203 protein-coding genes, 3 tRNA genes, 6 pseudogenes and 1 riboswitch (2 of these 213 cut by a window edge) are annotated in these 226,987 nt (G+C 72.7%); of the genes and pseudogenes, 114 read left to right on the forward strand and 98 right to left on the reverse strand.

What is annotated here, in order from left to right:
* Nucleotides 1-13 carry the beginning of an AMP-dependent synthetase/ligase gene (locus ACF08B_RS00510; RefSeq protein ID WP_392316008.1) on the reverse strand. The gene continues 1,814 nt to the left of window position 1, outside the view, so 13 of the gene's 1,827 nt are visible here — the first part of the coding sequence; its start codon is at nt 11-13; the stop codon falls past the left edge of the window.
* 285 nt (nt 14-298) lie between these two features.
* Nucleotides 299-1,168, reverse strand: a complete 870-nt coding sequence (locus ACF08B_RS00515; protein WP_392315345.1) for a LysR substrate-binding domain-containing protein — start codon at nt 1,166-1,168, stop codon at nt 299-301.
* 198 nt (nt 1,169-1,366) lie between these two features.
* On the opposite strand from ACF08B_RS00515, the gene ACF08B_RS00520 reads away from it, so the two are divergent.
* Nucleotides 1,367-2,383, forward strand: coding sequence for a bile acid:sodium symporter family protein (locus tag ACF08B_RS00520; protein ID WP_392315346.1), 1,017 nt, complete (start codon nt 1,367-1,369; stop codon nt 2,381-2,383).
* Here the strand turns inward: ACF08B_RS00520 and ACF08B_RS00525 are convergent.
* Both ACF08B_RS00525 and ACF08B_RS00530 read right to left on the reverse strand, forming a co-directional pair.
* The gene (locus tag ACF08B_RS00525) at nt 2,333-4,204 is read right to left on the reverse strand and encodes an exo-alpha-sialidase (RefSeq protein ID WP_392315347.1); all 1,872 of its coding nucleotides are present in this window, start codon (nt 4,202-4,204) and stop codon (nt 2,333-2,335) included. The genes ACF08B_RS00520 and ACF08B_RS00525 overlap by 51 nt on opposite strands.
* 115 nt (nt 4,205-4,319) lie before the next feature.
* On the reverse strand, nt 4,320-5,237 hold the full coding sequence (locus ACF08B_RS00530) for a zinc-binding alcohol dehydrogenase family protein (protein WP_392315348.1): 918 nt from the start codon (nt 5,235-5,237) through the stop codon (nt 4,320-4,322).
* Between the two features lie 123 nt (nt 5,238-5,360).
* Here ACF08B_RS00530 and ACF08B_RS00535 point away from each other — a divergent pair, with 123 nt between their 5' ends.
* Nucleotides 5,361-5,798: a MarR family winged helix-turn-helix transcriptional regulator gene (locus ACF08B_RS00535; RefSeq protein ID WP_392315349.1), complete on the forward strand. Its 438-nt coding sequence runs from the start codon at nt 5,361-5,363 to the stop codon at nt 5,796-5,798.
* 414 nt (nt 5,799-6,212) lie between these two features.
* Here ACF08B_RS00535 and fdhD read toward each other — a convergent pair whose 3' ends face one another.
* Nucleotides 6,213-7,061: a formate dehydrogenase accessory sulfurtransferase FdhD gene (gene fdhD, locus ACF08B_RS00540; RefSeq protein ID WP_392315350.1), complete on the reverse strand. Its 849-nt coding sequence runs from the start codon at nt 7,059-7,061 to the stop codon at nt 6,213-6,215.
* A 356-nt stretch (nt 7,062-7,417) separates the two neighbouring features.
* Here fdhD and ACF08B_RS00545 point away from each other — a divergent pair, with 356 nt between their 5' ends.
* The 3 genes from ACF08B_RS00545 (at nt 7,418) to ACF08B_RS00555 (ending at nt 9,474) form a co-directional block, all read left to right on the forward strand.
* A complete protein-coding gene (locus tag ACF08B_RS00545) occupies nt 7,418-8,365 on the forward strand; it encodes a beta-ketoacyl-ACP synthase III (RefSeq protein ID WP_392315351.1) in 948 nt (315 codons plus the stop codon).
* A 160-nt stretch (nt 8,366-8,525) separates the two neighbouring features.
* The gene (locus tag ACF08B_RS00550; protein ID WP_392315352.1) at nt 8,526-9,203 is read left to right on the forward strand and encodes a GntR family transcriptional regulator; all 678 of its coding nucleotides are present in this window, start codon (nt 8,526-8,528) and stop codon (nt 9,201-9,203) included.
* A 183-nt stretch (nt 9,204-9,386) separates the two neighbouring features.
* Nucleotides 9,387-9,474 (forward strand) — tRNA-Leu (locus tag ACF08B_RS00555).
* A 61-nt stretch (nt 9,475-9,535) separates the two neighbouring features.
* Here ACF08B_RS00555 and ACF08B_RS00560 read toward each other — a convergent pair.
* A complete protein-coding gene (locus ACF08B_RS00560; protein ID WP_392315353.1) occupies nt 9,536-11,548 on the reverse strand; it encodes a serine/threonine-protein kinase in 2,013 nt (670 codons plus the stop codon).
* Between the two features lie 473 nt (nt 11,549-12,021).
* Between ACF08B_RS00560 and ACF08B_RS00565 the strand changes: the two genes are divergently transcribed.
* Together ACF08B_RS00565 and fusA are read left to right on the forward strand one after the other, a co-directional pair.
* Complete coding sequence (locus ACF08B_RS00565; RefSeq protein WP_392315354.1) at nt 12,022-13,062, forward strand: nucleotidyl transferase AbiEii/AbiGii toxin family protein; 1,041 nt, start codon at nt 12,022-12,024, stop codon at nt 13,060-13,062.
* Nucleotides 13,063-13,492: 430 nt separating this feature from the next.
* Nucleotides 13,493-15,550 carry an elongation factor G gene (gene fusA / locus ACF08B_RS00570; RefSeq protein WP_392315355.1) on the forward strand — a complete coding sequence of 686 codons (2,058 nt, stop codon included), beginning with the start codon at nt 13,493-13,495 and terminating at the stop codon, nt 15,548-15,550.
* Nucleotides 15,551-15,605: 55 nt separating this feature from the next.
* On the opposite strand, the gene ACF08B_RS00575 is transcribed toward fusA, so the two are convergent.
* Complete coding sequence (locus ACF08B_RS00575) at nt 15,606-15,884, reverse strand: ribosomal protein L7/L12 (protein ID WP_392315356.1); 279 nt, start codon at nt 15,882-15,884, stop codon at nt 15,606-15,608.
* A gap of 175 nt (nt 15,885-16,059) precedes the next feature.
* Nucleotides 16,060-17,349, reverse strand: a complete 1,290-nt coding sequence (locus ACF08B_RS00580; RefSeq protein ID WP_392315357.1) for an ROK family protein — start codon at nt 17,347-17,349, stop codon at nt 16,060-16,062.
* A gap of 197 nt (nt 17,350-17,546) precedes the next feature.
* On the opposite strand from ACF08B_RS00580, the gene ACF08B_RS00585 reads away from it, so the two are divergent.
* From ACF08B_RS00585 to ACF08B_RS00605, 5 genes and pseudogenes are all read left to right on the forward strand, one after another.
* Nucleotides 17,547-18,863, forward strand: a complete 1,317-nt coding sequence (locus ACF08B_RS00585; RefSeq protein ID WP_392315358.1) for an ABC transporter substrate-binding protein — start codon at nt 17,547-17,549, stop codon at nt 18,861-18,863.
* A gap of 8 nt (nt 18,864-18,871) precedes the next feature.
* The gene (locus ACF08B_RS00590; protein WP_392315359.1) at nt 18,872-19,858 is read left to right on the forward strand and encodes a carbohydrate ABC transporter permease; all 987 of its coding nucleotides are present in this window, start codon (nt 18,872-18,874) and stop codon (nt 19,856-19,858) included.
* Between the two features lie 13 nt (nt 19,859-19,871).
* Complete coding sequence (locus tag ACF08B_RS00595) at nt 19,872-20,711, forward strand: carbohydrate ABC transporter permease (RefSeq protein WP_392316009.1); 840 nt, start codon at nt 19,872-19,874, stop codon at nt 20,709-20,711.
* Between the two features lie 29 nt (nt 20,712-20,740).
* A complete protein-coding gene (locus ACF08B_RS00600; protein WP_392315360.1) occupies nt 20,741-22,105 on the forward strand; it encodes a GH1 family beta-glucosidase in 1,365 nt (454 codons plus the stop codon).
* Between the two features lie 146 nt (nt 22,106-22,251).
* A pseudogene (locus ACF08B_RS00605) lies at nt 22,252-22,572 on the forward strand (discoidin domain-containing protein); the annotation flags it as partial.
* Between the two features lie 178 nt (nt 22,573-22,750).
* On the opposite strand, the gene ACF08B_RS00610 reads toward ACF08B_RS00605, so the two are convergent.
* Nucleotides 22,751-23,872: a hypothetical protein gene (locus tag ACF08B_RS00610; protein ID WP_392315361.1), complete on the reverse strand. Its 1,122-nt coding sequence runs from the start codon at nt 23,870-23,872 to the stop codon at nt 22,751-22,753.
* 306 nt (nt 23,873-24,178) lie between these two features.
* Here ACF08B_RS00610 and ACF08B_RS00615 point away from each other — a divergent pair, with 306 nt between their 5' ends.
* On the forward strand, nt 24,179-24,838 hold the full coding sequence (locus ACF08B_RS00615; RefSeq protein WP_392315362.1) for a hypothetical protein: 660 nt from the start codon (nt 24,179-24,181) through the stop codon (nt 24,836-24,838).
* 39 nt (nt 24,839-24,877) lie between these two features.
* Nucleotides 24,878-25,591, forward strand: a complete 714-nt coding sequence (locus ACF08B_RS00620; RefSeq protein ID WP_392315363.1) for a YcnI family protein — start codon at nt 24,878-24,880, stop codon at nt 25,589-25,591.
* Nucleotides 25,592-25,786: 195 nt separating this feature from the next.
* Here ACF08B_RS00620 and ACF08B_RS00625 read toward each other — a convergent pair whose 3' ends face one another.
* Nucleotides 25,787-26,566 carry a CDP-alcohol phosphatidyltransferase family protein gene (locus tag ACF08B_RS00625; protein WP_392315364.1) on the reverse strand — a complete coding sequence of 260 codons (780 nt, stop codon included), beginning with the start codon at nt 26,564-26,566 and terminating at the stop codon, nt 25,787-25,789.
* Nucleotides 26,567-26,673: 107 nt separating this feature from the next.
* On the opposite strand from ACF08B_RS00625, the gene ACF08B_RS00630 reads away from it, so the two are divergent.
* From ACF08B_RS00630 to ACF08B_RS00650, 5 genes and pseudogenes are all read left to right on the forward strand, one after another.
* Complete coding sequence (locus tag ACF08B_RS00630; RefSeq protein WP_392315365.1) at nt 26,674-27,663, forward strand: dehydrogenase; 990 nt, start codon at nt 26,674-26,676, stop codon at nt 27,661-27,663.
* A 111-nt stretch (nt 27,664-27,774) separates the two neighbouring features.
* Nucleotides 27,775-28,173: a 6-pyruvoyl tetrahydropterin synthase family protein gene (locus tag ACF08B_RS00635; RefSeq protein WP_392315366.1), complete on the forward strand. Its 399-nt coding sequence runs from the start codon at nt 27,775-27,777 to the stop codon at nt 28,171-28,173.
* A 29-nt stretch (nt 28,174-28,202) separates the two neighbouring features.
* Nucleotides 28,203-29,402 carry a glycosyltransferase family 4 protein gene (locus tag ACF08B_RS00640; protein WP_392316010.1) on the forward strand — a complete coding sequence of 400 codons (1,200 nt, stop codon included), beginning with the start codon at nt 28,203-28,205 and terminating at the stop codon, nt 29,400-29,402.
* Nucleotides 29,399-30,565, forward strand: a complete 1,167-nt coding sequence (locus ACF08B_RS00645) for a class I SAM-dependent methyltransferase (RefSeq protein WP_392315367.1) — start codon at nt 29,399-29,401, stop codon at nt 30,563-30,565. The genes ACF08B_RS00640 and ACF08B_RS00645 overlap by 4 nt, the downstream gene beginning before the upstream one ends.
* Nucleotides 30,562-31,596 (forward strand): annotated as a pseudogene (locus ACF08B_RS00650) (YbhN family protein); the annotation flags it as partial. The gene ACF08B_RS00645 and the pseudogene ACF08B_RS00650, both read left to right, overlap by 4 nt.
* Before the next feature lie 143 nt (nt 31,597-31,739).
* Here ACF08B_RS00650 and ACF08B_RS00655 read toward each other — a convergent pair.
* Entirely contained in the window at nt 31,740-32,504 is a 765-nt protein-coding gene (locus tag ACF08B_RS00655) for a creatininase family protein (protein ID WP_093473221.1), read from the reverse strand.
* A gap of 39 nt (nt 32,505-32,543) precedes the next feature.
* Between ACF08B_RS00655 and ribA the strand changes: the two genes are divergently transcribed.
* Complete coding sequence (gene ribA, locus ACF08B_RS00660; RefSeq protein ID WP_392315368.1) at nt 32,544-33,203, forward strand: GTP cyclohydrolase II; 660 nt, start codon at nt 32,544-32,546, stop codon at nt 33,201-33,203.
* A 139-nt stretch (nt 33,204-33,342) separates the two neighbouring features.
* On the opposite strand, the gene ACF08B_RS00665 is transcribed toward ribA, so the two are convergent.
* From ACF08B_RS00665 to ACF08B_RS00685, 5 genes and pseudogenes are all read right to left on the reverse strand, one after another.
* On the reverse strand, nt 33,343-33,795 hold the full coding sequence (locus ACF08B_RS00665; RefSeq protein ID WP_392315369.1) for a hypothetical protein: 453 nt from the start codon (nt 33,793-33,795) through the stop codon (nt 33,343-33,345).
* Nucleotides 33,792-33,938 carry a hypothetical protein gene (locus ACF08B_RS00670; protein WP_392315370.1) on the reverse strand — a complete coding sequence of 49 codons (147 nt, stop codon included), beginning with the start codon at nt 33,936-33,938 and terminating at the stop codon, nt 33,792-33,794. The genes ACF08B_RS00665 and ACF08B_RS00670 overlap by 4 nt, the downstream gene beginning before the upstream one ends.
* A 17-nt stretch (nt 33,939-33,955) precedes the next feature.
* Nucleotides 33,956-35,171, reverse strand: a pseudogene (locus ACF08B_RS00675) (serine hydrolase domain-containing protein).
* A gap of 64 nt (nt 35,172-35,235) precedes the next feature.
* Nucleotides 35,236-36,585 (reverse strand): MFS transporter, encoded by a 1,350-nt coding sequence (locus ACF08B_RS00680; protein ID WP_392315371.1) that lies wholly within the window; start codon nt 36,583-36,585, stop codon nt 35,236-35,238.
* The gene (locus tag ACF08B_RS00685; protein WP_392315372.1) at nt 36,582-37,163 is read right to left on the reverse strand and encodes a TetR/AcrR family transcriptional regulator; all 582 of its coding nucleotides are present in this window, start codon (nt 37,161-37,163) and stop codon (nt 36,582-36,584) included. The genes ACF08B_RS00680 and ACF08B_RS00685 overlap by 4 nt, the downstream gene beginning before the upstream one ends.
* Before the next feature lie 110 nt (nt 37,164-37,273).
* On the opposite strand from ACF08B_RS00685, the gene ACF08B_RS00690 reads away from it, so the two are divergent.
* Nucleotides 37,274-37,711, forward strand: coding sequence for a PPOX class F420-dependent oxidoreductase (locus ACF08B_RS00690; protein WP_093473209.1), 438 nt, complete (start codon nt 37,274-37,276; stop codon nt 37,709-37,711).
* Nucleotides 37,712-37,733: 22 nt separating this feature from the next.
* Here the strand turns inward: ACF08B_RS00690 and ACF08B_RS00695 are convergent, their stop codons facing one another.
* On the reverse strand, nt 37,734-38,612 hold the full coding sequence (locus ACF08B_RS00695; protein ID WP_392315373.1) for an NAD(P)-dependent oxidoreductase: 879 nt from the start codon (nt 38,610-38,612) through the stop codon (nt 37,734-37,736).
* Between the two features lie 105 nt (nt 38,613-38,717).
* Between ACF08B_RS00695 and ACF08B_RS00700 the strand changes: the two genes are divergently transcribed.
* Entirely contained in the window at nt 38,718-39,314 is a 597-nt protein-coding gene (locus tag ACF08B_RS00700; protein ID WP_392315374.1) for a TetR/AcrR family transcriptional regulator, read from the forward strand.
* 37 nt (nt 39,315-39,351) lie between these two features.
* Here the strand turns inward: ACF08B_RS00700 and ACF08B_RS00705 are convergent, their stop codons facing one another.
* From ACF08B_RS00705 to tkt, 8 genes and pseudogenes are all read right to left on the reverse strand, one after another.
* Nucleotides 39,352-40,017 (reverse strand): TetR/AcrR family transcriptional regulator, encoded by a 666-nt coding sequence (locus ACF08B_RS00705; RefSeq protein WP_392315375.1) that lies wholly within the window; start codon nt 40,015-40,017, stop codon nt 39,352-39,354.
* A gap of 212 nt (nt 40,018-40,229) precedes the next feature.
* On the reverse strand, nt 40,230-40,823 hold the full coding sequence (locus ACF08B_RS00710) for a histidine phosphatase family protein (protein ID WP_392315376.1): 594 nt from the start codon (nt 40,821-40,823) through the stop codon (nt 40,230-40,232).
* Between the two features lie 6 nt (nt 40,824-40,829).
* Complete coding sequence (gnd, locus tag ACF08B_RS00715) at nt 40,830-41,708, reverse strand: phosphogluconate dehydrogenase (NAD(+)-dependent, decarboxylating) (RefSeq protein ID WP_093473199.1); 879 nt, start codon at nt 41,706-41,708, stop codon at nt 40,830-40,832.
* A 2-nt stretch (nt 41,709-41,710) separates the two neighbouring features.
* Nucleotides 41,711-43,372: a glucose-6-phosphate isomerase gene (pgi, locus tag ACF08B_RS00720; protein ID WP_392315377.1), complete on the reverse strand. Its 1,662-nt coding sequence runs from the start codon at nt 43,370-43,372 to the stop codon at nt 41,711-41,713.
* Between the two features lies 1 nt (nt 43,373).
* Entirely contained in the window at nt 43,374-44,300 is a 927-nt protein-coding gene (gene opcA / locus ACF08B_RS00725) for a glucose-6-phosphate dehydrogenase assembly protein OpcA (protein WP_073891634.1), read from the reverse strand.
* Nucleotides 44,297-45,886 (reverse strand): glucose-6-phosphate dehydrogenase, encoded by a 1,590-nt coding sequence (zwf, locus tag ACF08B_RS00730; protein WP_392315378.1) that lies wholly within the window; start codon nt 45,884-45,886, stop codon nt 44,297-44,299. Before zwf ends, opcA begins: the two co-directional genes overlap by 4 nt.
* Nucleotides 45,886-47,027: pseudogene (gene tal / locus ACF08B_RS00735) on the reverse strand (transaldolase). The gene zwf and the pseudogene tal overlap by 1 nt, the downstream one beginning before the upstream one ends.
* A gap of 19 nt (nt 47,028-47,046) precedes the next feature.
* Complete coding sequence (tkt, locus tag ACF08B_RS00740; protein ID WP_392315379.1) at nt 47,047-49,122, reverse strand: transketolase; 2,076 nt, start codon at nt 49,120-49,122, stop codon at nt 47,047-47,049.
* Between the two features lie 146 nt (nt 49,123-49,268).
* Here tkt and ACF08B_RS00745 point away from each other — a divergent pair, with 146 nt between their 5' ends.
* Nucleotides 49,269-50,213 (forward strand): helix-turn-helix domain-containing protein, encoded by a 945-nt coding sequence (locus tag ACF08B_RS00745; protein ID WP_392315380.1) that lies wholly within the window; start codon nt 49,269-49,271, stop codon nt 50,211-50,213.
* A gap of 117 nt (nt 50,214-50,330) precedes the next feature.
* Here ACF08B_RS00745 and ACF08B_RS00750 read toward each other — a convergent pair whose 3' ends face one another.
* On the reverse strand, nt 50,331-51,725 hold the full coding sequence (locus ACF08B_RS00750) for a glycoside hydrolase family 16 protein (RefSeq protein WP_392315381.1): 1,395 nt from the start codon (nt 51,723-51,725) through the stop codon (nt 50,331-50,333).
* Nucleotides 51,726-52,069: 344 nt separating this feature from the next.
* Between ACF08B_RS00750 and ACF08B_RS00755 the strand changes: the two genes are divergently transcribed.
* Nucleotides 52,070-52,408, forward strand: coding sequence for a nuclear transport factor 2 family protein (locus ACF08B_RS00755; protein ID WP_073891624.1), 339 nt, complete (start codon nt 52,070-52,072; stop codon nt 52,406-52,408).
* Between the two features lie 525 nt (nt 52,409-52,933).
* Here ACF08B_RS00755 and ACF08B_RS00760 read toward each other — a convergent pair.
* Nucleotides 52,934-53,515 (reverse strand): annotated as a pseudogene (locus tag ACF08B_RS00760) (DUF4981 domain-containing protein); the annotation flags it as partial.
* Between ACF08B_RS00760 and ACF08B_RS00765 the strand changes: the two are divergent.
* Entirely contained in the window at nt 53,458-54,795 is a 1,338-nt protein-coding gene (locus ACF08B_RS00765) for a 6-phospho-beta-glucosidase (RefSeq protein WP_392315382.1), read from the forward strand. The pseudogene ACF08B_RS00760 and the gene ACF08B_RS00765 overlap by 58 nt on opposite strands.
* 51 nt (nt 54,796-54,846) lie before the next feature.
* Here ACF08B_RS00765 and ACF08B_RS00770 read toward each other — a convergent pair whose 3' ends face one another.
* Together ACF08B_RS00770 and ACF08B_RS00775 are read right to left on the reverse strand one after the other, a co-directional pair.
* Nucleotides 54,847-56,532 carry a carbohydrate binding domain-containing protein gene (locus ACF08B_RS00770; RefSeq protein WP_392315383.1) on the reverse strand — a complete coding sequence of 562 codons (1,686 nt, stop codon included), beginning with the start codon at nt 56,530-56,532 and terminating at the stop codon, nt 54,847-54,849.
* A 139-nt stretch (nt 56,533-56,671) separates the two neighbouring features.
* Nucleotides 56,672-57,793, reverse strand: coding sequence for an ATP-grasp domain-containing protein (locus ACF08B_RS00775; protein WP_392315384.1), 1,122 nt, complete (start codon nt 57,791-57,793; stop codon nt 56,672-56,674).
* Between the two features lie 420 nt (nt 57,794-58,213).
* Between ACF08B_RS00775 and ACF08B_RS00780 the strand changes: the two genes are divergently transcribed.
* Nucleotides 58,214-59,116, forward strand: coding sequence for a metallophosphoesterase family protein (locus ACF08B_RS00780; RefSeq protein ID WP_392315385.1), 903 nt, complete (start codon nt 58,214-58,216; stop codon nt 59,114-59,116).
* Entirely contained in the window at nt 59,064-59,744 is a 681-nt protein-coding gene (locus tag ACF08B_RS00785; RefSeq protein ID WP_392315386.1) for a 4'-phosphopantetheinyl transferase, read from the forward strand. The genes ACF08B_RS00780 and ACF08B_RS00785 overlap by 53 nt, the downstream gene beginning before the upstream one ends.
* A gap of 77 nt (nt 59,745-59,821) precedes the next feature.
* On the opposite strand, the gene ACF08B_RS00790 is transcribed toward ACF08B_RS00785, so the two are convergent.
* Both ACF08B_RS00790 and ACF08B_RS00795 read right to left on the reverse strand, forming a co-directional pair.
* Nucleotides 59,822-60,049 (reverse strand): hypothetical protein, encoded by a 228-nt coding sequence (locus tag ACF08B_RS00790; RefSeq protein ID WP_093473174.1) that lies wholly within the window; start codon nt 60,047-60,049, stop codon nt 59,822-59,824.
* Nucleotides 60,050-60,233: 184 nt separating this feature from the next.
* Nucleotides 60,234-60,890: a helix-turn-helix domain-containing protein gene (locus tag ACF08B_RS00795; protein ID WP_392315387.1), complete on the reverse strand. Its 657-nt coding sequence runs from the start codon at nt 60,888-60,890 to the stop codon at nt 60,234-60,236.
* A gap of 240 nt (nt 60,891-61,130) precedes the next feature.
* Between ACF08B_RS00795 and ACF08B_RS00800 the strand changes: the two genes are divergently transcribed.
* The 7 genes from ACF08B_RS00800 to ACF08B_RS00830 all read left to right on the forward strand — a co-directional run bounded on the left by ACF08B_RS00800 (nt 61,131) and on the right by ACF08B_RS00830 (nt 70,093).
* Nucleotides 61,131-61,793, forward strand: coding sequence for a hypothetical protein (locus tag ACF08B_RS00800; protein WP_392315388.1), 663 nt, complete (start codon nt 61,131-61,133; stop codon nt 61,791-61,793).
* 114 nt (nt 61,794-61,907) lie between these two features.
* Nucleotides 61,908-62,906 carry a LacI family DNA-binding transcriptional regulator gene (locus ACF08B_RS00805; RefSeq protein WP_392315389.1) on the forward strand — a complete coding sequence of 333 codons (999 nt, stop codon included), beginning with the start codon at nt 61,908-61,910 and terminating at the stop codon, nt 62,904-62,906.
* A 130-nt stretch (nt 62,907-63,036) separates the two neighbouring features.
* Nucleotides 63,037-64,389 (forward strand): ABC transporter substrate-binding protein, encoded by a 1,353-nt coding sequence (locus ACF08B_RS00810; protein WP_392315390.1) that lies wholly within the window; start codon nt 63,037-63,039, stop codon nt 64,387-64,389.
* 5 nt (nt 64,390-64,394) lie between these two features.
* Nucleotides 64,395-65,348 (forward strand): carbohydrate ABC transporter permease, encoded by a 954-nt coding sequence (locus ACF08B_RS00815; RefSeq protein ID WP_392315391.1) that lies wholly within the window; start codon nt 64,395-64,397, stop codon nt 65,346-65,348.
* Entirely contained in the window at nt 65,345-66,223 is an 879-nt protein-coding gene (locus ACF08B_RS00820) for a carbohydrate ABC transporter permease (RefSeq protein ID WP_392315392.1), read from the forward strand. Before ACF08B_RS00815 ends, ACF08B_RS00820 begins: the two co-directional genes overlap by 4 nt.
* A 33-nt stretch (nt 66,224-66,256) precedes the next feature.
* A complete protein-coding gene (locus ACF08B_RS00825; protein ID WP_392315393.1) occupies nt 66,257-67,864 on the forward strand; it encodes a glycoside hydrolase family 13 protein in 1,608 nt (535 codons plus the stop codon).
* Nucleotides 67,865-67,915: 51 nt separating this feature from the next.
* Nucleotides 67,916-70,093 (forward strand): discoidin domain-containing protein, encoded by a 2,178-nt coding sequence (locus ACF08B_RS00830; RefSeq protein WP_392315394.1) that lies wholly within the window; start codon nt 67,916-67,918, stop codon nt 70,091-70,093.
* A 293-nt stretch (nt 70,094-70,386) separates the two neighbouring features.
* Here the strand turns inward: ACF08B_RS00830 and ACF08B_RS00835 are convergent, their stop codons facing one another.
* Nucleotides 70,387-70,782, reverse strand: coding sequence for a hypothetical protein (locus tag ACF08B_RS00835; RefSeq protein ID WP_392315395.1), 396 nt, complete (start codon nt 70,780-70,782; stop codon nt 70,387-70,389).
* A 572-nt stretch (nt 70,783-71,354) separates the two neighbouring features.
* On the opposite strand from ACF08B_RS00835, the gene ACF08B_RS00840 reads away from it, so the two are divergent.
* Entirely contained in the window at nt 71,355-72,011 is a 657-nt protein-coding gene (locus ACF08B_RS00840; protein ID WP_392315396.1) for an SMI1/KNR4 family protein, read from the forward strand.
* Between the two features lie 56 nt (nt 72,012-72,067).
* On the opposite strand, the gene ACF08B_RS00845 is transcribed toward ACF08B_RS00840, so the two are convergent.
* The 5 genes from ACF08B_RS00845 to ACF08B_RS00865 all read right to left on the reverse strand — a co-directional run bounded on the left by ACF08B_RS00845 (nt 72,068) and on the right by ACF08B_RS00865 (nt 78,858).
* Nucleotides 72,068-72,805 (reverse strand): hypothetical protein, encoded by a 738-nt coding sequence (locus tag ACF08B_RS00845; RefSeq protein ID WP_392315397.1) that lies wholly within the window; start codon nt 72,803-72,805, stop codon nt 72,068-72,070.
* 201 nt (nt 72,806-73,006) lie between these two features.
* On the reverse strand, nt 73,007-74,179 hold the full coding sequence (locus ACF08B_RS00850; RefSeq protein ID WP_392315398.1) for a C40 family peptidase: 1,173 nt from the start codon (nt 74,177-74,179) through the stop codon (nt 73,007-73,009).
* Nucleotides 74,176-74,856, reverse strand: a complete 681-nt coding sequence (locus tag ACF08B_RS00855) for an RNA polymerase sigma factor (protein WP_392315399.1) — start codon at nt 74,854-74,856, stop codon at nt 74,176-74,178. The genes ACF08B_RS00850 and ACF08B_RS00855 overlap by 4 nt, the downstream gene beginning before the upstream one ends.
* Before the next feature lie 120 nt (nt 74,857-74,976).
* Nucleotides 74,977-75,642, reverse strand: a complete 666-nt coding sequence (locus tag ACF08B_RS00860) for a M15 family metallopeptidase (RefSeq protein ID WP_392315400.1) — start codon at nt 75,640-75,642, stop codon at nt 74,977-74,979.
* A gap of 93 nt (nt 75,643-75,735) precedes the next feature.
* Entirely contained in the window at nt 75,736-78,858 is a 3,123-nt protein-coding gene (locus tag ACF08B_RS00865) for a BTAD domain-containing putative transcriptional regulator (RefSeq protein WP_392315401.1), read from the reverse strand.
* 573 nt (nt 78,859-79,431) lie between these two features.
* Between ACF08B_RS00865 and ACF08B_RS00870 the strand changes: the two genes are divergently transcribed.
* From ACF08B_RS00870 to ACF08B_RS00885, 4 genes are all read left to right on the forward strand, one after another.
* Nucleotides 79,432-80,376: a hypothetical protein gene (locus ACF08B_RS00870; RefSeq protein WP_392315402.1), complete on the forward strand. Its 945-nt coding sequence runs from the start codon at nt 79,432-79,434 to the stop codon at nt 80,374-80,376.
* Nucleotides 80,377-80,510: 134 nt separating this feature from the next.
* Nucleotides 80,511-80,972: a hypothetical protein gene (locus ACF08B_RS00875; protein WP_093698099.1), complete on the forward strand. Its 462-nt coding sequence runs from the start codon at nt 80,511-80,513 to the stop codon at nt 80,970-80,972.
* A 211-nt stretch (nt 80,973-81,183) separates the two neighbouring features.
* Nucleotides 81,184-83,232 carry a phosphocholine-specific phospholipase C gene (locus ACF08B_RS00880; RefSeq protein ID WP_392315403.1) on the forward strand — a complete coding sequence of 683 codons (2,049 nt, stop codon included), beginning with the start codon at nt 81,184-81,186 and terminating at the stop codon, nt 83,230-83,232.
* 66 nt (nt 83,233-83,298) lie between these two features.
* Entirely contained in the window at nt 83,299-84,141 is an 843-nt protein-coding gene (locus ACF08B_RS00885; protein ID WP_392315404.1) for a phospholipid scramblase-related protein, read from the forward strand.
* A gap of 92 nt (nt 84,142-84,233) precedes the next feature.
* On the opposite strand, the gene ACF08B_RS00890 is transcribed toward ACF08B_RS00885, so the two are convergent.
* Both ACF08B_RS00890 and ACF08B_RS00895 read right to left on the reverse strand, forming a co-directional pair.
* Nucleotides 84,234-85,238: a hypothetical protein gene (locus ACF08B_RS00890; protein ID WP_392315405.1), complete on the reverse strand. Its 1,005-nt coding sequence runs from the start codon at nt 85,236-85,238 to the stop codon at nt 84,234-84,236.
* Nucleotides 85,235-86,035 carry a phosphatase PAP2 family protein gene (locus ACF08B_RS00895; protein WP_392315406.1) on the reverse strand — a complete coding sequence of 267 codons (801 nt, stop codon included), beginning with the start codon at nt 86,033-86,035 and terminating at the stop codon, nt 85,235-85,237. The genes ACF08B_RS00890 and ACF08B_RS00895 overlap by 4 nt, the downstream gene beginning before the upstream one ends.
* Nucleotides 86,036-86,312: 277 nt before the next feature.
* On the opposite strand from ACF08B_RS00895, the gene ACF08B_RS00900 reads away from it, so the two are divergent.
* Nucleotides 86,313-86,927 carry a TetR/AcrR family transcriptional regulator C-terminal ligand-binding domain-containing protein gene (locus ACF08B_RS00900; protein WP_392315407.1) on the forward strand — a complete coding sequence of 205 codons (615 nt, stop codon included), beginning with the start codon at nt 86,313-86,315 and terminating at the stop codon, nt 86,925-86,927.
* A 196-nt stretch (nt 86,928-87,123) separates the two neighbouring features.
* Here ACF08B_RS00900 and ACF08B_RS00905 read toward each other — a convergent pair whose 3' ends face one another.
* From ACF08B_RS00905 to ACF08B_RS00915, 3 genes are all read right to left on the reverse strand, one after another.
* Nucleotides 87,124-88,179: a DUF2510 domain-containing protein gene (locus ACF08B_RS00905; RefSeq protein ID WP_392315408.1), complete on the reverse strand. Its 1,056-nt coding sequence runs from the start codon at nt 88,177-88,179 to the stop codon at nt 87,124-87,126.
* Nucleotides 88,180-88,663: 484 nt separating this feature from the next.
* Nucleotides 88,664-89,860, reverse strand: a complete 1,197-nt coding sequence (locus ACF08B_RS00910; RefSeq protein ID WP_392315409.1) for an anhydro-N-acetylmuramic acid kinase — start codon at nt 89,858-89,860, stop codon at nt 88,664-88,666.
* The gene (locus ACF08B_RS00915; protein WP_392315410.1) at nt 89,851-91,152 is read right to left on the reverse strand and encodes an MFS transporter; all 1,302 of its coding nucleotides are present in this window, start codon (nt 91,150-91,152) and stop codon (nt 89,851-89,853) included. The genes ACF08B_RS00910 and ACF08B_RS00915 overlap by 10 nt, the downstream gene beginning before the upstream one ends.
* Nucleotides 91,153-91,324: 172 nt before the next feature.
* Between ACF08B_RS00915 and ACF08B_RS00920 the strand changes: the two genes are divergently transcribed.
* Nucleotides 91,325-94,006, forward strand: coding sequence for an ATP-binding protein (locus ACF08B_RS00920; protein WP_392315411.1), 2,682 nt, complete (start codon nt 91,325-91,327; stop codon nt 94,004-94,006).
* 86 nt (nt 94,007-94,092) lie between these two features.
* Here the strand turns inward: ACF08B_RS00920 and pcaD are convergent, their stop codons facing one another.
* From pcaD to ACF08B_RS00955, 7 genes are read right to left on the reverse strand one after another with little or no spacing between them, the layout of a single operon-like run.
* Complete coding sequence (pcaD, locus tag ACF08B_RS00925; protein ID WP_392315412.1) at nt 94,093-95,235, reverse strand: 3-oxoadipate enol-lactonase; 1,143 nt, start codon at nt 95,233-95,235, stop codon at nt 94,093-94,095.
* Nucleotides 95,232-96,578 (reverse strand): 3-carboxy-cis,cis-muconate cycloisomerase, encoded by a 1,347-nt coding sequence (pcaB, locus tag ACF08B_RS00930; protein ID WP_392315413.1) that lies wholly within the window; start codon nt 96,576-96,578, stop codon nt 95,232-95,234. Before pcaB ends, pcaD begins: the two co-directional genes overlap by 4 nt.
* Nucleotides 96,575-97,177: a protocatechuate 3,4-dioxygenase subunit alpha gene (pcaG, locus tag ACF08B_RS00935; RefSeq protein ID WP_392315414.1), complete on the reverse strand. Its 603-nt coding sequence runs from the start codon at nt 97,175-97,177 to the stop codon at nt 96,575-96,577. The genes pcaB and pcaG overlap by 4 nt, the downstream gene beginning before the upstream one ends.
* Before the next feature lie 5 nt (nt 97,178-97,182).
* Entirely contained in the window at nt 97,183-97,956 is a 774-nt protein-coding gene (pcaH, locus tag ACF08B_RS00940; RefSeq protein WP_392315415.1) for a protocatechuate 3,4-dioxygenase subunit beta, read from the reverse strand.
* A 17-nt stretch (nt 97,957-97,973) separates the two neighbouring features.
* Complete coding sequence (locus ACF08B_RS00945; RefSeq protein WP_392315416.1) at nt 97,974-99,176, reverse strand: thiolase family protein; 1,203 nt, start codon at nt 99,174-99,176, stop codon at nt 97,974-97,976.
* A complete protein-coding gene (locus ACF08B_RS00950) occupies nt 99,173-99,817 on the reverse strand; it encodes a CoA transferase subunit B (protein ID WP_392315417.1) in 645 nt (214 codons plus the stop codon). The genes ACF08B_RS00945 and ACF08B_RS00950 overlap by 4 nt, the downstream gene beginning before the upstream one ends.
* Nucleotides 99,817-100,599, reverse strand: a complete 783-nt coding sequence (locus tag ACF08B_RS00955) for a CoA transferase subunit A (RefSeq protein WP_392315418.1) — start codon at nt 100,597-100,599, stop codon at nt 99,817-99,819. Before ACF08B_RS00955 ends, ACF08B_RS00950 begins: the two co-directional genes overlap by 1 nt.
* Before the next feature lie 182 nt (nt 100,600-100,781).
* Here ACF08B_RS00955 and ACF08B_RS00960 point away from each other — a divergent pair, with 182 nt between their 5' ends.
* Nucleotides 100,782-101,246 carry a MarR family winged helix-turn-helix transcriptional regulator gene (locus ACF08B_RS00960; protein WP_392315419.1) on the forward strand — a complete coding sequence of 155 codons (465 nt, stop codon included), beginning with the start codon at nt 100,782-100,784 and terminating at the stop codon, nt 101,244-101,246.
* A 44-nt stretch (nt 101,247-101,290) separates the two neighbouring features.
* Here the strand turns inward: ACF08B_RS00960 and ACF08B_RS00965 are convergent, their stop codons facing one another.
* Nucleotides 101,291-102,265 carry a DUF3048 domain-containing protein gene (locus ACF08B_RS00965; RefSeq protein WP_392315420.1) on the reverse strand — a complete coding sequence of 325 codons (975 nt, stop codon included), beginning with the start codon at nt 102,263-102,265 and terminating at the stop codon, nt 101,291-101,293.
* A gap of 188 nt (nt 102,266-102,453) precedes the next feature.
* Between ACF08B_RS00965 and ACF08B_RS00970 the strand changes: the two genes are divergently transcribed.
* A complete protein-coding gene (locus ACF08B_RS00970) occupies nt 102,454-103,644 on the forward strand; it encodes a zinc-dependent alcohol dehydrogenase (protein WP_392315421.1) in 1,191 nt (396 codons plus the stop codon).
* 22 nt (nt 103,645-103,666) lie between these two features.
* Here the strand turns inward: ACF08B_RS00970 and ACF08B_RS00975 are convergent, their stop codons facing one another.
* A complete protein-coding gene (locus ACF08B_RS00975; RefSeq protein ID WP_392315422.1) occupies nt 103,667-104,737 on the reverse strand; it encodes an ATP-dependent DNA ligase in 1,071 nt (356 codons plus the stop codon).
* Between the two features lie 73 nt (nt 104,738-104,810).
* On the opposite strand from ACF08B_RS00975, the gene ligD reads away from it, so the two are divergent.
* Together ligD and ACF08B_RS00985 are read left to right on the forward strand one after the other, a co-directional pair.
* Nucleotides 104,811-105,830: a non-homologous end-joining DNA ligase gene (ligD, locus tag ACF08B_RS00980; protein ID WP_392315423.1), complete on the forward strand. Its 1,020-nt coding sequence runs from the start codon at nt 104,811-104,813 to the stop codon at nt 105,828-105,830.
* An 84-nt stretch (nt 105,831-105,914) separates the two neighbouring features.
* Entirely contained in the window at nt 105,915-107,003 is a 1,089-nt protein-coding gene (locus tag ACF08B_RS00985; protein ID WP_392315424.1) for a LacI family DNA-binding transcriptional regulator, read from the forward strand.
* A gap of 123 nt (nt 107,004-107,126) precedes the next feature.
* Here the strand turns inward: ACF08B_RS00985 and ACF08B_RS00990 are convergent, their stop codons facing one another.
* On the reverse strand, nt 107,127-107,918 hold the full coding sequence (locus tag ACF08B_RS00990) for a VOC family protein (RefSeq protein ID WP_392315425.1): 792 nt from the start codon (nt 107,916-107,918) through the stop codon (nt 107,127-107,129).
* Between the two features lie 269 nt (nt 107,919-108,187).
* Here ACF08B_RS00990 and ACF08B_RS00995 point away from each other — a divergent pair, with 269 nt between their 5' ends.
* Entirely contained in the window at nt 108,188-108,433 is a 246-nt protein-coding gene (locus ACF08B_RS00995; protein ID WP_073892133.1) for a WhiB family transcriptional regulator, read from the forward strand.
* Between the two features lie 47 nt (nt 108,434-108,480).
* Here the strand turns inward: ACF08B_RS00995 and ACF08B_RS01000 are convergent, their stop codons facing one another.
* The 3 genes from ACF08B_RS01000 to ACF08B_RS01010 form a co-directional block, all read right to left on the reverse strand.
* Complete coding sequence (locus ACF08B_RS01000; protein ID WP_392315426.1) at nt 108,481-109,455, reverse strand: acyl-ACP desaturase; 975 nt, start codon at nt 109,453-109,455, stop codon at nt 108,481-108,483.
* Between the two features lie 229 nt (nt 109,456-109,684).
* A complete protein-coding gene (ddaH, locus tag ACF08B_RS01005; RefSeq protein ID WP_392315427.1) occupies nt 109,685-110,461 on the reverse strand; it encodes a dimethylargininase in 777 nt (258 codons plus the stop codon).
* Between the two features lie 142 nt (nt 110,462-110,603).
* Nucleotides 110,604-112,229 carry an ABC-F family ATP-binding cassette domain-containing protein gene (locus tag ACF08B_RS01010; protein ID WP_392315428.1) on the reverse strand — a complete coding sequence of 542 codons (1,626 nt, stop codon included), beginning with the start codon at nt 112,227-112,229 and terminating at the stop codon, nt 110,604-110,606.
* Nucleotides 112,230-112,572: 343 nt separating this feature from the next.
* On the opposite strand from ACF08B_RS01010, the gene ACF08B_RS01015 reads away from it, so the two are divergent.
* The gene (locus tag ACF08B_RS01015; protein WP_392315429.1) at nt 112,573-113,403 is read left to right on the forward strand and encodes an isocitrate lyase/phosphoenolpyruvate mutase family protein; all 831 of its coding nucleotides are present in this window, start codon (nt 112,573-112,575) and stop codon (nt 113,401-113,403) included.
* A gap of 3 nt (nt 113,404-113,406) precedes the next feature.
* Here ACF08B_RS01015 and ACF08B_RS01020 read toward each other — a convergent pair whose 3' ends face one another.
* Nucleotides 113,407-113,823 (reverse strand): SsgA family sporulation/cell division regulator, encoded by a 417-nt coding sequence (locus ACF08B_RS01020; RefSeq protein WP_392315430.1) that lies wholly within the window; start codon nt 113,821-113,823, stop codon nt 113,407-113,409.
* A gap of 236 nt (nt 113,824-114,059) precedes the next feature.
* Here ACF08B_RS01020 and ACF08B_RS01025 point away from each other — a divergent pair, with 236 nt between their 5' ends.
* Both ACF08B_RS01025 and ACF08B_RS01030 read left to right on the forward strand, forming a co-directional pair.
* Complete coding sequence (locus ACF08B_RS01025) at nt 114,060-115,178, forward strand: WD40/YVTN/BNR-like repeat-containing protein (protein WP_392315431.1); 1,119 nt, start codon at nt 114,060-114,062, stop codon at nt 115,176-115,178.
* A gap of 78 nt (nt 115,179-115,256) precedes the next feature.
* A complete protein-coding gene (locus ACF08B_RS01030) occupies nt 115,257-115,595 on the forward strand; it encodes a plasmid stabilization protein (RefSeq protein WP_392315432.1) in 339 nt (112 codons plus the stop codon).
* A gap of 9 nt (nt 115,596-115,604) precedes the next feature.
* Here the strand turns inward: ACF08B_RS01030 and ACF08B_RS01035 are convergent, their stop codons facing one another.
* The gene (locus ACF08B_RS01035; protein WP_392315433.1) at nt 115,605-115,901 is read right to left on the reverse strand and encodes a YciI family protein; all 297 of its coding nucleotides are present in this window, start codon (nt 115,899-115,901) and stop codon (nt 115,605-115,607) included.
* Between the two features lie 61 nt (nt 115,902-115,962).
* Between ACF08B_RS01035 and ACF08B_RS01040 the strand changes: the two genes are divergently transcribed.
* Nucleotides 115,963-116,706, forward strand: coding sequence for an endonuclease V (locus ACF08B_RS01040; RefSeq protein ID WP_392315434.1), 744 nt, complete (start codon nt 115,963-115,965; stop codon nt 116,704-116,706).
* Between the two features lie 174 nt (nt 116,707-116,880).
* Here the strand turns inward: ACF08B_RS01040 and ACF08B_RS01045 are convergent, their stop codons facing one another.
* The gene (locus ACF08B_RS01045; RefSeq protein WP_392315435.1) at nt 116,881-118,059 is read right to left on the reverse strand and encodes a saccharopine dehydrogenase family protein; all 1,179 of its coding nucleotides are present in this window, start codon (nt 118,057-118,059) and stop codon (nt 116,881-116,883) included.
* Between the two features lie 93 nt (nt 118,060-118,152).
* Nucleotides 118,153-118,755 carry a DJ-1/PfpI family protein gene (locus ACF08B_RS01050; RefSeq protein ID WP_392315436.1) on the reverse strand — a complete coding sequence of 201 codons (603 nt, stop codon included), beginning with the start codon at nt 118,753-118,755 and terminating at the stop codon, nt 118,153-118,155.
* 244 nt (nt 118,756-118,999) lie between these two features.
* Here ACF08B_RS01050 and ACF08B_RS01055 point away from each other — a divergent pair, with 244 nt between their 5' ends.
* The 4 genes from ACF08B_RS01055 to ACF08B_RS01070 all read left to right on the forward strand — a co-directional run bounded on the left by ACF08B_RS01055 (nt 119,000) and on the right by ACF08B_RS01070 (nt 125,360).
* Nucleotides 119,000-120,397 carry an FAD-binding oxidoreductase gene (locus ACF08B_RS01055; protein WP_392316011.1) on the forward strand — a complete coding sequence of 466 codons (1,398 nt, stop codon included), beginning with the start codon at nt 119,000-119,002 and terminating at the stop codon, nt 120,395-120,397.
* A 321-nt stretch (nt 120,398-120,718) separates the two neighbouring features.
* Nucleotides 120,719-121,879, forward strand: a complete 1,161-nt coding sequence (locus tag ACF08B_RS01060) for a CaiB/BaiF CoA transferase family protein (protein WP_392315437.1) — start codon at nt 120,719-120,721, stop codon at nt 121,877-121,879.
* A gap of 41 nt (nt 121,880-121,920) precedes the next feature.
* A complete protein-coding gene (locus ACF08B_RS01065; protein ID WP_093698117.1) occupies nt 121,921-123,135 on the forward strand; it encodes an acetyl-CoA C-acetyltransferase in 1,215 nt (404 codons plus the stop codon).
* A 41-nt stretch (nt 123,136-123,176) separates the two neighbouring features.
* On the forward strand, nt 123,177-125,360 hold the full coding sequence (locus ACF08B_RS01070) for a 3-hydroxyacyl-CoA dehydrogenase NAD-binding domain-containing protein (RefSeq protein ID WP_392315438.1): 2,184 nt from the start codon (nt 123,177-123,179) through the stop codon (nt 125,358-125,360).
* Here the strand turns inward: ACF08B_RS01070 and ACF08B_RS01075 are convergent.
* The gene (locus ACF08B_RS01075; protein WP_392315439.1) at nt 125,346-126,071 is read right to left on the reverse strand and encodes a MerR family transcriptional regulator; all 726 of its coding nucleotides are present in this window, start codon (nt 126,069-126,071) and stop codon (nt 125,346-125,348) included. The two genes, ACF08B_RS01070 and ACF08B_RS01075, sit on opposite strands and share 15 nt — an antisense overlap.
* A gap of 224 nt (nt 126,072-126,295) precedes the next feature.
* Here ACF08B_RS01075 and ACF08B_RS01080 point away from each other — a divergent pair, with 224 nt between their 5' ends.
* Nucleotides 126,296-127,771, forward strand: coding sequence for an amino acid permease (locus ACF08B_RS01080; protein WP_392315440.1), 1,476 nt, complete (start codon nt 126,296-126,298; stop codon nt 127,769-127,771).
* 132 nt (nt 127,772-127,903) lie between these two features.
* Nucleotides 127,904-128,812 carry a PfkB family carbohydrate kinase gene (locus ACF08B_RS01085; RefSeq protein ID WP_392315441.1) on the forward strand — a complete coding sequence of 303 codons (909 nt, stop codon included), beginning with the start codon at nt 127,904-127,906 and terminating at the stop codon, nt 128,810-128,812.
* 12 nt (nt 128,813-128,824) lie between these two features.
* Here ACF08B_RS01085 and ACF08B_RS01090 read toward each other — a convergent pair whose 3' ends face one another.
* Nucleotides 128,825-130,315: a M1 family metallopeptidase gene (locus ACF08B_RS01090; protein ID WP_392315442.1), complete on the reverse strand. Its 1,491-nt coding sequence runs from the start codon at nt 130,313-130,315 to the stop codon at nt 128,825-128,827.
* Between the two features lie 188 nt (nt 130,316-130,503).
* Here ACF08B_RS01090 and ACF08B_RS01095 point away from each other — a divergent pair, with 188 nt between their 5' ends.
* Entirely contained in the window at nt 130,504-132,453 is a 1,950-nt protein-coding gene (locus ACF08B_RS01095; protein ID WP_392315443.1) for a Xaa-Pro dipeptidyl-peptidase, read from the forward strand.
* A 33-nt stretch (nt 132,454-132,486) separates the two neighbouring features.
* Here ACF08B_RS01095 and ACF08B_RS01100 read toward each other — a convergent pair whose 3' ends face one another.
* The gene (locus ACF08B_RS01100) at nt 132,487-133,401 is read right to left on the reverse strand and encodes an FAD-dependent oxidoreductase (protein ID WP_392316012.1); all 915 of its coding nucleotides are present in this window, start codon (nt 133,399-133,401) and stop codon (nt 132,487-132,489) included.
* A gap of 101 nt (nt 133,402-133,502) precedes the next feature.
* Between ACF08B_RS01100 and ACF08B_RS01105 the strand changes: the two genes are divergently transcribed.
* Both ACF08B_RS01105 and ACF08B_RS01110 read left to right on the forward strand, forming a co-directional pair.
* Nucleotides 133,503-134,534, forward strand: coding sequence for an oxidoreductase (locus tag ACF08B_RS01105; RefSeq protein ID WP_392315444.1), 1,032 nt, complete (start codon nt 133,503-133,505; stop codon nt 134,532-134,534).
* A 35-nt stretch (nt 134,535-134,569) separates the two neighbouring features.
* Nucleotides 134,570-136,210, forward strand: a complete 1,641-nt coding sequence (locus ACF08B_RS01110; protein ID WP_392315445.1) for an ABC-F family ATP-binding cassette domain-containing protein — start codon at nt 134,570-134,572, stop codon at nt 136,208-136,210.
* Between the two features lie 53 nt (nt 136,211-136,263).
* Here ACF08B_RS01110 and ACF08B_RS01115 read toward each other — a convergent pair whose 3' ends face one another.
* Nucleotides 136,264-138,693, reverse strand: a complete 2,430-nt coding sequence (locus ACF08B_RS01115) for a Tex family protein (protein WP_392315446.1) — start codon at nt 138,691-138,693, stop codon at nt 136,264-136,266.
* A 148-nt stretch (nt 138,694-138,841) separates the two neighbouring features.
* Nucleotides 138,842-138,973: an LPFR motif small protein gene (locus ACF08B_RS01120; RefSeq protein ID WP_256339419.1), complete on the reverse strand. Its 132-nt coding sequence runs from the start codon at nt 138,971-138,973 to the stop codon at nt 138,842-138,844.
* A 148-nt stretch (nt 138,974-139,121) separates the two neighbouring features.
* Here ACF08B_RS01120 and ACF08B_RS01125 point away from each other — a divergent pair, with 148 nt between their 5' ends.
* Together ACF08B_RS01125 and ACF08B_RS01130 are read left to right on the forward strand one after the other, a co-directional pair.
* A complete protein-coding gene (locus ACF08B_RS01125) occupies nt 139,122-140,081 on the forward strand; it encodes a GlxA family transcriptional regulator (protein WP_392315447.1) in 960 nt (319 codons plus the stop codon).
* 66 nt (nt 140,082-140,147) lie between these two features.
* A complete protein-coding gene (locus ACF08B_RS01130) occupies nt 140,148-140,771 on the forward strand; it encodes a DJ-1/PfpI family protein (RefSeq protein ID WP_371127848.1) in 624 nt (207 codons plus the stop codon).
* On the opposite strand, the gene ACF08B_RS01135 is transcribed toward ACF08B_RS01130, so the two are convergent.
* On the reverse strand, nt 140,758-141,513 hold the full coding sequence (locus ACF08B_RS01135) for an enoyl-CoA hydratase/isomerase family protein (protein ID WP_392315448.1): 756 nt from the start codon (nt 141,511-141,513) through the stop codon (nt 140,758-140,760). The genes ACF08B_RS01130 and ACF08B_RS01135 overlap by 14 nt on opposite strands.
* Before the next feature lie 280 nt (nt 141,514-141,793).
* Between ACF08B_RS01135 and ACF08B_RS01140 the strand changes: the two genes are divergently transcribed.
* The gene (locus ACF08B_RS01140; RefSeq protein WP_392316013.1) at nt 141,794-142,291 is read left to right on the forward strand and encodes an ATP-binding protein; all 498 of its coding nucleotides are present in this window, start codon (nt 141,794-141,796) and stop codon (nt 142,289-142,291) included.
* Nucleotides 142,292-142,351: 60 nt separating this feature from the next.
* On the opposite strand, the gene idi is transcribed toward ACF08B_RS01140, so the two are convergent.
* The 3 genes from idi to galE form a co-directional block, all read right to left on the reverse strand.
* Entirely contained in the window at nt 142,352-142,945 is a 594-nt protein-coding gene (gene idi, locus ACF08B_RS01145) for an isopentenyl-diphosphate Delta-isomerase (protein WP_392315449.1), read from the reverse strand.
* A gap of 176 nt (nt 142,946-143,121) precedes the next feature.
* On the reverse strand, nt 143,122-144,063 hold the full coding sequence (locus tag ACF08B_RS01150; protein WP_093698125.1) for a cation diffusion facilitator family transporter: 942 nt from the start codon (nt 144,061-144,063) through the stop codon (nt 143,122-143,124).
* A 130-nt stretch (nt 144,064-144,193) separates the two neighbouring features.
* On the reverse strand, nt 144,194-145,165 hold the full coding sequence (gene galE, locus ACF08B_RS01155) for a UDP-glucose 4-epimerase GalE (RefSeq protein ID WP_392315450.1): 972 nt from the start codon (nt 145,163-145,165) through the stop codon (nt 144,194-144,196).
* A gap of 267 nt (nt 145,166-145,432) precedes the next feature.
* Between galE and ACF08B_RS01160 the strand changes: the two genes are divergently transcribed.
* The 20 genes from ACF08B_RS01160 (at nt 145,433) to ACF08B_RS01255 (ending at nt 166,495) form a co-directional block, all read left to right on the forward strand.
* Nucleotides 145,433-147,232, forward strand: coding sequence for a DUF5941 domain-containing protein (locus tag ACF08B_RS01160; protein WP_392315451.1), 1,800 nt, complete (start codon nt 145,433-145,435; stop codon nt 147,230-147,232).
* Entirely contained in the window at nt 147,229-147,981 is a 753-nt protein-coding gene (locus tag ACF08B_RS01165; protein ID WP_392315452.1) for a sugar phosphate nucleotidyltransferase, read from the forward strand. Before ACF08B_RS01160 ends, ACF08B_RS01165 begins: the two co-directional genes overlap by 4 nt.
* Entirely contained in the window at nt 147,969-149,030 is a 1,062-nt protein-coding gene (locus tag ACF08B_RS01170) for an iron-containing alcohol dehydrogenase family protein (RefSeq protein ID WP_093473071.1), read from the forward strand. Before ACF08B_RS01165 ends, ACF08B_RS01170 begins: the two co-directional genes overlap by 13 nt.
* Entirely contained in the window at nt 149,008-149,787 is a 780-nt protein-coding gene (locus ACF08B_RS01175) for a CDP-alcohol phosphatidyltransferase family protein (RefSeq protein ID WP_073891479.1), read from the forward strand. Before ACF08B_RS01170 ends, ACF08B_RS01175 begins: the two co-directional genes overlap by 23 nt.
* Nucleotides 149,784-150,668, forward strand: a complete 885-nt coding sequence (locus ACF08B_RS01180) for a glycosyltransferase family 2 protein (RefSeq protein WP_392315453.1) — start codon at nt 149,784-149,786, stop codon at nt 150,666-150,668. Before ACF08B_RS01175 ends, ACF08B_RS01180 begins: the two co-directional genes overlap by 4 nt.
* Nucleotides 150,669-150,779: 111 nt before the next feature.
* On the forward strand, nt 150,780-151,709 hold the full coding sequence (locus ACF08B_RS01185) for an ABC transporter permease (RefSeq protein WP_392315454.1): 930 nt from the start codon (nt 150,780-150,782) through the stop codon (nt 151,707-151,709).
* Nucleotides 151,702-152,481 carry an ABC transporter ATP-binding protein gene (locus tag ACF08B_RS01190; protein WP_392315455.1) on the forward strand — a complete coding sequence of 260 codons (780 nt, stop codon included), beginning with the start codon at nt 151,702-151,704 and terminating at the stop codon, nt 152,479-152,481. The genes ACF08B_RS01185 and ACF08B_RS01190 overlap by 8 nt, the downstream gene beginning before the upstream one ends.
* A gap of 330 nt (nt 152,482-152,811) precedes the next feature.
* Nucleotides 152,812-153,738 carry a squalene synthase HpnC gene (gene hpnC / locus ACF08B_RS01195; protein ID WP_392315456.1) on the forward strand — a complete coding sequence of 309 codons (927 nt, stop codon included), beginning with the start codon at nt 152,812-152,814 and terminating at the stop codon, nt 153,736-153,738.
* The gene (gene hpnD / locus ACF08B_RS01200) at nt 153,735-154,697 is read left to right on the forward strand and encodes a presqualene diphosphate synthase HpnD (protein ID WP_392315457.1); all 963 of its coding nucleotides are present in this window, start codon (nt 153,735-153,737) and stop codon (nt 154,695-154,697) included. Before hpnC ends, hpnD begins: the two co-directional genes overlap by 4 nt.
* A gap of 23 nt (nt 154,698-154,720) precedes the next feature.
* On the forward strand, nt 154,721-154,825 hold the full coding sequence (locus ACF08B_RS01205; protein WP_352228235.1) for a DUF6380 family protein: 105 nt from the start codon (nt 154,721-154,723) through the stop codon (nt 154,823-154,825).
* Nucleotides 154,822-156,249 carry a hydroxysqualene dehydroxylase HpnE gene (gene hpnE / locus ACF08B_RS01210; RefSeq protein WP_392315458.1) on the forward strand — a complete coding sequence of 476 codons (1,428 nt, stop codon included), beginning with the start codon at nt 154,822-154,824 and terminating at the stop codon, nt 156,247-156,249. Before ACF08B_RS01205 ends, hpnE begins: the two co-directional genes overlap by 4 nt.
* Nucleotides 156,249-157,385, forward strand: a complete 1,137-nt coding sequence (locus ACF08B_RS01215; RefSeq protein WP_073891465.1) for a polyprenyl synthetase family protein — start codon at nt 156,249-156,251, stop codon at nt 157,383-157,385. Before hpnE ends, ACF08B_RS01215 begins: the two co-directional genes overlap by 1 nt.
* 115 nt (nt 157,386-157,500) lie before the next feature.
* The gene (gene shc / locus ACF08B_RS01220) at nt 157,501-159,531 is read left to right on the forward strand and encodes a squalene--hopene cyclase (protein ID WP_392315459.1); all 2,031 of its coding nucleotides are present in this window, start codon (nt 157,501-157,503) and stop codon (nt 159,529-159,531) included.
* Nucleotide 159,532: 1 nt separating this feature from the next.
* Nucleotides 159,533-160,174 carry a 1-hydroxy-2-methyl-2-butenyl 4-diphosphate reductase gene (locus ACF08B_RS01225; protein ID WP_392315460.1) on the forward strand — a complete coding sequence of 214 codons (642 nt, stop codon included), beginning with the start codon at nt 159,533-159,535 and terminating at the stop codon, nt 160,172-160,174.
* A gap of 5 nt (nt 160,175-160,179) precedes the next feature.
* The gene (gene hpnH, locus ACF08B_RS01230; protein ID WP_392316014.1) at nt 160,180-161,202 is read left to right on the forward strand and encodes an adenosyl-hopene transferase HpnH; all 1,023 of its coding nucleotides are present in this window, start codon (nt 160,180-160,182) and stop codon (nt 161,200-161,202) included.
* A gap of 4 nt (nt 161,203-161,206) precedes the next feature.
* Complete coding sequence (ispG, locus tag ACF08B_RS01235; protein ID WP_392315461.1) at nt 161,207-162,340, forward strand: flavodoxin-dependent (E)-4-hydroxy-3-methylbut-2-enyl-diphosphate synthase; 1,134 nt, start codon at nt 161,207-161,209, stop codon at nt 162,338-162,340.
* 31 nt (nt 162,341-162,371) lie between these two features.
* On the forward strand, nt 162,372-164,270 hold the full coding sequence (gene dxs / locus ACF08B_RS01240; protein ID WP_392315462.1) for a 1-deoxy-D-xylulose-5-phosphate synthase: 1,899 nt from the start codon (nt 162,372-162,374) through the stop codon (nt 164,268-164,270).
* The gene (locus ACF08B_RS01245) at nt 164,267-165,652 is read left to right on the forward strand and encodes an aspartate aminotransferase family protein (protein ID WP_392315463.1); all 1,386 of its coding nucleotides are present in this window, start codon (nt 164,267-164,269) and stop codon (nt 165,650-165,652) included. Before dxs ends, ACF08B_RS01245 begins: the two co-directional genes overlap by 4 nt.
* Before the next feature lie 100 nt (nt 165,653-165,752).
* Complete coding sequence (locus ACF08B_RS01250; RefSeq protein ID WP_392315464.1) at nt 165,753-166,376, forward strand: helix-turn-helix domain-containing protein; 624 nt, start codon at nt 165,753-165,755, stop codon at nt 166,374-166,376.
* A complete protein-coding gene (locus ACF08B_RS01255; protein WP_073891447.1) occupies nt 166,373-166,495 on the forward strand; it encodes a DUF6126 family protein in 123 nt (40 codons plus the stop codon). The genes ACF08B_RS01250 and ACF08B_RS01255 overlap by 4 nt, the downstream gene beginning before the upstream one ends.
* Before the next feature lie 42 nt (nt 166,496-166,537).
* Here the strand turns inward: ACF08B_RS01255 and ACF08B_RS01260 are convergent, their stop codons facing one another.
* On the reverse strand, nt 166,538-167,335 hold the full coding sequence (locus ACF08B_RS01260) for a tyrosine-protein phosphatase (protein WP_392315465.1): 798 nt from the start codon (nt 167,333-167,335) through the stop codon (nt 166,538-166,540).
* 171 nt (nt 167,336-167,506) lie between these two features.
* Here ACF08B_RS01260 and ACF08B_RS01265 point away from each other — a divergent pair, with 171 nt between their 5' ends.
* The 3 genes from ACF08B_RS01265 (at nt 167,507) to ACF08B_RS01275 (ending at nt 171,997) form a co-directional block, all read left to right on the forward strand.
* Entirely contained in the window at nt 167,507-169,585 is a 2,079-nt protein-coding gene (locus ACF08B_RS01265; RefSeq protein WP_392316015.1) for an alpha-galactosidase, read from the forward strand.
* Between the two features lie 270 nt (nt 169,586-169,855).
* A riboswitch (cyclic di-AMP (ydaO/yuaA leader) is annotated at nt 169,856-170,052 on the forward strand.
* 4 nt (nt 170,053-170,056) lie between these two features.
* Nucleotides 170,057-171,001: a peptidoglycan DD-metalloendopeptidase family protein gene (locus ACF08B_RS01270; protein WP_392315466.1), complete on the forward strand. Its 945-nt coding sequence runs from the start codon at nt 170,057-170,059 to the stop codon at nt 170,999-171,001.
* Nucleotides 171,002-171,211: 210 nt separating this feature from the next.
* Nucleotides 171,212-171,997, forward strand: coding sequence for an SGNH/GDSL hydrolase family protein (locus ACF08B_RS01275; RefSeq protein WP_392316016.1), 786 nt, complete (start codon nt 171,212-171,214; stop codon nt 171,995-171,997).
* Nucleotides 171,998-172,109: 112 nt separating this feature from the next.
* On the opposite strand, the gene ACF08B_RS01280 is transcribed toward ACF08B_RS01275, so the two are convergent.
* The 3 genes from ACF08B_RS01280 to ACF08B_RS01290 all read right to left on the reverse strand — a co-directional run bounded on the left by ACF08B_RS01280 (nt 172,110) and on the right by ACF08B_RS01290 (nt 176,504).
* Nucleotides 172,110-172,724 (reverse strand): TetR/AcrR family transcriptional regulator, encoded by a 615-nt coding sequence (locus tag ACF08B_RS01280; protein WP_256339417.1) that lies wholly within the window; start codon nt 172,722-172,724, stop codon nt 172,110-172,112.
* A 117-nt stretch (nt 172,725-172,841) separates the two neighbouring features.
* The gene (helR, locus tag ACF08B_RS01285; protein WP_392315467.1) at nt 172,842-175,079 is read right to left on the reverse strand and encodes an RNA polymerase recycling motor ATPase HelR; all 2,238 of its coding nucleotides are present in this window, start codon (nt 175,077-175,079) and stop codon (nt 172,842-172,844) included.
* A 240-nt stretch (nt 175,080-175,319) separates the two neighbouring features.
* Nucleotides 175,320-176,504 carry a Glu/Leu/Phe/Val dehydrogenase dimerization domain-containing protein gene (locus ACF08B_RS01290; protein WP_392315468.1) on the reverse strand — a complete coding sequence of 395 codons (1,185 nt, stop codon included), beginning with the start codon at nt 176,502-176,504 and terminating at the stop codon, nt 175,320-175,322.
* 336 nt (nt 176,505-176,840) lie between these two features.
* Here ACF08B_RS01290 and ACF08B_RS01295 point away from each other — a divergent pair, with 336 nt between their 5' ends.
* The 13 genes from ACF08B_RS01295 to ACF08B_RS01355 all read left to right on the forward strand — a co-directional run bounded on the left by ACF08B_RS01295 (nt 176,841) and on the right by ACF08B_RS01355 (nt 189,589).
* The gene (locus tag ACF08B_RS01295; protein ID WP_392315469.1) at nt 176,841-178,007 is read left to right on the forward strand and encodes an MBL fold metallo-hydrolase; all 1,167 of its coding nucleotides are present in this window, start codon (nt 176,841-176,843) and stop codon (nt 178,005-178,007) included.
* Nucleotides 178,008-178,821: 814 nt separating this feature from the next.
* Nucleotides 178,822-181,131 (forward strand): sensor histidine kinase, encoded by a 2,310-nt coding sequence (locus ACF08B_RS01300; protein ID WP_392315470.1) that lies wholly within the window; start codon nt 178,822-178,824, stop codon nt 181,129-181,131.
* Nucleotides 181,132-181,199: 68 nt separating this feature from the next.
* Complete coding sequence (locus tag ACF08B_RS01305; protein ID WP_073891429.1) at nt 181,200-181,634, forward strand: roadblock/LC7 domain-containing protein; 435 nt, start codon at nt 181,200-181,202, stop codon at nt 181,632-181,634.
* A 2-nt stretch (nt 181,635-181,636) separates the two neighbouring features.
* Nucleotides 181,637-182,008: a DUF742 domain-containing protein gene (locus tag ACF08B_RS01310; RefSeq protein ID WP_093473033.1), complete on the forward strand. Its 372-nt coding sequence runs from the start codon at nt 181,637-181,639 to the stop codon at nt 182,006-182,008.
* The gene (locus ACF08B_RS01315) at nt 181,986-182,585 is read left to right on the forward strand and encodes an ATP/GTP-binding protein (protein ID WP_392315471.1); all 600 of its coding nucleotides are present in this window, start codon (nt 181,986-181,988) and stop codon (nt 182,583-182,585) included. Before ACF08B_RS01310 ends, ACF08B_RS01315 begins: the two co-directional genes overlap by 23 nt.
* Before the next feature lie 61 nt (nt 182,586-182,646).
* Nucleotides 182,647-183,222: a GAF domain-containing protein gene (locus ACF08B_RS01320; protein WP_392315472.1), complete on the forward strand. Its 576-nt coding sequence runs from the start codon at nt 182,647-182,649 to the stop codon at nt 183,220-183,222.
* Between the two features lie 206 nt (nt 183,223-183,428).
* Entirely contained in the window at nt 183,429-184,457 is a 1,029-nt protein-coding gene (gene tdh, locus ACF08B_RS01325) for an L-threonine 3-dehydrogenase (protein ID WP_392315473.1), read from the forward strand.
* 48 nt (nt 184,458-184,505) lie between these two features.
* A complete protein-coding gene (locus ACF08B_RS01330) occupies nt 184,506-185,699 on the forward strand; it encodes a glycine C-acetyltransferase (RefSeq protein WP_392315474.1) in 1,194 nt (397 codons plus the stop codon).
* 31 nt (nt 185,700-185,730) lie between these two features.
* On the forward strand, nt 185,731-186,633 hold the full coding sequence (locus ACF08B_RS01335) for a LysR substrate-binding domain-containing protein (protein WP_392315475.1): 903 nt from the start codon (nt 185,731-185,733) through the stop codon (nt 186,631-186,633).
* A 46-nt stretch (nt 186,634-186,679) separates the two neighbouring features.
* Entirely contained in the window at nt 186,680-187,255 is a 576-nt protein-coding gene (locus tag ACF08B_RS01340; RefSeq protein ID WP_392315476.1) for a helix-turn-helix domain-containing protein, read from the forward strand.
* Complete coding sequence (locus ACF08B_RS01345) at nt 187,252-187,806, forward strand: GNAT family N-acetyltransferase (RefSeq protein ID WP_392315477.1); 555 nt, start codon at nt 187,252-187,254, stop codon at nt 187,804-187,806. The genes ACF08B_RS01340 and ACF08B_RS01345 overlap by 4 nt, the downstream gene beginning before the upstream one ends.
* A 30-nt stretch (nt 187,807-187,836) precedes the next feature.
* A complete protein-coding gene (locus tag ACF08B_RS01350) occupies nt 187,837-188,196 on the forward strand; it encodes an MmcQ/YjbR family DNA-binding protein (protein ID WP_176985502.1) in 360 nt (119 codons plus the stop codon).
* A 94-nt stretch (nt 188,197-188,290) separates the two neighbouring features.
* Nucleotides 188,291-189,589, forward strand: coding sequence for an MFS transporter (locus ACF08B_RS01355; protein ID WP_392315478.1), 1,299 nt, complete (start codon nt 188,291-188,293; stop codon nt 189,587-189,589).
* On the opposite strand, the gene ACF08B_RS01360 is transcribed toward ACF08B_RS01355, so the two are convergent.
* A complete protein-coding gene (locus ACF08B_RS01360; RefSeq protein WP_392315479.1) occupies nt 189,586-190,488 on the reverse strand; it encodes a transketolase family protein in 903 nt (300 codons plus the stop codon). The genes ACF08B_RS01355 and ACF08B_RS01360 overlap by 4 nt on opposite strands.
* Before the next feature lie 33 nt (nt 190,489-190,521).
* Nucleotides 190,522-191,229 carry a transketolase gene (locus ACF08B_RS01365; RefSeq protein ID WP_392315480.1) on the reverse strand — a complete coding sequence of 236 codons (708 nt, stop codon included), beginning with the start codon at nt 191,227-191,229 and terminating at the stop codon, nt 190,522-190,524.
* A 125-nt stretch (nt 191,230-191,354) separates the two neighbouring features.
* Here ACF08B_RS01365 and ACF08B_RS01370 point away from each other — a divergent pair.
* A tRNA-Pro gene (locus tag ACF08B_RS01370) sits at nt 191,355-191,431 on the forward strand.
* Here the strand turns inward: ACF08B_RS01370 and ACF08B_RS01375 are convergent.
* The 6 genes from ACF08B_RS01375 to ACF08B_RS01400 form a co-directional block, all read right to left on the reverse strand.
* Nucleotides 191,410-192,516, reverse strand: coding sequence for an MASE1 domain-containing protein (locus ACF08B_RS01375; RefSeq protein ID WP_392315481.1), 1,107 nt, complete (start codon nt 192,514-192,516; stop codon nt 191,410-191,412). The two genes, ACF08B_RS01370 and ACF08B_RS01375, sit on opposite strands and share 22 nt — an antisense overlap.
* 99 nt (nt 192,517-192,615) lie before the next feature.
* On the reverse strand, nt 192,616-193,950 hold the full coding sequence (locus ACF08B_RS01380) for a PP2C family protein-serine/threonine phosphatase (protein ID WP_392315482.1): 1,335 nt from the start codon (nt 193,948-193,950) through the stop codon (nt 192,616-192,618).
* Between the two features lie 235 nt (nt 193,951-194,185).
* The gene (locus tag ACF08B_RS01385; RefSeq protein ID WP_176985909.1) at nt 194,186-194,713 is read right to left on the reverse strand and encodes an NUDIX hydrolase family protein; all 528 of its coding nucleotides are present in this window, start codon (nt 194,711-194,713) and stop codon (nt 194,186-194,188) included.
* Nucleotides 194,714-194,729: 16 nt separating this feature from the next.
* Nucleotides 194,730-195,908 carry an amidohydrolase family protein gene (locus ACF08B_RS01390; RefSeq protein WP_392315483.1) on the reverse strand — a complete coding sequence of 393 codons (1,179 nt, stop codon included), beginning with the start codon at nt 195,906-195,908 and terminating at the stop codon, nt 194,730-194,732.
* Nucleotides 195,908-197,311, reverse strand: coding sequence for a glutamine synthetase family protein (locus ACF08B_RS01395; protein WP_392315484.1), 1,404 nt, complete (start codon nt 197,309-197,311; stop codon nt 195,908-195,910). Before ACF08B_RS01395 ends, ACF08B_RS01390 begins: the two co-directional genes overlap by 1 nt.
* Nucleotides 197,312-197,351: 40 nt before the next feature.
* Nucleotides 197,352-198,164, reverse strand: coding sequence for an SAM-dependent methyltransferase (locus tag ACF08B_RS01400; RefSeq protein WP_392315485.1), 813 nt, complete (start codon nt 198,162-198,164; stop codon nt 197,352-197,354).
* A gap of 162 nt (nt 198,165-198,326) precedes the next feature.
* On the opposite strand from ACF08B_RS01400, the gene ACF08B_RS01405 reads away from it, so the two are divergent.
* Nucleotides 198,327-199,187, forward strand: a complete 861-nt coding sequence (locus ACF08B_RS01405) for a Cof-type HAD-IIB family hydrolase (RefSeq protein ID WP_392315486.1) — start codon at nt 198,327-198,329, stop codon at nt 199,185-199,187.
* 26 nt (nt 199,188-199,213) lie between these two features.
* Here ACF08B_RS01405 and ACF08B_RS01410 read toward each other — a convergent pair whose 3' ends face one another.
* From ACF08B_RS01410 to ACF08B_RS01435, 6 genes and pseudogenes are all read right to left on the reverse strand, one after another.
* Nucleotides 199,214-199,582, reverse strand: a complete 369-nt coding sequence (locus tag ACF08B_RS01410) for a DUF4333 domain-containing protein (RefSeq protein ID WP_392315487.1) — start codon at nt 199,580-199,582, stop codon at nt 199,214-199,216.
* Nucleotides 199,583-199,741: 159 nt separating this feature from the next.
* Complete coding sequence (locus ACF08B_RS01415) at nt 199,742-200,545, reverse strand: SAM-dependent methyltransferase (RefSeq protein ID WP_093698141.1); 804 nt, start codon at nt 200,543-200,545, stop codon at nt 199,742-199,744.
* Between the two features lie 65 nt (nt 200,546-200,610).
* On the reverse strand, nt 200,611-201,258 hold the full coding sequence (locus ACF08B_RS01420; protein WP_392315488.1) for an endonuclease: 648 nt from the start codon (nt 201,256-201,258) through the stop codon (nt 200,611-200,613).
* Nucleotides 201,259-201,278: 20 nt separating this feature from the next.
* Nucleotides 201,279-201,623, reverse strand: coding sequence for a DUF3140 domain-containing protein (locus tag ACF08B_RS01425; protein ID WP_093473004.1), 345 nt, complete (start codon nt 201,621-201,623; stop codon nt 201,279-201,281).
* Between the two features lie 33 nt (nt 201,624-201,656).
* Nucleotides 201,657-202,139 (reverse strand): Dps family protein, encoded by a 483-nt coding sequence (locus ACF08B_RS01430; protein ID WP_073891377.1) that lies wholly within the window; start codon nt 202,137-202,139, stop codon nt 201,657-201,659.
* 85 nt (nt 202,140-202,224) lie between these two features.
* Nucleotides 202,225-203,034: pseudogene (locus ACF08B_RS01435) on the reverse strand (alpha/beta hydrolase).
* Between the two features lie 147 nt (nt 203,035-203,181).
* On the opposite strand from ACF08B_RS01435, the gene ACF08B_RS01440 reads away from it, so the two are divergent.
* From ACF08B_RS01440 to ACF08B_RS01450, 3 genes are all read left to right on the forward strand, one after another.
* Nucleotides 203,182-204,369: a thiolase family protein gene (locus ACF08B_RS01440; RefSeq protein ID WP_392315489.1), complete on the forward strand. Its 1,188-nt coding sequence runs from the start codon at nt 203,182-203,184 to the stop codon at nt 204,367-204,369.
* A gap of 71 nt (nt 204,370-204,440) precedes the next feature.
* Entirely contained in the window at nt 204,441-205,955 is a 1,515-nt protein-coding gene (locus ACF08B_RS01445) for a long-chain fatty acid--CoA ligase (protein ID WP_392315490.1), read from the forward strand.
* A gap of 95 nt (nt 205,956-206,050) precedes the next feature.
* Entirely contained in the window at nt 206,051-206,827 is a 777-nt protein-coding gene (locus tag ACF08B_RS01450; protein WP_392315491.1) for a sulfite exporter TauE/SafE family protein, read from the forward strand.
* Between the two features lie 35 nt (nt 206,828-206,862).
* Here ACF08B_RS01450 and ACF08B_RS01455 read toward each other — a convergent pair whose 3' ends face one another.
* The gene (locus ACF08B_RS01455; RefSeq protein WP_392315492.1) at nt 206,863-207,642 is read right to left on the reverse strand and encodes a TIGR01458 family HAD-type hydrolase; all 780 of its coding nucleotides are present in this window, start codon (nt 207,640-207,642) and stop codon (nt 206,863-206,865) included.
* 61 nt (nt 207,643-207,703) lie between these two features.
* Between ACF08B_RS01455 and ACF08B_RS01460 the strand changes: the two genes are divergently transcribed.
* On the forward strand, nt 207,704-208,450 hold the full coding sequence (locus ACF08B_RS01460) for a cobalt-precorrin-6A reductase (protein ID WP_392315493.1): 747 nt from the start codon (nt 207,704-207,706) through the stop codon (nt 208,448-208,450).
* A 49-nt stretch (nt 208,451-208,499) separates the two neighbouring features.
* Here ACF08B_RS01460 and cobF read toward each other — a convergent pair whose 3' ends face one another.
* Nucleotides 208,500-209,273, reverse strand: a complete 774-nt coding sequence (cobF, locus tag ACF08B_RS01465) for a precorrin-6A synthase (deacetylating) (RefSeq protein WP_392315494.1) — start codon at nt 209,271-209,273, stop codon at nt 208,500-208,502.
* Between the two features lie 55 nt (nt 209,274-209,328).
* Entirely contained in the window at nt 209,329-209,847 is a 519-nt protein-coding gene (locus ACF08B_RS01470; RefSeq protein ID WP_392315495.1) for a DUF309 domain-containing protein, read from the reverse strand.
* A 116-nt stretch (nt 209,848-209,963) separates the two neighbouring features.
* On the opposite strand from ACF08B_RS01470, the gene ACF08B_RS01475 reads away from it, so the two are divergent.
* From ACF08B_RS01475 to ACF08B_RS01490, 4 genes are all read left to right on the forward strand, one after another.
* Nucleotides 209,964-210,040, forward strand: a tRNA-Pro gene (locus tag ACF08B_RS01475).
* A gap of 215 nt (nt 210,041-210,255) precedes the next feature.
* The gene (locus ACF08B_RS01480; RefSeq protein ID WP_392315496.1) at nt 210,256-210,531 is read left to right on the forward strand and encodes a hypothetical protein; all 276 of its coding nucleotides are present in this window, start codon (nt 210,256-210,258) and stop codon (nt 210,529-210,531) included.
* A gap of 9 nt (nt 210,532-210,540) precedes the next feature.
* Nucleotides 210,541-210,747, forward strand: coding sequence for a hypothetical protein (locus tag ACF08B_RS01485; protein ID WP_392315497.1), 207 nt, complete (start codon nt 210,541-210,543; stop codon nt 210,745-210,747).
* 240 nt (nt 210,748-210,987) lie between these two features.
* Entirely contained in the window at nt 210,988-212,460 is a 1,473-nt protein-coding gene (locus ACF08B_RS01490; protein WP_392315498.1) for a sialidase family protein, read from the forward strand.
* A gap of 39 nt (nt 212,461-212,499) precedes the next feature.
* Here the strand turns inward: ACF08B_RS01490 and ACF08B_RS01495 are convergent, their stop codons facing one another.
* The 5 genes from ACF08B_RS01495 to ACF08B_RS01515 form a co-directional block, all read right to left on the reverse strand.
* Nucleotides 212,500-213,879 (reverse strand): glycoside hydrolase family 5 protein, encoded by a 1,380-nt coding sequence (locus tag ACF08B_RS01495; RefSeq protein WP_392315499.1) that lies wholly within the window; start codon nt 213,877-213,879, stop codon nt 212,500-212,502.
* Nucleotides 213,880-213,987: 108 nt separating this feature from the next.
* Nucleotides 213,988-214,875 (reverse strand): carbohydrate ABC transporter permease, encoded by an 888-nt coding sequence (locus ACF08B_RS01500; protein ID WP_392315500.1) that lies wholly within the window; start codon nt 214,873-214,875, stop codon nt 213,988-213,990.
* Nucleotides 214,872-215,849, reverse strand: a complete 978-nt coding sequence (locus ACF08B_RS01505) for a carbohydrate ABC transporter permease (protein WP_392315501.1) — start codon at nt 215,847-215,849, stop codon at nt 214,872-214,874. Before ACF08B_RS01505 ends, ACF08B_RS01500 begins: the two co-directional genes overlap by 4 nt.
* Before the next feature lie 8 nt (nt 215,850-215,857).
* The gene (locus ACF08B_RS01510) at nt 215,858-217,171 is read right to left on the reverse strand and encodes an ABC transporter substrate-binding protein (protein ID WP_392315502.1); all 1,314 of its coding nucleotides are present in this window, start codon (nt 217,169-217,171) and stop codon (nt 215,858-215,860) included.
* A gap of 270 nt (nt 217,172-217,441) precedes the next feature.
* Nucleotides 217,442-218,233: a GntR family transcriptional regulator gene (locus ACF08B_RS01515; RefSeq protein WP_392315503.1), complete on the reverse strand. Its 792-nt coding sequence runs from the start codon at nt 218,231-218,233 to the stop codon at nt 217,442-217,444.
* 189 nt (nt 218,234-218,422) lie between these two features.
* Between ACF08B_RS01515 and ACF08B_RS01520 the strand changes: the two genes are divergently transcribed.
* The 4 genes from ACF08B_RS01520 to ACF08B_RS01535 all read left to right on the forward strand — a co-directional run bounded on the left by ACF08B_RS01520 (nt 218,423) and on the right by ACF08B_RS01535 (nt 221,773).
* Entirely contained in the window at nt 218,423-219,442 is a 1,020-nt protein-coding gene (locus tag ACF08B_RS01520) for a sugar ABC transporter substrate-binding protein (RefSeq protein ID WP_093472975.1), read from the forward strand.
* Nucleotides 219,442-220,518, forward strand: coding sequence for an ABC transporter permease (locus tag ACF08B_RS01525; RefSeq protein WP_093472974.1), 1,077 nt, complete (start codon nt 219,442-219,444; stop codon nt 220,516-220,518). Before ACF08B_RS01520 ends, ACF08B_RS01525 begins: the two co-directional genes overlap by 1 nt.
* A 3-nt stretch (nt 220,519-220,521) precedes the next feature.
* Nucleotides 220,522-221,433, forward strand: a complete 912-nt coding sequence (locus tag ACF08B_RS01530; protein ID WP_392315504.1) for an ATP-binding cassette domain-containing protein — start codon at nt 220,522-220,524, stop codon at nt 221,431-221,433.
* Between the two features lie 139 nt (nt 221,434-221,572).
* Nucleotides 221,573-221,773, forward strand: a complete 201-nt coding sequence (locus ACF08B_RS01535) for a hypothetical protein (RefSeq protein ID WP_093472971.1) — start codon at nt 221,573-221,575, stop codon at nt 221,771-221,773.
* Nucleotides 221,774-221,833: 60 nt separating this feature from the next.
* Here ACF08B_RS01535 and ACF08B_RS01540 read toward each other — a convergent pair whose 3' ends face one another.
* From ACF08B_RS01540 to ACF08B_RS01550, 3 genes are all read right to left on the reverse strand, one after another.
* Entirely contained in the window at nt 221,834-222,838 is a 1,005-nt protein-coding gene (locus ACF08B_RS01540) for a Gfo/Idh/MocA family oxidoreductase (protein WP_392315505.1), read from the reverse strand.
* 105 nt (nt 222,839-222,943) lie between these two features.
* On the reverse strand, nt 222,944-223,729 hold the full coding sequence (locus ACF08B_RS01545) for an SDR family oxidoreductase (RefSeq protein WP_392315506.1): 786 nt from the start codon (nt 223,727-223,729) through the stop codon (nt 222,944-222,946).
* Nucleotides 223,720-224,904 (reverse strand): phytanoyl-CoA dioxygenase family protein, encoded by a 1,185-nt coding sequence (locus ACF08B_RS01550; RefSeq protein ID WP_392315507.1) that lies wholly within the window; start codon nt 224,902-224,904, stop codon nt 223,720-223,722. Before ACF08B_RS01550 ends, ACF08B_RS01545 begins: the two co-directional genes overlap by 10 nt.
* A 110-nt stretch (nt 224,905-225,014) precedes the next feature.
* Between ACF08B_RS01550 and ACF08B_RS01555 the strand changes: the two genes are divergently transcribed.
* Together ACF08B_RS01555 and ACF08B_RS01560 are read left to right on the forward strand one after the other, a co-directional pair.
* Entirely contained in the window at nt 225,015-226,046 is a 1,032-nt protein-coding gene (locus ACF08B_RS01555) for a LacI family DNA-binding transcriptional regulator (RefSeq protein ID WP_392315508.1), read from the forward strand.
* Between the two features lie 10 nt (nt 226,047-226,056).
* Nucleotides 226,057-226,665, forward strand: coding sequence for a poly-gamma-glutamate hydrolase family protein (locus tag ACF08B_RS01560; RefSeq protein WP_392315509.1), 609 nt, complete (start codon nt 226,057-226,059; stop codon nt 226,663-226,665).
* On the opposite strand, the gene ACF08B_RS01565 is transcribed toward ACF08B_RS01560, so the two are convergent.
* On the reverse strand, nt 226,629-226,987 hold the 3' end of the coding sequence (locus tag ACF08B_RS01565; protein WP_392315510.1) for a Gfo/Idh/MocA family protein. The gene runs 802 nt beyond the window's last position; the window shows 359 of its 1,161 coding nt (coding positions 803-1,161); its start codon lies beyond the right edge, outside the window — the gene reads right to left on this strand; it ends in the stop codon at nt 226,629-226,631. The genes ACF08B_RS01560 and ACF08B_RS01565 overlap by 37 nt on opposite strands.

Below are 226,987 nucleotides of genomic sequence, written 5' to 3' on the forward strand. Positions count from 1 at the left end.
TGAACTCGCGCAAAACCTCGCTCCCCGATCCTCGCTGCATGGGCACGCCCGTGACGCTCGGCACAGCGCCGTGAAAGCTACCCCACGGTTCCGCCGGGCGGGAGGGGGTCGGAAACCTAGCAAACCTCACGTTTTCCCAGCACGGTGGCCGGAAAATGCCCCCACATGGGGAAGGGACGGACACAATACTGACGGGTCAGTAAGTTTCGGCACCGTAATCTCCACCGAATCTGTACGCGCCGATTACGGCGTAGCGGCCCAGGAGAGGCGGGGTGGTCGCCCCGGTCGTCGGCGCCGGTCAGTCGCTGTGCCGACGCAGGCGTGCGCCGCCGGACAGGATCGCGGCCGCCAGGGCGTGGGCGGCGCCCTCCGTCGTGTCGCGGCGTCTGCCGTGCACCAGGACGAAGTCGACCTTGCCCAGATCCGGCAGGCCGGCCCGGTCGGGCAGCCGGACCAGACCGGGCGGGATCAGCCGCCGGGAGTGGGCCATCACCCCGAGGCCGGCGCGGGCCGCCGCGATCAGCCCGTTGAGGCTGCCGCTCGTGCACGCGATGCGCCAGTCCCGGCCCTGCCGCTCCAGGACCTCCAGCGCACGGGCCCGGGTGAGGCCGGGCGGCGGATACACGATCAGCGGCACGGGCCGGTCCGGGTCCAGGCGCAGCCGCTCCGCGCCGATCCACACGAGGTCGTCGCGCCAGACCAGCTCGCCGCGGGCGTCCTCGGGGCGCCGCTTGGCCAGTACGAGGTCCAGCTTCCCGGCGGCCAGCCGCTCGTGCAGGATGCCCGAGAGCTCCACCGTCAGCTCCAGGTCGACCTCGGGGTGATCGTGACGGAAGCCCTCGAGGATCTCCGGCAGCCGGGTGAGCACGAAGTCCTCCGAGGCGCCGAACCGCAGCCGGCCCCGCACGCGCGTGCCGGTGAAGAAGACCGCCGCCTGCTCCTGCACCTCCAGCAGCCGGCGGGCGAAGCCCAGCATCGCCTCGCCGTCCTCGGTCAGCTCCACCGAGTGGGTGTCCCGGAAGAACAGCTGTCGGCCGGCCGCGTCCTCCAGCCGGCGCACATGCTGGCTGACCGTGGACTGGCGCAGCCCCAGACGCGCGGCGGCCTGGGTGAAGCTCAGCGTCTGGGACACCGCGAGGAACGTACGCAGATGCGTCGGCTCGTACACGCTTCCCGAGCCTACCCGCCCATCACGAAACACGATGACAGTCAGAGTGGTGTGCGGGTTTCCCGATCGGCGGCCCGCGGAGGACCATGAAGAAGGGCCCGTGCCCCGGGACCGCACGACACGCGCGGACCCTCACAGACCCGCACAGACCCGCACAGCAATCGGAGCACCGTGACACGCCTTCGTTGGCCGAGTTGGATGCCGATCGACCCGTACATCGTCCTGCTGCTCGGGACGGTGGGCCTCGCGGCGCTCCTCCCGGCCGCCGGTGTCGGTGCCGACGTGGCCTCGGGCGCCTCCACGGCCGCGATCGCCTTCCTCTTCTTCCTCTACGGCGCCCGTCTCTCCACCCGCGAGGCACTCGACGGGCTCAAGCACTGGCGTCTTCACGGCACCGTGCTGATCTGCACCTTCGTCGTCTTCCCGCTGCTCGGCCTGGCCGCGCGCGGACTCGTGCCGGCCCTGCTGACCCAGCCCCTCTACCAGGGCCTGCTGTTCCTCACCCTGGTGCCGTCCACGATCCAGTCGTCCATCGCGTTCACCTCGATCGCCCGCGGAAACGTGCCCGCGGCGATCTGCGCGGGCTCCTTCTCGTCCCTCGTCGGCATCCTCCTGACCCCGCTGCTCGCGGCGGCGCTGCTCGGCAACGGCGGCGGCGGTTTCTCCGCCGACTCGCTGGTGAAGATCGTGCTCCAGCTGCTGGCGCCGTTCCTCGCGGGGCAGCTGCTGCGGCCCTGGATCAGCGGATTCGTCACCCGGCACAAGAAGATCCTCGGGTTCGTCGACCGCGGCTCGATCCTGCTGGTCGTGTACACCGCCTTCAGCGAGGGCATGACCCGGGGCATCTGGCACCAGGTCAGCGCCGTACGGCTGGCCGCGCTGCTCGCCGTCGAGGCGGTGCTGCTGGCCGTCATGCTCCTGCTGACCTGGTACGGCGCCAGGGCGCTCGGGTTCGGCCGGGGGGACCGCATCGCCATCCAGTTCGCGGGGTCGAAGAAGTCCCTCGCCTCCGGCCTGCCGATGGCCGGCGTCCTGTTCGGCGCCCACGCCTCCCTGGCCGTGCTGCCGCTGATGCTCTTCCACCAGATGCAGCTGATGGTGTGCGCGGTGATCGCCAAACGCCGGGCCCGCGATCCGCAGGAGACCCCGGACCCGGCGGGGGAGTCAGCCGCGCACACGGTCCAGGGGCAGCCACAGCACCGTGCCCTTCGCTGACCGCCGCGGGGCCGCCAGCTCCTCGTCCGTGAGCGCCCGGTCCCACACGTGCACCTCGTCGATCGCCCCGGTGAAGAAGGCGCGGCCGTCCATGCGCTGAGCGACGTGCACGCCGAACGGCGAGTTGCGGCTGACGGAGCCCGGGACCTCGGCGACGGACGACCGCGTGCCGTCGACGGACAGCGACAGCCGGCCGTCGCCCCGGCGCAGCACCAGGTGGTGCCAGGCGCCGTCGTTGTACGCGGTGTCCGTGCGCACGGACACGGTCCGCGGCGCCGCCGCTCCGTCCCGCACCGTGATCAGGCCCTGGACCCGGTCGGACGCCGGTTCGCCGCGCACCCACACCTGCGGCTGGCTGGTGCCGATCCCGCCCATCCACAGCAGCGGCTGCTCCCCGCTCGTGGCCGTGTACCGGAACCAGAGGGACGCCGTGAAGTCCCCCGACCCGAGCGGCAGCCCGTCACGGTACGGCAGGCGTACGGCGTCGTCGGTGCCGTCGAACTCCAGCGCGCCCCCGGACACGCCGTCCGTCTCCGCGGCGCCGCCCAGCACGAGGGCCGGGCGTGCGTGCCGGGCGAGGTCGGCGGTGACCGGGTCGGGGCCCCTGCGCGGCGCGAGCCAGTCCTCGGTGAAGCGGGCGAAGCGGATCTCGTCGCGGGCGTCCACCGCACCGCCCTCGTACAGCAGGCCGACCGTGTCCCGGCCGGCGCGGACCAGGTCGGAGTAGCCGGACCAGTCCCTGGTGACGATCGTGCCGCGGTCCGCCCCCTCCCAGGTGCGGCCGCCGTCGTACGAGGACCGGATCATCATCGTGCGGCGCCGGTCCGGGTCGCCGGGGCAGGCCAGCAGCAGGCGGTCGCCGAGGCGCAGCAGCGAGCCCTGGACCTGCGGGGCGTACAGGTCGGGCAGGTCGCGGAAGGGCGCGGTGAAGCTGGTGCCGCCGTCCCGGCTGACGGCCTGGGTGCGGTGGCCCAGGTCGGTGCCGTCCTGTTCCCGGCCGCTGACCAGGACCGAGCCGTCGGCGCGTTCGGCGAGGGTGAGTTCGGACGGCTTCTGCCGGAAGGTGCCGTCGGCGGCGATGGGCCAGGTGTCGCTCGCGCCGATCCGCCAGTGGCCGCCGTGGTCGTCGCTGACGACGAGCGCGGCGTGGTTGGCGCTGACCCGGCTGCCGTCCCAGGTCTCGGTGTTGACCCCGAAGACCAGGCGTCCCGCGTACCGGCCGCGGGTGAGCTGGACGCCGTGCACGGGCCCGGTGGCGTACCAGGAGTTCCAGTCGGCGGGCAGGATCTCGGGGCTCAGGTCGCGCGGCGCGGACCAGCTCAGTCCGTCGTCGTCGCTGTACTGGAGATGCGGGGTGCGGTCGCAGGGGACCGAGCAGCTCGCGCCGTCCGTACGGCCCGTGTTGTAGGTCTCCGCCAGCCAGATCCGGCCGGTGTCGCGGTCCACGACCGGTGCCGGGTTGCCGTGGGTGTCCCCGGCGCCCTCGTTGACCACCCGCAGCGGGCCCCAGCTGCGGCCGCCGTCGGTGGAGCGTTTGACCACGATGTCTATGTCGGCCGCGTCGCCGCAGTTGAGGACGCGTCCCTCGGCGAAGGCCAGCAGCGTACCGTCGGTGGTCCGGACGACCGCCGGGATGCGGAAGCAGGCATAACCGGGGTCCTGGGAGGCCCTGAAGAGAACCTGTTGCTCGAACTCGGGCTCCTCCCGCGAGGGTTGGGCCGCCGCCGGAGGAGCCGGGGCGAGGGACACGAACAGGGCGGTCACCGCGAGGGCGGCGGTGGCGAGTACGGAGGCGGTACGGGCGCGAAGACCTGACGGCACGGTGCGACCTGCCCTTCGTCGGCCGGACGACTGGACATCCGGACATCCCACGTCCAACGTGCGCTCCATCGAAGGTAGTTGTGGCCCGCGCGCCCCACAAGAAGCGTGCGGGCGGTCACGGGCGCAGGACGACCTTGCCGAGGTTGCCCCGGGCCTCGACGACCGCGTGCGCCTTCGCCGCGTCCTCCAGAGCGAACTCCCCGTGCACCGAGGGCCGCAGCGCGCCGTCGGCGAACAGCCGCCACAGCTCCTGCCGCCACCGCTCGTACAGCTGCGGCCGGCCGCGGGCGATCAGGGCCATCTGGAAACCGATCACCGACTTGGCGCCCACCAGCAGGTCGTACGCCCGAATCGTGCCGCCTCCCGAGCTGTAGGCGACCAGCCGGCCGTGCGGGGCGAGCGCGGCGAGGGCGGGGGTGAGCAGGTCGCCGCCCACGGCGTCCAGCACGCAGTCGACCGGCTCGCCCCAGCGCGCGTCGCCGTACAGCGCGCAGTCGTCCGCACCGAGGGAGCGGACGAAGTCCGCCTTGCCCGGGCCGGACACGGCACCCACGACCCGGCCCGCGCCCCGTATCCGCGCGAGCTGTACCGCGAGGTGCCCGACACCGCTCGCCGCGGCCGTGACCAGCACCGACTCGCCGGGTGCGGGCCGGGCCGCGTCCAGGGCCCCGAGGGCGACCAGTCCGCCGCGGACCAGTGCGACCGCGTCCACGGCGGACGCCTCGTCCGGCACCGGGGAGGCCATGGGCTCTTGCAGCAGGGCGAAGTCGGCGTATCCGTGGCCGAAGCAGAGTCCGGTCACCCGGTCGCCCGCGCGGAAGCGGGTCACCCCTTCCCCCGCGACCACCACCTCGCCGGCGATCTCGCCGCCCAGCGGGACCGGCTCCGCGGCCTCGGTGACCTTGCGGACGACCGGCAGGGTGACGCCGGCCGCCTCGACGCGCACCAGCACCTCGCCGGGGCCGGGCTCGGGAACGGGCGCCTCCTCCAGGAACAGCGGGCCGCCGGTGGACTCGTACCGGACGCGACGCATCGCGGACCTCCTTGCCGGGCACCCGGCGATCCGTTCATGGGACACACCCATGAATTCGTTGGGAGCCCCAACGGTAGGAGAAGTTCGTTGGGAAGTCCAATGGTTCTCGGATAGGCTGCCGTCATGGCCGAAGCACCCCTGCCCGCGATCCGCTCCCTCCCCAGCTGGCTCCTCGGCCGGGCCGCCGCGCGGGGCCGCGCCCTGGTCGCCGACGCCCTCGCGGCCGAGGACATGAAGATGTGGCACCACGTCGTCCTCTCCGCGGTCCGCGACCTCGCCCCGGTGGCCCAGGCCGACCTCGGCCGCGGGGTCGGCCTGGACCCCAAGGACGTCGTCGGCATCCTGAACGACCTGCAGTCCGCCGGTCTCGTCGTACGCGCCCCCGACCCCGCCGACCGGCGCAAGAACGCCGTGTCCCTCACCGACGACGGCGCCCGCGTCCTGGACCGCTGCGAAACGGCGGCCCGTTCGGCCAACGACGAGCTGCTCGCCCCCCTGACCGCCGCCGAACGCGAGCAGTTCACAACCCTGTTGACCCGGATCTCCGGCACGGGCGGCTGACGTTCCGTCGTTACGGCGGCTGACGTGCCGTCATGATCGCGGCTGACGTTCCGTCAAGGCCGCTGCCGGCGCGCTCGATCCGCGGCGCACCGCCCTCGTCCTCGTCGACCCGATGGACCACGTCGTCGCGTTGCCCCTGGAGCCGCCACGAAGGCGCCGAGGCCCTCGCCGCCGCCGAGGGGCCGGCCGCCGCCTTCCGTGCCGTGGGCGCGCCGTTCGTGGGGCGGGCGCGGCTTTGCGTGCCGCGGGAGCGCACCGCCGGGGACCTCCGGGCAACGGGCCTCGGGCGTCGGTGAGCTCCAGACCGCTCGCCTGCCGCGGACCCAGCCACCTGCCCGCTGCCCGACCTGACTCTCGCCGGAGCGGACCCGAACCGGGTAGCCGCGCCGGCCGGGGGTCGTCCACCCCCGCCCGTCAGCCTCGGGTGGCTGCCTCCCGCAGGGCGATCCGGTCCTCACCCGCGTAGACGTTCATCGAGCTGCCGCGCAGGAAGCCCACCAGGGTGAGGCCGGTCTCCGCCGCCAGGTCCACCGCCAGTGAGGACGGCGCCGACACCGCGGCCAGTACCGGGACACCCGCCATCACCGCCTTCTGCGCCAGTTCGAACGAGGCCCGGCCGGAGACCAGCAGGAGCGTCCGGGACAGCGGGAGATCGCCGTTCTGCAGGGCCCGGCCGACCAGTTTGTCGACCGCGTTGTGCCGGCCGACGTCCTCCTTTATGTCGAGCAGTTCCCCGTCCTCGGTGAAGAGGGCCGCCGCGTGCAGACCGCCGGTGCGGTCGAACACCCGCTGGGCGGCCCGCAGCCGCTCGGGCAGGCCGGTCAGCAGCTCGGGGGTGACCCGGAGCGGAGGGGTGTCGGCGATGGGCCAGCGCGTGGTCGTGCGTACGGCGTCCAGGCTGGCCTTGCCGCACAGTCCGCAGGAGGACGACGTGTAGACGTTCCGCTCCAGGGTGAACTCGGGCAGGGCGACACCGGGCGCGGTCTTCACGTCGACGACGTTGTAGGTGTTGGAGCCGTCCGCGGTCGCCCCGGCGCAGTAGACGATGTTCTGCAGGTCCGACGCGCTCGCGAGCACCCCCTCGCTCACCAGGAAACCCGCGGCCAGCGCGAAGTCGTCGCCCGGGGTACGCATGGTGACGGCGAGCGGCCTGCCGTCGAGCCGGATCTCCAGGGGTTCCTCGGCGACGAGCGTGTCCGGCCGGGTGGAGACGGCCCCGTCGCGGATGCGGAGGACCTTGCGGCGTTCCGTGACTCGTCCCATGTCTCTGATCAGCCCCGGTTCTGTACGTTCTGGCAGCCGAATCGGCCCTTGTGGCGAGGTCGCCGGGGGCACCGCGTCGTCGTGCGGCGAGGTGACCCCGACGACCTCATTGTCCTGCACACGGAGCGCGACGGTGCGCCCGCTCCGCCGTGGGCGCACACCGCGCTCGTCCCCCTCCGCCGTGACGCGTCCCAGGTACCCGCCGCCCGTACGTCGAACTCCTCGGTCGTCCGAGGGCCTGCCGAAAGCGACAACTCCGGCGTCGGTTTCCTGTTGCTGTGCCTGCCCCCGTACCCGCGAGTCACTGATCAGACTGGTGGATCCCGCTACCCACGGCAACGAGGGGGACCCACGTCATGAACGGCACGCGCATCGCCGCCGTCGGCCACTACCAGCCCGCCAGGGTGCTCACCAACGACGACCTGGCCGGCATGGTCGACACCAGTGACGAATGGATCCGCAGCCGGGTGGGCATCCTCACCCGGCACATCGCGGGCCCGGACGAACCGGTGGACGAGCTGGCCGCGCACGCCGCCGCCAAGGCCCTGGCCGCAGCCGGTCTCACGCCGGACGACATCGACCTGGTCCTGGTCGCCACCTCCACCGCGATCGACCGCTCCCCGAACACCGCCGCCCGGGTGGCCGCCCGCCTCGGCATCCCGCGGCCCGCCGCGATGGACGTCAACGTCGTCTGCGCCGGCTTCACGCACGCTCTCGCCACCGCCGACCACACGGTCCGGGCGGGTGCGGCGACCCGGGCACTGGTCATCGGCGCGGACAAGATGTCCGAGGTCGCCGACTGGAGCGACCGCACCACCTGCGTCCTGGTCGGCGACGGGGCGGGGGCCGCCGTGGTCGAGGCGTGCGCACCGGGACAGGAGCCCGGGATCGGGCCGGTGCTGTGGGGCTCGGTGCCGGAGATGGGCAACGCGGTGCGCATCGAGGGCACACCGCCCCGGTTCGCCCAGGAGGGGCAGAGCGTCTACCGCTGGGCCACCACCCAGCTGCCGCCCATCGCCCGGCGCGCCTGCGAGAAGGCCGGCGTCGACCCCGCCGAACTCGCCGCGGTCGTCCTGCACCAGGCCAACCTGCGCATCATCGAGCCGCTCGCCGGGAAGATCGGCGCGGTCAACGCGGTCGTCGCGCGCGACGTCACCGACTCCGGCAACACCTCCGCGGCCAGCATCCCCCTCGCGCTGTCCAAGCTGATCGAGCAGGGCGCGGTCCGCAGCGGCGACGCGGCCCTGCTGTTCGGCTTCGGCGGCAACCTGTCGTACGCGGGGCAGGTCGTACGGTGCCCGTGACGCCCTCCGCGCGGGTGCGCGGGGCGGCGTGACGCGGCCGCCTCCCACCCTTCGGCTCGGGCCCGCCGTCGACGGCGGGCGGAGGACACCCCATAGTGGGCAGTCCACCGTGCACGCGGGCGGCCGGCGGTGTACGGCCGCCGGCCCAGGAGGGGGACCGATGTTGCCGACCGGGCTGCCGCAGGGAGCCGCGCCCAGACTGGAGCGGCCCGGCCCGCTGCGCGACCGTGTCCACGAGGCGCTGCTGGAGCTGATCACCACCCGCGCCCTCCGGCCCGGCCGGCACCTCGTGGAGGGCGAACTCGCCGCGCGCCTCGGTGTCTCCCGGCAGCCGGTGCGCGAGGCGCTCCAGCGTCTGGCCACCGAGGGCTGGGTCGATCTGCGCCCCGCGCAGGGCGCGTTCGTCCACGAACCCACGCAGGAGGAGGCCGACCAGCTCCTCACGGTGCGCACGCTCCTGGAGGCGGAGGCCGCCCGGCTTGCCGCGGCGCACGCCGACGGCCCCGGCGTCGATGTCCTCGAAGAGCTGTGCGACGAGGGTGAGAAGGCAGCGGCGGCCGAGGACGTCGACCGTGCGGTCGCCCTCGACGCGGCCTTCCACACGAAGGTGATGGAGCTGGCCGGGAACGCGGTCCTCGCGGAACTGGCCGCGCAGGTCGACCGCCGGGTCCGCTGGTACCACCCCCCGGTGGCCCGGTGGCGCGGCCGGCAGTCGTGGACCGAGCACCGCGAGCTGGTCACCGCGATCGCCGAGCGGGACGAGCAGCGCGCCCACCGTGTGATGCGCACGCACACCGGGCACGCCCGGCCGCCGGCGCAGGAGCGCGGCGCGACGTGAGCGACGCCCCGTCGGGCCCGCGGACCCACCGGGCGCCCAACGCGACTGTCCGGTCACCATCCGTACGGCACGGCGTCCGGCCACCGTCCGCCCCCGATATACGCAGGTGAAACGCACTCCGAAACCTTGGTATTGTTGTCTCGTCGCCGCGGGGAACACCCCCGGCCGGGCGGCAGACACCTGGTCCGGGTGGCGGAATGGCAGACGCGCTAGCTTGAGGTGCTAGTGCCCTTTATCGGGCGTGGGGGTTCAAGTCCCCCCTCGGACACCAGAACGAAGAGGGCCCCGACCTTACGGTCGGGGCCCTCTTCGTATGCCTCCGTGCGCCTGCCCTACGCCGGGCAGTCCGCCGACGTTTTCGCCGTGCCCCAGCGGACCATCCGGTAGCCGTTCCCGATGATCTCCGCGACCGCGTAGCGGGTGTACGGCCACGCGCTGCCCGCACTCTCGCGTTCGTTCACGAGGGCCCGGCACGCCTTGCCCGCGGCCATGTCCGCCCAGGACTCGGTCTGCGACTGGTTCCACTGCCCGTAGTCCGACCACACGTACATGGCCGAGTTGCCCGGGTCGTAGCCGACCTTGATCTCGTCGTTGCCGACCACGCGATCGGTGCCCAGGGTGTCCCGCATTCCGTTGGTGCCCGCGATGATCTTCGTGGCGGCGCCGTCCGCGACCCGGAACTCGGTCCTGTCGGTGCTGGGGACCATCGCCTGCGCCAGACCGTCCTTGTCCGGCTTCCAGCCCTGCGAGGCGCCGCCCGAGCCCTGACCGCTGCCGTCGTCGGCGGCCGACCGGCACTGCGCGTTGCTGACGAAGTCGTCCTGCCAGGTCACTTCCGGATCCCGGTCGCTCTCGTCGTTCACCATGACGAACTTGCTGTACGGCAGATCCGGGTGCAGACGCAGGACGGCATCCCGTGCCGAGAGGCACATGCTCTTGGCGATCTGGGTCTCGGCGTACATCTTCGCCGCCTCGTCCGAGGTCAGCCGGTAGGAGAGGTACACCTCCCGCCGCGTCTCGTGGAACCGCACGCTCTCCGGAGAGAAGTCGACGCCGTCGCTCATCTCCTGCGCGACCACCCCCTCGTCGTGCAGGATCGAGCGCGCCATGTCGTGTTCGCCCGCGCCCTGTGCCGCCCGCGCCTGGCTCCAGCTCGCCGCGGTCGCCGAACCGCCGCTCCCCGTCTGCTGTTTCGCCGACGCGTCGCTCTTCGCGGTACTCGCGGAGGGCCGTCCGGAACCGGCCGTGGAGGAGGAGGCCGAGTCCGTCGACGAGGCGTGCGTCTTCTTCCCGGTGTCCTTGGGCAACAGGGCCGCCACTCCGCCGGCCACGCCTCCCACGAGTCCCGCCGCGAGGACCACCGCGCCGATGATCTGCTTCTTCCTCGACCGGCCGCGCTCCGGCGGCACGTGCCAGACGGGGCCGTCCGCCGTCGGCATGTCCCAGACGGCCGCGACCATGTCCGCACCCGTCGCCGGCATCGCGCCGGTGCTCACCACCTGGGTGACCTGCGCGGCCAGCAGGGCCCCGCACTCCTGGGCCGCCTGGGCGGCCGTCGGGCGGTCCCCGGGCGCCTGGGCCAGTGCCCTCTCGACGATCGCGCGCAGCGGTGCGGGCATGCCGTCCAGGTCGGCCTCACCGGACATCACGCGGAAGGCCACCACATCGGGCGCGCCGGCCCCGAACGGCAGCCGTCCGGTGGCCGCGTACGCGACGAGAGCCCCCCAGGTGAACACGTCGCTCGCCGGACCCGCGGTGCCCTGCCGGTACTGCTCCGGGCTGATCCACCCGGGCGTGCCGGTCATCATGCCGGTGCGGGTGACGCTGGTGCCGTCGACGGCGTGCGCGATGCCGAAGTCCAGCACCCGGGGACCGGTGGACGTGAGGAGGACGTTCTGCGGCTTGACGTCGCGGTGCACCACACCGGCGGCGTGGATCGCGGCCAGGGCCTGGGCGGTGGCGGCCGCGAAGGCGTACAGGCTGCCTTCCGTGAGCGGTCCCTGGGCGCTCACGTGCTGGTTCAGCGTCGGCCCGGGAACGTAGGCGGTCGACAGCCACGGGGTCGGCGCGTCGGGATCGGCGGCCAGCAGGGGGACGAGGTGCGGCCCGGTGACGCGCGAGGACAGCTCCACCTCGCGCCGGAAACGCGCCCGGAACTCCGGGTCCTGGGCCTGCTCGGCGTGGACCACCTTCACCGCCACGCGCAGACCGTCCGGGGTCACTCCGGCGTGGACGGTGCCCATACCGCCCGCGCCGAGACGGCCGACGATGCGGTACGGGCCTATGCGGGACGGGTCACCGGGGCGCGCCGGCAGAACTCTTCCGGCCGGGCCGATTTCGCTCACGAAGTACTTCCTTGAACTGGGTGATGGCCTGAGTGGGGCGGCGGCGCCGCGCGCGGCCGGCGGACCGACGTACGGGGTCCGGGGCCGTCACGGGCAGCGCGGTGGAGCGCCTTCCCCCGGGCCGGCGTGCCGGCCGGGCAAGGCGTGCGGGAGTGCGACTTACGGTGTGCCGCCGCACAGGGCGCTCACCGGCCGGCGCACGGGTCGTCAGAGCCGCCGCGTACGTCCTGGCGAACGATCCCCGGCCTGTCCGTACGCGACCTTCACCTGCCGCATGAGCGGTCCCCCTCCCCACCGTCGCCCCTGTCCCGTCGAGCCTATGTCCCGTTGACGGCCGCGGGCAGGGCAAGTCCCCACATGTGGACGGAATTGTTGTGAACTCCGTACATCAACAGCATACGAGCGCGCCTCGGACGCCGGTCCGCGAACCGGTGATCCCGAGCTTGTCAGTGGCCCGCGCTACGGTCGGCCGCGTGATCCCAGAGCCAGGTGACGGCGGGCCCGACGACCCGTTCCCGACGGCGGCCGGGGGCTGTGAGCCGCTGTCGGCGGCCGCGGTCCGCCGGGCCGCGCTCGACCATGTGCTGGCCCTCGTCGCCGACGCCCCCTGGAGCGGAAGCCTGGTCCTGCGCGGAAGCATGGTCATGCCCGCCTGGGTGGGAGCCGCGGCCCGTGAACCCGCCGACCTCGACTGGGTGGTGCTGGAGGACGCCGCCGGAGCCGACCCGCTGGACCCGTATCCGTACCTCGACCTGCTGGAGACCGTGCAGCAGTGGCCCGAGGCGGCGGACGGGGCCGCGCGGTACGAGATGTGGACGTACGAGGAGTTCGGCACCGGCGGCCGCCGCCCGGCCCTGCCTCCCGAAGGACTGTCCTGGGTGCCCGACGAGGCCGCGGTGGAGACCGGCCCGCCGTACCTGGACCTGCTCGAGCGCCTCGCCCGGCGCCCGGGCGCGGCCCCCGGGGTCCGGCTCGACGCGGCCGGGGCCCGTGTGGACGGCACGTGGACCTATCGGCACTACGACACCCCCGGGATACGGCTGCTCGTCCCCTGGCACGCGGAGGGCCTGCCGTCCGGCGAGGTGCGCCTGGACTTCGCCCGCGACGAAACGCTCCCCGAGCCCCCGGTGTGGACCCTCGTGCCGACGGGCCGCGGCGGGCGTCCGGTGCCGGTACGGACCGCGAGCCGGGAGCTGTCCCTGGCCTGGAAGCTGCTGTGGCTGCACACCGACACCAGGGACGGCGGCCGGGCCCGGGGCAAGGACCTGTACGACGCGGTGCTCCTCGCCGAGGCGACGGGCGCATTGCCGTCACCACGTCTGCTGGGGAAGGTATTCGGCTTGTCGGCGGACCCGGTCACGGACGCCCTGCGTCCGGAAGCGGTGGCCGGATGGGACGTGGAGTGGGCTGCGTTCCAGGAGGGGCACCCTCGGGCGGAGGGGACCGCGGGGGAGTGGCTCCACCGACTCGTCCGGGCCCTGGAACCGGTCGTCGGACGGCGGGCCGTCAGGTAGCGGCGAACGCCCAACCGGCCATTTTCGGGCCTTACTTCACACATCGCGTCTGTCCTGCCGGGAGAAAATCACTACGCGCCGGGCCGATCCTCTTCCTACACTCGCCGAAGCATCGCGCGCCGCACCGGCACCGCCGGCGGCGCTGTCCGCGAAGTGTGAGGAAGAGGGGAGCCGGGCCGTGCGTGACCGTACCGCCGTCGTCGTCCCCCCTGCGCGGACCGAGGTGATTCTGGTGTCCTCGTCCGCCCGGTGCCCGCTGCGCGGCCGGCACCGGACGCCCGTGACGCCCCGCTGACACCCGGCAGACCGCTCCGACGAGCGGCCGACCCGCCACCTCCGTACGGCTGTTCTCGCCGTACGGTCCTGTCCGCCCGGCGCACGGGAGATCGCGCTGCCCTGTTCAGCAGAACCTCCCGAAAGGCCCTGGGCCGTGCGCACCAACCCCACCACCCTCGCCGCCGTCCGCAATCTCGGCATCCTCGCCCACGTCGACGCCGGCAAGACCACCGTCACCGAGCGGATCCTGTACGCGACGGGCACCACCCACAAGCGGGGAGAGGTGCACGACGGCACCACCGTCACCGACTTCGACCCGCAGGAACGCGACCGAGGCATCACGATCTTCGCCGCCGCGGTCAGCTGCGCCTGGGGCGGGCACCGGATCAACCTCATCGACACCCCCGGCCACGTCGACTTCGCCGACGAGGTCGAGCGCTCGTTGCGCGTCCTCGACGGGGCGATCGCCGTGTTCGACGCCGTGGCCGGCGTCGAGCCGCAGAGCGAGTCGGTGTGGCGCCAGGCCGACCGGCACGGCGTACCGAGGATCGCGTTCGTCAACAAGCTGGACCGCGCGGGCGCCGACCTCGACCGGGCCGTCGACTCCATCCGGGAACGGCTGCACCCGTCCCCGCTCGTCGTCCAGTTGCCGATCGGCGCCGAGGACGCGTTCGCGGGCGTGGTCGACCTGGTGCGGATGCGGTCCCTGACCTGGCCCGACGGCGCGGATACGGCCACCGAGGGGCCGGTGCCCGAAGCGTTGCGGGAGGAGGCCGCACGGCGCCGCCGCGTGCTGGAGGAGGCGGTCGCCGCACTGCATCCGGCCGCGCTGGAGGAGTTCTGCGACCGCGAGACGCTCTCCACCGGCACTCTCGACGCGGCCCTGCGGGACCTCACCCACAGCGGGGACGGCCTGGTCGTGCTGTGCGGCTCCGCCTACCGCGACCGCGGCATCGAACCGCTGCTGGACGCGGTGGTGGCCCACCTGCCGTCGCCGCTGGACGTGCCCGACGTACGCGGTGTCCACGAAGGCGCCGAGGAGCGGCGGGCCACCGATGCCGAAGCACCGTTCGCGGGGCTGGTGTTCAAGGTGAGCGCGCACACCACGGGACGGCTGGCCCACGTCCGCGTCTACTCGGGCACGATCGAGAAGGGGGACACCGTGCGGGACCCGGGCACCGGACGCACCGAGCGCGTGGCACGGATCCTGCGGGTCATGGCCGATCGGCACGTCCGGCTCGACCGGGCGGTGGCCGGTGACATCGTCGCACTCGCGGGCGTGAAGTCGGCCAGGGCCGGCTCCACGCTGTGCGACCCGGGCGCCCCGCTGCTCCTGGAACCGCCCGTGGCCGCCGAGCCCGTGGTGTCCGTGGCGGTCGAGGCGCGGCGCGCCACGGACACCGGACGGCTGGCGTCGGCGCTGGCGAGGCTCGCGGAGGAGGACCCCTCGCTGGTGGTGCGGACGGACACCGAGACCGGGCAGACCGTGCTGTCGGGGATGGGCGAACTCCACCTGGAGGTCGCGGTGGAGAAGATCCGCCGTGCCGGAGGGCCGGAGGTCGGCGTGGGCCGCCCCCGGGTGGCGTACCGCGAGACCGTCGTGGGCGGAGTCGGCGGGTTCGTGTTCCGGCACGTCAAACAGGACGGTGGGGCGGGGCAGTTCGCCCATGTCGTGCTCGACGTGGAGCCGCTGGGCCCCGAAGCGGGCGTCACCGGTTTCGTGTTCCGGTCCGCCGTGGTCGGCGGGCGGGTGCCGCAGGAGTACGTCCGCGCGGTGGAGGCCGGATGCCGGGACGCCCTGGCCGAGGGCCCGCTCGACGGGCATCCGGTGACGGGGCTGCGGGTCACGCTGACCGACGGTGCCACGCATGTGAAGGACTCCTCCGACACGGCGTTCCGCACCGCCGGCCGGCTGGGGCTGCGGGAGGCGCTGCGCGCCTGCGAGATGGTCCTGCTGGAGCCGGTCGCCGAGGTGACGGTCACGGTGCCGGCCGACGCGGTCGGCGCTGTGCTCGGTGATCTGGCCGCACGGCGCGGCCGGGTGAGCGGATCCGAGACCCGGGGCGGCTCGACGGCGGTGACCGCCACCGTGCCGCTGGTCGAACTGTTCGGCTACGCGACCCGGTTGCGCGGCCGCACGCAGGGGCGGGGCACCTTCACGACCCGTCCGGCCGGTCATGCCCCGGCACCGCGGCCGGAGCCGGTGCGGTAGCGGGGCGGGGTGGGGCGCCGGTGCGGTGAAGTCCGCACCGGCGCCCGTGCCGGTCCTAACCGAGCCTGTCGACCGCTTCCTTGGCCTCCTTGAGACCGGCGCCGGTGGTCTCCCGGTACACCTTGATGGCGTGGATCTTCTTGCCCTCGCGTACCAGTGCGGTCACCTCGTCCATCCGCGCGACGTCCTCCCGCAGGTCCAGATGCTCCATGATCAGGTCGAGCTTGCGCTCGACCCGCGCGAGACGTCCTTCGGCCCGTGCCAACCGGCTTGCCACACCGAGGGCGCAGCCGACCACGGCGAGGGCGAGTGCGAGGTACACCACTGTGTTCATGACCGAGCATGCTAGACGCGCGGCTCCGTCTCTCTGACGTGGACACGCCTGCCATGTCGGCACCGTGGACGTGGCGCTGAGCACATCGACGCAGTGCGGCTGTGCCGCGGCCGTCCGCGCCGGGAGTTCCGGTGACCGCTCTCGGGCCTCACCCGTGCGACCCGAGAGCCCCGGCTCAGGCCAGCCTCCCGTCCAGGGCCGCCTGCCAGGCCGGTGACGGCACCGTTCCGCCGGATGGCCGCGGGCGTCTGCCGCCGCGGGCGAAGAACGCGGCGAGGGGGAGGACCGCCGCGCCGACGGTGACCGCGTCCGGGCCGAGGCGGCCCAGGTCGATGCCCACCCGGCTCGCGGGAAAGCGCAGGGCGTGCGCCAGGGCGTGCCCCCGGACCTCGTCCAGGAAGCCGCCGCCCAGCTGGAGGCCCGCCCAGCCGCCGATCAGGACCCGTTCCGGCTGGAAGAGGTTGATCAGGTCGGACAGGCCGGCGCCGAGGTACGCGGCGGTCTCGGCGAGTACGGCCGCGGCCACCGGATCCGCCTCCCGGCCGTCGGCGGGGCGGGCCGCGGCCAGCAGTTCGGTCAGCGCCCGCTCCTCACCGGACCCGGCGGACGGCCGTCCGCCCGCCTCCCGCCAGCGCGCCACCAGCGCCTCCGCGCCCGCGTAGGCCTCCAGACAGCCGCGCGCCCCGCACCGGCACCGGCGCCCGCCGACCCGCACGGTCAGATGCCCCCACTCCACCGCCCGCCCCTGCTCGGCCTCCTCGGCGACGACACACGCGCCGACCCCCGAACCGAACAGCACCACCACGGCGTTGCGCGCCCCGCGCCCCGCGCCGAACCACATCTCCGCCTGCCCCAGCGCCTTGGCGCCGTTGTCGACGAAGTACGGGACCTGCACCGGGAGCCGGCCCGTCCGACGGAGCAGGAGTTCCAGCGGCACCGCGTCCCAGCCGATCGTCTGCCCGTGGACGACCGCTCCGTCCGCACCGCCGTCCTCGATGATGCCGGGCACGCCGATGCCGACACCCAGCAGCTCGCCGGCGGCGAGGCCGGAGACGCGCAGGACCTCGCCGATGCCGTCCGCGACATGGCCGACGACGGCGTCGACCTCGTACCCGCGCGGCCCCAACGGCCGTTCGGCCCAGGCGAGTTCCCTCATGCCGAGGTCGAACAGCTCGACCCGCACCCGGGTCTCGCCGACGTCCACCCCGATCAGGCGGCCGCTGTCCCGCCGTACCCGCAGCAGCCGGCGCGGCCTGCCGACGTCCGCGCCGATCAGTCCGGCCTCCTCCACCAGGCCGTCGGCGAGCAGTTCGGCGACCACGTTGCTGACAGAGCCCGAACTCAGACCCGTCGCCGGGCCCAGCGCGTGCCGGCTCATCGGCCCGTCGACATACAACCGTTGCAGAACGGTGCTCCGGCTCTCCCGCCGCAGGTCACGCACCGTGCGACCGCTCAGCCCTGCCACCTGGCCTCCCAAATGTCCGTGATTTTCCGGCCCGTTGTACCGTCCGGCGCTGCCGGATCCCTTGACGTGCGTTTCTCTTGAGGTTTAACTCACGTCCTAAATTAAGCCATGAGGGGACTTCGTGGGCCGAACGGGGTGTCGGCCCCCCGAAGACGCCCCTCGGGGTTCTCGACTCCCGGAAAGGGACACCAGGAGCCATGCGCAGCATCCGAGCCGCGGCCGTAGGCGCCGTGACCATGTCTCTCGCCCTCGCGGCCACGGCCTGCGGAGGCGGTTCGTCCAGCGGTGGCGGGTCCGACGACTCGCCGAAGACGCTGACGTACTGGGCCTCCAACCAGGGCGCCAGCATCGCCGTGGACAAGAAGGTCCTCCAGCCCGAACTCGACAAGTTCGAGAAGCAGACCGGCATCAAGGTGAAGCTGGAGGTCGTGCCCTGGTCCGACCTGCTGAACCGCATCCTCACGGCGACCACCTCCGGCCAGGGCCCGGACGTGCTGAACATCGGCAACACCTGGAGCGCCTCGCTCCAGGCGACCGGCGCACTGCTGCCCTGGGACGCGAAGAACTTCGGCAAGATCGGCGGCAGGGACCGTTTCGTCGACTCCGCGCTGGGCTCCACCGGCGCCGAGGGCAAGGACCCGGCCGCGGTCCCGCTCTACTCGATGGCGTACGCGCTCTACTACAACAAGAAGATCTTCGCCGACGCCGGCATCGCCAAGCCGCCCGCCACCTGGGACGAGCTGATCGCCGACGGCAAGAAGATCAAGGCCAAGGGCAAGTCGGTGCTCGGCGCCGAGGGCTCCAACCTGTCGGAGAACATCCACCACGTCTTCGTCTTCGCCAAGCAGCACGACGCCGAGTTCTTCACCGCCGACGGCACACCGGACTTCGCCAACCCCAAGGTGGTCGACGCGGTCAAGCAGTACGTCGACCTGATGGCCAAGGACAAGGTCATCCCCACCGGCGACGCCGAGTACGCCCAGAACCAGTCCGTCAGCGACTTCGCCAAGGGCAAGCAGGCCATGCTGCTCTGGCAGTCCGCGGCCGCCAACCTCAAGTCCCAGGGCATGAGCGAGGACGACTACGGCATCGCCCCCGTGCCCGTGCGGTCCGGGACGCCCGGCACCGGCGCCGGGACCAACTCGATGGTCGCGGGCATCAACATCGCCGTCTTCAAGAACAGCCACAACCTCGACGGCGCCACGAAGTTCGTGAAGTTCATGACCAGCGACGAGGAACAGAAGACCCTCAACACGGCCTACACATCCATCCCACCGGTCAAGGGCGCCCAGGGGGACGCGGCGTTCAACTCCCCGGCCACCGCGGTGCTCAAGCAGACCCTCGCCACCAGCGCCGCGGCACTCCCGCAGGTCGCGTCCGAGTCGCAGTTCGAGACGACGGTCGGTACGGCCGTCAAGGAGCTGTTCGCCGACGCCGCCGCCGGACGGGCGGTCACCACCGCCTCCGTCAAGGCGAAGCTGGAGAAGGCCCAGCAGCTGATGCCGAAGGCGTGAGCCGGACCATGACCACCACCGCTCTGCAGGAGCCGGTGCGGAAGACGTCCCCCGGTGCGGCGCGCGAACCCCGCCGCCGCACCGGGCGGATCCGCCGGATCTCCCTGCCGTACCTGCTGCTCCTGCCCGCCCTGCTGCTCGAACTCCTCGTCCACCTGGTGCCGATGGCCATCGGCATCGTGATGAGCTTCAAGGAACTCACCCAGCTCTACATCCGCGACTGGGGCACCGCGCCCTGGTCGGGCCTCGGCAACTACAAGGTGTCGGTGGACTTCGACGCCCCGGTCGGCGAGGCCCTGCTGCACTCCTTCTTCGTCACCGTCGGCTTCACCCTGCTGTCGGTCGGCCTGTGCTGGCTGATCGGCACCGCGGCGGCCGTCTACATGCAGGACACCTTCCGCGGCCGCGGTCTGCTGCGGGCGCTGTTCCTGGTGCCGTACGCCCTGCCGGTCTACGCGGCCGTCATCACCTGGGTGTTCATGTTCCAGCACGACAACGGTCTGGTGAACCACGTCCTGCACGACCAGCTGCACCTCACCGACCAGCCGTCCTTCTGGCTGATCGGCGACAACAGCTTCTACGCCCTGCTGACCGTGTCGGTGTGGAAGGGCTGGCCGTTCGCCTTCCTCATCGTGACGGCGGGACTGCAGAACATCCCCCGGGAGCTGTACGAGGCCGCGGCCCTGGACGGCGCCGGGATGTGGCAGCGGATCCGCCGCATCACCCTGCCGTCGCTGCGCCCGGTCAACCAGGTGCTGGTCCTCGTGCTGTTCCTGTGGACCTTCAACGACTTCAACACCCCGTACGTCCTGTTCGGCAAGGCCGCCCCGGAGGCCGCCGACCTCATCTCGGTCCACATCTACCAGGCCTCCTTCGTCACCTGGAACTTCGGCACCGGTTCCGCCATGTCGGTCCTGCTGCTGCTCTTCCTGCTGGTCGTGACCGGCGTGTACCTGCTGCTCACCTCACGCGGACGGAGGGCCGCCGATGTCTAGCACCAACTCCCCGATGGCACCGCCGCGTTCGTTCGTCTGGTCCCGCCGGGTCTTCCTCGTCCTGCTCTCCGGGTTCGTGCTGATCCCGGTGTACGTGATGGTCTCCAGCTCGCTGAAGCCGCTCGCGGACGTCACGGGGAAGTTCCTTTGGCTGCCCAGCGAGGTGACGATCCGGCCGTACATCGACATCTGGTCGACGGTCCCGCTCGCCAAGTACTTCGCGAACTCGCTGATCGTGGCCGGCGCGGCGACCGTCTGCTCCGTCGTCATCGCCGTGTTCGCGGCCTACGCCGTCAGCCGCTACGACTTCCGCGGCAAGCGCGTCTTCACGGTCACCGTGCTGTCGACGCAGATGTTCCCCGGCATCCTCTTCCTGCTCCCGCTGTTCCTCATCTACGTCAACATCGGCAACGCCACCGGCATCGCCCTGTTCGGCTCGCGCGGCGGGCTGATCCTGACGTACCTCACCTTCTCCCTGCCGTTCTCGATCTGGATGCTCATCGGGTACTTCGACTCGGTGCCGCGCGACCTGGACGAGGCGGCCCTGGTGGACGGCTGCGGCCCGCTCAAGGCGCTCCTCAGGATCGTCGTGCCGGCCGCGATCCCCGGCATCGTCGCGGTCGCCGTCTACGCCTTCATGACCGCGTGGGGAGAGGTGCTCTTCGCGTCCGTCATGACCAACGACACCACCCGCACCCTCGCCGTCGGCCTCCAGGGCTACTCCACCCTCAACGACGTCTACTGGAACCAGATCATGGCCGCCTCGCTCGTCGTGAGCGTGCCCGTGGTCGCGGGGTTCCTGCTCCTGCAGCGCTATCTCGTCGCCGGTCTGACGGCGGGCGCCGTCAAGTGAACACCACCCCTGATCCCGAAGGGACTTCCGTGTCCGAACCCATCGACCTCGCCGCCTTCCCGCACGACTTCCTGTGGGGCACGGCGACAGCGGCGTACCAGATCGAGGGAGCCGTCGCCGAGGACGGCCGTACGCCCTCGATCTGGGACACCTTCTCCCACACGCCCGGGAAGATCGCGAACGACGACAACGGCGACGTCGCCTGCGACCACTACCACCGCTGGCGCGAGGACATCGGCCTGATGCGGCGACTCGGCGTCAACGCCTACCGGTTGTCGGTGGCCTGGCCGCGTGTGGTCCCCGGCGGGACGGGTCCGGTGAACCGCGCGGGGCTCGCCTTCTACGACGAACTGGTGGACGCCCTGCTGGAGGCGGACATCACCCCGTCCGTCACCCTCTATCACTGGGACCTGCCGCAGGTGCTCCAGGACCGCGGCGGCTGGCCCGAACGGGACACGGCCCTCGCCTTCGCCGAGTACGCCTCGGCCGTCGCCGGCCGTCTCGGCGACCGCGTCAAGCACTGGGCGACCCTCAACGAGCCCTCCTGCTCGTCCTGGATCGGCCACCTGGAGGGCACGATGGCCCCCGGCTGGACCGATCTGACCGCCGCCGTACGCACCTCGTACCACCTGCTCCTCGGCCACGGCCTCGCGACCCGGGCCATCCGCGCCGCCGTCCCCGGCGCGCAGGTCGGCATCGTCAACAACCTCTCCACCGTGCACGCGACCACCGACCGCCCGGAGGACCTGGCGGCCGCCCGCCGGCACGACGGCCACGTCAACCGCTGGTGGCTGGACCCGGTGCACGGCCGCGGCTTCCCCGCCGACATGCGCGAGGTGTACGGCGTCGAACTCCCCGAGCGGGCCGGCGACCTGGAGACGATCGCGGCACCACTGGACTGGCTGGGCCTGAACTACTACTTCCCGGCGTACGTCGCCGACGACCCCGACGGGCCGGCGCCGTACGTCCGTTCCGTCCGTCGTGAAGGCGTCGCACGCACCGGCATGGACTGGGAGATCGACGCGTCCGGCATCGAGACACTGCTGCTCCGGCTCACCGAGGAGTACGGCGCCCGGAAGATCTACGTCACCGAGAACGGCTCCGCCTACCCGGACGTGGTCCGTCCCGACGGCAGCGTCGACGACCCGGAACGCCAGGACTACCTGGAGCGCCACCTCGCCGCCTGCGCCTCGGCCGTCCGCCGGGGTGCCCCGCTCGCCGGCTACTTCGCCTGGTCGCTGCTGGACAACTTCGAGTGGGCCTACGGCTACGACAAGCGCTTCGGCCTGGTCCACGTCGACTACCGCACCCAGGTCCGCACGATCAAGGGGAGCGGCCACCGGTACGCGGACATCGTCCGTGTGCACCGGGGGCAGGCACGCCGGGCCGCCTGAGTCCGGCCCGGACGACCGGTGGGCCCGGGTGCGTGAGCCCGCGCCCACCGGTTCCGGACGCGCTCGCGCCCGGACGACGCGGCCTGGACTGTCATGCACGCGCCAATGCGCGACAAAGGCATCCCCACCCCACTGAGGAGAGCCGCATGCCATCCCGTATCCCGCGCACCCTGCTCGCCGCCGCCCTGTCCACCGCGGCCCTGCTGGCCGCACCGGCCCACGCCACCCCGGCAGCCGCCTGGGACACCGACCGCGCGGCCGCCGCGTACGCCGTGAACCCGTGCGCCGTCACCGCGTCCGGCAGCGAGAACGCCGGCACCGCCCCCGGCCTCGCCTTCGACGGCAACGGCTCCACCCGCTTCTCCAGCGACTTCGCCGACCACGCCTGGATCCGCGTCGACCTCGGCTCGGTGATCCGTGTCGACCGGGTCGCCCTGAACTGGGAGGCCGCCTACGGCAAGCGCTACGGAAAGCCGACGCTGCCGGGAGGAAGGGCTGTGCCGCTCAGCGTTCCGGCTGGGCCGGGCTTACCACCAGGGGCGCCGCCTGTACGGCGGGGTGCTGTACAGGCGGCGGCGGACCGCTGCGGGGGAGTGGTGTCAACTCACCGGAGGCTGCCCGTTCAAGAGGCAGCGCGTGTCGGCGTCAGACGTGGAGGCAGCGCTCACGCAGCTCGGAGATGACGGCCTTCTCGCGTGCGTCGAGGTCACCGTCCACCGTGGCAACCCGGTCGGCGGCGTCGAGGATGTCGCTCAGATCCCCGGACTCGGCTTCTACGCGCTCCCACACCTCGGCGGGGTCGATGTCGACGAGCTGAGCGAGCTGGTCGTCGACGACCTGATGCCGCTCCTGGACCAGCCGCACCAGGTGCCGCATCAGCAGCGCCTCATCATCGGCGATCTTGTTGTTCGCCCTGATGACGAGCCAGGCGACCCACAGCATCAATTGCGGGTGCCGACTCCGCTTGGTCATACCCTCGGCGACTTCGATCACCCGCGCCTCGTTCCGGAAGACGGCCTGCGCGTGCCGCCCGGCGAGGAGCGTGGTGTAGCGGTTCAGCAGTACCGCGAGGGGAACGCCGACCAGGGGGATACCGATTTTGATGACGTTGCGCTGCAGGAGGTGTTTCCCGACGACGGGGAGCGCCCTTCCGGCGGTGAGTACCGATCCCGAGTAGAAGCGCTTGACCAACGGTCGCACCAGAGCCGGAACCGCTTTGACCACCGTCTTGTTGGCCGCCTCGCCACTCTTGATCGTGAAGGCCACGCGGATGAGCTTCCACAGGTCCTCGGGATCGTTTACGTCGAGCGGTACCCGGTAGAGCACGGAGATGTCGTAGGCCAGGCGGAGCTGAAGCTGGGAGAGGAACGCGACGTCGACCATCATGGACGCCGCGGCCGCGGGGACGGTGGCCGGTGAGGCACCCCCGAGGCTCCCGATGGTGGCGGCCACGGTCGCCGTGTAGGCCCCGGCGGAGAGTCCTCCTTCGAGCGCGGCGTACCGGGCCGCCATTTTGATGCGCTGATCGACGATGGCGTCCGCGGGAACACCGGTGTACCGGTCCTGGAAATACTGCCAGTCGACCTTCTTGGTGTACGAGTTCATGGCATGAGCGGCGAGCTTGGTGAACCAGTTGCCCGACTTGATGTCGTCCGCGCTCAGACCCTTGACGAAGTCCTTGATCTCGTCCTGCTCCTGCTCGACGACCTTCCGGTCGGCCGAGTCGTCCGCCTCGATGTCGGCAGCGTCCATAGGAGCTTTGGTCATGACGAGTTTCCCCCCAGGCGGTTCAGCAAATGGCCAGGTTGCGAGGTGTGAACAACCCCGCTGCGCCCTCAGCGCGGTGGCCCGGCGAGCAGCACATAGTTGATGGTTACATCGTTAAGCGGCAACTTTACGCGTCATCATGTGATTGACACCGGCGCTTTCGACAACCGCCGGGGGGCTTCTGACTCCGAGAAGGCCTTGACGGAACTGCGCGCCGACGCCGGGGTGACCAGTACCTGCCTCAGTCGTCAGTGAACACCCCGACCACCCACCCCGTATCCCCCCACCGTGGGAAGATCCCTCACCATGAGCGCGTCCCCGGTGGTGCGAGGCCTGCGGGCCGCGGTGTTCGCCGCGGTGTGCGTGCTGCTCGCCGCCGCCGGGCACGGGCTGGCCATGTGGGACATGCCGCCGTTGTGGGCCGACGCGGGCGGGTTCCTCGCCGTCTTCGCGCTCGGCTGCGCGCTCGGCGGGCGCGAGCGGTCGCTGGCCGGCATCGGTGCCGCCATGCTCGGCACACAGGCAGGGCTGCACCTGGCGTTCCGCGCGGCCCACCGAGGGAGCACGCCCGACAGCTCCACGCGTACGGCGTCCACGCCGGGACACACCATGACGGCGATGCAGGCGCACATGGCGCACCTGGCGCACCTGACGCACGCGCACCCCGTCCACCTCCACACCGCGGCCCACCCCACCGCCACCGGTCACGCCACCGTCGCTCACCTCGTCGCCGCCCTCGCCGCCGCCTGGTGGCTGCGGCGGGGCGAGGCCGCGCTGTGGTCGTTGCTCCGTCGGGCCGGCACGCTCGTACCCGGGCTCGTCGCCTGGTGGCGGGACGCGCCCCTGCCCGCGTCCGCCGCTTCCGCCCCGCGCGTCCCGGCCGACCCGGCACCACCCCGCCGAACCCCGCTGCGCCACGCGGTGCACCGGCGCGGACCCCCGGCCCCGATCCCGTACCCGGCCTGACCCCTCACCCACCCAGTTCGTACGGAGATCGACTCACCCATGTCCACGTCCCGCATCACCCTGCGCCGCGCCGGAACCGTCACCGCCGTGGCGGCCGCCTGCGTCCTCCTCGCCGCCGGTGCCGCCTCCGCGCACGTCACCGTGCACCCGGAGAGCTACGCCAAGGGCGCCACCGACGGCGTGCTCACCTTCCGCGTCCCGAACGAGGAGGACAGCGCCGCCACCACCAAGGTCCAGGTGTTCCTGCCCACCGACCACCCCGTGCTCGGTGTCCTCGTCCACCCGCAGGACGGCTGGACCGCCAAGGTCACCACCACGAAGCTGAAGAAGCCGGTCAAGACCGACGACGGCACCATCACCGAGGCGGCCTCCTCCATCACCTTCACCGGCGGGAAGATCGGCGCGGGTCAGTACGAGGACTTCGACGTCGCCTTCGGCCAGCTTCCCGACGACACCGGGAAGTTGACGTTCAAGACGCTGCAGACGTACTCCGACGGCAAGGTCGCCCGCTGGATCGAGGAGTCGACGGGAGGAGAGGAGCCGGAGAACCCGGCTCCCGTGCTCGAGCTCACCGCGGCCGGTGCGGACACGGCGTCGACGGCGTCGAAGAGCACCACGCCCCGGGCCGCCGATCCGGCGGACTCCACCGACTCGACCGCCCGCGGCCTCGGCATCGCCGGGCTGGTCGTCGGCGTACTCGGCCTCGCCGCCGCCGGGTTCGCGATCGTCCGGGGTCGGTCGGCACGGTCGTGAACACGGCGTAGGCACCTCGTAGGCACCTCGTAGCCACCTCGTCGGCACACGGAGAAGGGCCCGGACCGTCCACCGGTCCGGGCCCTTCGCCGTGCTGACGTGCGGATGAAAGGCGGTCGCTGTCGGCCGAGGGCGGTCAGGAGGGGCGGCTGCGATCCTGTCGCTCTCGGTGCGCCCCCGCCGGCCCGCCACGCGTCACCGCCCGGCCAGCTCCAGCACCATGGGCTCCGGCGCGGCCGGAGTCGGGACCGGGTCCTGGACCCGGGTGCGGGAGTTGCGCCGCAGCCACAGCACGTCCCGGCCGAACGACCACAGCAGCGAACCCAGGGCCGACAGCACGATCGTGAGGTTCGCCGCGGACGGCAGCAGCTCGGAGCCGGCCAGCAGCAGCGCGATGCCCTGCACCGCGGCGACGGTCTTGCGGGCGAACGACGGCGGCAGCGCGGCGTTCAGCCAGGGGGCGACGCGGGCCGCGGCGACGAAGGCGTACCGCATGCCGCCGATCAGCAGCACCCACGGGCCGAGCTGCATGGACACGTACACGCTCAGCACCAGGATCAGGAACGCGTCGACCTCCATGTCGAAGCGGGCGCCCAGCGCCGAGGAGGTGCCCGTACGGCGGGCCACCTTGCCGTCCACACCGTCCAGAAGGAGGGCGACGGCGGTGAGACCGACCAGCAGCGTCACCGGCGGCGCGCTCTCGAAGGAGTCCGCGACCAGCGCGGTCACCCCGCCGACCAGGGTCGCCCGGCCGAGCGTCACCCGGTTCGCGGGCCCGAAGGAACTGAGCCGGGAGCGGTGCAGGGCGCGGGAGAGAACCGCCCAGGTGGCGAACGCGAAGACCAGCCCCGTCAGCCAGCCGGCCGGCCCGAGGCCGATCACCGAACCGAGCAGGGCCAGCAGCAGGATCTGGATACCCGCTCCCACAGCGGTCTCCTGCTGGAGCCTCGCGTCGTACGTGTTGTTCAGGGCCACCGCACACCCTCCGGCCGAGTGACAGAGTCGATCAACGCCGCGTACTCTGCGCGGCCTGTGCACTTCTCGGTACGTGAACAACTTGCCGATCGTTCAGGAGGATGCCGATGAACCGTTCCGCCCGCGCGTTCTGGCTCGGCTCGCCCGGCCACGGCGAGCTGCGTGACGTCACCCTCGCGGAGCCCGCCGAGGACGAGGTGCTGGTGCGTGCCCTGTACTCCGGGATCAGCCGCGGCACCGAGACGCTGGTCTTCCGCGGGGGCGTTCCCGAGAGCCAACACGCCGCGATGCGGGCGCCGTTCCAGGAGGGCGACTTCCCGGGCCCGGTGAAGTACGGCTACCTGAACGTCGGCGTCGTCGAGGAGGGCCCGGCTGAGCTGATCGGCCGTACGGTCTTCTGCCTGTATCCGCACCAGAGCCGTTACGTCGTTCCGGTGAGCGCCGTGACCGTCGTACCCGAGCGGGTGCCCGCCGCACGAGCCGTGCTCGCCGGGACCCTGGAGACCGCGGTGAACGCCCTGTGGGACGCGGCGCCGCTGATCGGCGACCGGATCACGGTGGTCGGCGGCGGCATGATCGGCTGCTCGGTGGCCGCGCTGCTCGCCCGCTTCCCCGGCGTACGGCTCCAGCTGGTCGACGCCGATCCGGCCCGCGCGAAGACCGCGGAGGCGCTCGGCGTCGACTTCGCGGCACCGGCCGACGCCCTCGGCGACCGCGACCTCGTCGTGCACGCCAGCGCCACCGAGCAGGGCCTCGCCCGCGCCCTCCAACTCCTGTCCCCGGAAGGCACGGTGGTGGAACTGAGCTGGTACGGCGACCGGCGGGTCGCCCTGCCGCTCGGCGAGGCCTTCCACTCCCGCCGGCTCACCCTGCGCAGCAGCCAGGTCGGCACCGTCTCCCCGGCGGCGCGCGCCGGCCGCACCTACGCCGACCGGATGGCCCTCGCCCTCGACCTGCTCGCCGACCCGGCGCTGGACGCGCTCGTCACCGGCGAGAGCGCCTTCGACGATCTCCCGGACGTCATGCCCAAACTCGCCTCCGGGGAGATCCCCGCCCTGTGCCACCGGGTGCGGTACGCCTGGACGGGTCTGACCTGAGAAAAGAGTGAGAGGGGGCTGAACACGGGGAAGCGAAGAGCCGTACTACACGGCATCCCCCGGCGGCCAAGGGCCGGGGGACCAGACGCGCCGCACCTGGAGGGTCGTCCGTTGTTCAGCATCACCGTCCGCGATCACATCATGATCGCCCACAGCTTCCGCGGCGAGGTGTTCGGACCCGCGCAGCGACTGCACGGCGCCACGTTCCTCGTGGACGCGACGTTCCGCCGCGAGCAGCTGGACGAGGACAACATCGTGGTCGACATCGGTCTGGCCACGCAGGAACTGGGCGCCGTGGTCGCCGAGCTGAACTACCGCAACCTCGACGACGAACCCGAGTTCGCGGGGGTCAACACCTCGACCGAGTTCCTCGCCAAGCTCATCGCCGACCGGCTCGCCGAGCGCGTCCACAAGGGTGCCCTCGGCGAGGGGGCCAGGGGCCTCGCCGGCCTCACGGTCACCCTGCACGAGTCGCACATCGCCTGGGCGAGTTACGAGCGTGGCCTGTGACCGATCTGACCGTGGGTCCGGAGCCCGCCGTGCCGAGCCTGGGCACCGGGAGCCGCGACACCGTGGAGAGGGCACGCCTCACCTACGTGCCCGCGCAGCCCATCGCCGCCGACAACGCCGGAATCATCCCCATGTCCCTGCGCACCGTGCACTTCGTCATGCCGGGCGGCGTCGACGACCCGGCCGCGCCCAGCGGCGGCAACGCCTACGACCGCCGGGTCTGCCTGGACCTGCCGGGCTTCGGCTGGCAGGTCGCCCGGCACGCCGTGCCCGGCGACTGGCCGAGCCCCGGCCGGGACGCCCGGGAGGGCCTCGCCCGCGCACTCCGTGAGCTGCCGGACGACTCCGTCGTCCTGCTCGACGGAATCGTGGCCTGCGGCGTACCGGAGATCGTCGTCCCCGAGGCGCAGCGCCTGCGGCTCGCGGTCCTCGTCCATCTGCCGCTCGGCGACGAGACCGGCCTGGACCCGGACGTGGCCGCCGACCTCGACGCCCGCGAGCGCGCGGTGCTGCGGGCGGTGCCCGCGGTGATCGCCACCAGCGACTGGGCGGTCCGCCGTCTCGTCTCCCACCACGGGCTCGCCCCGGACCGGGTGCACGTCGCCGCGCCGGGTGCCGACATCGCACCCCTCGCGCCGGGCACCGACGGCGTCTCCCGGCTGCTGTGCGTGGCCGCCGTGACCCCGCGCAAGGGGCAGCACCGGCTCGTGGAGGCACTGGCGGCGGTACGGGACCTGCCGTGGACCTGCGAATGCGTCGGCGGCCTCGGCCACGACCCCGAGTACGTCGCCGAGCTGCGCGCCCTCATCGAGCGGTACGGCCTCACCGACCGCCTCCACCTGTCCGGGCCGCGCTCCGGCGCCGATCTCGACGCCGCCTACGCGGCCGCCGACCTGATGGTCCTCACCTCCTACGCCGAGACCTACGGCATGGCGGTCACCGAGGCCCTCGCCCGCGGCGTCCCCGTCCTCGCCACCGACGTGGGCGGGCTGCCCGAGGCGGTCGGCCGCGCCCCCGACGGCGGGGTGCCCGGCATCCTCGTCCCGCCGGAGGAGCCGGCCGCGCTCGCGGCGGAACTGCGCGGCTGGTTCGGCGAGCCCGACGTACGCCGCCGCCTGAAGGCCGCCGCCCGGGGCCGGCGCGCCGCGCTCGACGGCTGGGCCGCCACGGCCCGCAGCCTCGCCGGAGTCCTCGGACGGCTCCCCGAACCCCCGCGGAGGGCGGCATGAGCACCCAGAGGACCGCACCGAGCGGGCCGACCACGGCACGGCAGGCGCCGGGCGGGCCGGTGCCGGCCCAGCCCGGCGCCGGCGAGGCCGAGTACAGGACCGGAACGGGCAGGGAGCGGGAGGCCGTCGTGCGGAACGCCGGTGTCGTGGGACACGAGGAGGCGCGGATCGTGGACGCCCGGGGCGAAGCGGCGCGCGGCGCCGAGGACCGTGACGCCTCCGGCGGCGCGACGGACGAGGGCGCCCCCGCCCCGGTCATCGCCGGTGCCGGTCCCGTCGGCCGCCCCGGTGAACGAGCCACCGTACGGCTGCGGGACGGGGGCTCGGAGGAGCCGCCGCGCTACGCGCCCGAGTGGCTCCAGCTGCGGGAGGGCGCCGACGCCGCGGCCCGTGCACAGGAGCTGCTGGACCCGCTGCGGACCCTGCTGGCCGGTCTGCCGGGCCGGGAGGGCGGACTGGTCGTGCACGACCTGGGCTGCGGCACCGGGTCGATGGGCCGCTGGCTGGCGCCCCGGCTCGACGGCGCCCAGCACTGGATCCTCCACGACCGCGACCCCTACCTGCTGCACTTCGCGGCCGTCGCCTCCCCGCGCTCCGCCGCCGACGGCAGCCGCGTCACGGTCGAGACACGCCGTGGTGACGTGGCCCGGCTGACCCCGGACGCGCTCGACGGGGCCGCGCTGGTGACCGCGTCCGCGCTGCTCGACGTCCTCACCCAGGACGAGATCGGCGCCCTGGCGGAGGCCTGTGCCGGGGCCGGCTGCCCCGCGCTGCTCACGCTGTCCGTCGCCGGACGGGTCGAACTCAGCCCCGCCGACCCCCTGGACGCCGAGGTCGCCGACGCGTTCAATGCCCACCAGCGGCGCGACGGGCTGCTCGGCCCGGACGCGATCGATGCGGCCTGCGAGGCGTTCGGCGAGCGCGGGGTGACCGTACGGGTGTCACCGAGCCCCTGGCGGCTCGGCCCGGACGAGGCCGCGCTGACCGAGCAGTGGCTGCGCGGCTGGGTGGGCGCGGCCGTCGAGCAGCGCCCGGACCTGCGCGAGCGCGCCGAGCGCTACCTGCGCGACCGGCTCGCCGCCTGCGCGGCCGGTGAACTGCGCGTGGTCATCCAGCACAACGACCTGCTGGCGCTGCCCGGTCCTCTCGGGGACGTGTCATGAGTACCCGGGCGGCGACGGCGGGCACGGCGACGGAGGCGCGGACGGCCGCCGCGCCGGGCCTGCGCAAGAGGACGTCCGGTACGGGCCGTACGCGTGCCGCGGTCACGGTCCGTCCCCCCAAGACGCCCCGCGCCGGCACCCGCCCCGCCGCCGACTCGGTCACCGTGGCCCCCGAAGCCCCCGGGGCGGAGCAGGGCCCGGCGAACCGCCGCTCCGGTGCGCGTGCCCTGCGCACCCACCTCGGCACCGCCGCCGGTGCGGTCATCCTCGGCGCGCTGCTGTGGCGGCTCGGTACCGGCCCGCTGCTCGACGGGCTGCGGCGGATCGACACCTGGACGGTGCTCGCCGCCCTCGGCATCGGCCTGGTCACCACCGTGTTCAGCGCGTGGCGCTGGCAGTTGGTGGCCCGCGGGTTGCGCCTCCGGCTGCCGCTGGGGCCGGCCGTCTGCGACTACTACCGGGCACTGTTCCTGAACGCGGCCCTGCCCGGCGGGATCCTGGGCGATGTGCACCGGGCCGTGCGGCACGGCCAGAGCGCCGGCGACGTCCGGCGCGGGGTGAAGGCGGTCGTGCTGGAGCGGGTCGCCGGGCAGGTCGCGCTCGCCGTCTTCGGAGCGGCCGTGCTGGTGACCCTGCCGTCACCGGTCCGTGCCGACGTCCGCGGCTTCGCCCCGCTCGTGGCCCTCGCGGCCGCCGGGGCGTTCGCCGTCGTCCTCGCCGTCCGCCTGAACCGCGCTCCCGCGCGGCGCGGCGGCGCCCTGCACGCCGTGCTGCGCGAGACCCGGCAGGTCCTGCTCTCCCGGCAGGGCGGCCCGGGCATCGCGCTGTCCTCGGCCGTCGTCCTCGCCGGCCACCTCGCGATGTTCGTCGTCGCGGCCCGCGTCGCCGGCTCCGGAGCGTCGGTCGCCGTGCTGGTGCCGCTCGCGGTGCTCGCCCTCGTCGCCATGGGCCTGCCGCTGAACGTCGGCGGCTTCGGCCCCCGCGAGGGCGTCACCGCCTGGGCGTTCGGCGCCGCCGGGCTCGGCGCGAGCAGCGGGGTCGCGGTCGCCGTGGTGTACGGCGTGCTCAGCTTCGTCGCGAGCCTGCCCGGTGCCGTCGTCCTGGTCGCCCGCTGGTACGCGGGCCTGCGGGCCGGAGCCGCGTCGGCGGACCCCGGCCACGCACCCGCGGCGGACTACCCGCGCGGGCCGGCCGAGGTGAGCAGCGCGAAATACGGCTCGAAGGATTCGACGAGGCTCGTCAGCAGTTCCTTCCCCTTTTCCGCCGAACCCAGGGAAGGGCGGCCGATGACGCCCGATTCGGTATAGGCGGACATTCCCACGGTGAGCAGATGACGACGGTCGTCGGCGATGAAATCGGCGGACTCGTAACCAGGGCGGACGAATTCGGGGTGAGCGTGCAGAAGAATCGAGGTCTCGATTTCACCCGCGTGCATGTCGGTGAGCAGCGAGGTCTGCACCCCGGCCCGCTCCCGGGCCGCCTCCCAGTCCTCGGCGGCCGGGAACAGGGCCGCCCGCTCCCCACGCGCGGAGGCCTCCTGGACGACGTTGCCCAGCACGTAGTTGCCGCCGTGCCCGTTGACCACGACCAGCGCCTGCACGCCCGAGCGGCGCAGCGACTCGGCGATGTCCCGCACCACCGCGTGCAGGGTCGCGGCGGAGATGCTGACGGTCCCCGGCCAGTCCGCGTGCTCGTGCGAGCACGCGATGGTCAGCGGAGGAAGGAGGTGCACCGGGTACGCGGCGGCGATCTCCCGCGCCACGGTGCAGGCGATCAGCGTGTCGGTCGCCAGCGGAAGGAACGGACCGTGCTGCTCGAAACTCCCCACGGGAAGGACGGCCACCTGTGCTGAAACGCCCGCCCCCCGCGTCCGGACATCTTCCGTGGTGTCCGCCGGCATCACCCCGTGTGCCACCGTACGCGCGCCCGAACCAGTCATCTTTCTCACGGCCTTTCATCTCTGCTTAGGAATCAGATCATGACAGAAAACATCGGTGTCCTCGGCAAGAAGTCCCCGCGGCGATCCGGCGCGGAACGCGTCGTGAATGCGCCGCTGCCCACCGTGTACGGGAAATTCCAGGCGATCGGCTACCTGGACCACGACCGCGGTGACGAGCAAGTCGCCCTGGTCTACGGCGACATCGGCGCCGAGGGCGTGCTGACGCGGCTGCACTCGGAGTGCCTGACCGGCGACGCGTTCGGCTCCCAGCACTGCGAGTGCGGTGACCAGCTGGCCGCGGCGATGCGTGCGGTCGTCGCCGAAGGCAGCGGCATCGTCGTCTACTTGAGGGGCCACGAGGGCCGTGGCATCGGCCTGCTGGCCAAGCTGCGCGCGATGGCGCTCCAGGCGGAGGGCCTGGACACGGTCGAGGCCAACCTGGCGCTGGGTCTGCCCGTCGACGCCCGGGACTACGGTGTCGCCGCGGAGATCCTGCACGACCTCGGGGTCCGCTCGGTACGCCTGATGTCCAACAACCCGCGCAAGCGGGAGGCGCTCGTCCGGCACGGCATCCAGGTCGCCGAGCAGGTACCGCTGCTCATCGAGCCGTGCGAGAGCAACATCACCTATCTGCGGACCAAGCGCGAGCGGATGGACCACCACCTGCCGCACCTGGACGCCGTCGCCCACGGTTCCTGATCCGGGGGCCGCGGCCGCCTCGTCACTCCGCCGGGTGCGGTGCCCGGCGGCGCCCCTCCAGGCCGCCCCCGCGTCCGGTGAGACCGTGGACGTCCACCGGCGCGGGGCTCGGCCTCCAGGGGGCGGCCGCGTGAACCTCTCAGCAGATCACCACGGAGACACCGCACAGCCCCAGTCCGCGCCGTGCCGCCAGCCGCCACAGGCGCAACGGGCCGTCGAGGACCGACTCCTCCCCGTCGGAGTACTCCAGCCAGTCCCGCCGCTCGGCGACGGCCCGCTCCACAGGGCCGAACGTCAACGCCCGTACGACATCGGGCAGGGTGTCCCGCACCTCGGCGGAGGTGAGCAGGAAGTTGCCGCACCAGCCGGGGACCAGCGCGGCCCGGTCGGGCCCGACCGCGTGGAAGAAGGACCGCACGGCCCAGTCCTTGCTCCGCACGCCGAGGAAGACGCGGTCGCCGATGTCCTCCTGGCCCCACACGTCGTCCAGCAGGGAGAACGGATCGTCCTCGGACAGCCCGTCGTACATCCGCTGGACGTGCCCACCGCCCCGGACCAGGTCCAGGGACTCCTCGGACGGTTCGGCCGTCATGCCCCGGCCGTCCAGCGGGCCCACCGGTCACGGGCGAGCGGCTCGTTCCGCTCCGCCTCGATCAGCGGCAGACAGCGCGGAGCCAACTCGGCGATGAACGAGTCGTCGTGGGCGCTGATGCTCCAGGCCGTGGTGATTCCCATGGGTGGGACCAGGGCCGTCAGTCCACGATGGACTCGTGCACCAGGCGGCGCAGTTCCGGGAAGACCTTCAGGGACTTCGGGCGTACCTGGCTCATGAACTGCACCGTGAGGTCGTGGCGGGGGGCGATCCAGAACGCGGTGGTGGCCGCACCGGTCCAGCCGTACGTGCCGGGGCTCGACGGGGCGAGGGTGCGGGACGGGTCGACGACCACGGAGACGTTGAAGCCGAAGCCGAGGCCGTCCATGCCGGGCTCCCGGTGGACGGGCGCGCCGAACTCCCGCAGGATCGCGTCGCCGGGCAGTTGGTTGCGGGTCATCGCCTGGACGGTCTTCGCGGACAGCAGCCGGACACCGTCCAGCTCACCGCCCCGGCGCAGCATCTCCATGAACCGGTGGAAGTCGAGCGCCGAGGAGACCAGGCCGCCGCTGCCGGACAGGAACCGCGGCCGGCCGTGCACCGGCAGTCCCGCAACCGGCGTGATCCCGCCGTCCTCCGTCTCGCCGTACAACTCGGCCAGCCGGCCCGCCTGTTCGGGCGCGACCTCGAAGCCGGTGTCGGACATGCCGAGCGGGCCGAGGATCCGCTCGGCGAAGAGCGCGTCCAGCGGCTGCCCGGAGACCACCTCGACGACCCGGCCGAGCACATTGGAGGCGACCGAGTAGTTCCACTGCGTGCCCGGATCGAACTGCAGCGGCATCCGCGCGTACACCTCGACCGTCTCGGCCAGACCGGCGCCCGGCGGCACCGAGTACTCCAGGCCGGCCTCGCGGTACAGGGCGTCGACCGGATGCCTGTGGTAGAAGCCGAACGGCGGTGTGGGTGAGCAGGTGCCGCAGCAGGATGGGACCGGCGGCCGGGCGGGTGCGTACGCCGGCGCCCGAACCGCCCTCGTACACACGCGGTTCGGCGAACGCCGGCAGATGGCGCTCCAGCGGATCGTCCAGGGACAGCCCGCCCTCCTCCGCCAGCATCAGCACCGCGACGGCCGTCACCGGCTTGGTCATGGAGTAGATCCGCCACAGGGTGTCCGCCTCGACCGGCAGCCCGGCCGCGACGTCGCGCAGCCCGTACGTCGTCAGGTGGGCGACCCGGCCGCCGCGGGCCACGGCCAGCAGGTGGCCGGGCAGCCGCCCCTCGTCGATGTGCCGGGCGAAGCACCGGTCCAGGCGGGCCAGCGCCTCGGCGTCCAGCCCGGCCTCACCGGGCTCGGCTTCCTGCCGCAGTCGTCCCATCGCTCTCCTCCGCTCGTGTCCCTCGCGGTGTGTACCGCCTACCCCACCGGCACCCACCCGTCCCTCATGATCGCGCAATACTGCCGCCGGGGACCCGCTCGTCGCCGGTCTCCGTGCGCGACGTGACGCCGGCGGCGGCGGGCAGCGCGCCGCTCAGGGGTACGGCGAGCGCGGCCACGGCCGCCAGGGTGAGCAGGGCCGGTCCGGTGCCCGCGCCGAGCAGCGCCGCCGCCGCGGCCACGCCCATGGCGGGGCCGACGTTCAGCGCGGTCTGCTGGAGCCCGCCCGCCACTCCGGCCACCGCCACGTCCGCTCGGTGCACGATCACATGGGTGGCCGTCACCATCACCGTGCCGAACCCCGCGCCCAGCGCCGCGAACCCGCAGGCCAGGAGGGGCACGGCGGTGGTACGGGACAGTACGAGGACACCGAGCGCGAGCAGCGCCGTGGCCCCCGCCGTCGCCCGGCGCGCCCCCAGCCGGCGCAGCAGTACGGGGCACACGGCGGCGGACAGGATCATCAGCACCGCCAGCGGCAGGCTGATCAGCGCACTGCGGAACGCGTCCATGCCGAGCCGGCGCTGAAGGACGTACGTGGCGACGAACAGGGTGCCGAACAGTGACGCGGACACGGTGACCAGGATGCCGAGGGCCGCCCCGATCGCCCGTGAGCCGATCACCTCGGGCGGCAGCAGCGGACTCGTCGTGCGCCGCTCGTGCGCGACGAGGGCGGCGGCCGTGAGCAGGGCGACGACCACCCCCACCGGGGAGGCGGGCCGCCCGGTGAGGGTGTGCACCAGGCAGGCCAGGGTCACCGCGAGCAGCGCGGCACCCGGCAGGTCCAGCGGAGTCCGGAGGTTCGCCGGGCGGTGCTCCGGCCGGAGCAGGGCCGGCAGTCCGAAGGCCAGCGCGGGCAGCACGTTGACGAGGAACACCGCCCGCCAGCCCAGCCCGGACACCAGCGCCCCGCCCGCCAACGGGCCCGCCGCCGCTGCCAGTCCGATCGCGGCGGTCCGCACGGCGAGGGGCTTCGCCAGCCGGTCCGGCGGGTACGCGGCCCGCAGCATGCCGAGCGTCGCGGGCTGGAGCAGCGCCCCGAACACGCCCTGCACAGCCCGGAGTCCGATCACCCAGCCCACCGTGGGCGCGAGTCCGATGCCGGCCGAGACCGCGCCGAAGCCCAGCATGCCGAGCCCGAACATCCGCCGGTGCCCGTACCGGTCGCCGAGCCGCCCCGTGAACACCAGCAGGCTCGCCACCGCGACCAGATACGCGGTACTCGTCCACTGCACGTCGGCGAAGCCCGCCCGTAACTCCCGTTGCAGGCTGGGCTGTGCGACGGTGAGGGCCGTGCCGTCCAGGGCGACGATCACCGCGCCCGCCACGCTGCTCACCAGCGTCCACCGCCGGTTCACCGGTCGCTGCCGGGGCCGAGGTGCGCGCGCAGGACGGCGTCGAGGAGGGCTGTGAGATCGTCTTCGCCGACGGCCAGTTGGAGGCTGCGCCAGCGCCACAGCTGGGCGAGGCCGTGCAGGTTCGCCCACAGCGCGCCCGCCACCTGCCGGGCCTGCGCCTCGGGGGCAGCCCGGCCGACGAGCTCCGTGAGCAGCGCGAACAGGGGAAGGCTGGTCTCCCGCAGCCCGAGGTGACCGCTCTCCAGCAGATCGTGACGGAACATCAGCTCGTACATGCCGGGGCTGTTCAGCGCGAACTCCACGTAGGTCCGCGCCAGTTCCGCCACCCGGGCGCGGGGATCGGCCGGCTCCCGTGCGAGCGTCGCCTCGGTCCGGGCCGCCAGCTCGGCGAAGCCCCGGCGGGCGATGGCCGACAGCAGTTCCCGGTGGGTGGGGAAGTAGCGGCGCGGTGCCCCGTGCGAGACGCCCGCGCGCCGGGCGATCTCCCGCAGGGTCAGCGCCTGCGGCCCCTCGGCGGCCAGCAGCTCCACGCCGGCGTCGACGAGCCGCTCGCGCAGGGTGGTGTCGGATTCGGTCATAGACACTGTCTACCAGGGATGCGTAGACAGTGTCTACTGGCGTGATCGGGCGGTGCCCGCCGACCCGGCGCCGGGGAATGCCCGCACGGCCCGCGACAGTTGACACGGATATGAACCAGGACTCCGCGCAGGACGCGCTGCTCGAACTGCTCTCCGAAGGCCACGGCGGGGTGCTGGTCACCCTCAAGCGCGACGGTCGCCCGCAGCTGTCCAACGTCAGCCACGCCTATGACCCGGACGAGCGGACCATCCGGATCTCGGTCACCGACGACCGCGCCAAGACCCGCAATCTGCGCCGTGACCCCCGCGCCTCGTACCACGTGACCAGCGGCGACCGCTGGGCGTACACCGTCGCCGAGGGCACGGCGGAGCTGACGCCGGTCGCCCGCGACCCGCACGACGAGACCGTCGAGGAACTCATCCGGCTCTACCGCGAGGTGCTCGGCGAACACCCGGACTGGGACGAGTACCGTGCCGCGATGGTCCGCGACCGCCGTCTCGTGGTGCGGCTGCGCGTCGAGCGGGCGTACGGCGCGCCGAAGCGCTGAGGCGCGGCCGGCCGGGAAGCGGTCACGGCGTCCCGGCGGTCCGTGCCTCGATCGCCCGCAGTACGGCGACCATGTCCTCGCCGCCGTGCCCCTGCGCCACCGTCTCCTCGAACAGGGTGTGGCAGACGTCGAGGAGCGGTGAGGCGAGGCCGGTCCCGCGGGCCGCCTCGGCGATGAGCCGGTTGTTCTTGAGCACGTCCAGCGCGGCCGCCTGCACCGCGAAGTCCCGCTCGTGCAGCTTGGGCGCCTTCATCCGGGAGACCCCGCTGGCCATGGGGCCCGCGTCGAGGACGTCCAGGAACAGCCGGCGGTCCAGGCCCTGGCGTTCGGCGAAGTGGAACGCCTCCGTCAGTCCGGTCACCAGCGTGATCAGGAAGAGGTTCACGGAGAGCTTCATCAGCAGGGCGCCGGGTGCGGGACCGCACACGAACGTCTCCCGGCACAGGGGTGCGAGCAGCGGCCGTACGGCGGCCACGGCGTCCTCCTCCCCGGCGAGCATCGCCACCAGCTGCCCCTGCTCGGCCGGGACCCGTGATCCGGAGACGGGTGCCTCGACGTACCGGCCGCCGGCGGCGCGCACGTCGGCCTCCAGGGCGCGGGAGTACTCGGGGGAGGTGGTGCCCATGTGGACGACGGTCCGCTCCGCGACCCGTGCGGCCAGTCCGGGGGTGCCGCGGCCGAGGACCGTGTCCACGGCGGCCTCGTCGGCCAGCATCAGCAGCACCACGTCCGCCCGCTCGAACACCTCGTCGACGCCGCCGGCGACCCGGGCACCGGCCGCGCGCAGGGGTTCGGTGCGTTCGGGGGTCCGGTTCCACACCACCAGGGGGACGCCGGCCGAGGCCAGACGCAGCGCCATGGGCCGGCCCATGACTCCGAGACCGAGGAAACCGACGTTCATGGATGGCCGCCCTCCGCCGACGCGGGCCTGACTATGACAGTCGTCATAGTAGCGGGCGTTATGACACCCGTCATAGGGTGGGGGGAGGCGAGCGGAGGTCGGACGATGGGCGATGCGCGGCGGGGACCGCGGGAGCGGATGGTCTTCAGCGCGGCCCAGCTCATCCGGCGCGACGGGGTCACCGCGACCGGCATGCGCGACGTCGCCGAACACGCCGGGGCGCCGCGCGGCTCCCTCCAGCACTACTTCCCGGGCGGCAAGGAACAACTGGTCAACGAGGCCGTCGACTGGGCCGGGCGGTACGCCGGCGGACGGATCGCGCGCTTCCTGGCGGGGCTCGACGAACCGACGCCGGGCGCGCTGTTCGCGGCGATGGTCGCGCAGTGGACCGAGGAGTACCGGACGGACGGTTTCGCCAAGGGCTGCCCGGTGGCCGCCGCCACCGTCGACTGCGCCGCGGCCGGCACCTCGACCCGCGAGGCGGCGGCCGCCGCGTTCGCCACCTGGCGGGGCCCGCTCGCCGAGGCCCTCACCGGCATGGGCGTCCCGGCCGGCCGCGCCGGGAGCCTGGCCACGCTGATGATCAGCACCCTGGAGGGCGCCATCGTCCTCGCCCGCGCCGAACAGGACGCCGCACCCCTGACCACGGTCGCACGCGAACTCGGCCCTCTCCTCGACGAGGCGGCGACGGGCGCGGGGTGAGGGCGGACCGGGTGTGCCCGGCGCGGCCGGCCGCCGCTCAGCCGACGGCGCGGTCCGCCGTCAGGTACGCGATCACCATGTCCCCGAGCATGGTCCGGTAGTGCTCGCGCCGCGCCGGAGCCACCAGGTTCCGGCCGAACAGCACCCCGAAGGTGTGCCGGTTGGCGACCCGGAAGAAACAGAACGAGCTGATCACCGCGTGCAGGTCGACCGCGTCCACGTCGGCCCTGAACAGCCCCGACTCCTGCCCCGCGGCCAGGATCCGGCGGATCACCTCCAGCGCCGGGGAGCCGATCCTGTCCAGCTTCCCGGAGGCCGCGATGTGCTCGGCGCCGTGGATGTTCTCGATGCTGACCAGACGGATGAGGTCCGGGTGCCGCTCGTGGTGGTCGAAGGTGACCTCGGCCAGCCGCCGGATCGCCGCGACCGGGTCCAGGTGCTCCACGTCCAGCTGCCGCTCGGCCTCCCGGATCGCGCCGTAGGCCCGCTCCAGCACGGCCGTGAACAGCTGCTCCTTGCCGCCGAAGTAGTAGTAGATCATCCGCTTCGTGGTGCGGGTGCGGGCCGCGATCTCGTCGACGCGGGCGCCGTCGTAGCCGGCCCGGGCGAACTCCTGCGTGGCCACGTCGAGGATCTCGGCCCGGGTGCGGGCGGCGTCGTGCACGCGTCCCGCGGATCGCGGCGGTTCTTCGACGCTCGTCATCGGATTCCTTCGGGGGCCAGGGGACGCCTGGGCGGCACGCGCGTTCGCGTGCCGGTGATTCTAGAAGCCGGACCGCCCGTACCGGCCGGGGTCTTCGTCACACCCGCACGGGTGACGAAGGCCCGCCGGAGTCGTCGTTCGGCCGGTGTCGGATCGTTGATCTCCATCGGCCGTGACTCCGGCGGGCCCCGGTGACTGTGGCAAGCGTCCGTTTACGGACGCACGTTCCACTCCGCGATCACCGGGCGGCCGTGCTCCGTGGAGAGGCGGCTGACCGTGGCCGTGGCCAGCTGGAACAGGCGGCCCTCCGCCGGGGACAGGCCGAGGCGGCGCGCGGTGAGCACCCGCAGGAAGTGGGCGTGGGCGACGAGTACCACGTCGCCGGTGTCCTCGGCGAGGGCGGCGCCGACGCGGGCCAGGACCCGGTCGGCGCGGGCGCCGATCTCCGCGGGTGACTCGCCCGGGTGTCCCTGCGGGCCGGGCGGCACGCCGTCGGTCCACAGGTCCCAGCCCGGCCGGGTGCGGTGGATCTCGGCGGTGGTGATGCCCTCGTAACCGCCGTAGTCCCACTCGTGCAGGTCGGGATCGGACACGACCCCGGGCAGACCCGCCAGTTCGGCGGTGCGTATCGCGCGGCCCAGCGGGCTGGACAGCGCGAGGGCGTAGGTCCGGCCGGTGAGGAGCGGGGCGAGGGACTTGGCCTGTTCCTCGCCGTGCTCGGTCAGGGGCAGGTCGGTCCAGCTGGTGTGCCGGCCCGACACGCTCCACTCCGTCTCACCGTGGCGGACCAGCAGGAGGTCCCCCACGGCGGGTCAGCCCTTCTTCTCGACGGCGTGGCCGCCGAACTGGTTGCGCAGCGCCGCGATCATCTTCATCTGCGGCGAGTCGTCCTGCCGGGAGGCGAACCGGGCGAACAGGGAGGCCGTGATCGCGGGCAGCGGCACCGCGTTGTCGATGGCCGCCTCGACGGTCCAGCGGCCCTCGCCGGAGTCCTCCGCGTAGCCGCGCAGGTTCTCCAGGTGCTGGTCCTCGTCCAGGGCGTTGACCGCGAGGTCGAGCAGCCAGGAGCGGATGACCGTGCCCTCCTGCCAGGAGCGGAAGACCTCGCGGACGTTGTCCACCGACTTGACCTTCTCCAGCAGCTCCCAGCCCTCGGCGTAGGCCTGCATCATGGCGTACTCGATGCCGTTGTGGACCATCTTCGAGAAGTGCCCGGCGCCGACCCGGCCGGCGTGGACGTATCCGTACGGGCCCTCCGGCTTGAGCGCGTCGAAGACCGGCTTCAGCGGTTCGACGTGCTCCTTGTCGCCGCCGACCATGAGCGCGTAGCCGTTCTGCAGACCCCACACGCCGCCGGAGACACCCGCGTCGACGAAGCCGATGCCCTTGATGCCGAGTTCGGCGGCGTGCTTCTCGTCGTCGGTCCAGCGGGAGTTGCCGCCGTCGATGACGGTGTCGCCCTCGGACAGCAGGTCCTTGAGCTCGTCGATGACGCCCTGGGTGGCGGTGCCGGCCGGGACCATCACCCACACGCGGCGGGGCGCGTCCAGCTTCTCGACCAGCTCGGCGAGGCTCTTGACGTCGGAGACTTCGGGATTGCGGTCGTAGCCGATGACGGTGTGGCCGGCGCGGCGGATCCGCTCGCGCATGTTGCCGCCCATCTTGCCGAGACCGATGAGACCGAGCTGCATGATCAGTTCTCCTGAGCGTTCTTGAGAGTGCGGTAGGCGGCGACGAGTGCTTGGGTGGAGGGGTCGAGGCCGGGGACGTCGGCGCCTTCGGTGAGGGCGGGTTCGACGCGTTTGGCGAGGACCTTGCCGAGTTCGACGCCCCACTGGTCGAAGGAGTCGATGTTCCAGACCGCGCCCTGGACGAACACCTTGTGCTCGTACAGCGCGACCAGCTGGCCGAGGACGGACGGGGTGAGTTCCCGGGCCAGGATCGTGGTGGTGGGATGGTTGCCGCCGAACGTGCGGTGCGGAACCTGCTCCTCGGCGACACCCTCCGCGCGGACCTCCTCGGCGGTCTTGCCGAACGCCAGGGCCTGCGTCTGCGCGAAGAAGTTCGCCATCAGCAGATCATGCTGGTCCTTCAGCTCACCGCGCAGTTCACCGACCGGACGGGCGAACCCGATGAAGTCCGCCGGGATCAGCTTGGTGCCCTGATGGATCAACTGGTAGTAGGCGTGCTGCCCGTTGGTGCCCGGCGTGCCCCACACCACCGGACCCGTCTGCCAGCGCACCGGCTCACCGTCACGCTGCACCGACTTGCCATTGGACTCCATGTCCAGCTGCTGCAGATACGCGGTGAACTTCGACAGGTAGTGCGAGTACGGCAGCACCGCATGCGACTGCGCGTCATGGAAGTTGCCGTACCAGATCCCCAGCAGACCCATCAGCAGCGGCGCGTTCGCCTCCGCCGGCGCGGTACGGAAATGCTCGTCGACCAGACGGAACCCGTCGAGCATCTCGCGGAACCGCTCCGGGCCGATCGCGATCATCAACGACAGCCCGATCGCCGAGTCGTAGGAGTACCGGCCCCCCACCCAGTCCCAGAACTCGAACATGTTCGCCACGTCGATACCGAACTGCGACACCTTCTCGGCGTTCGTCGACAACGCCACGAAATGCCGCGCCACCGCCTCCTGATCACCCAGCGCGTCCAGCACCCACTTCCGCGCCGACGTCGCGTTGGTGATCGTCTCGATCGTGGTGAACGTCTTCGACGCGATGACGAACAGCGTCTCGGCCGGATCCAGATCCCGCGTGGCCTCGTGCAGATCCGCACCGTCCACGTTGGAGACGAAACGCACCGTCAGATCACGGTCGGTGAACGCGCGCAACGCCTCATAGGCCATCGCCGGGCCCAGATCCGACCCACCGATCCCGACGTTGACCACGTTCCGGATCCGCTTGCCGGTATGACCCCTCCACTCACCCGAACGCACCCGCTCCGCGAAAGCGGCCATCTTCTCCAGCACGGCGTGCACAGCGGGCACGACGTTCTCACCGTCGACCTCGACCACCGCGTCCCGCCGCGCACGCAACGCCGTGTGCAGCACCGCCCGGTCCTCGGTCACATTGATCCGCTCACCACGGAACATCGCGTCCCGCAACGCGAACACACCCGTGGCCTCGGCGAGTTCACGGAGCAGGGTCAGGGTCTCGTCGGTGATCAGGTGCTTGCTGTAGTCGATGTGGAGGTCGCCGACCTCGACGACGTAGCGCTCGGCGCGGCCGGGGTCGGTCGCGAACAGCTCGCGCAGGTGCGGCTGCTGTTTGGCGCGATGGTCGGCCAGGGCCGTCCACTCGGGCCGGCGGGTGAGCTCGGTGGTGTCTGACGGGGCGTCGGACATGTCAGGCGTTCTCCTTGGCTGCCTCGCCCGTCAGGGCGATGGCGTACATCTCGTCGGCGTCGAGGCGGCGCAGCTCCTCGGCGATGAGTTCGGAGGTGGGGCGGACCTTCAGGGCGAGGGTGCGCGGCGGCTGGCCCGGCAGGGTCAGGGTCGCGAGGGGGCCCTCGGGGCGGTCGATGACGATCTCGCCGGTTCCGGTACCCAGCTTCACGGCGGTGACGACGGGTCCGGCGGTGACCACGCGGTCCACGGAGACGTGCAGCCGGGCCTCCAGCCAGCGGGCCAGCAGCTCGGCGCTGGGGTTGTCGGCCTCGGCCTCGACGGCCGCCGACGTCACCTTCACGCGTGCCTGGTCCAGCGCGGCGGCCAGCATGGACCGCCACAGCGTGAGCCGGGTCCAGGCGAGGTCGGTGTCGCCGGGGGCGTAGGTGCGGGCGCGGTTGTTCAGGACCTCCATGGGCCGCTCGACCGCGTACAGGTCGGTGATCCGCCGCTGGGCCAGCGCGCCCAGGGGATCCTTGGCCGGTGCCTCGGGCGCGTCCACCGGCCACCACACGACCACCGGGGCGTCCGGCAGCAGCAGCGGCAGGACGACCGAGTCGGCGTGGTCGGACACCTCGCCGTAGGTGCGCAGGACGACCGTCTCGCCGGTGCCCGCCTCGGAGCCGACCCGGACCTCCGCGTCGAGCCGGGAGGCGGTGCGGTCGCGCAGGGTGCGGGCGTGCCGCTTGATGACGACCAGGGTGCGCGAGGGGTGCTCGTGCGAGGCCTCCTCGGCCGCCTTGATCGAGTCGTAGGCGTTCTCCTCGTCCGTGACGATGACCATCGTCAGGACCATGCCCACGGCCGGTGTGCCGATGGCGCGGCGGCCCTGCACCAGCGCCTTGTTGATCTTGCTTGCCGTGGTGTCGGTCAGGTCGATCTTCATGGCCTGCGCCAGCTCCGTCCGTCTCGTGCGAGCATCTCGTCCGCTTCCCTCGGGCCCCAGCTGCCCGACGCGTACTGCGCCGGCCTGCCGTGCGCCGCCCAGTACTCCTCGATCGGGTCGAGGATCTTCCAGGACTCTTCCACTTCCTGGTGACGGGGGAACAAATTGGCGTCGCCGAGCAGCACGTCCAGGATGAGGCGCTCGTACGCCTCGGGGCTGGACTCGGTGAAGGACTCGCCGTACGCGAAGTCCATCGAGACGTCCCGGATCTCCATGGACGTGCCCGGCACCTTCGACCCGAACCGCACGGTCATGCCCTCGTCGGGCTGGACGCGGATGACGATCGCGTTCTGGCCCAGCTCCTCGGTGGCCGTGGAGTCGAACGGCGAGTGCGGGGCCCGCTTGAAGACCACCGCGATCTCGGTGACCCGGCGGCCGAGCCGCTTGCCGGCGCGCAGGTAGAACGGGATGCCCGCCCAGCGGCGGTTGTCGATGCCCAGCTTGATCGCGGCGAAGGTGTCGGTCTTCGACTGGGGGTCGATGCCGTCCTCCTCCAGGTAGCCGACGACCTTCTCGCCGCCCTGCCAGCCGCCCGCGTACTGCCCGAGCACGGTGCTGCGGCCCAGCTCCTGCGGCAGCCGCACCGACTTCAGCACCTTCAGCTTCTCGGTGAGCAGCGCCTCCGCGTCGAACGCGATCGGCTCCTCCATGGCGGTGAGCGCCATGAGCTGGAGCAGGTGGTTCTGGATGACGTCACGGGCGGCGCCGATGCCGTCGTAGTAGCCGGCCCGGCCGCCGATGCCGATGTCCTCCGCCATCGTGATCTGCACGTGGTCGACGTAACTGCGGTTCCAGATCGGCTCGTACATCTGGTTGGCGAAGCGCAGCGCCAGGATGTTCTGGACGGTCTCCTTGCCGAGGTAGTGGTCGATGCGGAACACCTGGTCCGGCTCGAACACCTCGTGCACGACCTTGTTCAGCTCCTTGGCCGACTTCAGGTCGTGGCCGAACGGCTTCTCGATGACCGCGCGCCGCCACGAGCCCTCCGGGGGGCTCGCCAGGCCGTGCTTCTTCAGCTGCTGCACGACCTTCGGGAAGAACTTCGGCGGCACCGAGAGGTAGTACGCGAAGTTGCCGCCGGTGCCGCGGGAGGCGTCCAGCTCGTCGACGGCGTCCTTCAGCTGCTTGAACGCGGTGTCGTCGTCGAAGTCGCCGGGGATGAACCGCATGCCCTCGGCGAGCTGCTGCCACACCTCCTCCCGGAACGGGGTGCGCGAGTGCTCGCGCACCGCGTCGTGCACGACCTGCGCGAAGTCCTGGTCCTCCCAGTCCCGGCGGGCGAACCCGACGAGGGAGAAGCCCGGCGGCAGCAGGCCGCGGTTGGCCAGGTCGTAGACGGCCGGCATCAGCTTCTTGCGGGACAGGTCACCGGTCACGCCGAAGATGACCAGACCGGACGGGCCCGCGATGCGGGGGAGCCGGCGGTCTCGGGTGTCCCGGAGCGGGTTCACCCAGTCGGCGGCCGGGGCCACCGGCACGCGCACGTCCTGCCGCGCGGCCGGGGCCTCCGGAGCCTGGTTCGTCATTACGCGTCAACTCCCTTGCTGTCCAGGGACTCGGTGACGGCCTGCAGCAGGTCCTGCCAGGCCGCCTCGAACTTGGCGACGCCCTCGTCCTCCAGCTTCTGGACGACCTCGTCGTAGGAGATGCCGAGCCGCTCCACGGCGGCCAGGTCGGCGTGGGCCTGCGCGTAGCCGCCGGTCACGGTGTCGCCGGTGATCTCGCCGTGGTCGGCCGCGGCGATCAGGGTGGCCTCCGGCATGGTGTTGACGGTGCCCGGCGCGACCAGTTCGTCCACGTACAGGGTGTCCTTGTACGCGGGGTCCTTCACCCCGGTGGACGCCCACAGCGGCCGCTGCCGGTTCGCCTTGTCCCCGGCGAGGGCCGTCCAGCGCGCGGAGGCGAAGACCTCCTCGTAGGCCTGGTAGGCGAGGCGGGCGTTGGCGAGGGCCGCGCGGCCCTTGAGCGCCCGGGCCTCGTCGGTGCCGAGGGCGGTCAGCCGCCCGTCGATCTCGGCGTCCACACGGGAGACGAAGAAGGACGCCACGGAGTGGATCGCCGACAGGTCGGCCCCCCGCTCGCGGGCCTTCTCCAGACCGGCCAGGTAGGCGGCCATGACCTCGCGGTAGCGCTCCAGCGAGAAGATCAGCGTCACGTTGACGCTGATGCCCAGGCCGATGACCTCGGTGATCGCCGGGAGACCCGCCAGGGTGGCGGGGATCTTGATCATCACGTTGGGCCGGTCCACCAGCCAGGCGAGCTGCTTGGCCTCGGCGACGGTGGCCCCGGTGTCGTGGGCGAGCCGCGGGTCGACCTCGATGGAGACCGGCCGTCCCGCCCGCCGGTGGCGTCGTACACGGGGCGCAGCACGTCGGCGGCGGCGCGGACGTCGGCGGTCGTCATCATCCGTACGGCCTCGTCGACCGTGACCCCGCGTACGGCGAGATCGGTCAGCTGCTCCTCGTAGCCCTCGCCGGAGCCTATGGCGGCCTGGAAGATCGACGGGTTGGTGGTCACACCGACGACGTTGCGGTTCTCGATCAGATCGGCCAGGTTGCCCGAGGTGATCCGGGTGCGCGACAGGTCGTCCAGCCAGATGGAGACACCCTCGTCGGACAGGCGCTTCAGGGCTCCGGCGGTGGCGATTGCTTCGGTCACGGTACTCATCTTTCTTGTCGCGTATCGATCAGGCGCGCGCGGCAGCGAGCGACTCGCGGGCTGCGGCGGCGACGTTCTCGGGGGTGAAGCCGAATTCGGCGAACAGGGTCGAGGCGTCCGCGGAGGCACCGAAGTGCTCCAGGGAGACGATGCGTCCGGCGTCGCCGGTGAACCGGTGCCAGGTCAGGCCGATGCCGGCCTCCACGGCGACCCGGGCCCGCACGGCCGGCGGCAGCACCCGCTCGCGGTACTCGCGCGGCTGCTCCTCGAACCACTCCACGGACGGCATCGACACCACCCGGGTGCCGATCCCCTCGGCCTCCAGCCTCTCGCGCGCGGCCACGGCGAGGTGCACCTCGGAGCCCGTCGCGATGATGATCACCTCCGGGACCTCCGTCGAGGACTCGCGCAGGACGTAGCCGCCCTTGGCCGCGTCCTCGTCGGGCGCGTACACCGGCACGCCCTGGCGGGTGAGCGCGAGCCCGTGCGGGGCGGGGTTCGTGGCGTGCCTCTTCAGGATCTCGGCCCAGGCGATCGCGGTCTCGTTGGCGTCCGCCGGGCGGACGACGTTCAGCCCCGGAATGGCGCGCAGGGAGGCCAGGTGCTCCACGGGCTGGTGGGTGGGGCCGTCCTCGCCGAGACCGACGGAGTCGTGCGTCCACACGTACGTCACCGGCAGCTGCATCAGCGCCGACATACGGACGGCGTTGCGCATGTAGTCGGAGAACACCAGGAAGGTGCCGCCGTAGATCCGGGTGTTGCCGTGCAGCGCGATGCCGTTCATCTCCGCGGCCATGGAGAACTCGCGGATCCCGAAGTGCACGGTTCGGCCGTACGGGTCGGCCTCGGGCAGCGGGTTGCCCTTCGGCAGGAAGGAGGACGTCTTGTCGATGGTGGTGTTGTTGGAGCCGGCGAGGTCGGCGGAGCCGCCCCACAGCTCGGGCAGGATCGGGCCGAGAGCCTGGAGCACCTTGCCGGAGGCGGCACGGGTGGCGACCGACTTGCCCTCCTCGAAGACGGGCAGGGCGTCCTCCCAGCCCTCGGGCAGCTCGCCCTTGCCGATCCGGTCGAAGAGGACGGCCCGCTCCGGGTCGGTCGTGCGCCACTCGGCGATCCGCTTGTCCCAGGCGGCGTGTGCCTCGGCGCCCCGGTCCAGGGCCCGGCGGGTGTGCCGCAGGACCTCGTCGGCCACCTCGAAGGTCCGCTCGGGGTCGAAGCCGAGGACGCGCTTGGTCGCGGCGATCTCGTCCTCGCCGAGCGCCGAGCCGTGGGAGGCCTCGGTGTTCCGCGCGTTCGGGGCCGGCCAGGCGATGACCGTGCGCATCGCGATGATGGAGGGGCGCCCGGTCTCGGCCCTCGCGGCCTCCAGGGCGGCGTGGAGGGCGGGCACGTCGACGTCGCCGTCGGCGGTCGGCTCGATCCGCCGGGTGTGCCAGCCGTAGGCCTCGTACCGCTTCAGCACGTCCTCGGAGAACGCGGTCGCGGTGTCGCCCTCGATCGAGATGTGGTTGTCGTCGTAGAGGAGGACCAGGTTGCCGAGCCGCTGGTGGCCGGCGAGCGAGGAGGCCTCGGCGGAGACGCCCTCCTCCAGGTCGCCGTCGGAGACGATCGCCCAGACGGTGTGGTCGAACGGGGAGGTGCCCTCGGGGGCCTCCGGGTCGAACAGGCCGCGCTCGTAGCGGGCGGCCATCGCCATGCCGACGGCGTTCGCGACACCCTGGCCGAGCGGTCCCGTGGTCGTCTCCACACCGGCGGTGTGGCCGTACTCGGGGTGGCCCGGAGTCTTCGAACCGTGGGTGCGGAACGCCTTCAGGTCGTCCAGCTCCAGCTCGTACCCCGCCAGGAACAGCTGGGTGTACAGGGTCAGCGAGGTGTGGCCCGGAGACAGGACGAAGCGGTCACGGCCGGCCCACTCCGGGTCGGCGGGGTCGTGACGCATCACCTTTTGAAAGATCGTGTACGCGGCAGGAGCCAGGCTCATCGCGGTGCCCGGGTGTCCGTTGCCTACCTTCTGCACCGCATCGGCCGCCAGGAGGCGTGCGGTATTCACAGAGCGCCGGTCGAGGTCGGTCCACTCGAAGCTGTCGGAGGTCTGCATGCTCATCTTCAAGAAGTCCTCGCATAGTGCGGTGTGGCTGGCCGGACGCGTTCAAACTTAAAAGTCTGACTTTTTCGAAGGAAGGGCAGGGTGTGTCAGCCTGTGGTGAATCTGGGACAGTGATCGCGCGACAGGGACGGCACGAAAAGGACATGGCTGACAGAACCCGCGAAGCGGCGGACGGCGGCGCCACGGAAGGCGACGACGGCGCCCACGACGACCGCGGCGCGGACGGCGACGGGATCAGGACCTTCCCCTTCCCCGCCGAACTGGCCGTCGGCGGCGTCGGCATACAGATCGGCAGCATGGGAACCGACCGCACCTGGCACGCCGACGCCCCCCTTCATCGCGTCCACCGCATCGACTTCCACGTGGTCATGCTCTTCACCGACGGCCCGGTCCGGCACATGGTCGACTTCACCGAGTACGAGGCCATGGCCGGCGACCTGCTGTGGATCCGCCCCGGACAGGTCCACCGGTTCTCCCGCGAGTCCGTGTACCGCGGAACCGTGCTGACCATGCAGCCCGGCTTCCTCCCGCGTGCCACCGTCGAGGCCACCGGCCTGTACCGCTACGACCTCCCGCCGCTGCTGCGTCCCGGCCCCGCGCAGCTCACCGCGCTCCAGGCGGCCCTCGACCAGCTGCGCCGCGAGTACGAGGACACCGCGACGCTCCCGCTCAGCCTGCACACGGCCGTCCTCAGGCACTCCCTGACGGCGTTCCTGCTGCGCCTCGCCCATCTCGCGGCCAGCTCCTCGCGGGCCTCGCGGCAGCAGACGGACAGCACCTTCACCCGCTTCCGGGACGCCGTCGAACAGGGCTTCCCCGCCAACCACAGCGTCAGCGCCTACGCCGACGCGCTCGGTTACTCCCGCCGCACCCTCGTCCGGGCCGTCCGCGCGGCCACCGGCGGGACACCGAAGGGCTTCATCGACAAGCGTGTCGTCCTGGAGGCCCAACGCCTCCTCGCCCACACGGACCTGCCGATCGGCCGCGTCGGCGCCGCCGTGGGCTTCCCCGACGCGGCGAACTTCTCCAAGTTCTTCCACCTGCACACCGGCCGCACCCCGGCCGCGTTCCGGGCGGAGCTGCGCTAGGACCTCCTCCGGGGCAGCGCCGGGTCGTGCCCCGGGCACGGTTGTACGGCGACGCCGGGGCCGCCTCGGTCGGGACCGGCCCCCGCGCCGCCGCGGGCCTTGCTTCGGTGCCCCGGGTCAGTGCCCGAAGTCGAACCAGTTCACGTTCACGTAGTCGGCCGGCTGGCCGCTGCTGAAGGTGAGGTACACGTCGTGCGTGCCGGTCACCGCGCCGATGTTGGCCGGGATCGTACGCCAGGACTGCCACCCGCCCGTGTCGCCCACCGCGAAACTGCCGACGGGCGCGTTGCTCCGGCTGTCCAGGCGCACCTCGACCAGCCCGCTGACCCCGTTCCCGGCACCGCTGGCGACCCGGGCGTAGAACTGCCTGGCCGCGCTGGAGCCGAAGTCGACGCCTTTGTACTGCGCCCAGTCGCCGTTGGCTATGTAGCCGATGTCCTGGCCGCCGCCCGTGTCCGTGGTGGTCTCGGTGCCGATGCCGGACTGGCCGTCGTAGGACTCGGCCTGGATGGCGCTGTAGGCGTCCCGGTTGCCGGACGGCGGGGGAGTGGTGCCGCCGCCCGAGGACCGGAGGACCTGCACGTAGTCGACGACCATCGGGTGACCGGGCTCGGTGCCGCCGTCGGGGCCGCCGCCGAACGCGCCCGGGAAGCCGCCGCCCATCGCCACGTTGAGGATGAGGAAGTAGCCGTGGTTCGTGGCGTTGGCCCAGGTGGTCGCGTCGACCTGGTTCGCCCGCACCGTGTGGAAGTTGACGCCGTCGAGGTAGAAGCGGATCTCCTCGGGGCTGGTCGAGCGGTCCCACTCCATCGCGTAGGTGTGGAAGCCGGCCTGACAGGTGGAACCGGTGCAGGAGGTCGAGCCGCCGATGCCGGTGGTCTCGTTGCAGGGGCCGCCGGGGTTCGTGCCGCAGTGCACGGTGGACCAGTCGGTGTTCAGGCCCTGGACGTTCTCCATGATGTCCAGCTCACCGACGCCGGGCCAGTTCCAGTAGTTGCCGCGGAACGGTGACCCGAGCATCCAGAACGCCGGCCAGTAGCCCTTCGCCGCGGCCCCGGTGACATGGGGCATCTGGATCCGGGCCTGGACGCGCAGCTTGCCGCCCGAGGGGGGCTGGAAGTCACTGCGGGTGCTCTCGATCCGGCCGGAGGTCCAGTTGCCGGACGCGTCCCGGCGTGGGGTGATGAGCAGATTGCCGCTGCCGTCCAGCGCGACGTTGCTGGTGCTCGTGGTCATCGTCTCGACTTCGCCGGTGCCCCAGTTGGCCGCGCCGCCCGGGTAGGAAGTCCCGGTGTCGTACTGCCAGTTCGCGGTGTTGACACCGGAGCCTGCCGCGCCGTCGAAGTCGTCCGCGAAGACCTGTGTCCAGCCCGACGGGGGCGTGGGCGCGGAGGCGTCGGCGGGCGCGGTGGCCGCCATGGCGACGGCGGCCGCGAGGCCGAGCGTCGCCGCCGCGGCGACGAACGCCCGCCGCAGCGGACGGGGTCTGGGCAGGCCGGGGGATGCGCTCATGAGGGAGCCTCTCGGTGGGAGGGTGCGCGGACTGTGAGAGCGCTCCCACGCCGATCTGAGAGCGCTCTCAAGGTGCGGCCAATGTGCTCCCCGGTCCGCCGGTCGTCAAGACTTGAAGCAAGGAAAGTCCTTGCCGTGTACGGGAGTTCACCGCCCGAAGCCACCCGAAGCCGCTCAGAGCGCGCGTCGTCGGGGCCGCGGGCGGGCATGCGGGCCGTCGGCTCGCTCTGCGACGGCCGGTCGTCGATTTCCGTTGAGGACGCGCGGCGCCGCCCTCCGCCCGGGGCCGCCCGCCCGGGCCTATCGTGGCGGGGTACGGTCCCGCTCCCGACCGAGGACAGCGCATGAACGGTTCCCCGGCCAGCGTCGTCGAGGCGGCCTTCCGCCACTACCGGTCACAGGACCGCGAGGCGGCCCTTCCGCTCTACGCCGACGACTTCACCTTCACCAGCCCGCAGGACGACCACATCGACAGGACGGCGTTCTTCGAGCGCTGCTTCCCCACCGCCGACCACTTCACCGACTACCGGATCCTCCACATCGTCGCCGTGGACGAGGAACTGGTCCTCGCCCACTACGAGTACGCCCCGGTCACCGGCGGCCGCTACCGCAACATCGAGGCGATCACCGTGCGGGACGGCCGGATCCGGGAGGTGCGGGTCTTCTTCGGCGGCACGGTCTGAGCGGGGCGCGGGCGCTGTGCCTTGCGCATGTACGGCTGCCGGCGGCTTCCCGCCGAGGGCCGGCCGCCTCTGTTCGGCCACCGGCGGGGCCTGGCCGTTGCCCCTCGCAGTGCCGTCGGCGGCGATGTCCTGGCCGGGGTCGCCTGCCGTTGTCCGGCTGTCGGCGGGGACCGGTGGACGCTCGGCCGTTCCTCGGTCGTGGGCGGGGTGCTGCCGGTGGTCGTCCGCCGTGGCTGCGCCGGTGGGGGAGCCCGGCAGAGATCTGTCAGCGGTCCGGTCGCGGGTGAGGTGCGGGGGTTCTGCCGCCGGCGGGTCGGTGGTGAGGTGCTGCGGGGGTTCGCCTGCCGGGCGGTCGGTGGCCGGGGGCGGGGGTTCTTCCGCGGTCGGGTCGGTGGTGAGGTGCTGCGGTGGTTCGTTCGCTGCGCGGTGGGTGGTGAGACGCGAGGGCTCTGCCGCCGTCGGGTCTCCGGTGAGGCGGCGGGGAGCGGCTGTCGGCCGGAGCACGACCCGTGGGGCGCACAGCACCGTGCCGCGCGGTGTCCCCGGTCGGTCCTCGGCCGTCAGCACGCGCAGTGTCAGCCGGATCGCGCCGCCGTCCTTCGGGAGCTTCAGCGGCAGCGGTACGGCCGCGGTCTCGCCCGAACGGAGATCGGGCAGTGCGGCCGGGGCGGTCAGGGTCCGTCCGTCGGCCAGGGTGAGCTCCCAGGTGGCCGTCAGCCCGGCGAGCCCCCGGACGCGCTGCTGGTTGGTGACCACGATGCCCTCGTGCCGGTGGCACCGGATGCGGACCGCTGCGGCCTCGCCCCGTACCGGCTCGGCGTGGTCACGGCACTCCGCACGGGTGTCCCGCGGTCCGGCGCCCACGGGTTTGGCCGCTCGTCCGTCGCTCACGCACCGCACGATCCCCCGGGCCCGCGACCCTCGGATGAAGCCGCCCTGAAGACGCGGCGTGGAGTCGATGGCCGCCCGGTGGGGGTGCGACGCTCCGGTGCTGACAAGGTGGTCCGCGAGGAAGACGGCGAGGCGTGGGCGTGCGGAAGGGTGCGGGTGTGAGGCTGACGATTCTGGGCGGCGGCGGGTTCCGGGTGCCGCTCGTGTACGGGGCACTGCTGACCGATCACGCCGAGGGGCGGGTCACCGAGGTCGTCCTGCACGACCTGGACGACCGGCGGCTGCGCGCGGTGACCCGGGTCCTGGCCGAACAGGCCGCCGGTGTGCCCGACCCGCCCCGGGTGACCGCCACCACCGACCTCGACGAGGCCCTGCGCGGCGCCGACTTCGTCTTCTCGGCGATCCGTGTCGGGGGCCTGGCGGGCCGTGCGGAGGACGAGCGGGTGGCCCTCGCCGAGGGCGTGCTCGGTCAGGAGACCGTCGGCGCGGGCGGGATCGCCTACGGTCTGCGCACCGTGCCCGTCGCCGTCGACATCGCCCGTCGGGTGGCCCGTCTCGCCCCGGACGCGTGGGTCATCAACTTCACCAACCCGGCCGGACTGGTCACCGAAGCCATGTCCCGCCACCTCGGCGACCGCGTCATCGGCATCTGCGACTCGCCGGTCGGCCTGGGCCGCCGTATCGCCCGGGTCCTGGGCGCCGGCCCCGGCGAGGCGTTCGTCGACTACGTCGGCCTCAACCACCTCGGCTGGGTGCGCGGCCTGCGCGTCGCCGGACGCGACCGGCTGCCCGACCTGCTGGCCGATCCCGCGCTGCTCGGCTCCTTCGAGGAGGGAAGGCTCTTCGGCACCGAGTGGCTCGCGTCGCTGGGCGCGATCCCCAACGAGTACCTGCACTACTACTACTTCAACCGGGAGACGGTCCGCGCCTACCAGGAGGCGGAGCAGACCCGGGGCGCCTTCCTGCGCGACCAGCAGGCCAGGTTCTACGAGGAGGCGGACGACCCCGGTGTGTCCGCCCTGGCGGCCTGGGACCGCACCCGCGCCGAGCGCGAGGCGACGTACATGGCCGAGAACCGGGAGAGCGCCGGCGCCGGCGACCGCGAGGAGGCCGACCTGTCCGGCGGCTACGAGGAGGTGGCCCTCGCCCTGATGCGCGCCGTCGCCCGGGACGAGCGCGCCACGCTGATCCTCAACGTGCGCAACCGCTCGACCCTGTCCGCCCTCGACGCCGACGCGGTCGTCGAGGTCCCGTGCCTGGTCGACGCCAACGGCGCCCACCCGCTGGCCGCGGACCCGCTGCCCGGTCACGCCACCGGCCTCGTGTGCGCGGTCAAGGCCGTCGAGCGGGAGGTGCTCGCCGCCGCCGCGTCCGGATCCCGTACGACGGCCGTGAAGGCGTTCGCGCTGCATCCGCTGGTCGACTCGGTCACCGTCTCCCGCCGGCTGCTGGAGGGCTACACCCGGGCCCACCCGGGTCTCGCGTATCTGAAGTGAGCGCGGAGGGCCGCTCCGCCGAGCTGCCCTCCGCGGTACCGGGGGTGATCGTCAGCCGGTGAACCCGGCCGTGATCGAGGTGAACTGCCAGGTGCTCTGGCTGATGCCGGAGCAGTTCTCGGCGACACCGCCGCCCGGGCAGGGCCGGTCGCGGTTGACGGACCAGAAGGCGAGCCGGGCGATGTGGTGCGAGTTCGCCCAGTCGCGGATCTGGGTCCAGATCGCCGGCGTGGTCGTCTCCTGCTGGTCGGACAGGCCGTTCATGCCCGAGATGCCGATGTGGGCGTAGGCGGTCGCGTCGTCCCAGCCGAAGGTGGACTTCAGCTTGTTCTTCAGCCCCTCCGTCGCGTTCACGGTGCTGCCGTACATGTCCGAGCCGCCGCCGAAGTCGAACGGCATGATGGTGAACACGTCGATGTTCGCGCCGAGCGACTGGGCCTGCTCGATGAGCCGGTTGCCGTAGTAGGTCGGGCCCGTGGTGGACGTGCCGAAGGTGACGATGGTCCGCAGGCCGGGGTTGTTGGCCTTGACCGTCTTGAGCGCGGTCAGGATCCTCGCCTGCACGGCCTCGTTCTCGAACTCGTCGGTGTTCTCGATGTCCATGTCCACGGCCTTCAGACCGTAGGCGTCGATCACCTTCTGCAGGGCACCGGCGAGTGCGCTCGCGGACGAGCAGTTGGCGCCGAGCTTGCTGCCCTGCCAGCCGCCGAACGACGGGACGATGTCACCGCCCGCGGACCGGATCTGGTTGATCGCCGTCTGGTCCACGCCGCCGGTCAGTGCCCGGCTGCCGTCCCAGGCCGGCGTGCAGCCGCCGGAGTCCAGGACGAACGCCATCGTGAACCACTTGGCCCCGGTCGCGTTCATCACCGTGGTCGGGCTCGGTGGATCGCCCCAGCCCTCGTACAGGTAGGGCGCGGCCTGCTTGAAGCCGGTGCCGCCGCCACCGCCCGCGTCGGTCGTCACGGCGACCGCGTTGGAGGCGGGCGAGGTGTTGCCGGCCGCGTCCCGCGCCTTCACGGTGAAGGTGTACGACGTGCTGGGCGACAGTCCGCTGACGGTGGCCGACGTGCCGGACACGCTCAGGAGCCGGTTGGCGCCGCTGTAGATGTCGTACGCCGTCACCCCCACGTCGTCCGTGGCGGCGTTCCACTTCAGCGACACGCTCGACGAGGTCTTGCCGGTGGAGGCGAGCCCGCTCGGCGCGGTCGGCGCCTGGGTGTCACCGCCGCCCCCGCCGCCGGGACCGTCCAGGCCGATGTCGTCGGCGTAGTAGGTGCCCTGGGCGTACCAGCCGTGCACGTAGACGGTGGCGCTGGTCTGCGAGGCGCCCGTGGTGAAGGAGACGCTGAGCTGGCTGTACGCGGAAGGGGAGGAGGTCCAGGTGGAGGCGCCGCCGTTCACGCCGAGGTACACGTAGCTGCCACGGACCCAGCCGGTGAGCTTGTACGTGGTGTTCGGCTGGACCGCGACGGTCTGGCTGCACTGCGCGTTGTCGCTCGAAGTCACCGCGCCCTGCAGGGCCTTGGAACCGCCGTGCACGGGGGAGGAGACGACCGAGCCGAGGTTGCCGGAACAGGTCCAGGGGGACAGACCGCCCGACTCGAAGCCGGGGTTGGTGAGGACGTTGGCCGCATGGGCCGTACCGGGAAGGGCGACGGCCCCGCCGAGCGCGAGGGCCGCGGAGCCGAGGACGGCGAGGAGCCGGCGTCTGGAACGCCCGAGAAGATGACGCACGCGATCTCCCTGTGGGGATGGGGGTGTCGGGGAGTGCGGGAGGTGCGGAACAGGTGCGCCAATGAATTTGGTATGGACCAATCCCGCTGTCAAGGAGAAGAGCGGGATTGGTCCATACCGGTGGACCGACGAGAACCGGTCAGAGGGGCAGCGCCTGCGCCGCCGAGGCCGGCTGCGCGGGAGCGGGTACGGCCGGCAGCAGGATCTCCGCCGGTCCCGTCCGCTGCCGCGGGAGCGTCACGGGTGCCAGCGGGCGCGGTCCGGACACCACCGTGTAGTCCTGCCCGAAGAACGGCGGTTCCACGGTCCCCGGATCCTCGCCCAGCGCCAACTGCACGGCTGCCCAGGGCGCGTTGATCCCGCAGAGTGCCAGCTGGTGCAGGCCGCCGGCGGGCCGGGTGTTGACGTCGAGCAGCACCGGGTGGTCGCCGAACATGCGGAACTGGATGTTGGACAGGTGGTGCAGACCGAAGCCGCCCGCGATCAGCCGGGCCGGTGCCAGCCACCGCTCGTCCAGCGTGAAGCCCCGGCGGCGGCCGTTCTTGGTACGGCCCACCGCGAGCCGCACCACGTTGTCCGGGCCGGTCAGGCAGTCGACGGACACCTCCGGCTGCTCCAGGCGCGGCATCACCAGCCAGTCCACCGGTTCCCCGGCCAGCGCCAGCGCCTCGACGACCAGGTCCAGCTGCACGTGCGGGCCGGGGAAGCCGGCGAGGTTCGCCAGCGAGAAGGGGGCCCGGGTGATCACCCGGAAGCCGACCCCGCCCGCGCCGGCCGCCGGCTTGAAGCACGCCGTGTGTCCGGCCGACTCCAACTCCTCGACGGCGGCGCGCAGTTCGTCCGCCGTCCGGACCCGCCGCCAGGGCGGCACCGGGACCCCCACCGAACGGACGGCCTCGTAAGCGGTCGCCTTGTCCTCGAACACGGCCACGGCCTCGGGCGTCGGCGCCAGCAGCGCCGTTCCCACCGCCGCGAAATCGGCCCGGTGCCGCACGATCGCGGACTGGTGCAGACGGGGCACGAACACGTCGATGCCGCGCCGGGCGCACTGGTCGAGGGCGTACTCCACGTAGCCCGCCGGGGACAGGCCCTCCGGCTCCAGGTCGGCGGTGTCGGCGGCGGCCAGCACGGGGGAGTCCGGGTCCCCGTGCGTGGCGTGGATCTCCACCGCGCGGTCGCTGGGATTCCTCCGCAGCTGATCCATGAAGAACACGTTCTCCGCGTACGTGCGGTTGAGCCATACGCGTACGCGAGAGACCATGCAGGGCCGCCTTTCGGGGGTGTGCGGGCAGGGCTCGGCGACCCGTGCCCGGGCAGAAGGAAGGAAGGGACACCGAACGGCCCTGTGCGAAGGGGAGTGAGGGGCGCCGGTGTTGGGGCGATCATACGGCTTTCAAGAGCCCCCGCGTGCAACGCGGATGTTACGGATTCCCGGGCGCCGTCCCCAGGGCTCGCGCCCGCCGGCGGCGGCCCCGGCGGCGGTCGTCGGCCCACCCGCCGACGGCCGCGTGGCCGGCCCGATCCGGCCGCCCCGAGCCGGTCCGCGGTCGTACGCCGAGGCGGTCCGCGGTCGTACGCCGAGCCGTGCCGGACGCCCGTGGGCGGTCCGGCGCCTCTTGTCCGCCGTCCCCGAATGTGTTCTGGTGGTGACGGCGGGACGGTGATCGGGAGGGGGCGCGCGGTGGAGTCGACGACCGGGGCCGGACAGCTGCTCGCCATCAGCGACCTGCACGTCGGGTACCCCGACAACCGCGCCCTCGTCGAGCGGATGCGGCCGGACGGCGAGGACGACTGGCTGATCGTGGCCGGAGACGTCGCCGAGACCGTCGCCGACATCCGCTGGGCCCTCGCCACCCTCGCGGACCGCTTCCGCAAGGTGATCTGGACGCCGGGCAACCACGAGCTGTGGACGCACCCGCGCGACCCGGTCCGGCTGCGCGGCCAGGCCCGCTACGAGCACCTGGTCGGACTCTGCCAGGAACTGGGCGTGCTCACGCCCGAGGACCCCTACCCGGTGTGGGAGGGCCCCGGCGGCCCGGTGGCCGTGGCCCCGCTGTTCCTGCTGTACGACTACTCGTTCCTGCCGGCCGGCAGCGCCACCAAGGCCGAGGGCCTGGCCCACGCCCGGAGCACGGGCATCGTCTGCAACGACGAGCAGCTGCTGCATCCCGACCCGTACCCGACCCGGGAGGACTGGTGCCGGGCCCGGGTCGCCGAGACGGAGCGCAGGCTCGCCGCGCTGCCCGCGGACCTGCCGACCGTGCTCGCCAACCACTACCCGCTGGACCGGCACCCCACCGAGGTCCTGTGGTACCCCGAATTCGCCATGTGGTGCGGCACCGGGCTGACCGCGGACTGGCACCGCCGGTTCCGAGTCGCCACGATGGTGTACGGCCATCTGCACATCCCCCGCACCACCTGGCTCGACGGAGTCCGCTTCGAAGAGGTCTCCGTCGGATACCCCCGCGAATGGCGCAAGCGTCCCGGGCCCCCGGGACGGCTGCGCCGCATCCTGCCCCTGGAGGACACCGGTGATCGAGGAGCTGCTCCCGGAGTCGGTCGTGGCCGTGGAGGCACACGGTGACGACCCGCTGTGGGACGCCCCGCTCCACCCGGAGGAGGAGCCGCTCGTCGCGCGCGCGGTGGCCAAGCGCCGCCGTGAGTTCGCCGCCGTGCGCGGCTGCGCCCGGCGCGCCATGGAGAAGCTCGGCGTGGCCGCGCACCCCGTCGTCAACGGAGACCGGGGCGTCCCGCTCTGGCCGGCCGGCCTGACCGGCAGCATGACCCACTGCGACGGCTACTGCGCCGCCGCCCTGGTCCGCGTCCGCGACCTGGCCTCCCTCGGCATCGACGCCGAACCGCACGGGCCGCTCCCGGAGGGCGTCGGGCCGTCCGTCCTGCTGCCCGTCGAGGCGGAGCGGGTCGCGCTGCTCGCCGCCCAGCGGCCCGCCGTGCACTGGGACCGGATCGTGTTCAGCGCCAAGGAGTCCGTCTACAAGGCCTGGTACCCCCTCACCCGCAAGTGGCTGGACTTCTCCGAGGCCGACATCACCCTCAGCCCGGACCCCGGAGGCAGGACGGCCGGTACGCTGCACGCCGAACTCCTCGTCCCCGGCCCCCTGGTCGGCGGCCACCGGCTCCAGTCCTTCGACGGCCGCTGGCTCGTACACGGCGGAGTGGTCGCGACGGCCGTCACCGTGCCGCACGCCTGACGGCCCGCCGGGACGGCCGCGCGACCGCCGTCGTCGCTCCGGTTCGCGTGACGGCGGCGGATCGGCGGGGCCGTTCGTCAGGCGGGTGGGCACCACTCGCGCAGCAGATGGAAGAACTGCTCCTCGTTCCCCGCGAGTCCGGCCCGGGCGAGTGCCGCTTCCGCCTCGGCGAGCACGGCGGGCGGGACGACGGCGGGCCGGTCGCCGTCCGGCGGCCCGTCGAAGGCGGCGCGCACCGTATGCAGCAGCCGCAGGTAGGCCTGTACGGCGGTACGCTCACGGTCGGTCAGTACGGCGGTGGGCATCGGTCGGCTCTCCCCGAGTAGGCGTCACGGTCGCGCGCCCTGCGGCGCCGTGCGCCGAGTCGGACGGCGCACGCGTCCAGCTTGCCGTCCACCACTGACAACGCCGTCCGGCTCCGCGCCGGTTCGCCCGCTCAGCGGACCGGAAACACACCCGAATCCCCTGGAAGGAGCCCTGACGCCGCTCTTACGACTCGGGCCGTTTGACGCTCTCCAGGAGCATGTCGAGCCACTCCGCGACCTTGTCCCGGTGCTGGTCGGTGGGCAACTGCGCGGCCCGCCAGGCGATTCCGCGCACCCCGTGGTCCTGCAGCAGCCGCTCCAGCGGATCCTCGGCGGCCTCCGCCGCGGCCCGCTCACGGTCGGCCAGCTTCTGCAACAGCTCCTGCTCGGTGCGCTGGAGCGCGCCCGCCAGCGCCTCCGGGTCCTCCGCCGTGAGGAATCCGGCGTGCACCCGGAAGAAACGCTGCAGCGCGTCGCAGTGCTCCATGGTGGGCCGCCGGTCGCCGTTGATGAGGGCGCCGGCCTGCTGCCGGGACATGCCCGCGCCGTCGGCGATCTCCTGCTGGGTGTACTTGCGGCCGTTGGGCTTCAGCCGGGTGCGGCGCAGCAGGTCCAGGCGCTGCAGGAAACGTGCCTGGACGTCGGGCTCACCCGCGGGCCGTCCGCTGAGCAGCGCCTTGACCACCGGCTCGGGCACCCCGCAGGCGGTGGAGAGCCGCGCGACGTCGAAGACCTCGGCGTGCGGCACGCCGAGCCGCTCGGCGAGCGTGGTGACGCGGGCGACGACGGCCGGCAGCTGGGCGGTCGCCGCGGCGCCCGGATCCTCGTAGCCATCCGTCACCGACAGAACTCCTACGTCTCTCGAGGGTTTCAGACGCGTGCGTGCATCTCGCAAGCGGTCGCCGTGAACTTCCCGGAGAGTAGCGGGTGCGTCGAACTCACAGCCAGGTCTCGCCACAACTGTGGCGAATTTCAGCCGTCAACCGGCATGGAATGCCACGATAGTTGACATCACTTGTCGCTGGGCACCAGGATCGCATCGCCGCGTGAAGGCCGCAGAGGCAAGAGGGGTGACCTCCCGATGGCACATCAGGCAGGAGGGCAGCGGCCGGCACCGCGGCCCGTCCCCGAGACCGACGAGACCTGGGCGTACGTCCAGGACTACGCCATGCTGCTGGAGTCGCTGCCCTTTCCTTCCCTGGTCGTCGACCACCGCTGGGACGTGGTCATGGCCAACGGCGCCTTCGAGACGCTCTTCCGGGGCGTGCGCCCTCATCCGACGGCCATGCCCGGCGATAACTTCCTGCGCTTCGTCCTGTTCCACCCCGACGCGGGCGAGATCCTGGGCGAGCACGAGCCCGGCTGGTGCCTGCCGATGCTGGCCCATCTGCGCACCGCGCTGGAGACGTACGGCCACGACCACGAACTCCAGTGCATCCGCCGGGACATCGCCCAGGACCCGCTCATGGAGGCCGCCTACCGGCAGGGCCTGCCGCACTGGATCCGGGCCGTCGGTGAGGCCGCGACCCGTCTGGACGGGGCCGTCCGGCTGCTGCTCCACCCCGACCCGCGCCGGGGTCCGACCGAGTGCCGGATCGTCGAGGAGACCCCGGGAACCCTGCGGGACCTCGGCCACCGGCGCCTGACGATGGTCCTGCGCGATCCGCGCCGCCCGGCCCCGCCGGTACGCCGCCCGCACGGCGCGGCCGCCCACCTCACGGTCGTTCCGCCGCCCGAGGACTGACCCGGCACCGCCGGCGTTCAGGTCGCCGGCGGCGCCGGGTCGAAGACTCCGCGTTGCGTCTTCCGCGCTCTCGTTACGCAAGTAGCTTGCGTATTTTGCGTTAGGCTTGCGTCCATGACGCGACGACTTGCGGAAGTGGCGAAGAAGGTCGGGGTCAGCGAGGCCACGGTCAGCCGGGTGCTCAACGGCAAGCCCGGGGTCTCCGAGCCCACCCGGCAGGCGGTGCTCACCGCCCTCGACGTCCTGGGGTACGAACGCCCCACCCAGCTGCGCGGTGAACGCGCCCGGCTCGTCGGCCTGGTCCTGCCGGAGCTGCAGAACCCGATCTTCCCCGCGTTCGCCGAGGTCATCGGCGGCGCGCTGGCCCAGCTGGGCCTCACCCCGGTGCTGTGCACCCAGACCAAGGGCGGCGTCTCCGAGGCGGACTACGTGGAGCTGCTGCTCCAGCAGCAGGTCTCCGGCGTCGTCTTCGCCGGCGGTCTGTACGCGCAGGCCGACGCACCGCACGACCACTACCGGCTGCTCGCCGAGCGGAACATCCCCGTCGTGCTGGTCAACGCGTCCATCGAGGACCTCGGCTTCCCCAGTGTGTCCTGCGACGACGCCGTCGCCGTCGAGCAGGCCTGGCGGCACCTCGCCTCCCTCGGCCACGAGCGCATCGGCCTGGTCCTCGGCCCGAACGACCACGTGCCCTCGGCCCGCAAACTCGCCGCGGCGCGGTCGTTCGCCGGTGATCTGCCGGAGGACTCCGTCGCGCGGGCCATCTTCTCCATCGAGGGCGGGCACGCCGCCGCCTCCCGGCTCATCGACCGCGGTGTCACCGGCCTGATCTGCGCCAGCGACCCGCTCGCGCTCGGCGCCGTCCGGGCGGCCCGCCGCAAGGGGTACGACGTCCCGGGCCGGATCTCCGTCGTCGGCTACGACGACTCCGCCTTCATGAACTGCACCGAACCCCCGCTCACCACCGTCCGCCAGCCCATCGAGGCCATGGGGCGCGCGGCCGTCGAGCTGCTGAACGCGCAGATCGGCGGCACCGCCGTGCCCGCCGAGGAGCTGCTGTTCGAACCCGAGCTCGTGGTGCGCGGATCCACCGGACAGGCACCGCGCGACTGAGATCCCCGACTCGACGGAGTGTTCCATCTGGCTGTCAAATAATTACAGATTCTGCGCCACATCTTGCGAACAGATGTCGGCGGTGCTTGAGTGTGCGGCGCCCACCGCTCCTGCCATGAGGGGTCCACCGATGAGAAGCACCGGGTTCCGCCGCACCGTCGCCGTGATCGGCGTCTGTTCCTCCCTCGCGCTCACCGCGACCGCCTGCGGGTCCGGCGACGACGACGCGGCGAACGGCAAGACACGCATCACCGTCAACTGCGAGCCGCCGAAGAGCGCCGAGGTCGACCGGAAGTTCTTCGACGACGACGTCGCGGCCTTCGAGAAGAAGAACCCGGACATCGACGTCGTGGCGCACGACGCCTTCCCCTGCCAGGACCCGAAGACCTTCGACGCCAAGCTCGCCGGCGGCCAGATGGAGGACGTCTTCTACACGTACTTCACCGACGCGCGGCACGTCGTCGACATCGGCCAGGCCGCCGACCTCACCCCGTACCTCAAGGAACTCAAGAGCTACGAGACCGTCCAGAAGCAGCTCCGGGACATCTACACCGTCGACGGGAAGGTCTACGGCGTCCCGCGCACCGGCTACTCCATGGGCCTGATCTACAACCGCAAGCTCTTCGAGAAGGCCGGTCTCGACCCCGACAAGGCCCCCGCCACCTGGGACGAGGTGCGCGCCGACGCCAGGAGGATCGCCGCCCTCGGAGGCGGCACCGTCGGATACGCCGACTACAGCGCCCAGAACCAGGGCGGCTGGCACTTCACCGCCGAGCTGTACTCACAGGGCGGGGACGTGGTCGACGCGGACGGCAAGAAGGCCACCGTCGACACCCCCGAAGGCCACGCCGTCCTGCGGAACCTCCACGACATGCGGTGGACCGACGACTCGATGGGCAGCAAGCAGCTCCTCGTCATCAACGACGTCCAGCAGCTGATGGGCTCGGGCAAGCTCGGCATGTACCTTTCCGCCCCGGACAACATCCCGATCCTCGTCAAGGAGAAGGGCGGCGACTACCAGGACCTCGCCCTCGCCCCCATGCCCGGCGGCAAGGGCACCCTCGTCGGCGGCGACGGCTACATGTTCAACAGGAAGGACACCCCGGCCCAGATCCGCGCCGGCCTGAAGTGGCTCGACCACATGTTCCTCACCCCCGGCGCCGGCTTCCTCGGCGACTACGCCCGCGCCAAGAAGAACGACGCACCCGTCGGCCTGCCCGAGCCCCGGCTGTTCACCGGCGCCGCCGACGCCAAGGACCAGCAGGTCAAGAAGGCCAACGCCAACGTCCCGGTCGAGAACTACCAGTCCTTCCTCGACGGCAACCAGCGGCTCCGGATGAAGATCGAGCCCCCGGACGCCCAGCGGATCTACACGGTCCTCGACGGTGTCGTCTCCGCCGTCCTCACCAAGAAGGACGCGGACATCGACCAGCTCCTCGAGGAGGCGTCCGGCAAGATCGACAGCATCCTGGCCCGGAGCTGACCGGCATGACGAAGACGGCCGAGCGGCGGCCCCCGGCACCGGCCGCCGCCCACCCGGACCCTGTGCCGCCTCCGGCAGGGGACCGGAGGCGGCACCGCCTGATCGACCAGGCCCGTGCCTACGCGTTCCTCCTCGGCGGACTGCTCTGCTTCGCCCTGTTCTCCTGGTACCCCGCGATCCGCGCGGTCGTGATCGCCTTCCAGAAGTACACCCCGGGCTCGTCGCCCGCATGGGTCGGCACCGCCAACTTCACCCGCGTCCTGCACGACCCCGAGTTCTCCGCGGCCTGGCGCAACACCCTCACCTTCACCCTGCTGGCCCTGCTCGTCGGCTTCGCCGTCCCCTTCCTGCTCGCCCTCGTCCTCAACGAACTGCGGCACGCCAAGGCGTTCTTCCGGGTCGTCGTCTACCTGCCGGTGATGATCCCGCCCGTGGTCAGCGCCCTGCTGTGGAAGTGGTTCTACGACCCCGGGACCGGCCTCGCCAACGAGACGCTGCGCATGCTGCACCTGCCCACCTCGAACTGGTCCAACGGCACCGACACCGCGCTGCTCTCCCTGGTGATCGTGGCCACCTGGGCCAACATGGGCGGCACCGTCCTCATCTACCTGGCGGCCCTGCAGTCCATCCCCGGCGAGCTGTACGAGGCCGCCGAACTGGACGGCGCCAACCTGCTCCAGCGCGTCCGGCACGTCACGGTCCCGCAGACCCGGTTCGTGATCCTCATGCTGATGCTCCTGCAGATCGTCGCCACCATGCAGGTGTTCACCGAACCGTTCGTCATCACCGGCGGCGGACCGGAGAACGCCACCGTCACCGTCCTCTACCTCATCTACAAGTACGCCTTCCTCTACAACGACTTCGGCGGCGCCTGCGCCCTCAGCGTGCTGCTCCTGCTCCTGCTGGGCGCCTTCTCCGCCGTCTACCTGCGGCTCACCCGCTCCGAGGGGGACGCATGAGCGGCACCCGCACCCTGATCTCACCGGCCACTCTCGCCCGCCCGCGCGGAAAGGCCGCCTACTGGACGGTGTTCACCACCGTCGTGCTCCTCTTCGCGCTCGCCTTCCTCTTCCCGGTGTACTGGATGGTGACCGCAGCGCTGAAGTCCCCCGACGAGGTGGCCCGCACCCCGCCCACCCTGCTGCCCGAACACTGGAACGGCAGCGGCTACACCGACGCCTGGGACCTGATGGAGCTTCCACGTCACCTGGAGAACACCCTCGTCCAGGCCGCCGGCGCCTGGGCCTTCCAGCTGGTGTTCTGCACGGCCGCCGCCTACGCCCTGTCCAAGCTGAGGCCGGCCTTCGGCAAGGTGATCCTCGGCGGCATCCTCGCCACCCTGATGGTGCCGGCCCAGGCACTCGTCGTACCCAAGTACCTCACGGTCGCCGACCTGCCGCTGCTGCACACCAGCCTGCTCAACGACCCCCTCGCCATCTGGCTGCCGGCCGTCGCCAACGCCTTCAACCTGTACCTGCTCAAGCGGTTCTTCGACCAGCTCCCGCGGGACGTGCTGGAGGCCGCCGAGATGGACGGTGCCGGCAAGCTGCGCACCCTGTGGTCGGTCGTGCTGCCCATGTCCCGCCCGGTGCTCGGCGTGGTGTCCATCTTCGCCCTGGTCGCCGTCTGGCAGGACTTCCTGTGGCCGCTGATGGTCTTCTCCGACACCGACAAGCAGCCGATCAGCGTGGCGCTCGTGCAGCTGTCGCAGAACATCCAGCTCACCGTGCTCATCGCCGCGATGGTGATCGCCAGCATCCCGATGGTGGCCCTGTTCCTCGTCTTCCAGCGGCACATCATCGCCGGGATCAGCGCGGGCAGCACCAAGGGCTGACACCGACGCCCCGTCTACCGAAAGGCACGCTCCGTGGGACAGCCCACCCATGCCCCAAACGACCCTGACTGGTGGCGCTCGGCCGTCATCTACCAGGTGTACGTCCGCAGCTTCGCCGACGGCGACGGCGACGGCACCGGCGACCTCGCGGGCGTCCGCACCCGGCTGCCGTACCTCGCCGAACTCGGCGTGGACGCCCTCTGGTTCAACCCCTGGTACCTGTCACCGATGAAGGACGGCGGCTACGACGTCGCCGACTACCGGGCCGTCGACCCGGCGTTCGGCACCCTCGCCGAGGCGGAGAAACTCATCGCCGAGGCAGGCGAGCTGGGCATCCGGACCATCGTCGACATCGTGCCCAACCACGTCTCCGACCGGCACCCCTGGTTCCGGGCCGCCCTCGCCGCCGGACCCGGCAGCCCGGAGCGCGAGCTGTTCCACTTCCGCCCCGGACGCGGGCCGGACGGCGAACTCCCGCCCAACGACTGGCCGTCGCAGTTCGCCGGCTCCACCGAACCGGTGTGGACCCGCCTCCCCGACGGCGACTGGTACCTGCACCTGTTCACCCCCGAGCAGCCCGACCTCAACTGGGCGCACCCGGCCGTACGCCAGGAGCACGAGGACATCCTGCGGTTCTGGTTCGAACGGGGCGTCGCAGGCGTTCGCATCGACTCGGCGGCCCTCCTCGCCAAGGACCCGGACCTGCCCGACCTCGCCGCGCACCCCGAGCCGCACCCGTTCGTCGACCGCGACGAACTCCACGACGTCTACCGCTCCTGGCGGCGCGTGGCCGACGAGTACGGCGGTGTGTTCGTCGGCGAGGTCTGGCTCCCCGACACCGAACGCTTCGCCCGCTACCTGCGCCCCGACGAACTCCACACCGCCTTCAACTTCTCCTTCCTGTCCTGCCCCTGGGAGGCCGGCCGGCTGCGGGCCTCGATCGAGGCCACACTCGCCGAGCACGCCCCCGTCGGCGCTCCGGCGACCTGGGTGCTGTGCAACCACGACGTCACCCGCACCGTCACCCGCTACGGCCGCGAGGACACCGCCTTCGACTTCGCCACCAAGGCGTTCGGCACGCCCACGGACCTGGCGCTCGGCACCCGCCGGGCACGCGCCGCCGCCCTGCTGTCCCTGGCCCTGCCCGGCTCGGTCTACCTCTACCAGGGCGAGGAACTGGGCCTGCCGGAGGCCGAGATCCCCGGCGACCGCGTCCAGGACCCGATGTACTTCCGCTCGGGAGGCACCGACCCCGGCCGCGACGGCTGCCGGGTACCGCTGCCGTGGGCCGCCGGCCTGCCGTACGCGGGCTTCGGCTCACGGGACGAGCCGTGGCTGCCGCAGCCGGCGGACTGGCCGTCGTACGCCGTCGACCGGCAGCGGGACGATCCGCACAGCGTGCTCACCCTGTACCGCGAGGCCGTCGCCGCCCGCCCGGTGTTCGGCGACGGTCCCCTGACCTGGCTGCCCGCCCCCGACGGCGTCCTCGCCTTCTCCCGCGCGGACGGCGCGATCTGCGTGGTGAACCTCGCCAACACGCCCGCCGTTCTCCCCGCGCACTCCCGACTCCTGCTGAGCAGCGGCCCGCTGGACGACACCGGCCGGCTGCCACAGGACACGGCGGCCTGGCTGCTGGCCTGAGCCGCCCGCGCACAGCTGTCCCACGCACCCCCACCACGAAGGGATCAGCACATGCACAGCAGCACCGCCGCACACCTCCGGCGCATGCCGGCCATCGGGGCGGTCGTCGCCCTCGCCGCAGGCATGCTCGTCGCCGCCGCCCCGGCCGCGCACGCCGCCTCGGGTGCCACCCTTCCCTTCACCTCCGTGGAGGCCGAGGCGGCGACGACCACCGGCACGAAGATCGGCCCCGACTACACCCAGGGCACCCTCGCCTCGGAAGCCTCCGGCCGGCAGGCCGTCCGGTTGTCCTCGGGGCAGCGGGTGGAGTTCACCGTGCCGCGCGCGGCCAACGCGGTGAACCTCGCCTACAGCGTCCCGGACGGCCAGTCCGGCTCGCTGACCGTGTACGTCAACGGTACGAAGATCGCCCAGTCCCTCCCGGTGACCTCCAAGTACTCGTACGTCGACACCGGCTGGATCGCCGGCGCCAAGACCCATCACTTCTTCGACAACGCCCGTCTCCTGCTCGGCCGGGACGTCCAGGCCGGCGACAAGGTCGCCGTCGAGTCCACGGGCACCCAGGTCACCGTCGACGTGGCCGACTTCGAGCAGGTCGCCGCGGCCGCCTCGCAGCCCGCCGGCTCGGTGTCGGTCGTCGCCAAGGGCGCCGACCCCAGCGGCAACGGCGACTCGACCCAGGCCTTCCGGGACGCCATCGCCGCCGCCCAGGGCGGCACGGTCTGGATACCGCCCGGCGACTACCGCGTCACGTCCTCCCTGAACGGCGTGCAGAACGTGACCCTCCAGGGCGCCGGCAGCTGGTACTCGGTCGTGCACACCTCCCGCTTCATCGACCAGACCAGCTCCTCAGGGAACGTCCACATCAAGGACTTCGCGGTCATCGGCGAGGTCACCGAGCGCGTCGACTCCAGCCCCGACAACTTCGTCAACGGCTCCCTCGGCCCGAACTCGTCCGTCTCCGGCATGTGGCTCCAGCACCTGAAGGTCGGGCTGTGGCTGACCGGCAACAACGACAACCTGGTGGTGGAGAACAGCCGCATCCTCGACACCACCGCCTACGGCCTCAACCTCAACGGCACCGCCAAGGGTGTCCGCGTCCGCAACAACTTCCTGCGCAACCAGGGCGACGACTCCCTCGCCATGTGGTCCCTGTACGCCCCGGACACGAACTCCAGCTTCGAGAACAACACGATCTCGCAGCCCAACCTCGCCAACGGCATCGCCATATACGGCGGCACCGACATCTCCGTGAAGAACAACCTGATCTCCGACACCAACGCCCTCGGCAGCGGCATCGCCATCTCCAACCAGAAGTTCCTCGACCCCTTCAGCCCGCTGTCCGGCACCATCACCGTCGACGGCAACACCCTGGTGCGCACCGGCGCGATGAACCCCAACTGGAACCACCCGATGGGCGCGCTGCGCGTCGACTCGTACGACAGCGCCGTCGACGCCACCGTCGACATCACCAACACGACGATCACCGACAGCCCGTACAGCGCCTTCGAGTTCGTCTCGGGCGGCGGACGGGGGTATCCGGTGCGGAACGTCACGGTGACCGGCGCGACCGTGCGGAACACAGGGACCGTCGTGGTCCAGGCCGAGGCGCAGGGCGCGGCCACCTTCAAGAACGTCACCGCCACCCAGGTGGGCGCGGCGGGCGTCTACAACTGCCCGTACCCGGCGAACTCCGGGTCCTTCGCCCTCACCGACGGCGGCGGCAACTCCGGCTGGTCCAGCACCTGGACGGACTGCTCCACCTGGCCGCAACCGGGACAGGGCAACCCGGATCCCGACCCGGGCCGCAACCTGGCCAAGGGCCGCCCGGCCACCGCGACCGGCTCCCAGGACGTCTACACGCCGGGCAAGGCGGTCGACGGGGACGCCAACTCGTACTGGGAGTCCACCAACAACGCCTTCCCGCAGGCCTTCACGGTCGACCTCGGCTCGTCGTACGCGGTGCGCCGGCTGGTGCTGAAGCTGCCCCCGTCCGCGGCCTGGGGCGCCCGCACGCAGACGGTCACCGTGCTCGGCAGCACCGACGGTTCGGCCTACTCCACGGTGGTGGGATCCCAGGGCTACCGCTTCGACCCCGCGACCGGCAACACCGCGACCGTGTCCCTGCCGAGCGGCACGAACCTGCGGTACCTGCGCCTGAGTGTCAGTGCGAACACCGGCTGGCCGGCGGGGCAGTTCAGCGAGGTGGAGGCGTACCTGACGTCCTGACCACCTCGGCCGCCGCGTCCCGGGCTCAGGGCACCCGGGACGCGGCGGTCCGCGCCAGGGCCAGGGTCCGGGAGCGGTCCGGTGCCGCCGGGCTGCCCGCGTCGCCGAGCCAAGGCGTACTCGTCCCGGGCGATCCGCTCCCACCTTCGTCGACGCGGTGGCAGCTGCAATGCTTGCACTGATGCGAAATGCCGGTCGATGATCCGAAAGAAGCGGCCTGGCTTCCTCACGCTGTTCGCCACGGAGGATGGTCCAGGCTGCCTCAAGGCCGTAGAGGGCGGATCTGGCCGCCGCTACTCGTTGGGCGCATGGGCATTCATGCGAGACTTCGACGCTCTGCGGGACAGGGACGCGAGCAGCTGACCCGCACCGACGGCAATGTAAAGCACGACCAGGATCCCAAGTCCGAGGTCGAGCCAGTCATACGTCGTGCCCCTGGAAAGTGAGGCCCATGCACGGGCACCCGCGACGGAGCCTGCGACTACGACCAGAACCGACGCCAAGGCATGCAACCCTTTTGCAGCCCTCGGCCGCCGCTCTTTGAGCAGTTCACCACCCGCACCGAGCGCGACGAGCGCGGGGAAGGCATCGTGCGGCTCCAGGCGCCCTGTTCCGATCGCGTCCGTGGTGTTGATCAGGATGCCGAGAGAGCCGACGACCAATGCACTTTGAGATATACGGCGGCTCATCAACCCTCGCTTGCGGTCAGACTTCGTCCTCTGCGGGACGCAGAGCAGGGAGCGTAGCCCGACCACGGCGCATGGGGTTCCGCAGGGCACGGCCCGGTCCACGAGCCCGGTTGTCGGGCCCAGCCAGCCCGACTGCCGTGCTCGTCCTGCCCTGATCGCCGTCTCCGCCGCCTTCAACCGTGATGGAATGCTCCACCGCAGGCAGCCGCTGGAGGCGACTGCGGGGCTGACCGGGATGGTGGTACGACTCCGGGCCGGTACGAAGTAGCGGGCCGACCAACCGGCCATCGCTCCTAGGGCGACTCCCATGGCTTCCCGCCTCAGCCACCACGCACGACCCTGCAACGGCAAGACGCACGCAGCCGTGTCGGCCCGTGACGAGCACACGGCGCAGCTGGAAGAGGAAGTCGGCCGGCCACCTTCGACCGGCCGTCTCTTCCGACGCCACCATCGATCAAGCCATCGGCGTCCTGCTCTGCCTTCACCGGCTCGGTCCGAGACTGGCTTCGCCGTGCTGAGCACGGCGTCATATGCTCCCCGTAGCCTGTGCCGGCATGACAGTGCATCCACACATGGCCGCCCTCGAGAGACTGATGCCGCCCGAGCACGGCCAGGACGAGGAGATCGACTGGGGCGCCGTGGAGAGTGTCTGGGGCACCCGCTTTCCGGCTGACTACATGGCGTTCATGGCCCGCTACGGCACCGGTTCGATCAACGGCGATGCCGGAGTGTTCTCCCCTTTGCCCTTCCAGGGCCGCCGCTGGGTCGACGACTCGATGAAGGAGGAGACGGCCAACGCCCGTCACATCTGGAAGATGGAAGGTGGCCGTGAGGCGCTCGATGTCCACCCCGAACACCTCCTGGCCTGGGGTGTCACGGCGGGCGCGGACATTCTGTGCTGGCTGACCACGGGCAACGATCCCGATCGGTGGCCGGTGGTGGTGTGCGGCCGCCACACCCGCTCGCGCTTTACCGCCTACCCCTTCGGTATGGCGGAGTTCCTGTGCCGCCTTTTCGAGGACCGGTTCGAGGACTTCGCCGATGGTTGCCCGGTGAGCTCGATCTTCTGGGAGAAGGGCACCCCGAACAGCTTCGTACACTCGAAGGAAGCGGAGCGCCGCTGGCTCGCTGGGCTGGATCCGGACACCGGCGAGCCGGACCCGTACGCGGACATGTTCCCCAGGAACAGGGCCACCGGCGATCGGGAGATCGATAAGGAACGCAAGTGAAATCCGGGGCCTTTGGTGTTCTCGGCGCGCCTGTTCCCGAAACGCTTCAGCAGGCTTCAGTAGGACGAGGAGTCGGGGTCCACGACGACGTCGTACGACGGCGTGGTCATGGAGTGCAGCGCGGTGTCGAGTTTCTCCGTGCGCAGGATGTACGTGCCCGGCGCCAGATCCCCGATCTGCTGGTACCGGCCGGTGAAGTCGGGCTCCGTCCCGGTCCAGTACCCGGACCCCAGGCTGTGCTTGAGGACCCACCCGTTGGGCTGGACGATGGCCGGGTACACCGGGCCGCTCGCGTCCTGCGTGAGGACGAAGGACGCCCCGGCGTGCGCGTTCGAGCCGGGCGAACCGGACAGGGTGAACGAGAAGTAGCGGACGTTGAACGGCGAGCCCGGGGTCAGCGGAGCGCAGCCCCGGGCGGTCACCGGGCCGTCCAGCGAACCGAGTTGCAGCGGGTCGGTGAACGTCCCGCTGCCGGCCAGAGCGGCGCAGTCCACGCTGCCGTCCCCGGCAGGCTCGGTGTCGTCCTCGGTGGTGTCCTCCCCGTCGTCGCTGTCGAGGGGGTCGGAGCTGGGGGTGTCCTCGGCGGACGTCTCCTCGACGGGCTCCTCGGTGGTGAGCGCCGGCTCCGGGGAGGACTCGGTGGCCTCCGGCGTCGGCGAGGCGGTGTCGGACGCCGACGACGTGGACGCGTCCACGGACGGGGACCGCCCGGCACCCGACTCGTGCTGCGAGGAGCCGCCACAGCCGCTCGCCAGCAGTATCGCCCCGAGCGTCAGCGCACACCTGCGGATCATGGTCTTCCTCCCCCTCCCGCACCGGCACGAAAAGGGGCCGGCGGGTGTCATGTGCGCGGGATATTACCGCCGTTCATCCCTTCGATCCCCCCATATGAGGACTTCTCCGAACCGGTGCGCGTCCGTGCGGAAGCATGGGCACCGGCCCCTGGGCACGCGTCCGCCCGGAACCGGGAGGGCCGGCTCCGGGCGGGCGCTCGCTCAGCAGGTGGGCACGTCCGTCAGCCAGGCCGGGCCCTTGAGGTAGATGTTGGTGATCCACGATCCGTCGGTCAGCTTGGACCAGGCGTCGTTGGTGTAGCCCTCCGCCGTGACCTGCTGCGCGTGCGCCTGGCAGACGACGTTGACCGTCGTCGGCTGCGCGAAGTAGTCCACCACGGCCGCGTTCACGTTCGGCTGGCTGTGCGTGCGCACCCCGGTGCCCCACGTCTGGTGGGCCTTGCTGCCCCCGCTCGGCGGCGCGGGGCTGTCACCACCGCAGTCCGGGACGCCCGGCAGCCACGCCGGGCCCTTGACGTAGATGTTGGTCAGCCAGGAACCGTCGGTCAGCTTGGACCAGGCGTCGTTGGTGTAGCCGTCCGCCGTGACCGTCTCGGCGTGCTCCTGGCACTGCACCGACACCTGCGTGGGGCCGGCGAAGGTGTCCACCACGGCGCTCCGCACGCTCGGCGTGGAGTGGGTGCGCACCCCGGTTCCCCAGGTCTCGAAGACCGTACCGCCGTCCGCGGGCGGGGGAGTGGGCGCGCCGGTGGGGTTGATGCGGACGGCGCCCGCGTAGTCGCCGCCGGTGCGCGCCGGGGTGACCCGGATGTGCGTGCCGGACTCGTACGCCTCGACCATCTGCCCGGCGCCCAGGTACATGGCGACGTGGTGGATGTGCCCGCTGCCCCAGAACATCAGGTCGCCGGGGACCAGCGGGCCCGTGCCCTGACCGGCGGAGAAGCGGGCCGCGGCCTTGGAGGTGTGGAACTGGTCGTTCGCCGTGCCGTTGAGCAGGTCCTTGCCGGTGGCCCGGTAGTAGGCGTACCGCATCAGGCCGGAGCAGTCGAAGCCCAGGCGCTCGTCGTCGTGCATGCTGTCCGGGTCGGATCCGTCGTAGTAGCCGTACGTCGGGCCCGGTGTGGCCCCGTGGCCGCCGCCCCAGCTGTACCAGACGCCGATCTGGGAGCAGGCCGCGTTCACGGCGGCCTCGGCGGTGGCCGAGGCGCCGGAGGCCAGGACACCGCAACTCGCTTGCGCCGAGGAGGTGGTGGCGTGCGTGTGGTGCGGGGCGGAGGCCGCTCTCGCGGCCGTCGGGATACAGGCGGCCAGGGCCGCCGCCAGGGCGGTGGCGAAGGCCCGGCCGAGGAACCGGCGGGCGGTCGAGGTGGTCAAGGAGCACATCCTTCGGTCGTCGACGGTCCGTCACCGGCGAGGCCCGTGACGGCGGTGGGGGGTGTGTGCGCCGCGACGGCGGCTGCCGTCGTGGTGCCGTGCCGGTGCCGCGCCCCACCCCCGTCGGGGCGTGGCACCGGGGTCTGTGCGGTGAGCGCGGCCCGCATCTTGGCCAGCGCCCGCATCCGGTTGCGCTGCACGGTGCCGCGGTGGGCGCCGAGCCGTTCACCGGCCGAGTCGTGGCTCAGGCCCTCCAGGTCGACGAGGATCACCGCGGCCGCCTCCTTCGGGGAGAGCATGCCGAGCAGGGCCAGGGCCGTGGCGTTCGCCTCGTAGCGGCCGAGTCCGCCGTCCCAGCCGGTCTCCGGCAGCCGGTCCGTGGCCCGCTCCCGGCGTGAGGGGTGCTGCCAGGAGTCGCGCAGCAGGTTGAGCGCGACGGTACAGGTGTAGGCGTACGGGTGGCGCTGCTCCCCGAGACCCTGGGCGTGGGCGCGGCGGGAGAGCCGCAGGTACGTCTCCTGCACCAGGTCGTCGGCGTCGTGCGGATTGCCGGTGAGTGCCATCAGCCGTCTGCGCAGCCTGGGCATGTCGGCGGTGAAGGAGGCGTCGAACTCGCGCGGTCCGACGCCGGCCCGCTCACGCGTCGCCGGCGCGCAGGTGCCGCCAGTGGTGTCCATGGATGTTCCCCCGTCGGTCGATCGTGCTGCGGTGCGCGCCTGCCGCCGTGCCGTACCGGTCCGCCTCGTCGCGGTACGGCACGGGAGGCCGGCGCCTCGTGGAGTCCGCCGGTCCGCAGGTCACGCGGCCCGGAGAGGCGGTGCCGCCGGGCCGTAACGGGCGGCCGGGGCGCGGCGCATGAGCGCCCAGTACCGGTCGCCGTACGACCAGTGCCACCATTCGGTGGGGTAGTTGACGAACCCGGCCGCGGTCAGCACCCGGGCCATCAGCTCGCGGTGCGCGCGGGCCTCGGCGCCGATACCGGGCGCCGCGGTGCGGCAGGCGCCTCCGCTCTCCTCCGGGGTCGCGTTCACCTCCGTGCCCAGGGGCAGTTCGGTGCCGTCGGCGGTGCACAGCGTCAGGTCCACCGCGCCGCCGCTGACGTGCGGGGCGACCTCCGGCGGGGAGATGTACGCGCTGGCCAGTTCGCGGATGAGGGCCGGCCCGGCGTCCGGGTGGCTCCGGCGCAGCGTCTCCGCGTAACTGTCGAAGTAGCGCAGTTGCAGGTCCGGCGGCCGGTACCCCTCCACCACCAGGAGGCGGACGCCGGCCGGCAGCAGATCCTGCGCCAGCACCAGGCGCCGCAGCGCCCCGGACCTGAGGTGGGCGTAGGCACCCGTGTCGTCGGCCTGCCGCCGGTCGAGCAGCAGCTCGGACGTGTCGCGCAGGTCCACCAGGGGTTCACCGCACTCGCGCTCGGTGACCTCGGCGACCCGCGGGTCGGAGAGCGGGATGATGTCCGTCACGGCGAACAGCCTGCCGGGGGTCTCTGCAACCGCTCTGCAGGTTCTCTGCAAGCGGCCGAGCAGGGGTTCTGCAGCGCTCGTTCCGGCCTCCGGTCAGCCGGCGTCCGCCTCCCGTTCGCGTGCCTCCCGGCAGCCCAGCGAGCGGAACACCGCCAGCGCCTCGGCGCGGGCCGCCCGGGCCGCCGGCCCGTCGCCGTCCGCGGCCCACACCGCCGCCAGGTCCCACCGGGTCCGCGCCCGCCACAGCGGCAGCCGCACCTCCTCCCAGATGGCGCACGCCCGCTCCAGGGGATCCCGGGCGCCGCCGGTGTCACCGGCGGCCAGCCGCGCCTCGCCCAGCGTGCGCAGCACCAGCGCCTCCCCGAACCGGTCCTGCCGTTCCCGGGCGACCGTCAGACAGCGGTCCAGCCGTTCGACCGCCCGCCCGGTACGGCCGGTGCGCAGTTCGACCTTGGCCAGCGACTGCTCGGTGTACATGACGCCGAACGTGTCGTGCAGCTCCGTGAAGAGCCGCAGCGCGTCCCCCAGCACCCGCTCCGCCTGTGCGTGTTCGCCCTCGGCACGGTGGCAGAGGGCGAGGGAGCGCAGGGTCAGGCCCTCGCCGTGCCGGTCGGCGGCCGCCCGGTACAGCTCCAGGGCCTCCGTCAGCGCCCGCCGGGCCTCGGCGTCCTCGCCCAGCTCCCGGTGCACGTACCCGATGCCGTACAGCACCCGGGCGCGGGCGCCGAGGTCGTCCCCCGCCCCGTAGCACTCGAGGGCGGCCCGCAGCAGGGTCGACGCCGCTTCGTAGCGCGCCTGCTCCCGCCGCGCGGTGCCCATACCGGCCAGGGCCACCGCCTTCCCCCGCCGTACGCCGCCGTGTTCCTCGAACAGCCGCAGCGCGTCCGCGAAGTAGGTGTACGAGGTGTCGAAGTCGTCCTGTTCGTAGTGCAGTTGGCCAAGACCGGCGAGCAGCCAGGCCTCGCCCTCGGTGTCCCCGCCGCGGCGCACCGCCGCCATGGCCGCCGTGTGCGAGCGGGACCAGGCGTCGAACTGGTTGTAGAGGGCGGCCGATCCGGCCATCAGTGCCCCGGCCAGGTCCCGGGCGGCCCGGGGCAGATGGTGGTCGGCGCAGTGCACGGCGGCGGCCAGCAGCCCGGCCTGCTCGGCGGCGAACCAGGCCGCCGGCCGCCGCAGCAGCGACGCCTCCGTCTCCGCGTCGAGAGCGCGTACGGCGGCCGGTTCCGGGAAGTGCCGGGCGGCGCCGCCGGGCCCGCGCGCCGCCGCCTTGCGGGCCAGGTCCAGCCAGCAGGCCACCAGTCGCAGCACCGCACCGGCCCGCTCCTCGGCACCGTCCTCCGCGAGACAGCGCTCGTAGGCGTGTTCGCGGGCCAGGTCGTGGATGCGGTAGCGGGCCCGGCCCGTCTCGTCGACCCCTATGACGTCGATGAAGTGGCAGTCCACCAGCCGCTCGACGGCCTCCTCGGCCTCCTCGGTACCGATGTCCAGCAGCGGGGCGGCGATCCAGGACGCGAAGTCGGGCAGGCCCAGCAGAGCCAGCCGGCGCAGCGCCCGCTGCTCCGGCGGATCGAGGTCGGCGTACCCGAGTTCCAGGCTGGAGCGCAACTCCAGGTCACCGGCGCTGAGTTCGTTGAGCCGGCGCCGTTCGTCGCGCAGCCGTCCGGCGAGCCGGCCGGGCGCCCAGTGCGGGCGGGCCGCGAGACGCGCCCCGGCGATGCGGACCGCGAGCGGCAGCCGCCCGCACAGCGCGACGATCTCCGCGGCCCGCTCCGGCTCGGCACCCGTCCGCTCGGTACCGGCGACCCGCCGCAGCAGCTCCAGCGCGTCCTGCTCACCGGGCACGGAGAGGTCCAGATGGGCCGCCCCCTCCAGCGCCACCAGCCGCCGGCGGCTGGTCACCAGGACGGCCGAACCGGCACCGGGCGGCAGCAGCGGCCGTACGTGGGCCTCGCCCGCGGCGTTGTCGAGGATGAGCAGCACCCGCCGGTGCCCGACGTGCGTGCGGTACAGCCCGGTCAGCTCCTCCAGGCTGCCGGGCAGGGTCCCCGCGTCCGTGCCCATGGCCCGCAGCAGCCGGGCGAGCGCGTCGGCGGGCTGCAGCGGGGTGGCGTCCGCCGCCCGCAGATCTATGAACAACCGTCCGTCCGGAAAGAGTTCGGCGGTGCGGTGCCCGACGTGCACGGCGAGCGCGGTCTTGCCGGTGCCCGAGCGGCCGGAGATCACCCCGATCGGTGGAGCCGTCCGGCCGGCGCCCACGGCGCCCTCCAGCAGCCGGGTCGCCCAGGCCACCTCCGTACTCCGGCCCACGAAGTCCGCGATGTCCGGCGGAAGATGGGACGGGGCGGGCGTGAAGACGGTCACCCGGGCCGTGGCGGGGACCGTGCCCTCGCCCTCGCCGGCCGCGGGCCGGGGCACCCGGGGTGCCGGCACGGTGCCGGGCGTACGCCGGGAGGACGGCGTGCCGAGCAGGGCGGTGTCGTTGGTCAGCACCGCCTGGTGCAGGGACCTCAGTTCGGGACCGGGGTCGATACCGAGTTCGTCCCGGAGCAGCGCACGGCCGTCCCGGTAGGTGCGCAGCGCGTCGGAGACCCGGCCGGTGCGGAACAGCGCCGTCATCAGCTGGCCGCGGGACCGCTCCCGCAGCGGATGGGCGGCGACGTGCGCGAGGAGCGGGGCGATGGTCTCGTCCTCGCGGCCCAGTTCCAGCAGCAGCCCGAACGACTCCTCCTGCGCGACCAGCCGCAGTTCGGCCAGCCGGGCCGACTCGATCCGCGCGAACGACTGGCCGAGCCCTTCCAGCGCCTCCCGGCCCCGCCACAGGCCGAGGGCCTCGCCGAGCGCCTCCACCGCCTCCTGCGGCCGTCCCGTCCCGGCCGCCCCGCGGCCCGCCGCGAGGAGTTCCTCGAAGCGGCGGGCGTCCACCTGGGCGGGGGCGAGGTCGGCGAGGTAACCGGGGGGACGGGTGCGGACGACCTCGGCGGCACCGAGCCGGGCCAGCGCCCGCCGCAGCGCGGAGACATGGGTGGCGACCAGGGCGCCCGCAGTCGCCGGAGCCCGCTCGTCCCACAGGCAGTCCACGAGCCGCTCGGTGGACAGCACCTCGCCGAGGTGCACGACGAGCGCGGCGAGGACCGCCGGGGGCTTCGACCCGCCGAGGGGCGCCCGCCGTCCGCCCTCCCACACCTCGACCGGACCGAGCAGACGTACCTCGAACATCGAACCCCGATCGCCTCACCCGACCGCCCCCGCGCGGGCGGGTGACAACGATATCCGCGCACCCGCTCCGGACATGCCGGAAGCCCTGCCGACCTGGCGTGATCCGGCCCCTCGTGGAACGCGGCTCGGGATCGCTCTCGGACGCTCCGTGCCTCGTGCCGGGCCCTCGCCCGGCCCTGTGTCCCTCCTGAGGCAGTTGGCCGGATCCGGTGGGTGGGCACAGGGCCGCCCGAACGGGAGACGGCCACGCGACGCCACTCGTATGACCGGCGGCGGGAATCCGCGAGATCCGCCTGCCCGCCGGTGTGCCGGAAATTCCCGTGGGCCGGTTGTCATACGGATGCGCGTCCCGGGCCGTCTACGGGACGAAGCGCACACAGGCGGTGCACGGATCCACGAGGCGCATCCGACCGGCGCACGGCCCACGGCGACGGGACGGTGCCGCGCACCACCCGCCCACCTCCCGCGGCCTCGCGCCCGGCCCGAGCACGGCCGGGGGCCCGCACGGCCCGGGACACGCAGGGCCCCCTCACCCAACCCCTTCCACCAGTACCCCACGCCCAGGAGTTGCCGATGAAGCGCACCGACGCCCTCCGTGGGACGGTCACGCAGGTGGCCGTCGTGGTCGCGGCGGCGGCACTCGTGCTGACCGGCTGCGCCCGGGACGGCACGGCCGGCCCGCCCGCCGCGCCCGCCGCGCGGGCCCAGGCGCGCGATCTCACCTACACCGAGGACCTGCGGATCGGGGACGCCCAACAGCGTCTGATCCGGACCTGCATGGCCCGGCAGGGCTTCCGGTACCGGGAGGACCGGACGCTGACGCGGGAGGAGAGCCGGCCGCTCCGCTACGTCCAGGACGACGTCGCCTGGGCCCGCGCCCACGGCTACGGCAGCCGGATCCGGGCCAAGGAGGAACGGGCCCGGCTGCAGAACCCCAACGGCGCCTATCGTGCCGCCCTTCCGGCCGCCCGCAGGGCCGCCTACGACACCGCGTTGGACGGCGGACGCGCCGCCGAACTGCTGCGGACCGAGGAGCCCGGCGGAGGCACGGTCGCGAAACGGTCCGGCGGCTGCACCGGCGCCGCGGAGAAGGAGCTGTACGGCGATCCGGCGACCTGGTTCCGGCTGGACACGACCGCGAGCAACCTCCGGCCGCTGTACGTCGGCAAGTTGCTGCACGACGGGCGGTTCACCACCGCCGTCCACGCCTGGTCGCGCTGCATGGAGCGGGCCGGTCACGCCTACCCCGACCCGGACGCCGCCCGCCAGGCCACCCGGGACCATCCCGCCGGACAGGACCGGGCGGCGGAGGCGAGGGCGTACGCCGCCGAGACCCGCGTCGCCGTCGCCGACGCCACCTGCGCCCGGACCGTCTCCCTGGGTTCCGTCGGCCGGGCCCGCGAGGCGTACTACCTCGGCCGGCTGCCCAAGACCTACCGCGCCACGCTCGACGCGTACCGGCAGCGCAGGCTCGCCGCGCTGCGCGGCGCCGAACGCATCGTCCCGCCGCGCGCCTGACCACCGGCCCCCGGCGTGCGTGCCGATCCCACCGCCCGGCGGGCCACCGTCGCCCGCCCCACGAGCCCCGCGCCACCGCGCGGACTTCACCATCCGCTCTCTCACCAGCCGTCACCGGCAGAACAGGAAGCATCATGCGCAAGCTGGCCGTCTCCGTGGTCACCCTGGGCCTCGCCGCCCTCGGTTTCGCCCTCCCCGCGTCCGCCCACGCGGCGAGCGGCTGCAACGCCAAGTGGCCGGGCCGCGACGGCAACGTCCGCGCCTGGCGGGACGCCGACTGCCAGGGCGAGCTGCTCGGCGTCACGGCGGGCAACGACTCCAACTGGGCCGACCCGTACGGCCCGTTCACGGGAAGCGACGCGAACGCCGCCTCCTCCGTGATGAACAGCGGCTACGTCGGCGGCAAGGACGTCGTGGCCTTCTACTACTACGCGGACTACCCGTCCGACGCCTACGGCTGCCTCAAGCCGGGCGAGCTGTACGTGGACAACCTCGGCCGCAACAGCTTCACCAACGGCAGGAACATGAACGACAACATCATGTCGCACGTGTGGGTGGCGTCGAGCGCCTGCGCCCCGGGCTCCTTCATCAGCTGACCCGGCCCGGCCCCGGGGCCGGCCCGTCACGCCGGCCGCGGTCCGTCCGACCGCGGCAGGCGGGACGGGTCACGGCACCGCACGGACCGCCGAGTTTCACACGGGCGCCACCCGACCCTTCCCTGACGTTTGCTGCTCTTGGAACACTCGCTGCGCGCAGATTCCGTCATCTGACGGTGTCGCGTACGTCAGGACGAGAGGATCCTCACTCATGCCCGAAGTCAATCGGCGGCGATTTCTGCAACTCGCGGGTGCCACGACGGCGTTCACGGCACTGTCCAACAGCATCCAGCGCGCGGCGGCCCTGCCCGCCCGCCACCGGACGGGTTCGGTGGACGACGTCGAGCACATCGTCGTGCTGATGCAGGAGAACCGCTCCTTCGACCACTACTTCGGTTCGCTCAGGGGGGTGCGGGGCTTCGGCGACCCGCGCCCGGTCACCCAGAACGGCAGGTCGGTCTGGAAGCAGTCCGACGGCACGAAGGACGTCCTCCCCTTCCACCCGGACGCCGACGACCTCGGCCTCGCGTTCATCCAGGACCTGCCGCACGGCTGGAACGACGGGCACACCGCGTTCGACAACGGCAAGTACGACAAGTGGGTGCCCGCCAAGTCCGCGACGACGATGGCGTACCTCACCCGCGACGACATACCGTTCCACTACGCGCTGGCGGACGCCTTCACCGTGTGCGACGCCTACCACTGCTCGTTCATCGGCTCCACCGACCCCAACCGCTACTACCTGTGGACGGGCTTCACCGGCAACGACGGCAAGGGCGGCGGCCCGGTCCTCGGCAACGACGAGGCCGGCTACGGCTGGACGACGTACCCCGAGCGCCTGGAGCAGGCCGGGGTGTCCTGGAAGATCTACCAGGACGTCGGCGACGGCCTCGACGCGAACGGCGGCTGGGGCTGGATCAACGACGCCTACCGCGGCAACTACGGCGACAACTCGCTGCTCTACTTCAACCAGTACCGCAACGCCCGGCCCGGCGACCCGCTGTACGACAAGGCCCGCACCGGCACGGACGCGCGCAAGGGCGAGGGCTACTTCGACCGGCTCAAGGCCGACGTGCAGGCGGACCGGCTGCCGCAGGTCTCCTGGATCGCCGCGCCCGAGGCCTTCACCGAGCACCCCAACTGGCCCGCCAACTACGGCGCCTGGTACGTCGCGCAGGTGCTGGACGCGCTCACCTCCAACCCCGACGTGTGGGCGAAGACGGCGCTGTTCATCACCTACGACGAGAACGACGGGTTCTTCGACCACGTCGTCCCGCCCTTCCCGCCGGCCTCCGCCGCCCAGGGCAGGTCGACGGTGGACCCCTCGCTCGACCTGTTCAAGGGCGACGCCGGCCATGTCGCCGGTCCCTACGGGCTCGGCCAGCGGGTGCCGATGCTCGTGGTGTCCCCCTGGAGCAAGGGCGGCTACGTCTGCTCCGAGACGCTGGACCACACCTCGGTCATCCGGTTCATCGAGCGCCGCTTCGGTGTGCACGAGCCCAACATCTCGCCCTGGCGGCGGGCCATCTGCGGCGACCTGACCAGCGCCTTCGACTTCTCCCGCAAGGACAGCGCGCCGGTCGCGCTGCCGTCCACGGCCGGCTACCAGCCGCCGGACCGGGTCCGCCACCCCGACTACGTGCCCACCCCGCCGGCCAATCCGTCCCTGCCCAGGCAGGAACGCGGCAGCCGGCCCACCCGCCCGCTGAAGTACGCCCCCGTCGTGGACGGTTCGGCGGACACCGCGGCCGGGAAGTTCACGCTCACCTTCGCCTCGGGGGCGCAGGCGGGCGCGGCCTTCCTCGTCACCTCCAACAGCCGCACCGACGGCCCGTGGAGCTACACCACCGAGGCGGGCAAGACCCTCTCCGACACCTGGAACTCGGCCTACTCCGGCGGCTCCTACGACCTCGCCGTGCACGGCCCCAACGGCTTCCTGCGCGTCTTCAAGGGACGCAACAAGGTCAAGGGGCCCGAGATCACCGCCCGGCACGCCGGTGAGGGCGTGGAGCTCACCTTCACCAACAAGGGCTCCGGCACGGTGACACTGAAGGTCGCGAACGGCTACGGCGGCAGCCCCGTCACGGTCACCGTGCGGTCCGGGGCCACCGTGAAGCAGACCTTCGGTCTCGCGGCGAGCAAGCGCTGGTACGACCTGACGGTCACCACGGACGCCGACGCGGCGTTCCTGCGCGGCTTCGCCGGTCACGTCGAGAACGGCCTGCCCGGCGTCAGCGACCCGGCCATCGTGACGGGGTGAACGGGCGATGAACACCGCTCCGTGCGGACTGGTCAGGTACCGGTCACATCAGGGTAGTGTGCCCCGGTGACCACGCAATCGAACACTCCTGCAGGCTGGTACCCGGATCCGCACGGGGCGGCGCAGACGCTCCGCTACTGGGACGGCACGCAGTGGACCGAGCACACCAACCCGGCGCAGCAGACCGCCGGCCAGGTTCCCCCGCAGCAGCCCGCCGCCCACATCCCGCCCCAGCCGCAGGGCCCCGACGCCAAGGTGCAGCGTCAGGTGCAGAAGCAGGCCGGTGTGCAGGGCGGCGGCCCCGGCGGCGGCACCCTGTTCACCGAGCCCGTTCTGGTCGTGAACCAGAAGGCCAAGCTGATCGAGCTGACCAACGAGTACAAGGTCATGGATCAGAACGGCCGCGATCTCGGTTCGGTCACCCAGGTCGGGCAGAGCGCGCTGAAGAAGATCCTGCGCTTCGTCTCCAGCCTCGACCAGTTCATGACGCACAAGCTGGAGATCCGCGACGCCTACGGCCAGCCGCAGCTGCTGCTGACCCGGCCGGCGAAGATCTTCAAGTCCCGCGTGATCGTGAGCCGCCCGGACGGCGCGCCGATCGGCGAGATCGTCCAGAAGAACATGATCGGCAAGATCAACTTCGCGATGATGGTGAACGGCCAGCAGGTCGGCGCGATCAAGGCGGAGAACTGGCGGGCGTGGAACTTCGCGATCGTCGACCACGCGGACAACGAGGTCGCCCGGATCACCAAGACCTGGGAAGGCCTCGCCAAGACGCTGTTCACGACCGCGGACAACTACGTCCTGCAGATCCACTACCAGCTGCCCGAGCCGCTGCTGAGCCTCGTGGTGGCGACCGCCCTGACGGTCGACACCGCGCTCAAGCAGGACGCGCGCGGCTGGGGCTGATCGACGGCCCCAGGACGGTACGGCGTCGGGGGGGGGGGGGGGGGGGGGGGGGGGCGGGCCCCCCCCCCCCCCCCCCCCCCCCACGTCCGTGGTCACAGGGCGGTGAGATGCCCCGGCTGCTCCGGCTGCCGCGGTACCAGCGCCGGTTCCACGGCGGCCTTCCGGGACTCCAGCGCCAGCACGGCCGCGACCGGGTGCTCCTCGTGCCCGTCCGCTCCGTCCGCGCCGTCCGCGTCGAAGCCGTCGGGCGCGCCGGGCGGTGCGGCGCCGGCCGGTCCGGGGGCCGTGCGGGTGAGCAGGAGTACGCCCCTGGCGGCCAGGGCCGCCCCGGCCAGGGCCAGCAGCACGCCGGCCGTGCCGCCCCGCAGGCCCTGCCCGAGCAGGGTGAGGCCGATCACCGCGGCGGCCACCGGGTTGGTGAGGGTGACCACGGCCAGGGGGGCGCCGAGCCCGCCGCGGTACGCCGTCTGCGACAGCAGCAGCCCGCCCACGGCGAACGCGGCGACGAGCACCGCGACCACGACCACCTCGGTGCCGAGCGCCGGGCCGGTCCGGTCGGTCGCCGCCACGGTCACCGTCTGGGTCAGTGCGGAGGCGACACCGGAGGCGAACCCGGACGCGGTCGCGTGCCGCAGGCCCGGCCGGGCGCCGGGCCGGGACAGCAGACCGATCGCGGCAGCCGTCGTACCGGCGACCGCCAGCGCCTCGGTCAGGGAGAGCACCCGCGCGGGTGCCGGGCCCGAGGCGGTGACCAGCAGCGCGGCCAGCCCGAGCAGTGTCAGCGCCGTACCGCGCCACTCCGCCGTGCTGACCCGCCGCCCGGCCGCCCGCGCCCCGAGCGGCACCGCCGCGACCAGGGTGAGCGCACCCAGCGGCTGGACCAGCGTCAACGGGCCGTACTTGAGGGCGACGACGTGCAGCAGGGCCGCGGCCGCGTTCAGGCCGACCGCCGCCCACCAGGCGCCGGTGCCCAGCAGGCGCACCAGGCTCGAGCCGGCGCCGCGGCCGGCCAGTCGCTCCTGGGCGACGGCGGCCAGCGCGTAGGCGACGGCCGAGATCAGCGACAGGCCCACGGCGGCCAGGGCGGCGGCGCTCATCGGCCCGCTCCGACCAGGACGGAGGTGCTGGGGGCGAGCCGGTCCGCGCCGCGCCCGGCCGTGGTGGCCGTCCGCCGGGGCGGGTGGATCACCGCGAGGGCGAGGCCGAGCATCGCCGTCGCGACGATCGCGTCGAGCCAGTAGTGGTTCGCGGTGCCCACGATCACCAGCAGGGTGAGCAGGGGGTGCAGCAGCCACAGCCACCGCCACCGGGACCGGGTGGCCGCGATCAGGCCGACCGCCACCATCAGCGCCCAGCCGAAGTGCAGCGAGGGCATCGCCGCGAACTGGTTGGAGAGATGGTCGCTGGACGGCGGGCCGTACACGGACGGGCCGTAGATCCGGGCGGTGTCCACGAGGCCGGTTCCGGTCAGCATCCGCGGCGGGGCCAGCGGGAAGGTGAAGGGCAGCACCAGGGCGGCCGTGGTGACCGCCGCGAGGACCCGGCGCGCCCATATGTAGTGCGCGGGCCGCCTGAGGTACAGCCAGACCAGGAAGGCCAGCGTGGCCGGGAAGTGGACGGTCGCGTAGTAGGTGTTCGCCAGGTGGACGAGGCCGTCGCCGTGCAGCAGTGCGGACTGGACGGACGTCTCGTCCGGGAGGTGCGCCGACCGTTCGAGGTCCCACACGTCACGCGCGTTGCGGAAGGCTTCGCCGGTATGGCCGGTGGCCAGCTGCCGTCCGAGCTTGTAGACGAGGAAGAGCCCCGCCACCAGCAGAAACTCACGTATCAGTGCCGGGCGTGTGCTGGCGTCCGGCTCCGCTTGGGCCTCTGCAGGCTCGGTTCGGGCATTCATCCCCCGGCCCCTTCGCTGACGGTGGTGCGTTCGGTGGTGCGTTCGGTGGTGCGCGGGCCCCGGGGCGGACCCCGAGGCACGTCGGTCTCATCGATACGAGCGAGTACCGATACGGCACTGTACCGATACGCCAGTGTACCGATACGCTCGAGTACCGGTACACTTGCGTATCGATTGATGTGCGACACACTGGAGTCAGCGTCCCGGGCACCGCTGGAGCCGGGCTTCAGCGGGCCGCACGGGACGAGCGCCGTACACGAGTGAGGGGAAGTGCCGCATGACGTCGCAGGCCGCGGACGGACCGGAGACGGTCAACGCCTCGCGCCGCTCCAAACTCACGCCCGAGCGTGAGCGGGAGTTCTTCGACGCCGTGCTGGAGCAGATCCGCGAGTGCGGCTACGACTCCGTGACCATGGAGGGTGTGGCCGCCAGCACCCGCTGCAGCAAGTCCACGCTCTACCGGCAGTGGAAGACCAAGCCCCAGTTCGTCGCGGCGGCGCTGCGCGCCAGCCGCCGGGTGCGTTTCGCCGGCATCGACACCGGCTCGCTCGCCGAGGACCTGCGCCAGGCCGCGCGGGCCGCGGGCGACTGGTCCGGCAAGGACGCCCGGCTGATGCAGGCGCTCGGGCATGCCGTGACGGCGGACCAGGAACTGGCTCAGGCGCTGCGCGAGGCGCTCGTCCACCCCGAGATCGCCGCGCTCCGGGAGATCCTCGACCGGGGCGTGGCCAGGGGCGAGGTCTCCGCCGCCAACCTCGCGCTGGAGTACATCCCCGCCATGATGTTCGGCGTGCTGCGCGTCCGGCCGGTGCTCAGCGGTCAGTACGCCGACGCCGACTACCTCGTCCGGTTCGTGGAGGCCACGGTGCTGCCCGCGCTCGGACTGACCTGAAAGCCCAGGCCGCCGTTCACGGGATGACAGAACGGCGACCTGCTCGCGCCGCACCGTGGGGACGGGGGCGGCGCGCACCCCCCGGCCGGGTGGGACCCCCTTTGAGCGGAGGGGGCCCCACCCGGCCGACTGCTTCCACCTGCCCCGCGCCCGGGCCGGACGCCGGGTCCGTTCCGCCGGGCCCCGCGGGTGCCGGTCAGACGTTCTGGCCGTTCCCGCCGCCGGACGAGACCTTGATGCCGCCGAGGATCTCGTCGATCACGGAGACCTGCTGGCCGACGTCCACGCCGAACCGCACGACCACGATCTGCTTGGCGTCGTTGGGGGAGGGGAAGGCGACCGACTCGACGTAGCCGTCCGCGCCCTTGCTGGTGACCGCCTTCCAGCGCACCAGGTAGCCCTTCTGCCCGGCCACGGTCACGGCCTTGGACGCCAGCACCTTGTGCGAGGTGATGCTGCCGTACGTGGTGCCGCCGTAGGACTGCTTGGCGTTGGCGGCGATGTCCGCCTTGGCGGCCTTCTCCGGGGTGTCGGCGTTGATCCCCAGCGCCACCGCCGGCGCGCTGTAGGCGCCGCCCGCGGTGCAGGTCTGGGAGCTGTTGCCCGGGCACTTGTAGGAGTTGTCGGAGGTCACCTGCACACCGGCGCTGATCGCCGACCCGGTCCAGCCCTGGGGCACCGGCATGCTGATGCCGTTCACCGGGTCGGGCACCGTGCCGCCGCCCTCGACCTTGGGCACCGCGGTTCCGCGCGGCGAGGGCGACTCGCCACCCGGGCCACCGGAACCCCCGGAGCCGCCCGAGCCCCCGGAGCCGCCCGAGCCGCCGCCGGACCCGCCGAACGGCCCGCCCCGGCCGCCGTCCTGCCCGCCCGACTGTCCCTGCTGGGACCCGGCGCGGTCACCGCCGTCGTCGCCCTTGGTGAGGGCGTACACGCCGACACCTATGCACGTCAGGACCGCGACCGCCGCCGCGACGGCTATGCCGGTGCGCAGACCGCGCCGCGACCCGGCCGCCGGCTGGGCGGGATACCCCGGATAGCCGGGCTGCCCCGGGTACGCGCCGTACCCCGCGGGCGCCGACGGAGCGCCGGCCGGGTAGGTCTGGTGCGGAGGGGGACCCCAGGCGGCGGCCGTCCCGGCGGGGCGGGTCTGGTCCGTCCAGGCCTTGCCGTCCCACCAGCGCTCGGTGGGCGGACCGTCATTCGTCTGCCCGGGGTCGGGGTACCACCCGGGAGGAGTCACCTGCGTCATGTCCCCACCGTAAGAGGCGACGGTGAAAGCGGGATGAGAGGATCCGGCGCCAATCGCACGGACCGGAACATTTCGACACGGTTTTCTTCGTCACCCGCGCCTTTCCGCCGCCGCTCAGCCCGATCACGGGCCCGCGCGGACCGGTCGCCACCGTCCGCCCGGGCCGGTCGCCACCGTCCGTGTCACCGGCCCGCGGGCCGGCCGTCACCCGGCGCCGCGTCACCGGCCGTTCGGGCCCGGCGTTCCGCCCCAGTGCCGCCGTCCGGTGCCGTACGGGGTCCGGGCCGGGCGTCGCGCGTGGGCCGGCCGACGACGAGGCCCGGCGCCGCCTCGCCGCCACCCCGCCGCCGGGGGTCGGCGCCGCCTCGCCGTCATCGCCGCCAGGGCCGCGCGCCGCTCAGCGTCACCCGGCGCCGCGTCACCGGCCGTTCGGGCTCGGCGCCGCCCAACCCGGACCGGGCCCCAGCGGGGTGCCACCTCGCCGTCACCGGCCCGCGAGCGGGGTGCCGTTCGCCGTAGCCCGTTCCGGGGTCTCGACCACCAGCCGTCGTGGTGGGTGCGCAGCGGGCGCCGGCCAGCGGAAGCCGTCGGTGCCCGGGGTCAGGGAGCCGAGCACGCTGGGGTGGCGGGCGCCCGTGCTGCGGGGGTCCGTGGCCGGCAGGCCGTGCGCGGTCAGGAAGCCCAGGACCGCGAAGGCGTACGCCTCCTTCGCCGCGGCCGGCAGCCCCAGCTCGTCCGAGGCGCGCACCGGGATCTCCGCGAGCAGTTCCCGGAGCGTCCCGGCCAGTACGGGATTGCGCATGCCGCCGCCCGACGCGACGACCTCGGTGGCGCCGACGGCCCGTACCGCGTCCGCGATCGTCCGTGCCGTCAGCACCGTGAGCGTCGCCAGCACGTCCTCGGTACGCACACCGTCCAGCAGCCCGGCCGACCGCAGGTACCCGGCGTGGAACACCTCCTTGCCGGTCGTCTTCGGCGCCGGCAGCGCGTAGTACGGCTCCCCGAGCAGCCGGTGCAGCAACCGCCCGTCCACCTCGCCGCGCGCGGCCAGCGCCCCGTCCGCGTCGTACGCGAGGCGCCCACCGCTGAACTCCCGGACCGCCGCGTCCAGCAGCGCGCAGCCCGGCCCGGTGTCGAAGGCCGTCCCGTCGAGGGCCGTCAGATTGGCGATGCCGCCGATGTTCAGTGCCACGGGCCGGCCCGGTCTGCCCCGCAGCCACAGCAGGTCCACCAGGCTCACCAGCGGCGCCCCCTGGCCGCCCGCCGCCACGTCCCGCGCCCGGAAGTCGGCGACCACCGGCAGACCGGTCGCCTCCGCGATCCAGGCGGGCTGCCCCAGCTGGAGCGTGCCGTGGACCCGGCCGCCCTCCGCCCAGTGGAACACCGTCTGGCCGTGCGAGGCCACCAACTCCGCCCGTCCCCCGCACACTTCGCGGTTCGCCCGGACGGCCGCCGCCGCGAACGCCCGCCCGATGCCGGTGTCCAGCCGGCACACCTCCGCGAGCGGCACGGCCGCCGGCGGCAGCGCCGCCGCGAGGGACGCCCGCAGACCGTCGTCGTAGGAGGTGCTCACCATCCCCAGCGGACGCAGCGCCAACGTGGTCCCGTCGAGACGCAGTTCGGCCGCCGCCGCGTCGACGGCGTCGTACGACGTACCCGACATCAGTCCGATCACCAGCACGACCGGCTCACCTCTTCCCTGGAACGTCCCATGAGGGCGACGGCGCTGACCGCGCAGGCCGCCGCCGCGTAGAAGGCGGGCACGTCCGGGTTCCCGGTCCGCCGCACCGCCTCGGTCACCACCAGACCCGCGCAGCCGGAGAACAGCGCGTTCGACAGGGCGTAGGCGAGACCGAGTCCCGTCCAGCGCACCCGCTTCGGGAACATCTCGGCCAGCAGCGCGGGCCCGGGTCCCGCCATCAGCCCCACGACCGCGCCAGCCGCCGCCAGGGCCCAGCCCTTGGCCGTGCCCGGGACGCCCGGATCCTGGAGGAGGCGCAGCAGGGGCAGTGCCGTCACCACCACCAGTACGGCCCCCGCGAGCAGGACCGGCCGCCGCCCGACCCGGTCGCTGAGCAGCCCCGCCGGGAGGATCGCCGCCGCGAACCCGGCGTTCGCCGGCACCGCGGCGAGCAGCGCGTGCCGCATGTCCGCGTGCAGCGCGAGCTGCAGGTACGACGGCAGCACCACCAGGAAGGTGTAGCCGGCCGCCGACCAGCCCATCACCCGCGCCGCCGCCAGCGCCGGCGCCCGCCACCCCAGCCGCACGGTCGGCTCCCGCGGCCCCGCCCCGCGCTCCGCCGCCGGCGGTTCCGTGGCGGGCCCCGCCCGCAGCCACAGCGCCACCAGCCCCAGCGGCAGCGCCAGCAGGAACGGCAGCCGCCACCCCCACGCGGACAACTGCGCGCCGGTGAGCACCGTCGCCGTCACCGCCGTCACCCCCGCCCCGGCGAGCAGCCCCAGCGCCACCGTGAACGACTGCCACGCCCCGTACAGACCGCGCCGGCCCGGCGGGGCGAGTTCCGTCAGCAGAGCCACCGCACCGCCGAACTCACCGCCCGCTGCCAGCCCCTGGACGATCCGCAGTGAGGTCAGCAGCCAGGGCGCGAGGGCTCCCACGGTGCCGTACGTGGGCAGTGCGCCGATCAGCGCGGTGGCGCCCGACATCAGCGCCACCACCCCGATCAGCACCGGCCGCCGCCCGAACCGGTCGCCCAGCCTGCCGAACACCCACGCGCCGAGCGGCCGGAAGAAGAACGCCAGCGCGAAGGAGGCGTACGTCCGCACCAGCGCCCCGGCACCTCCGTCGCCCGCCGGAGCGAAGAACCGGTCGGCGAGCACGGTGGCCAGGAAGCCGTAGACGCCGAACTCGTACCACTCCACGAGGTTTCCCACCGACCCCCCGGCCACCGCGCGCACCGTCGGCCCCCGCGTCCTCGCGCGGCTGCCGGGAACCGGCCTGGTCTCCACCAATGTTGACGCTCCGTCCGCTGCTGACCGGCTGGTCCGGCCGGGGGCGCGTCGTCCGGGCGCACCCACTTTCACCCGGCGGGGCAACAGGTGTCCCGACCGGCCACCACACATCCCACCGGACGGCTACGCTCGTGGTCTGTACGTCATTCGGGCGACCTGGGGAGGTAACGGGATGACGGAGGGACGGCCGGCGGCGGCCGCCTCGGCTTCCCTGTGGGAGCGGGAAGCGGAGATCGACACCGTCGCACAGGCACTCGACCTCCTGTGCGCCGACCAGTCGTCCGCGGGCGGCCTGCTCGTCTTCCGCGGCGAGGCCGGGCTCGGCAAGACGGCGCTGCTGGCGGAGACGCGCCGCATCGCCGAACGCCGTGGCTGCACGGTCTGGACGGCCCGCGGGGCGGAGACCCTGAGGTCCGTTCCGTTCAACGTGGTGCGGCAGCTGCTCCAGCCCGCGCTGCTGTCCCTCCTGCCGGAGGAGGCCCGTGAGTACCTCGGCGACTGGTACGACATCGCCGGCCCCGCCCTGGGCATAGCCGATCCCGGCGACGGCAACCCCGATCCGCAGTACGTCTGCGACGGACTCGTCGCCGCCGTGCGCCGCCTCGCCCGCCGCGAATGGCCGCTCGTGCTGCTCGTCGACGACGCGCACTGGGCCGACCAGGAGACCCTGCGCTGGCTGGCCGCGTTCGCCGAGTGCGTGCGGGACGTCTCCGTCCTCGTCGTGGTCGCCCGCCGGCCCGGCGAGGTCAGCGGGGACAGCGCACGCCACCTCGAAGCCGTCGCCGCCGCCGCGGCCCGCCCCGTCACCAACCTCAGCGCCCTCACCCCCGCCGCCATCGCGGGACTCACCCGCGCCACCGTCGGCCGGCACGCCGACGACGCGTTCTGCCGCGAGGTCTGGGCCGTCACCGCGGGCAACCTCTACGACACCGTCGAACTCCTCGCCAAGGTGCGGGACAGCGAACTCCAGCCGGTCGAGGCCGGGGCCGGGGAGCTCCGCGCCCTGAACCGCTCCGCGCGCGGCGGCGGACTGGTCGACCGGCTCAAGGGCCTCGGCCTGGAGGCCACCCGGTTCGCCTGGGCGGCCGCCATCCTCGGCACCGGCATCACCGTCGACATGGTCGCCCGCCTCGCCACCATGGACGAGGACATCGCCCGCCACTGCGCCGAACTCCTCTGCAGCGCCCGTATCCTCACCGCGCCGGACCCCGCCTCCGGGACCGAACGCGAGGAGGGCGAGCTGGAGTTCGTCCACCCGCTGATCGCCACCGCCGTCTACAACTCCATCCCGCCCGGCGTGTGCACCGCCATGCACGGCGTCGCCGCCCAGATCATCACCGAGCTCGGCCGTGGCGCCGTCGAGGCCGCCCGGCACCTGCTGAAGGTGCACCCGGACGACGACGAGGAACTTGTCGAGCAGCTGCGCGAGGCCGCCCGCGAGAACCTCGCCGTCGGCGCCCCGGACGCGGCCCGACGCTGCCTGGAGCGCGCCCTGGAGGAGCCGCCGCGCCCGGAGGTGCACGCGCGCGTCTTCTACGAACTGGGCTGCGCCACCCTGCTGACCGCGCCCGCCGTCACCATCGACCACCTCCAGAGCGCGCTCGGCACGCCCGGACTCGACGACGACGAGCGGGTGGACGCCGTCGTCCGCCTCTCCCAGGCGCTGCTCCACAACGACCAGCTGGAGGAGGCCGTCCGCACGGTCGAGGCCGAGGCCTCCCGGCACGACACGGGCCCCGTCCGGATGCGGCTCCAGGCCTTCCAGTACATGTGGGAGAACATCCACGGCGAGACCGTCGCACCCGCCCGCTCCCGCGGTCTCGCCGAACTGGCCCGCACCTGCTCGGGCCGCGACAACGCCGAACGCGCCCTGCTGATCCTGCGCGGCTTCGACGCGATGACCCACGGCGAGAGCGCCGCCGAGGTCCTCGAACTGTGCGACCGGGCCCTCGTCAACGGCCGCCTCGCGCCCGGACTCGGCTGGACCGACCCCGAGTGGGGCATGGAACTGCTGATGATGCTGGGCAGCGCGTACGCGTACGCCGACCGGCTCGACCGTGCCGAGAGCCTCTTCGCGGAGGCCCGCCGGGTCTACACCGGCGCGGGCTGGCGCGGCGGCCACCTCTCCCTGGCCAACGCCTTCCTCGGACTCGCCTACCGCAGGCAGGGCCGGCTGAAGGACGCCGAGTCCACCCTGCGCGAGGGCCTGGTGCTCGCCGAACGCGTCGGCCGCGGCCTGCCGCTGTACTGGTCCTCCACCTGCGGACTCGTCGACACCCTGCTGGCCCGCGGCCGGGTCGAGGAGGCCTGGGCGATCGCCGAGCAGTACGGCTTCGGGCCGCCCTACCCGTCCACGATCGTGCTGCCCGACGTCCGCTCCGTGCGCGGCAGGCTGCTGCTCGCCGTCGGCCGTACCGAGGAGGGCGTCAACGAACTGGAGGCCGCCGAGAAGACGGCGGCCTCCCGGGGCGGCCACAACCCCGTCCTCGCACCCTGGTCCATCGACCTGGCCAAGGCCCTCGCCGGTCAGGACCCGGCCCGTGCCGCCCAGCTCGCGACCGACGCCCGCCGCCAGGCCGAGCGGTTCGGCACGGACACCGCCATCGGCGAGGCCCTGCGCTGCGCCGCCGCCCTGGCGAGCGGACCGCGCGCGGTCGCCCTCGCCGCCCAGGCGGTCACCTACCTGGAGGCCTCACCCTGCCAGTACGAACACGCGGCGGCGCGTGTCGAGTACGGCATCGCCGCGCGGTCCGTCGCGGAGCTCGAACGGGGTCTGGACCTCGCCCGGGCGTGCGGGGCGGACGGCCTGGTGGCCCAGGCACAGCAGGCGCTGGAAGCGGGGCGCGTGGGATAAGCCGAGGCCGGTGACGGCGACGGAGGACCGGTGACCGGTGAGGCGCGGGCGGGGGCGGCTTCTCGGCCCCGCCCCACGGCCGGGCGTCAGCCCTCGGTCCGCTCCTCGCCTGTCCGCTCCTCCTCGGCCAGCACCCGCTGGGCCACCCCGAAGGCCGAGTTGGCGGCCGGCACCCCGCAGTACACCGCGCTCTGCAGCAGCACCGCGCCGATCTCGTCCGGCGTCAGCCCGTTGCGGCGCGCCGCCCGGACGTGCAGGGCGAGTTCGTCGTGGTGACCGTGGGCGACCAGCGCCGTCAGGGTGACCATGCTGCGTTCACGGCGGGACAGCGTCGGATCGGTCCAGATCTCCCCCCAGGCGTAGCGGGAGATGAAGTCCTGGAAGCGGGCCGTGAACGGGGTCTGGCGGGCCTGCGCCCGGTCCACATGGGCGTCGCCCAGCACCTCCCGGCGTACGGACATCCCGCTCGCGGGCGGCCCGTCGAGCTGGGTGCGCAGCGCGGTGAGCACGGCACGCGGGCACTGGGCCGGAGCCAGATGGGAGGCCCGGGGCAGCTCCACCAGCGTCGCGGCGGGCACCGCGTCGGCGATCTCCCGCAGATGTGCCGGCGGGGTGGCGGGGTCCTCCCGGCCCGCCACGGCGAGGGTGGGCACGGTGATGCCGGCGAGCCGGTCCCGCAGGTCGAAGGCGGCGAGCGCGTCACAGCAGGCGGCGTACGCCTCCGGGTCGGCCGCACGGTGGTCCCGTACCAGCCGCGGATCGGAGTACCCGGCCGTGAACCAGCGCGCGTCGGCGCTCTCCACCAGCCACCCCAGGCCCTCCCGGCGCACCCGTTCGGCCCGCTCCCGCCAGGGTGCCTCACCTCCGAAGTGGGCCGAGGAGCAGAGCACCGCCAGCGAGGTCACCCGCTCGGGGTGGTGCGCGGCCAGATGCAGGCCGACCGCACCGCCGAGGGAGACGCCCGCGTAGGCGAACCGGTCGATGCCGAGCGTGTCGGCCAGGTCCAGCACCAGCGCGGCGAGGTCGCCGACGGTCGCGCCGGGCCCGATCAGGTCCGCGGCCGAACCGCCGTGACCCGGCAGGTCCCAGCGCACCACCCGGTGTCCGGCGGACAGTTCGGGCGCCACCCCGTCCCACAGGGCCAGGGAGGTGCCGAGCGAGGGGCCGAGCAGCAGCGGGGGAGCGGAGGCGGGGCCTTCCGTCAGGTGGTTGAGGAGTTTCACGGTCAACGTCGCTCCAGGGCACGGTCGGTGAGATCGCCGGCGAAGCCGGTGTAGCGGGCGGGGTCCGTCAGCTCGGGCACGTCCAGGTCCTCCAACTCAACCCGCTCTGCCAGGATTTCGGCCAGAGGGCGTTCCTCCGCGTGGGACCGGCGGGCGAGCTCGGTGAGCAGGTCCTTGGCCCGGGCGCGGCCGAGGCGGGGGGCGAGGACGGCGGACAGGCGCTCGGCGACGATCAGCCCCCGGGTGAGGTCCAGATCGCGCCGCATGGCCGCGGGGTCCACCCGCAGCCCCTCGGCGAGTTCGGCCGCGTCGCGGGCCGCGCCGCCGGTCAGCCGGAGCAGCTCGCGCAGCGGCTCCCACTCGGCGTGCCAGGCCCCGGCCGGCCGCTCGTCCCCGGCGGCGAGGGAGCCGTACAGAGTGGCCGCGAGCTGCGGGGCCCGGCGGGCGGCGGAGGCGAGAAGGGTGGCGCGCACCGGGTTGGCCTTGTGCGGCATGGCCGACGAGCCGCCGCCGTCGCCCTCGGCGACCTCGCCGGTCTCGGTGCGCGACAGGGTCAGTACGTCCTCGGCGAACTTGCCCAGCGCCCCCGCCGTGAAGGCGAGGCAGCCGGCCAGGTCGGCGACCGGCGTGCGCAGCGCGTGCCAGGGCAACGTTGGGGCAGCCAGGCCCACTTCACGGGCGTACGCCTCGGTCAGCGCGGTCACGTCCGGGGCGCCGTACGCCCGGAAGGCGGCCAGTGTGCCGGCGGCGCCGCCGAGTTGCGCGGGCAGCGCCTTCCGTACCGGGACGATCCGGTCGCGCGCGTCCAGGACCAGAGAGCGCCAGCCGGCCGCCTTCAGGCCGAACGTCGTCGGCACCGCGTGCTGGGTGAGCGTGCGCCCCGGCATCGGCGTGTCGCGGTGGGCGCCGGCCAGCCGGGACAGGGCGCGTTCGGTCCGGGCGAGGTCGGCGAGGACCGGGTCCAGGGTGCGCGCGGCGACCAGCATGGCGGCGGTGTCCATGATGTCCTGGCTCGTCGCGCCCCGGTGCACGTAGGGGCCGTACGGTTCGCCCACCGCCCGGGTGAGGTCGGCGACGAGCGGGATGACCGGATTGCCGCCGGCGCGGGCGCGTGCGGCGAGGGAGCGGAGGTCGAAGCGGGCCGGGTCGGCGGCCTCGGTCACCGCGGCGGCGGCCTCGGCGGGGGCGAGGCCCAGTGCGGCCTGGGCGCGGGTCAGGGCGGCCTCGGCGTCGAGCAGGGCCCGCAGGTAGGCGGTGTCGCCCGTCGTGTGGGCCGCCGGGGCACCGGCCCACCCGGGGCCGAGCAGGCCGGTGCCGTCGTTGTCGGGGGCCGGGGACTCCGCTGTCACCGGAACTCCAGGAAGACCGTCTCGCCCTCGCCCTGGAGGCGGATGTCGAAGCGATGGGTCCCCGCCGCCTCCTCGCTCGCGATCAGCGTGCCGCGGCGCTCGCCCACCCGGGTGAGCAGCGGGTCGGCGGCCAGCGCGGACTCGTCGCCCGGCAGGTAGATCCGGGTGAACAGATGCGTGAGCAGGCCCCGCGCGAAGACACAGACGCTCAGGTACGGCGCGCCGCCGCCGCGGGCGCCCGGCCGCAGCGTACGGGCGTACCAGTGGCCGCTCGCGTCGGTCTGGGCGCGGCCCCAGCCGGTGAACTCCACGCCGTTGCGGCCCAGATGGCCGCCGCTTGCCGGATCGCGCCGGAGGGCGCCGTCCACCCGGGGGACCGTGCCGTCGGGGCACGCGCCCCACACCTCGACGAAGGCGTCCGGCAGCGGCCGGCCCGCGCCGTCGAGGACGTACCCGTGCACGGTGACCGTGTCCGGGTGGCCGGCCGGCGCGATCTCCTCGCCGCCGCGGAACGGCAGCGCGTAGCCGTAGAACGGACCGACCGTGTGGGACGGTGTGGGCAGCACGTGCTCCGGGCCGCTCGTGTCGATCTTCGTCATGGCGGTCAGCGTCCTTCTTCCATCCAGGTGGCGGCCGGGCCGTCGAGCACGATGTCCCAGTGGTAGCCGAGGGAGAACTCCGGCACCGACAGGCCGTGGTCGTAGGTGGCGACCAGCCGCTGCCGGGCCGCGTCGTCGGTCACGGACTGCAGGATCGGGTCGTAGGGGAAGAGCGGGTCGTTCGGGAAGTACATCTGGGTCACGAGCCGCTGGGTGAACGCCGCGCCGAACACCGAGAAGTGGATGTGGGCGGGGCGCCAGGCGCCCACGTGGTTGCGCCAGGGGTAGGGGCCCGGCTGGACGGTGGTGAAGTGGTAGCGGCCCTCGGCGTCGGTGAGGGTGCGGCCCACTCCGGTGAAGTTCGGGTCGAGCGGCGCGTCGTGCTGCTCACGCCGGTGGGCGTACCGCCCGGCCGAGTTGGCCTGCCAGACCTCGATCAGCTGGCCCCGGACCGGGCGCCCGGCGCGGTCCAGGAGCCGTCCGGAGACGGTGATCCGCTCGCCGACCGGCGAGCCGGTGTGCTGCCGGGTGAGGTCGTTGTCGATCTCGGTGATGTCCCGCTCCCCGAAGGCGGGGGAGTGCAGCTCCACCAGTTCGGGGTCCTCGGCGGTGTCGATGGCGACCAGGGGCTGTTTCGGGTGGCGCAGCACCGAGGAGCGGTAGGGCGCGTAGTCGCGGCGCGGGTGGTGCTCGACGGGCGCGCCCTCGGCGACCCGCTTCTCGTACGCGGCGTGCTCGGCCGCGATCTCCCGGTCGATGTCCTGCTGGGTGAGGGGCATGGCGGTACCTGACGTTCCTATCGTTCCAGGACGAGGGCGAGGCCCTGGCCCACGCCGATGCAGAGGGTGGCCACGCCGGTGCCGGAGCCCCGGCGGGCGAGCTGGTGGGCGACGGTGCCGGCGAGCCGGGCACCGGAGGCGCCGAGCGGATGTCCCAGCGCGATCGCGCCGCCCTGGGGGTTGAGGACCGCCGGGTCGAACTCGGGCCATTCCGCGAGGCAGCCGAGGACCTGCGCGGCGAAGGCCTCGTTGAGTTCGAGGACGTCCAGGTCGGCGAACCGCCTGCCCGCCTTGCGGAGTGCGCGGTTCACCGCCTCGACCGGGGCGAGGCCGAAATACTGCGGGTCGACGGCCGACACGCCGGTGGCGCCGATCCGGGCGAGGGGCTCGCGGCCGACGGCCTTGAGGCCTTCCTCGTCCGTGAGGAGCAGCGCGGCGGCCCCGTCGTTGAGCGGGGAGGCGTTGCCCGCGGTGACGGTGCCCCCGTCGGGCCGGAAGGAGGGCGTGAGCCGGGCCATCGCGGCGAGGGAGGCATCGGCTCGTACGCATTCGTCGGTGGTGAGGTCGACCGGGTCGCCCTTGCGCCGCGGCACCGGGACCGGGACCAGTTCGGCGTCGAACAGGCCCTGTTCGCGGGCGGCGGCCGCCTTGCGGTGGGAGGCGAGGGCGAACTCGTCCTGCCGCTCACGGCTGATCCCGTGCTTGTCCGCGACGAGTTCGGCGCTCTCGCCGAGCGGGACGGTCCACCGGGGATCCATCCCCGGGTTCACCATGCGCCAGCCGAGGGTGGTCGAGTACAGCTCGGTGTGGGCGGCCGGGAAGGGCCGGTCGGACTTCGGCAGCACGTACGGTGCCCGGGTCATCGACTCCACCCCGCCCGCCACGGCGACGGAGGCGTCACCCACCGCGATGGCGCGGGCGGCCTGGATCACCGCTTCGAGACCGGAGGCGCACAGCCGGTTGACGGTGACGCCCGGTACCGAGGTCGGCAGGCCCGCCAGCAGCGCGGCCATACGGGCGACGTTGCGGTTCTCCTCGCCGGCGCCGTTGGCGTTCCCGAAGTAGACGTCCTCGATCCGGGCCGGGTCGAGCCGCGGCGAGCGGGACAGCAGCGCGCGGACGGCGTGGGCGGCGAGGTCGTCCGGGCGGACCGGGGCCAGGCCGCCGTTGTAGCGGCCGATCGGGGTGCGGACGGCGTCGACGAGGTAGACGGGTTTCACAGCAGGTCCTCCGCGATGACGAGTTCGGCGTCGGTCCCGGCGACGACCTCGTCGACGGTCACACCCGGTGCGGTCTCCACCAGGGCGAGTCCGTCGGCGCTGACGTCCAGCACGGCGAGATCGGTGATGACCCGGTTCACACACGCCTTGCCCGTGAGCGGCAGGGTGCACTCCTTGAGGATCTTGGGGGAGCCGTCCTTGGCGGTGTGCGTCATCACCACGATCACCCGGCGGGCGCCGTGCACCAGGTCCATCGCGCCCCCGATCCCGGTGACGAGCTTGCCCGGCACGGCCCAGTTGGCCAGGTCGCCGCCTGCGGAGACCTGCATCGCACCGAGGACGGCGACGTCGATGTGCCCGCCGCGGATCATCGCGAAGGACAGCGCCGAGTCGAAGAAGGACGCGCCGGGCAGGACGGTCACGGTCTCCTTGCCGGCGTTGATCAGATCCGGGTCGACCTGGTCCTCGCCGGGGTAGGGGCCGGTGCCGAGAATGCCGTTCTCCGACTCCAGTACCACCTCGACGCCCTCGGGCAGGTGGTTCGGGATCAGGGTGGGCAGACCGATGCCGAGATTGACGTACTGGCCGTCGCGCAGCTCGCGCGCGGCGCGGGCGGCCATCTCCTCGCGTGTCCGGGCCATCAGCCGTTCACCGTCCCTCGTGCCGAGGGCGCGGAGACCGTGCGCCGCTCGATCTTCTTGTCCGCCGCCTGCTCCGGGGTGAGCGGCACGACCCGCTGCACGAAGACTCCCGGCACGTGCACCGCGTCGGGATCGATCTCGCCGGGCTCGACCAGCTCCTCCACCTCGGCCACCGTGATCCGCCCGGCCATGGCGGCGAGGGGGTTGAAGTTCCGGGTCGACCGGTTGAAGACCAGATTGCCGTGCCGGTCGCCCTTCGCGGCGCGGACCAGCGCGAAGTCGGTGCGGATGGCGCGCTCCAGGACGTACTCCACCCCGTCGAACTCCCGCACCTCCTTGGGCGGTGAGGCCAGCGCGACGCCGCCCGAGCCGTCGTAGCGCCAGGGCAGTCCGCCCTCGGCGACCTGGGTGCCGACCCCGGCCGGGGTGTAGAAGGCGGGGATGCCGGCGCCGCCCGCGCGCAGCCGCTCGGCGAGGGTGCCCTGCGGGATCAGTTCCACCTCCAGCTCACCGGCCAGGTACTGGCGGGCGAACTCCTTGTTGGCGCCGATGTACGAGCCGGTCACCCGGGCGATCCGCCCCGCGGCCAGCAGCACGGCGAGTCCGGTGTCCATGGCCCCGCAGTTGTTCGAGACCACGCCCAGATTGCCGACGCCGCGTTCGTGCAGCGCCTGGATCAGCACGTTCGGGACACCGCTGAGCCCGAACCCGCCGACGGCGAGGGACGCGCCGTCCGGCACATCGGCCACCGCCGCCGGGGCGGTGGCCACCACCTTGTCCATCCGTGAAGCCCCATCTCTCCGAGATTAGTCAGCGCACTGAGTATTTCAGCGAGGTGGCCCACACGCTGCCACCGACGACCAGAACGGTCAAGAGCTGCTCGGACAGGCGCTTTCGATCGGAGACAGGCAGGCGGGCACCGGGTATCGTTCAGTGCACCAACGAATCGATCTAGGGAGCGGGCATGGCCGCCGTGGACCTCGCCACCCATCCCGGGCACCTGGCCCGCCGGCTCCAGCAGGCGCACTACCTGCTGTGGAACACGATGGTCTCGGAGGAGATCACCTCGCCGCAGTTCGCGGTGATGAACGCGCTCGTCGCGGAGCCCGGCCTCGACCAGCGGACCGTGGGGGAGCGGGTGGGCCTGGACCGGTCGACCATCGCCGAGGTCATCAGCCGGCTCGGCCGCCGCGGGCTGCTGCACAAGGTGCGCGACCCCGAGGACGGCCGCCGCTCCCTGCTCCGCCTCACCGACGACGGCCTGCGCACCCACCGCAGGCTGACCGTGCGCACCGCCCGCATGAACCAGGTGTTCCTCGCCCCGCTCTCCGCCGAGGAGCAGACCGTGTTCTTCGACCTGATCCGCCGGGTCGCCGACGCGGCGGAGGACCTGCGCAACCCGGCCGAACCGCAGGGCGCACGAGGCTGACGGGATCCGGGCGGGCGGGACGCCGGCCCGGCGAGCGGGCGCCGCTACGGAGCCGGTGCGAACACCACCCACACCTGGCCCTCGGCGAAGTCCATCGGGGCGCCGTCCGGTGTGGTGAACGTCGTGCCGTCCCCCGCCGTCGGCCGTGACCAGCCGGCGGTGAAGGAGCGGCCGTCCCGGAGCACCTCCGCCCGCCCCGAACCGACCGTCTCGGTGTACGGCGTGCGGTTGCCGAGGACGTCGTGGTACGCGGAGGCGCGGACCCTCACGTGCTGCACCACGACCGTCGCGGGGGCCGGCCGCGGGCCGTCGGTCGTCGTCGTGGGGGTGCCGTCCATCGCGAGCAGCCAGCCCCCGCGCCCGGCGGACCAGGTGAAGGTGAAGCGGGCGGCCGGATAGCGCACGGTCCGGGTGGCGGTGGGAGTGCCGCCGGCCGGGGCCGGGCCGTACCGGAAGCCCGTGGTGAGCGCGCCCGCGCCGGGCGCCGTGGGCAGCAGCCCGGCGGGGTGCAGATAGAGGTTGTGCGGTGCGGCCCTGCCGCTGCCCCGGTAGTAGGCGTCCGGTGCCTCGTCGGGCGACCTCGCCTCCACCGGCGCCCGGTCGATCAGCGGCAGCAGCCTGCGCTGGGCACCGGAGAAGGCGAGGGTGGGCCGGTCGAACTGGCGCAGCAGCTCCAGGTCCGACGCGCGGGCACTGCGCACCGGTCCGACGGTCTCGGGGAACCGGGTCGCGTACACCGCGAGCAGCCGGCTCAGACCCCCCTCCACCTGCTCGGCGTAGACCACGTCGGCGGCGTCCAGACCGGTCTGCGGGCGGGCACCGGCCACGTTGTCGATCTTGACGGCGAGGGGGGAGCCGGCCGCCGTGGCCGAGGCGTCCGGTGCCGGTGTGCGGCCCGGGACGCCGTCGTCACCGGGGCGGCCCTGCCCGGAGCAGCCCGCCGTCAGGGAGGCCGTCAGCGCGGCCGCCAGCACGGCCGCCGTCAGTGCGGCGCGCCGTCCGCGCGCCCTGTGTCCCATGCCCACCGTCGCCACCCCGTTCGTCTGTCCGATTGTGCGCTCATGAGGACATCGACGGCCATGTCCGGACGCGGCGTGGTTCGGCGTGGTGCGGCACGGGTACCCGGCCGCCATCGCACGCAGACACAGCCGCGCCGGATGCGCCAGGGCGGTACCGGCGCGCACGCGAGGCAAGGGAGCGCGACCCCATGAAGGCAGTGACCTGGCAGGGCCATCGGGACGTACGGGTGGACGACGTGCCCGATCCGCGGATCGAGGAGCCCACGGACGCCGTCATCCGCATCACGTCCACCGGACTGTGCGGCTCCGACCTGCATCTGTACGAGGTGCTCACGCCGTTCATGACCCCGGGCGACATCCTCGGCCATGAACCGATGGGCATCGTCGAGGAGGTCGGTTCCGACGTGACGAACCTGCGGCCCGGCGACCGGGTCGTGGTGCCGTTCCAGATCGCCTGCGGGCACTGCTTCATGTGCGACACCGGGCTGCCCACCCAGTGCGAGACCACCCAGGTCCACGGAGAGGGCATGGGTGCCGCCCTGTTCGGCTACACCCGGCTGTACGGCGCCGTGCCCGGCGCGCAGGCCGAGTATCTGCGGGTGCCGCAGGCTCAGTTCGGCCCGATCAAGGTGCCCGAGGGCCCTTCGGACGACCGTTTCGTCTATCTCTCGGACGTGCTGCCCACCGCCTGGCAGGCCGTCGAGTACGCGGCGATCCCGCCCGGCGGCACGGTCGCGGTCCTCGGCCTGGGGCCGATCGGCGACATGTCCTGCCGGATCGCACTCGCCCGGGGCGCCGAGCGGGTGTTCGGCATCGACCTGGTGCCGGAGCGGCTCGCCCGGGCGAAGCGGCGCGGTGTCCAGACGTACGACCTCAGGGCCTTCGACGACGAGAAGGCGCTGGTGGAGGCGATCCGCGAGGAGACCTCGGGCCGGGGCCCGGACGCCGTGATCGACGCGGTCGGCACGGAGGCGCACGGCAGCGCCGCCGCCAAGCTCGCCCAGACGGCGACCGCCATGATGCCGCGCAAGATCGCCGCGCCCTTCGCGGAGCGCTTCAGCGTCGACCGGCTCGCCGCTCTCCACACGGCCATCGACCTGGTCCGCCGTGGCGGGACCATCTCGCTGAGCGGTGTGTACGGCGGCATGGCCGACCCGATGCCGCTGCTCACCCTCTTCGACAAGCAGATCCAGATGCGCATGGGCCAGGCCAACGTCCGCCGCTGGACCGACGACATCCTGCCCTTCCTCACCGATCAGGACCCGCTCGGTGTCGACGACTTCGCCACCCATCGGGTGCCGCTCGCCGAGGCGCCGCACGCCTACGAGATGTTCCAGCGCAAGCAGGACGGCGCAGTGAAGGTCCTCATGCAGCCCTGAGCGGAGGCCGGCGGTGGCCGGGTCACTCCCTCTCGCCGAGGATCTCGGCGAGGTCGTAGCGCACCGGCTCCTCCAGCTGGGCGTAGGTGCAGCTCTCCGGCGTACGGTCCGGGCGCCAGCGGCGGAAGCGGGCCGTGTGCCGGAACCGCTGCCCGTTCTCCATGTGGTCGTACGCCACCTCCGCGACCCGCTCCGGCCTGAGCGGCACCCACGACAGGTCCTTCTTGCCCGACCAGCGGCTCGGCGCCCCCGGCAGCCGGGCCGTCTCGTGGGCGGCCTCGTCCGACCAGGCCGCCCACGGGTGCCCCCGCACGTCGTCCATCCGCAGCGGTTCCAGCTCCTCGATCAGCTCCGCCCGCCGCTTCATGGGGAAGGCGGCCGACACGCCCACGTGCTGGAGCCGGCCCTGCTCGTCGTGGAGCCCGAGCAGCAGCGAGCCGACCACCGGCCCGCTCTTGTGGAGGCGGTACCCGGCCACCACGACGTCCGCCGTCCGCTCGTGCTTGATCTTGAACATGGCCCGCTCGTCCTGGAGGTAGCGCAGCGTCAGCGGCTTGGCGACCACGCCGTCCAGGCCCGCGCCCTCGAACCGCTCGAACCACTGCCGGGCCAGCTCGATGTCGGTCGTCGCGGGGGCCGTGTGCACCGGCGGGGTCGCCCCCGCCAATGCCTGCTCCAGCAGGGCCCGGCGCTCGGTCAGCTCCCGTCCGACCAGCGACTCGTCACCCAGGGCCAGCAGATCGAAGGCGACGAACGAGGCCGGCGTCCGCTCGGCCAGCGTCCGCACCCGCGACGCGGCCGGATGGATCCGCTCCGTCAGCGCATCGAAGTCCAGCCGGCCGTTCCGGGCGATCACGATCTCCCCGTCGAGCACGCACCGCTCGGGCACCCGCTCCCTCAACGCTTCGACCAGCTCGGGGAAATACCTGGTCAGCGGCTTTCCGGTACGGCTGCCCAGCTCGATCTCGGCGCCGTCGCGGAACACGATCGAACGGAACCCGTCCCACTTCGCCTCGTAGTGCATGTCCGGTGGGATCTTCGCCACCGACTTGGCGAGCATGGGCTTCACGGGCGGCATCACCGGCAGATCCATGCCCCGATTCTGCTCGTACCCGTCCGCCGCCGCCCGGTGTGCGAGCCGTGCGGGGGGCGCCTACCGTGGCCGCATGGGTGCTGCGGTGGAACTGGAGGTGGCCGGCCGGACCGTACGGCTGTCCAGCCCCGACAAGGTCTTCTTCCCGGAACCGGGCTACACCAAGCTGGACCTGGCCCGCTACTACGCCGCCGTGGCACCCGGCATCCTCCGCGCCCTGCGCAACCGCCCCACCACCCTGGAGCGCTACCCGGACGGCGTCGGCGGCGAGTGGTTCTACCAGAAGCGCGCCCCCAAGGGCATGCCCGACTGGATCCCGACCGCCCACATCACCTTCCCCAGCGGGCGCAGCGCCGACGAGATGTGCCCCACCGAGGAGGCGGCCGTGGTGTGGGCCGCCCAGTACGGCACCCTCACCTTCCACCCCTGGCCGGTGCGTGCCACCGACGTCGACCACCCCGACGAACTCCGCATCGACCTCGACCCGCAGCCCGGCACCGACTACGACGACGCCGTCCGTGCCGCCCACGAACTGCGCGCCGTCCTGGAGGAGTTCGGCGGGCTGCGGGGCTGGCCCAAGACCTCCGGCGGCCGGGGTCTGCACGTCTTCGTGCCGATCGAACCCCGCTGGACCTTCACCCAGGTGCGCCGCGCCGCGATCGCCGTCGGCCGGGAGATGGAACGCCGGATGCCCGAGCAGGTCACCATCAAGTGGTGGAAGGAGGAACGGGGGCGCCGCATCTTCCTGGACTACAACCAGACGGCACGCGACCGCACCATCGCCTCCGCCTACTCCGTACGCCCCCGCCCGAACGCGCCCGTCTCGGCACCCCTGCGCTGGGAGGAGGTCGGCGTGGCGCACCCGGCCGACTTCGACCTCGCCACCATGCCCGCCCGCTTCGCCGAACTCGGCGACGTGCACGCCGACATGGACGACCACGCCTACTCCCTGGACGCCCTGCTGGACCTGGCCCGCCGGGACGAACACGACCACGGTCTGGGCGACCTGCCGTACCCGCCGGAGTACCCGAAGATGCCGGGCGAACCGAAGCGGGTCCAGCCGAGCCGGGCGCGGCGCGAGCCGACGTCCTAGCCGGACCCGGGAGCGGTTCCCCCGGCCACGGCGCGGGCGGCCCGCGGTTATCCTGACCGGCAGCCGCCGATGAGGAGTCCCGAAGTGACCGAGGCAGTGTCGCGTCCCACGCTGGAGGCCGTGGCCGCGCGGGCCGGGGTGTCCCGGGCCACCGTGTCCCGGGTGGTCAACGGCGGGGACGGGGTGCGGGAACCGTTGGCCGAGCGGGTGCGGCAGGCCGTGGCGGAACTGGGGTACGTCCCCAACCAGGCGGCGCGCAGCCTCGTCACCAAGCGGCACCACGCCGTCGCCGTCGTCATCGCCGAACCGGAGACGAAGGTCTTCGCCGACCCCTTCTTCGCCCTGCAACTGCGCGGCATCAGCAAGGAGCTGACCGCGCACGACAACCAGCTCGTCCTGCTGCTCACGGAGGGCCGTGCCGACCACGCGCGCGTCGCCCGGTACCTCGCCGGGGGCCACGTCGACGGCGCGCTGGTCTTCTCGCTGCACCTCGACGACCCGCTGCCCGGTCTGATCCGCACGGCGGGCGTGCCCACCGTCTTCGGCGGCCGCCCCGACTGGAGCGACGGCACTCCCGGCCCGGTGTACGTCGACAGCGACAACCGGGGAGGCGCCCGTACGGCCGTACGGCACCTCGTGGACCTCGGGCGCCGGCGCGTCGCGCACATCACCGGCGCGCTGGACCAGACCTCGGCGGTGGACCGGCTCGACGGGTACCGGGACGTCATGGGCGAGGTGATGGGCGGCGGCGATCCCCGGCTCGTCGAGGAGAGCGACTTCACGCCGGCCGGCGGCGAACGCGCCATGCGCGCGCTCCTGGACCGCTGCCCGGACGTGGACGCCGTGTTCGCCGCCAACGACCTGACCGCGCTCGGCGCCCTGCGCGTGCTGCGCCGCAACGGCCGGCGCGTGCCCGAGGACGTGGCCGTCATCGGTTTCGACGACATGGTGCCCGTCACGGAGGAGACCGATCCGCCGCTGACGACCGTCCGCCAGGACATCGAGGAGATGGGCCGGCTGATGGCCCGTCTGCTGCTGCGGGGCGGCCCGTCCGCCGGCCGGGGCGGAACCCCCGCGCCGGGCCCGGACGCCGGGCCGGAACCGGACGAGCCGTCGGGCCCGGACGCCGGCGTGATCCTGCCGACGACACTGATCCGCCGCGCCTCCGCCTAGGGCCTGTCGTTTGGATCAGGCCGGCCCGGCTCACGGTGCCTTGTCGGCCGGCCCGAGCGGGGATGATCCAGACGACAGGCCCTAGGGACGCCGCGCGCTCCGGGCCGCCCGCGGCCGAACGGCTCAGCCCTGCGGTGACTCGCTGCGGATCACGGCGAAACGCACCCCCTGTGGGTCGGCCAGCTTGGCCATGCGGCCCACGCCCTCCACGGACGTCGCGGGCATCCGCACCGCCCCGCCGAGCCGCTGCGCCTGCTCGACCACCGCGTCGGTGTCCTCCACCTCGAAGTACGGCAGCCAGTACGGCCCCGCCGCCACCTCGTCCGGGGCGTCGGCCATCGGCACCATGCCGCCGAACATCGCGTCCTCCCCGCCGGCGGCCGGATTGACACAGGTGTACGTCCCGCCGGGGAAGGGCATGCCCGAGGTCTCCAGGCCGAGCACCTTGTAGTAGAACGCGGCGGCCGCCGCGATGTCCGGCGTGTACAGCTCCACCCAGCACAGCGCGCCCGGCTCGTCCGCCATGTCCACGCCCTTGGTCCGCCCGGGCTGCCAGAGCCCGAACGGCACGCCCGCCTGGTCGGCGAGGACCGCCATGTGGCCCTGGCCCATCACGTCCGTGGGCGGGAACAGCACCCGGCCGTGCGCCTGTTCGGCCGCCTCGGCGGTGGCCTGCGCGTCCTCGCTCTGGAAGTACACCGTCCAGCTCGGCGGTCCCTGGTCGGGGCCGGTCTGCATGCCGCCCGCGACGGTCCTGCCCTCCAGCTGGAAGAAGCCGTAGCCCCCGGCGTCCGGACCCGCGGACCGGAACTGCCAGCCGAACAGGCCGCCGTAGAAGGCGAGGGCGCCGTCGAGGTCGGGGGTGCCGATGTCGATCCAGTTCGGAGCGCCGTCGACGAAACGGGTGGTGAGCATCTTCGCCCTCCTCGGAAGGGGTCCCGGCTGCTGCACTGCCGAGTCTGGCACCGCCCACCGACAATCGCCGCCGGACCGCCGCGACGCGCCGGAACACCGCCCGCACTCACCGTGGGTGACCGGACATGTTCTCCCGGTTTCGCCGAAGCCCCGCGCGCCGCCGTGCGCGGCCGTGTCACCGGGGAGCATCATCGGGACGGCCGGCGGCCCAGGCCGTCGTTGACCCGACGTTGATCGAACGTTTTTCGCCGCACGGCACGATCCTGGCCATGCACTTCGACACGATCACCCCGGCCGACGAGACCTGGCAGGCACAGGCCCTGTGCGCGCAGACCGGGCCGGACTTCTTCTTCCCCGAGCCGGGCAGCTCGGTGCGGGACGCGAAACGTATCTGCGCCCTGTGCGAGCTGCGCCCGGCGTGCCTGGACTACGCGCTCGCCAACGACGAGCGCTTCGGCGTCTGGGGCGGGCTGTCCGAGAAGGAGCGCCTCGCGCTGAGGCGCGCCTCCTCCTGACACCCGGGCGCCCGCGACGGGGCACCCGGCAACGGCCTGGCGCGGCGTCAGCCGCCGGCGCGCGCGGCCATGCGGGCCTTGCGGGCGGCCAGCTTCTCGTCGAACTTCAGGGCCTCCGCGTCCAGGCCGCCCATGTACAGACCGAGTTCCTCCTGCGCCTGGAGCCCCTCGGGGCCGAGGCCGTCGATCTCCATGATCTTCAGGAAGCGCAGCACCGGCTGCAGGACGTCGTCGTGGTGGATGCGCAGGTTGTAGACCTCGCCGATCGCCATCTGCGCGGCGGCCCGCTCGAAGCCGGGGATGCCGTGACCGGGCATCCGGAAGTTCACCACGACGTCCCGGACCGCCTGCATGGTCAGGTCGGGGGCGAGCTCGAAGGCGGCCTTCAGCAGGTTGCGGTAGAAGACCATGTGCAGGTTCTCGTCGGTCGCGATGCGGGCCAGCATGCGGTCGCAGACCGGGTCGCCGGACTGGTGACCGGTGTTGCGGTGCGAGATACGGGTGGCCAGCTCCTGGAAGGCGACGTAGGCGATCGAGTGCAGCATCGAGTGCCGGTTGTCGGACTCGAAGCCCTCACTCATGTGCGACATGCGGAACTGTTCCAGCTTGTCCGGGTCCACCGCGCGCGAGGTGAGCAGGTAGTCGCGCATCACGATGCCGTGCCGGCCCTCCTCGGCGGTCCAGCGGTGCACCCAGGTGCCCCAGGCGCCGTCGCGGCCGAAGAGCGAGGCGATCTCGTGGTGGTAGCTGGGCAGGTTGTCCTCGGTCAGCAGGTTGACCACGAGGGCGATGCGGCCGATCTCCGTGACCTTGGAGTGCTCCTTCTCCCACGCCTGCCCGTCCTCGAACAGGCCCGGGAAGTTGCGGCCGTCGCTCCACGGCACGTACTCGTGCGGCATCCAGTCCTTGGCGACCTTCAGATGCCGGTTCAGCTCGGTCTCGACCACTTCCTCCAGCGCGTACAGCAGCTTCGCGTCGGTCCAGACGGACGGGCTGCCGAGGTGAGGGGACGTGATCGTCACGGGAACTCCAGGGGGACGCCGAGCAAGGGGGAACTGAGGGGGACGGTCCGGCGAGCGGTGCCGGGAAACCTACGAGATCGTAGGCTACGAATCCGTAGGTTACGAAGCCGTAGGTTAAGAGCGCTGTAAAGATCGCTGATCAGCGGGGTCGGCCGCGGGTTCGGGAGGGCATGCCACGCGTCCCCGGACCCGCAGGTCCGGGGCTGTACGGGTGAGGTGCCACCCGAAGTCAGGCGTACAGCTCCCGCATCCGGACCGAGAGACAGGTCACACAACCCTCCAGCTTCTCGAACTCGCCGATGTCCACCGTGATCACCTCGTGGCCGAGGTCGGTCAGCAGCTCCGCCGTCCTGGGGGCGCTCGCAGCCATCAGCAGCTTGCTGCCGCCGAGCAGCACGACGTGCGAGCCGGACTCCTCCGGCACCGACAGGAAGCCGGGGAACAGCGAGGGCCGGTCCACCTTCGGGATGTGCCCGATCACCGTGCCGTCCGGCAGCGCGGTCACCGCCGACTTCAGGTGCAGCACCTTGCTCACCGGTACGGCCACCACGCGCGCGCCGAGCGGCTCGAAGGCCGCCCGCAACTGCTGCACGCCGGCCGCGTTGGTGCGCCCGCCCCTACCGACGTACACGGTGTCGCCGACCTTCAGGACGTCCCCGCCGTCCAGGGTGCCCGGCTCCCAGATCCAGTTCACCGAGCAGCCGAGACGGGCCACCGCCTCCTCGACACCGGCGGTCTCCGCCCGGCGGGACTCGGCGCCCGGCCGGGTGATCAGCGCCACGTTCCGGAACATGACGACGGTGTCCTCGACGAACACCGAGTCCGGGCAGTCGTCGGCCGGTTCGACCTCGACGGTCTCCCAGCCGTGGGTGCGCAGCGCCTCCACGTACGCCTCCCACTGCTCACCGGCGAGCCCGACGTCGGCCTTCTCCCGCTCGATGTGCGTCACCAGGCCTTCGGCGAGGCGGGGGCCGGGGCGGCGGACGAGGGCCTTCTTGCTGGGCACGACGGGCCTTTCGATTCGGTCGGGTCGGTGGTGCGGCTTTCCGGTGCCGGAGACACGGCACCGGTCCGCCATCATGCAGGGCGCCCCGGGCGGGACAACACCCCTCGTTGTCAGGCTGTGCCCCTCCTGAGACGTCAGGGACTCACGCCGGGTCCCCCATCTCCTCCTCCGTCACCTCCCTCAGGGTCCCTTCCTCCATCAGCAGCCAGCGGGTGATGCCGATCGACTCGAGGAACGGCAGGTCGTGGCTGGCCACGAGGAGGGCGCCCTCATAACTCTCCAGGGCCGACGTCAGCTGGCGGACGCTGGCCATGTCGAGGTTGTTGGTCGGCTCGTCGAGCAGCAGCAGCTGGGGCGCGGGCTCGGCGAGCATCAGTGCGGCGAGGGCCGCCCGGAACCGCTCACCGCCCGACAGGGTCGCCGCCCGCTGGTCGGCCCGGCCACCGCGGAACAGGAAGCGGGCCAGCCGCGCCCGGATCCGGTTGTTGGTGGCGCCCGGCGCGAACCGGGCCACGTTCTCCGCGACCGTCAGCTCGCCGTCCAGCACGTCGAGCCGCTGGGGCAGAAACCGCAGCGGGACGTGCACCAGCGCCTCGCCGGCCACCGGCGCCAGTTCCCCGGCGACCGTCCGCAGCAGCGTCGTCTTGCCCGCGCCGTTACGGCCGACCACGGCGATCCGCTCCGGGCCGCGCAGATCGAGGATGCCCTCGACGCGCGCCCCGTACGCCAGCTCCAGCTTCTCCAGGGTGAGGACCTGCCGGCCCGGCGGCACGGCGGTGTACGGCAGCTCGACGCGGATCTCGTCGTCGTCCCGCACGGCGTCCACCGCCTCGTCCAGCCGCTCCCGGGCCTCGGCGAGCCGCTCCTCGTGCATGATGCGGTGCTTGCCGGCGGACTCCTGGGCCGCGCGTTTGCGCGCCCCCATGACGATCTTCGGCTCGCGCTTGGACTCGAACATCTTCTGCCCGTACCGCTTCCGCCGGGCCAGTTTGACCTGGGCGTCGCTCAGTTCGCGCTTCTGCTTGCGCACATCGGCCTCGGCGACGCGCACCATCCGCTCGGCGGCCTCCTGTTCGACGGCGAGGGCGTCCTCGTAGGCCGAGAAGTTGCCGCCGTACCAGGTGACGGCCCCGGCGCGCAGATCCGCGATCTGGTCGACCAGGTCGAGCAGTTCCCGGTCGTGGCTGACCACGACCAGCACGCCCGGCCAGGCGCTGACGGCCTGGTACAGCCGGCGGCGCGCGTACAGGTCGAGGTTGTTGGTGGGCTCGTCCAGCAGCAGGACGTCCGGCCGCCGCAGCAGCAGCGCGGCGAGCCGCAGCAGCACCGACTCGCCGCCGGAGACCTCGCCGACGGTGCGGTCGAGGCCGATGTCGCCCAGGCCGAGTTCGCCGAGGGTGACCAGGGCGCGTTCCTCGACGTCCCAGTCGTCGCCGAGTGTCTCGAAGTGCTCCTCGGCGGCGTCGCCCGCCTCGATGGCGTGCAGCGCCGCCCGCCGTTCGGCGATGCCGAGGGCCTGGTCGACCCGGAGCGCGGTGTCGAGGGTGACGTTCTGCGGGAGGTAGCCGACCTCGCCGGTCACCTTGACGGTGCCGTCGGCCGGCGCGAGCTCACCGGCCAGCAGTTTCAACAGGGTGGACTTCCCCGATCCGTTGACGCCGACGAGCCCGGTACGGCCGGGGCCGAAGGCGACGTCGAGGCCGTCGAAGACGGCGGTGCCGTCGGGCCAGGCGAAGGACAGGGACGTGCAGGTGAGGGAAGCAGACATGGATGCCTCGCGAGGGTGGGTGCGTTCGGGTGGACGCGTGTCGAGACACCGCGAGGCGGAAACCGAAGGGCCTGGGGCACGGAAGGAGGCCATGAAAAAGGGCCTGTGCCATGAGGACGGCTCGGACGCCGAGGTCGTACGCCACGCACACCTGACCGGTGTGAACGCGGTGTCTCAGGACCTCAGACGAGCAACGTCCTTCTCCAATCGACGGCAACAGAACCGCTGTACACCGTAGGAGAGCCGGCGGGCGCTGTCAACGCGATTACCGTCCGCCCGGCGGTCGACGCCCATGTCGTTTTCCTGCCAGCGACCCCGGCGCCACCGCTGCTTGGGTGGGCCCATGACGCTTGCGCACCCGCTCCGTGAGACCGCCCTCGCCTTCCGCGCCCTGCACGTGCCCGGCCGGCCGCTCGTCCTGCCCAACGCCTGGGACGCGGCCAGTGCCGCCGTCGTCGCAAAGGCCGGCGCCGCGGCCGTCGCGACCACCAGCGCCGGCGTCGCCTGGGCGCTCGGTGCCGCCGACGGCGACCGGCTGGACCGGGACCGCGCGCTGGAGGCGGTCGCCCGGATCACCGCCGCCGTACGCGTCCCGGCCAGCGCCGACATCGAAGGCGGCTACGCCGAGGGCCCCGCCGGGGTCGCCGACACCGTCCGGGCCGTGCTCGCCGCGGGCGCGGCCGGCGTCAACATCGAGGACGCCCGGTACGACGGCGGTGAGGTGCTGCGGCCGGTCGCCGAGCAGGCCGCCCGGATCGCCGCGGTACGCGCCGCCGCCGACCGGGCCGGGGTGCCGCTGTTCGTCAACGCCCGGATCGACACGTTCCTGCGTGGGGCCGGGGGAGTGGACCTCACCCTGGAGCGGGCCGCCGCCTTCCTCGCCGCGGGCGCCGACGGGATCTTCGTCCCCGGGGCCGTCGACCCGGAGACGATCAAGGCACTGGTCGCGGGCATCGACGGCCCGGTCAACATCCTGCTGCTGCCCGGCGCGCCTCCGGTCGCGGAGTTGGCCGCGCTGGGCGTCGCCCGGATCAGCGCCGGCTCGGGCCTGGCCGAGGCCGCCCACGCCCTGGTCCGCCGTGCCGCGCGGGAGCTGCTGGAGGAGGGCACGTACGGGTTCCTGGCCGGCGGATACGCCTACGGGGAGCTGAACGCGCTGTTCCCGCGCGCGTAGCGGTCAGGCGGCGTCGCGCATCAGCTCGGCCAGACCGTGGTCCAGGTCGAGCTGGAGGTGTTCGAGACCGACCGGCACCAGCTCGCCGGTCGACTTCAGGAACCGCCGGATCTCGCCCGAGCGGACGTGCACGACCGCCGTGCCCTCGGGGGCGTGGAACTCCAGGACGGTGCGGTCGTAGCCGTACGGCCGCACGCGGACGTCCCCGTGGCCCTCGGGGGCCTCCAGCCCGGCCGCGAGGAGCTCGCGGGAGAAGGTCCAGCACACCTCGACACCCTCCAGGGTGGCCGGGGCCGGGAACGTCATGCGGACGGCGAACGGGTCGCTCCGGTCGTAGCACAGCGTCGCGGGAATGCTCGGCATGCGCGGTGCGGCGGCGACGAGACGGGCCTCTACGGGCTGCTCGATGACGGTGGACAACGCCTTGCTCCCTTGTGACGGCTGGACTGCGCCCGGGTGACCGGCACCCGGCACTGGAAGAGACGACGGATTCGGCCAATGCGTGCACACGGGGAACGAGTGACCTCGGTCACCGCGTTCATGCATGGTGCGGGGGCCGGAGCTTTCCCGATTGCAATGACCGCCCGATATCGCCCGTCCTGTGCGGGAGTTGGTCCTCTGGACGGCGCCGGAGGCATGGACTAGCTTCGCCCGCCATGAGGCGCTTGGGAAGCACGCGACGCAGGGGACGGGCCGGCGGGCTGCTGGCGGCGGGAGCGGCCTGCGGGGCGGCGCTGGCCGCGCTGACGGTCCCGGCGGCCGAGGCCGGGCAGCTCGGAGCGCACGGCAGGGGCCCCGCGGGGGTGCACTGGGCGGTGAAGGACTCCGGCGCCCCGCAGGTCCGCTTCCGGGGGCTCGCGGCCGTCGACCGGAACACCGCCTGGCTCGCCGGGACCGGCGGCACCGTGCTGCGCACCACGGACGGCGGAGCGAGCTGGCGGAACGTCTCTCCGCCGGGAGCTTCCGACCTCCAGTTCCGGGACGTGGAGGCCTTCGGCGCACAGCACGCGGTGGCGCTCGCCATCGGCGAGGGCGAGGCGTCCCGGGTGTACCGCACCGACGACGGCGGCAGGACCTGGACCGAGTCCTTCCGCAACACCGACCCGAAGGCCTTCTACGACTGCCTCGCCTTCCTCGACCACCGCCACGGACTCGCCATGAGCGACCCGGTGGACGGCCGGTTCCGCATTCTCTCCACGAGCGACGGCGGCCGCTCCTGGCGGGTGCTCCCCGCCCGGGGCATGCCACCGGCCCTGGACGGCGAGGCGGGGTTCGCCGCGAGCGGCCAGTGCCTGGTCACCGCGGGGCCGCGGGACGTCTGGCTGGCCACCGGCGGCGGCGCCCACGCGCGCGTGCTGCACTCCGCCGACCGCGGACTGACCTGGAGCGCCGCCGACGTGCCCGTACCGGCCGGCGATCCCGCCAAGGGGGTCTTCGCGCTCGCCTTCCGCGACCGCCGCCACGGCATCGCGGTCGGCGGCGACTACCGTCCCGACCAGCAGTCCCCGCGGGCCGCCGCCGTCACCGGCGACGGGGGCCGCTCCTGGCGGACCGCCGCGACACCGCCGCCCGCCTACCGCTCCGGCGCCGCCTGGCTCCCGCACAGCCGCACCGCCGCGCTCGCCGTCGGCCCCACCGGCACGGACCTGACCACCGACGGCGGCCGCACCTGGCGGACGGTCGACACCGGCTCCTACGACACCGTGGACTGCGCGCCCGATCTCGGCTGCTGGGCGGCCGGCGAGCAGGGGAGGGTGGCCCGCCTCGAACGCTGACCGGGAGGCCCGGCAGGAGCCGAGGTAAGCCGGTGAAAGCCGGGTACTCGTTTCCCACCGCAAAGGAAGGGAGCGATCATGCCAGCCGGTTCCAGCCCCAAGCGCGAGCGTCAGTACGAGCACATCAAGAAGAGCGCGCAGGACCGCGGCGAGAGCGCCGGGCGCGCCGAGGAGATCGCCGCGCGCACGGTCAACAAGGAACGCGCCCGCTCCGGCGAGTCCAAGACCGCCAGCCGCAGCTCGACGCAGGACATGTCGTCCGGCAGGCGCGGCGGTCAGCGGTCGGGCAACCGCGAGGGCTCGCAGGGCCCGACGCGCGACCAGCTGTACAACGAGGCCAAGCAGCGCGGTATCGAGGGCCGTTCGCACATGAACAAGGACCAGCTCCAGCGCGCGCTGGACAGGAAGAAGGGCTGAGCGGCCGGCTCAGTGCAGGGTCTGCCGGTGACGCGCCAGTTCGGGGGCCGTCTTGGTGGCGATGAACTCGGTGACGCGGTACGCGCACACACCGGCGACGGTGAACGGGTCGCCCGCGACGATCTCCTCGATGCCGGCCCGGTCCCCCGCGACGGCGAGGATCACCCCGCCGTCGCGGGGGTTCTTGCGTCCGGACGCCAGGAAGACGCCCTTCTCGTACTGCTCGTCCAGCCAGGCCACGTGGTCGGGCAGCAGCGCGTCCACGGCGTCGAGCGGCACGGTGTAGGTGAGTTCCAGCACGAACATGATCACGAGCCTACCCCCGGGCCGCGGCGGCGGTCCGGGCAGCCGTACAGTCGAGGGCACCATGACGACCGTAGGCGTACCCGCGGGCTGGCCCGCGACCGAGGAAGAGGCCCGGGCCGTACAGGACGCACTGCGGGGCCGGGTGGTGCTCGACGAGCCCGGGCCACCGCCCGGGACGGGCCGGGTCGCCGGGGTCGACGTGGCCTACGACGACGAACGCGACCTGGTCGCGGCGGCGGCGGTCGTCCTCGACGCCGCCACCCTCGAGGTCGTCGCCGAGGCGACGGCCGTGGGCCGGGTCTCCTTCCCCTACGTGCCCGGCCTGCTCGCCTTCCGGGAGATCCCCACCGTCGGGGCCGCCCTGGACGCCCTGCCGGGCCCGCCGGACCTGGTGGTGTGCGACGGCTACGGCCTCGCCCACCCGCGCCGCTTCGGCCTCGCGAGTCACCTGGGCGTCCTCACCGGCCTGCCGACCGTCGGCGTCGCCAAGAACCCGTTCACCTTCACCCATGACGACCCGGCCCCGGCCCGGGGCGGCTCCAGCCCTCTGCTGGCCGGGACCGAGGAGGTCGGCCGCGCCCTGCGCACCCGGGACGGCGTCAAGCCGGTGTTCGTCTCGGTCGGTCACCGGGTGAGCCTGGACAACGCCCTCGCACACACGCTGGCGCTGAGCCCCCGCTACCGGCTGCCGGAGACCACGCGCAGGGCGGACGCGCTGTGCCGCCGCGCCCTTCGCGAGGCGGTGGGGCCCCGGGGGGCCGGGGACGCCCGGGACGCGTCGACGCGCCGGGCGCCGGCCTCCTGACACGCCGAGCCGCGGACGGCCGGACCGTCGCCGGGTTCGCGGGCGTGGTGGTGGAGCCCGCCGCCCCGGTGGCGCGGGATGCGCCCCCGCCGCCCGCCGGATCCCGGGTTACGGCCCCTTCGTCCACGGTCGCTCGGCGCACGGCCGGCACCGGGGTCGCCGGATAGGGGCCCGCTACCGGCTCGCCGCCACCCGGAAGGTGATGCCGGCGGCGCGCAGCCGTCCGATCAGGGCGTCGCCCATCGCCTGGGCCGTGGTGACCTGTCCGGCCGTCGGCGGGAGGTCGTCGAAGACCAGGCTGAGCGCCGCCTCGGCGAACATCTTGGCCGTCTCGTCGTAGCCCGGGTCGCCGCCGGCGACCTCAGTGAACACGCGCCGTCCGCCGCCCTCGCCGACGAAGCGGACCCTGAACCAGCTCCGCGCCCGCTTCTCCGCGCTCGGCCCGTCCCCGGGCTTGAGCCGGTCCGACAGCCAGCGGCGGGCGGGCGGCACCTGGGCGGCGGCGGCCACCGCGCCCAGGGCGGCGACCCCGCCGAGGGCGACGGGGAGGTGCCGCACGGCGGCGTGGTGCCGGTAGCGGAAGTCGGGGCCGTACCGATCCAGGGCCCGTGCCGAACGCCGCACGATCTGCGGGTCTACGGTCGGCAGCGGCAGCGCCCACGCGCCCAGCTCCCCGACGAACCTCGGCGGGCCCGCGGGCGCGGTCACCCGGCGGCCCATCAGCCGCGGCTCGTGCCGGTAGCGCTCCCGTGCGGCGGCGCGCATCGGCCGGCCACGCGCGATCTGGTTCAGCGCCGAGGCCAGGGTGCCGCCCGAGAACGCCGCGTCGGCGGTCACGTACCCGTCCACCGTCAGCGGCACGTCCGGCGGCAGTTGCAGCACCGTGAAGTACGCGCCGAGGTCGTGGGGCACGGAGTCGAAGCCGCAGGCGTGCACCAGGCGGGCACCCGTCTCACGCGCGCGTGCGTCGTGCCGTACGTACATGAGGTCGACGAACTCCGGCTCACCGGTGAGGTCCAGGTAGTCGGTGCCGGCGTCCGCGCAGGCGGCGACCAGTTCCTCGCCGTGGAGCACGTACGGCCCGACGGTCGTGGCCACCACGCGCGCGTGCTCGGCGAGGGCGCGCAGGGAGGCCGGTTCGTCCACGTCCGCCCGCAGGACACCGACGTCGGCGCCGCCGGCCAGGCGTTCCCGGAGCCGTTCCAGCTTGCGTTCGTCGCGCCCGGCCACCGCCCAGCGCAGCTCCTTCGGCGCGTGCGCGGCGAGATACTCCGCGGTGAGCGTGCCGACGAAGCCCGTGGCTCCGAAGAGCACGAGGTCGTAGGGACGATCCGTCCGGTTCAGCCTGCTCATGACACCCCTCGCTGTGTGCGGCACGCGCCACTGTGGTGGCAGAGGCTAGCGCGCGGTGTACCCCGCCCGGCGCAGGGGTACCGCGCGGCCGGTTCACACCGGGGGCCGCGGGTCGTACTGGATCCCGCGCCGCACCTCACGCGCCCGCTCGGGCGACGCCAGCCGGGCCACCAGGTGCAGGGCCATGTCGATGCCCGCGGAGATGCCCGCGGAGGTGACCACGTCACCGTCGTCGACGAACCGCTCGCCGGCCCGTACGTCGATCGTCGGATCGAGTTCCGCCAGCAGGTCCAGCGACGCCCAGTGGGTGGTCGCCGGACGCCCGGCCAGCAGTCCGGCCGCCGCGTAGACCAGCGAGCCGGTGCACACGCTCGTCATCAGGGGCACCGACCGGCGCTGGGCGCGGACCCACTCCAGGTGCGCCTCGTCGGTGAGCCGGGGGCGGGTCCCCCGGCCGCCCGGATGCAGCAGCACGTCCAGGTCCGGCATCCGGGCCGTCGCACGGTGCGCCGCGACGGTGAGCCCCTTCGCACAGGTCACGGGCTCTCCGTCGGCGGAGAAGCAGAACACCTGCCAGCCGTCCCCGGCGAAGGTGCGTGTCCAGTACGACAGGACCTCCCACGGGCCGACGGCGTCGAGCTCCTCGGCACCCGGGAACAGAAGGATTCCGATACTCCGCGGATCCGCGTCGGCCATGCCCCGATCCAAGCAGTCCGGTCCCGTCCGCGCGCGCCACGCGATCGGAGGCCACGTGAGTCCGTCCCCCCTGTCGGCCGGACTGCGGGGCCCGGCGGGGGGACGGACAATGGTGCCGGCGGGGTTGTCCGCCCTGCCGGTCCTCATCGCAGGCGCACACGGACCCGTGTCCCACGCCCCCGCAGCCCGCCCGGACGTCGCGCCCGAGTCCGTCCGCCACGCGCGGGAACAGGGGTGTTCGATCATGGGCGGTATCGGCAATGCGGCTCTCGAGAGCCTGCGCGGGGCGCTGCGGGGGCAGGTCCTGGCTCCGGGGGACCCCGGCTACGACGAGGCCCGCGTCATCTACAACGCCATGATCGACCGGCGTCCGGCGGCGATCGCCGGATGCGTCGACGTGGCCGACGTCCGGACGGTGATCTCCTTCGCCCAGGAGACCGGAGTGGACCTGGCGGTGCGCGGCGGTGGACACAGCGGTCCGGGGCTGTGCGTGGCCGACGGCGCGCTGACGCTGGACCTGACCCCGATGCGCTGGGCGGACGTCTCCCCGCGGACGGGCACCGCGCGCGTGGGCGGCGGCAGCCTGCTCGGCGATCTCGACCACGCGGCACACACCTTCGGCCTGGCCACTCCGGCCGGGATCGTGTCGACCACCGGAGTCGGCGGTCTCACCCTCGGCGGCGGCCACGGGCATCTGACCCGCAGGTACGGCCTGACCATCGACAACCTGCTGTCGGCCGACGTGGTCCTCGCCGACGGCACGTTCGTCACCGCGTCGCAGGAGGAGCATCCGGACCTGTTCTGGGCCCTGCGGGGCGGCGGCGGCAACTTCGGCGTGGTCACCTCGTTCACCTTCCGGATGCATCCCGTGGACACCGTCGGCGTCGCGCTGACCGTCTGGCCCGTCGACCGTACCCGCGAAGTCCTCCAGTGGTACCGGGAGTTCCTGCCCTCCGCGCCCACGGAGCTCAGCGGCTTCTACGCCCTGCTGGCGGTGCCGCCCGGGCCGCCCTTCCCCGAGGCGATCCACGGACGGAAGATGTGCGGCGTCGTGTGGTGCTACACGGGCGACCTGGCCGGGGACCGGCTGGAGAAGGTGCTGACCGTCGTCCACGCGCCCGGGCCGCCGGCGTTCCACTTCACCACCCCCATGCCCTACCCCGCCCTGCAGTCCCTGTTCGACGACCTGATGCCGACGGGGCTGCAGTGGTACTGGCGCGGCGACTTCTTCGACGCCATCTCCGACGACGCGATCGCCGTGCACGAGAAGTACGGCCAGAACCTGCCCACCGGCCTGTCCACGATGCACCTGTACCCGGTCGACGGGGCCGCCCACCGGGTCCCCGCCGACGAGACGGCCTGGGCCTACCGGAACGCCACGTGGTCCGGCGTCATCGCGGGCATCGACCCCGATCCCGCCAACGCCGAGCTGGTCCGCCAGTGGTGCGTCGACTACTGGACCGACCTGCACCCGTACTCCATGGGCGGCGCCTACATCAACTTCCTCGGCGAGGAGGAGAGCGCCGACCGGGTCCGGGGGACGTACCGCGACCACTTCGACCGGCTCGCCGCGGTCAAGCGCACGTACGATCCCGGGAACTTCTTCCACGCCAACCAGAACATCCCGCCCGCCGCCGCGTGAGCCCGGCGTCCGGCTCGCCGTCGACGGCCGCCGGGCGCTCTCCCGGCCCGGGCACCCGCGCATGCCCCCTCCGAGGCCGGTCGCGCCCGAGTGCGCGACCGGCCTCGGCCGCTCCCGCACGGGCACGCGCACGACCCGCCGTGACGGCCGGACCCGGCGGCCGCCCCGCCCGCCTGGCGATCATCACCCTGCCGGGTGATCATCGGCTCGTCGGGCACTTGGCTAAGCGCTTGCTCGTTCAGGTCTTGTGTCCGGTGGAACGGGTTCTTAGCATCACCGGTGTTACATCAGTTGTGTCACACACCCTTGGGGGCTGGACGCATGACGACGGCAGGAACGCCGACGACGCCGGGCAGCGGCCCGCTCTCCGGCGTGCGCGTGGTCGAGCTGGCCGGTATCGGGCCGGGCCCGTTCGCCGCCATGCTGCTGGCCGACCTCGGCGCGGACGTGGTCCGCGTGGACCGGCCGGGCGGCCAGGGCCTCGGGATCGACCCGGCGTACGACATCACCAACCGCAACAAGCGCTCGGTCCTGGTCGACCTCAAGGCCCCGGACGGCCCCGCCCGCGTCCTGGACCTCGCCGCCCGGGCGGACATCCTCATCGAGGGCTACCGCCCGGGCGTCGCCGAGCGGCTCGGCGTGGGCCCCGCCGACTGCCACGCCCGCAACCCCCGCCTGGTCTACGGCCGCATGACCGGCTGGGGCCAGGACGGCCCCCTCGCCCAGCGCGCCGGGCACGACGTGGCCTACATCGCCGTCACCGGCACCCTCGGCATGATCGGCCGCCCGGACGAGCCCCCGGCCGTCCCCGCCAACCTGCTCGGCGACTACGCGGGCGGCTCCCTCTACCTGGTCGTCGGCGTCCTCGCCGCCCTGCACCACGCGCGCGCGACCGGCGCCGGACAGGTCGTCGACGCCGCCATCGTCGACGGCACCGCCCACCTCTCCGCGATGATCCACGGCATGCTGGCCGCCGGCGGCTGGCAGGACCGGCGATCCGCCAACCTTCTCGACGGCGGCTGCCCCTACTACGGCACCTACGAGACCGCCGACGGCGGCCACATGGCGGTCGGCGCCCTGGAGGGCCGGTTCTACGCGGAGTTCCTGCGCCTGCTCGGCCTGGACGAGCTGGCCCCGGCCCACCAGGACTGGACCCGCTGGGAGGAACTGCGCGAACGGGTCGCGGCCCGCTTCAAGTCCCGCACGAGGGACGAGTGGACGGCCGTCTTCGAGGACTCCGACGCCTGCGTGGCCCCCGTCCTGTCCCTGCGCGAGGCACCCCACCACCCGCACCTCGCCGCGCGCGGCACCTTCACCGACCACGGCGGCATCACCCAGCCCGCCCCCGCGCCCCGCTTCTCCGCCACCCCCACCGGCATTCGCAGCGGCCCCGCCCGGCCCGGAGCGGACACCGGGGCGGTGGCGCGCGACTGGGGAATGACAGAACGTGTGAACGACGACCCGGTCGCCGACGGCGACTGACCGGCCCACCCGCTCGGCCCACCCTCCCGAAAGGCACACCAGTGAGCACCGAAGCGTACGTGTACGACGCGATCCGCACCCCGCGGGGCCGCGGCAAGGCGAACGGCGCCCTGCACGGCACCAAGCCCATCGACCTGGTCGTCGGCCTCATCCACGAGATCCGCGACCGCTTCCCCGGCCTCGACCCCGCCGCGATCGACGACATCGTGCTCGGCGTCGTCGGCCCCGTCGGCGACCAGGGATCCGACATCGCCCGGATCGCCGCCGTCGCCGCCGGTCTGCCGGACACGGTGGCGGGCGTCCAGGAGAACCGCTTCTGTGCCTCGGGTCTCGAAGCGGTCAACATGGCCGCGATGAAGGTCCGCTCGGGCTGGGAGGACCTGGTCCTCGCGGGCGGTGTGGAGTCCATGTCCCGCGTCCCGATGGCCTCCGACGGCGGCGCCTGGTTCAACGACCCGATGACGAACCTGTCCGTCAACTTCGTCCCGCAGGGCATCGGCGCCGACCTGATCGCCACCATCGAGGGCTTCTCCCGCCGGGACGTCGACGAGTACGCGGCCCTCTCGCAGGAGCGCGCCGCCACCGCCTGGAAGGAAGGCCGCTTCGAGCGCTCCGTGGTCCCGGTGAAGGACCGCAGCGGCCTGGTCGTCCTGGACCACGACGAGCACATGCGCCCGGGCACCACCGCCGACTCCCTCGCGGGGCTCAAGCCGTCGTTCGCCGACATCGGCGAGCTGGGCGGCTTCGACGCCGTGGCGCTGCAGAAGTACCACTGGGTCGAGAAGATCGACCACGTCCACCACGCGGGCAACTCCTCCGGCATCGTGGACGGCGCCTCGCTCGTCGCGATCGGCTCCAAGGAGGTCGGCGAGCGCTACGGCCTCACCCCGCGCGCGCGGATCGTCTCCGCCGCCGTCTCCGGCTCCGAGCCGACGATCATGCTCACCGGCCCGGCTCCCGCCACCCGCAAGGCGCTCGCCAAGGCCGGCCTCACCATCGACGACATCGACCTGGTCGAGATCAACGAGGCGTTCGCCGCGGTCGTGCTGCGCTTCGTGAAGGACATGGGCCTGTCCCTGGACAAGGTCAACGTCAACGGCGGCGCCATCGCCCTCGGCCACCCGCTGGGCGCCACCGGCGCCATCATCCTCGGCTCGCTCATCGACGAACTCGAGCGCCAGGACAAGCGGTACGGCCTCGCGACCCTCTGCGTCGGCGGCGGCATGGGCATCGCCACCATCATCGAGCGCATCTGACCTCCCTGCGGAATCAAGCGACTTCAACGGAGACGACTGTCATGACCGAGAGCACCACCATCCGCTGGGAGCAGGACGACACCGGTGTCGTCACCCTCGTCCTGGACGACCCGAACCAGTCCGCGAACACCATGAACCAGGCGTTCCGCGCCTCCCTCACCGCGATCACCGACCGTCTCGAGGCCGAGAAGGACTCGATCCGCGGCATCATCCTCACCTCGGCGAAGAAGACCTTCTTCGCGGGCGGTGACCTGCGCGACCTGATCCGGGTCACCCCCGAGACCGCCCAGGACCTGCTCGACGGCGGTCTGGCGCTCAAGCGCGACCTGCGCCGCATCGAGACCCTCGGCAAGCCCGTCGTCGCGGCGATCAACGGCGCCGCGCTGGGCGGCGGGTTCGAGCTGGCCCTCGCCTGCCACCACCGGGTCGCCCTCGACACCTCCGGCACCAAGATCGGCTGCCCCGAGGTCACCCTCGGCCTCCTCCCCGGCGGCGGCGGAGTGGTCCGCACCGTACGGCTGCTGGGCATCGCCGACGCGCTGCTGAAGGTGCTCCTCCAGGGACAGCAGTACAACGCCCGGCGCGCCCAGGAGAACGGCCTCGTGCACGAGGTCGCCGCCACGCCCGAGGAACTGCTCGCCAAGGCGCGCGCGTTCATCGACGCCAACCCCGAGTCCCAGCAGCCGTGGGACAAGCCCGGCCACCGGATCCCCGGCGGCACGCCGGCCAACCCGAAGTTCGCCGCCAACCTGCCCGCCTTCCCGGCGAGCCTGCGCAAGCAGACGGGCGGCGCGCCCTACCCGGCGCCGCGCAACATCCTCGCCGCCGCCGTCGAGGGCTCCCAGGTCGACTTCGAGACCGCCCAGGTCATCGAGGCCCGCTACTTCGTGGAGCTGGCCGCCGGGCAGACCTCGAAGAACATGATCCAGGCGTTCTTCTTCGACCTCCAGGCCGTCAACTCCGGCGCCAACCGCCCCCGGGGGATCGAGCCCCGTCCGGTCCGCAAGGTCGCCGTCCTCGGCGCCGGCATGATGGGCGCCGGCATCGCCTACTCCTGCGCCCGCGCCGGGATCGACGTCGTCCTCAAGGACGTCTCCCTGGAAGCCGCCCTCAAGGGCAGGGGCTACTCCGAGAAGCTGTGCGCCAAGGCCGTCGCCCGGGGCCGCACCAGCCAGGAGAAGGCCGACGCGCTGCTCGCCCGCATCACGCCCACCGGCGACGTGGCCGACGTCGCGGGCTGCGACGCCGTCATCGAGGCCGTCTTCGAGGACACCGCCCTCAAGCACAAGGTGTTCCAGGAGATCGAGTCCGTCCTCGCCCCCGACGCGCTGCTGTGCTCCAACACCTCCACGCTGCCCATCACCACGCTCGCCGAGGGGGTCGAGCGCCAGGCCGACTTCATCGGTCTGCACTTCTTCTCGCCGGTCGACAAGATGCCGCTGGTCGAGATCATCAAGGGCGAGCGGACCGGCGACGAGGCCCTCGCCCGGGCCTTCGACCTGGTCCGGCAGATCAACAAGACGCCGATCGTCGTCAACGACTCGCGCGGCTTCTTCACCTCCCGCGTGATCGGCCACTTCATCAACGAAGGCGTCGCCATGGTCGGCGAGGGCGTCGAGCCCGCCTCCGTGGAGCAGGCCGCGGCCCAGGCCGGCTACCCGGCCAAGGTGCTCTCCCTCATGGACGAACTGACCCTCACCCTCCCGCGCAAGATCCGCAACGAGTCGCGCAAGGCCGTCGAGGAGGCGGGCGGCACCTGGACCGCGCACCCGGCGGAGGCCGTCATCGACCGTATGGTCGACGAGTTCGAGCGCCCCGGCCGCAGCGGCGGCGCCGGCTTCTACGACTACGCCGAGGACGGCGGTCGGGCCGCCCTCTGGCCGGGCCTGCGCGAGCACTTCACCAAGCCCGGGTACGAGATCCCGTTCCGCGACATGCAGGAGCGGATGCTCTTCTCCGAGGCGCTCGACACCGTCCGCCTCCTCGAGGAGGGCGTCCTGACGTCCGTGGCCGACGCCAACATCGGCTCGATCCTCGGCATCGGCTTCCCGGGCTGGACCGGCGGTGTGCTCCAGTACATCAACGGCTACGAGGGAGGCCTGCCCGGCTTCGTGGCCCGCGCGCGCGAACTCGCCGAGCGCTACGGCGAGCGCTTCACCCCGCCCGCGCTGCTCGTGGAGAAGGCGGAGAAGGGGGAGCGGTTCGGCGACTCAGGCCGTTCGTGACCCGCTGACCCACTCGCTCAGCTCTTCCCGCAGCGACCGCTGGAACGTGGTCAGCAGCGCCTGCACCACCAACGGGTGCATGTGCGCCGACAGGGACCGCACGTCCCGGGTGTCACGCTCCGCCACCTCGCCGAGGAAGAGCCGCGAGAGTTCGTGAGCCGCGGCGCGCGAGTGCTCGACGAGCACCTTGCGCGCCGCGAGGATCGTCTCCTGCGACAGCGGTACGTCGAGGAGCTGGACGCCGAGCCGCAGCAGCCCGGCGTCCACCCGGAACGTGCCGCCGTCCGCCGGCCCGACCACGTTCATCGCCGTGAGACGCTCCAGGTCCTCCTCGCCGAGCGGCCGGCCGGCCCGCCGCTCCAGCTCGTGCCGCGACACCGTCTCCACGGCCTCCGGCGCCCAGGACGCCACCACCGCGCGATGGATCGCGAGATCGTCCGGTGTGAGGTCCGGCGGCAGCTGCCGCAGGTACCGCTCGATCGCCGCCAGGGTCATGCCCTGGCGCTGCAGCTCCTCGATGAGAGCCAGCCGGGCCACGTGCCCGGGCCCGTACCGGCCGACCCGGCGGGGTCCGATCTCCGGCGGCGGCAGGAGACCCTTGCTGCCGTAGAAGCGGACGGTGCGGACCGTGACGCCCGCACGCGCGGCCAGCTCGTCGATCGTGAGCTCCGGCCCACCCGGCTCCGTCCGGTCCTCGGCATCGGTCGTCATGTACAGCAGTATCGCTGTCCCACCACTGCTGTGAAACCCGTCGGACCCGCCCGAAGCGGCTGTGACAAGCGCCGCTGTGTGACATGGGCCATCGTGTGCCCGGTGATCCTTCTGGGAAGCTGCTGCCTTGGTCTGTGCCGCGACACACCATGGGTGGTGCGGGCCATGACCTGTACGACCCCCGGGCCCACGAGGTCCGGGCGCACCAGGAAGTGGAACCACCCGTGAGCAAGAAAGCCGTGGAATCGGCGCAGGCCGCCCCCCACAACACGGCGGCCGGAATCCCCGCGGACGCGGGCGACGCCGGCTACAGCAAGGACCTCAAGGCCCGCCACGTCAACATGATCGCCATCGGCGGAGCCATCGGCACCGGCCTCCTCCTCGGCGCCGGCGGCCGGCTGCACAACGCCGGACCCGCTCTCGCACTGGCCTACCTGGTCTGCGGCGTCTTCGCCTTCTTCGTCGTCCGGGCGCTGGGCGAGCTGGTCCTGTACCGCCCGTCCTCCGGATCGTTCGTGTCCTACGCCCGGGAGTTCCTGGGCGAGAAGGGCGCCTACGTCGCCGGCTGGATGTACTTCCTCAACTGGTCGACGACCGGTATCGCCGACATCACCGCGATCGCGCTCTACACGCACTACTGGAGTATGTTCACGTCCATCCCGCAGTGGGTGCTGGCGCTGATCGCCCTCGCGGTGGTACTCGCGGTGAACCTGATCTCGGTGAAGATCTTCGGCGAGATGGAGTTCTGGTTCGCGATCATCAAGGTCGCGACCATCGTCGGCTTCATGCTGATCAGCATTTTCCTGCTCGCCACCCAGCACAAGGTCGGCGGCCACACGCCCGGCCTGAGCGTCGTCACCGACAACGGCGGGGTGTTCCCGCACGGCGTGATGCCGGTCGTCCTGGTGATGCAGGGCGTGATCTTCGCGTACGCCGCGCTGGAGCTGGTCGGCGTGGCCGCCGGTGAGACCGCCGAGCCGGAGAAGGTCGTCCCGCGCGCGGTGAACTCGATCATGTGGCGCGTGGGCCTGTTCTACGTCGGCTCGGTCGTGCTGCTCGCGGTGCTCCTGCCCGGCTCGGTGTACACCGCCGACCAGAGCCCGTTCGTGACGGTGCTGTCCAAGATCGGTGTCCCGGCCGCCGGCGACGTGATGAACCTGGTCGTGCTGACCGCCGCCATGTCCTCGCTGAACTCCGGCCTGTACTCCACCGGCCGCATCCTGCGCTCCATGGCCATGGCCGGTTCCGCGCCGAAGTTCACCGCCCGGATGAACCGCAGCCAGGTCCCCTACGGCGGCATCCTGCTGACCTGCGCGGTCTGCGTCCTCGGCGTCGGCCTGAACTACCTGGTGCCGAGCCAGGCCTTCGAGATCGTGCTGAACGTCGCTTCGCTCGGCATCATCAGCACGTGGGTGATCATCATGCTCTGCCACATGCTGTTCGTCCGCCGGGCCCGCGCCGGCCTGGTGGCCCGGCCGCACTTCCAGCTGAAGTTCAGCCCGGTCACGGAGATCGCCACGATCGTCTTCCTGCTGGTCTGCCTCGGCATGATGTGGAACGACCCCGAGGTCGGCCGCAAGACCCTGCTCCTCATCCCGGTGCTCGCCGTCATGCTGGTCGGCGGCTGGTTCGCCGTACGCCGCCGGGTGTCGCAGAACGCCGAGCAGGAGCTGTCCCGGATGTCCGCGGGCCCGCGGTAGCACCGGTGCCGCTGTCGGCGGCACCCCCTGAGGTGGCGTCATGCCGGAGATCACCCGCCTCCGGGGTGACGCCACCACCCGCGGGGCAGGATCCGACGCAGTCACGGTGTACGACCACGGGGAGGGTGGCTGATGGGGGCACGGAACGATGTGATCGTGCTGGGCGGCGCGGGTGTGGACACGATCGTCCAGGTCCCGGAGCTGCCGTTGCCGTACGCGGACAGCTACATGATCGACTCCGGGATCCGTACCCGGGCCGGGCAGACCGGTGACTTCGTGGCGCTGGGCCTGACCAGGCTGGGCCTCGTCACCCACCACTGCGACCTGCTCGGCGACGATCCCGAGGGCGACCTCGTCCGCGCCCTGCACCGGGAGCACGGCATCGCGCTCACCGCGCTGCCGCAGCCCGCGGGGACCAAGCGGGCGGTCAACCTCGTCGGCCCCGACGGACGCCGGCTGTCCCTGTACGACACGAGCCGCGGCCATCCCGACGACCGCTTCCCCGAGGCCACCCTGCGCGAGCTGGCCGCCGCCGGCCGGCATGTGCACGTGACCATCACCCAGCCCTGCGCCCAGGCGCTGCCGGTGCTGCGCGAGACCGGCGTCCCGCTCTCCACCGACCTGCACGACTGGGACGGCGAGAACCCGTACCACGAGCCGTTCGCGCACACCGCCGACGTCGTCTTCCTGTCGGCCGCCGCCCTGGCCGACCCCGAGCGGACCATGCGGCGGATCGCCGAGCGCGGCCGGGCCGAGACCGTCGTCGCCACCGCCGGAGCGGACGGCGCGTACCTGCTGGCGGACGGAAGGCTGTCCCGCGTCCCCGCGGTGGCCCCGCCCGCACCCGTCGTCGACTCCAACGGCGCGGGCGACGCCTTCGCCGCGGCGTTCCTCTACGGCCGGCTCGGCGGCGAACCGCCCGAGCGGTGCGCCGCGTACGGGGCGGTCGCCGGGGCGTACGCCTGCACGGTCCCGGCCTCCCGCGCGGACGCGATAGGCCGGGACGAACTGCTGGCGCGGGCGGCCATGCCGAACCGGTGAGGCGCTCTCGGGTCAGTGGCCGTGGACGCCGTTCGTGGCCTCGATCCTCTTCCACGACCTCGGCTGGGTGACCGCACTCCCGCCGGTCCGCGCCAGGGAGCGGGCCGCGGACGCGCCCGGCTTCGACGGCTCGAACAGCCACGTGTCGAACAGCGCCGACAGGGACTTTCCGGACACCTGCTCGGCGTACTTCTGGAAGTCGGCCACCGAAGCGTTGCCGTACGCGTGCTCCTTCGGCCAGCCCTTCAGCACGGCGAAGAACGCGTCGTCACCGATCTCGTCGCGCAGCGCCTGGATGGCGGCGGCCCCCCGGTCGTAGACGGCCGCGTCGAACTGCCCGTCGGCGCCCGGGTCGCCGGGCTTCACGGTCCAGAACGCGTCGTCGGCCGGGTGGGAGGCGTACACGTAGTCGGCGAGCTCCTGCGTGGTGCCCTCGCCCTCGTGCTCGGACCACAGCCACTGCGCGTACCGAGCGAAGCCCTCGTTGATCCAGATGTCCTTCCAGCGCTTGAGCGACACGTCGTCGCCGTACCACTGGTGGGCCAGCTCGTGCACGACCACCGAGGTGTTGGAGCCGTTCGCGAACTGCTTCGGGCTGTAGTAGACCCGGGTCTGGGTCTCCAGCGCGTACCCGGTGGTGGTGTTCGGCACGTACCCACCGGCCGAGGAGAACGGATACGGCCCGAAATAGCCGCTCAGCCAGTCGACCAGCTCCCCGGTGCGCTCCACGCTCGCCCGCGCGGCCCCGTCGTTGTCGCCGAGGTCCTTGCTGTAGGCGTTGAGGACGGGCACCCCGCCGTCGGAGGTGCCGGTGGTGATGTCGAACCGGCCGAGCGCCAGCGTGGCCAGATAGGTCGCCTGCGGCTTGTTCTGCCGCCAGTTGTAACGCGTCCAGCCCAGCTTGGACGACGTGGACTGCAGGGTGCCGTTGGAGAGGGCCTGGGTGCCGTCCGGCACGGCCACGGACACGTCGTACGTCGCCTTGTCGCTCGGGTGGTCGTTGCTCGGGAACCACCACCAGGCCGCCTCGGGCTCGTCCGCCGCGACGGCGCCGTCCGGAGTGCGGTGCCAGGTGGTGAAGCCGTACGCGCTCTTCGTGGAGGGCACTCCGGCGTAGCGGACGACCACCGTGATCTCGGTGCCCTTGGCGAGCGGTTTGCTCGGCGTGACGACCAGCTCGTGCTCGCCGGAGGACGAGAAGGCCGCCTCGGCGCCGTTGACCCGCACCTCGCCGACGTCCAGCAGGAAGTCGAGGTCGAAGCTGGACAGGTCCTGCGTGGTCCTCGCCCGGATCGTCGCCGTGCCCTGCAACTCGTCCGTCTTCGGCTGGTACCGCAGCCTCAGGTCGTAGTGCGAGACGTCGTAGCCGCCGTTGCCGTAGTTCGGGTAGTAGGGGTCGCCGATGCCCGGCGCGCCGGGGGAGTGGCTCGCGGCCGATGCCGGGATCGCCAGCAGGAGGGAGGCCGCCGCCAGTGCGCCCGGGGCGATGATTCTGCGGTGCACGTCAGCTCCAAGTCGTCGGGACCACAGGTCCGTTCGGAGAACTCTGTTCGCAGCCTATTCAGACCCTGTGGCCCCTCGGCTGTCCACGGCACCTGCTGTCACACGATCGCCATTCGGCCGTCACGAGCGCACCCGTGTACCCCAGGTGCCCTCTTCTGCGCGGGAGTTGACCGGAGTAGCGTCCGCGCATGCCGATTCGCACGCGCTTCACGATCTGGAGACCGCTCGTGACAGCGGCCGTCGTCACCCTGACGGCCCTCTTTCTCACCCCGGCCGCCGCCCATGCCGCGCACCCGCGCGAGAGCCGGCCGGTCTACTCCTACGCCCACGCGATCCGTGAGTCCGTGTGGGTCGACACGGGCCTCGACGAGGACGGCGACGGACGCCACGACCGGGTGGCCGCCGACATCGTCCGGCCCGCCGAGCCCGCCCGGCAGCACCGCAAGGTGCCGGTCATCATGGATGCCAGCCCGTACTACTCCTGCTGCGGGCGCGGCAACGAGAGCCAGCTCAAGACGTACGACGCGCACGGGCACGTCGTGCAGATGCCGCTCTTCTACGACAACTACTTCGTGCCCCGCGGCTACGCCTTCGTCGGCGTCGACCTCGCCGGCACCAACCGCTCCGACGGCTGCGTGGACGTCGGCGGCCGGTCCGACATCCGGTCCGCGAAGGCCGTCGTCGACTGGCTGAACGGCCGCGCCGACGCCTACAGCAGCCGCACCGGCGGCACGCGCGTGCGGGCCGGCTGGACCAACGGCAGAACCGGCATGATCGGCAAGAGCTGGGACGGCACCATCGCCAACGGGGTCGCCGCGACCGGCGTCAAGGGCCTGCGGACCATCGTCCCGGTCAGCGCCATCTCCTCCTGGTACGACTACTACTTCGCCCAGGGCGCCCCGCTCTACGACGGCGGCCCCGACGAACTCGCCGGCTACGTAGAGAGCGACACCGCGCGGGCCCACTGCGCGGCCGTGCAGAGGAAACTCGCCGACGGCAGCCCGCGCAGCGGCGACTGGACCCCGCTGTGGACCGAGCGCGACTACGTCAAGGACGCGGCGAAGGTGCGCGCCAGCGTGTTCGTCGTGCACGGCATGCAGGACCTCAACGTGCGCACCAAGCACTTCGGCCAGTGGTGGGACGCCCTCGCCGAACACGGCGTGCGGCGGAAGATCTGGCTCTCCCAGACCGGGCACGTCGACCCCTTCGACTACCGGCGCGGCGCCTGGGTCGACACCCTGCACCGCTGGTTCGACCACGAACTCCTCGGCTACGACAACGGCATCGACCGCGAGCCGGCCGCCGACGTCGAACGCCACCCGGACCGGTGGGTCACCTCCCGCGCCTGGCCGCCGCACGGCACCCGCGCCACCACCCTGCACCCCGCGAAGGGCACCCAGGCCGGCGTGGGCACGCTCGGGCTGCGCCCCGCCCGCGGCACCGAGACCTTCACCGACGACCCCCGACTGAGCGAGACCGACTGGTCCGCGCACCTCGGCACGTCCACCCCCGAGAAGGCCGGTTTCCTCACCGCCCCGCTCACCCACGACCTGCGCCTGTCCGGCTCGTCCACGGTGACGGTGACCGCGACCCCCACGACCACCTCCGCCCACCTGTCCGCCGTCCTGGTGGACCTCGGCCCCGACACCGTCCGCGACTACGCCGACCCCGCCGAGGGCATCACCACGCTGACCGGCCGCACCTGCTGGGGCGCGAGCACGGCCGGCGACAGCGCCTGCTTCAAGGAGACCCGGGCGAGGACCGTCCGCGTCGGCCACACCGTGTTCAGCCGCGGCTGGGCCGACCTCGGCCACCACGCCTCCCTCGGCAAGGGGGGCCCGCTCACCCCCGGCAAGGCGTACACGATCACCCTCGACCTCGCGGCCACCGACCACGTCGTCCCCAAGGGGCACCGGCTGGCCCTGATCGTCGCCGGCACCGACAAGGACCTCATCGACCCGCCGTCCACCCGGCCGACGCTCACCGTGGCGCTGTCCGGCACCAGCGCGAGGCTCCCGCTGGTCGGCGGCGCGCCGGCCTTCGCCCGGGCCACCGCGGGCAGTACGGCGGCGGGACCCGGGCCGGACGCCTCGCGGGGCGTGCGTGCACCGCGCACGGCCGGGCACGTCCCCGAGTAGCGTCCGCGCTCCCGTTCCAGCACAGCACGCGGGTCAGGCGGCCGGGAAAGCCAGTCCGGCCGCCTCCCGCGCACATCCCCAGGCCACGGTGATCCCGGCGCCCCCGTGGCCGTAGTTGTGCACCAGCACACGGCCGTCCGGCAGGGCCTCGCGCTCCAGCCGTACCGCGTCCCGGGCCGGGCGCAGGCCCACCCGGTGGGCGAGTACGCGCGCCCCGGCGATCTCCGGCCGGACCCGCGCGCACCGGGCGACGATCGCGGTGGCGGTGTCCGGGTCCGGTTCCAGCGACCAGTCGTCCTCCTCGGCCGTACCGCCGAGGACCAGCCCGCCCGGCTGCGGGAAGAAGTAGGTGGACTCCGCGGAGGAGTGGTCCACGGAGGTGTACCAGGTCGTGACTCCCGGGTTCGCCACCACGACCAGCTGCCCGCGCACCGGGCGCACACCCGGATCCGGCACCAGCGAACGGGCGCCGAGCCCCGAGCAGTTGACCACCACCGCGGCGGGAACCGCGGCCAGGTCGGTCACCTCCCGCTCCTCCACCGACCCGCCGGCCTTCGCCAGCCGCTCCCGCAGCCACTCCAGGTGCACCGGCATGTCGAGCAGGGGCAGCCGGGCCGCCAGCCCGCCGGCCACCGCCCGCAGGCCCGGCACCCGGCCCGCCCAGTCGCCCAGTACGTCCAGCCCGGTCCCGTCGTGTACGCCGTCGACCAGGCGTACGCCCGTCTCCTCCGGGCGGTCCGCCAGCTCCTCGTACACGGCGAGGGTCCGAAGCGCCCAGCCACCGACCAGCCGCTCCGGCTCGATGCGGTACGGCCACCACAGTCCACCGGCGACCGCCGAGGTCGTACGCCCGGCGGGCTCCCGCGCCCACACCCGCACCCGCCGTCCGGACTCGGCCAGCACCACGGCCGTCGTCAGCCCGGCGACCCCGGCCCCCACCACGATCACTTCGTCCCTCGGCCCGCTGTCCACGCCTGGACGATAGGCCCTGTCCGGCCGAATATGTCATGCCGCGCTCACCCGCATCCCGGTGTGGGGATACTCACAGCATGTCTGCCGCATACGCGACCTTCGGCCTGGCACCGGCGATGCGCGCCGGCGATGTCCTCGCCGACGGCGGCTACCGCATCCACCGTGACTTCGTGGACTTCGTCGTGGACGGCCGTCCGCTGCTGTTCCGGCTGTCCGACCTGGACGCCGTCTCGCCGCTGGCCTCGGACGTCCCGCCCGCCATCTTCACCGCACAGGTGCGCGCCCTGCTGCTGGAGGCCGAACCTCCGCTGCCCGACGGCCGGTTCGTCATCTACGGCTGCCCCGAGTGCGAGGACCTGGCCTGCGGCGCGGTCACCGCCGTCATCGAGCGCGACGGCGAGGACTACGTCTGGCGGGACTTCGCCTGGCAGACCGACGACCACGCCGACCTGGAACGCAACGGCTACCACGGCATAGGGCCGTTCCGCTTCCGCGGCCCCGAGTACCGGGCGGCGCTCGGCGCCCTGACGGACGGCTCCGCCGCCCCCCGCCGCCGGGTGCTGCTGATCGGCGCGCGCGTCGCGGTCCTGGCCAGGCTGGCCGCCGCCCTGCGCACCATCGGCGTCGGCGCCGACATCACCCAGGACGCCCGGCAGGTACCCGCCGAGGAACTGCGCGGCTACGACGCCGTCGCCTTCGGGCGTGCCGTCGCCGAGGCCGACCGGGCCGCCGTGCTGCGGGCGTTCGGCGAGGCAGGGGTCGAGGTGGCCGCGGTGGCGGGGCTCGCCCCGATCGTGCCGCTGCTCGTCGCGCAGATCGAGCACGCCCTGGACCGCAGCCCGCTCCCGCAACGCCGGCTGACGGGGCTGACCGCCACGGACGGCGCGGCCGAGATCGAGGTGACCTCCCCGTGCCGGGTCCGCGTCACCGCCCACCGCCTCGACCGGTTCCACCGCACCCACAGCCGGGACGTGTTCGACGGCACCCTGGAGCCCGGCCGGCACCGGGTCGACCTGGACCCCAGGGCGGTCAGGGGGGAGGCGTACGTCGTCGCCCGGACCTCCGGAGGCGTCCTCGCGGCGCCGGTGGGCCGGGGCGGGCGCGGCTGAGGCGGCGGCGCCCGGCCCATTAGGATCGGCGTCTGATGACTGCCACTCTCGTCGCCAAGAACCTCGCCGCCGGGCACGGCGACCGCTCCCTCTTCGCCGGGCTCGACCTCGTCGTCGCGCCCGGTGACGTGATCGGGCTGGTCGGTGCCAACGGTGCCGGGAAGTCCACCCTGCTGCGGCTGCTCGCCGGGCTGGTCACGCCCGAGCAGGGCGAGCTCCGGCTCTCCCCGCCGACGGCGACCGTCGGCCACCTCCCGCAGGAGCCGGAGCGCAGGCCAGGGGAGACCGTCCGGGAGTTCCTGGCCCGCCGCACCGGCGTCGCCGAGGCACAGCGCGTGCTGGACGAGACCACGCAGGCGCTGGTGGACGGCGCGCCCGGCGCCGACGACGCCTACGCGATCAGCCTGGAGCGCTGGCTGGACCTCGGCGGCGCGGACCTGGAGGAGCGCGCGGAGGAGACCGCCGACTCCCTCGGCCTCGCCGTCGACCTGGACCAGCCGATGACCTCCCTGTCCGGCGGCCAGGCGGCCCGGGCCGGCCTCGCCTCCCTCCTGCTGTCCCGCTACGACGTCTTCCTGCTCGACGAGCCCACCAACGACCTGGACCTCGACGGCCTGGAGCGGCTGGAACGCTTCGTCACGGGCCTGCGCGCCGGCACGGTCGTCGTCAGCCACGACCGCGAGTTCCTCACCCGCACCGTCACCAAGGTCCTCGAACTCGACCTCGCCCAGGGGCAGATCAACCTCTACGGCGGCGGCTACGAGGCCTACCTGGAGGAGCGCGAGGTGTCCCGCCGGCACGCCCGCGACGACTACGAGGAGTACGAGGGGAAGAAGTCCGCCCTCGAGGACCGGGCCCGGATGCAGCGGGGCTGGATGGACAAGGGCGTGAAGAACGCCCGCCGCAAGGCCGGCAGCGACAACGACAAGATCGGCCGCAAGTACCGCAGCGAATCCAGCGAGAAGCAGGCCGCCAAGGCCCGCCAGACGCAGCGCATGATCGAGCGCCTGGACGTGGTGGAGGAGCCCCGCAAGGAGTGGGAGCTGCGCATGGAGATCGCGTCCGCCCCGCGTTCCGGCGCGGTGGTCGCGACCCTGCGGGACGCCGAGGTCCGGCGCGGCGGCTTCACCTTCGGCCCGGTGTCGCTGCAGATCGACTGGGCGGACCGGATCGCGGTCACCGGAGCCAACGGCGCGGGCAAGTCCACGCTGCTGGGGGCGCTGCTGGGCCGGGTCCCGCTCGACTCCGGGCACGCGGCGCTGGGCTCCGGCGTCCTGGTCGGCGAGGTGGACCAGGCCCGCGGCCTCTTCCACGGCCCCGAGGCGCTGCTCGACGCCTTCTGCGCGGCCGTCCCCGACACCGAGCCCGTCGAGGTGCGCACCCTGCTCGCCAAGTTCGGCCTGAAGGCGGACCACGTGGTGCGTCCGGCCGCGACCCTCTCCCCGGGCGAGCGCACCCGCGCCGCCCTCGCGCTGCTCCAGGGCCGGGGCGTCAACCTCCTCGTCCTGGACGAGCCGACCAACCACCTCGACCTGCCCGCCATCGAGCAGCTGGAGTCGGCACTCGACGCCTACGCGGGCACGCTGCTCCTGGTCACGCACGACCGCCGGATGCTGGACGCGGTCCACGTGACCCGCCGCCTGGAAGTGGCCGACGGCAAGGTGACCGAGCGCTAGGACGCCGGGAGGACGCCGAGGGGGCCGGAGCCGATCGGCTCCGGCCCCTTTCGTCAGCGCTTCTTCGGATCCAGCAGGCCCGCGCGGCGCAGCGCGTCGGCCATCGCGCTGTTGGCCGGTGCCGGCGCCTGCCGCCCGCCCCGGTCGCCACCGCGGCCCTGCCGCTGCTGGCCCTGACCGCCCTGCCGCTGCCCCTGACCGCCCTGGCGCTGGCCCTGGCCGCCCTGCCGCTGCTGGGGCGGCCGGGCACCGCCGCCGCGCTGCTGGCGGCCGCCGCCCTGGCCCTGCGGGGCGGCCTCGTCGTCCAGACGCAGGGTCAGCGCGATCCGCTTGCGCGGGATGTCCACGTCGAGGACCTTCACCTTGACGATGTCACCGGGCTTCGCGACGTCCCGCGGGTCCTTGACGAACGTCCGGGACATCGCCGACACGTGCACCAGTCCGTCCTGGTGGACGCCGATGTCCACGAACGCGCCGAAGGCCGCCACGTTCGTGACCACGCCCTCCAGGACCATCCCGGCGGACAGGTCGGAGATCTTCTCGACGCCCTCCTTGAAGGTGGCCGTCCGGAACGCCGGACGCGGGTCGCGGCCCGGCTTCTCCAGCTCCTTGAGGATGTCCGTGACGGTCGGCAGACCGAAGGTGTCGTCCACGAAGTCGGCCGGCCGCAGCGAGCGCAGCACCCCGGTGTTGCCGACGAGGGAGGCGACCTCCTCGCCCGTGGTCTTCACCATGCGGCGCACCACCGGGTAGGCCTCCGGGTGGACGCTGGACGCGTCCAGCGGGTCGTCACCGCCGCGGATGCGCAGGAAGCCCGCGCACTGCTCGAACGCCTTCGGACCGAGCCGCGCCACCTTCTTCAGCCCCGATCGGGACGTGAACGGCCCGTTGGCGTCCCGATGCGCGACGATGTTCTCGGCGAGCCCGGACGAGATGCCCGACACACGCGCGAGCAGCGGCACGGACGCGGTGTTGACGTCCACGCCCACGCCGTTCACACAGTCCTCGACGACCGCGTCCAGCGAGCGGGACAGCTTCACCTCGGACAGGTCGTGCTGGTACTGGCCGACACCGATCGACTTCGGGTCGATCTTCACCAGCTCGGCCAGCGGGTCCTGCAGGCGCCGGGCGATCGACACCGCGCCGCGCAGCGACACGTCCATGTCGGGCAGTTCCTGCGAGGCGTACGAGGACGCCGAGTACACCGACGCGCCCGCCTCGGACACCATCACCTTGGTCAGCTTCAACGCCGGGTGCTTCTCGATGAGTTCGGCGGCGAGCTTGTCGGTCTCGCGGGACGCCGTGCCGTTGCCGATGGCGACCAGGTCGACCTTGTGCTCCTCGGCCAGCCGCGCCAGTTTGGCGATGGCCTCGTCCCACCTGTTCGCCGGGACGTGCGGGTGGATCACGTCCGTGGCGACGACCTTGCCGGTGGCGTCGACCACAGCGACCTTCACACCGGTACGGAAACCGGGGTCCAGGCCCAGCGTGGCGCGCGTGCCGGCCGGGGCGGCGAGCAGCAGGTCGCGAAGGTTCGCCGCGAAGACGTTCACCGCCTCGTCCTCGGCGGCCGTCCGCAGCCGCAGCCTGAGGTCGATGCCCAGGTGGACGAGGATGCGGGTGCGCCAGGACCAGCGGACGGTGTCCGTCAGCCACTTGTCGGCGGGGCGGCCCCGGTCGGCGATCCCGAACCGGTGGGCGACGATCCCCTCGTACGAGGACGGCCCCTCGGTGGCCTCCTCCGGCTCCAGGACGAGGTCGAGGACCTCCTCCTTCTCGCCGCGCAGCATCGCCAGGATCCGGTGCGAGGGCAGGTCGGTGAACGGCTCGGCGAAGTCGAAGTAGTCGGCGAACTTGGCGCCCGCCTCCTCCTTGCCCTCGCGGACCTTCGCGGCCAGCCGGCCGCGCACCCACATCCGCTCGCGCAGCTCGCCGATCAGGTCGGCGTCCTCGGAGAACCGCTCGGCGAGGATCGCCCGCGCGCCGTCCAGAGCGGCCTGCGGGTCGGCGACGCCCTTGCCCGCGTCCACGAACGCGGCGGCGGCCGCCGCCGGATCGACCGACGGATCGCCCAGCAGGCCCTCCGCGAGCGGCTCCAGGCCCGCCTCGCGCGCGATCTGCGCCTTGGTGCGCCGCTTGGGCTTGTACGGGAGGTAGATGTCCTCCAGACGAGCCTTGGTCTCGGCGCCGCGGATCCGCGCCTGAAGCTCCTCGGTGAGCTTGCCCTGCTCGCGCACCGACTCCAGGATCGCGGTGCGCCGCTCCTCCAGCTCCCGCAGGTAGCGCAGCCGCTCCTCGAGCGTGCGCAGCTGCGCGTCGTCGAGCATCTCGGTCGCTTCCTTGCGGTAGCGGGCGATGAAGGGCACGGTGGAACCGCCGTCGAGCAGTTCCACCGCGGCCTTCACCTGCCGCTCCCGTACGCCGAGCTCCTCGGCGATCCTGCCTTCGATGGATCCTGCTTCGATGGATCCGGGTGTCGTCACGATCCCGTACCGCCTTCTCCACTGAGGTTGCGCGGCAATTGTGGCAGGTGAACACCGCCGACCGGGGATCAGGGCGGCACGCGGCGGGGCGCGGGGCCCGGGCCGCGCCCGGCGCCCGCGGCGGGGCGCCGGGCGCCGGGACCGCGACTCAGGCGCGGCTGCCGCGGGCGGTGGACGAGGCCCCGCCGAAGAGCCGGGCGACCGCCCGGAAAGGCAGCGTGACCACCGTGGCGATGGCCCCGCCGATCTGCCGCAGCACGTCTGCGATGGCACGGAACACGAAACTCTCCCTTCCGTCGACCGCCCGGTTCCGGTGACCGGGCGGCGAAGATCGGGTACCTCCGCCGCGGGCGCCCGAACCTCCTCGTGGCAGAAAAGGAGGGAAGGACGTCATTGCGGCCATGCGCGCGCCGTCGAAGAATCGGTACATGCCGCAGCGCACCCTTCTCCTCGTCCTCTTCGACGGCGTGCAGAGCCTCGACGTCACCGGCCCGCTCGAGGTGTTCGCCGGTGCCGAGCGGCACACGCCGGGGACGTACCGCATCCGCACCGCGTCCCTGGACGGCGGCCCCGTGCGCGCCTCCAGTGGACTGACCCTCGTACCGGACGGGGCGCTCACCGAGGAGCCCGACCCGCACACCCTGCTGGTCCCGGGCGGTGAGGGCACCCGCAGCCCCGACCGGCGGCTGACCGACTGGCTGCGCGCCCGCGGCCCGCGCGCGGGGCGCCTCGTCTCCGTCTGCACGGGCGCCGTCCTGCTCGCCGCCGCCGGCCTGCTCGACGGGCGGCGCGCGACCACCCACTGGGCCCACTGCGACAGGCTCGCCCGCGACCACCCGGCCGTGCGGGTGGACCCCGAGCCGATCTACGTCCGCGACGGACACGTCTCCACCTCGGCGGGCGTGACCTCGGGCATCGACCTCGCGCTCGCCCTGGTCGAGGAGGACCTGGACCGCGACGTCGCCCTGGCCGTCGCCCGGCACCTGGTGGTCTTCCTGCGCAGACCCGGCAACCAGGCCCAGTTCAGCGCCCAGCTCGCCGCGCAGACCGCCCAGCGGGCACCGCTGCGGGAGGTCCAGCGGTGGATCACCGAGCACCCCGCCGGCGATCTGACGGTCGACTCGCTCGCCGCCCGCGCCCGGCTCTCACCACGCCACTTCGCCCGCGCCTTCCGGGACGAGACCGGCACCACCCCCGGCCGCTACGTCGACCGGGTCCGTCTGGAGCACGCCCGCCGGCTGCTGGAGGACTCCGCCGACGGCATCGAGGAGATCTCCCGCGCCAGCGGCTACGGCACCCCCGAGGCCATGCGGCGCGCGTTCGTCCGCGCACTCGGCACCCCGCCCGCCGAGTACCGCCGGCGCTTCCACCCGGCACCCGCTCACTGAACCCGCCCCATGAACCCGCTCAATGAACCCGCCCACGAACCCGCAGGAGATCCCGTGCACATCGCCATGCTCGTCCACGACCGCTTCACCGCCCTGGACGTCGTCGGACCCTACGAGATCCTCAGCCGGCTCCCGGACGTCCGGCTCGACTTCGTCGCCGAGCGGCCCGGCCCCGTGCGCACCGACACCGGCTTCCTCGCCGTCACCGCGGACAAGTCCCTCGATCAGGTGCCGAGTCCCGACGTCGTGGTGGTGTGCGGCGGCCCCGGCACCTTCGAGCAGCTGGAGAACGCGGCCGTGCTGGACTGGCTGCGCGCCGTCGACGCGACGAGCACCTGGACGACCTCGGTCTGCTCGGGATCGCTCCTGCTCGGCGCCGCGGGGCTGCTCCGGGGCCGGCGCGCCACCTGCCACTGGGCCGCGCTCGACCTGCTGAAGGAGTACGGCGCCGAACCGACGGGGGAGCGGGTCGTCACCGACGGCCGGTACGTCACCGCCGCCGGCGTCTCCTCCGGCATCGACATGGGACTCACCCTGGTCGGCAGGATCGCCGGCGACGAACACGCCCAGGCCGTCCAGCTGCTGACCGAGTACGACCCGCAGCCGCCGTACGACGCGGGCTCCCCGCACAAGGCGCCCGCCCACCTGGTGGAGGAGTTCCGCACCGGGAGCCGCTTCACCCTGGCGTAGGCACGCTCCAGGTGAACTCCGGCCGCCTGCGCTCCAGGAACGCGGCGACGCCCTCCGCGGTGTCGCCGCTGCCGCGTGCCTGCGCCGTCCAGTGGGCGTCCCGGTCGCCTCGGCCGTCGGCGAACTCCTTGGCGGCGGCCTGGGTGAGCTGGGACCGCGACACCAGGATCCGGGTCAACTCGGCGACCCGCTCGTCGAGTTTCCCGCCCGGCAGGACCTCGTCGACCAGACCGGTGCGCAGCGCGCGCCCGGCGTCGATCAACTCGGCCGTGAACAGCAGGTACTTGGCGGTGGCCGGCCCCACCAGGGACACCAGCCGCCGGGTGGACGACGACGGGTACACGACGCCGAGGCGCGCCGGTGTCACCCCGAACAGCGCGCCCTCCTCCGCCAGCCGCAGATCGCAGGCGGCCGCGAGCTGCGCGCCGCCGCCCACGCAGTGGCCGCGCACCACGGCCAGGACCGGCTTGGGGAACGCGGCCAGGGCCTCCTCGGCGGCCACCGCGAGCCCCTGCGCCTCCTCCGGCGACCCCTGGAGCGTGCTGATGTCCGCGCCCGCGCAGAACGTGCCGCCCTCGCCGGTCAGCACCAGCGCGCGGACGTCCGGGTCGTGCGCGAGACGGTCGAGCAGCGGTGGCAGCGCCCGCCACATCGCTGCCGTCATGGCGTTGCGCTTGGCCGGATGGCGGATGACCACGGTGGCGACGGAGTCGGCGACCTGGTACGACAGCTGGGGCTCCATGCGCCGGATGGTAGCCGCCGGGCGCGCCGGTGCGACGAGGGGCCCGTGGGCACGCCGCGCGGCACCGCCGCGGGCGGGAGGACCGAACGCCTACAACCCGAATAGTTCGCGAACCGGCGCGCGGGGGCCGTAAAACAGTCCCACCCGTACCCGTGTCATACGCAGTCGATCAGAAACCGCTCGATACCAGCTGACTTGTGTTCAGTCCGGCGGACCGGGGCGGATCGTTACCAACACTCGACGTGTGGTGACAATCGAGCGCGAGGGTGGCGACCGGACGATGGACAACCACGGGCGCGGGGACGGCCCGCGCCCAGCGGGGGACGCGGAACGGCCGGTCGACCCACTGCCCTACGAAGGGGTCTGGCGGTTCACCGCGCCCGCCGTGGACGCATCGGTCCCGCAGGCACGGCGAGCGGTACGGGACCTGCTGCTGCGCCAGGGCGTGCCGGTCTCCGACGACCTGGTGCACGGCCTGCTGCTGATCGTCTCCGAACTGGTCACCAACGCGGTCAGGCACGCGGCGCTGCTGTCGCCGATGCTCGCCGTCGAGGTGGCCGTCGGGGCCGAGTGGGTGCGGGTGTCCGTGGAGGACAACCACCCCTACCGTCCGACCGCGCTGGAGGCCGACCACGGCCAGACCGGCGGCCGGGGGCTGCTCCTGGTCCGGGAGGTGACCCGGGAGGCGGGCGGGGTGGTCGACGTGGAGCACACGTCGAGCGGCGGCAAGGTGATCTGGGCGGCCCTGCCGCTCAAACCGGCGATGCTGTCCCCGTGACCGGGCCCGGCCGCGCGGCCGGGCCGGAGGGCCTCGGCCCTCCGGCACCGCCGGACGTCCTCACCAGCCCGCGGACTGGCCCGTCAGCTCCCTGACGGCCGGGCGGGCCGCGTCCAGCACGGTCATGAACCAGGCCGAGAACGGGTCACGGGAGTGCCGCTCCGCGAGCTCGGCCGCCGTGACGAAGGCGGTCGAGGCGACCTCCTCCTCGTCCGGCGCGAGCGGCGACTGCACCAGGCCGACGAACAGATGGTTGAACTCCTGCTCCACCAGTCCCGAGGCGGGGTCCGGGTGGTTGTAGCGGACCGTGCCCGCCTCCGCCAGCAGTGACGGGGAGATCCCCAGTTCCTCGTAGGTGCGCCGGGCCGCCGCCGCGAACGGCGACTCGCCCGGGTAGGGGTGGCCGCAGCAGGTGTTGGACCACACACCGGGGGAGTGGTACTTGCCGAGGGCCCGCTGCTGCAGCAGCAGCCGGCCGTGCTCGTCGAAGAGGAACACCGAGAACGCGCGGTGCAGCTGTCCCGGCGGCTGATGAGCGGCGAGCTTCTCCGCGGTACCGGTCGTCACACCCTTCTCGTCGACCAGTTCCAGCAAAATCGCCTCTGCGGTGCCGTTCGACGAGCTGTGCGTCGCGGTGGCAGGTGTGATCGGCATACCCATCCTTCGCCTCGGTCTTCGCACCCCAAGTCTGCCGTACGAATCCGGCACTCCCGGCACTTCCCGGCACGTCCGCGCGCGGCGCGGCACCGGAAGTGGGATCCGATGGATCATCGTGCCCGGCGTTCGCCACCGGGAACCGTCCGGACATGCGTCGAACAGGAGTCCGGGTGTCAGTGGCAGAGCCGCGCCTCGTGCTCCGCGTGCCCGCCCGGCTCCAGCTGGAAGGTGCAGTGCTCCACGTCGAAGTGGTCGCCCAGGCAGCCCTGGAGTTCGTGCAGCATCTTCTCGTGGCCGATGGCGTTGAGCACCTCGGAGCTGACCACCACGTGGGCCGAGAGCACGGGCATGCCGGAGGTGATCGTCCAGGCGTGCAGATCGTGCACGTCCTCCACGCCGTCCAGCGCCAGGATGTGCGTCCGGACGTCCGCCATGTCGACACCCTTGGGGGCCGCCTCCAGCAGCACGTCGAGCGTCTCGCGCAGCAGTTTCAGCGTCCGCGGCACGATCATCAGCCCGATGACCAGCGAGGCGATCGGGTCGGCCGCCTGCCAGCCCGTGGTCAGGATCACGGTCGCGGAGATCAGCACCGCGACCGAGCCGAGGGCGTCCGCGGCCACCTCGAGGAAGGCGGCACGCACGTTCAGGCTCTCCTTCTGCCCGCGCATCAGCAGGAACAGGGAGACCGAGTTGCCGGCCAGGCCGAGCAGACCGAAGACGATCATCAGCCCGCCCCGGGTGTCGGCGGGTGTGACGAAGCGCTCGATCGCCTCGTACAGCACGTACCCGCCGACCACCAGCAGCAGCAGACAGTTGGCCAGTGCGGCGAGGATCTCGGCGCGGGCGAAGCCGAAGGTGCGGTTCGTGCTCGCCGGCCGGTTCGCGAAGGCGATCGCGAACAGGGCCATGCCGAGACCCACCGCGTCGGTCGCCATGTGGGCCGCGTCCGCGACCAGCGCGAGCGAGTCCGCGACCAGGCCGCCGACGATCTCGACCACCATGATCGTGAGGGTGATGCCCAGCGCGATGCGCAGCCGGCCCCGGTACGCGACCGCGGCCGTACCCGTGGGCGGCGCGTGGGAGTGCGCGTGCCCGTGGTCGTGCCCTGCCCCCATGACTACCGCCTTCCGTGTGCGTCACGAGCCAGTGAACTACGGGTGGGGGGTATGGGGCAACGCGGCACTGAACACCGTTGTCATCTGCCCTGACCTGCGCAAACGATGCGCAGGTCAGGGCGGTGGTGGCTCATGTGCCGTGGTGCAGCTGCCAGCCCCGCCAGGCCGAGTCGATCATCTCCCGCACTCCGAGCCGGGCCCGCCAGCCCAGCGCCTCGGCGGCCCGCTCGGCCGAGGCGACCGCGCGCGGTGCGTCCCCCGGGCGGCGCCCCTCGACCACGGGCGGCCTGCGGTCCCCGGAGACCTCGCCGACGACGTCGATCAGCTCCCGCACCGAGACGCCCTCGCCCCGGCCGATGTTCAGCGTCAGATCACCCACCACGTCCCCGGACGTCAGCCGCCGCGCGGCCGCCAGGTGGGCCTCCGCGAGGTCGGCCACGTGGATGTAGTCCCGGACGCAGGTGCCGTCCGGCGTCGGGTAGTCGTCGCCGAAGATCCGCGGGGCCTCGTCGCGGGTGAGCCGGTCGAAGACCATCGGCACGATGTTGAAGACACCGGTGTCCGCGAGTTCCGGCGCGGCCGCGCCCGCCACGTTGAAGTACCGCAGACATACGGTGGAGATCCCGTGCGCACCACCCGCCGCCCGCACCAGCCACTCACCGGCCAGCTTGGTCTCGCCGTAGGGGTTCACCGGGGCGCACGGGGTGTCCTCGGTGATCAGCTCCACGTCCGGGTTGCCGTACACGGCCGCGGACGAGGAGAACACCAGCCGGCGGATGCCCGCGCCGGCGACCGCGTCCAGGAGCGTGGCCAGTCCGCCGACGTTCTCCCGGTAGTAGTGGGTGGGCCGGGCCACGGACTCGGCGACCTGCTTGCGGGCGGCGAGATGCACCACACCCGTCACGCCGTACTCCGCGAAGACCCGCTTCAGCCGCTCCCCGTCCAGCGTCGAGCCCTCGACGAGCGGGACCCCGGCGGGCAGCCGGGCGGGCACGGCGGCCGACAGGTCGTCCAGCGCCACCACGCTCTCTCCGGCGCCGGCCATGGCGTGTGCCACATGCGCCCCGATGTATCCGGCTCCGCCGGTGATCAGCCACGTCATGGTCGCCCACCCTATGCCGAGCCCGCCGGGTGTCCCGGTTGCCCTGGTCTGCCCCCCAGGGTTTGTGGGGCGGGCCCCGGATCACCGATGATGATCGCGGCAAAGGACGGGGCAGCCCCCGTGGACCGGGCCGTGAACGGCCGGTGAACATGGGCTTCCGCCCATCCGATACCCTCTGCCGACATGCCGCCCGGGTCCCGCGGCCAAGGGCGCCCCACCACGCAGACGACCGGCGCCCGCGCGCCGACCCCCAGGGAGTGAGTTCGGTTGCCGACCGCCATCGTCACCGGTCAGCCGGTCCCCGGATCGTCGCTCGAGAGCGATCTGCGGTCCCTCGGCTTCGACGTCCAGGTGGCAGCGGACGCCTCCGGGGCGGAGACCCTGCTCGCCGCCGCTCCCGCCGCGGACCGCGTGGCCGTGGTCGACGCCCGCTTCGTCGGTCACCTGCACGCCCTGCGCCTCGGCCTGACCGACCCGCGCTTCCCGCTCTCCGCCGTACCCGGCGCCGTCACCGCCCAGCCCGCCGCACGGCAGGCCCTCACCCGGGCCGTGGCCCGTGAGACCTCCGCCGGCGGCGGGACCGCCCTCGCCGTGGACAGCCTCGCCGAAGGCATCGTCACCGCTCTGGACGCCGACGGCGCCGAGGTGCACCGCCCCGAGCTGGGCAGCCTGGTCGCGGCCGTGCCCGACGACCCGCAGGCCCGCAACGAGGCACGGCAGGCCGTCGCCTCCGTCGACGACGAGGCCGTACGCCTGAAGTCCGCCGTGAAGTCCCGCGACGGCTTCTTCACCACCTTCTTCATCAGCCCCTACTCGCGCTACATCGCCCGCTGGTGCGCGCGCCGGGGCCTCACCCCGAACCAGGTCACCACCGCCTCGCTGCTCACGGCCCTGATAGCGGCCGGCTGCGCGGCGACGGGCACCCGCGTCGGCTTCGTCGCGGCCGGCGTGCTGCTGATCGCCTCCTTCGTGCTGGACTGCACCGACGGCCAGCTCGCCCGCTACGCCCTCAAGTACTCCACGCTCGGCGCCTGGCTGGACGCCACCTTCGACCGGGCCAAGGAGTACGCGTACTACGCCGGCCTCGCCCTCGGCGCCGCCCGCGGCGGCGACGACGTGTGGGCCCTGGCGCTCGGCGCGATGATCCTGCAGACCTGCCGGCATGTGGTGGACTTCTCGTTCAACGAGGCCAACCACGACGCCACCGCCAACACCAGCCCCACCGCCGCCCTCTCCGACCGGCTCGACAGCGTCGGCTGGACGGTCTGGGTGCGCCGCATGATCGTCCTGCCGATCGGCGAGCGCTGGGCGATGATCGCCGTCCTCACCGCGGCCACCACCCCCCGCATCACCTTCTACGTGCTGCTGATCGGCTGCGCCTTCGCCGCGACCTACACCACGGCGGGCCGTGTGCTGCGCTCGCTGACCCGCAAGGCCCGGCGCACCGACCGCGCGGCGCAGGCCCTCGCCGACCTCGCCGACTCGGGTCCGCTCGCCGACGCCCTGCGGCGCCCGGCGAAGCGGGGCCTGCCCGGCCTCGCCGTCCCCGCCGTGGCCCTGCTCGGCGGCGCCGCCGTCGTGGCCTGCTCGGCCCTGACCGGGTACGGCAGCGTGCTGCCCGTCGTCGGCGCCCTCGTCTACGTCCTCACCTCGGCCCTCGCCGTCGCCCGCCCCCTCAAGGGCGCCCTCGACTGGCTCGTCCCGCCGATCTTCCGGGCCGCCGAGTACGGCACCGTCCTCGCCCTCGCGGGCAAAGCGGGGGTGAACGGGGCCCTCCCCGCGGCTTTCGGCCTGGTGGCCGCCGTCGCCTACCATCACTACGACACGGTGTACCGCATCCGCGGGAACGCCGGCGCGCCGCCGGCCCGGCTGGTGCGCGCCATCGGGGGGCACGAAGGGCGGACGCTGCTCGTCACCGTCCTGGCCGCGGTGCTCACCGCCTCGCAGTTCAAGGTCGCGCTCACGGTGCTCGCCGTGGCCGTCGCCCTGGTGGTGCTCGTCGAGAGCATCCGCTTCTGGGTGTCCGCTGGGGCGCCCGCCGTACACGATGAAGGAGAACCCGCATGATCGGCCTCGTGCTGGCGGCAGGCGCCGGACGGCGACTGCGCCCCTATACCGACACCCTTCCCAAGGCTTTGGTGCCGGTGGGGCCCGCGGGCGCGGAGGACTCGATCACCGTGCTCGACCTCACCCTCGGCAACTTCGCCGAGATCGGTCTGACCGAGGTCGCGATCATCGTCGGCTACCGCAAGGAGGCCGTGTACGAGCGCAAGGCGGCCCTGGAGCAGAAGTACGGCGTCAAGATCACCCTGATCGACAACGACAAGGCCGAGGAGTGGAACAACGCCTACTCCCTGTGGTGCGGCCGTGACGCCCTCAAGGACGGTGTGATCCTCGCCAACGGCGACACGGTCCACCCGGTCTCCGTCGAGAAGACGCTGCTCGCCGCCCGCGGCGAGGGCAAGAAGATCATCCTCGCCCTCGACACCGTGAAGTCCCTCGCGGACGAGGAGATGAAGGTCGTCGTCGACGCCGAGAAGGGCGTCCGCAAGATCACCAAGCTGATGGACCCCGCCGAGGCGACCGGCGAGTACATCGGCGTCACCCTGATCGAGGGCGACGCCGCCCACGAACTGGCCGACGCGCTGAAGACGGTCTGGGAGACGGACCCGCAGCAGTTCTACGAGCACGGTTACCAGGAGCTGGTGAACCGCGGCTTCAAGATCGACGTGGCACCGATCGGTGACGTCAAGTGGGTCGAGATCGACAACCACGACGACCTCGCCCGGGGACGGGAGATCGCGTGCCAGTACTGACCCGGCTGATCCCCTCGCCGGTCGTCGTCGACATCCGCCCGGGTGCCCTCGACGACCTGGCGGGCGTCCTCGCCGACCAGCGCATCTCGCACTCCGGCCGGCTCGCGGTCGCCGTCAGCGGCGGCTCCGGCGCCAGACTGCGCGAGCGGATCTCGCCCTCGCTGCCCGGCGCCACCTGGTTCGAGGTCGGCGGCGGCACCCTGGACGACGCCGTCCGGCTGGCCGGCGAGATGCAGTCCGGCCGTTACGACGCGGTCGTCGGCCTCGGCGGTGGCAAGATCATCGACTGTGCGAAGTTCGCCGCGGCGCGCGTGGGCCTGCCCCTCGTCGCCGTCCCCACGAACCTCGCCCACGACGGTCTGTGCTCGCCGGTCGCCACCCTCGACAACGACGCGGGCCGCGGCTCCTACGGCGTGCCCAACCCGATCGCGGCCGTGATCGACCTGGACGTCATCCGCGAGGCCCCGGCCCGCTTCGTGCGCGCCGGCATCGGCGACGCGGTGTCCAACATCAACGCGATCGCGGACTGGGAGCTGGCCAACCGGGTCAAGGGCGAGCAGATCGACGGTCTGGCCGCCGCCATGGCCCGGCAGGCCGGCGAGGCGGTGCTCCGGCACCCGGGCGGCATCGGGGAGAACGGCTTCCTGCAGGTGCTCGCCGAGGCGCTGGTCCTCACGGGCGTCGCGATGTCGATCTCGGGCGACTCCCGGCCCGCCTCGGGCTCCTGCCACGAGATCAACCACGCCTTCGACCTGCTCTTCCCGAAGCGGGCGGCCGCCCACGGCGAGCAGTGCGGCCTCGGTGCGGCCTTCGCGATGTACCTGCGCGGGGCGCACGAGGAGGCGGCGTTCATGGCCGAGGTGCTGCGCCGGCACGGGCTTCCGGTGCTTCCGGAGGAGATCGGCTTCACCGTGGACGAGTTCGTCCGGGTCGTGGAGTTCGCCCCGGAGACCCGGCCCGGCCGCTACACGATCCTCGAACACCTCGCCCTCGAAACCCATCAGATCAAGGACGTCTACGCCGACTATGTCAAGGCCATCGGTAGCTGAACTCCGTCCGGTCGTCCACCCCGCGGGGGTGAAGGACCGGCGCAGCGGTGAGCACTGGATGGGGCGCCTCTACATGCGAGAGGTCTCCCTGCGGGTCGACCGCTACCTGGTCAACACCAGGGTCACGCCCAACCAGCTCACGTACCTGATGACCGTCTTCGGCGTGCTCGCGGCCCCGGCACTCCTGGTGCCGGGGATCCCGGGCGCGGTGCTCGGCGTGGTGTGCGTCCAGATGTACCTGCTGCTGGACTGCGTCGACGGCGAGATCGCGCGCTGGAAGCAGCAGTACTCGCTGAACGGCGTCTACCTGGACCGGGTCGGCGCCTACCTGACCGACGCCGCGGTCCTCGTCGGCTTCGGTCTGCGCGCCGCCGACCTGTGGGGCAGCGGCCGTATCGACTGGCTGTGGGCCTTCCTCGGCACACTGGCCGCGCTCGGCGCCATCCTCATCAAGGCCGAGACCGACCTCGTCGGCGTCGCCCGCCACCAGGCCGGCAAGCCGCCGGTGCAGGAGGCCGCCGCCGAGATGCGCACCTCCGGCATGGCGCTGGCCCGCCGCGCCGCCGCCGCCCTGAAGTTCCACCGGCTGATCCTCGGTATCGAGGCGTCCCTGCTGATCCTGGTCCTGGCGGTCGTCGACCAGGCCCGCGGCGACCTGTTCTTCTCCCGGCTCGGCGTCGCGGTGCTGGCCGGCATCGCGCTGCTGCAGACCCTGCTGCACCTCGTGTCCATCCTCGCCTCCAGCAGGCTGAAGTGAGCGCGGCCCTGCGCGTCGGCGCCGTCGTCATCACCATGGGCAACCGGCCCGAGGAGCTGCGCGCCCTGCTCGACTCGGTCGCCAAGCAGGACGGCGACCGCGTCGAGGTGGTGGTCGTCGGCAACGGCTCGCCCGTCCCGGACGTCCCCGAGGGCGTGCGGACGCTGGAGCTGCCCGAGAACCTGGGCATTCCCGGCGGCCGGAACGTCGGGATAGAGGCCTTCGGCCCCGGCGGTCGCGATGTCGACATATTGCTCTTCCTCGACGACGACGGCCTGCTCGCCCGGCACGACACCGCCGAGCTGTGCCGCGAGGCGTTCGCCGCGGACCCCGAGCTCGGCATCGTCAGCTTCCGTATCGCCGACCCCGAGACCGGCGAGACCCAGCGCCGGCACGTGCCGCGGCTGCGTGCCTCCGACCCGATGCGCTCCTCCCGGGTCACCACGTTCCTCGGCGGCGCCAACGCCGTCCGCACCCGCGTGTTCGCGGAAGTCGGCGGCCTCCCGGACGCATTCTTCTACGCCCACGAGGAAACCGACCTGGCATGGCGGGCCCTCGACGCGGGCTGGATGATCGACTACCGGTCCGACATGGTGCTGTACCACCCGACGACCGCGCCCTCGCGGCACGCGGTCTACCACCGCATGGTCGCCCGCAACCGGGTCTGGCTCGCCCGCCGCAACCTCCCCGCCCCCCTGGTCCCGGTCTACCTCGGGGTCTGGCTGCTGCTCACGCTGCTGCGCCGCCCCTCCCGGCCGGCCCTGAAGGCCTGGTTCGGCGGCTTCCGGGAGGGCTGGAGCACCTCGTGCGGCCTCCGCCGTCCGATGCGCTGGCGCACTGTGTGGCGGCTCACACGACTGGGCCGCCCTCCGGTGATCTGACAAGCTCGACGTGAGAGGCCGCGACGCGTCGACCGGTCGCGCCGCTCGTGAACGCGTCCGCCGAGGAGGCGGCGCGCAAGCAGTTGAACCCGAAGACGAAAGTTTCCACCTGTGAGTGAGACCACGCACGACGGCACGGTCGCGGTGACCGCGGCCCCGTCGCCCGACGAGGGACTGACGCCGGCCGACCTCGCCGCGAAGTACGGGCTCTCGGTGAGCGGTGCCCGGCCCTCGCTCGGCGAATACGTCGCTCAGCTGTGGGGGCGCCGCCACTTCATCCTCGCCTTCTCGCAGGCGAAGCTGACGGCGCAGTACAGCCAGGCCAAGCTCGGCCAGCTGTGGCAGGTGGCGACCCCGCTGCTGAACGCGGCGGTCTACTACTTCATCTTCGGCGTCATCCTGCACGCCAGCCGGGGCATGTCCAAGGACGTGTACATCCCGTTCCTGGTCACGGGCGTCTTCGTGTTCACCTTCACGCAGAGCTCGGTGATGACGGGCGTCCGCGCGATTGCCGGCAACCTGGGGCTGGTACGCGCCCTGCACTTCCCGCGCGCCTCGCTGCCCGTCTCCTTCTCGCTGCAGCAGCTGCAGCAGCTGCTCTTCTCGATGATCGTGATGTTCCTCGTGGCCATCGGCTTCGGCAGCTACCCCGGCCTGTCCTGGCTGCTGATCGTCCCGGTGCTGGCGCTGCAGTTCCTGTTCAACACCGGGCTCGCGCTGATCGTGGGCCGCATGGGCGCCAAGACGCCGGACCTCGCCCAGCTGATGCCCTTCGTCCTGCGCACCTGGATGTACGCCTCCGGCGTCATGTTCTCCATCAGCACGATGATGGAGGGCCGCCCCGAGTGGATCGTCCGGCTGCTCCAGGTCAACCCGGCCGCGGTCTACATGGACCTGATGCGGTTCGCCCTGATCGACGGATACGGTTCCTCGAACCTGCCGCCGCACGTGTGGGCCATCGCCCTGTTCTGGGCCGTGGCCGTCTTCGCGGGTGGCTTCGTGTACTTCTGGAAGGCGGAGGAGCGGTACGGCCGTGGCTGAGCAGAACATCCAGGACCGGCGCCCGACGGTCATCGCCGACGACCTGCACATCGTCTACCGGGTCAACGGCGCCAAGGCCGGCAAGGGCAGTGCGACCGCCGCGCTGAGCCGCATCGTCAAGCGCGGCGAGGAGCGCGGGGTGCGCAAGGTGCACGCCGTGCGCGGTGTCTCCTTCATCGCCTACCGCGGCGAGGCCATCGGCCTCATCGGCTCCAACGGCTCCGGCAAGTCCACCCTGCTGCGTGCCATAGCCGGCCTGCTGCCCGCCGAGAGCGGCAAGGTCTACACCGACGGCCAGCCCTCGCTGCTCGGCGTCAACGCCGCCCTGATGAACGATCTGACGGGCGAGCGCAACGTCATCCTGGGCGGTCTCGCGATGGGCATGTCCCGGGAGCAGATCAAGGAGCGCTACCAGGACATCGTCGACTTCTCCGGGATCAACGAGAAGGGCGACTTCATCACCCTGCCGATGCGCACCTACTCCTCCGGCATGGCGGCCCGGCTGCGGTTCTCCATCGCCGCCGCCAAGGACCACGACGTCCTCATGATCGACGAGGCCCTCGCCACCGGTGACCGCAAGTTCCAGAAGCGCTCCGAGGAGCGCATCCGGGAACTGCGGAAGGAGGCCGGAACCGTCTTTCTGGTGAGTCACAACAACAAGTCCATCCGCGACACCTGCAACCGCGTGCTGTGGCTGGAACGCGGCGAACTGCGTATGGACGGGCCCACCGAAGAGGTCCTGAAGGAATACGAGAAGTTCACGGGCAAGTAGCCCGTTTCGGCCAGGGCCCCGCCGGCAACCGTCCGGCGGGGCCCTGCGTCTGCAAAGGAAACGTCAACTCCGCCTGGCGCTAGGAATCTTGGCGCCAATCGGTGTGTTCTTGTGATGCGCAGGACACCCCGACGGACCTGGCTGCGCTGTACAACGTAAGCTGTACCGGTGCCGGAAAGCGGCAAGTGGGGCGATAATGCGCGACACCCTCCTATGGGGCGCTCCCCCGGATTGCCGGGCGGCGTGTCCGAAATAGTGTGTATTGGGTCGGCAGTGTAGAACGGGAGATGTGACGGCAATGGCTACGGAAACTCCCCAGCTCAACGCAGCATGTGCCGTCCCCGCGCCAGGCAGCGCCCGGTGACGGCCGGCGACACGGCGCCGGATCTGGAACGCGCCACCCTGGACAAGGCCACGAGCGAGAACTTCCCCGTGGCCCCGTTCTTCCTGCCCAGGGCCTGGCGCGACGACCTCATGGCCGTCTACGGCTTCGCCCGCCTCGTGGACGACATCGGCGACGGCGACCTGGCCCCCGGCGGGGCCGACGCCCGCGTGCTCGGCGTGTCGGCCACCGATGCCGAGGACCGCCTCGTCCTGCTCGACGCCTTCGAGACCGACCTGCGCCGCGTCTTCGACGGCACCCCGCGCCATCCGCTGCTGCGCCGCCTCCAGCCCACCGTCCGCCGCCGCTCCCTCGACCCCGAGCCGTTCCTCGGGCTGATCGCCGCCAACCGCCAGGACCAGCTCGTCCGCCGCTACGAGACCTACGACGACCTCCTCGCCTACTGCGAGCTGTCCGCCAACCCCGTGGGCCGCCTCGTCCTCGCCGTCACCGGCACCGCGACCCCCGAGCGGATCCGGCGGTCCGACGCCGTCTGCACCGCGCTGCAGATCGTGGAGCACCTCCAGGACGTCGCCGAGGACCTCGGCCGCGACCGGATCTACCTGCCCGCCGAGGACATGAAGCGCTTTCACGTGCAGGAATCGGATCTCGCCGGGAAAACCGCGAGCGCATCGGTGCGCGCCCTGGTTGCATACGAAGGTCAACGCGCCCGCGATCTGCTGAATGAAGGCGCCCCCCTGGTGGGTAGCGTCAACGGCAGGCTGAAGCTGCTGCTCGCGGGGTTCGTGGCGGGGGGAAGGGCGGCGATCCGGGCGATCGCCGCCGCCGAATACGACGTACTTCCCGGCCCGCCCCGACCCGGCAAGGTCCAGCTGCTGCGTGAGGCGGGCGCGATCCTGCGAGGAGAGGGGTGATCCGGACCGTGGATTCTCCGCCGCACGTGTCCGCTCCGGTACTCGCCGCGTACAGCTACTGCGAGGCCGTCACCGGGCAGCAGGCCCGGAACTTCGCCTACGGCATCCGGCTGCTGCCGACGGCGAAGCGCCGCGCCATGTCGGCGCTGTACGCGCTTTCCCGGCGGGTGGACGACATCGGCGACGGCGACCTGGCCGACGAGGTCAAGGTGGCACGGCTCGACGACACCCGCGCGCTGCTCGCCCGCGTCCGCGCGGGCGAGGTCGGGGAGGACGACACCGACCCGGTGGCCGTCGCCCTCACCCACGCCGCACGCGCTTTCCCCATCCCGCTCGGCGGCCTCGACGAGCTGATCGACGGCGTCCAGATGGACGTGCGCGGGGAGACCTACGAGACCTGGGACGACCTGAAGGTCTACTGCCGGTGTGTCGCCGGTGCCATCGGCCGGCTCTCGCTCGGCGTGTTCGGCACCGAACCGGGGGCGCGCGGCGCCGAGCGGGCCTCCGAGTACGCCGACACCCTCGGACTCGCGCTGCAGCTCACCAACATCCTCCGGGACGTCCGGGAGGACGCCGAGGGCGGCCGTACCTATCTGCCCGCCGACGACCTCGCCAAGTTCGGCTGCTCGGCCGGGTTCGACGGACCGACCCCGCCGGAGGGCTCCGACTTCGCGGGCCTCGTGCACTTCGAGGTGCGGCGCGCCCGGGCGCTCTTCGCCGAGGGCTACCGGCTGCTCCCCATGCTCGACCGGCGCAGCGGCGCCTGCGTGGCCGCCATGGCCGGCATCTACCGCCGGCTGCTGGACCGCATCGAGCGCGACCCGGAGGCCGTCCTGCGCGGCCGGGTCTCACTGCCCGGACACGAGAAGGCGTACGTCGCCGTGCGCGGCCTCTCCGGTCTCGACGCCCGGCACGTGACCCGCCACGCCTCCTGGCGGACCGTCAGGAGGCGCACCTGATGGACCCGAGCGAACCGGCGGGGATGCGGCACGCAACCCTCCGCTGCGGCGTGGCGTCCCTGACTGCGACGACCGGGCGTGCACCGTTCAACCAGCACGCCCGGCACGCACGGAAGGACGCACGATGAGCGACGGCTCATGCCCCGCGCAGGAGCACGACGGCACCCCGCAGGCCCCGGGCCGCAGTGCCGTCGTGGTCGGCGGCGGCCTCGCGGGCATCACCGCGGCGCTCGCACTCGCCGACGCGGGCGTCCACGTCACCCTGCTCGAAGCCAGACCCCGGCTCGGGGGCCTCGCCTTCTCCTTCCGGCGCGGCGAGCTGACCGTCGACAACGGCCAGCACGTGTACCTGCGCTGCTGCACCGCCTACCGCTGGTTCCTCGACCGGATCGAGGGCGCGGCCCTGGCGCCCCTGCAGGACCGCCTGGACGTGCCCGTCGTCGACGTCGCCCGACCCGAAGGGCGCCGCCTCGGCCGGCTGCGGCGCGACCCGCTGCCCGTCCCCCTCCACCTGGGGCGCAGCCTGGCCTCCTATCCGCATCTCTCGCTCGTCGAGCGTGCCGCCGTGGGCCGGGCCGCGCTCGCGCTCCAGGGGCTCGACCCGGCCGATCCGGCCCTGGACACCCAGGACTTCGGCAGCTGGCTGGCCGCGCACGGCCAGTCGGCACGCGCCGTCGAGGCCCTGTGGGACCTGGTCGGGGTCGCCACCCTCAACGCGGTCGCGGGCGACGCCTCGCTGGGACTCGCCGCGATGGTGTTCAAGACCGGCCTGCTGTCCGACCCGGGCGCGGCCGACATCGGCTGGGCCCACGTCCCGCTGGGCGAACTGCACGACCGGCTGGCCCGCAAGGCGCTCGACTCCGCGGGCGTGCGTACCCAGGTCCGTACACGCGTCACCTCCATCTCCTCCAACGAGAACGGGAGCTGGAACGTTCAGCTTCCCGGCGAGACGCTGCACGCCGACGCCGTCGTCCTCGCCGTACCCCAGCGCGAGACCCACGACCTGCTGCCGCCCGGCGCCCTGGACGACCCGGGGCGGCTGCTCGACATCGGCACCGCGCCGATCCTCAACGTCCACGTCGTCTACGACCGCACGGTGCTCGCGAAGCCCTTCTTCGCCGCCCTCGGAACACCCGTGCAGTGGGTCTTCGACCGCACCCACGCCTCGGGGCTGCGCACCGGCCAGTACCTCGCCCTGTCCCAGTCGGCCGCCCAGGACGAGATCGACACACCGGTCGCCGACCTCCGCGACCGCTACCTGCCCGAGCTGGAGCGGCTGATCCCGGGCACCCGGGCGGCCGTGGTGCAGGACTTCTTCGTGACCCGGGAGCGCACGGCGACGTTCGCCCCCACCCCCGGCGTCGGGCGGCTGCGGCCCGGCGCCCGCACCAAGTCCCCCGGCCTGTACCTGGCCGGAGCGTGGACCGCCACAGGGTGGCCCGCGACCATGGAGAGTGCGGTCCGCAGTGGAGTGAGCGCGGCCGACGCCGCGCTGAGCGCCCTGGGCCGGCCCCGCCCCCGCCACCTCTTCGAGTTCGAGGAGGCGGCCTGATGCCCGGTCTGGAGCATGCGGCAGGCCCCCGCACCCCCGGTACCGCAACAAGAGGAGAGACTGTGCCCACTGTGCCCCCGGCCTCGAAGCCCGCTCCACGGGCCGCGGTGGACGTGACCGCGCTGCTGGAGCGCGGCCGGACCCTGGCCACCCCGGTCCTGCGTGCGGCCGTGGACCGCCTGGCGCCTCCGATGGACACCGTCGCCGCCTACCACTTCGGCTGGATCGACGCTGCCGGCAACCCGGCCGACGGAGACGGCGGCAAGGCCGTACGGCCCGCGCTCGCCGTGCTCTCCGCCGAGGTCACCGGTGCCGCGCCCGAGGTGGGCGTCCCCGGCGCCGTCGCCGTCGAACTCGTCCACAACTTCTCGTTGCTGCACGACGATCTGATGGACGGCGACGAGCAGCGCCGCCACCGCGACACCGTCTGGAAGGTGCACGGCCCCGCCCAGGCGATCCTGGTCGGCGACGCCCTGTTCGCCCTCGCCAACGAGGTCCTGCTGGAGCTCGGCAGCGTCGAGGCCGGCCGCGCCACCCGCCGGCTGACCACCGCCACCCGCGCCCTGATCGACGGTCAGGCCCAGGACATCTCCTACGAGCACCGCGACCGGGTCAGCGTCGAGGAGTGCCTGGAGATGGAGGGCAACAAGACCGGCGCCCTGCTCGCCGCCTCCAGCTCCATCGGTGCCGTCCTCGGCGGCGCCGACGACGCCACCGCCGACGCGCTGGAGAAGTACGGCTACCACCTCGGCCTCGCCTTCCAGGCCGTCGACGACCTCCTCGGCATCTGGGGCGACCCGGAGTCCACCGGCAAGCAGACCTGGAGCGATCTGCGCCAGCGCAAGAAGTCCCTGCCGGTGGTGGCCGCCCTCGCGGCCGGCGGCCCGGCCTCGGAGCGGCTCGGCGAGATCCTCGCCGCCGACGCCAAGAGCAGCGACTTCGAGAACTTCTCCGAGGAGGAGTTCGCGGCCCGCGCGGCCCTCATCGAGGAGGCCGGCGGCCGCGAGTGGACCGCCGGGGAAGCACGCCGCCAGCACGTCATCGCCGTCGAGGCCCTCGACGCCGTCCACATGCCCGACCCGGTGCGGGCCTCCTTCACGGCACTCGCCGACTTCGTCGTCGTACGGAAGAGATGATCGCCATCGGTTCGACACGCCTCGCTTAGTCGCCGGCCGGTGCCTCCCGCGGAGGCAGGACACCGGCCGACGGCGGACCCACAGCAGCACGACTCGACTGCACGAAGGGGAAGCCATGACAGCGACGACCGACGGAAGCACCGGGGCGACCCTGCCGCCCCGCGCTGCCGCGGCCAGCGACACCGCCATCACCACCCCCGAGGCGGCCGGGGTACGGGAAGCCGCCGCGCACGCCGCGAGGCGCGCCACCGACTTCCTGCTCGCCCGGCAGGACGCCGAGGGCTGGTGGAAGGGCGACCTGGAGACGAACGTCACCATGGACGCCGAGGACCTGCTGCTCCGTCAGTTCCTGGGCATCCTCGACGAGACGACGGCCGTGGCCGCCGCGAAGTTCGTCCGCGGCGAGCAGCGCGAGGACGGCACCTGGGCCACCTTCTACGGCGGACCCGGCGAACTGTCCGCCACCATCGAGGCGTACGTCGCCCTCCGCCTGGCCGGCGACCTGCCCGACGCCCCCCACATGGCGAAGGCCTCCGCCTGGATCCGTGAGCGCGGCGGCATCGCCGCAGCCCGCGTGTTCACCCGGATCTGGCTCGCCCTGTTCGGCTGGTGGAAGTGGGAGGACCTGCCCGAACTCCCGCCGGAGCTGATCTGGTTCCCGACCTGGATGCCGCTCAACATCTACGACTTCGGCTGCTGGGCCCGGCAGACGATCGTGCCGCTCACCGTCGTCTCGGCCAAGCGCCCGGTGCGCCCGGCCCCCTTCCCGCTGGACGAGCTGCACACCGACCCGGCCCACCCCAACCCGGCCAAGCCCCTGGCGCCGGTGGCCAGCTGGGACGGCGCCTTCCAGCGGCTGGACAAGGCGCTGCACCAGCTGCGCAAGGTCGTGCCGCGCGGTGTGCGCAAGGCCGCGATGAACGCCGCCGCCCGCTGGATCATCGAGCGGCAGGAGAACGACGGCTGCTGGGGCGGCATCCAGCCCCCGGCCGTCTACTCGGTCATCGCCCTGCACCTGCTGGGCTACGACCTCCGGCATCCGGTGATGCGCGAGGGCCTCGCCTCGCTGGACCGTTTCGCGGTATGGCGCGAGGACGGCGCCCGGATGATCGAGGCCTGCCAGTCCCCGGTGTGGGACACCTGCCTCGCCACCATCGCGCTCGCCGACGCGGGACTGCCCGCCGACCACCCCCAGCTGGTCCGGGCGGCCGACTGGATGCTCGGCGAGGAGATCGTCCGGCCCGGCGACTGGGCCGTGAAGCGCCCCGGACTCCCGCCGGGCGGCTGGGCGTTCGAGTTCCACAACGACAACTACCCGGACATCGACGACACCGCCGAGGTGGCCCTCGCCCTGCGCCGGGTCAGGCACCACGACCCCGAGCGCGTCGACCACGCCGTCGGACGGGCCGTGCGCTGGAACCTCGGCATGCAGTCGAAGAACGGCGCGTGGGGCGCCTTCGACGTCGACAACACCAGCCCGTTCCCGAACCGGCTGCCGTTCTGCGACTTCGGCGAGGTCATCGACCCGCCGTCCGCGGACGTCACCGCGCACGTGGTCGAGATGCTCGCGGCCGAGGGCCTCGCCCACGACCCGCGTGCCCGGCGCGGCATCGCCTGGCTCCTCGCCGAACAGGAGGCGAACGGCTCCTGGTTCGGCCGCTGGGGCGTCAACTACATCTACGGCACCGGCTCCGTGGTGCCGGCGCTCACCGCGGCCGGCCTGCCCGGCTCGCACCCGGCGATCCGGCGGGCGGTGGCCTGGCTGGAGGGCGTCCAGAACGACGACGGCGGCTGGGGCGAGGACCTGCGCTCCTACAAGTACGCCGAGGAGTGGAGCGGCCACGGCGCCTCCACCGCCTCGCAGACCGCGTGGGCGCTGATGGCGCTGCTCGCGGCGGGGGAGAAGGACTCCAAGGCCGTCGAGCGCGGCGTCCGGTGGCTGGCCGACACCCAGCGGGAGGACGGCACCTGGGACGAGCCGTACTTCACCGGCACCGGATTCCCCTGGGACTTCTCCATCAACTACCACCTGTACCGGCAGGTCTTCCCGCTCACCGCGCTCGGCCGGTACCTGCACGGCGACCCCTTCGAGCGGCCCCCGCTCGCCAAGGCCGGCAAGGCCCTCGTCGAGGCACAGGGGGTCTGAGTTGACCAACCAGCCCGGTCCGGCCCCGCTGCTGATCGCCTGCGCGCTCGGCATCGAGCACCTCGCCCTGCGCACCGGCGACCGCGGCGGCGCCGGCGGGCCGTACACGGTCGTCCGCACGGGCATGGGCCCCCGGGCGGCGGAACGCTCCGTCACCGGGCGGCTCGGCGACCCGGCGCTGGCCGACGCGGCCGTCCTGGCCACCGGCTTCTGCGCCGGGCTCGCCCCCGGCATGCACCCCGGCGACCTGGTCGTCGCCGAGGAGACCCGGGACCCGCGCGGCACGGTCGCCTGTGCGGGCACCGAGCTGCTGGTGAAGGAACTCGCGCGCCTGCTGCCCGGGCGCACGGTTCACACCGGCCCGCTCACCGGCTCCGACCACGTCGTCCGCGGCCCGGAGCGCTCCGACCTGCTCGCGACCGGTGCGATCGCCGTCGACATGGAGTCGGCGGCCACGCTCCTGAGCGCGGTGCGCGCCGGCGACCGGCCCGTCGCGGCTGTACGGGTGGTCGTGGACGCCCCTGAACACGAACTCGTCCGGATCGGCACGGTACGCGGTGGAATATCGGCTTTCCGCGTCCTGCGTTCCGTTCTTCCAGCATTCATCGAATGGCACCGTTCCTTGCTGCTCCCCCGGAGGTGAGCCAGATGGCCATGCCGTTGCGTCAGTCCATCAAGGTCGCTACTTACCTGGCTGAACAGAAGCTCCGCAGGCGGGACAAGTTTCCGCTCATCGTCGAGCTGGAACCGCTCTTCGCCTGCAATCTCAAGTGCGAGGGGTGCGGCAAGATCCAGCATCCCGCGGGTGTGCTCAAGCAGCGCATGCCGGTCGCCCAGGCCGTGGGCGCCGTGCTGGAGTCCGGAGCGCCGATGGTCTCCATCGCCGGTGGAGAACCGTTGATGCACCCGCAGATCGACGAGATCGTGCGGCAGTTGGTCGCCAAGAAGAAGTACGTCTTCCTGTGCACGAACGCGATGCTGATGCGCAAGAAGATGGACAAGTTCACGCCCTCCCCGTATTTCGCCTTCGCGGTGCACATCGACGGGCTGCGCGAGCGGCACGACGAGTCCGTCGCGAAGGAGGGTGTGTTCGACGAGGCGGTGGAGGCCATCAAGGAGGCCAAGCGGCGCGGCTTCCGGGTGACCACCAACTCGACCTTCTTCAACACCGACACCCCGCAGACCATCATCGAGGTACTCAACTTCCTCAACGACGACCTCCAGGTCGACGAGATGATGATCTCGCCCGCCTACGCCTACGAGAAGGCTCCCGACCAGGAGCACTTCCTCGGTGTGGAGCAGACCCGCGAGCTGTTCAAGAAGGCCTTCGCGGGCGGCAACCGCCGCAGGTGGCGGCTGAACCACTCCCCGCTCTTCCTGGACTTCCTGGAGGGCAAGGTCGACTTCCCGTGCACCGCGTGGGCGATCCCGAACTACTCGCTCTTCGGCTGGCAGCGCCCCTGCTACCTGATGAGCGACGGATACGTGCCGACGTACCGGGAACTCATCGAGGAGACCGACTGGGACAAGTACGGCCGCGGCAAGGACCCGCGCTGCGCCAACTGCATGGCGCACTGCGGCTACGAGCCCACCGCCGTCCTCGCCACGATGGGCTCCCTGAAGGAGTCCCTGCGGGCCATGCGCGAGACCGTCTCCGGAAACCGGGAGTGACGCGATGACCGCCGTTCCCTTGGGCGTTCCCGAGGTACCGGCCCGTCCGGTCGCACCGCGGCGCGGTTCGCGGCAGATCCAGGTCGGGCCGGTGGCGGTCGGGGGCGGAGCCCCGGTCTCGGTGCAGTCGATGACGACGACCGGTACGTCGGACATCGGCGCCACCCTCCAGCAGATCGCCGAGCTGACGGCGTCCGGCTGCCAGATCGTCCGGGTGGCCTGCCCGACCCAGGACGACGCCGACGCCCTCGCGACCATCGCACGCAAGTCGCAGATCCCGGTGATCGCGGACATCCACTTCCAGCCCAAGTACGTCTTCGCGGCGATCGAGGCCGGCTGCGCCGCGGTCCGCGTCAACCCGGGCAACATCAAGCAGTTCGACGACAAGGTCAGGGAGATCGCCAAGGCCGCCAAGGAGCACGCGACGCCGATCCGCATCGGTGTCAACGCCGGTTCGCTGGACCGCCGCCTGCTCCAGAAGTACGGCAGGGCGACCCCGGAGGCGCTGGTCGAGAGCGCGCTGTGGGAGGCGTCCCTCTTCGAGGAGCACGACTTCCGCGACATCAAGATCTCCGTCAAGCACAACGATCCGGTCGTGATGATCGAGGCGTACCGCCAGCTCGCCGAGGCGTGCGACTACCCCCTGCACCTGGGGGTCACGGAGGCCGGTCCGGCCTTCCAGGGCACGATCAAGTCGGCGGTGGCGTTCGGGGCGTTGCTCTCCCGGGGCATCGGCGACACGATCCGGGTCTCGCTGTCGGCCCCGCCGGCGGAGGAGGTCAAGGTCGGCATCCAGATCCTGGAGTCGCTCGGGCTCAGGCAGCGGCGCCTGGAGATCGTCTCCTGCCCCTCCTGCGGGCGGGCCCAGGTGGACGTGTACAAGCTGGCCGAGGAGGTCACCGCGGGTCTGGACGGCATGGAGGTGCCGTTGCGGGTCGCGGTGATGGGGTGTGTGGTCAACGGTCCCGGCGAGGCCCGCGAGGCAGATCTCGGGGTTGCCTCGGGCAACGGCAAGGGTCAGATCTTCGTGAAGGGCGAGGTCGTCAAGACCGTCCCCGAGTCCAGGATCGTGGAGACCCTCATCGAGGAGGCCATGAAGCTCGCCGAGCGGACGGGCCCCGCAGACCAGTTGAGTTGAGGCAAGGCACGGACCGAGAGGGGGCCCGAGCGTGACCATTCTGGAGACGATCCGGGGACCACGCGACCTGAAGGCGCTGTCCGAGGCGGAACTCGGCGAACTGTCCGAGGAGATACGCGAGTTCCTGGTGCACGCGGTGTCGCGGACCGGCGGTCATCTCGGGCCCAACCTGGGGGTGGTGGAACTGTCCATCGCGCTCCACCGGGTCTTCGAGTCGCCGGTCGACCGCATCCTGTGGGACACCGGTCATCAGAGCTATGTGCACAAGTTGCTGACGGGACGGCAGGACTTCTCCAAGCTGCGCTCGAAGGGCGGTCTGTCCGGCTACCCCTCGCGCGAGGAGTCCGAGCACGACGTCATCGAGAACAGCCACGCCTCCACGGCGCTCGGCTGGGCCGACGGCCTCGCCAAGGCCCGCCAGGTGCAGCGGGAGCAGGGGCATGTCGTCGCGGTCATCGGCGACGGCGCGCTGACCGGTGGCATGGCCTGGGAGGCGCTGAACAACATCGCCGCCGCCAAGGACCGGCCGCTGATCATCGTCGTCAACGACAACGAGCGCTCGTACGCCCCCACCATCGGCGGCCTCGCCAACCACCTGGCCACCCTGCGCACGACGGACGGCTACGAGAAGATGCTGGCCTGGGGGAAGGACGTACTCCTGAGGACCCCGGTCGTCGGCGGCACGCTCTACGAGTCCCTGCACGGCGCGAAGAAGGGGTTCAAGGACGCCTTCGCCCCACAGGGCATGTTCGAGGACCTGGGGCTGAAGTACATCGGTCCGATCGACGGCCACGACATCAACGCCGTGGAGTCCGCGCTGCGTCGTGCGAAGCGCTTCCACGGCCCGGTCCTGGTGCACTGCCTCACGGAGAAGGGCCGCGGCTACGAACCGGCCCTCGCCCACGAGGAGGACCACTTCCACACCGTCGGGGTGATGGACCCGCTCACCTGCGCGCCGCTCACGCCGGCCGGCGGACCGTCGTGGACCTCGGTGTTCGGCGACGAGATGGTGCGGATCGGCCAGGAGCGGGAGGACGTCGTGGCGATCACGGCGGCCATGCTGCATCCGGTCGGTCTCGGGAAGTTCGCCGAGCGCTTTCCCGACCGGGTGTGGGACGTGGGCATCGCCGAGCAGCACGCGGCCGTCTCCGCCGCCGGACTCGCCACCGGCGGCCTCCACCCGGTCGTCGCCGTCTACGCCACCTTCCTCAACCGCGCCTTCGACCAGCTGCTGATGGACGTGGCCCTCCACCGCTGCGGGGTGACCTTCGTACTGGACCGGGCGGGTGTCACCGGCGTGGACGGGGCCTCCCACAACGGCATGTGGGACATGTCGGTCCTCCAGGTCGTCCCGGGCCTCAGGATCGCCGCCCCGCGCGACGCCGGCCAGCTGCGGGCCCAGCTGCGCGAGGCGGTCGCCGTGGACGACGCGCCGACCCTGGTCCGCTTCCCGAAGGAGTCCGTCGGCCCGGACGTCCCGTCGGTCGACCGGGTGGGCGGCCTGGACGTCCTGCACCGCGGCGAGCGCCCCGAGGTGCTGCTGGTGGCCGTCGGAGTGATGGCACCGGTGTGTCTCCAGGTCGCCGAACTCCTGGACGCCCGGGGCATCACCTGCACCGTGGTCGACCCCCGCTGGGTCAAGCCCGTCGACCCCGCCCTGCCCGGACTCGCCGCCGAGCACCGCCTGGTGGCCGTGGTGGAGGACAACAGCCGTGCGGCGGGCGTCGGTTCGGCCGTGGCCCTCGCCCTCGGCGACGCCGACGTGGACGTGCCGGTACGGCGGTTCGGCATCCCCGAGCAGTTCCTCGCGCACGCCAAACGCGGCGAGGTCCTGGCCGACATCGGTCTCACGCCCGTCGAGATCGCCGGGCGGATCAGCGCGAGCCTGGCCGTCGGGGACGCCGGCGGCACAGCCAAGGAGAGTGAATGACCACCGAGTTCGACCTCGGCGCCCTGCTCGCCGAGCGTGGAGCCGAACGCTACGAGCTGCACGCCAAGTACCTCAACCCGCAGCTCCCGCGCATGCTGCACACCATCGGCTTCGACAAGGTCTACGAGCGTGCCGAGGGCGCCCACTTCTTCGACGCGGACGGCAACGACCATTTGGACATGCTCGCCGGGTTCGGGGTGATGGGCCTCGGCCGCCATCACCCCGTCGTCCGCAAGGCGCTGCACGACGTGCTCGACCTCGACCTCGCCGACCTCACCCGCTTCGACTGCCAGCCGCTGCCCGGACTGCTCGCCGAACGGCTGCTCGCGCACAGCCCGCACCTGGACCGGGTGTTCTTCGGCAACAGCGGCACCGAAGCGGTCGAGACGGCCCTGAAGTTCGCCCGGTACGCCACGGGCAGGCCGCGCGTCCTGTACTGCGACCACGCCTTCCACGGCCTGACCACCGGCGCGCTCTCGGTGAACGGCGAGAGCGGCTTCCGCGACGGCTTCGCCCCGCTGCTGCCGGACACCGCCGTACCCCTCGGTGATCTCGACGCCCTGGCACGGGAGTTGAAGAAGGGCGACGTGGCCGCCCTGATCGTGGAGCCGATCCAGGGCAAGGGCGTGCACGAGGCGCCGCCCGGCTATCTGCGCGGCGCGCAGGAGCTGCTGCGCAGGCACAAGGCGCTGCTCATCGCCGACGAGGTGCAGACCGGCCTCGGCCGCACCGGCGACTTCTACGCCTACCAGCACGAGGACGGCGTCGAACCGGACCTGGTGTGCGTGGCCAAGGCGCTCTCCGGCGGCTACGTCCCGGTCGGTGCCACCCTCGGCAAGGAGTGGATCTTCAAGAAGGTCTACTCGTCCATGGACCGCGTTCTGGTTCACTCGGCGAGCTTCGGCTCGGGTGCCCAGGCGATGGCGTGCGGTCTGGCCGTGCTGTCGGTCATGGAGAACGAGCAGATCGTCGCGGGCGTGCGGACGACCGGCGAGCTGCTCAAGTCCCGGCTCACCGCACTGATCGACACGTACGAGCTGCTGGCCGACGTGCGCGGCCGGGGCCTGATGATCGGCATCGAGTTCGGCAGGCCGTCCTCGCTGAAGCTGCGCAGCCGGTGGGCCATGCTCCAGGCGGCGCGCAAGGGCCTGTTCGCGCAGATGGTCGTCGTACCGCTGCTGCAACGGCACCGGATCCTCACCCAGGTCTCCGGCGACCATCTGGAGGTGATCAAGCTCATCCCGCCGTTGATCATCGACGAGGCCGACGTGGACCGGTTCGTGGACGCCTTCACCGCCGTCATGGACGACGCGCACAGCGGCGGCGGGCTGATGTGGGACTTCGGCAAGACCCTGATCAAGCAGGCGGTGGCGAACCGCTGAGCGCGATCCCCTCAGAAGGAGAAGGACAGGAGCAGGACGGGGGGTTTGCCTCAGAGGCAAGAAAATTGCCGCACAGGCAAAAATGACGGTCAATAGAGGCATGGAAGCCTCAGACGCCGCCTCACCGGCGGACCAGGGCGACGACCTCCCGGCCGTCGCGCCACAGCTGCGCGCACTGCGGCGGCGCGCCGGCCTCACCCTGGAGGCCGCGGCCCGCGCCGCCGGGCTCTCGCCCGCCCACCTGTCCCGCCTGGAGACCGGGCACCGCCAGCCCTCGCTGCCGATGCTCCTCGCGCTCGCCCGTATCTACGGTACGACCGTCTCCGACCTGCTGGGGGAGCGGGTCGCCGACCGGGACGCGATCGTGCGGTCCGCCGACATGGAGCCGACCCGGGCGGGCGGCTGGACCTACCTCCAGGCCGGGGCCCCCGGCCGGGCCATGCAGGCCCTGCGCGTGCAGGTGCTGTACGGCTCCCAGGGCGACATCGTGCGCGTCCACCCGGGCGAGGAGTGGCTGTACGTCCTCAAGGGGCGGCTGCGGCTGCGCCTCGGCGACACCGCCCATCTGCTCGCGCCCGGGGACAGCGCGCATTTCGACTCGCTCACCCCGCACCGCCTCGCCGCCGAGGACCAGGACGGCGTCGAGCTTCTGTTCGTCCACACCTTGCTGCAGAGCCCCACGGCCACCCTGTGCCTGGGCCCGCTGACCGGAGAACTGCTATGAGTGACTTCGAGGAGAAGTTCCCCCGTTCCCTCTGGATCCGGCTGATCATCTACATCGCCCTCGGCCATGTCCTCGCCGCGTTCCTCTACCTGCTCTTCGCGGTCGGCGCCAAGGGCTGACGCGGTGGGCCCGGAGTCCCCGGCGCCGGGCCCCCGGGTCCCTCAGTTCAGCAGGCGCGCGCGCAGGCGGTCGCGGGACGCGGCGGAGAGGCCGAGGCCCTTCTCCAGGTAGGCGTCCACGCCGCCCCAGGTCTCCTCGATGCTGTCGAACGCCGCCTCCAGGTACTCGGCGCGCGCGTCGAAGAGCGGGCTGAGCAGCTCCATCACCTCGGGCGTGTACGCGCTGTCCTGGCTGCCGCTGCGGCGGACCTTGTAGCGCCGGTGCTTGGCGTTGGACTCCAGGTAGTCGGCGACGATCGCCTCGCGCTCCACACCCACGGCCAGCAGCGTGACGGCTATCGAGATGCCCGCGCGGTCCTTGCCGGCCGCACAGTGCATCAGCGCGGGCACGCTGTCCTCCGCCAGGGAGTGCAGCACCCGGGAGTGCTCGCCGGTGCGCCGCTTCACGATCGTCCGGTAGGAGGCGATCATCCGGCCGGCGCCCTTGCCGCCGTCGAGGATCGCGCGGAGCTGGTCGAGATCGCCGTCGCGCACCATCTTCCAGAACTCGGCGCCGTCCGCCGGGTCGCTCAACGGCAGGTTCACGTTCCGCACGCCGGGCAGTTCGACGTCGGGGCCCTCCAGCTTCTGGTCGGCCGCGTTGCGGAAGTCGAAGATCGTGTGCAGACCGAGGGTGGCGAGGAAGGCCGCGTCCGCCGCGGTCGCGTGCGCGAGATGGCCACTGCGGAACAGGACTCCCTGGCGCACCCGCCGACCGTCCACGGTGGGCAGCCCGCCCACGTCACGGAAATTGCGCACACCGGCCAGCTCCGGCTCGGTCGACGGGACCTGCTGCGTCACGGGGGCTCCTCGCGGTCGGCCCCGCCGGCGCGGCTCGTCGACGGGCGCTCCGTCGACCATACGACATCACTTTCCTCAGGCAATGAGTTGTCCACAGGCGTTGCCACCAGGGGTTACGGAGTCTGATGATGTTCGCGCTTGAGCGGATCTGTTGACACCTGTGAGGTCTCGATGGTGGATATCGCCGAAGACGGTCGTACCTGGCTCCTGTCGGGGCCCACCAGCAGTTATGCCCTGCACCTCACCGAGGCCGACGAGCTGCTGCACCTCCACTGGGGGCCGCGGATCGCGCTCGACGACGCCGAGGCCCTGGCCGCGAGCCCCCTGCCCGGCTACTGGCCCTTCGAGTCCCCGCTCGACGGCCGCGAGGAGTACCCGGTCGAGGGCGGCCCCCGCTTCGTCCGCCCCGCCCTGTCCGTGCGCACCGAGGAACGCCGCGGCACCGAGTGGCGCTTCGTGTCGTACGGGACCGCCGGCGACGGGGAGGAACTGCGGCTCCTCTTCGACGACGACGGTGTGGCGATCACCCTGCACCACCGGATGCGCGGTGACGTGGTCGAGCGCTGGGTGACCGTGGCCAACGGTGGCCGGGCGCGCGTGGAGCTGCTGCGCGCCGACGCCGCCACCTGGACCCTGCCCGACCGCGAGGGCTGGCGGCTGTCCCAGCTGCACGGCCGCTGGGCCGCCGAGTCCCGGCTCACCACCGCTCCGCTCACCTACGGCGAGAAGATCATCGGCAGTCGCCGCGGGCACACCGGCCACCAGCACCTGCCCTGGGTGGCGCTCGACACCGACGCCACCGAGGAGCACGGCGAGGTCTACGGATGCGCGCTCGGGTGGTCCGGCTCCTGGCGGATCTCCGTGGCCCAACTCCCGGACGGGCGCGTCCAGATCACCGGCGGCGCAGGATACGACGACTCGGGCCTGCTGCTCCTGGAGCCGGGTGGTGCGTACACCACCCCGGTCTTCGCCGGTCTGTGGAGCGCCGGCGGGTTCGGCGCCGCGAGCCGCACCTGGCACGCCTACCAGCGCGCGTACGTCGTCCCGGACGCGGAGCGGGACCGGCCCGTGCTCTTCAATTCCTGGGAGGCGACCCACTTCGACATCTCCGAGGAGCAGCAGACCGCCCTCGCCCGCCGCGCCGCCGAGATCGGCTGCGAACTCTTCGTGGTGGACGACGGCTGGTTCGGTGCCCGCACCGGCGACCGCGCCGGGCTGGGCGACTGGAGCCCCAACCCCGGCCGCTTCCCGCACGGTCTCAAACCGCTCGCCGACCAGGTGCACGGCCTCGGCATGCGGTTCGGCATCTGGGTCGAGCCCGAGATGGTCAACCAGGACAGCGACCTTTACCGGGCCCACCCCGACTGGGTGCAGTACCAGCGGGGCCGCCGGCGGACGGAGCTGCGCAACCAGCTCGTCCTCAACCTGGCCCGCGAGGACGTCCGGGACCACCTCTGGCAGCAGCTGGACGCGCTGCTCACCAGCACCCCGATCGACTACGTGAAGTGGGACTTCAACCGCTGCTTCACCGACGCCGGCTGGCCCGGCGAGCCGTACCCGCAGCGCCTGTGGATCGATCACGTCCACGCGCTGTACGCCCTGCTGGACCGGCTGCGCGCGGCGCACCCGGGGGTCGCCTTCGAGTCCTGTTCGGGCGGCGGCGGCCGGATCGACCTCGGGGTGATGAGCCGTACCGACCAGGTGTGGACCTCCGACAACACCGACCCGCTGGACCGGCTCGCCATCCAGCACGGCTTCAGCCAGATCCACCCCGCGCGTGTGATGGCCGCCTGGGTCACCGACAGCCCGAACACCCAGCTCAACGGCCGGGTCAGCTCGCTGCGGTTCCGTTTCGTCAGCGCCATGGCGGGCGTGCTGGGCGTCGGCGGAGACCTCACGGCGTGGAGCGCGGAGGAGCTGGCCGAGGCCCGGGGCTGGGTGGAGCTCTACAAGGAGATCCGCCCGGTCGTCCAGCGGGGCGAGCTGTACCGGCTGCGGCCCCCGGCGGACGGGCTGAGTGCCGTCCAGTACGTCCTCGGGGACGAGACGGTGGTCCTCGCCTGGCTTCGGTCGCAGAGCTACGGCGAGCCGGTTCCGGCGGTGCGGCTGCGCGGACTCGACCCGACAGCGTCCTACGAATGCCGCGAATCGGGCGAAGTGCACCGAGGTGCCGTACTGCTGCACCACGGCCTGCGGACGGGGCTGAAGGGTGACCTGGATGCGGCGATTGTCCGTCTACGTCGCATCTGAACCTTTAACCCGTCTTGGTACCTCAAGTCCAACTCGCCAGCAAATAAACGGACGTGGTGGGACTCCGTGTGAGGGGCGTCACATTCGTGACCGTACGTCGCGCGACATGTTCACGTAATTCCGGTGCCGCAAAGGGAAATCGAACTGGCCCGGAAGACGGGAATGCACGGAGGGTCACCGGGCATTCCCGCCTTCGATCTTGCGCATCCGGAAGGGCCGGAACGGGGCGCTTGTTTCCACCCGTCCTGCTCGCTTACGTTCGCCACCAATCCGGACGGAACGCCGAATCCTGCCGCCGCCCGGAGTTCCCGCACATATGACCCGTGTTCGGCAGGAGCGGGGGACCCACCAGGCACGACCGCCTGTCCCGGTTCTCGCGACAGGCCAGGGGTGAAGCCGCGCACCGCACGGCCGGGCGACTCCAGCCCGAACCCGGCAGCTGACCTCGCAGGCGTCGGAGAGGAATGCGCCATGCCCGCGAAGGGTAAGCACCGACGTCCCAAGACCCCGCGTTTTTCCCGCTCCATCGCCGTCGCCGGAACGGGTGGCGCCGCTCTGGCCCTCCCGCTCCTCGGGGCCACCGGAGCGCACGCCGCCCCCGCGGCGCAGCCCGTCTCCGGAAAGGCCGCGCAGTCCCTTCCCGCCGCGGTGCAGAGGTCCGCCGCCGAGGCGGACGCGACGGCGCACATCTACACCGTCAAGGCCGGCGACTGCCTCGCGACGATCGCCGACCGGCAGCACGTCGGCGGTGGCTGGCACCGCCTCTACGACGACAACCGCCGGGTCGTCGGCGACAACCCCGCGCTGATCCACCCGGGCCTGAAGCTGACGCTCGGCGAGCAGGCAGCCCGGACCCGTACCGAGCCCGCCGCCCCGCAGCACTCCTCGGCCGCTCCGAAGCCCTCGGCCCCCGCGAAGACCCCGGCCCCCACGAAGGCCTCCGTCGCCCCGCGGCAGGCCTCGGCGGCCAAGCCGGCGGAGTCCGCCCCCACGACGACCGCCGCCACCGGCTTCACCCTCCCCGTGGCCGGCGCCACCATCGGCACCGCCTACCACACGGCCGGCAGCATGTGGTCCAGCGGCTACCACACCGGCGTCGACTTCGTCGTACCGACCGGCACCCCCCTCAAGGCCGTCGGCGCGGGCACGGTCGTCTCGGCGGGCTGGGGCGGCGCCTACGGCAACCAGGTCGTCATCAAGCTCCTCGACGGCCACTACGCCCAGTACGGCCACCTCTCCCAGCTCTCCGTCTCGGCCGGCCAGGCCGTGACGGCGGGACAGCAGATCGGCCTGTCCGGCGCCACCGGCAACGTGACCGGCCCGCACCTGCACTTCGAGATCCGCACGACGCCGGACTACGGCTCCGACATCGACCCGGTCGCCTACCTCCGCGAGCACGGCGTCCCCGTCGGCTGACACGGTCCGCACCACGACCACCTGCCGGACAGGCCACCGAAGGCCGGACCCCCGATCCCCGGGTCCGGCCTTCGGTATTCCCGGTTGGCGAATTCTTTAGGAGTGTCCCATCTCACCGTTCGTCAACCCCGGCCTACGGTCGCGTAGGTCACATCCGAAGGTGAATCATGGTCCGATGTGGCAGACGATTCGAAGAGTGACAACAGATCAGTGATCGGGTCGTACGTGGCGGTGGGGGACAGCTTCACCGAGGGCGTGGGCGATCCCGGTCCCGACGGGGCGTTCGTGGGCTGGGCGGACCGGTTCGCGGTACTGCTCGCCGACCGGCGTCCCGAGGGCGACTTCCAGTACACCAACCTGGCCGTGCGCGGGAAGCTGCTGGACCAGATCGTGGCGGACCAGCTTCCCCAGGCCGCCCAACTGGCCCCGGACCTCGTGTCCTTCTGCGCCGGCGGCAACGACATCATCCGCCCCGGCACCGACCCGGACGAGGTGGCCGAGCGATTCGAGCGCGCCCTGGCCCCGCTGGCCGAGGCCGCGGGCACGGTGATGGTGACGACCGGGTTCGACACCCGTGGCGTCCCGCTGCTCAAGCATCTGCGCGGCAAGATCGCCACGTACAACGGGCATGTGCGCGCCATCGCCGACCGGTACGGCTGCCCCGTGCTCGACCTGTGGTCCCTCAAGTCCGTACAGGACCGCAGGGCCTGGGACAGCGACCGGCTCCACCTCTCGCCCGAGGGGCACACGCGCGTGGCCCTGCGCGCCGGTCAGGCCCTCGGTCTCGAGGTGCCGGCCGACCCGGAGCAGCCGTGGCCGCCGCTGCCGCCCCGGGGCACCCTGGAGGTCCGCCGGGACGACGTCCACTGGGCCCGCGAGTACCTCGTGCCGTGGATCGGCCGCCGGCTGCGGGGCGAGTCCTCCGGCGACCACGTGACGGCGAAGGGACCGCTGTCGCCGGACGACATCAAGCTCCGGATCGCCTCCGTGGCCTGACCCGGAGCCACCGGTACGGGTGACCGGTGCCGGTGAGCGGTTCTTCGTGCCCCGACCCGTGCGGCCCACGGCGAGGGGCACGACCACGCCCCCGCAGGTACGGCGCGGCGCGTCAGCGCCCCGCCAACGCCTCCCGGTCCAGGCCCAGTTCGCGGGCCAGGGCCTCGTCGACCCACTCCTGCGCCCGGGACCGCGGCACCGAGCCCGGGTACGAGGTGAGCTGGACGGCCAGCCCGTCCATCAGCGCGGTCAGCCGCAGAGCCGTACCGACCGGATCGGCGCACACGAACTCGTCCGCCGCCACGCCCTCGGCGATGACCTCGACGAGCGCGGCCTTCCACTCCCTGTCCAGGTCCCGGGTGACGTCCCGCAGCGCCGGCTCGCGCAGCGCCACGGCCCAGCCCTCGATCCACAGCCGCCAGCCCTTGGCCTGACCGGTCGGCGCGTACCAGCGCACCGCGGCCCGCAGCCGGCGCAGCGCGGAGGTGCGCCGTCCCAGCAGTTTGCGCAGGTGCGCGAGGTCGTCCTGCGCCGCGTACGTGAACGCGGCGGCGACCAGCTTCTCCTTGGTCGAGAAGTGGTACAGCACCAGCGCGTTGCTCACCCCGAGCGCCGCGGCCACGTCGGCGATCCGGACCGCCGCCACGCCCCGCGCCTCGATCTGCTCGATGGCGGCCCGCAGCAGTTCCTCCCGCCGCTCGGCCACGCTCAACCGCACTCTCGCCACGCGGTCACCCTACCGGGCGAGCCGCTCCGAGCCCGCCCGGTAGGCGGTCGCGCTCCAGGTGAGCCCGCTCGCCGGTGCTGTTCCGGCCATCGGGCGCGCACGCGCGCGGGCAGACACTCACCGGGAGAGGGGCTGGTCCGTGGGGCGGCTCGTGAGGACCACGAGCCGCTGCGTCGCCCGGGTCATGGCGACATAGCGGTCCACCGCCCCCTCGATCCCCTCTCCGAACGCCTCCGGGTCGACGAGGACGACCAGGTCGAACTCCAGCCCCTTCGACAGCTCCGGGGTCAGCGAGCGGACGCGGGGCGTCGCCCGGAACGAGGGAGCGCCGATGACGCAGGCGATCCCGTCGTCGTGCGCGGCGAGCCAGCCGTCGAGGACCGACTCCAGCTCCGAGACGGTCCCGTGCACGACGGGGACACCGCTGCTGCGGACGGAGGCCGGCACGTTGGCGTCCGGGAGCACGGCCCGGATGACCGGCTCCGCCTCCGCCATGACCTCCTCGGGCGTCCGGTAGTTGATGCTCAGGGAGGCCACGTCGACCCGGTCCAGCCCGACCCGCGCCAGCCGTTCCCGCCACGACTCCGTGAACCCGTGCCTGGCCTGGGCGCGGTCCCCGACGATGGTGAAACTCCGTGACGGGCACCGCGACAGCAGCATCTGCCACTCCGCGTCGGTCAGTTCCTGCGCCTCGTCCACGACGATGTGCGCGAACGGGCCGGCGAGCAGGTCCCGGTCGGCCGTGGGCAGTTCGGACTCGTCGACCAGGCTGACCGCGGCGTCCTGACCGCGCAGCATCCGCACCAGACCCTCGCCGTCGTCACCGTCGGCGCCGGAGGCGGACGCGGCGTCGATCAGGTTGTCGACGACCTGCGCCATCCGCTCGCGCTGCGCGTCCAGGACGGCCCTGTGCCGCTGCCCGCGCCGGGCCGCGTCCGGGTCGCCGAGCCGCTGCCGCGCGGCGTCGAGCAGCGGGAGGTCGGACACGGTCCACGCCTGTGCCTCCGCACGCCGCAACGTGCGTACGTCGTCCGGGCCGAGCCAGGGGGCGCACAGCCGCAGGTAGGCGGGCACCGACCACAAGTCCCCGACGACGTCGGCCGCTTCGAGCAGCGGCCACGCGCCGTGCAGGGCGCCGACCAGTTCCTCGTCGTGCAGCAGTGCCCTGCGGAACAGGTCGGGCGGTACGTCACCGTCCAGCCTGTCCAGGAGGATCGTGACCAGCTCGTCCCAGATCAGGTCGCGCGCCTCGTTGTGCGGTGTGCCGGGGCCCGGTGCGCGGAACGCCTCGGCCCAGTCGTCGGCGGTCAGCCGGACGTCCGACCACGGGGTGGTGACCGTCAGGCCCGCCGTGGGCGGCTCCTCGTGGAACGCGACGGCCTTCTCGATCGCCCGCACCAGGTCCGCGGACGACTTCAGACGGGCCACCTCGGGGTCGGCCTCCTCCTGCGCCGCCGCGCCTTCGGGCAGCAGGTCCCGCAGGGTGCACGTCCGCACGCCCTCCTCGCCGAGGCTGGGCAGCACGTCGGCGACATAGGCCAGGTAGGGCTGGTGCGGTCCGACGAACAGCAGGCCGCCGCGCCGGTGACCGAGGCGCGGGTCGGAGTGCAGCAGGTAGGCGGAGCGGTGCAGGGCGACGACCGTCTTCCCGGTGCCCGGACCGCCGTCGACCACGAGGGCGCCCCGGGAGCCCGCCCGGACGACGGCGTTCTGGTCGGCCTGGATGGTGGCGAGCACGTCCCGCATCCGGGCCGACCGGCTGCCGCCGAGACTGGCGATGAAGGCCGACTGGTCGTCCAGCGCCGCGTGTCCTTCCAGCCCGTCGGCGGTGAACACCTCGTCCCAGTAGTCACTGATCCGGCCGCCCGTCCAGCGGTACCGGCGACGGCTCGCCAGGCCCATCGGATCGGCATGGGTCGCCGCGAAGAACGGCTCGGCGGCGGGGGCGCGCCAGTCCAGCAGCAACCGGCGCCCCGTGCTGTCGGTCAGACCGAGGCGCCCGATGTACACCGGCTCGCCGTCGTCCGCACCGACCATGTGCCCGAGGCACAGGTCCAGGCCGAAGCGGCGCAGGGTGCGCAGACGACCGGTCAGCCGGTGCACCTCCGCGTCCCGGTCCATCGCCTGCCGACCTGTGCCGCCCGGCGCCCTGAGTTCGGCGTCGAGACGCTCGGACAGTTCGGCGATCGTCTGCCGCAGGCTCTCCGCGATCGCCGCGAAGTGCCGCTCGTCGCGCGCGACGAGCGCCGGGTCGGCCTTGGGGGAGAGGCGCTCGGGTAGATCGAACGCGCTGGTCGTCGGGAAGCTCCTGTCACCGGCTCGATCCGGGGTCGCGCCCGTGGGGTCTGCCGACATCGGTGCACGCACTTCGTGAATCTCCCATTTCCGCAGGTGATCGGCGTCGGCCTGCGATTCTGCGGGACGACCGGGGCCTTGCCGCAAGCCCCCCGGTGCGCTATAGGTTGAGAGTGGCGAGAGGTGGGACGCCCGCGGCGCCCCCTTGCGGCCCCCGGTGTTCCGACTCCCTCGCCGTCTCCTTTCCTGCGGGCGCGTCGACGTCGCTCGAGGCCGTCCCGGGTGTCTCGCCCGATCCCGTCACCGGTACCAGCCGAAGCGTTCCGCGATCACCGCCAGCCGGTCGGTCACCAGGGCGTGGGCGGCCGCGCGCGGGGTCGTGCCGTCGGCCTCCGCCCGGTCGAGCATCAGCTCGATCAGGGCGCGCATGGAGCCGCGGATGTGCGCGAACGCCTCGTCGGCGTCGGCACCGATGTCGCCGAACAGCGTCCACCACCACCAGGCGTTCGTACCGGAGTTGACCACCACGTCCGGCAGCACCGTGACCCCGCGCGCGGCCAGCAGGGTCTCCGCCTCCGGGACCACGGGCATGTTGGCGGCCTCGACGATCCAGCGGGCGGTGACGCGCTCCTGGTCGGCGATGCCGACGGCGTAGGAGACGGCCGCGGGCACCAGCACCTCCGCCTCGGTGGACAGCCAGGCGTCGCCGGGCAGTTCGCGGTCGCCCGGGCGCAGCACGCGCCGGTCGACGGTGCCGTACGCGTCACGCGCGGCCAGCAGCGCCTCCACGTCGAGGCCGGCCGGGTTCGCGATCGTGCCCTTGATGTCGGCGACGGCCACCACGGTCAGGCCCGCGCGTGCGAGGAAGCGCGCGGTCGCCCCGCCCATCGTGCCGAGGCCCTGGACGGCGACCCGGGTGCCCCGGTACGGCACCGACGCCCGGTCCAGGGCCGCGAGCACCGACTCCGCGACCCCGCAGCCGCCGGCCAGCTCGTCCAGGCCGATGCCGTCGACCTCCACCGCGAAGGCGTCCGCGAGTCTCCGGCGGGCCGCCGCCTCGTCGTCCAGCAGCGGGTACACCGCCTGGACGGAGGAGACCAGGCCGGCCTCGGCCGCCGCCCGGTCCACCAGGTCCTGGGTCAGACCGAGATCCTCACCGGTGGTCCAGAAGCTCTCGATGTACGGCCGCATGGCGCGCAGGTAGCGCACGAGCAGCCCGTACGCGCCCGGGTCCCGCGGGTCGCAGTCGATGCCGCCCTTGGCGCCGCCGAGCGGGACGTAACGGCCCTCGGGGTTGTAGTGCAGGGCCTCCTTCATCGTCATGCCGCGGGCCAGCCCGGCCACCTCCTCCAGCGTGCAGCCGGGCCGCATCCGCAGCCCGCCGCTGGCCACGCCCCGCACCAGCCGGTCCACCACCAGGAAGCCCCGGCGGCCGGTGACGTGATCGGTCCAGACGAGCGACATCAGGGGAGCGGGGGCGGTCATGGGGTCTCCTCGGGGACGGTGGTGAGGGGGGTAGGGGGCGGGCCGGCGGAGGGCCTCGGTGAGGGCTCGTGCGAGATCGGCGGGGGTGCACGCGCGCGGGCCGTGGCCGCCGTCGCCTCCCCGGGGGGCGGGGTGCTCGGCGGAGGGGGCCGAGGGGGTGTTACTGAATCATGAGTCAGTACCGGGTCAGTATCCGGAGCGGCTCCCGGGCGTGTCAATGTTGCTGAACGGGCATTCAGTAGCGGGCGCCGGAGCCACGGTGCCGCCCGGCGGCCGCGGGCTTGTCGGAGGCGCCGACCATAATGGAGGACCTCAGCCACTCCCTCTGGAGGTACCGTGACCGGTCCGCTTTCCTCGAGCTCCGGCCTCCGCGTGCTGCGGCCCGCGGCCTTCGGCGCGGACCCGGGCGGTGAGCGCATGGCGCGCATCCGCCGGTCCCCGCACTTCAAGGACGGCGTCTTCCAGAACCCGGGCGGGCCCGCCCGCACCCGGCCCTCCGGCTCCACGCTGGACCTCGCGAAGGTCTTCCTCGACAAGGAGACCCGGCCGCTGCGCGCCCCCAGGGGCACGGTCCCGGTCCACCCCACGACCTTCGCCGACCTGGCCGAGCCGCCCGCCACGGGACTGCGGCTGACCTGGATGGGCCACTCCAGCGTGCTCGCGGAGATCGACGGCCGACGGGTCCTGTTCGACCCCGTCTGGGGCGAGCGCTGCTCCCCGTTCCCCTTCGCGGGGCCGAAGCGGCTGCACCCCGTGCCGCTGCCGCTGGCCGCGCTCGGTGACGTCGACGTGATCGTGATCTCCCACGATCACTACGACCACCTGGACCTGCCCAGCATCAAGGCCCTGGCCGGCACGGACACCGTGTTCGCGGTGCCGCTCGGCGTCGGCGCCCACCTCGAACACTGGGGCGTCTCACCGGACCGGCTGCGCGAGCTGGACTGGCACGAGTCGACCGAGGTCGCCGGGCTCACGCTCACCGCCACCCCCGCCCGTCACTTCTGCGGCCGCGGTCTGCGCAACACCCAGCACACGCTGTGGGCGTCCTGGGTCGTCTCGGGCGACGAGCACCGGATCTACCACAGCGGCGACACCGGCTACTTCGACGGCTTCACGGAGATCGGCGCGGCACACGGCCCGTTCGACGCCACGATGATGCAGATCGGCGCGTACAGCGAGTTCTGGCCCGACATCCACATGACCCCCGAGGAGGGCCTGCGCGCCCACCTGGACCTCCAGGGCGGCGCCCCGCACGGCGCGCTGCTGCCGATCCACTGGGGCACCTTCAACCTCGCCCCGCACCCGTGGGCAGAGCCGGGGGAGTGGACGAAGGAGGCGGCCGAGGAGGCGGGCCAGGCCGTGGCCCTGCCCCGGCCCGGCGAGCCCTTCGAACCGGCGGGCAAGCTCCCGGCCGAGGCCTGGTGGCGCGGTGTGTCGGGGGAGGTCCGGCGCACCTGGCGATCCGTCGGCGCCTTCGTCGCCGAGCCGCCGAAGCGCGGCTGACGCGGACGAGCCGCCGAGCGCCTGCCGGCGGCGGACGCGTGGAGCGCGTGCGGCTCCGCCCGGGGTGTCGACGGTCTCCTGCCCCGGGCGCTGCGTGGTCCTTCCCGGAGCGTCGGCGGCTGTTCGCCCCGAGCGGCGTAGGCCTGTCTGCGCGTGGCGGCCCCGGAGGCGTGCGGGTGGCGTCTGGCCCGGGCACCGGCCGGCCGGTTTGGAGACCCGTGGCCCTGTCCCGAGCGCCGGTGGCCCGCGGGGAGCGCCGGCGGCGGACGCGTGGAGCGCGTTGGCCCCGTCCGGGGTATCGAGGGGTGCCCGCCTGGAACGCTGTGGCCCCTGTTCCCCGTACGGGCGGGGGCGCGATGAGGGTCAGGCCAATGCCGATACTCTCCGTTACATCCATGCGGTCGCCGCAGGTGCCTATGGGCGGGTCCGGGGGCGCGTGGCGTGAGTGGACCATGCTCGGGAGCGAGTCGTCGGCGCGGGTCGGGCCGCCCGGGTCCGCCCTCACCCCCCGGCTCCCGCTGACCGGTTTTGACCAGGTCTTATCGATCGCTTTCGGGTTGCCCGAGGGGGCTCGGCCCGGTTATCGGTCTGTCGTACGAGGCTTCATACCAGAGCGGGACGCTCTGCGCAGGACTTTGTCAACTGCCCACCGCACATGATGCGCAGGCAACTACTGTGAGTGTCCGTCGGACGCGCCGAGGCCGGGCACCACGGTCCCGTCGGCCCGACATCGCGACGACGCATGCCCGCACGCATGCCCGCACCACGCACCGCGTGCGGAACACACGCCCGACGGACCAGTACGAGGACGCAGATGTCTCACCTCCGAGCACCGGCCACCCGCGCCGACCGCCGCGAGGGCGGCAGGCACGGGCGGCCGGTCGCCAGACCCGCTCCCGCACTGCCCGAGACGCACATACGGCCCCAGCTCATGCGGCTGGCCGTGCTGCCGCCGCTCGCGGTCGCGCTCAGCGCCACCGCCGCCGTGTTGTTCAGCATCCGTTCCGGGGGCGTGCACACGGGGCCCACCCTGTGGGCCGTGCTGGCGGGAGCGGTCTCCGTGGCCGTCGCCGGCATCCTGATCGCCGCCGTGGCCGCCGACCGCGCCGCCAGGTCGGTGTCCGACCGGGTGGACGCCCTGCGCCGCACCGCCGCGCGCGGCGAGGCCGACCTGGACTCCCTGGTCGACGCGCTGCGCCAGGGAGGGGCCCCGCCACAGCCCGCCCCGCGCCGCCGGCCGCCCACGGACGCCGACGACTTCGACCTGCTGGCCGCCGATCTGGCCCGCGCGCACGACGGCGCCGTCACCGCCGTCGTGCGCGCCGCCCAGCTCTCCAGCCAGGCGGGCAGCGAGCAGAAGCTCGAGGTCTTCGTCAACCTCGCGCGCCGGCTGCAGTCCCTGGTGCACCGGGAGATCTCCATCCTCGACGAGCTGGAGAACGAGATCGAGGACCCGGACCTGCTCAAGGGCCTCTTCCACGTCGACCACCTGGCGACCCGCATCCGCAGGCACGCCGAGAACCTCGCCGTGCTCGGCGGTGCCGTCTCCCGGCGCCAGTGGAGCAACCCGGTGTCCATGACCGAGGTGCTGCGCTCCGCCATCGCCGAGGTCGAGCAGTACTCCCGGGTGAAGCTCGTGCCGCCGATCGACGGCGAACTGCGCGGTCACGCCGTCGCCGACGTCATCCACCTGCTCGCCGAACTCGTCGAGAACGCCACGGTGTTCTCCGCCCCGCAGACCCAGGTGCTGCTCCGCGCCAACCTCGTGACCTCCGGGCTGGCCGTCGAGGTCGAGGACCGCGGACTCGGCATGCCCGTCGCCGAGCAGCACCGGATGAACACCCTGCTCGCCGACCCCGACCAGGTGAACGTCGCCAGCCTGCTGGCCGACGGACGCATCGGCCTCTACGTCGTGTCCCAGCTCGCCCGCCGGCACGGCATCACGGTGCGGCTCCAGAGCAACATCTACGGTGGCGTGCAGGCCGTACTCGTGGTCCCGCAAGCGCTGTTGGGAACGGCGCCGACGGTGCTCGCGGACGGCTCCGGGGAGACCGTACCGCCACCGCGGCACGCCGCTGTCACGGCGACGCCGCAGCGGGCGCACGCCCCCCTGCCGGCACCCCCACCGGCCACGGCTCTGCCCGCCGGGGCCGATGCCCACGACCGGTCCACGCCGGACGCGGCCGCCGGTCCGCCGGCCGGAGCGGGAGCCGGACCCGCCCCGGGCACCGGGCGCCGACGGCACGCCCAGCGCGGGCCCGGGCGCCGGGGCCCCGAGAGCACGGCCGGGCGGCAGGACGCCGAGCGGGACTCCGGCACCGGAACCGCGCGGCGCGCGGCCGGGAGCGGTGAGGACGCGCGCACCGGAGACCGTCCCGCGCCGCTCCCCGTGCGCGGCGCCCGTGCCACGCGGCCCAACCCGGCCGAGGCCGTGCCCGGTGTCAACGCCGCGGACCGCTCGGCGGTCGAGGCGCACGCGGGCATCCTGCCCACCCCGCGCAGCGAGACCGTGCAGGACACCCTGGACAAGCCCCTGCTGCCCAGGCGCCGCGCCCAGGAGCACCTCGTGCCCCAGCTGCGCGGCGGCCCCGCACCACGTCAGGTGGCCGACACCGTCGCGGGCCACGACCCCGGGCTGATGGCCGCCTTCCAGCGCGGAATCGGACTCGCCGAGGCCCAGCAGCCGAGGGAGATGGGCTACGACGAGTCTCCCCACGCCCAGCCGGCGTACGGGGAGGCGGCCGTCGCGGAGTCCCCGTACGGCAAGCCCGCCTTCCAGCAGTCGCAGCACGCGGACACGGCCACCATGGACCCGTCCCCCAGGGGCTCGTTCTCCCTGGAGGCCGCGCACATGGCGGACGGGCACCTGCAATCCGCCCCCGCGGAGGCCACCGAACTCACGCGTGCGCGGCCCGAACACGGCGTCAACGACCACCAGGACGCGGACCACATGTCACCGGGCCACATGTCGCCCGGCCCCATGTCCCAGGACCACATGGCCCCGGACTACACCTCCCCGGGCCGCACCACCCCTGCCTCGATACCACCGGCGCGCGCCCACGAGCCCGCGTTCGACGGCACCCGTGGCACCGGCCGGGCCGATGGGAGCGCCCCGGCCGGCTGACCGTCCCGAGTACATGTGCCCCCCACCAGTGCTCCCGCAGAATTCGTACCCCAAGGAGTCGATCCACCATGGCGAGCGATGCGCCGACCGCCCACGCCTCCGACCTCGACTGGCTGCTGAGCGGCCTCGTGCAGCGCGTACCCCACACCAGCAGCGCGGTGCTGCTGTCCTGCGACGGACTGGTCAAGTCCGTGCACGGTCTGGACCCGGACAGTGCCGACCACATGGCCGCCCTCGCCTCCGGGCTGTACTCACTGGGCCGCAGCGCGGGCGTCCGGTTCGGTGACGGCGGCGACGTCCGCCAGGTCGTCGTCGAACTCGCCTCGACCCTGTTGTTCGTCACCACCGCCGGCTCCGGCACCTGTCTCGCGGTGCTCGCCGGCCGCGAGGCCGACGCCGCCGTCCTCGGCTACGAGATGGCGATGCTGGTCAAGAGCGTCCGCCCGTACCTGGTGACCGCGCCCCGGCAGCACGCCGTCGAACCCTCGGCGACGAGGCCTTGAGCGTGGCCGCAGCCGGCGACGGGCCCTGGCTGGACGACGCGGCCGGACGGCTGGTGCGCCCCTTCACGGTCAGCAACGGCCGGACCGAGCCGAGCATCGCCCTCGACCTGATGTCCCAGGTGATGTCCACGGGGGTGACCCCGCTCGGCTACCTCGGGCCCGAGCACGCACAGGCCCTCGACCTGTGCCGCGCGCCCGTCTCGGTCGCCGAGGTCGCCGCGCAGCTGAAGCTGCCCGCCGTGGTCACCAAGGTGCTGCTCTCGGACCTGGTCGACTGCGGTGCGCTGACCACCAAGCCGCCCGCCTTCCACCACACTCCCACTGACCGGTCTCTGCTGGAGGCAGTGCTCGATGGACTACGACGACAGCTCTGACCCGTTCCCCACCGCGCTCAAAATTCTGGTGGCGGGCGGATTCGGGGTCGGCAAGACGACCTTCGTGGGAGCGGTCAGCGAGATCGCCCCGCTCAGCACGGAGGAGCTGCTCACCACGGTCGGCGCCGCCACCGACAATCTCGACGGCATCGAGAACAAGATGGAGACGACCGTCGCGATGGACTTCGGCCGGATCACCCTCGATCCGGAGCACGTGCTGTACCTGTTCGGCACGCCGGGACAGGAGCGGTTCTGGTTCATGTGGGACGAGCTGTCCGAGGGCGCGCTCGGCGCGGTGATCCTCGCCGACACCCGCCGGCTGCAGGACTGCTTCGCCGCCGTGGACTTCTTCGAGGAGCGCGGGCTCGCCTTCATCGTCGCCGTCAACGAGTTCGACGGCGGGTACCGCTACGGCCCCGAGGAGGTGCGGGCCGCCATCGACCTCGACCCGGAGGTCCCCGTCGTCCGCTGCGACGCCCGGATCTCCAGCTCCGGCGTGCAGACCCTGCTCACCCTCGTACGCCACCTCCTCGCCCACACCCCCGAGCCCGCGCCCACCCGTGGCGCCCACATGTGATGCCGCCCTACCGCTCACCGAGCCCCTATATGAGGTACGCCCACTGCGACGGAGCCCGGCCATGAGCTACGAGCCGCCCCGGCCGGTCCGGGGGCTGCTGCTCACCCCCGAGGACAAGGAGGCCCCCGCCCGGGTCCACCGGCTGCGCCGGCTCGGCCTCGCGGACCGGCCCGCCCCCGCGCTCGACGCGTTCGCCGAGCACCTCGGCCGGCTCGCCGGCGCGCCGTACGCCATGGTCAACTTCATCGGCGAGGACCACCAGTTCTTCGCGGGCCTGAGCGCCCCCGTCGTCGCCCCGGTCGTCCGGGAGGACGGTACCCGGGCCGAACTCGGCCGGGTCCTGCCGCGCGACCACGGGTTCTGCCCCCATGTGGTGGTCCGCCGCAAGGCGCTGGTGCTGGAGGACGTCCGCGACTACCCGCGGTTCGCAGGCAACCCGGTGGTCGACGACTACGGCATCCACTCCTATCTCGGCGCCCCCCTCATCGACAGCTCCGGGATGGCGCTCGGCACCGTGTGTGCCGCCGACACCGCGCCCCGGGTCTGGGGCCGAGAGGGCCTGGAGACCATCAAGGCACTCGCCGCCGACCTCGTCGTACGCCTCGAGCGCAGCGCCGAGGACGGCCTTCCCTTCTGAATCGAGGGCCGTCGTGCGCGTGATGCCGAGCGGGACACGCGCGGGGGCACGCGGGGCCTGTAGGAAAGCTGAGGCGCCGGTTAAGAAAAGCTCGATGGACCCCCGCCCGCGCGTACGGCAGATTGCAGGGTGATTCCACCCCTCGGACCCGGTGCGGGCTTCTTCGCATGCCCGCCGCCCGGGCCTCACCCACAGGAGCCGTACGCGTGAAGGCGCTGGTCAAGGAGAAGGCGGAGCCGGGACTCTGGCTGACGGACGTCCCGGAGCCCGCCATCGGGCCCGGTGACGTGCTGATCAAGGTCATGCGGACCGGTATCTGCGGCACCGACCTGCACATCCGGGCCTGGGACGGCTGGGCGCAGCAGGCGATCAGCACCCCGCTCGTGGTCGGGCACGAGTTCGTCGGGCAGGTCGTCGAGGTCGGGCGCGACGTGAGCGAGATCCGCATCGGCGACCGGGTGAGCGGTGAGGGCCATCTGGTGTGCGGCAAATGCCGTAACTGTCTGGCCGGCCGCCGGCACCTGTGCCGGGCCACCATCGGCCTCGGCGTCGGCCGCGACGGCGCGTTCGCCGAGTACGTCGCCCTGCCCGCGTCCAACGTGTGGGTGCACCGGGTCGCCGTCGACCTCGACGTCGCCGCCATCTTCGACCCGTTCGGCAACGCCGTGCACACCGCGCTGTCCTTCCCGCTGGTCGGCGAGGACGTCCTGATCACCGGCGCCGGCCCGATCGGCCTGATGGCCGCCGCGGTGGCCCGGCACGCCGGCGCCCGCAACGTCGTCGTCACCGACGTCAGCGAGGAGCGCCTGGAGCTGGCCCGCAAGATCGGCGCGAGCCTCGCGCTGAACGTCGCCGAGACGACGATCGCCGACGGACAGCGGGAGTTGGGGCTGCGCGAGGGCTTCGACATCGGCCTGGAGATGTCCGGCCGTCCGGAGGCCATGCGCGACATGATCGCCAACATGACGCACGGCGGCCGGATCGCCATGCTCGGCCTGCCGGCCGAGGAGTTCCCGGTCGACTGGTCGCGCATCGTCACCTCGATGATCACGATCAAGGGCATCTACGGCCGCGAGATGTTCGAGACCTGGTACGCGATGTCGGTGCTGCTGGAGGGCGGTCTGGACCTCGCCCCGGTGATCACCGGCCGCTACGGCTACCGCGACTTCGAGGCCGCCTTCGCGGACGCCGCGAGCGGCAAGGGCGGCAAGATCATCCTCGACTGGACCGTCTGAGCCGCAGCCCGCGCACCCCGACACCCGCCAGCACTTTCAGGAGCCCCCATGTTCGACACCGTCCGCGACGACCTGCGCGCCACCCTCGACGAGATCCGTGCCGCCGGCCTCCACAAGCCCGAGCGGGTCATCGGCAGCCCGCAGTCCGCGACCGTCAACGTCACCGGGGGCGGCCGCCCCGGCGAGGTCCTCAACTTCTGCGCCAACAACTACCTCGGCCTGGCCGACCACCCCGAGGTGGTCGCCGCCGCCCACGAGGCCCTGGACCGCTGGGGTTACGGCATGGCCTCCGTCCGCTTCATCTGCGGCACCCAGGAGGTGCACAAGGAGCTGGAGGCGCGGCTGTCCGGCTTCCTCGGCCAGGAGGACACGATCCTCTACTCCTCCTGCTTCGACGCCAACGGCGGTGTCTTCGAGACGCTGCTCGGCGAGGAGGACGCGGTGATCTCCGACGCCCTCAACCACGCCTCCATCATCGACGGCATCCGCCTGTCCAAGGCCCGGCGCTTCCGCTACGCCAACCGCGACCTCGCGGACCTGGAGGCGAAGCTCAAGGAGGCGTCCGACGCCCGGCGCCGGCTGATCGTCACCGACGGCGTCTTCTCCATGGACGGCTACGTGGCGCCGCTGCGCGAGATCTGCGACCTCGCCGACCGCTACGACGCCATGGTCATGGTCGACGACTCGCACGCCGTCGGCTTCGTCGGCCCCTCCGGCCGCGGCACGCCCGAGCTGCACGGCGTCATGGACCGCGTGGACATCATCACCGGCACCCTCGGCAAGGCCCTCGGCGGTGCCTCCGGCGGCTACGTCGCCGCCCGCGCCGAGATCGTCGCCCTGCTGCGCCAGCGCTCCCGCCCGTACCTGTTCTCCAACACCCTCGCCCCGGTGATCGCCGCCGCCTCCCTGAAGGTCCTGGACCTGCTGGAGTCCGCCGACGACCTGCGCGTCCGGCTCACCGAGAACACCGCGCTCTTCCGCCGCCGGATGACGGAGGAGGGCTTCGACATCCTCCCCGGCGACCACGCCATCGCCCCGGTCATGATCGGCGACGCGACCGAGGCGGGCCGTATGGCCGAACTCCTGCTGGAGCGCGGGGTGTACGTGATCGGCTTCTCCTACCCGGTCGTCCCGCAGGGCCAGGCCCGCATCCGCGTCCAGCTGTCCGCCGCGCACTCCACGGCCGACGTCGACCGCGCCGTCGACGCCTTCGTCGCGGCCCGTGCCGAGCTGGAGGGCTGACCACGGCGGACACCCTGGAATAATCGGGGGCATGATCGAGGCACGGCGGCTCCACATCCTCCGTGCGGTGGCCGACCACCGCACGGTCACCGCGGCGGCCGCCGCGCTGTACCTCACCCCTTCGGCCGTCTCCCAGCAGCTGACGGCCCTGGAGCAGGAAACCGGCCACCGCCTGGTCGAGCGCGGCGCCAAGGGCGTACGGCTCACCCCGGCCGGCGAGATCCTGCTCAGCCACACCAACGCGGTCCTCGCCCAGCTGGAGCGGGCCGAGGCCGAGCTGGCCGCCTACGGCTCGGGCGAGGCGGGCACGGTCACCGTGGCCGCCTTCGCCACCGGCATCGCCCAGGTGGTGGCCCCGGCCGTGGCCCGTCTCGCGTCCCGCGCACCCGGCATAAGCATCCGTGTCCAGGACGCCGAGGGCGACGCCAGCCTGCCGATGGTGCTGGACCGCCAGGTCGACGTGGCGGTCGCCGTGGAGTACCGGGGCGCCCCGTCCGCCGACGACCCCCGGCTCACCCATGTCCCGCTGTACGCCGAGCCGTTCGACGCCGTCGTGCCGGTCGGCCACCGCCTCGCGGACCACGCCGAGGTGCCCCTGGCCGAGCTGGCGAAGGACCCGTGGATCGGGCCCTACCCGGGCAACCCCTGTCACGACGTGGTCGTGCTCGCCTGCGAGAGCGCCGGCTTCCAGCCCCGGCTGGAGCACTCCTCCGACGACTTCCGCGCCGTCGTCGCCCTCGCCTCGGCCGACGCCGGTGTGGCGCTCGTACCGCGCTCCGCGCTGCGCGGCATGGACCTCACCGGCGTGGTCGTCCGCCCGGTCGACGGGGAGGCCCCGACCCGCCGCGTCTTCGCCGCGGTACGCCGGGGAGCCGAGGGACACCCGCTGATCCGCCCGGTGCTGGAGGCCCTCGGAGAGGCCGCACGGCCGTGAGCCTTCCGAAACACGCCCGTCTCACATCAGGGATATCGTCCCGGATGTGAGAAGCGAGGACCCGGACCCGGTCGACGTCCGCATCGGTGCCCGGCTGGCCGCCCTGCGCGCCCAGCACGGCTGGTCGCTGGGCGAGTTGGCGGAGCGCAGCGGAGTGAGCCGCTCCACCCTCTCGCGAGCCGAACGCGCGGAGATAAGCCCCACCGCCGCCCTGCTCAACCGCCTGTGCCAGGTCTACGGCCGCACCATGTCCCAGCTGCTCAGCGAGGTCGAGGCGGCGGGTCCGGTCCCGCTCGTGCGGGCCGCCGATCAGCAGGTGTGGGAGGACCGTGCCTCGGGATTCGTCCGGCGCTCCGTGTCCCCGCCGCACGCCGGACTGCGTGGCGAACTGGTCGAGGGCCGGCTCGCCCCGGGCGCCGACATCGCCTACGACCGCCCGCCCGTACCCGGCCTCGAACAGCATCTGTGGGTGCTGGACGGCACCCTGGAGGTGACCGACGGGGAGCGGGCCCACCGCCTCGGCACCGGCGACTGCCTGCGAATGCGCGTCCACGGCCCGACCCGCTTCCGGTGCGCCGGCCCCGGCACGGCCCGGTACGTGCTGGCGGTGGTGCGGCCGTGAGGGTACTGCGCTGGTCCGGAGCGGAGCTGCGGGACCGCGCGGCGGAACTGGCCGCGCTGCTCACCGACACCGTGGCCGGCGGCGCCTCCGTCGGCTTCCTCGCACCGCTGACGCGCGCGGAGGCCGCCGCGTGGTGGCGGGAGCGCGCGGACGACGCGGCCGCGGGCCGGCTCGCCGTGTGGGTGGCCGTCGACGGCGCCGGGCGCGTGGCCGGCACCGTCTCCCTCGCCCGCCCCGGCAAGCCCAACAGCCGTCACCGCGCGGAACTCGTGAAGCTGATGGTGCACCGCTCCGCGCGCGGGCAGGGCCTCGGCCGGCGCCTGCTCGCCACCGCCGAGCACGCGGCCGCGGCCGACGGCATCACCCTGCTGCACCTCGACACCGAGACCGGGAGCCCCGCCGAGCACCTGTACCGCTCGGCCGGCTGGACCGAGGCCGGCACCATCCCCGACTACGCGCTGACCCCGGCCGGCGAACTCCGCGGCACCACCCTGTACTTCAAGCGTCCTGCCGCTCCGGGGCCCGGGCGGGACAGCGCCGCGACCAGGTGACTGTCAGTGGCAGGGGCTACGGTGCGTGTCATGCCGGATGCCGAAGACGTACGCCGTATCGCCCTCTCCCTGCCGGACACCACGGAGAAGGTCGCCTGGAGCATGCCCACATTCCGGGTGGCGGGGAAGATGTTCGCGACGCTGCCGGAGGACGAGACCTCCATCGCCGTGCGCTGCCCCAAGGAGGAACGCGACGAACTGGTCCTCGCCGAGCCGGGCAAGTTCTGGATCGCCGGTCACGAGGCCCAGTTCGCCTGGGTGAGAGCGAGACTCGCGGCGCTGGAGGACGAGGACGAACTGCGGGACATCCTCGCCGACTCCTGGCGGCAGGCGGCGCCGCCCCGACTGCTCGACGCCCACCCGGAGTTGGGGATGCCGTCCGCGGGCTGAAAATACCCCGTGGACGCGGTCCCGGCGTGGCATGATCCCGCGCGGCGTAAGCGGTGCGGGAGACACCGGCGGGGCGGCAGGGAGGGGCGCGGCGATGACCGGAACGGACGCACGGCAGGACGTCGCCGCCCGGGGCGTAGACGGCAGCGCGCCCGGCGGACCCGCCGTCTGGTCACGGGACTTCGCCCTGTTCTTCGTGGCCCGGGCCGCGGCCCGTCTCGGTGACACGATGCTGCCCGTGGCCCTCGCCGCCGGACTGCTGGAGCGCGGGTACGGCGCGGGCGCGGTCGGTCTCGCCATGGCCTCGACGGCCGCGGCCTTCGCCGGTCTGGTCGTCCTCGGCGGTGTCGTCGCCGACCGGTTCAGCACCCGCCGGCTGATGATCGGCGCCGACCTCGTCCGGCTCGGCACGCAGTCCCTCGCGGCCGGCCTGTTCTTCGCCGGCCATGTGGTGCTGTGGCAGATCTGCGCCATCGGCTTCGTCAACGGCGTCGCCGGTGCCGTCTTCCAGCCCGGTGTGGCCAGCACCGTGCCCCGGCTCGCGGCCGACGTCCAGGGCGCGAACGGCGCCGTCCGCATCGCCGAGTCCGCCGCGCAGCTGGCCGGCCCGGCCGTCGCCGGAGTCCTGGTCGGCCTCGCCTCACCGGGCGGGGTGTTCGCCGGGCACGCGGCCACCTACGCGATCAGCGCGCTGTGCCTGCTCCTGCTGCGGCTGCCGCCGCTCCCGGAGGGCACGCGTGCCGCCGCCGGCCGGGGCGTGCGCGCCTTCCGCGGCGATCTCGTCCAGGGCTGGCGGGAGTTCCGGTCACGGACCTGGCTGTGGGGGGTGATCGCCGTCTGGTGCCTGTACATGATCGCCGTGTGGGGCCCGACCGTCCCGCTGGTGGCCACCGAGATCGTCCAGCACCACGGCCCGCGCGCCTACGGTCTGGTCAACTCGGCCCTGGGCGCGGGCACGGTCGTCGGTGGCCTGCTGGCCCTGCGGCTGCGCCCGCGCCGCATGCTCCGGGCGGGCGCGGTGTCCCTGTTCGCCTTCTTCGGCTTCCCGGCTGCCGTGGGCGCGGGGCTCGGCGTGCCGGCCATGGCGGCCGGGGCTGCCGTCGCCGGTGCCGGGATGTCGTTCTGGGGCGTGATGTGGGCGACCAGTGTGCAGACCCAGGTCCCGGCCGACGTCCTCAACCGCATCCACGCCTACGACGTGGCCGGCTCCCTCGCGATGATGCCGGTCGGCCAGGCCCTCGCCGGTCCGGCCGCGGGCGCGCTCGGCGCCGGCCACGTCCTGCTGGCCGCGGCGGTGGTGAGCCTGGCCGTCGCGGCGGCCCTGCTCGCGATACCGCCGATACGCGACCTGGTCCGGGCCGACGCCCCGGCCCCGCGGCTGCGGAAACCCTAGGGAGCGGCCAGGAATCCGTCGATCCGTTCGCGCAACCCGCGCGGGTCGAGGCCGTGAGCGGCCGTGTGCTGCTCGACGGTTCCGTAGCGGCGCAGTTCACGGCGGCCGACACCGAGCCCGAGCACCCGGTGCGGCACGTCGGACAGCGCCTCGGTCGCCGCCGCCGTCGACGTGCCCGCGAGGTACGGCTCGACCAGCACCACGTCCGTGCCCGCCGTCCCCGTCGCCCGGCGCAGGCCCTCCGTGTCGAAGGGCCGCACGGTCGTCGCGTACAGCACGGTCACGTCCCGGCCCTCCGTGGCGGCGAGGACCGCGTCCAGCATCGGGCCGACGGCGACGACCACGCCCGAGCGGCCCTCGCGGACCGGCACGAAGCGCTTCCCGTCGATCGGCCGCCCCTCCCGGTTCGCCTGCACGGACAGCCGTACGTACACCTTGTCGTCGCCCGCGGCGACCGCGTGGCGCAGCAGGGTCTCCGCCTCGTCGGAATGCCCGGGCACGTGCACGGTCCAGCCGTCCAGCGTGTCGAGGAGGGCCACGTCGCCCGGCGCCATGTGGGTGAGGCCGCCGGCCGGCCAGTCGAAGGAGGCGGCGGCGCTCACCAGCACCGCACCCGCGTCCTGGTGCCCCAGATCCAGTTTGACCTGCTCGAACGGCCGCTCCACGAGGAAGCTGGCGAAGGTGTGCACCACCGGCCGCAGCCCGGTGAGCGCCAGTCCCGCCGCCGCCCCGACGAGCAGCTGCTCGCGGATGCCGACGTTGATCACCCGGTCGGGATGCCGGCGCGCGGCCGCGCGGAAGCCGTCCGCGCCGATCTCGGCGAGGACGACCGCGACCCGCGGGTCCTCGTCCAGCAGCCGGGAGACGAGGGGGGCGAATCGGTCACGCATGGTGTCCATGGAGGTGTGCCCTTTCGGCAGAGCGGGGGAGGGTCAGGCGTTCTTCGGCTCGACGCGGGCCACGACCACGTGCGGCCGTCCCGGGTGCGGAGCCGTGAACGCGGCGTACAGGGCCTCGTGGTCGCGCCCGTCCACGGTCACCGCGGACCACCCGGCGGCCTCGAACCGGGCGGCGATGCCCCCGGGCAGCGCATGGCTGGCGGAGGAGTTGTCGATCACGACGGTGTGCAGCCGCTCCAGGCCGGCGGGACCGGCGAAGGCGATCGCCTCGTGGTTGCTGCCCTCGTCCAGCTCGGCGTCCCCGATCAGCACCCACACCGCCGGGCCGGGCAGCCCCTGTGCCCGCAGCCCCAGCGCGCTGCCCACGGCGATCGGCAGCCCGTGCCCGAGGGACCCGCTGCCGATCTCGGCTCCGGGCACGAGCACACGGTCCGGGTGGTGCCCGAGCGGGGAGTCGTACGACCCGAACCCGGGCAACCACTCGACGGGCACGAACCCCTTCGCGGCCAGCACGGCGTAGTACGCCATGGGCCCGTGCCCCTTGCTCAGCAGGAACCGGTCCCGGTGCGGATCGTCCCGCCGCTCCGGGGAGACCCGGAGCACCCGGTCGTACAGCACCCAGAGCACGTCGAGCGTGGAGGTGGCCGCCGGGCCGTGCTTCTCGTCGCCGGTCATCAGGCCCATCAGACGGGCCAGGTCGTCGTAGCCGTGGGTACGGGTCTCGTCCGCTGCGATCGTCATGCCGTCGATCGTGCAACCTCAACCAAGGTCGAGGTCAACAGCGAAAGGGACGCGCGACCACGGAGCCGAGTGCGGTATGGTTTCCCTGCGTGTTTCGACCGGGGAAACCCCAGGTCAAACCGCACCGGGACGTGGCGCAGCTTGGTAGCGCACTTGACTGGGGGTCAAGGGGTCGCAGGTTCAAATCCTGTCGTCCCGACCAGCCCTGTGGCCGGTCGGAGGCCGTCTTCTCATCGACGAGGAGGCGGCCTTTGTCGTGCCCTCCCCGTCCGCTCCGCCGACGCCGTCCGCCCCACCCGGTCCCTCGGGTGCACCGGGTTCTTCGGGCGGGACCAGATGGCGGTCGCCGGCGGTGATCCTGGACACCATGCCGGCGATCTGGGTGCAGGCGTCCACGATCTCCCGCTGGTTCTGGTCCCGCTCGCTGACGACGGCTCCGAGCAGCAGCGCGGTCAGCGCGGCGGCGCCGTTGAACGCCTGCAGGGTGATCATGTTGGTGAGCAGATCGTGCCCGGCGAACGGACCGGTCCTCCGCGCGGCGGCGACGATCGCGAACGTCGACACGGCCAGCGCGCACGGAGCCGCCCCCGCCAGCTGGAACCGGAAGGCCGCCCAGACCAGCAACGGGAACCCGAGGAAGAGCAGCGGTGCCCGCCCGGTCTCCACGAACCCCACGGCGGCGGTGGCCGCCACGAGCAGCACCGCCTCCATCCACCGGGACGTGCGCACGTTCCTCGGCCACCGTGCCGAGCTGAGCACGAGCAGGACCGGTGTGACCACCAGGACGCCCATCGCGTCGCCGGTCCACCACACCGACCAGGTCGGCCAGAAGCCGGCGGTGCTCAGTGCCCCGGAGACGAGCAGGGTCGTCGTGCCCGTCGTCGCGCTGACCAGCATCCCGGTGAACGCGCCGAGGAAGATCAGGCCGAGGACGTCCCGCAGCCGGTCCAGTTCGTTGCGGAACCCGGCGCGCCGGAGCAACAGGCAGGAGCAGACGGGCGCCAGGGTGTTCCCCGCCGTGATCGCGAGGACGGCCGGGAGCGACGGCCCGAGATCGACATTGGCCAGGAACGCGCCGAGCGCCACACCCGGCCACACCCGCCGCCCGCGCAGCAGCATGCTCGCCACCGCGATCCCGCTCGGCGGCCACAGCGGGGTGACCTGGCTGCGCACCAGCTGCTGGAGCAGCCCCAGCTCGGCGGAGCCGAAGTACAGCGCGGCGACGACGCAGATCTCCAGGGTGGTCAGGCCGCTGCGCCGGAGCCGCTCACGCCGCACGTCCGTCATCGGGCGACCTCCGTGTCGACATCGCCCCGTAGCCCATCATCCGCCGGATCCGGCGGAACCTCCACGCCAGGGGACCGGCCGGCACCCCGCGGGCGCGGCTCAGGAGCCCGGCGTGCGCAGCGCGAGGATGGCCATGTCGTCGTGGCCGTCGCTCGGATGGTGATCGGCGAGCGCCTGCACGAACTCCGGCAGGGGCAGATCGGCGTACTTGGCCGCGATGTCGCCGAGCGCGTCCAGGCTCTCGTCGATGGCGTGGCCGGGGTGCTCGATCAGCCCGTCGGTGAAGAAGACCACCGTGGCCCCGGGCGGCAGCAGGCGGGAGTGGTCGGGGCGGGGCTGTTCGGTGTCCACGCCGAGCGGCAGTCCGGGCTCGGCGATCAGGAACCTGGCCCGGTGGTCCCGGGTGATCAGCAGGGGCGGGACATGGCCCGCGGTGCTCCAGTTGAACCGCCAGTCGGGCCCCTCGGGTTCGATCCGGGCCAGGGTGGTGGTCGTCACCGGGTTGTTCGTGATCGCTTCCAGGGCCCGGTCGAGCCGGCTGAGGACCGCGCCGGGCGCGATGGTCTGGTCGAACAGCAGCGCGCGCAGCATGTTGCGGGTGGAGGCCATGGCGGCCGCCGCCCGCAGATCGTGCCCGACCACGTCGCCGATGACGACCGCCACCACGTTGTCGGACAGGGGGATGGCGTCGTACCAGTCCCCGCCGAGCTGACTGGGCTCGGCGGCGGGCCGGTAGATGGCGGCGGCGGTGAACGGCCGCAGGTCGGGCAGGCTGGGCAGCAGAAGCCGCTGGAACTGCTCCGCCCCGACGCGCACCCGTTCGAAGAGGCGGACGTTCTCGATGGCGATCGCGGCGGCGCTCGCCAGGGCGATGACGACGTTCTCGTCATGGACGTCGAAGGGCTGTCCGTCGTAGCGCTCGGAGAGGTAGAGGTCGCCGTAGATCTCGCCGCGCACGCTGATGGCGACGCCGAGCAGGGTGCGCAGATGAGGATGGCCGGGCGGGAACCCCACGGAGGACGGGTGGGCCCGGATCTCCTCGACCCGCAGGGGGTCGGGGTAGCGGATGAGGTGACCGAGCACACCGAGACCGCGGGGCAGGCCGATCTCGGCCAGTGCGAGGCGCTCCTGCTCGGACAGGCCGGCCGAGATGAACTGTTCCAGCCGTTCCCCGGACTCGCTGAGGACGCCCAGCGCCCCGTAGCGGGCGCCGACCAGGTCCATGGCGGTGGTCACGATGCGGTTCAGCACCGCGGGCAGCTCCACCTCGCGGGAGATGGCCACCACCGCGTCCAGCAGGCCCTGCAGGCGGTCCATGGAGGCCACCAGGATGCGCAGCGTGTCGTCGATCCGGCCCAGCTCGGACCGCAGGCGCACGTGCAGGTCCGGGAGGGCGGGCTCCCGCGGTCGTCTCCCCTCCCGCTCTCCCGCCATCACGGCTCTCCCGCGGGCACGAGCGCCCGGCGGGCCCGGCCCCGGGTCCGGGTCCGGTCCGCTCGCCGGTCACGACGGATCCGCTCGGTCAGCCCCTCGTTCGAGCGGTACATTCCGGCCTCCTGACACGGCCCCGGTCCGGAGCGGGATCACGGCCTGACACGGTCGTTCTTCGATTGTGGCATCGCGGCCGCCGAGGGGCGTCAGCAGCCGCCGGGGAGCCGTCGTACCGCGGTCAGAGGGCCACGCCGACATGGGCGAGCGCCTGCTTCAGCAGCACCCCGTGCCCGCCCGGCATCTCGCCCTGCACGGCCGCGGAGACGGCCTCCTGCGGGCTGAACCAGACCAGGTCCAGCGCGTCCTGCCGGGGGCGGCAGTCACCGGTCACCGGCACGACGTAGGCCAGGGACACGGCGTGCTGGCGCGAGTCGTGGTACGGCGTGATGCCCGCCGTCGGGAAGTACTCGGCGACGGTGAAGGGCTGGAGGGAGGCCGGGACGCGGGGCAGGGCGACCGGGCCGAGGTCCTTCTCCAGGTGGCGCAGCAGCGCGTCGCGGACCCGCTCGTGGTGCAGGACGCGCCCGGAGACGAGGGTCCGGCTGACCGTTCCGTCGGGGCCGATGCGCAGCAGCAGTCCGATGCTGGTCACTTCGCCGCTGTCGTCGACGCGCACGGGTACGGCCTCGACGTACAGGATCGGCATCCGGGCCCTGGCCATCTCCAGCTCGTCCGTGGTCAGCCAGCCGGGCGTGGTCTCGGTCATGTCAGACATTGCTTGATCATACTTTCCGGGTGGGGCGCCCGCTGGGGTCGCGGGCCGGTTCGGATACGGGCGGTCCGTACAGTCGGCGGGCGTTGTCGCGGCCCGCCCAGGCCGCGATCCGCAGGGCGTCGGGCAGGCTCAGCTCGTCGGCGTCCACCCGGGCCTGCAGCAGAGCGGCCAGCCCCTGCCGGAACGACAGGGCACCCAGATGGTGGAACTCGGCCACACCGTAGGCGTCGGAGCTGTACAGCAGTTTGCGGAACGGGGTGATCTCCAGCGCCTCCTCCAGCACCGCCCGGCAGCGGGCCGGCCCCGTGTAGTGCAGGGCGAGGCCCACGTCCAGGTGGACGTGCGCGAACACCGCGGACAGGAAGGCGGCCTGACGGTGGTACGGCCAGCAGTGCAGCAGGAGGACCGGGACGGTGCCGGACGTCAGGTGCAGCCAGTCGGTGAGGAGGGCGGGGTCCGCGCGGTGCAGCGTCACGTCCGCGTCGCCGAACCCGGTGTGCAGCTGCAGGGGCAGGCCCAGTTCGACGGCGGTCCACAGCAGGTGCCGTACCAGCACCGGGTCGGCGAGCCGGCCGCCGCGCGTGAGCCAGCCGGCGGCGGCCTCCGTCACCTCGGCGTCGGTGGGAGGGGCCGGGTCCAGGGCGAAACCGGTGCGGTAGGCGGCCACCGACTTCACCGCCACCACGCCCGGCCGGCGCACGGCCTCCTCGGCGGCGCCGCGGAAGGCGGCCGCGTACCCGTCCGCCTCCACGCCATGCGCGGCCACCGCCTCGGCGATCTGCTCCAGCCGTACGACCTCGCAGGCGGCGGCGCCCGCCGCGCGGCCCAGTTCGGCCGGGGAGGTGACCGGGTGCGGGGCGTAACCGGTGTCCACGCAGAACACCTCCGTGCCGGCCGCCGTCAGGAAGCGCCGGTTGACCTCCCGCCAGCCCAGCTCCGCGCGCCGGGCCACGTACTCCGCGGGGGGCGCGTGCCGCGGGAGGTCCAGCAGGGGCGCGCAGTGCCGGCGGACGGCCACGCCGACGGGGCTGTCGAAGGGCGAGACACCGGGCCAGGCCTCGCCCTCGGTGATGAGCGACGCGAACTCCCCGCCGGTCAGGTCCGCGGTCACCGCCCCGTGGCAGTGGTGGTCGACCAGGGGCAGCTCGGCGAGGGCCTCGGCCACCGGGCCGGACGCGGCGGTCATCAGTACGTCCAGCGGTAGGCGGCCGCGACCCCGGCGTCGTCCAGCCCGGACACGGCCGCCGCCTCGCCGAGGCGTACGGCGGTCACCGCGTCCGCGAGCACGGGGCCGAGCGCCTCCCGCAGCACCGGGTCCGCGCGGAACTCCTCGACGGCCCGCGGCAGCGACCGCGGCAGCCGCCGCACCCCCAGGGCCGCCGCCTCGTCCGGGCCGTACCGGGCCGGGTCGCCGGTGATCTCCTCGGGCAGGGACCGGGCCGCGCTCATGCCGTCCAGACCGGCGGCGATCACACAGCCCAGGGCGAGGTACGGATTGGCGGCCAGGTCGACCGGTTTGACCTCCAGGTTGGCGTCCTGGTCCCGGCGGCCCGCCGTACCGGTGATCACCCGCAGCGCGGCCTCGCGCGTCTCGCGGCCCCACGCGGTGAACACCCCCGCCCACTGGGAGGGTTTGAGCCGCAGGTAGCTGGCCGGGCTCGGCGCGGTGACCGCCGTCAGCGCGGGGAGGCGGGCGAGCACCCCCGCCACGAAGGACTCCGCCTCTGCCGTCATGCCGTACCGGCGGTCGCCGTCCGCGTGCAGGTTCACCCCGTCGCGCCAGCAGGACAGGTGCAGATGGCCGCCGTTGCCGACCCCCTCGGCGAGCACCGCGGGCGCGAACGACACCCGCAGGCCGTGCCGTCCGGCGACCGCGCGGATCGTCTGGCGCACCAGGACGCTGCGGTCGGCGGCGGCCACCGGGTCGAGGGCACCCACCGAGATCTCGAACTGCCCGGCCGCGTACTCGGGATGCAGCTGGTCGACGTCCACGTCCTGCGCGGCGAGGGCGGTCAGCAGGTCGGCGGTGCAGTCGCTCAGCTCCACCTGCCGGATCGCGCCGTAGGCCGGACCGGAGACGGCCGGCACGAACGCGCCGGCGGGCGCCGAGTCCAGCCCCATCGCCCACTCGATCTCGACGGCCGCCTTGAACGTCAGGCCGTGCCGTTCGGCGGCGTCGGTGACGATCCGGCGCAGGAAGGTCCGGGCGCAGCCGGGGTGCCGGTCGCCCTCCTGGGTGATCCGGTCCACCGGCGCCCACGCCCAGCCGGGCTGCGCGGCCAGCGCCACCAGCTGGTCGAGGTCCGGGTAGAGCCTGAGGTCGCCGTCCGGGGAGCCGAGCACGTCGGTCGTGACGATCGAGTCTCCGGCGAGGAACGTGTCGAACACGGGGGACATGCCCACCCCCCAGGACACGGCCGACTCCAGCCGTGCCGTCGGGATCGTCTTGACGCGGCCGACGCCCGCGGTGTCCACGTAGGCCAGCACGACGCCGCGCACGTCCCGCGCGGCCAGGTCCGCGGTGAGCGCGGCGACCCGGCGCAGATCGCCCGGACGGCCGCCGGGCACGGGGTCGTCGAAAGTCGTCATACGTCCTCCTCGGCGGGCCGGGCGGGGCACACTGCCGGACTCAGGGTTTCCGGGCCACCGCGCCGAACTGCGGCACCGGTGCGGCGGCCGCGGACTCCGGGCGCCACTGCGAGCACGGCACCAGACCCGGCTCGACCGGCTCCAGGCCGTCGAGGAACCCGGCGATCTCCGCGCGGCCGCGGGCGGTGATCGGCGGGGTGGCGTTCGCGTTCCAGAACTCCATCGCGGCGACGTTCCCCTCGCCGCCCACGTCGCCGTCGTAGGTCGGGTGGGTGAGCACCAGGTGGCTGCCCGAGGGCACCGCCGCCATGAGCCGCCGCACGATGTCCCGGGCCTCGCCGGTGTCCAGCACGAAGTTCAGGATGCCCAGCAGTATCACCGCCACCGGCCGGGTCAGGTCCAGGGTGTCGCCGGCCCGCTGCACGATGCCCTCCGGGTCGCGCACGTCCGCGTCGATGTAGTCGGTGACGCCCTCGGGAGAGCTGGTGAGCAGCGAACGGGCGTGCACGAGCACGATCGGGTCGTTGTCGACGTACACGATCCGCGACTCGGGGGCGATCCGCTGGGCCATCTCGTGCGTGTTGTCCACGGTCGGCAGGCCCGTGCCCACGTCCAGGAACTGCCGGATCCCGCGCTCACCGGCCAGGAACCGCACCGCCCGCCCGAGGAAGTCACGGTCCGCGCGGGCCACCGCCCGGATCACCGGGAACATCCCCGCGACGTGCTCACCGACCCGCTGGTCGACCTCGTAGTGGTCCTTGCCGCCGATCCAGTAGTTCCACACCCGGGCGTTGTGCGCCACGGAGGTGTTCAGACCCGCCGGCCCGGCCGCCGGAAAATGGCCTTCGGTCACGTCGCCGCCCTTCGCCGTCGCGGTCGTCCGCCGTCATTGTGCCGCCAGGTGATCGTGCTGTCGCGGGAAACCGCGCACCGTGAGCGGTTCGGGGTGCCCCGGGGGCGTTCCGGGCGGTGAGCGACACTGGTCGGCGTACCCTCACCCGACCGGAAGCAGGACATGTCCGCGACGCCCGTGCCCACGCCCCTCCTCGGTGTCCCCGGCCTGCCCGCCGGGCCCGCCGACATCCGGCTGATCGTCACCGACATGGACGGCACGCTGCTGGACGACGCCCAGCGGATACCCGACGGGCTCTGGCCGATGCTGGCCGAGCTGCGCCGGCGCGGAGTGCTGTTCAGCCCCGCGAGCGGCCGCCAGTACGCCACGCTGGCCCGGCAGTTCGCCGAGGTCGCCGAGGGCATGGTGTTCATCGCGGAGAACGGCACGTACGTGGTCCGCGACGGCGTGGAGCTGAGCTCCGACCCGCTGGCGGGGTCGGCCGCGGCCGGGGTGGCCCGGACGGTACGGCGGCTCGTCGCGGACGGGGTGGACGCCGGTGCCGTGGTCTGCGGCAAGCGGTCGGCGTACGTCGAGCGGACCGACGAGGCGTTCCTGGCCGAGGTGCGCAAGTACTACGTCGAGCACCGGATCGTGGAGGACGTCACCGCCGTCGACGACGACGTGATCAAGGTCGCGGTGTTCGACTTCGGGCCCGCCGAGCGCTCCACCGCCCCGGCACTCGCCCCGTTCGCCGCCACGCACCAGGTCGTCGTCTCCGGCGAGCACTGGGTCGACGTGATGAACCGCACCGCCAACAAGGGCGCCGCGCTGCGCGGCCTCCAGGAAGCGCTCGGCATCACCCCCGCGCAGACCATGGTCTTCGGCGACTACCTCAACGACCTGGAGATGCTCGACGCCGCCGAGTGGTCGTTCGCCATGGCCAACGCCCACCCCGACGTCGTCCGCCGGGCCCGCCACCTGGCCCCGTCCAACAACGACGACGGGGTGCTGCGGACGGTCGCCCGCGTGCTCGGCCTGTAGCCGGCGCCGGCGCCGGGGCCGGCGGGTCAGCGGCCGAAGACCCAGGTCATGCTCGTGGCGGTGACCTTCGTGACCCGCACGGGGATGCGTACGGTCGTGCCGTCCGTTTTCCTGCCGGTGCAGGTCAGGGTCGCGCCCCGGCGGGCCGGCAGTCCGGCGGGGCAGGAGACGGCGGAGATCTCCGTGCCGACCCAGGGCAGTGGGTGGAACCTGTCCCGGGTCCGCTTCGCGACGACGTCCGGGGTGAGTGCCCTGCGGCCGTCGACGGTCACCGTGCTGTGCCCGTCCAGTTCGCTGGTGGTCGCGGCGTCGGAGAGCAGATGGGTGCCGACGGCCCAGACGACCACGGCGGCGAGCACGGCACCGAGGAACCCGACGACGAACCTGCTGGACATCACACGCTCCCGAGACACCGGACCGGCCACCGCTCCAGCCTGCCCCGCCGGGCCGGGCCCGCGCGTCAGCCTTTCGGCCGGGACCCGTCAGACCTGAGTCGGTACGCGGGCCCCGCGCCTCCGTCTTCCGGCTGACGTCCTCACGAACACGTACGCCGGTCAGCCCGTGGGCTTCCGGCCCACCGCGCCGTACAGGGAGACGGGGCCGTCGCCCTCCGGCCGGTCCTCGGGCCGCCAGTCGGACACCGAGGTGATGCCCGGGGGCAACAGGTCGAGTCCCTCGAAGAAGGTGCCCACTTCGTCCCGTGACCGCGCCACCAGGGTCACTCCGCCGGCCGCGTAGGCGGCGATGCCCCGCTGCACGTTCTCCGGCTCGAAGTCGGCCGTCATCGTCGACAGCACCAGGCAGCTCCCGGGTGCCAGCGCCGCCAGGAGGGTGGCCACCAGGTCGTGGGCGCCGTCCTCGTCGGCGACGAAGTGCAGCAGGGCGATGAGGGAGAGGGCGACCGGCCGGCCGAAGTCCAGGACGGCCGCGGCGCGTTCGAGGATCGTGCGCGGGTCGCGGGCGTCGGCCTGGACGTATTCCGTCACGCCCTCGGGGGTGCCCCGCAGCAGCGCGTTCGCGTGGGCCAGCACGATCGGGTCGTTGTCGACGTAGACCACCCGCGCGTCCGGTGCCGCGGACTGGGCGATCTGGTGCAGGTTGGGCTCGGTCGGGATGCCGGTGCCGATGTCCAGGAACTGGCGGACGCCGTCCTCGGCGAGGGTGCGCACGGCCCGGCGCATGAACGCGCGGTTGGCGCGCGCGGCCCGGCCGGCACCCGCGTCGATCGCGTGGATCCGGCGGCCCAGTTCCTCGTCGACGGGGTAGTTGTCCTTGCCGCCGAGGAACCAGTCGTACACCCTGGCCGGATGCGGCCGGCTGGTGTCGATGTGCTGTGCGGCCGCCTCGGTCCCCGTCACCCTGTCTCCTCCGCTCGGCTTGTCCCGGCGGTCACTCCGGGACGTGCGAGCAGCAGTCTGACACGTCATGACGCGCGGCGGAGACAGTCTTCGGCCACCTGCTTGTCCAGCGCGGCCCGCACCAACGCGGCCGCCAGGACGGCCGGTTCGGTGTTCCCGGCGAGGTCGGCCAGCCGGTCGGGGTCCTTCGGCAGGCCGAGCCGCTCGGCCCCCGACAGCGCCTTGCCGTCGAGGTAGGGCGCGAGTTCCGGCCATACGCGCTGTGCCTCGCGCAGGAAGATGTCGGCGCCGGCGGGGCCCACGCCGGGCTCCTCCTGGAGCAGCCGCCGCAGTTCACCGGTGTCGCCGCCCGCCTCCTCGTGCAGCCGGCGCAGGTCCCCGCCCCAGCGGTCCAGCAGCAGCTCGGCGCCGTCGCCGAGCTGGGTGGCCGTGCGCTCGTCGTAGCGCCGGTAGCCGCCGCGGCCGAGCGCGTCCACCCGCTGCTGCCAGTCGGCGCCGGCCATGCGGCGGGGGCTGTCGAGACGGTCCTCGTGCAGGGCCCGGGCGGCGGCGACCGCGACCGAGGCCCGGATCCTGGCACTGAGCAGCAGGGCCAGCACGAGCAGCCGGTACAGCGGCTGCGGGGTGTCCTTCAGGCGGATGCCCGCCTCGTCGGCGTACGTCCGCCCGTACTCGGACACCAGCTCCCGCAGGACCCGTTCGTCGTGGTTCATGGCCGGTGGCGGTGCACGGTCTACGGCTTGAGCGGGTCGTGGCCGAGTGTCATCAGCCGGTGCCGGCGGCGCGTGTCCTCAGGGGTGGTCTCCGGCTCGGGTTCGTTCTCCAGGTCCACGAGGTCTCCGACGGTGTCGACGACCTTGTACATCACGCGGACGTCGTCGTCGGTGAGATCGGTGCGGCGCTTCTGGAGGATCGCGAGGACGTGCTGCCCGGTCGGCGTGCCGGCCTGCTCGGGCAGCGGCTCGGTCTCCTCGGCGGCGTCCCGGACCTTGAGCCAGGCCGCGAGTTCCGCCGAGGTCATGTTGACCACGCGGTGGAAGTCCGTCCACAGCGCGTCGAGTTCGAGGGCGTCGGCCATGGGTTTTCCCTTCCTTGGTCGAGAGCGGGTGTACTAACCGGCGGTGTCGTGGTTCTCGGCCTGGAACATCCAGTGCTGCTTCTCCAGGTCCGCGGTGATGGCGATCAGCAGGTCCTGGGTGACCGGATCGGCCTTCTCCGTCGCCTCGATGCGCTCGCGCAGCCGGCCGACCGCCGTCCCCAGCGTCGACACCATCAGCTCCACCACCTCCGTGTCGCGCAGCCAGCCGTCCTTGGTCCCGGACAGCGCGAAGGCCGCGGCGATGGTCTCGGGCCGGCCGTCCGGCGACACGCCCAGCGCGGCGGCACGCTCGGCGACCGTGTCCGAGTGGGCGCGGGCCGTCGCGACGACCTCGTCCAGCTGGAGGTGGATCGAGCGGAACCGCGGACCCACGATGTTCCAGTGCGCCTGCTTGCCCACCAGCGACAATCCGAGCAGGTCCACGAGGGTGTCCTGCAGGGCGGTCCCGGTGACGCCGAGCGCCTCTGCGGGCAGCGTGCTCTTGACCACGGTCATGGTGCGTGCGTCCCCTTTCCTCTCAAGATGTGCGATCACGTCCGAAAGGGCGGGTGCCCCGCGCCGGGCCTGCCAAACGCCCTGATCAGCGGGGCAGCAGCGGGTCGAGGAAGGCCAGCACCTCGGCGAAGACCTGCTCCCTGTTCTTCTCGTGGAACACCTCGTGCCGGGCTCCCGGGAAGATCCGCTCGACCGGCCGGCCACCGCTCAGCCGCTCCACGCCGACCCGGCTGCCGGGCAGCGGCACCAGCCGGTCGTCGTCCCCGTGCAGCCACAGCAGCGGCAGCGGGCCGACGTCCCCGCCCTTCGCGACGGTCTCCAGGGTCCGCACGAACGCCTCCAGCGTGGGCCGCTTCATCGGGCCGTGCCAGACCAGCGGATCGGCGGCGTACGCGGCGCCGACCGCCGGGTCCCGGGAGAGGGAGGCCGGACTGATCGGGATGTCCGGGATCTAGTCCAGGGCGAGCAGCCGCCCCGGCAGCTCCCAGGCGCCGATCACCGGCCCGGACAGCACCAGCGCGGTCAGCTCGGGGCCGTAGCGCTGGGCGAAGCGCGCCGCGATCAGACCGCCCATGGAGTGGCCGACCAGCACGAGCGGCAGCCCGGGGTGCGCGGCCCGGGCCAGTTCGGCGACGGCGTGCACATCCGTGACCACGTCCTCGAAGTCCTCGATCACGACCCGCTCGCCGGCGGATCCGCCGTGTCCCATGTGGTCGGGTGCGTACACGGCCGCCCCGTGCCCGGTGAGCAGCGCGGCGAGCCCGTCGTACCGGCCGGCGTGCTCGCCGTACCCGTGCACGAGGAGTGCCAGGTAGCGCGGCGCCGGGTGCGGCCACTCGTGTACGGCGACGGCGCCGCGGGTGCCGTCGAGGGCGTGCTCGCGGACGTGGGGCATGTCTCCTCCAGCTGCCGGGGTGCGGGCCTCGGGAGATCTTCCCAGTGGGCCGGTCGGAGGTCTATAGTCCAAAACTAGCAGTGCTAATTAAGTAGTGCCGCCGCAGTCCCAGCTGATCCACAGCGCCGTAGGTCAGGAGTCCCAGCCGTGCGTCCCGTCCACTTCGCGGCCGCCCGCCGCACCCCCATCGGAAAGCTGCGCGGAGCCCTGTCCTCCGTCCGGCCCGACGATCTCGCGGCGACCGTGATCCGCCACCTGGTGGCCGACGTCCCCGCCCTCGACCCCGCCCGGATCGACGACGTCTACTGGGGCGCGGCCAACCAGGCCGGCGAGGACAACCGCAACGTCGCCCGGATGGCCGCCCTGCTCGCGGGGCTGCCCGAGTCGGTGCCCGGCGCCACCGTCAACCGGCTCTGCGCCTCCGGGCTCGAAGCGGTCACCACCGCCGCGCGGACGATCGCCGCGGGCGAGGCCGACGTCGTGGTCGCCGGCGGCTCCGAGTCCATGAGCCGCGCGCCCTTCGTGCTGCCCCGCCCCGACGAGGCCCTGCCGCAAAGGATCGAGACCCACGACACCCGGCTCGGCTGGCGCCTGGTCAACCCCGCCATGAAGGACCTGCACGGCCTGCTGGCGATGGGCGAGACCGCCGAGGAGGTGGCCGGGCGCTACGGCGTCCCGCGCGAGCGGCAGGACGAGTTCGCGCTGCGCAGCCACCGACTGGCCGCCGCCGCACGCAAGGACGGTCACTTCGACGACGAACTCCTGCCCGTCGAGCGCCCGGACGGCATCGTCGTCGAGAGGGACGAGTGCGTCCGCGAGGACACCTCGCTGGAGAAGCTGGCCCGCCTGAAGCCGGTCTTCCGCCCGGGCGGCACGGTCACCGCGGGCAACGCCTCGCCGATGAACGACGGCGCCGCCGGACTGCTCCTCGTCAGCGAGGAGGCCCTGAACGATCTCGGCCTCGAATCCCTCGGACGCTATGTCGCGGGCGCCTCCGCCGGGGTCCATCCCGACGTGATGGGCATCGGGCCGGTCCCCGCCACCCGCAAGGCGCTGGCCCGGGCCGGCTGGACCGTCGGCGACCTCCAGGAGGCCGAGTTCAACGAGGCGTTCGCCGCGCAGGCGCTCGCCTGCGTCGACCAGCTCGGCATCGACCCCGACCTGGTGAACCCCACCGGGGGCGCCATCGCCCTCGGTCACCCCCTCGGCTGCTCCGGCGCCCGCATCCTGACCACCCTGCTCCACCGCATGCGCCGCACGGGCGCGGAGCGCGGGCTGGCCACGATGTGCGTCGGCGTGGGCCAGGGGAGCGCGGTGCTGGTCGAACGGCACTAGATCCACCCAACGGGGGCGCCCCGCACTGGGGCCGGTCGCACGAGCCGCAGCAAGAAACGGAGCAGCACTCCATGGCAACCCTGTCCGTCGCCGCCATCCTCGCCGAGAACGCCCGGCGCCGCCCCGGCAGGACCGCACTCGTCGAGGGCGAACTGCGGCTCACCTTCGCCGAGGTGTGGCGCCGCGCGCTCGCCCGCGCGGGCGCGCTCGCCGGTCTCGGCGTACGGCCGGGCGACCGCGTCGCCCTGATGGCGCCCAACACCGCCGAGTTCCCCGTCGCCTACTACGCCGTCGCCGCGGCCGGCGGTGTCGTCGTCCCCGTGCACCTGCTGCTGTCGGCCGGCGAGGTCGAGCACGTCCTGAGGGACAGCGGGGCCACACTGCTGCTCGTCCACCCGGCGCAGGCGGAGACGGGCCGGGCCGCTGCCGCCGCCACCGGCGTCCGGGTGATCACCCTGGGCGAGGAGTTCGAGAGGCTCGCGGCCGACGCCGAGCCCCTCACCTCGTACGTAACCCGCGCCGCCGACGACCCGGCGGTCGTCTTCTACACCAGCGGTACGACCGGCGTCCCCAAGGGTGCCGTGCTCAGCCACTTCAACCTGGTGATGAACGCGACGGTCAACGCTTTCGACGCCAACGACATCCGCGCCGACGACATCGCCCTCGGCGCGCTGCCCCTGTTCCACGCCTTCGGCCAGACCGTCTCGCTCAACTCCACCTGGCGGGCGGGCGCCACGCTCGTCCTGCTGCCCCGTTTCGACGCGGCCCGTGCCATCGAGCTGATGGTGAAGGAGGGCGTGAACACCTTCCACGGCGTGCCGACGATGTTCGTCGCCCTCGCCGCGGCGGCCGCCGACGCGCCCGCGCTGCCGGAGCTGCGCGTGTGCGTGTCGGGCGGGGCCTCCCTGCCGGTCGCCGTACTGGAGCGGTTCGAGGCCGCGTTCGGGGCGCGCGTCTACGAGGGGTACGGGCTGTCGGAGACCTCGCCGACGGCCACCGTCAACCAGCCCGCGTTCGGCACCCGGGCCGGCACCATCGGGCACCCCCTGTGGGGCATCGACGTGGAGATCGCCCGCGCCGAGGTCGAGGACCGCGTGGAACTGCTGCCCGCCGGCGAACTCGGCGAGGTCGTCATCCGCGGCCACAACGTCTTCTCCGGCTACCTCGGCCGCCCGGAGGCCACCGCCGAGGCCGTGGTCGACGGATGGTTCCGCACCGGCGACCTCGGCACCAAGGACGCGGACGGCTTCCTGCGCATCGTCGACCGCAAGAAGGACGTCATCATCCGCGGCGGCTACAACGTGTACCCGAGGGAGGTCGAGGAGGTCCTGATGCGCCACCCCGGCATCGCCCAGGTCGCCGTCATCGGCCTGCCCGACGAGCTGCACGGCGAGGAGGTGTGCGCCGTCGTCGTACCCGCGCCGGGCACCGCCCCGGACGCGGCCGCGATCACCGAGTGGTCCAAGGAGCACCTCGGCCGGCACAAGTACCCGCGCCGTGTGGAGATCACGGACGCGATGCCGCTGGGGCCGAGCATGAAGGTGCTGAAGCGGGAACTGCGCACGCAGTACGCGGACCGCTCGTAGCGGGCGGGGCCGGCGCGGCAGGAACCGCGGCAGGTGCCATCTGGCGAGACAGTGCTTACGCCGGAGGCTTGTCCGGACATAACATCGGTTCCCGCATGAACACGATGACGCTCTGGCACCTCTCCGGCTGGGAGTTCGCCGCCCTCGCCTTCGCGGCCCTCCTGGTCGGCTTCTCCAAGACCGCCGTCAGCGGGGCCAACACGGTCAGCCTCGCGATCTTCGCGGCCGTCCTGCCCGCCCGCGCCTCCACCGGCGTGCTGCTGCCCGTCCTGATCGTCGGCGACGTGCTCGCCGTCCTCACCTACCGGCGGCACGCCCACTGGCCCACGCTGTGGCGGCTGTTCCCGGCCGTCGCGGCGGGCGTGGTGGCCGGCACGCTGTTCCTGGTGTGGGCCGGCGACGGGATCGTCCGGACCTCGATCGGCGCGATCCTGCTGCTGATGGCCGGCGTCACCCTGTGGCGCCGGCGCCGCGAGGAGACGACCGCGGACGCGCCGGACGAGGTCACCACCCGGGCGGGCCGGATGAAGGCCCGGTCCTACGGTGTGCTCGGCGGGTTCACCACGATGGTCGCCAACGCGGGCGGCCCGGTGATGTCGATGTACCTGTTGTCCGCCGGTTTCCGGAAGTTGGGCTTCCTGGGAACCTCGGCGTTCTTCTTCCTCATCGTGAACGTGTCGAAGGTGCCGTTCAGCGCGGGCCTGGGTCTCATCGACGGACGCTCGCTGCTCCTCGACGCCGCGCTCGCGGGGTTCGTCGTGCCCGGAGCGCTGTTCGGCACATGGGCTGTGAACAGGATCAACCAACGACTCTTCGAACAACTCGTGATCGCGGCGACCGTCGTGGGCGGAGTACAACTGCTCCTCCGCTGAGACACGGGTTCACGGCGTCGGCCCGACTCGGGACGTCACGGTGTCAGCCCCAGCAGCGCCGGCAGGTCCGCGAAGGAGTCCACCACGTGGTCCGGGGTGCCGCTCGCCCGCTCGTGCGTCTCCCGCTGGTACTTGCCGGTCCGCACCAGCACCCCCGTGAGCCCGGCCCGCTGCGCCGCGAGTACGTCCGACTCGATGTCGTCGCCCACCATCAGCGCGTCCGCGGCACTCCTGCCCACCCGGGCCAGCGCCGCCTCGAAGAACGCCCGCGACGGCTTGCCCGTGATCGCCGCCTCCACCCGCGCGGCCTTCTCCAGCCCCACCAGGAAGGCCCCCGAGTCCAGTTGCAGCCCGGCGTCGGTCCGCCAGTACAGATTGCGGTGCATGGCGACCAGTTCGGCACCCTGCTGGAGATGGCCGAAGGCACGGTTCAGCGCCGCGTAGTCGAACTCCGGTCCGGCACCGCCGAGGACGACCACGTCGGGACGGTCGTCGACCACCGTGATGTCCCCCAGGTCCTCCCCGATGTCCCCGCTGTTGAGCAGCGCGCAGCGGGCGCCGGGAAAGTGCTCGGCGAGGTACGCGGCCGTGGCGGCGGGCGCGGTGAGGACGTCGTCGGCGTCCACCGCGAAACCGGCGGCCGACAGGGCCTCGGCGATCGACGCCCGCGTGCGTGAGGTCGTGTTGGTCACCAGGGCCACGGCGAGACCGGCCGCGCGGATCCGCTCCAGCGCCTCCACCGCGCCCGGCAGCGGCTGCCACGAGACGGTGAGGACACCGTCGATGTCGATCAGTACGGCACGCACGGATTCCATGGCCCGACCGTAGCGACCCGGGCGGCGGATCGCGCCGAACGACCTCGGTACGCTCACCCCCATGCCCCCGCACGTCCTGATCCTCGGCGGCACCACCGAGGCCCGCCGTCTCGCCGCCGAACTCGCCGCCCGCCCCGGCGTCCGGGTCACCACCTCGCTGGCCGGCCGCGTCGCCCGGCCGGGCGCGCTGGCGGGCGAGGTCCGGACCGGCGGCTTCGGCGGCGCGGACGGTCTCGCCGACTGGCTGCGCGCACACCGGGTGGACGCCCTGGTGGACGCCACCCATCCGTTCGCCGGGACGATCACGGCCAACGCGGCCCGGGCGGCGGCGGCCACCGGGGTCCCCGCGGTCGTCCTGCGCCGCCCCGGCTGGCGTGCCGGCCCCGGAGACGACTGGACTGCCGTCCCCTCCCTCGACGCGGCCGCCCGGGCGCTGCCCCGCTTCGGCCGCCGGGTGTTCCTCAGCACCGGACGCCTGGGCCTCGCGGCCTTCGCCGGTCTGACGGACCGGCACTTCGTCGTCCGGTCGGTCGACCCGCCCGAACCGCCGCTGCCCCCGGACGCCGAAGTAATCCTGGCCCGCGGCCCGTTCACGGTGGCCGACGAGACGGAACTGCTCCGCGCCCACCGGATCGACGTCCTGGTCACGAAGGACAGCGGAGGCGAGGCGACGTCCGCGAAACTGACGGCGGCCCGCGACCTCCGCCTGCCCGTGCTCGTCGTACGCCGTCCCGCCCTGCCCCCCGGAGTACGCACGGCACCCGACGTCCCGGCCGCCCTGACGGCGCTGGGACTCACCCCGGGATGAACGACCGGGCCCGGGGGAGCGCGGTGCGGTCCCGCCGCGCGCGACGCGGTCAGTCCTCCGTGCTGTTCCTGCGGAGCAGATACGTGTCCATGATCCAGCCCTTGCGTTCGCGGGCCTCGGCACGCAGCCGCTCGATGCGGGGGCCGGCCTCGGCGATCGGGCCGGAGACGAGGATCTCGTCCGGGGTGCCGATGTAGGCCCCCCAGTAGATGTCCATGTCCTCGTCGGCGTACCGCCGGAACGCCTGGTGGGCGTCCAGCATCACGACCACGTCGTCCACCCCCGGCGGGAAGCCCTCGGACAGCCGCCGCCCGGTGGTGATCTGCACCGGCCGGGCCACCCGGTTCAGGCCCGTGCGGTGCCGCGCCACCAGCGAGGAGACGCTGCTGATGCCGGGCACCACCGCGTACTCGAACGCCACCCGGCCGGCCGCCAGCACCTCCTGGAGAATCCCCAGCGTGCTGTCGTACAGCGCGGGATCCCCCCACACCAGGAACGCGCCGGTGCCGTCCTCGCCCAGCTCCTCGCCGATCAGCCGCTCGTAGATGCCCGCGCGCGCACTGCGCCAGTCCTCCACGGCGGGCGAGTACGCCGCTCCGCCCGCCTTCCGGTCCCGCTCCGGATCCCGGGCCTCGACCAGGCGGTACGACCCCTCGGGCAGATGTGCGTCCAGGATGTCCCGGCGGAGCTGGGTCAGGTCGTTCTTCACCTCGCCCTTGTCCAGCAGGAAGAACACGTCCGTGCTCCGCAGCGCCTTGACCGCCTGCAGGGTCAGCTGGTCGGGGTCGCCCGCGCCGATACCGATGACATGAATCTTTCGCACGCCCCGAGTCTGCCGCATGCCCATGACGAGCCGCCCACCGCCTCGGTAGGCACCGTCACCGGGGCTTTCGCCACCCGAGCCGGGGCGCCTCGTCGCGGGCGTCCACCGGCCCGGCCCCCTCCGCCACGCGTCCGGCCAGCTCCCGCGCCCAGCGGGCGAGCCCGGCGAGATCCAGCCCGTACGGCCGGTCCTCGCCCCGCTGCGACTCCCACTCCTCGACCGCGCCCGCGCCCCGCCGCAGCAGGCGCGCCCCGCCCACGGTGTTCCCCCGTGCCGCGTGCGTGAGCCCCACCGCCAGCTGAGCCAGCCCGCGCCACAGGGTCCGCTCGTCCTGCGGGCCCGACTTCCAGGCGTCCTCGAACACCTCGTGCGCGTGGAACGGCCTGCCCGCGTCCAGCAGCGTCTGCGCCTCCGCGACCGTCTCCGACGGCGCCCGTACGACACCCTCCGGCTGCCGGGCCACGCCCTCGGCGCCGTGGGGCAGCGGCCGGCCCAGCCCGTCCCGGGGCCGCGCGTTGCGGGCCCTCCCGTCCACGTCCCGGTCCCTGGCCCGAGCACCGCCCTCACTGGTCATACGCCGATTGTCCCCCTGCGCCCCGCCACGTCCCGCGAGGCCCTCTTCGGCGCAGCCCCGGACGTGGGGTAAAGTTCTGTTCGCGCGATCACGCGGGTCACCGCGAGTGAGCGCATCGGGACGTGGCGCAGCTTGGTAGCGCACTTGACTGGGGGTCAAGGGGTCGCAGGTTCAAATCCTGTCGTCCCGACCATGCTTTTCGCAGGTCGGAGGCCGTTCTCTCACCCATGGGAGGACGGCCTTCCGTGCGTCCGGGCCCGGGACGCCCGCAGGACGGGCGGGGGAGAGGGTGCGACGCTGGAGTGACGGGCCGCGAGCAGAGGTCCGTGTGCGTCCCGTCCGGTACGGGGGCATCGTCTCCGGCCGGGGAGGCGCGACCAACGACGCCTGGAGAGCAGGTGGTTGTCCATGCGCAGTCCGACCCGTACAGCCGGTGTCCTCACCGCACTGGCCCTCACCCTCGGCGGTGCCGTCCTCACCGCCCCCGCGGCCCGGGCGGACATCCCCGCCTGCACGCAGATGGCCACGCAGGCCGGTGCCACCGCCTCCGACTCCGTCACCGCGGCCTGCGGCCGTGGCGTGGTCGGAGACCTGCAGGGCTGTGTGAGCGGGCTGACCGGGGCCGGGGTGGCGGGCGGCGCCGCGAACGGTGCCTGCCGGGAGGCGGCCCACGAACCGCGATAGGAGGAAGTCATGCGCATGCGAAGGATCCTGGGCCCCGCCCTGGCCGCGGCCACCCTTGCCGGCATCAGCGCGGTCGGCGCGGTCGGCGCCGCGGCCGCCTCGTCTCTGAACATGACCAGGGACGAGTGCACGGCCGCCGGCGGACAGGTCACGGCACGCCCCTACGCCGGCTACGTCTGCGCGCTGCCCGACGGGACCACGCAGTCGATCACGTGATCTTCCCGTAGAAGTCGCACGACCAAGGAGCCGACCGGCGATACCTGCCGGTCGGCTCCGCCGTGCTCGCCCACGCCTCCCGGGGAGGACTCCGCCGTTCGGCCCCTCAAGGGCTTCGGCCCCGGCGCCGAGAAGGATCAGGCGGAGTCGTCCCACTCCTGAATCCCGGTACACCTCCGCGCCCTCGGCCGCCCCGACGACGGCGGCCCCGCACCCCCGCCGGCCCGGAGGAGATCCCGCATGCGCGTCTTCGCGCCCCTGACCGCCGTCACCACCGCCGCGCTCCTGCTCGTCACCGTCACCGGCGCTCCTCCCGCCGCGGCGGACGAGAACGCCGGCGGCACCCCCCTGGTCAGGGTGGCCCAGGGCGACCCGTACGCGCGCTGCACCATCGGCGCGAGGGACCCCGACAGCGTCGTGTACCCGGGCACGGAGGTCGAGCCGTACCTGTCCGTCGATCCGCGCGACACGAAGCGCGTGGTCACCGTGTTCCAGCAGGACCGCTGGAATGACGGCGGAGCCCGCGGCCTGGCGGCGTCCTGGACCACGGACGGCCGCACCTTCCACCGGAGCACGCTGCCGTTCAGCCTGTGCGCCCCCGGCGGCGCGGACTACGAACGGGCCACCGACCCCTGGGTGAGCACCGGACCCGACGGCACCGTCTACGCCGGCGGAGAGGGCTTCGACTTCACGAGGAGCACCCGCAGCGCCCTCCTGGCCGCCACGTCCCGCGACGGGGGCCGCACCTGGCGCAACCTCACCACCACCCACGTCGACGAGCAGCCGTTCTTCAACGACAAGCCCTCGGTCACCGCCGACCCGATCCGCAAGGGCACGGCCTACCAGGTCTGGGACCGCCTCGACAACGACCCGCCCGGCCCCAGCTCCCTCGACGGGCCGGGCTACATCTCCGTCACCCGCGACGGCGGCCGCACCTGGAGCGCGGCCCGGCGGTTCGTCGACACCAGCGCCGTGCCCAACACCCAGACCATCGGCCATCTGATCGTCGTCGACCGGCGCACCGGCACCCTGCACGACTTCTTCGACCGGATCACCCTCGCCGACGACCTGAGCACCGTCGTCGAAGCCCACTACGCGGTGGTCACCTCGACCGACGCCGGAAAGACCTGGAGCGCCCCGGTCACCGTGGCCCGGGACACCTCCGTACCGGAGGTCGACCCCAACGACCCCACCAAGCCGCTGCGCTCCGCGGCGACCCTGCCCAGCCCGGCGGTCGACCCCAGGACGGGCACGCTGTACATGGCCTACGAGGGCTCGGACTTCTCCGGCGGCAGGTTCGACTCCGTCCAGCTGGTGCGCTCCACCGACGGCGGACGCACCTGGGGACGTCCCGAGCTGATCAGCCCGCGGAAGGTGCCGGCGTTCTCGCCGTCGATCGCGGTCGACCGGCGGGGCACGGTCGCGCTGACCTACTACGACCTGCGCTTCCTCAGGCCCGGCGACACCACCACCCTGCCCACCGCCTACCAGCTGGCCACCCTGCCGCACGGAGACCCGAGGCGCCGGACCGAACGACGGATCTCGCGGGTCTTCGACTGGCTGCAGGCGCCGTTCTCCGGGGGCTACTTCCTCGGCGACTACCAGGGCCTGGTGGCGGACGGCAAGGGGGTGCGGGCAGTGCTCACCGAGACCCACTCCGGCACACCGCGGAACCGTACGGACGTGTACTCCGGCACCTTCCGCACCGGGTGACGGTCCCGTTGGCCGGGCAGTCCGCGTGCCGTCCCCGCGTCAGCCGCGCTCGACGGTCACCGTCACCCGGCTGCCAGGGACGGCCAGCACCCGGTCCCGTCCGTCCGGTCCGCGTACGACGGTCGCGCGGCCGCCGGCCCTGATCCGCCAGGTGCCCGGCGGCACGGACAGCTCGGACACCCGCGAGCCGCGCGGGGCCGCGCGGTACGACAGCCGGTACACACCCCGTCCGGCGTCGTACGAGGCGGAGACGTCCGTGCCCGCGACGCTCTCCGCGTACGGCTCTGCGGTCAGCTCCTTGTGGGGCCGGAAGGCACCCGCGTCGTCGACCGCGCAGTATCCGCCGCCGTAGCACCACACGTAGCCCGCCCAGCCGGTGGCGTAACGGCCCAGGGAGGCCATGGCGTCCCGGTAGAAGCGGCTCATGTGCGGCAGGGAGCTGTCGGGCGGCCCCCATTCACCGACGACGACCGGCACCCGGTACCGCTTCGGATAGGCGGTGACGGCCCGCTCGTACGCCTCGATCCAGCCGGCGCCGGGGTCGTAGTCGGAGCCCGCCTCCATGGCGGAGTCGTAGAAGTGCGGCGCGTACACGACGCGCGGGTCGTGGACGCGGCCGAGGCCGGTCGGTACGCCCTCACCGACGATCGGGGTGGGCTCGACGAACACCCAGGCGTCCCGGTCGGCCGAACGCACCGCGTCGGCGAGGCGGTTGTACATCGGGGTCAGCTGTGCGCGTTCGACGCGGCGGGCCGCCGTCGCCAGGTCCTCGCCCGGACGCGCCTCACCCATCGGCTCGTTGATCAGGTCGTAGCCGAGGACGGCCGGATGACGGGCGAACCGGGTGGCGAGGACGCGCCACATCCGTACCTGGGCGGTGCGCAGGTCCCGGTCCTCGTAGAGATGGGTGAAGGCGCGCTGCACGGCGGGCTCGAAGTACTCGGCGAACCAGTCGTCCGGATGCGCGGTGAACGGCAGTCCGTCGGTCCGGGTCGCCCACTCCGGTATGCCGCGGTGGCCGAAGGCCGGACCGAAGACGTCCTGGTGGGCGTCGATCACGACCTTCACGCCGTACCGGTCGGCCCAGTCCAGGATGCGGCCGATCCGGCGCAGGTAGCTCTCGCTGTACTGTCCGGGCCTCGGCTCCAGGTCGTCCCAGAAGACCAGCAGCCGGGCGAAGTCGAAGCCCTCGGCCCGCATGTCGCGCAGATGGCGCTCGGTGATGCCGGTCAGGGCCTCCTCGCCCCGGTGCGTCTTGTCCTCGATGTTCCAGCCGTGCAGGGTGAGGACCCGCCCCTGCCGGTCGGTGAGCGGGGGGATGCCCGGCCCGGCCTCCCCGGACTCCGGTGAGGCGTGGGCGGTGGCGGGGACGAGCAGCGCGGCGACGACCGCGGCGGCCGTCAGTGACGCTCGCAGCACGGTGAACCTCCGGTCCGGCGGTGTCCGTTCGTGCCGCGCATCCCACCAGCCACCGCCGCACTCTTCAAGTCCCGTGCACCGGAAGGTTCTTGGTGAGCGCTCGGCGGCTCAGCCCTTGTTGGATCCCAGGGTCAGGCCGCTGACGAACTGGCGCTGGAGCACGAAGTAGACCACCAGCGTCGGGATCGCGGTCAGCAGGGCACCGGCGGCGACCAGGTTGGGGTCGGTGAAGTACTGGCCGGAGAGGTTGTTCAGGGCCGAGGTGATCGGCATGTTCTCACCGGTCGAGATCAGCACCAGCGCCCAGAAGAAGTCGTTGTAGATCCAGATCGACAGCAGGGTCGCGAGGGCCGCCATCGCCGGCTTGCACAGCGGCAGGGTGATCTGCCAGTACAGCCGCCACACCGACGCGCCGTCGACCAGCGCGGCCTCGGTCAGCTCGTGCGGCAGCGAGCGCATGTAGTTGCTCAGCACGAACGCGCAGAACCCGGACTGGAACGCCACATGGACGAGGACCAGGCCGAGGGCGGAGTCGTACAGCTTGCCGCTCGCCGTGACCCCCGGCAGATCGGTGAGCAGGTACAGCCGGTACAGCGGGGTGATGATGACCTGCTGCGGGAGCAGGTTGCCGGCCGTGAAGACCAGCAGCAGCGCCAGGTTGACCCGGAAGTCGAAACGGCTGACGTAGAAGGCGACGCAGGAGGACAGGAAGAGGGTCAGCAGTACGGCCGGGATCGCGATGATCAGCGTGTTGCCGAAGTAGTGCGTCATGTCCGACTGCTCGAACGCGTGGGTGAAGTTGTCGAAGTTCAGCGTGTCCGGCCAGGAGACGTAACCCTTCGCGCTGGTCTCGCTGTACGGGCGCAGCGCGGAGAAGACCGCCCACAGCAGGGGCGCGAGCCAGGCGAGGGCGGTGCCCGCGAGGAAGACGTGCAGCAGGACGCGGGCCGGGCGGATCGGGGCGCGCCGCTTCGACGGGGCGGTGGTGCTGCTCATGCCCGCCGCTCCTTCCGGAAGGTGGCGATCAGATAGGGGACGATCACCGCGAGCGAGATCACCAGCAGGACGACGGCGATGGCGGAGCCGTAACCGATGCGGCTGGACTCGCCGATGATGTTGTTGGTGACCAGGATCGACAGCAACTCGGTGCCCTGGGCGCCCTTGTTGAAGACGAAGACCAGGTCGAAGGCGCGCAGTGCCTCGATGATGGTGACGACGAGGACGACGGTGTTGGTCGGCCGCAGGGTGGGGAAGATGACGCTCCTGAACGTCTGCCACTCGTTGGCGCCGTCCAGCGCGGAGGCCTCGCGCAACGACGGGTCCACGCTCTTCAGGCCGGCCAGGTAGAGGATCATCATGTAGCCGGTGTGCCGCCAGGACGCGGCGATCAGGACCGCCCACAGGTTGAGCTTCGGATCGCCGATCCAGTCGATGTAGTGGCCGGGCTTGTTGGCGCCGACGATGCTGTTGATCAGTCCCGTGTCCGGGTTGTAGACGAGCTGCCAGACGAACCCGATGCAGGCCATGGAGATGACGACCGGCAGGAAGAACGCGGTCTGGTAGACCCGGCTGAAGCGGATCCGCTTGTCCAGCTGCACCGCCAGGAACAGGCCGAACGGCGTCGGGACCAGGATGAGGGCCACGAACCAGATGACGTTGTGCTGGACCGCGGGCCAGAACTGCGGGTTGTCGCTGAAGAGTTGGTGGAAGTTGTCCAGGCCCACCCACTTGATCGAGTCGAACCCGATGCCGTCCCAGGTGGTGAAGGCGAGGAAGATCGAGGCGATCGCGGTGACCCATACGAGGGCCACGTGCAGGAGGGTGGGCACGCCCGCCATCACGGCGAGCGTGATGCGGTCACGGCGGGTCAGCAGGCGCTGGTGGCCGTTCGTGACCCGCTTCTTCGCAGGCGCGGTGCCCGGAGGCGGCGGCGCCGCCTCCGGGCTCTTCGTCGTCGTGTCGGTCGTCATGGGGCTGCTCATGAGGAGGCGAAGATCGTCTTCTTCTGGCGCTCGATGGACGACAGCAGGCTGTCCACGCCCTTGGGGTTCTGCAGGAACTTCTGCAGGCCGGGCTGCATCACGGTGGAGGTGAAGTCGGGCCGGCTGTCGCGGTCCATGAACTGGGTGAGGCTCTTGGCGCCGCCGATCATCTCGAACGCCTTCTTCTGGAGCGCCGAGTACGACGAGGTGTCGGCCTTGCTGGAGGCGGCGACCACGCTCGGGTCGGTCTTCAGGTAGATCTCCTCGGCCGCCGGGGAGCCGAGGTACTCCAGCAGCTTCACCACGCCCGCGTGGTTCTTCGGGGACTTGCTGACCATGAAGCCGTCGGTCGGCGCCTCGACCGTGTCCTGGCCGTACGCGGAGTTCAGCTCCGGGAAGGGGAAGAAGTCGAGGTCGTCCAGGGCGGCCTTGTCGGTGAACTGCTGCGCCACGAACGAGCCGAGGACGTACATGCCGGCCTTCTTCGCGACCAGCGTCTGTGCGGCGTCCTGCCAGGTGCGGCCCATGAAGCCGTCCTGGTGGTAGGGGAGGATCTCGGTCCAGTGGTCGAAGACGGCCTTGACCTTGGCGTCGGTCCAGGAGGCCTTCCCGGCCATCAGCTGGACGTGGAAGTCGTAGCCGTTCAGGCGGAAGTTGATCTGGTCGAAGGTGCCCATCGCCGGCCAGGCGTCCTTGTCGCCGAAGGCCAGCGGGACCAGGCCGTCCTTCTTCATCCGCTTCAGCAGGGCGACGAAGTCGTCCCAGGTGGCGGGGACCTCGTAGCCGTGCTGCTGGAAGACGCTCTTGCGGTAGAAGACCGCCCACGGGTACGTCGTCATCGGCACGAAGTAGTACTTGCCGTCCTCGCCCTTGCTGAGCTTCTTCATCGCCTCGGGGAAGTTGTCCCCGATCTTCGCCCAGACGTCGTCGATGGGCGTGGCCAGCTTCTTCGCCGCGAAGAACTGCATGCGGTAGCCGGCGAACCAGTTGAACACGTCGTCCGGCGTGCCCTGCAGATACGAGTTGATCTGCTCCTGGAAGGTGTTGTGGTCCTTCGTGTTGACATCGACGGTGAGGCCGGACTGCTTCTTGAAGGCCGCGTAGACACTCTCGAAGGCCTTCTTCGGCACCGCGTCGGAGGCGTTGGAGCCCACGGTGACGGTCTTCGGGTCGGAGCCCGAACCGCTGCCTCCGCAGGCGGACAGCAGGGGTATGCCGGCACCGGCCAGCAGTGCGGCACCACCCGCTCCGCGCAGCAGCGCGCGGCGGCCGGGACCCGGGACGGAAGAACCTGAGGGGGAGGGGCGCATGGCGGCTCCTGAGGAATGCAGGGTCCGGTCAAGGGGTTGAGTTGATCACCGAAAGGTCGCCGAAACCGCTCAGAAACCAACTCGACCGAACATCGTGGGCGTAATAACAGCCCCATGTCCGCTCATGCGTCAATAGGTGCGGTCGCCTTGGGGAGTCTCTTGCCCGAAACGTAATCGTCACCGTTACCTGCGTGTTCGCCGCGCCGGGAACGAACGGGCCCCCACGGCATGGGCGGCCGTGGGGGCTGTGTGAACACGGGGGATTCCGATTCAGGGTCTGACCAGCAGCTGGAACTCGAAGGCGTAGTGGGACGCCCGGTAGACGTGGCTGCCGTACTCGACCGGCCGGCCGGTGTCGTCGTAGGCCGTGCGTTCCATGGTGAGCAGGGCCGCGCCCTCCTCCTCGTCCAGCAGGGCGGCCTCCCCGGCGGTGGCGCCGCGGGCACCCACCGACTGCCGGGCGCTGTGCAGGGTCAGGCCGGCCGAGCGCATCATCCGGTACAGCCCCGTCGACTCCAGTCGTTCCGTTGGGAGTTCGAGCAGCGGCTCGGGCAGGTGGTTGCGCAGGAAGGCCACCGGGCGGCCGCGGGTGCGGCGCAACCGCTCCAGTACGGTCACCTCCGCGCCCTCCGGCACGGCGAGGGCCGCCGCCACGTCGGCGGCCGCCGGGATCCGTTCGTTGCGCAGCACCCGGGTGGTCGGCCGCTGACCGGCCGCCTCCAGGTCGTCGTAGAGGCTGCTGAGTTCCAGCGGGCGCCTGACCTTGCTGTGCACCACCTGGGTGCCGACCCCGCGGCGGCGCACCAGCAGTCCCTTGTCGACCAGCGACCGGATCGCCTGGCGCACGGTGGGCCGGGACAGCCCGAGCCGCACCGACAGGTCCACCTCGTTGCCGAGCAGGTTCCCCGGGGCCAGCGTCCCCTGCTCGATGGCCGACTCCAGCTGCCGGGCGAGCTGGTGGTACAGCGGTACGGGGCTCGTGCGGTCCAGGGTGAGGGGGAGCGAGGAGAGCGCGCGATCACCCGATGCCGTTCGTCGCGGGGTGCGGTGTACTGGGCTCATGCCTCTCAGGTGTAGGGGCCGGCGGGCGCCGATGTCAATCATTTGTACTTACATTCGGACCTGCTTGTGAAATGATGTCTTAACAAAGTATTGACAGCGGGCCCGTCAGGGACTTGGATCCCGTCCCAACGCACAGCGTGCCCAAGCGCAGGCGTCCCTCCCCCGACGCACAGTGAGGTGCAAGGACAGATGGACCGCTCTTCTCGCTCCCGCTCCCGCAGGCTGGCCCCCGTTGTGGCTGTGGCCGCCGCGGCAGCCCTCACCCTCGCCGGCTGCTCCAGCAGCTCCGGCGGCAAGAAGGCCGAGGAAGGAGCGGCGAACGCCTCCGCGGGCAAGGCCGACACCCCCCGGATGACCGTCGCGCTGGTCACCCACCAGGCTCCCGGCGACACCTTCTGGGACACCGTCCGCAAGGGCGCGGAGGCCGCGGCGGCCAAGGACAACGTCAAGCTGGTCTACTCCGCCGACCCGAACGCGGGCACCCAGGCCAACCTGGTGCAGAACGCCGTCGACCAGAAGGTCGACGGCATCGCGGTCACCCTGGCCAAGCCGGACGCCATGAAGAACGTGATCGGCAAGGCACGGCAGGCCGGCATACCGGTCGTCGGACTGAACTCCGGTCTGAGCGACTGGAAGAAGCTGGGCCTGCTGGAGTTCTTCGGGCAGGACGAGAGCGTGTCGGGCGAGGCGGTCGGCAACAAGCTCAACACCACCGGCGCCAAGAAGATCGTGTGCGTGATCCAGGAGCAGGGCAACGTCGGTCTCACCCAGCGCTGCGACGGCGTGAAGAAGACGTTCAAGGGCACCACTGAGACCCTGTACGTGAACGGCACCGACATGCCGTCCGTGAAGTCGACCATCACGGCGAAGCTCAAGCAGGACAAGTCCATCGACACCGTCGTCGCGCTCGGCGCGCCGTTCGCCCTCACCGCGGTGCAGTCAGTGGGCGACGCGGGCAGCAAGGCGAAGGTCGCCACGTTCGACCTCAACAAAGACCTGGTCAAGGCCGTACAGAAGGGAACCATCGAGTTCGCGGTCGACCAGCAGCCCTACCTCCAGGGCTACCTGGCGGTCGACTCCCTGTGGCTCTACAAGAACAACGGCAACTACAGCGGCGGCGGCGAGCAGCCGGTGCTGACCGGCCCGGCCTTCGTCGACAAGTCCAACGTCGACAAGGTCTCCGAGTTCGCCGCGAAGGGCACCCGGTGATGAGCATGGCCCAGCACGCCGAGCCGGCGGTGGGGACACCGCCGGCGCCCGGCCCCGAGCAGAGCGACGGCCGTACCACCCGGCGCCCCCTGGTGCTCCGGCTGCTGGCCCGGCCCGAGGTGGGCGTCTTCCTCGGCGCCGCCGCGGTCCTGGTCTTCTTCCTGATCGTCGCGCCCTCGGTCCGCCAGGGCAGCTCGATGGCCACGATCCTCTACCAGTCCTCGACCATCGGGATCATGGCCCTGCCCGTGGCCCTGCTCATGATCGGCGGCGAGTTCGACCTGTCGGCCGGTGTCGCGGTGATCACCTCGGCGCTCACCGCGAGCATGCTCAGCTACCAGCTGACCCTGAACGTGTGGACCGGTGTGATCGTCGCCCTGGCCGCCTCCCTCGCGGTCGGCGCCTTCAACGGCTGGATGGTGGTGAAGACCGGACTGCCCAGCTTCCTGGTCACCCTCGGCACCTTCCTGATCCTCCAGGGCGTGAACCTCGCCGTGACCAAGTCGGTCACCGGCAACGTGGCCACCGACGACATCAGCGACATGCAGGGCTTCGACCAGGCGAAGAAGATCTTCGCGTCGTCCTTCGACGTCGGCGGGGTGGAGGTGCAGATCACCGTGGTCTGGTGGCTGGTCTTCGCCGCCCTGGCCAGCTGGGTCCTGCTGCGCACCAAGTACGGCAACTGGATCTTCGCCGTCGGCGGCAACAAGGACAGCGCCCGCGCCGTCGGCGTCCCGGTCGGGTTCACCAAGATCACGCTGTTCATGCTGGTCGGCTTCGGCGCCTGGTTCGTCGGCATGCACAACCTGTTCTCGTTCAACACCGTGCAGTCCGGCGAGGGCGTCGGCCAGGAGCTCATCTACATCGCCGCGGCCGTCATCGGCGGCTGTCTGCTCACCGGCGGCTACGGCTCGGCGATCGGGCCGGTCTTCGGCGCCTTCATGTTCGGCATGGTCCAGCAGGGCATCGTCTACGCCGGCTGGAACCCGGACTGGTTCAAGGCCTTCCTCGGCGTGATGCTGCTCGGCGCCGTCCTGATCAATCTATGGGTCCAGCGCACGGCGACCCGGAGGTGACCGATGACTGACAACGCAACCGGAACCCACGGCGCCGTCCTGAAGGACGCCCCGCCCGAGGGGGAGGGCCCCCTGGTCGAACTGCGCGGCGCGGGCAAGTCCTACGGCAACGTCCGCGCCCTGCACGGCGTCGACCTGAAGGTGCACGCGGGCCGGGTGACCTGCGTCCTCGGCGACAACGGCGCCGGCAAGTCCACCCTCATCAAGATCATCTCGGGCCTGCACCAGCACACCGAGGGCGAGTTCCTGGTCGACGGCGCTCCGGTGCGGTTCACCTCCCCGCGCGAGGCCCTGGACCAGGGCATCGCCACCGTCTACCAGGACCTGGCCACCGTCCCGCTGATGCCGGTGTGGCGGAACTTCTTCCTCGGCTCCGAGATGACCCGGGGGCCCTGGCCCGTACGCCGGCTCGACATCGCCCGCATGAAGCGGACGGCCGACGAGGAACTGCGCAACATGGGCATCGTCCTGGACGATCTGGAGCAGCCCATCGGCACCCTCTCCGGCGGTCAGCGGCAGAGCGTGGCGATCGCCCGAGCCGTCTACTTCGGCGCCCGCGTCCTCATCCTGGACGAGCCGACGGCCGCCCTGGGCGTCAAGCAGTCCGGCGTGGTCCTGAAGTACATCGCCGCTGCCCGCGAACGCGGACTCGGCGTCATCTTCATCACCCACAACCCCCACCACGCCTACATGGTCGGCGACCACTTCAGCGTCCTGCGCCTCGGCACCCTGGAACTCTCCGCCGACCGCGAGGAGGTCGGCCTGGAGGAACTGACCAACCACATGGCGGGCGGCGCCGAACTGGCCGCGCTCAAGCACGAACTGGCCCAGGTGCGCGGCGTCGACGTGGAGGAGCTGCCCGAGGAGGGCGACCTGACCGCGCCGGTGGCGCCGTCCCCCGACGGCACGTCCTGACCCCGTCCCCGCCGGCCGGATCCCCTGCGGTTCCTGCGCAACCGCAGGGGATTCGGCCGGCAGGCGTACGGGAACCAAGCGGGGGCACGCGGGCGTTGTGAAGGACGACGGGGGATGCCCGCGCAGACGGGAGGACGAGATGACGCAGCGCACCGAGCCCCGGCAGAGCGCCCAGGACACGGCCACCACCGACGCGGCGGCCCGGCGTGCCCACCGCTTCGGCACACTGCCCGAGCGGATACGTCCGGAGGACACGGTCGAGACGAAGCCCGCGACCGTGCCGGACCCGGCCCGTGACACCTACAACCCGGACGAGTGGCTGATCCGGTACTGCGGCTGATCCTGGGCTGCGGCTGAGACGAGCGTGCGGCGCCCGGGGTCCGGGCGCCGCACCGCGGTCTCATCCCTTCCGCACCTCCGCGAGGCTCACCGGCCGGTGCTCGCGCAGCGACAGGGTGCAGGCCTCGGCGATCCAGCCCGCCTCCAGGGCGTCCTCGATCGTGCAGGGCGAGGGCCGGGTCCCGGCCACGACCTCGGTGAACGCGGTCAGTTCGGCGCGGTAGGCGTCGGTGAACCGGTCCATGAAGAAGTCGTGCGGGGTGCCGGCCGGGAAGCTCACGCCGGGCTCGACGGAGCGGAGCGGCAGCTGATCGTCCAGGCCCACGGCGATCGAGTCCCGGAAGCCGTGGAGCTCCATCCGCACGTCGTAACCCCGGCCGTTGTGACGGGAGTTGGAGACCACCGCGAGGGTGCCGTCGTCCAGGGTGAGGACCGCGCCGACGGTGTCCGCGTCGCCGGCCGCCGCGATGTAGTCGGCGCCGCGGTTGCCGCCGACCGCGTACACCTCGGTGACCTCACGCCCCGTCACCCAGCGGATGATGTCGAAGTCGTGCACGGAGCAGTCCCGGAAGATCCCGCCGGACGCGGCGACGTACGCGGCCGGCGGCGGAGCCGGGTCCAGGGTGGTGGACCGGACGGTGTGCAGCGTGCCCAGCTCGCCCGCCCGCACGGCGGCCCGCGCGGCGGCGAAGCCCGCGTCGAAGCGGCGGTTGTAGCCGATCTGGATCGGGACGCCGCTGTCGCGCACGGCCGCCAGCACCCCGACGCCCTCGGCCATGGTCCGGGCCACCGGTTTCTCGCAGAAGACCGGCACGCCCGCCTCGACGCCGGCGCGGATCAGCGCGGGATGGGCGTCCGTGGCGGCCGCCACGACGAGGCCGTCGACACCGGCCGCCAGGAGTGCCTCCGGCGAGTCCGCCACCTCGGCCCCGAACCGCTCGGCGGCGGCCTTGGCGGCGTCCGCGAACGGATCGGCGACGACGAGCGCCTCGACGGCGTCCAGTTCCGAGAGGGTCTCGGCGTGGAAGGCGCCGATGCGGCCCAGGCCGAGGATTCCGATACGCATTGCTTCGCTGCTTCCTTCTTGGTGGGTGAGGTTCGCCGCCGGGGCCCGGTCCGGCCCCGTTCGTCCGTCGGGCCCGCCCCGCGACGACGGGCGGGCCGGCACGTCTCAGTCCAGCCCGCCCAGTACGTTCTGGTCCCAGTCGATCACCGAGCCGGTGACCACGCCCGACCGGTCGGACAGCAGCAGGACCACGAAGTCCGCGATCTCGTCCGGACGGCCGAGCCTGCCCATCGGCAGCCGCTCCGCGGCCCGGTCCCGCCAGTCGTCGCCCGCGCCGTGGAAGGCGCGCTGGGTGGCGTCCTCGCCTTCCGTCGCCGTCCAGCCGATGTTCAGGCCGTTGACCCGGATCCGGTCCCAGCGGTGTGCGTGCGCGGCGTTCCGGGTCAGGCCCATCAGGCCCGCCTTGGCGGCCACGTACGGCGCCAGGAACGGCTGCCCGCCGTGCGCCGAGGAGGTGATCACGTTGACGATCGTGCCGGGCGCCTCGCGGGCCAGCATGTCGGCGACCGCGGCCTGCATCGCGAAGAACGGTCCCCGGAGGTTGACCGCGATGTGCTCGTCGAACAGCTCCGGTGTGGTGTCCAGCAGCGTCCCCCGGGAGGTCAGCCCCGCCGAGTTCACCAGGCAGTCGATCCGGCCGTACGCGGCCACCACCTCGGCCACCGACGCCTTCGCCTGCCCGGCGTCCGCGAGATCGGCCCGCACGTACCGCGCCTCGCCGCCGGCGGCCGTCAACTCGGCCACCAGGGCCTCGCCCGGTCCGGGCCGGCGCGCGCCCACCGCCACCACGGCCCCCTCCCGGACGGCGGCCCGCGCGATCGCGGCACCCACCCCCTGGCTGCCGCCGTTGACCAGGACGACCTTGTCCCGGAGGAGTTCGTTCAGAGCCATGGCTCTCCTCGGCCCTTCCGACGTTCGGCACCGGCCCGCAGTGCCTCGCGCAGCCGTTCCGGCGTCCACTCCTCGCGCACCGCGCGCCGCAGCAGGTCCGCCTGCGACGGCGGGGCCGGCCCGTCGACCGGCGGATCGCTGTCGAGGTCGGTGGGGAAGGGGTAGCCCTCGGCGCTCGCCGCGACGACGTTGTCGAGCCACTCCCGCGCCGCGCCCCGGGACCGGTGCCGCAGCAGTACCGGGAACACCGCACCGGCCACCGCCTCCCGGTCCACCGTCTCCATCGCGCGTCCGAAGGCGGAGGAGATCTGGAGGAGGTTGGCCGTGCGCCGCACGTCCGCCGTCCGGTTGGTCCCGGCGGCGTGGAAGAGCGCCGGGTTGAAGAAGGCCGCGTCACCCTTGGCGAGCGGGAGCTGCACCTGGTGCGCCTCGAAGTACTCCTGGAACGCGGGCAGCCGCCAGGCCAGATAGCCCGGCTCGTACGTCTGCGAGTACGGCAGGTACCGCGTCGGCCCCGACTCCACCGGCATGTCGCAGTGGGCGACCGCGCCCTGGAGCGTGAGCACCGGGGAGAGGCGGTGCACATGGGCGGGGTAGGCGGCCGCCGCCGCGTTGCTCAGGAAGCCGAGGTGGTAGTCCCGGTGCGCGGTCTGGCCGGCGCCGCCCGGGTTGACCACGTTGACCTGCGAGGTGACCTGATAGCCGGGGCCGAGCCAGGCCGTCGAGACGAGGGCCAGCACCTCGTTCGCGTAGTACGCGGCGAACGCCTCCGGGTCGTACAGGGCCGTCTTCTCCAGCGCGTTCCACACGCGGTCGTTGGCGCCCGGCCGCGCGAAGTGGTCACCGGCCGTCGTGCCGGAGGCCCGCTGCCCGGCGATCAGCGCATCGAAGACCGCCGTGAGCCGGTCGACGACGGCGGGGTCGGGGAAGGCACCCCGGACGACGACGATCCCGGGACCGTCGGCGAGCGCCCGCACCAGCTCGGCCCGCAGCGCGTCCCGGTCGCCGGCCGTACGCAGCCGCTCGCCCTCGTAGACGAGGACGTTCTCCGTCACCGAGGAGGCGTGCGGATGGTCAGCGAGACGCGTCGTACGGCCGACGAGCGCGCGGAAGGCGTCGAGATCGCAGTCCTGTTCGGACAGCCGGGCGCGGCCGGGGGCGGAGCTGAGGGACATCGGCGTCCTGCTTTCGGGCCTGGGATCGGCGCGGTCCTGTCATTCTTGTCAGTACAAACCCCTCGAACAACCAGCAGACACCCGTCAAAAACCCCTCAAGGAGCCGGTCCATGGGACACCCGTTCCCCATCCGGGAGATCGCGCGGCAGGCGGGCCTGAGCGAGGCCACGGTGGACCGGGTGCTGAACGGCCGGGGAGGGGTGCGCGAGAGCACCGCGCAGGAGGTGCGCCGGGCGATCGCCGACCTCGACCGCCAGCGCACCCAGGTCCGGCTGGCCGGCCGTACCTTCATGGTCGACATCGTGGTGCAGGCACCGGAGCGGTTCACCACCGCCGTACGCGCCGCCCTGGAGGCCGAACTGCCCTCCCTGCACCCGGCGGTACTGCGCTCCCGTTTCCACTTCCGCGAGACCGGCCCGGCCGCCGAGCAGGCCGGGACGCTGGACCGGATCGCCCGGCGCGGCTCGCAGGGCGTGATCCTCAAGGCGCCGGACGTCCCCGAGGTCACCGCGGCCGTCGGCCGGCTCACCGCCGCCGGCATCCCCGTCGTCACCCTCGTCACCGACCTGCCCACGAGCGGCCGGCTGGCCTACGTCGGCATCGACGACCGCGCGGCCGGCGCGACCGCCGCCTATCTGATGGGCCAGTGGCTCGGTGACCGGCCCGGCCACGTCCTCACCAGCCTCAGCAGCGGCTTCTTCCGCAACGAGGAGGAGCGGGAGATGGGCTTCCGCAGCGTGATGAGGGCCCGGCACCCGGAGCGGACCCTGGTCGAGATCGCCGAGGGCCAGGGCCTGGACGCCACGCAGTACGACCTCGTACGCGCCGCCCTGGAACGCGACGCTCAGATCCGGGCCGTGTACTCCATCGGCGGGGGCAACGACGCCACCCTGCGGGCCTTCGCGGATCTCGGCCGCGACTGCGCGGTGTTCGTCGCCCACGACCTCGACCACGACAACACCCGTCTGCTGCGCGAGCACCGGCTGTCCGCCGTCCTCCACCACGACCTGCGCCAGGACATGCGCGAGGCCTGCCGGCACGTCATGCGCGCGCACGGCGCGCTGCCCCCGGCCGGTCCGGCGCTGCCGACCGCCATCCAGGTCGTCACGCCGTACAACATGCCCGCGCGACGGGACGACTGAAGGGGATCGGGTGAGCTGGACCGAACACGTGGAGATCGAGGGCGTACCGCTGGTCGCGACCCTCGTGCCGGGCGGCACGATCGGGCTGCTCGCGCTGCACGGCAGCAACGAGGGGGGCACGGCCGAGCTGGCGGACCTGGTGGCCCGGCGCTGCGGAGCCACCAGCCTGGTCTTCACCCAGCCGGGAGTGCCGCGGCCCCGGCACATCCCGTCCCCGCGCATGGCGGTCGACCACTGCGCGCTGCTGCGCGAGTTCCTGGGCCGGGTCGCCCTCACGGTCTCGCTCCACGGCCACATGCGGTCCCACGCACCGCGGACCCTCTTCCTGGGCGGCGGCAACCGCGAGGCCGCACGCCTGCTCGCCGAGGAACTGCTCGTCCTCGCACCCCGGTTCCGGGCGGTCGCGGACCTGGCGGCGATCCCGGCCGCGCTGCGCGGGCTGCATCCCAGGAACCCGGTCAACCTCACCCGCCTGGGCGGGGTCCAGGTGGAACTGCCGCTCACGGCCCGGACCACCGGACCGGCCGACACGCCCCCGCAGCCGGTGGCCGACGCACTCGCCACCGGTGTCCGGCGGCTCGCTCAGCTCGCCTCGACGTCCACCCAGGACCCGCTCTGAACGGACCGCGCCATCGCGTCCAGCACGGCCGCACTGTGCACCGCGTCGGCCAGGGTGGCACCGTACGGCGTGCCCTCGGCGACCGACCGGACGAAGCGGTACGCCTCGATGACCTTCAGGTCGTCGTAGCCCATCGCGTTGGCCGCGCCCGGCTGGAACGCGGCGAACTCGCCGGCGCCCGGTCCGACGTACTCCGTGCTGACCGGCTGGTCCTGGTAGGTAGTGCCGAGGCTGGTGCGGAGCTCGTTCATCCGGCGGAAGTCCCAGAACACCGCGCCCCGGGTGCCGTGCACCTCGAAGCCGTAGGTGTTCTGCTCGCCGA

Source organism: Streptomyces sp. NPDC015139, assembly GCF_043079785.1.
Lineage (GTDB): Bacteria > Actinomycetota > Actinomycetes > Streptomycetales > Streptomycetaceae > Streptomyces > Streptomyces albidocamelliae.

Bases quoted from the DNA above. Each gene is read 5' to 3' on its own strand.
- ACF08B_RS00520 (WP_392315346.1), top strand. From the start codon at position 1,367: ATGCCGATCGACCCGTACATCGTCCTGCTGCTCGGGACGGTGGGCCTC.
- ACF08B_RS00530 (WP_392315348.1), bottom strand. From the start codon at position 5,237: ATGCGTCGCGTCCGGTACGAGTCCACCGGCGGCCCGCTGTTCCTGGAG.
- ACF08B_RS00535 (WP_392315349.1), top strand. From the start codon at position 5,361: ATGGCCGAAGCACCCCTGCCCGCGATCCGCTCCCTCCCCAGCTGGCTC.
- fdhD (WP_392315350.1), bottom strand. From the start codon at position 7,061: ATGGGACGAGTCACGGAACGCCGCAAGGTCCTCCGCATCCGCGACGGG.
- ACF08B_RS00545 (WP_392315351.1), top strand. From the start codon at position 7,418: ATGAACGGCACGCGCATCGCCGCCGTCGGCCACTACCAGCCCGCCAGG.
- ACF08B_RS00550 (WP_392315352.1), top strand. From the start codon at position 8,526: ATGTTGCCGACCGGGCTGCCGCAGGGAGCCGCGCCCAGACTGGAGCGG.
- ACF08B_RS00575 (WP_392315356.1), bottom strand. From the start codon at position 15,884: ATGAACACAGTGGTGTACCTCGCACTCGCCCTCGCCGTGGTCGGCTGC.
- ACF08B_RS00585 (WP_392315358.1), top strand. From the start codon at position 17,547: ATGCGCAGCATCCGAGCCGCGGCCGTAGGCGCCGTGACCATGTCTCTC.
- ACF08B_RS00590 (WP_392315359.1), top strand. From the start codon at position 18,872: ATGACCACCACCGCTCTGCAGGAGCCGGTGCGGAAGACGTCCCCCGGT.
- ACF08B_RS00595 (WP_392316009.1), top strand. From the start codon at position 19,872: ATGGCACCGCCGCGTTCGTTCGTCTGGTCCCGCCGGGTCTTCCTCGTC.
- ACF08B_RS00610 (WP_392315361.1), bottom strand. From the start codon at position 23,872: ATGACCAAAGCTCCTATGGACGCTGCCGACATCGAGGCGGACGACTCG.
- ACF08B_RS00615 (WP_392315362.1), top strand. From the start codon at position 24,179: ATGAGCGCGTCCCCGGTGGTGCGAGGCCTGCGGGCCGCGGTGTTCGCC.
- ACF08B_RS00620 (WP_392315363.1), top strand. From the start codon at position 24,878: ATGTCCACGTCCCGCATCACCCTGCGCCGCGCCGGAACCGTCACCGCC.
- ACF08B_RS00630 (WP_392315365.1), top strand. From the start codon at position 26,674: ATGAACCGTTCCGCCCGCGCGTTCTGGCTCGGCTCGCCCGGCCACGGC.
- ACF08B_RS00645 (WP_392315367.1), top strand. From the start codon at position 29,399: ATGAGCACCCAGAGGACCGCACCGAGCGGGCCGACCACGGCACGGCAG.
- ACF08B_RS00655 (WP_093473221.1), bottom strand. From the start codon at position 32,504: ATGACTGGTTCGGGCGCGCGTACGGTGGCACACGGGGTGATGCCGGCG.
- ribA (WP_392315368.1), top strand. From the start codon at position 32,544: ATGACAGAAAACATCGGTGTCCTCGGCAAGAAGTCCCCGCGGCGATCC.
- ACF08B_RS00665 (WP_392315369.1), bottom strand. From the start codon at position 33,795: ATGACGGCCGAACCGTCCGAGGAGTCCCTGGACCTGGTCCGGGGCGGT.
- ACF08B_RS00670 (WP_392315370.1), bottom strand. From the start codon at position 33,938: ATGGGAATCACCACGGCCTGGAGCATCAGCGCCCACGACGACTCGTTC.
- ACF08B_RS00685 (WP_392315372.1), bottom strand. From the start codon at position 37,163: ATGACCGAATCCGACACCACCCTGCGCGAGCGGCTCGTCGACGCCGGC.
- ACF08B_RS00690 (WP_093473209.1), top strand. From the start codon at position 37,274: ATGAACCAGGACTCCGCGCAGGACGCGCTGCTCGAACTGCTCTCCGAA.
- ACF08B_RS00695 (WP_392315373.1), bottom strand. From the start codon at position 38,612: ATGAACGTCGGTTTCCTCGGTCTCGGAGTCATGGGCCGGCCCATGGCG.
- ACF08B_RS00700 (WP_392315374.1), top strand. From the start codon at position 38,718: ATGGGCGATGCGCGGCGGGGACCGCGGGAGCGGATGGTCTTCAGCGCG.
- ACF08B_RS00705 (WP_392315375.1), bottom strand. From the start codon at position 40,017: ATGACGAGCGTCGAAGAACCGCCGCGATCCGCGGGACGCGTGCACGAC.
- gnd (WP_093473199.1), bottom strand. From the start codon at position 41,708: ATGCAGCTCGGTCTCATCGGTCTCGGCAAGATGGGCGGCAACATGCGC.
- pgi (WP_392315377.1), bottom strand. From the start codon at position 43,372: ATGTCCGACGCCCCGTCAGACACCACCGAGCTCACCCGCCGGCCCGAG.
- opcA (WP_073891634.1), bottom strand. From the start codon at position 44,300: ATGAAGATCGACCTGACCGACACCACGGCAAGCAAGATCAACAAGGCG.
- zwf (WP_392315378.1), bottom strand. From the start codon at position 45,886: ATGACGAACCAGGCTCCGGAGGCCCCGGCCGCGCGGCAGGACGTGCGC.
- tkt (WP_392315379.1), bottom strand. From the start codon at position 49,122: ATGAGCATGCAGACCTCCGACAGCTTCGAGTGGACCGACCTCGACCGG.
- ACF08B_RS00745 (WP_392315380.1), top strand. From the start codon at position 49,269: ATGGCTGACAGAACCCGCGAAGCGGCGGACGGCGGCGCCACGGAAGGC.
- ACF08B_RS00750 (WP_392315381.1), bottom strand. From the start codon at position 51,725: ATGAGCGCATCCCCCGGCCTGCCCAGACCCCGTCCGCTGCGGCGGGCG.
- ACF08B_RS00755 (WP_073891624.1), top strand. From the start codon at position 52,070: ATGAACGGTTCCCCGGCCAGCGTCGTCGAGGCGGCCTTCCGCCACTAC.
- ACF08B_RS00775 (WP_392315384.1), bottom strand. From the start codon at position 57,793: ATGGTCTCTCGCGTACGCGTATGGCTCAACCGCACGTACGCGGAGAAC.
- ACF08B_RS00790 (WP_093473174.1), bottom strand. From the start codon at position 60,049: ATGCCCACCGCCGTACTGACCGACCGTGAGCGTACCGCCGTACAGGCC.
- ACF08B_RS00800 (WP_392315388.1), top strand. From the start codon at position 61,131: ATGGCACATCAGGCAGGAGGGCAGCGGCCGGCACCGCGGCCCGTCCCC.
- ACF08B_RS00805 (WP_392315389.1), top strand. From the start codon at position 61,908: ATGACGCGACGACTTGCGGAAGTGGCGAAGAAGGTCGGGGTCAGCGAG.
- ACF08B_RS00810 (WP_392315390.1), top strand. From the start codon at position 63,037: ATGAGAAGCACCGGGTTCCGCCGCACCGTCGCCGTGATCGGCGTCTGT.
- ACF08B_RS00815 (WP_392315391.1), top strand. From the start codon at position 64,395: ATGACGAAGACGGCCGAGCGGCGGCCCCCGGCACCGGCCGCCGCCCAC.
- ACF08B_RS00820 (WP_392315392.1), top strand. From the start codon at position 65,345: ATGAGCGGCACCCGCACCCTGATCTCACCGGCCACTCTCGCCCGCCCG.
- ACF08B_RS00830 (WP_392315394.1), top strand. From the start codon at position 67,916: ATGCACAGCAGCACCGCCGCACACCTCCGGCGCATGCCGGCCATCGGG.
- ACF08B_RS00835 (WP_392315395.1), bottom strand. From the start codon at position 70,782: ATGAGCCGCCGTATATCTCAAAGTGCATTGGTCGTCGGCTCTCTCGGC.
- ACF08B_RS00840 (WP_392315396.1), top strand. From the start codon at position 71,355: ATGGCCGCCCTCGAGAGACTGATGCCGCCCGAGCACGGCCAGGACGAG.
- ACF08B_RS00845 (WP_392315397.1), bottom strand. From the start codon at position 72,805: ATGATCCGCAGGTGTGCGCTGACGCTCGGGGCGATACTGCTGGCGAGC.
- ACF08B_RS00855 (WP_392315399.1), bottom strand. From the start codon at position 74,856: ATGGACACCACTGGCGGCACCTGCGCGCCGGCGACGCGTGAGCGGGCC.
- ACF08B_RS00865 (WP_392315401.1), bottom strand. From the start codon at position 78,858: ATGTTCGAGGTACGTCTGCTCGGTCCGGTCGAGGTGTGGGAGGGCGGA.
- ACF08B_RS00870 (WP_392315402.1), top strand. From the start codon at position 79,432: ATGAAGCGCACCGACGCCCTCCGTGGGACGGTCACGCAGGTGGCCGTC.
- ACF08B_RS00875 (WP_093698099.1), top strand. From the start codon at position 80,511: ATGCGCAAGCTGGCCGTCTCCGTGGTCACCCTGGGCCTCGCCGCCCTC.
- ACF08B_RS00880 (WP_392315403.1), top strand. From the start codon at position 81,184: ATGCCCGAAGTCAATCGGCGGCGATTTCTGCAACTCGCGGGTGCCACG.
- ACF08B_RS00890 (WP_392315405.1), bottom strand. From the start codon at position 85,238: ATGAGCGCCGCCGCCCTGGCCGCCGTGGGCCTGTCGCTGATCTCGGCC.
- ACF08B_RS00895 (WP_392315406.1), bottom strand. From the start codon at position 86,035: ATGAATGCCCGAACCGAGCCTGCAGAGGCCCAAGCGGAGCCGGACGCC.
- ACF08B_RS00900 (WP_392315407.1), top strand. From the start codon at position 86,313: ATGACGTCGCAGGCCGCGGACGGACCGGAGACGGTCAACGCCTCGCGC.
- ACF08B_RS00905 (WP_392315408.1), bottom strand. From the start codon at position 88,179: ATGACGCAGGTGACTCCTCCCGGGTGGTACCCCGACCCCGGGCAGACG.
- ACF08B_RS00920 (WP_392315411.1), top strand. From the start codon at position 91,325: ATGACGGAGGGACGGCCGGCGGCGGCCGCCTCGGCTTCCCTGTGGGAG.
- pcaG (WP_392315414.1), bottom strand. From the start codon at position 97,177: ATGACGAAGATCGACACGAGCGGCCCGGAGCACGTGCTGCCCACACCG.
- pcaH (WP_392315415.1), bottom strand. From the start codon at position 97,956: ATGCCCCTCACCCAGCAGGACATCGACCGGGAGATCGCGGCCGAGCAC.
- ACF08B_RS00950 (WP_392315417.1), bottom strand. From the start codon at position 99,817: ATGGCCCGGACACGCGAGGAGATGGCCGCCCGCGCCGCGCGCGAGCTG.
- ACF08B_RS00955 (WP_392315418.1), bottom strand. From the start codon at position 100,599: ATGGACAAGGTGGTGGCCACCGCCCCGGCGGCGGTGGCCGATGTGCCG.
- ACF08B_RS00960 (WP_392315419.1), top strand. From the start codon at position 100,782: ATGGCCGCCGTGGACCTCGCCACCCATCCCGGGCACCTGGCCCGCCGG.
- ACF08B_RS00965 (WP_392315420.1), bottom strand. From the start codon at position 102,265: ATGGGACACAGGGCGCGCGGACGGCGCGCCGCACTGACGGCGGCCGTG.
- ACF08B_RS00970 (WP_392315421.1), top strand. From the start codon at position 102,454: ATGAAGGCAGTGACCTGGCAGGGCCATCGGGACGTACGGGTGGACGAC.
- ACF08B_RS00975 (WP_392315422.1), bottom strand. From the start codon at position 104,737: ATGGATCTGCCGGTGATGCCGCCCGTGAAGCCCATGCTCGCCAAGTCG.
- ligD (WP_392315423.1), top strand. From the start codon at position 104,811: ATGGGTGCTGCGGTGGAACTGGAGGTGGCCGGCCGGACCGTACGGCTG.
- ACF08B_RS00990 (WP_392315425.1), bottom strand. From the start codon at position 107,918: ATGCTCACCACCCGTTTCGTCGACGGCGCTCCGAACTGGATCGACATC.
- ACF08B_RS00995 (WP_073892133.1), top strand. From the start codon at position 108,188: ATGCACTTCGACACGATCACCCCGGCCGACGAGACCTGGCAGGCACAG.
- ACF08B_RS01010 (WP_392315428.1), bottom strand. From the start codon at position 112,229: ATGTCTGCTTCCCTCACCTGCACGTCCCTGTCCTTCGCCTGGCCCGAC.
- ACF08B_RS01015 (WP_392315429.1), top strand. From the start codon at position 112,573: ATGACGCTTGCGCACCCGCTCCGTGAGACCGCCCTCGCCTTCCGCGCC.
- ACF08B_RS01025 (WP_392315431.1), top strand. From the start codon at position 114,060: ATGAGGCGCTTGGGAAGCACGCGACGCAGGGGACGGGCCGGCGGGCTG.
- ACF08B_RS01030 (WP_392315432.1), top strand. From the start codon at position 115,257: ATGCCAGCCGGTTCCAGCCCCAAGCGCGAGCGTCAGTACGAGCACATC.
- ACF08B_RS01035 (WP_392315433.1), bottom strand. From the start codon at position 115,901: ATGTTCGTGCTGGAACTCACCTACACCGTGCCGCTCGACGCCGTGGAC.
- ACF08B_RS01040 (WP_392315434.1), top strand. From the start codon at position 115,963: ATGACGACCGTAGGCGTACCCGCGGGCTGGCCCGCGACCGAGGAAGAG.
- ACF08B_RS01045 (WP_392315435.1), bottom strand. From the start codon at position 118,059: ATGAGCAGGCTGAACCGGACGGATCGTCCCTACGACCTCGTGCTCTTC.
- ACF08B_RS01050 (WP_392315436.1), bottom strand. From the start codon at position 118,755: ATGGCCGACGCGGATCCGCGGAGTATCGGAATCCTTCTGTTCCCGGGT.
- ACF08B_RS01055 (WP_392316011.1), top strand. From the start codon at position 119,000: ATGGGCGGTATCGGCAATGCGGCTCTCGAGAGCCTGCGCGGGGCGCTG.
- ACF08B_RS01060 (WP_392315437.1), top strand. From the start codon at position 120,719: ATGACGACGGCAGGAACGCCGACGACGCCGGGCAGCGGCCCGCTCTCC.
- ACF08B_RS01070 (WP_392315438.1), top strand. From the start codon at position 123,177: ATGACCGAGAGCACCACCATCCGCTGGGAGCAGGACGACACCGGTGTC.
- ACF08B_RS01075 (WP_392315439.1), bottom strand. From the start codon at position 126,071: ATGACGACCGATGCCGAGGACCGGACGGAGCCGGGTGGGCCGGAGCTC.
- ACF08B_RS01085 (WP_392315441.1), top strand. From the start codon at position 127,904: ATGGGGGCACGGAACGATGTGATCGTGCTGGGCGGCGCGGGTGTGGAC.
- ACF08B_RS01095 (WP_392315443.1), top strand. From the start codon at position 130,504: ATGCCGATTCGCACGCGCTTCACGATCTGGAGACCGCTCGTGACAGCG.
- ACF08B_RS01105 (WP_392315444.1), top strand. From the start codon at position 133,503: ATGTCTGCCGCATACGCGACCTTCGGCCTGGCACCGGCGATGCGCGCC.
- ACF08B_RS01110 (WP_392315445.1), top strand. From the start codon at position 134,570: ATGACTGCCACTCTCGTCGCCAAGAACCTCGCCGCCGGGCACGGCGAC.
- ACF08B_RS01125 (WP_392315447.1), top strand. From the start codon at position 139,122: ATGCCGCAGCGCACCCTTCTCCTCGTCCTCTTCGACGGCGTGCAGAGC.
- ACF08B_RS01130 (WP_371127848.1), top strand. From the start codon at position 140,148: ATGCTCGTCCACGACCGCTTCACCGCCCTGGACGTCGTCGGACCCTAC.
- ACF08B_RS01135 (WP_392315448.1), bottom strand. From the start codon at position 141,513: ATGGAGCCCCAGCTGTCGTACCAGGTCGCCGACTCCGTCGCCACCGTG.
- ACF08B_RS01140 (WP_392316013.1), top strand. From the start codon at position 141,794: ATGGACAACCACGGGCGCGGGGACGGCCCGCGCCCAGCGGGGGACGCG.
- idi (WP_392315449.1), bottom strand. From the start codon at position 142,945: ATGCCGATCACACCTGCCACCGCGACGCACAGCTCGTCGAACGGCACC.
- ACF08B_RS01150 (WP_093698125.1), bottom strand. From the start codon at position 144,063: ATGGGGGCAGGGCACGACCACGGGCACGCGCACTCCCACGCGCCGCCC.
- galE (WP_392315450.1), bottom strand. From the start codon at position 145,165: ATGACGTGGCTGATCACCGGCGGAGCCGGATACATCGGGGCGCATGTG.
- ACF08B_RS01165 (WP_392315452.1), top strand. From the start codon at position 147,229: ATGATCGGCCTCGTGCTGGCGGCAGGCGCCGGACGGCGACTGCGCCCC.
- ACF08B_RS01175 (WP_073891479.1), top strand. From the start codon at position 149,008: ATGTCAAGGCCATCGGTAGCTGAACTCCGTCCGGTCGTCCACCCCGCG.
- hpnC (WP_392315456.1), top strand. From the start codon at position 152,812: ATGTGCCGTCCCCGCGCCAGGCAGCGCCCGGTGACGGCCGGCGACACG.
- ACF08B_RS01205 (WP_352228235.1), top strand. From the start codon at position 154,721: ATGCGGCACGCAACCCTCCGCTGCGGCGTGGCGTCCCTGACTGCGACG.
- hpnE (WP_392315458.1), top strand. From the start codon at position 154,822: ATGAGCGACGGCTCATGCCCCGCGCAGGAGCACGACGGCACCCCGCAG.
- ACF08B_RS01215 (WP_073891465.1), top strand. From the start codon at position 156,249: ATGCCCGGTCTGGAGCATGCGGCAGGCCCCCGCACCCCCGGTACCGCA.
- shc (WP_392315459.1), top strand. From the start codon at position 157,501: ATGACAGCGACGACCGACGGAAGCACCGGGGCGACCCTGCCGCCCCGC.
- hpnH (WP_392316014.1), top strand. From the start codon at position 160,180: ATGGCCATGCCGTTGCGTCAGTCCATCAAGGTCGCTACTTACCTGGCT.
- ispG (WP_392315461.1), top strand. From the start codon at position 161,207: ATGACCGCCGTTCCCTTGGGCGTTCCCGAGGTACCGGCCCGTCCGGTC.
- ACF08B_RS01245 (WP_392315463.1), top strand. From the start codon at position 164,267: ATGACCACCGAGTTCGACCTCGGCGCCCTGCTCGCCGAGCGTGGAGCC.
- ACF08B_RS01250 (WP_392315464.1), top strand. From the start codon at position 165,753: ATGGAAGCCTCAGACGCCGCCTCACCGGCGGACCAGGGCGACGACCTC.
- ACF08B_RS01255 (WP_073891447.1), top strand. From the start codon at position 166,373: ATGAGTGACTTCGAGGAGAAGTTCCCCCGTTCCCTCTGGATCCGGCTG.
- ACF08B_RS01265 (WP_392316015.1), top strand. From the start codon at position 167,507: ATGGTGGATATCGCCGAAGACGGTCGTACCTGGCTCCTGTCGGGGCCC.
- ACF08B_RS01270 (WP_392315466.1), top strand. From the start codon at position 170,057: ATGCCCGCGAAGGGTAAGCACCGACGTCCCAAGACCCCGCGTTTTTCC.
- helR (WP_392315467.1), bottom strand. From the start codon at position 175,079: ATGTCGGCAGACCCCACGGGCGCGACCCCGGATCGAGCCGGTGACAGG.
- ACF08B_RS01290 (WP_392315468.1), bottom strand. From the start codon at position 176,504: ATGACCGCCCCCGCTCCCCTGATGTCGCTCGTCTGGACCGATCACGTC.
- ACF08B_RS01300 (WP_392315470.1), top strand. From the start codon at position 178,822: ATGTCTCACCTCCGAGCACCGGCCACCCGCGCCGACCGCCGCGAGGGC.
- ACF08B_RS01305 (WP_073891429.1), top strand. From the start codon at position 181,200: ATGGCGAGCGATGCGCCGACCGCCCACGCCTCCGACCTCGACTGGCTG.
- ACF08B_RS01315 (WP_392315471.1), top strand. From the start codon at position 181,986: ATGGACTACGACGACAGCTCTGACCCGTTCCCCACCGCGCTCAAAATT.
- ACF08B_RS01320 (WP_392315472.1), top strand. From the start codon at position 182,647: ATGAGCTACGAGCCGCCCCGGCCGGTCCGGGGGCTGCTGCTCACCCCC.
- ACF08B_RS01330 (WP_392315474.1), top strand. From the start codon at position 184,506: ATGTTCGACACCGTCCGCGACGACCTGCGCGCCACCCTCGACGAGATC.
- ACF08B_RS01335 (WP_392315475.1), top strand. From the start codon at position 185,731: ATGATCGAGGCACGGCGGCTCCACATCCTCCGTGCGGTGGCCGACCAC.
- ACF08B_RS01350 (WP_176985502.1), top strand. From the start codon at position 187,837: ATGCCGGATGCCGAAGACGTACGCCGTATCGCCCTCTCCCTGCCGGAC.
- ACF08B_RS01355 (WP_392315478.1), top strand. From the start codon at position 188,291: ATGACCGGAACGGACGCACGGCAGGACGTCGCCGCCCGGGGCGTAGAC.
- ACF08B_RS01360 (WP_392315479.1), bottom strand. From the start codon at position 190,488: ATGGACACCATGCGTGACCGATTCGCCCCCCTCGTCTCCCGGCTGCTG.
- ACF08B_RS01365 (WP_392315480.1), bottom strand. From the start codon at position 191,229: ATGACGATCGCAGCGGACGAGACCCGTACCCACGGCTACGACGACCTG.
- ACF08B_RS01375 (WP_392315481.1), bottom strand. From the start codon at position 192,516: ATGACGGACGTGCGGCGTGAGCGGCTCCGGCGCAGCGGCCTGACCACC.
- ACF08B_RS01380 (WP_392315482.1), bottom strand. From the start codon at position 193,950: ATGGCGGGAGAGCGGGAGGGGAGACGACCGCGGGAGCCCGCCCTCCCG.
- ACF08B_RS01385 (WP_176985909.1), bottom strand. From the start codon at position 194,713: ATGACCGAGACCACGCCCGGCTGGCTGACCACGGACGAGCTGGAGATG.
- ACF08B_RS01390 (WP_392315483.1), bottom strand. From the start codon at position 195,908: ATGACCGCCGCGTCCGGCCCGGTGGCCGAGGCCCTCGCCGAGCTGCCC.
- ACF08B_RS01395 (WP_392315484.1), bottom strand. From the start codon at position 197,311: ATGACGACTTTCGACGACCCCGTGCCCGGCGGCCGTCCGGGCGATCTG.
- ACF08B_RS01405 (WP_392315486.1), top strand. From the start codon at position 198,327: ATGTCCGCGACGCCCGTGCCCACGCCCCTCCTCGGTGTCCCCGGCCTG.
- ACF08B_RS01410 (WP_392315487.1), bottom strand. From the start codon at position 199,582: ATGTCCAGCAGGTTCGTCGTCGGGTTCCTCGGTGCCGTGCTCGCCGCC.
- ACF08B_RS01420 (WP_392315488.1), bottom strand. From the start codon at position 201,258: ATGAACCACGACGAACGGGTCCTGCGGGAGCTGGTGTCCGAGTACGGG.
- ACF08B_RS01425 (WP_093473004.1), bottom strand. From the start codon at position 201,623: ATGGCCGACGCCCTCGAACTCGACGCGCTGTGGACGGACTTCCACCGC.
- ACF08B_RS01430 (WP_073891377.1), bottom strand. From the start codon at position 202,139: ATGACCGTGGTCAAGAGCACGCTGCCCGCAGAGGCGCTCGGCGTCACC.
- ACF08B_RS01445 (WP_392315490.1), top strand. From the start codon at position 204,441: ATGGCAACCCTGTCCGTCGCCGCCATCCTCGCCGAGAACGCCCGGCGC.
- ACF08B_RS01450 (WP_392315491.1), top strand. From the start codon at position 206,051: ATGAACACGATGACGCTCTGGCACCTCTCCGGCTGGGAGTTCGCCGCC.
- ACF08B_RS01455 (WP_392315492.1), bottom strand. From the start codon at position 207,642: ATGGAATCCGTGCGTGCCGTACTGATCGACATCGACGGTGTCCTCACC.
- ACF08B_RS01460 (WP_392315493.1), top strand. From the start codon at position 207,704: ATGCCCCCGCACGTCCTGATCCTCGGCGGCACCACCGAGGCCCGCCGT.
- ACF08B_RS01470 (WP_392315495.1), bottom strand. From the start codon at position 209,847: ATGACCAGTGAGGGCGGTGCTCGGGCCAGGGACCGGGACGTGGACGGG.
- ACF08B_RS01480 (WP_392315496.1), top strand. From the start codon at position 210,256: ATGCGCAGTCCGACCCGTACAGCCGGTGTCCTCACCGCACTGGCCCTC.
- ACF08B_RS01485 (WP_392315497.1), top strand. From the start codon at position 210,541: ATGCGCATGCGAAGGATCCTGGGCCCCGCCCTGGCCGCGGCCACCCTT.
- ACF08B_RS01490 (WP_392315498.1), top strand. From the start codon at position 210,988: ATGCGCGTCTTCGCGCCCCTGACCGCCGTCACCACCGCCGCGCTCCTG.
- ACF08B_RS01500 (WP_392315500.1), bottom strand. From the start codon at position 214,875: ATGAGCAGCACCACCGCCCCGTCGAAGCGGCGCGCCCCGATCCGCCCG.
- ACF08B_RS01505 (WP_392315501.1), bottom strand. From the start codon at position 215,849: ATGACGACCGACACGACGACGAAGAGCCCGGAGGCGGCGCCGCCGCCT.
- ACF08B_RS01510 (WP_392315502.1), bottom strand. From the start codon at position 217,171: ATGCGCCCCTCCCCCTCAGGTTCTTCCGTCCCGGGTCCCGGCCGCCGC.
- ACF08B_RS01515 (WP_392315503.1), bottom strand. From the start codon at position 218,233: ATGAGCCCAGTACACCGCACCCCGCGACGAACGGCATCGGGTGATCGC.
- ACF08B_RS01520 (WP_093472975.1), top strand. From the start codon at position 218,423: ATGGACCGCTCTTCTCGCTCCCGCTCCCGCAGGCTGGCCCCCGTTGTG.
- ACF08B_RS01525 (WP_093472974.1), top strand. From the start codon at position 219,442: ATGAGCATGGCCCAGCACGCCGAGCCGGCGGTGGGGACACCGCCGGCG.
- ACF08B_RS01530 (WP_392315504.1), top strand. From the start codon at position 220,522: ATGACTGACAACGCAACCGGAACCCACGGCGCCGTCCTGAAGGACGCC.
- ACF08B_RS01535 (WP_093472971.1), top strand. From the start codon at position 221,573: ATGACGCAGCGCACCGAGCCCCGGCAGAGCGCCCAGGACACGGCCACC.
- ACF08B_RS01540 (WP_392315505.1), bottom strand. From the start codon at position 222,838: ATGCGTATCGGAATCCTCGGCCTGGGCCGCATCGGCGCCTTCCACGCC.
- ACF08B_RS01545 (WP_392315506.1), bottom strand. From the start codon at position 223,729: ATGGCTCTGAACGAACTCCTCCGGGACAAGGTCGTCCTGGTCAACGGC.
- ACF08B_RS01550 (WP_392315507.1), bottom strand. From the start codon at position 224,904: ATGTCCCTCAGCTCCGCCCCCGGCCGCGCCCGGCTGTCCGAACAGGAC.
- ACF08B_RS01555 (WP_392315508.1), top strand. From the start codon at position 225,015: ATGGGACACCCGTTCCCCATCCGGGAGATCGCGCGGCAGGCGGGCCTG.